The following is a 230,686-nucleotide window of genomic DNA, read 5'->3' as shown; positions in this document are numbered from 1 at the left end:
ACGGACTACGGAAGCCTTGTTAATAACGGAATTTATGGGAGAATGATGAAGATGTACGAATTCGGCAGTCTGATCAATTCTGCCTACAACTCCAACTCCTCGTATAATCTTTATTTTGATAAGACTCAGGTAAGGTTGGTTAACAATTATCAGCACAAAGATCCCGAGGTTCAGAAAAGCGTTTCGGAAATCTATAAAGGGCGTAAAAACAAGAAGCTTGCGCAGCTTATCAATGATAAAAGCATTGGATATTATGCAATTAACGTAAATGGAAGCAAATACTTCGACATGATGTATGCGCTGATGAAAAATACTGGGGATTCCAAATATCAGAAAGAAACCGAGCTCATTATGGAAACGGTTAAAATCGTGCTGGATGAAAAAGCAATTTCTAAAATTGCACCCGGAAACGGAATTTTCGTGCTCAATGAACTGAAATCTAAAACAGTAGAGTACACCGAGTATGAATATGATAACGACTACAATGAAAAAGAAATAAAGAAAACGAAAGAAGTGGCGGTTCCGGATTTTACTTTTGCTTTTGCTACGGAAAATGAAGGATACTGGAATCGTATTTTTAATCTGCTTGCTGCCAATAAAAACACATCAAAGAACTTTTCTAAAAAAGGAAGCCTATATTCTTTCAAAGAAGATAACAATTCCGTATATATGGATGAGCTTTTCTTTACTGTTAAAGACGGAATCGTCTATATTATGACCTCTGCGAACGGATTAAATATTGAAAACCAGGGACAAAGCTCGAAAGGCTGGATAAAGGATTCCACAAAATATCCGGCTTCAGGGAGGATTGATCTTCAGAGGCTGTTAGCCGGACTGGAAAAGGAATTCAAAAGCGGTTCCGAAAGAAAAATGCTGGATACGGTGAGAAAGAATGTGGGCGATATTTATTTTAAATCAGAATCTAAAGGAAATACGATCCAGACGGAAATCGATTATTCGATTAAAGGATCTTCGGAAAACAGCCTGATGTACTTCTTCGATCTTTTTGATGAAATGTACAAACAGCATGAAGCCGGCAAAAAACAGCCTGTTCTGTAATGAAAAAGAAGGTAGCGGCTTTTATATTGCTGATCCTGCTCGTTTATGGATACTTTATCCTTTATCACCGAAATAAAGAATTAAAATATATTCCACAGAATGCAGATGCTGTTGTTTTACTTGATGTTAAAAAGGCAACAAGGCAATATCTGCTAAGCTTTCTTGGAAATCCATCGGTATGGGGTCAATCAGAGACAAAAGATAAAAAGGGAATGTCCATAAAAGATTCGGGAGTGAAAATTCCCGATTTTTTACAGGTCTTTCACCTGGAGAAAACTGGTTTTTCAGATTGGTATTGCATTCTGGAGCTTAAAGACAAATCAAAATTTCTAATATATTTAAATCAAAATGGTTTTTCAAGAAAAGGAAATGATTTGTTTCAGAAAGGTCATTTTTTTATCAAAATGGAAGGTTCTTATTGTATTGCCGGAACTTCCGATTCTGCTTTTGAAAATATAAAATCACTATTTCAGAAATTTTCGCAAAGAACAAACTTCAGCTCAGATGATTTTATTGATGGATCACTGGGAAGTATTTCATTGATTTCTAACAATAAAATACGAAATTTTCCTATCTGCTTAAATTCGGATAATATTGAAATAAGTAACGGTCAAAAAGAAGATTTTTATTCAATTATTGATAAGCTTGAAAAAAATAATTATTTTATTGATGCAGAATTAAATAAGGGTAATATTGAAAGTATTACTTCAGTATTTAATAGATATATTTCAGATTCCGTACAGATCAATTCATTGAAGGCAACAGCTGTTCTTAAACAAGTAAATGATACCATTATTACGTATAGTTATGACGATGATTTTAATGAAATTGAAAAGAAAACCATACAGAAAATTGTACAGCCTGATTATGCGATTTCATTATCCACGTCGCATGCAGATAAAGCGTTACAATATTTTCGGAATAAAAAATGGGTCAATGCACAGAGCCAGTTTACAGCCATTCCCTTTCAACCGAATATCATTGAGAAAAATCCTGAAGGTCTGGAAATTTATTCAACAAAAAAGATGTTTAAGGCCCCGAACAGATTCAATACAAATTATATTTTTATTAAAAATAAGACATTGCTGTTTTCAAAATTAAAATTTTTAAATTCAAAAGAAAGAAATATAATTTCCGATATAAACTCTATATTTTATGGAAATGAAGGACAGAAATATTATCTGAGGCTGCAATTCAAAAAAGGAAATCTTCCGCTGATGCTGAGATGGCAGAACAATTAATTCATACTAGATGGAACATTCAGATATTGCTTTGATCAGGACGTTTGTGCATTATTTTCTGCATTTTGTATTTCCTGTATTTATTGCCTTGATTTTCTACCGCAAGACATGGAAGAAAACCTACATTATTCTTTTGGCAACCATGCTCGTCGATCTTGATCATCTTTTTGCTGATCCTGTTTTCGATCCTGATCGTGCAAGCGTTGGATTTCATTTTTTACATTCTTATTATGCCATTGCGGTGTATTTTTTGATGCTGTTCTTTAAAGGAAATATCAGAATTATTGCAATTGGTTTATTGTTTCATATGCTGACAGACCTTCAGGATTTTTATTGCTGGAGCCATTAAATAATATTAATATTTTCTTTTAATATTTCAAAAGCCATAGATTTTTTGTATTTTGTAGACGCTATGAAAATAAAAGAACTTTTACATTATACTTACATCTTTCCCATTCTTGCCGTAGGATATTATTTTTCCGGTGCTATGGGTACTGGGGTAATTTCTGATGTAATTGCCGGTATTTTATTAACAGGAAGTGTAATTTCTGCTGTTCACCATGCAGAAGTTGTGGCCCATAAAGTAGGGGAGCCTTTCGGAACAATTATACTCGCACTTTGTATTACGATACTGGAAGTAGCGCTTATTATTTCATTAATGGTAGCCGGCGGTGATCAGGCTATTACTTTGGCCCGGGATACTGTATTTGCTGCGGTAATGTTGATTCTCAACGGAATCCTGGGTATCTGTATACTGGTGGGTGGAGTAAAATATTATGAACAGTTTTTTGCAAGGACATCAGCAACAACCTATCTGGTAAGTATTGTGTCAATCCTTATTCTCACGCTTGTGCTCCCGAATTTTACTTCAAGTATCAACGGGCCTTTTTATAATCAGGCACAGCTGGTATTCGTTTCTATTGCGTGTCTTGTCATTTATGGTACTTTCCTGATGGTACAGACGGTAAGGCACCGAAATTATTTCATCGTACCCGAAGAGCATCCTGAGGAAAACTACATCCCGTCTTTTCAAAAAACGCTTAGCAGCTTTGTTTTTCTCATAATCTGTCTTGCTATTGTTGTATTGATGGCGAAAGGACTTTCTTCTACTATTGAAAATATGGTACAGAGCCTGGGTGCTCCAAAATCCCTGGTAGGAGTTATTATTGCCGGAATGGTTTTATTGCCGGAAGGTTTGGCTGCTATCCGTGCAGCAAGGAGTAATCAGATCCAGTCGAGCCTTAATCTGGCGCTGGGTTCTGCACTCGCAAGTATTGGGCTTACGATACCGGCGGTTTCCGTAGTGTGCATTATGTATGATATTCCTCTGGTTTTAGGACTTGACAAAAAAGATATTATTTTGCTTTCTTTATCAGTATTTATCGTTATGCTATCGTTAAGCAGAGGCAAGACGAACATTCTTTACGGAACAGTACTTCTGGTAAACCTTGCAGCATATATTTTTACCGTAATTGTTCCTTAAGCATATCCGAGATTAAAGTCTTCTCGCAAGATCCATTTTGAAGGCCATTAATCTGGCAATATTTTCAGCTTTATAGATGGCTATGTCTGCATTTTCACCTGCAAAATTTTCTTCAATGGTAGCTTTCCAGAGCTCAAGCCAGCGGTCGAAATGTTTTTGTTCCATCGCCTGCATTTCATTAATAGGGAAGTGAGCTCCCATAGGATTTCCTTTGTACGTCATCTGCCCGAACAATATCGATTCCCAGAACGCATACATTTTGGGTAAATGCTTATTCCATTCTACTTTAGCAATATCGGTGAAAAATAAACCTATCGTCTCATCCTTAGTAACTTTCGCATAAAAAGAATTAACAAGATGTTCTATATCTTCCCGTGATTCCAACTTTTTCATAGTTCAAAATTAAGGTAAAATTCATTCTGAAATTTAATAATCAGGTTGATAAATTTCATGATTTTGATTAAAATAGTGAGTGAAATTTGCTTGAATCTATATATCTACTAATTTGTTGTTAGGTAATATGAAAGTTATTCATCTTTTATTTCTCGGGCTTTATACTTTTCGTAATTTTTTCTGATGTCTTCTGCTAATGTTTTCAATTCTTCAAAATCATAGTTGAGTTCATCTCCTTGTAATTTAAATTCTCTGGTAAAATCAACAAAACTATTACAATAAACTACCTCCAAAAATTTCATGTCATTTTCTTCATATAAAGTAAAATTCCATGGACTATCAATTAATTCTTTTTTCATAACTTTAATTGTTTAATCTCAAATTCTTTAAAATAAATTTCATTTTTATCCTATCTGTAACGAACATTAGTGCATTTGAGCTTCTAACATTAAAGGATTTCCAGATTTAAGAAAGAATGCTTCTACTTCAAAAGCTTTGGTGCCTTTTCCGTTTTGCAATTCTACTTTTAATTGTTTTAGATAACTTTCTATCTTTATAAAATCTGCATCATCAAGAATCTGCCCTAAATACTTTCCTCGCCTTAATAGTGCAATTTCAACTCTTCTTGCACCCTTGCCACCTCTTACTAAAACCTCATCTATCCATTTAACAAATTTAGATAATTGTTTTGCAAGTTTTCAAAACAAGACTCCGAAGGCAAAAGCTTCGGAGTTTTGAGGAGTTAATCTTTCTTGATAAAAATTTTATCTTTAAAATCTTCTAATGAATAATTTTCGTTTAATATCTCTACTAAAATAGATTTACTTTCGCTATTAGGATTATTCTCCATTCCTACGCCTTTTAAAATAAATGCTAAATTATTTTCAAAGTTTTGATATTTATCATTAATCAAATATTTATCTCCCTCAAATTTTACTACAAAAATTATTTTGTTCGATAAATTAAACACTTCAAGCACTTCTATTTTATTTGTCATAATTTAATCTTTTTAATTCGTTTTTAAAATATTCCAATCTTTCTTTTATTAATTTTACTTCTTCTGTTGGTAATTTCCATTTTGTTGCATTTTCCAACAGTTCTTCCGCTGCTTCTTTTTCCATTAAGTTTTCAGCAATAATATTATTATATTTATTAACCCAATCATTATACTTTCCACTTCTAAATTGTTCAGCATGAATTAATTCCTCATATACAGCTGAAGTTGTTGTATTCTTATTAAGATAAATAAGTTCTTCATTAAAAGTAAGCGCTTCAATTTCTTCATTGTAAACTTTCTCTCGTGATGCTATATACTCAAAAGAATTTTTATCATATACTAAATCTCCGCCGAGTTTTTTAAATTCATCTTGTAATTCTCTAAGTAATTTTTTGCTTATAGGTTTTCCTACAATTTTAGAAAATAATTCAATCCGTTTGGCTTCTTGCAAAGCTTCTTCAACTTTTAGAGCACCCTTTCCACCTCTTACCAAAACTTCATCTATCCATTTAACAAATTTAGATAATTGTTTTGCAAGTTTCACAATACCTTTTACTATGCTAACGATCATTACAATAATATCTATTGCCAAAATAAGATCCTCTCCTTCATTATGTTGTATCTGGTATTGGTTAAGTTTAGGATCGTCATAGCGGGGTCCTGTTTTCGCCAGCTACAAATCAGATATAACTCCTATTGTCGGGGGAAAATAATGTCTACAGATTGAGAATATGAAAATACAGGTTTCTCTATATTATTAAACCTGATCTGCTGATTATATTTTTTACTGATGCTGACAGCAGATGAGACATTTATAAATAACCTTTACAAAAGAGTAAAATACCTTTTAATTTTATTGACGATCAACACTTAGCTTGCACAAGTACGTTTATGCAAAGCTGCGAAACACTAGGTCTGAATTGAGTTTCGGCTGATTTTAATGTTTTTAATGATGTAAGTTGGCAGATTTTATGATGTGTATGGATTGGTTAAAACTGTTTCCGACATTCTGTGAAAAATATTTGTTAAACTAAAAAAACACTAAGTATTTCGCTCATCTTATTGTGAAAAAATTATTGGAAAAAGAATAATTCCGGCTATGATTTACATATCATATATCCTGCTCAATACTATTTTGAGACTTTTTATAAATTCTTTTTACTCTTAGATATGGGGTGGCTTTTTTGTTATAAAAAACAATGAATTCGAACCTGTCGTTCTTGCAATAGCAAGATTGATCAGGCGTATTTAGCGAATTTTTGGGGTAATTTGCGCCCTTAATGATTTCACTAAAATGATATTTCTTTGTAAACTATTTCTTCCTTACTATTTTTAGTGGTTTCTCTTTTGAAAACAACAAGCCTCCAATAATATTCTTATCTTCGTATACCCAAATACTTGCATATTTTACTTCCGAATTTTTCTCAGTTTTAAAGTCAAAAATAAAAAGTTCCAGTGGGTCATAATTTTTTGTATATTTATGATAATACGAAGAATTGAGATTTAGAATTTCTGATTTTCCGTATTTCGCAAACATTTCATGGCAGTTTTCTTTAATGCTGTCGTTCAACTTTTTAGTTGACCTTGAATCAATAATGTAATTTTGAAATTTGGAATAATCTTTATTTTCGCATTTTTTTAAATATTCCTGTGCAAAACTTTTTGCTACGTTAAATCTTTCCTGGTTAATATCTTTTTCAGCAATTTGCTTGTAAAGTTTTTGTGAAAAAGAAAAATAACCTATGGTTAAAAATAAAATTGTTAATGTTTTTTTCATTTAGTGTTTTTTTGAATAAAATATCGTACAACAATTTCGTATTGCCGAATTGGTGATTTATGATTTTGATACAAACTAATCTCCAATTAATAAATGAATTAGAGGATCTACTTCAACCCATTTGGTTTTATGGCAATTCCATTTTTGTTGCGCAAATCAAATATAAATAAAAATTTGTATTTTGTTGTATCTAAGAATGTAAAGATTTCAGTGTGTAGTTGTTTTGTGAACTCAGTCCGGAGATATTAGTTCGTCCCAAAAACTTTCTTTAAGAAATCCAAAAAAAATTCTTACAATAAATTAAACCCTATTTGAAAAAGAAAAAAGCAGCCCGAAGACTGCTAAAAATTAATTTTCTATAATTTTTTTTATATCATCTAAGATACTTCCCTGATATTTCTCTATGGAATTATAATTCGTATCACAGATTATCATTATTTCTTTTGCTTCTTCAAAAGTAATTTGAGGAAAATCTTTTCTCATTTTTTTCATAGATTCTAAAGGAGACAAAGTTTTTTTATATTCTAAATAAACTTCAAAAACGTTTTTTCCATTTTTTTTAATTTGCTGATAATACTCTTTATTTTTCATAACTTTAATTATTTAATCTCAAATTCTTTAAAATAAACGTCCATTTTTTCACCAGGGTTTCCTCCAAGTGCTTCCGGAACTTCCATTAATTTTTTATCAAATTGCTGATTCTTAACAAATTTTAATACATCTTCATTAATAACTGTTGAACCTTCTAATTCAACACGTGTAAGATTCAAGCTTTTAGCGATATTAAATACCTTAGTTCTATATTGCATAAAAGAAACTAATGCCTTCCCTGATTTATCCGTAGTATAGAATATATGGCATCTTAATAAATCTCCCACTTTAACTACATACCCTGATACATAACCGGAGGTTCTAGATATAAACTCAAATGATACATATTCTCCTAATAGAAATTTGTATACAGCTCCTTCTGAAACTCCAATTTCTCTAAGTGTAATCTTCTGCAATAAATTATCCAAATATTTTATTGCAGCCTCTTCACCCATTTCCTTTAGCTCTTTTGCGAGAGTTTCTATCTGTTTTTTGCTACCCTCAAATACTGTAAAACCTTTATACTCTAATCTTGTTATAAAGTTTCCATAAGGAAGATTCATACCCGCACCAATTTGCCGGAAACCATCAAGTTTAGGTTTCAATCCAAGATTGCCTAAAGTTTCTGAAGTTTCTTTACTAAAGCCTAATCCCAGAAATTCTTTGGCTTTGGAAAGTTTATACCTTGCGCTCAAAAACCATTTTTCCAGCTCATCCCAAACTTTCTTCAAAAAGTCCTAAAAATTCTTGACAATTAATTAAACCCTATTTGAAAATAAAAAAGCAGCCCGAAGACTGCTTAAATTTATTCATGTAGTATTTTGTCTAAAATAGGTTGAGCATCTGATATTGAAATTTTGCCTAAGGTTTTTAGTATTAGTAATAGTGAAGTTGGTGTGGTTTTAGACTTAATTAATTTTAATTCATTAATAATATCATTTTGGTTATTTACCTTTTTGAAAATATTAGTAATGAAAATATATTCTTTTTCGTCTGATGAAAAGTCTTTTAACATTTCATCCAACCCTCTATTGTTAATTTTTTTTTGACTGTTTTCAATAGAAATTTTTATTATATCTTCCATAATATATTATTATTCATAAAATTTAACATAAATTTTTGTATGTGGCGGAGTAGGAGGTGTTAGTTCTTGTATAATAACTTTTTTATAACCTTGCTCTAATGCTCTTTGTCCTGTCCATGTTTCAAATGCCGCTTTCTCAGCGGTCATCCCTTTTTGTATAGCATTGTTAAAAGTAGTAACATTATCACTCGCTCCAGACCACAAACCTCTAATTCCTTTAAATGAAATCTTTCGAATTTTCAGATGCTCTATTAAAGCATTAAAAACTTGTTTTCCTGTAACTTGTGTACTTAACCCCTTACGATATATTCCAAATTCTAAAAATTCATCTACATTAATTTCTACAAGTCCCACTAATTCATCTGTCAATAAATCCTTAAAGTTATAAGATCCATCTTTGAAAATAATGTCACAATTTTCAGGAAGAAATTTATTAAATTTATTTAATAAATCCTCTAAATGTTTTATGGCTGCCTCTTCCCCCATTTCTTCTAATTCTTTGGCAAATGCTGCAACTGCTTTTTTACTCCCTCTAAAAACTGTAAAACCTTTATATTCCAATCTGGTTATGAAGTTTCCATATGGAACATTCATTGGGGTTGCAGTCGATCGGAAACCATCAAGTTTAGGTTTCAATCCAAGATTGCCTAAAGTTTCTGAAGTTTCTTTACTAAAGCCTAATCCCAGAAATTCTTTGGCTTTGGAAAGTTTATACCTTTCGCTCAGAAACCATTTTTCCAGCTCATCCCAAACCTTCTTCAAAAAGTCCCAAAATGCTTTGCCACCTTTTGAAAAGATTTCCAGTAAATTACTTATCGCCTTGTATGCCTGATCTTTTCCATACTTTGCTGTAGCTGAAAGCACCGCTCCTACTTCCTTGTTTACGGCTCCTACAATTTCGGCAATTTTACCTAACTTGGCGACTTTCAGAACCTGTGTAAAAGGTATAAAAAAACTCGCAATAAAAGCAACTCCACTTCCCGCTACATAAGAAACCCTTACCCAATCGTAATCTTCTTTATTGTGAGTTTTGCAAAAATCCAACAGCCTGTTATACATTTCCTTAACCGCTGCCTTAAGATTTTCCTTAAAATGTCCTCCAAACAAAAAGTCATAGACATTATCCAATGTTTCCATTGCTGCCCGAAAATCCTGCGCTGCATTAAAAGGAGCCTCCAGTAGTTCTCCTGCAAACTTTAACAGCGAAGATACAAAATCTACAATACCATTCCACAGCCCACATCTGTAAGCAACCCACATTTGTGTTGCTCCGGCCATAAGATTAGCAACAGCATTATTACCAAGCTGATAAAAAGCTTCTATCTCTTGGGTAACAAAATCGTTATAATCTCGTATAAAATTCTTTATAGCTGCTGAATATTCTTTGATATACCTTTCTAAAATATCGGGAGTAATATCATGTAGATCCAATCCCTTTTTATCTTCAAAAAGCTTGTCGATCTCATTAATAAGATCTTCAGAAATGGTGATTTTCTTAATGAGATTATCTTTATTAAAGAAGTAATCTTCACTTTGAGTATCCCAAAAATCATCGGATATTTTAAGATAATCCAATCCATGTCCTATTTTTCTGCACACCCACCCTAAGGCTTTTGCAGGTGCAGAAAGCCCCATCATTACATATTTGAGGAATATAAAAAAGCCTTCTGCAATTGCGCTGTTTTCTATATGTCCTTTTTTCATAAGTTCTTCAACAACATCTTGGTTGACATCTGCATATTTGCTTACCGTCTTCATGATTTCGTTATCAAAAAGGTTGCTTTTCAGGTTTCCTTTTTCATCGGTAAACTGTTTTCGTACTTTTTCTGACATTCTTCCATAAAGTACACCTTTGGTCAACACATCTTCATCGGATTCTAAAAACAGAATAACTTCATAACCAGCAGGTTTCACAACCTCATAGCATTCTTTCACTTTATTTCCGTCTGTAGAAACAAAAAGCAAAAGTTTGAAGGCAAGTACATCTTGTCCGTCTCCATAAATTCCGTTGTGGTTATTATCAAAATAATAACTGTAGGTGTCGAATTTATATCCGTTTTTTACGGTAATGTTGATATCTTCAATAATGTTAGTATTTCCATTTTTAGCTGATTTACCATCTATAAAATATTTGGATGCAATATCTTTTGAGGTTTGATTCCCAAACTTCATTGTAACCAAAGGACTCACATTATTCATTCCGCGTATCGTCTCTCCCAATTGCATTGTCTGAGCGTCATTTTTCACTTTCATAAAATCCTGAAATCCCCCATATCCCATTTGCTGCATCATAGAAGGATTATCCAGCGGAATAAGGTTTTGAAAATCGGCTAAAAGTTCCTGTTGGGTAATGTCATCAAAATCTTCTATCTCTTTTAAATATTCTTCGTAAGTCATCATTTTTTGCTTTTAGCTTTTGGCTTATGGCGGTTAGCTCTTTTTCTAACCGCCACTTGCCTAAAGCAGGTTAATATTTAACTTCTGGCTTTTAGTATACTGCCAAAGATTATTTAAGGAAGATTGTTTTTGATGCTTTGCATGGAGATCTGGGCAATGACCTTTCTCGGATCACTATCTGTGGTCAGCTGCAGATTACCGTCTTTGATATCGATATTTTCCACGAAACGGTGTGCCCCCGAACTTAACTGCGCATCCGTAATGGCAAATTCTGACGAGGTAACCACTTCTTCCGGATTCTCAAACTCCAGTGGATTTTCTGCGCTGAACGGCAATGCAGTTGTTGTTCTCAGTCCGGCAGAACCTTCCTGAAGAATCGTAAGGGTGGTAGGAAGTTTGGTAATCCACGGTTTTCCCTGCTTGATTCCTACCGGTTCTCTCATTTCATCCACAATACTCATGTACATTGGGTCTCCGATTACAGGAACTTCTTCACCATTCCAGATTTTTCCGGTACTCAGGAAGAACTGGATGGCATCTTCAAATCCCGGTCTTACGGTTACAATAACTCTCGCCATACCGGATTGTAAAAAGCTTCTGAATAAAGGATCTACGCTTTCCGAAATATACATTTCCTGCCAGTGTTTTCTGTTGGCCCAGTAATAAGGATAGAAATTATAGCTCATAATATTCCATTCAAAAGCCTGTTCCATGAATTTGGCTAAAGCAGTGTATTGATCGAGATCCTCATTTAAGAATACCTGGAAGTTTTCCATTTTGTCACCATCGGTAAAGTTTTGTCCGATGGTATTGGGAGAAAGATAATCCTGTAGCAAATAGGCAATACAGTTGTGCTTTAACACATCATTCTCCATGTAACGGTAAAAATTGCCCATTTTGTCTTTAGCTTCTGCTTCTTTCTCTTTTTGTTCTTCATCGAGACGCTTCTGCTCTTCTTTAAATTTCTCATAAGCTTCTTTATACGCTTCGATGATGGCATTAAAGTTTTCGGTCTGCCACGCCAGAACATTGGCATCATTCGGAACGCATGGGAACTTTAAGGCAATATTAAATCCGCCGATATTTTTACCGGATACCCTGTAGTTGAATACTCCGGTAAGGTTTAATCCGCTTACTCCTTCTGTTCCGTTAAGCGTTTGATTTCGGGTTTCTTTATAAAAACTGCCTCCTTTTAAGTTTCCGAAAGATAAATAAGCGGGCAAAATATAATTTCCCTGCCAGAAACCTGATCTGTTTCTCTGTTTATTGTATGCCCAAACAATGGTTGCGGTGGTTGCCTTGTATCCGTCCGGAATCTCCAGGTTGGCATCGAAGAACGTGCCTTCTCCTTCTGTCTGAGGGCTTCCGTTGGCATTAAGAATAACCTCTTTGCCGGGCATTTCGTCTGTAAGCGTTACTCCGTAAATATCCGCCCAATATTGCAGTAAGGTTTTTGTGGCTGCTTTAGAATTCGGCATCGTGTAAGGAGCCGGTGCTTTTCTTGGATCTACCGGCGCAGTAAGCACATCTGCCTTTGCTACTGCCAAAGCCAGTCTGTGTAATCTTGCCGGCTCCGGGATCATGAATTCAAACATGGTACGCTTTCCGTAATTGTAGATCTGATTCTTGTATTTCATATCTACCCATCGGTAAATGCCTACAACATGCTTGTCACCGTTTCTGTTGTCGAAGCCGTGAGCGTTATTTTCTTCAAATTCTTCAATAATTTTTTCAATCCTTTCTTCTGCAATTTTAGTAAGCAATCTGTCGGCTGCTTTATTGGTGATTTCCTGCGATTGCGTTATCGCCTGTCTTACGCTGTTTTCTTTGGCATTGTGGGTAGCAAGGCTTCCTCCGGCTTCAAATATTCCATAAGGGGTTTCTCCGCTTCTCCAATTGGCATGTGCCTGTGCGGTGGTATCTTTCATGATAACATTGGCAACTTCCGACTGCATATCGTGTCTTGTGGTGCTGGTTGTATCACTAAGGGTCTCACGTTCTGTAGCTTTAGAAGCAGTGGTCTGAATTTCACTTTTTCTCAGTCTTCGGGTAGACTTTTGCTTGAACTCTTTTGCCATGATATTTTCAATATGCGTAACATCTCCCGGAACATAAGCGTGGGTACTCTGTACTACTTTCATGTATTCTGCAATTCCCAATCTTTTCAGCCCGAACAGTTTTCTTCCGGCTGATACCACTTCCGGCTCTTCTCCTCTCGGATCTTCTTTGCCTGGTTTTAATGTAAGTAATCCTGTCTGTATTTGATTATTAGGAATTTTAAGCAGTTCCAGATACGCTTCTCTTCCGTTGCTGAAGTAAATATCAATTCGAATTTTGCTTATTGATGAAAATTTATTGACCATTACTGCAGGGAAACTGATCATTCCGTTAAGGACATCAATATTTGCCAATGTTTCTTCATGATATCCTGTATTAGATTCCAATATAATTTTTGCATTGGCAACACTCCAGGAATTATCCTGCACTTCAAAAGAGAAATTGAGAAATCCGTTATCCTGGACGAAGGCAGATCTTCTCCAGACCGGCAAAAGGCTGTACGCCAAATGTGTTCTCACCAATGAATTTCCAACCGGAATTAATGCTCCTCCCAAATTTGCATATTGAGTCTGCTCCAAAACGGTATTGTCAAGGGCAGATTGCATTTCCTGTGAAATATGATTTTGCACCTGATAAATCAGATCTTCAAAGGTTTGATAGCTTTCGTCGATCTGTAGAACTTGTGTCCCTATTCTCAATTCTGATTCTGAAACTACTTCTGTTTTTGCTGTTGGCGGTATTTGAGAGTAAAATAATTCGCCCATTTCCTGATACGCAAAAAGGGTCATAAACAGTTCGAATGACTCAGGAGACAGCTTTCTCTGAAGGTCTGAAATAGTAATCTCGTTTTGATACGAAAATTCAAACGGAGGAACTTCGAGCTCTTTCAATCTTTCATGTAAACGTATCAGCTCTTCTTCGGATGCTTTATGTTCCGTTAAATAGTTGATTTCTTCAAAAACTTTTTCATACTCTTCTTTTTGAGACTGATATGCGGCAGTATATTCATTATAAGCAGACTGATAAGCTTTCGTTTTGGAATTATGATATGCTTTCTGGATATTTTCCAGTTCCGAATTCAATTTTTCAAGCTGTTCTTTTTTAAGAAGCGCCTGAGTTACTGCTAAATCCCTTTGGGCATCAGCTTTTATTCTTTCCTGTGTTTTATTTGAAAGTGCTGATGTTTCGGATGTTGCCATTTTAGAGGCTAATGAAGATCCTGATATTTCTTCTTCTACGAAAAGTTCTTTTGGCATTACCACTTTAGCATCCAATGCTTTTGCCACTAAATTGGTACCGTTTATTTTTGTAAGTTCTTCGGTTAAAGAAAGGGTCTGCGCGTAGCCTACATGCAAAGCTTTTAAAATATGAACCAACGCTTCTTTAGCATAAAAATCTTTTTGGGTAACGACCTGAAAAATCAGATTTTCCCACAGTTTTTCAAATTCGGTCTGCCCGGAAGAATAGGCATCTTTTGTCCGGGTAAGTTCCGCGGCCGAAAGCGTTTCCTTTTTGGCTATTTTTCTGCCTATTTTCAGCAGACCGGCATATTGGCTGTTTTCAAGATCTTTTTCTGAAAAAGGGGAAGGGAAAGATTTACATTGATTTTCCAATGCCTGAATTTTTGAAATTCCGGATCTGTTTTTCACAGCCTGATCAAAGGCATTATTTAAAACAGGTCTGTGGATAAATCCTAAATTTTCTTTCTTGGTTTCGGTAAGCTGAGGGTTTCTCATGCTTATGAATCTGAATAATGTTTGAGAGGTGTTCTGAGTAGTGGGATTGCCGGGATTGGCAATTCTTTCATTTGTGGACATTTTTTTTGTAATTTTGTTTTGCTTGTTAAGGTTAAGATTTGAAGCCTCTTTTTATGAGAGTCACTTCAGGTTTCAGCCTTATTTTTTTAGGTGGTCTTCAGGCTAATCTATATCCACCGGAAGTCTTAAAATCCTGTTTCATTCTTTGTATTTTCTTAAAGCAAATATCCATCACAGAAGCGACAGAACACGTCGTATAATATTAAATCAATAAAAAATCAATAAATTGTATTAAATATTTAAAAGAAATTTCCAGAGAGCGAGATACGTTTTACTGGTATAAATTGAATGGTATTTCGTTAAATATTAAAAATGTTTTTCACTCACATTATCCGAAACATTTTGATAAATTTCATGAAAACAATATTCTATCTTTGCATGTTACTTCAGATAGATGAATGTGATAAGCATTCTGCTGATTGGGTGAAATTAAAAACAAAATGATCATACATGGCAAGAGAATTCAGGCAAAAAATTCGTCAGAAAAATACGGATAACAGTGGTTTCGGGGATAATGCATCAGGGAGATTTATCAACAAGGACGGTCTTCCGAACGTCAGAAGGAAAGGCGTGAATATTTTCAACCGGTTCAGCTGGTATCATACCATGCTGGAGCTGTCAACCTTTAATTTCCTTTCTTATCTGGTGATTGCATATGTTCTGGTCAATTTGTTTTTTGCATTCATTTATTATCTTATTGGTGTAGAGCACCTAACGGGGATTGATAAAAGTGATCCGGTAAACGAATTTATTGATGTTTTTTTCTTTAGCTCCCAGACCTTTACCACTGTGGGATATGGAAGAATTGCGCCGGTGGGCTTCATGGCAAGTCTTGTGGCAACCTTTGAAGCTTTCCTCGGATTGCTTACCTTTGCCATTGCAACGGGACTTTTTTACGGGAGATTTTCAAGACCGAGAGCCTATCTGAAATTTTCAGATATCGCGCTGATTGCTCCTTTCACGGACAAAACAGCGCTGATGTTCAGGCTTGCTCCCTATAAAAATAATTCTTTAACGGATGCCGAGGTTACGGTTTCAGCTGCTATTGAAGTGATCGAAAACAATATAAAGAAAAGTAATTTTTATACACTGAAAACACGGCTCAACAAAATTAATACGCTGGCGCTGAACTGGACAATCGTTCATGTGATTGATGAGGATTCACCGTTCTTCGGGTTTTCTGACGAGGATTTTAAAAAAACGGATATTGAAATCATCGTTCATGTGCGTGCATTTGATGAAGTATTTTCCAATACGGTAGTACAGCGCACGTCTTATGTTTCGGAAGAAATTGTGTACGGAGCCAAATTTATCCCGATGTATTATCCGGACCAGGAGCACCTTTCAACAGTGCTGGATCTGGATAAAATCAGCCATTATCAACAAACGGATCTTCCGGAATTTAAGGAAGAAAAGAATAAATGAATTTAGACTTATACAAAAAACAGGCTTTACAAAAGCAAAAAGAGCATAAAAAATTTCTTGATGGGATTAAGAAAAAGCCGCCGAAAAATCTGGACTATATAGTTCAGGAAACGCATGATGAAGTTTTCGAAAATATAAACTGTCTGCAATGCGCCAATTGCTGCAAAACCACAGGTCCTCTTTATACGGAAAAAGATATTGAAAGAATAGCAAAACATCTTAGAATGAAACCTGCTGATTTTGAAGCCAAATATCTTCGTATTGATGAAGATAACGATAAAGTCCTGCAGCATCTTCCCTGCTTCTTTTTAAACAGTGATAACACGTGCTCTATTTACGAAGTACGTCCAAAAGCCTGCCGGGAGTACCCGCATACGGACCGTAAAAAGATTTATCAGATCAACAATCTTACAATGAAAAATACCCTGATTTGCCCTGCTGCATACGAGTTTGTGGAGCGAATTATGAAAAATTTAGCAAAATAGCATATAATCCAAAATCATTCTTAAATAAATATAAAGTACGTTAAATAAAGGCTTTGCAGATAATATTCTACAAAATGATGACGTTTAAGTTAAACAACCATTTAATAAATAAAATATTAATTATTATGAAGAAGTTAGTTTTAACAGCAGCGTTTACATTAGTCGGAGTAATCGCAGTATCAGCTCAGACGGACAGCACACAACAAAACCCGTCTCAAACCCAAAATCCTAATAACCAAACGACAACTCAGCCTCAACAGGGGACACAGGCTACTTCAGAATGGGGAGCAAATTCCTCCGGAACAGCCCAAACTCAAAATACCAATGCAGCTTCAACAACAGACGCGGCGGCAGCAACCACTGCAACTGATGCTTCAGCCAGTGTAACTGCAGATCCAAATGCGGATACTGCCAAGCTTAATGATGAAGCGACCAAAGAAGAAAAGAAGTCTAAAAAGAAAAAGTCGAAGTAAGTATTTAAATTTAGTAAAGTAGAAATGGAATCCCGGATCTTATAGTCCGGGATTTTCCTTCAACCTGTTTATAATATAATTTGTCTTAAATTATTATAAATCAAGTTAAAACATTTTTATACCTACCACTTTGTATGATTATTGTACTTACTATAACACAACCAACACCAAATCATTATATTATGAAAAATTTAATTTTAGCAACAGCTTTAGCAATGTTTGGAACGATCGCAGTATCTGCACAAACTACCCCACAGAAGACAGACACTGTAAAACCTGACACAACCAGGAACAGAGACATGAGAAATGACAACATGAACAACGGAACAAACGGTACCATGAATAACGGAACCAATAACAACAATAACAACAATAACAATTGGGATACATCTAAAACCGATACAGCCAACTGGAAAAACAGAGATGCAACTACCGGCGACAGAAAAATGAAAAAGAAAAATAAGTAGATAATGCCAATAAAGAATCCTGAAATTTTTCAGGATTTTTTTTGATCTTAAAATAAAATGTTTTAGGATACTGCATTTCACAAAATAAAAAGCGTTGAATCATCAACGCTTTCTCCTTTCACTTTTTACTTTTATCCCATTTATAATCCCGGGAACAGGTTGTATGAAAAAAGGTCGGGAAATTCCCAACCTTTGTATTTTATACGACTCCCTGAGCGAGCATTGCTTCTGCAACTTTCACGAAGCCGGCGATATTGGCACCTTTCACGTAGTTTACATAGCCGTCTTCCTCTTTACCGTAGTCTCTGCAGGCTTTATGAATTCCGATCATGATTTCTTTCAGTCTTGCGTCAACTTCTTCGGAAGTCCAGTTCAAACGGATAGAGTTTTGTGTCATTTCAAGACCCGAAGTTGCGACACCTCCAGCGTTGGAAGCTTTCCCCGGAGAGAATAGCACTTTATTGTCAAGGAAATAATTGATAGCATCTAAAGTTGATGGCATGTTGGCCGCTTCAGTTACGCAAACACATCCGTTTTCAACAAGAAGTTTAGCATCTTCAAGATCAAGCTCATTTTGAGTTGCAGATGGAATAGCAACATCACACTTCACTTCCCAAGGACGCTTCCCAGCAAAAAACTGTGCAGATGGATATTTTTTAGCATAATCTTCAGCTCTGTTATTTCCGGAAGATCTTAATTCTAATAAATAATCGATTTTTTCGCCGTCGATCCCGTCTTTATCATAAATATAACCGTCCGGCCCGGAAATCGTCACTACTTTTCCGCCAAGTTCAGATACTTTTTTAATTACGCCCCATGCTACATTTCCGAAACCTGAAACCGTTACGATTTTGTCTTTAAATGTTTGCCCGATCGTTTTAAGCATCTGCTCCGCGAAGTATACTACACCATATCCTGTAGCTTCAGGACGGATCAAAGATCCTCCGTATGCAAGGCCTTTACCGGTAAGTACTCCGGTAAACTCATTTCTGATTTTTTTATACTGCCCGAACAGATACCCGATTTCTCTGGCACCTACCCCGATGTCTCCCGCAGGAACGTCGGTTTCCGGTCCGATATGCTTGCAAAGCTCCGTCATAAAAGCCTGGCAGAAACGCATCACTTCCATATCAGATTTTCCTTGCGGATCAAAGTCTGAACCTCCTTTTCCACCTCCCATCGGAAGTGTCGTAAGCGAGTTTTTGAATACCTGCTCAAAAGCTAAGAATTTTAGAACCGAAAGATTTACGGTAGGATGGAAACGGATTCCTCCTTTATATGGTCCGATAGCAGAGTTCATCTGAATTCTGAATCCTCTGTTTACCTGGATTTCGCCTTTGTCGTCAACCCACGGAACCCTGAAGATGATGATTCTTTCAGCTTCCGCCATTCTTTCAAGAAGTTTCATGCCCGTATATTCCTTCTTAGTCATAATAAACGGAATTACTGTAACAGCAACTTCTTTTACGGCTTGTAAAAATTCTGGCTCATTAGGGTTTTTGGCCTCAATTTTTGCTATAAACTCTTGGATTTTCTGGTCAATATTATATTGTTCCATATATTAGGGTTGAATATTATTGCCAACAAATTTAATTTTTTTTTCAAGATTCACAACACCTTAATGAATGATTGCTGAAAGTTTAATAATATAATTAGTTAATATTATTAAGTTAATAATTTAACCGTTAATTTTATTAAAAATTAAATGTTATGTTTAAAATAATGCAATATTAAGAAATGGTTAAATCTCATATTGCAATAAATTGTCTCCCCGAAAGTGATTTTACTTTCCCCAAAAGCTCCAAATCCAGAATTATGGGTAAAATTTTATGAGATGCTAGTTCCGTTTTCTCAATAATTTCATCTAAAGAGATCTGTGGATATTTTAATATAAGATTAAATATTAATTGTTGATTTTCAGTTAATTGAATCTTGGTTTCACTGCGTGAAAATAGTTCATCCATTTTTACTTTAGGCTTTTTAAGGCCTAAATCATCAATAAGATCTTTAATGGTAGAAATAGATGCTGCCTTGTTGTGGTAAATCAGATGATTGCAGCCCTGGCTCTGTTTATCTGTAATTTTTCCGGGCAAGGCGAAAACTTCGCGGTTGTATTGGTTGGCGAATGTCGCAGTACTTACCGATCCGCCACCAAAAGCAGTCTCAACAACGATTGTTGAAGGCGATAAACCGGCAACAATTCTGTTTCGCTGGATAAAATTTTCACGGTCCGGTTTCCGGGAAGAATTGAATTCTGTGAATAATGCACCGCCTTCTTCCAAAATTTTTTCAGATAGTTTTCTGTTTTTTGAAGGGTAAATCATATGAAATCCGTGTGCTAAAACGGCTGTTGTAGGAATTCCTTTTTCAACAGACTGTTCATGAACCTCCTTATCAACACCCAAGGCAAGTCCGCTCACGGAAATATAATTACAGGATTTAGTTTCTTCAAAAAAATCAATGAGAAACTGTTGTCCATATGCCGTCATATTTCGGGTTCCTACCAGGCTGATCCGCTGGTTTGTGTCATCAAAACTTCCTTTTTGATAAAGAATTGCCGGAGCATCATTGCATTCATTGAGCAATTCCGGAAGGTCACCAAAATGCCTGAGATTAATTATAATATTATTTTTTTCGCAAAATGTAAGTTCATTTTCCGCAAACTTCAGATGGTCGGGATTTCCGATATCAGCAACCATCCGATAGCCAAAGCCGTCAAGTTTTTTGTAGTCTTTCCTGGCATTCAGCCATGCTTTTTTTGCACTTCCGAAAGTGCGCACAAGTTTGTGGAAATTAATATCACCGATTAAGTTACATTCACGGAGGGCAATAGAGTAAAGATGTTCTTCAGAATACATTTGTGTTGTTTTGGCAAATGTATTGAATTTAGCGTAGATCTTGAAAGAGATAATTTCTTTACTGACTTATTTTCTTCTCAGCTCATCAAGGTGTTTCCAGATGTCATCTTTTTCTTTATAAGGCAGTTCCAGAAAATCCTCAGGATGATTTTCTTTGTACTCCTGCCATAATTTATCGTCTTTTTCACTGTAATAATTCGGGAATTCCCAAATGTATTTTTTCTTTTTTTCGCCTGCTTTCTTAAACATAAAGGCAAGAATTACACCCACAACAGCGCCTGCAATATGCGCCTGCCATGCGATTTTGCTCGGTTCCTGAAGGTTATAAAACAATTCTTCCGGCAGCATACCCCAAACCAAACTTCCGTAATACAACACAACAAGCAAGGAGATGGTAAGCAGCTTCATATTCCATTTAAAAATACCGCTGAAGAAAAGAAAGAAAGCGAGAACATATACCACGCCGCTGGCTCCGATGGTACATGTATAAAGATAATCGCCGGTTATAATATCGATGGGCGGTAACAGCCAAACCAAAAGACCAGTAGCAAGCCAGCCGATTATAAATACTTTATTGGCAACCATCGGATAAAACTGATACAGAAGAAACATCAGGATCACGATAGGGACGGAATTGCCCACAATATGATCCAGATTTCCGTGCAGCAGAGGAGAAGTGATGATTCCCAGCAGACCTTCAGGCAATAAAGGAATAATGGCACCAAAGCAACTTTCAAAAAAGCCTTGAAGCTGAAGAAAATATCCCAGCCACATGGCTGAAAGCATCAGCAACGGGTTTATAATAGCTTTTTTGGAAATTACATTATTTTTTAGCATGCAGTGTATATGTCAAACGAAAAGCCAACGATAAATTTCGGAAAATTTGGCGATGAATTTTTGATGATGGTCTTTTATTTCAGCCAAAAAGTAATTTTTTGCCTTGATTTAATTTTTCATCCATCGAATTGTCACTCAATTTTGTTTTTTAATACCTTGAATATGAGATTTAATACTGTGCTTTCCGTCATAAAATTTATATTTAATATTTTTGTTGAGAATTTTGTACAATGAAATCCTGAACTCATGAAGAAGCTTTTATTAATTCTTACCCTTTATTTGGGGATTTTCGTCAATTCGCAGGTCATTCTGGACACTGCATCTATAAAGACAGATACTGTTAAGCACTGGTCAGTTCTCGGCAAGCAGTCTTTAATGATCAATCAGGCAGCATTCTCCAATTGGGTTGGGGGTGGAGCCAATAACGTAGGCTGGCTTTTGGGAGCAGATTATAATATTACCTACGAAAAAGATAAGGATTTGTGGGAAAATATTATTCTCTTAAATTACGGACAAAATGATACTCAGGGAATTGGGGTGAGAAAAACCCAGGATGTGATTAATGTTTCCACGAATTACGGAAGAAGGGTTTCAAAAAGCTGGTATCTTTCCGTGGGAGCCGGGGTTATCTCTCAGTTTACGGTAGGATATGAAGATGGCAATAATCCTGAGGCTAAGAAAATTTCTAATTTTATGGCTCCCGGTTATCTGAATGTCGGGATGGGGATCACTTACCGGCCGAATGATAACATCAATGTAACATTGCGGCCTTCCAATGCAAGATGGACGTTCGTTTTTGATGAAGATCTTCAGACTGCAGGAACATACGGCTTGAAAGCTGACGGTGATAATTCTTTATTACAGTACGGTTTTCTCGGCACAGCGTATTATAAAGTTAAATTGATGGAAAATGTAAATATTACCAATACTGCTTCTGTTTTTTCCAACTATCTGGATCATCCTGAAAGACTGGTTCTTGCGTACGGATTGATCTTGAATTTAAAAGTTAATAAATTCATCTCCTCAAATATTACAGTGGATTTGATGTATGATCATAATCAAATTAAAAAAACACAGCTTAAACAAACGCTGGGGGTAGGTTTTGCTTACACCTTGGATAATGGCGTAAAACGTTCCGACAGAAAAGACAGCCAGTGGTGGATTAAAAAGTAAATACATCTGCAGATTATAACTTCAAGGTTTTTAAAACCTTGAAGCTTTGATAAAGATGAATAAAAAAAGCACTCCAATAAAATATGAAGTGCTTACTATTATCAATTATATATTACTAAAATTCTATATCAACTTCCAGTTTCTCGGCTAAAAGCTTAGAAATTTTTTCTTTCAACGGCTCAATATCTATATTCTGCATTGCATCATTTGCGAAAGCATAGAGCAATAAAGCCTGAGCTTCTTTTTTAGAAATACCTCTTGCTCTTAAGTAGAACAGAGCATCTTCATTTAATTGTCCTACGGTACATCCATGAGAACATTTTACATCATCTGCAAAAATCTCCAGCTGAGGTTTTGTATCAATACTTGCTCCTTCGCTCAGCAAAACATTGTTATTCTGCTGGTACGCATTTGTTTTCTGGGCTATTTTATCAACAAAAACTTTTCCGTTGAAAACTCCGTGAGATTTTCCGTTGAAAATACCTTTATAATTCTGGTAACTTTCACAGTTCGGGAAATTATGGTGAACCGCTGTGTGATGATCTACGAGCTGATCTTTACCGATAATGGTAATTCCGTTCATAAACGAATTGATATTGGATCCGTTATGAATAAAATCCAGGTTATTTCTCACCAGCTTTCCTCCGAAAGAAAATGTATTGACAGTGGTTAAACTGTCTTTTTCCTGTCTTGCAAAAGTACTGTCAATGAGATAAGAAGTATCGTTATCGTTTTGTACTTTATGCCAGTCTGCCTTTGCGTTGGGGTACGTGAAAATTTCTGTTACCGAATTTGTAAGTACATACGTGCTGTCAAAGTTGTGGTGACTTTCAATAATTTCCACTTTGGCACCTTCTTCTACGATTAATAAATTTCTCGTATTATAGAAGGTGTTTTCTTCCTGATTTTGAGAGATGTAGAAAATGTGAATCGGTTTTTCGATTATTACATTTTTAGGAACCTTCAAAAAGAATCCATATTTGCAATAGGCCTCATTCAGATTGGTAAAAGCAGAATCTTTCGAAGCAATTGTATTGAAGTAGGTATCGAAAACCTCTCTGTGTTGCTCATCATTTAAAGCATAATTAAATGAAAGAAACTCTACATTTTCAATAGAAACTTTTGAAAGTTCTTTATGAAGCTTACCATTTACGAAAGTAATCCAGTCAAAATTTTCTTCACCCAAATGCAGATTATCCAATTGCTCTTTGGTGATATTGTGGCTTTCTTTCGGGAAAAAGTTATAGGTTTTTTCGGTAATCTCCTTGAGATTGGTATATTTATATTCTTCGTCTTTTTTTGTAGGAAAACCTATTCTTTCAAATCTTTGAAGAGCTGCTTTTCTTTTTTCGTCCAGGAATCTATGACGAAGGCTCTCCAAAAATTTGTTATGATTTTCTGTAATCTGTTCTTTTAATGCCATTACTGGTATATCTGTGGTTTGCACCATTTTTTCTTTTTTTGTTTGGCTGAATTGTTAAACTAAGAGATGAATCTCTGAATTCTTATCTTTTAATTAATTTAAAAGCCAGTCGTAACCTCTTTCTTCCAGTTCCAGCGCAAGAGATTTATCACCTGTTTTGATGATTTTCCCGTTGGCCAATACATGTACGAAATCAGGTTGTATATAATTAAGCAGTCTCTGATAGTGGGTAATCAGAAGAACTGCATTTCCTTCATTTTTAAAAGCATTAACACCGTCTGCAACTATTCTCAGTGCATCAATGTCCAATCCTGAATCTGTTTCGTCAAGAATAGCCAGTTTCGGATCCAGCATCATCATTTGGAAAATTTCATTTCTTTTCTTTTCACCTCCGGAAAATCCTTCGTTTAATGATCTTGAAAGGAAATCTTTTTTAATACCTAATTTTTCCGATTTCTCACGGATCATCGAAAGCATTTCCTTGGCAGGCATTTCGTCTAATCCGTTGGCTTTTCTGTTTTCGTTCATCGCTGCTTTGATGAAGTTGGTTACAGAAACTCCCGGAATTTCTACCGGATACTGGAAAGAAAGGAAAATTCCTTTGTGTGCTCTTTCCTCAGGAGCATCTTCAATAATGTTTTCACCTCCGAAAATGATTTCTCCATCTGTAACTTCATAATCTTCTTTTCCTGCGATTACGGAAGAGAGTGTTGATTTCCCGGCTCCGTTTGGTCCCATGATAGCATGAACTTCACCCGGCTTTATTTCAAGATTAATTCCTTTTAAAATTTCTGCGCCGTCTTCAATTCTGGCGTGTAAGTTTTTTATCTCTAACATATTTTCTAATTTATCGCAAGGCTAGACTAAGATTTTTAATCTTCCTTTGGTTTTTTAAAATAACAAAGGCGCTAACGCTTATCAATGAAATACTTTTCTTTTTTTCTTTTTAAACATTAAGAATTTAAGTTATTAGTCTTAATGTAACATTTATTTTTTTTAAGCAAATCAATAAAATTGATTTTAAATTAAGTTAATTAAGCTATTGCAGTAAATTTAACTTAATTGAACAAAATATTATTCCGGGAGTTTTGAAAAATACTCATTTATTAAAGGAATCATCGACTTTGTTATATTGTCCGTATAAAAATTAATTAAAAGACCTTGAGGCTTTTCCAATATTTTCATATAAGTCATCAGCTGAGCCTGATGGACGGGCAATAAACTTTCAACAGTTTTGATTTCTATAATAATTGAATCATTTACAAGTAAATCAACTTTTAGCGGAGTTTCAATTTCAATTTTTCCATAACTGATTTTGGTGCTAATTTGTTGATTAACTAAAAATCCCTTTTCTCTTAACTCATATGCCAAACACATTTCATAAACACTTTCCAATAAGCCCGGGCCTAATTCCTTATGTACTTTGATGGCGCATCCTACAATGTCATAAGAAAGTTGTGTTATTTGTGTTTTTGTCATATTAATTTTTCTTTAAAAGAATTGATTTTATCAATTCCTTAATATTTTGAACGTTAAGAATTTAAGAGAGTTTAAAAAAACTTAACTTCTTAATGTTTACATATATTACCCGACAGAACCTTCTAAAGAAATCTCAAGTAATTTCTGAGCTTCAATGGCAAACTCCATAGGTAATTTATTTAAAACTTCCTTACTGAAACCGTTTACAATCAGAGCAATAGCTCTTTCTGTGTCAATTCCTCTTTGGTTGCAGTAGAAAATCTGGTCTTCCCCTATTTTTGAAGTTGTTGCCTCATGCTCCAGCTGTGCAGAAGGATCTTTAATTTCAATATATGGGAAAGTGTGCGCTCCACATTCATTACCCATCAGCAGAGAGTCACATTGCGAGAAATTTCTGGCTCCTTTTGCAGAAGGCATGACCTTAACAAGACCTCTGTATGAATTTTGTGACTTCCCGGCAGAAATACCTTTAGAGATAATTGTGGACTTCGTATTTTTACCGATATGGATCATTTTTGTTCCTGTATCTGCATATTGATGATTGTTTGTCACCGCGATAGAGTAGAACTCACCAATGGATCCGTCTCCTTTTAATATACATGAAGGATATTTCCATGTTACTGCAGAGCCTGTTTCTACCTGTGTCCAGGAGATTTTTGCATTTCTTTCGCAAAGTCCTCTCTTCGTTACGAAATTGAAAACTCCGCCTTTTCCTTCTTCATTTCCCGGATACCAGTTTTGTACGGTTGAATATTTTATTTCAGCATTATCTAAAGCGATCAATTCAACAACAGCTGCGTGAAGCTGATTTTCATCTCTTGATGGTGCAGTACACCCTTCCAGATAAGAAACATAACTTCCTTCATCGGCAATCACCAGCGTTCTTTCAAACTGTCCTGTTCCTGCCTGATTGATACGGAAATAGGTTGAAAGTTCCATTGGGCATCTTACGCCTTTCGGGATATAGCAGAAACTTCCGTCAGAGAATACGGCAGAATTCAGGGCGGCATAAAAATTATCACCTCTCGGAACTACTTTTCCAAGATATTTTCTTACCAGGTCCGGATGATTTTTAATGGCTTCCGAAATAGAGCAGAAGATAATTCCTTTTTCCATTAAGGTTTCCTGGAAAGTGGTCTTCACAGAAACGGAGTCCATTACAATATCTACAGCAACACCGGAAAGTCTTTTCTGCTCTTCGATATTGATTCCTAATTTTTCAAAAGTTTTGATCAATTCAGGGTCAACTTCGTCAAGACTTGCCAGCTCAGGCTTTACTTTCGGAGCTGCGTAATATTTAATCGCCTGGAAATCCGGTTTTTCATATTTAATATTGGCCCATTCCGGCTCTGTCATTTTCAGCCAGATTCTGAAAGATTCCAAGCGCCATTCCGTCATCCATTCCGGCTCTTCTTTTTTTGCAGAAATAGCGCGGATGATATCTTCATTCAGACCGGTAGGAAAATCTTCGTAATCGATTTTCGTTTCCCATCCGAATTCGTATTTTTTATTTTCTAAGTCGACGCGTAAATCGTCTTCGGTATATTTATTCATAATTTATATTCAAAAATTCAAAATTCGAAATTCAAAATTTTGTATCTCCGAATTATTTTTATTTTCTGTTTTTGTATTTGGAGCCTTTTAGATCACTATTTTCTAAATAAAATATAAAGCCTCCTATTTTCTTACTTAAATCTTAAATTTAAAGAGAAAAACTTTCACCGCATCCGCATGTTCTGGATGCATTAGGATTGTTAAAAACAAATCCTTTTCCGTTTAATCCTCCTGAATATTCAAGAGTTGTCCCTGCAAGGTAGAGGATTGATTTTTTGTCGACAACAATTTTAATATTATTGTCTTCAAAAATTTGATCAGTGTCTGCTTTTTGGTTGTCAAACCTCAAAACATATTCTAAACCAGAACATCCTCCGCTTTTTACCCCTACTCTTATATAATCTTCAGCAGGGTTAAAGCCTTCCTCTGTCATTAGCTGGACTGCTTTTGCCTTTGCTTGATCTGATACTTTTATCATTGTATTTATTTAGAATGATTTAATAGTGCAAAAATACGAACAATAATTAGTATATAAAAATTAGCGATTTTATTTTATCAATTTTTATTATTGATGGCTTTAACTTTGCAAAGATTTCAAAATCCAAACTATAAATTTACCTTAATGAAAAAATTAGGAATCATCATTTTATCATTATTCATGCAGACTGTTATAGCGCAGACTAACAGATTTGTCTATCAGGTTACCATGAAGCCGAATGCGTCTGACAAAGATAACATTAAAACGGAAAATGCATACCTGGATATTTCTCCGGAAAAATCAATGTTCTACTCTGAAAACAGGATTAAAAGAGACTCTGTTATACAGGCTGCCATGCAAAGCGGTGGAGCAAGAGGATTCAACAGGGACCAGATGGAAAGTCTGAGATCGAATATCAATTATTCTATAGAAAAAGATAAAAAAGATCAGAAGACCATTTTTAAGGACAGAATAGGAAGGGATGTTTACACTTATGAGGAAGACAGGCCTCTGAACTGGAAGATCATGCCGGAAACTACAAAAATAGGTGAATATAAAGTACAGAAAGCAGAAACTGATTTCGGAGGCAGAAAATGGACGGCTTGGTTTACTACGGATTTGCCTTATCAGGACGGACCTTACAAATTCGGAGGGCTTCCCGGACTTATCGTAAAGGTAGAAGATGATAAAGGCGAATATTCTTTCGATCTGATGAAAAATTATAAAATTGCTGATTTTCCTACATTAAACCAATTCGGTAATACCATTAAAGTAAAAAGATCCGACTACATAAAGCAGCAGAAAAAATTTATGGAAGATCCTATGGCTTTCATGTCGCAAGGTGGTGGGCCAATGAGAATTGGCGGTAACCGAGGCGGCGGTGGAAATCCTGCGGAAATGAGAAAAAGAATGGAAGAGCGGGTAAAAGAAGAAGCCAAGAAAAACAGTAATCCAATCGAATTGCAATAAACAAAGCCCCGAAGATTTTCTTCAGGGCTTTTTATTTTAGGTTAATTTTATCTATCTCAACAGCTGGTTGAAAGTATCCCCCTGTCTGATGTCTCCGGTGTTGTATCCTTTCATGAACCATTCTTTACGCTGAGCAGAAGAACCGTGTGTAAAACTTTCCTGATTGACATATCCCTGAGATCTTTTCTGGATATTATCATCCCCAACAGCTTCTGCGGCATCAATGGCAGATTGTATATCTCCAGGTTCCAGGATATTTTTTTCAGCATCTGTTCTTTTGGCCCAAAGCCCGGCATAAAAGTCTGCCTGTAATTCCGTAGCAACGGAAACTCTGTTCATTTCTGCTTCGCTGTATTGTCCGCTTCTCCGCATTTGATCTACTTTTTGGGTGGTTCCCAGAAGGGTCTGAACATGATGGCCAACTTCGTGGGCAAGTACATAGGCAACCGTAAATTCCGTTACTTTAGCACCAAACCTTTGCTGAAGCTCATTAAAAAAGCTCATGTCCATATACACAGACTGGTCTGCCGGACAATAAAAAGGACCCATTGCAGCTTGGGCGGTTCCACATCCTGATTGTGTTGTGTTTTCGAAAAGTACGATTTTCGGAGGTTCATAGGTCATTCCGTTTTCACTGAATACCTGCTCCCAGGTAATGGTATTCCATTTGCCCATCATATCTACCATTTCCCCGATTTTTCTTTCTTCTGCGGATAGTTCCCGCTGTTCGGTTGGTGCAGGTCCGGAACTGCTGCTGGAAGAAAGTATGGAAGAAGGGTCTCCTCCCAGGAAAAAAATGATGGCAGCAATAATTAAAGTTCCCAGTCCGCCTCCTACAACGGCTCCGCCGCCTAGTCCACGCCTGTCTTCCACGTTGCCGCCTCTGTCGTCAGTCCATCTCATAGTTGTATTATTTTGTGATATATAAATTTAGAAATTTAAAACATATGTTTTACGGATGGAGCAATATTTTTACCAATTATCGGTCGAGATGGTTTTTCTTCAGCCAATAGGAAGTCGACTGATATGCAGAAATGGTCTGTTCAATAAGTTTTTTGTTCTGAAGATTTCCCTTCACATATTTTTCATCATAATACAGGTTGAATTCCGGAGCGAGGCTGTTTTTTTGTTGCGTTAAAACATATTGTTTAATTTTCTTAACCGGAGAAATGATGGTTAAATAATTGTCTTTAATGAGTCCTAAATCTTCATATGTTGCCACATAGGCTTTTGGCTGAAATTCTTTAGAAAATACATCCTGTCCTAAAAACGTAGTCTGATAATTAAAATTGAGAAGACTTAAAAGGGTAGGCATCACATCAATCTGGGACATGGTTTGTGTAAATTTTTGAGGCTGAATAAAACCTTCTGAAAAGATCATCGCAGGAATTTTGTATTTATCCATCGGTAGTTCCGTATCTCCGGCGCTTGAAGCACAATGGTCTGCAATGATCACAAAAACCGTATTGGCATACCAGTCTTGTTTTTTAGCCATTTCAAAGAATTTTCTGAGAGAATAGTCTGTATATTTTACGCCGCCCTCTCTTGACTTCGCATCACCCGGAATGTCAATTTTCCCATTCGGATAAGTAAAAGGCCGGTGATTGGAAACCGTCATCCAATGGTTGAAAAACGGTTTTCCGGATTTGGCTTCGGTGTTCATGGTCTGAATTGCTTTTTTAGCCATATCTTCATCTGCAACGCCCCAGACATTGGCAAATGAGATTTCTTCAGGGGTAAAACTATTTCTGTCAACAATTTCATACCCGTTTCCTTCATAAAAATCTTTCATATTATCGAAGTAACTATAGCCGCCATATAAAAATTTTACGTCATAACCTTTGGATTTAAAAATACTTCCTGTTGTGAATTTGTTTTTATTGTTTTCTCTTTTGATAAGGCTTTCACCGGCAGTTGGCGGAATACAGAGCGTGAGTGCTTCCAAACCTCGAACGGTTCTGTTTCCGGTAGCGTAAAGATTGGTAAACATCAGGGATTTATCTGCAAGACTGTCCAGAAAAGGGGTAATTTTCTGAGTGTTGCCGTAATGTGCCATAAAATCGGCAGATAAACTTTCAATAGAAATTAATACAACATTTTTCTTCAATTCAGGTTTTTGAGGCTGAATCGTTCTTTTTAAGGCAGGCGGAGCAAACTGGCTCAGGAAAGTATTTTCTGCAACCTGTTGATTAATATGAGGATAAAACTGAAAATAATCCAGCTCGTTATGGGTGAATGCCCAATAAAATTTTGGCAATCCGTTAGCCTGAATTTCTTCTTCAAAAACATTTTCTGATTTCAATTTTGTGGTAAAACTTAATCCTAAAATACTTATTGCTACCAAAGTGCAAAATGCACCTAATAAGATGATTTTCTGTTTAATATTCGGAAGGTTCAGAAGTTCGATTTTAGTTTTTTTATAAATATAAACCGTAAATACCACGGCCAGTGCAAATATGGCCAGAAATAAAGGAACAACAGGGTAGCTTTCCATAATATTTCCTATTACTTCATTGGTATATATTAGGTAATCTACGGCAATAAAGTTGTACCGCAATCCAAACTCATTATAAAAGAAATATTCGCTCACTGCATTAAAAATGATAAGCAGAACATACAGAAAAACGGTAATAAAGTACATTGCATTCCTGATCTTTATACGTTTCTCCGGCAGGAAAAGCATCAAGCTGAATACAATGATTTTCAGGCCGATAAATGCCATTGCTATTTCAGCGACTGATCCGCCATACTGCTTGAAAATATTATTTGGAATGAGAAGAATATACAAAAGGAAAGCACATAATAATGCCAGAATAATATAGCCATAAGGCTTTTGATATTTTGAATCGGACAAAAATAAAAAATAAAGCGCCAGAAAAGGGCATGTAATAATGAATACCAATATATCATTCAGAATTCCGACGATCATAATTTGCAATACATCTAAAAAACCGAAATCTGCTGTGGTAATGGGGTGAAAAATAAAAATAATTCTCAGTATGAATGAGATTGTAAGATAGAAGATCCCTAAATAAAGGAATGGTTTAATTTTTTGAAACAAAATCTGTATTAATTCAATGTTAATTCCTGCAAATTTAGTGATTGGGATGAATTGTTTGTTATAAAATCTTAAAAGTTAAAAATAATTAGGAAATTTATAATTATTTAAAATAAAATTAAAAATGTGATATCTGTGAAAATCACAATATATAAGGCTTTTTTTTATTTCAATAAAAAAAGAAAGGATCGCTTCCGCAATCCTTAAAATAATAAAAAAAGTTAAATTAGTTAAGAATGGCCGAAACCAATATTTCCTTTTTTACCGGATAAGTTCTTTCTGAAATCGATCATCCTTAACGCGGTAACTGCTGCTTCAACCCCTTTATTTCCAAGATCTCCGCCACTTCTTGCGACAGACTGTTCTTTTGTATCATCGGTAAGCACGCAGAAAATGGTAGGAGTATCGGTAAGTATATTGCAGTCTTTAATTCCCTGTGCAACCGCAGAACATACATAATCGAAATGAGGTGTTTCCCCGCGAATCACACAGCCGATGGCAATTACCGCATCATATTTACGCTCTTTGCACAGCTGCATGCTTGCGTAGTTCAGTTCAAAGGCGCCGGGAACGGGGAAAAGCTTAATGTTTTCAGACTTTACTCCTTCTTTTTGAAGGATTTCCAGAGCTGCATCGCGAAGATTGTATGTTACAAAATCATTCCACTCAGAAAAAACAATGCCGATTGAAAATTCATCGGCATTGTTTATATGAAGTGGCTTATAATCAGAAAGATTAACTGTTGCCATTTTTTAGTAATATTTAGTCATTTCAATATAAGAGTCAGACATTCCGTTGTCGTAGTCCTGATATTTTTCATCAATTGTTGCAAAATATTTTTTAGCTTCGGCTTTTTTGTTAAGACCTAAAGCAAGAATACCTGCCTTTCTTGTGAAGTAATACATGGTATACGGATCGTCTGATGCAGAAGCTGCTTTATCAAGCAATTGCAGAGCGTCGTCATTTTTATTGAGACCAGACTGCGCATCAGCCATTGCTCCGTATTTCATCGCCATCAAAGTTTTATTGTCTGATGAGAATTTGTCTAAAAGATCGTATGCTTCCTGGAATTTTCCTTCTTTGAACTTCAGAAGTCCCGCATTATACGCAGAAAGCTTACCGATATCGGTTGCAGAATATTCATTATAGGTTCCTAAGAAACCAGGATTCGCAGCAGATTTACCACCTAATGCCTCCTTATCTTTTCCTTCAGTAAGATTTTTCTGAGCGGCAAGGAAACTTTTTACAGCTTCAGCGTTTTTAGGAGTTACCACAAATTGTTGGTAAGCGAAGAATCCCAGAACGCCTAAAACAAGCACCCCAAAAGCAATACCCAAAGGTTTTGAATATCTCTCAATAAATCTTTCGGTGTTTAAAGCTTCTCTGTCCAGATCTTTAAAAAACTCCACTGTTTCTTTACCTTCTTGCTCGTTTTGAGCATTCTTTGTAATTTTTGCCATAAATTGTTAAAAATTGAAATGCAAATTTAATTGTTTCTGAATGATTTACAAAATACTTTGTGCGTATTGTTGATTTTTATTTAAACAAATAAACTAACTGATGAATTGTTGAGCTTGAATTTAACAAAAAATGCTTCGAAAAGCTAAGCCTCTCGAAGAAATAATCTTTTAAGTTTAATATTCTAAAATATGATACACTTCCGCATTGAATTTCTCTAATTTTTCTTCTCCCTTAAGATCTTTCAGTCCAATTAGAAAGCTGAATTGTGATACGGTTGCTCCTTGTTTTTCGACCAGCTTTGCTGCCGCTTCCGTAGTTCCTCCTGTTGCAAGCAGATCATCATGAATCAGAACCTTTTGCCCAGGCTTTATTTGTCCTTCACGCGTTTCGATCACGGCGCTTCCGTATTCTAGGTCGTATTTTTCTGAAATAACCGGCGGAGGAAGTTTTCCGGATTTTCTTATCAAAATAAAAGGAACTTCCAGGGCAACAGCGATGGCAATCCCGAAAAGATAACCACGGCTTTCGATCCCGCAAACGGCATCCACTTTTCCTTTGCTGAATGCTACGAGATCTGCAATGACATCTTCATACAATTTTGGGTTTAAAAAAATAGGAGAGATGTCTTTAAACTGAATCCCCGGAATCGGAAAATCGGGTACATTTTCTATCGTTTCTTCCAGTTTCCTGATGAGTTCTTGTGACGCCATTTTTTAAGGATTGATTTTATAGCTGGAAATTTTCCATTCTCCGTTTACATTTTTTAATCCGAAAGTAGCCTTTAACGATGTTGTTCTTCCATTTTTATCGGTTACGTCATAGGTTGCATTTACACTTGCCACATTGGTATTGGAAAGATTCGTGGTAATATTTTTCACACTCACGGTTTTCACTGATCCGAAGCCGGAAGTAGGATTGGAAAACGATTCATAGCTTCCCCAGTTTGGATTGCTTGAAGCGCCGTATGCTGCCTTAAGGTTTTGAGCGCTTACATTATTCAGGAAGCCGGACACTACGTTTTTAGGATCTGCAACAGATTGTTTTGGCGTAGCCGGCGTTGTAGCCGTTGCATTCGGATCCGTTGGCGGAACTGTTGAGCCCGGATTGTTCGGGTCAATTACTGCGGGATCTTGGTTTACAGCCATCGAATCTACGACTACCGGAGCCGGAACTTTTAGTAATGAAGGGTTCACATCCAGCCCAATTTTGGTCATTTTGAATGTTTTGGCTGTTGTTTTTACGGATACGGTAATATCAATTTTATTATCAACCACTTTCGCTGCCGGAATGGATGAGAATTTTAAATTAAATCCTTTAAAATTATTATCCTGCATCAGGTTTTTTGCTGTAGATAGTTTTACGCCGTTACTGAAAACTTCAAGAGTTACTTCCAGACCTGCACCTGTGAATGAAACAGGATTTCCGGCATTGTCTACAAGTCTGGGAACGATCTGGATGGCAGTTGATGCTCCGGTTCCGTCGTCGCCTGTAGGTCTTGTGATGATGCTCAAAGAATTTGCTTTTACATCATTGGGATCACTTTCTTTTGCTTTATCGTCACCGAAAATATTCATTTCTCCTAAAGAAGGAGGGGCGTTGCTGGCCCATTCTATACCGTTTTTTTGTGCTACCTGATCGGCCATTGCCATAATTTCAGGAACTTTTTTACCATTAATCAGTTGGCCTAATGCTTTTAATTCTGCAACATCACCATCGGCTTCCACTCCGAAGGTCTTTAAAATATAAAGTGCTTCATTAAACTTAATCTGTTTAATGGTTGGGAGACTTGCCGTCATATCATTGATACTCGACTGTAAAGTTTTCGTGTTGGTGGCATCTACTGAATCTTTTTTGCATGCTGTAAAAAGCAACAAACTGAAAATTAGCAGAAAAGACAACTTTTTCATTTTTTTCCGTTTGTCACAAATTTACTAAAACGTTTATTAATAGAAGATTTTTATTTTAAATTTTGTTTTTCCTTTAATTTATCCCCGAAATAGGAACTAAAAACGGACTGCATATTCGGGAAATCCGGGCTTTCCCAGAATTTTGTAGTATAGCTGCTGTTTTTTAAATCAAACTTATTTTTTTCGGATACATTTTCATTTCTGAAGTCTAATTCCGTTGGATAGAAATTTTTGTAAATAATCAGTTGGTTATAGTCAGGTTCACTTTTGTGCTTAAGTTTGAGGAAACTAATTTCATTAAATTCCAGCAAATCTCTGAGCGTTTTTTGAGTGTCTTTTTCGTAAGCAGCATTGATAATATTTTTAACGTCATAGAAGCGGTATCCAAAAAATGCAAATTCTTTTTCCTGTAGCGCCTCGCCGGTAATTTCAATCTGGTCTTTTTGTTGCCCTTTAAGTTCTTTAATTACGGAATTTTTCTTTTTGTACTCCAGGATATTTCCTACTTCTTTCATTTCTGGAAGCCTTAATAAGGCCTGATAATCCCACATGCCGGTTTGCTTTTTCTCGAAGACGGCATCTTCCAGTCTGTAGATTCTGTATTGCTCTACAGTTGTTGCTTTCAGTTTTTTAGTTTTATTGTCAAAAATATAGGTAACAATTCCGTCTGCATAACAATTGAGTTTGTTGTTTACGGTAACATACGCGTTGAAATTACCTTTTACAAAAGCATATTTTGCAGGTTTGTTGTTTTTGATGACAACCGGTTCAATATTCCGGATTTTGTCATCAACCTTAATAATTTCTTTTTCAAAATCGGCATATGATAATGTGGCCACAGAAAAATTATCGTACACCAACTGAAACTTTTCCTGATCCGGCTTTATAAGGTTTTTATCGATCTTACCGTCAATATCTGAATAGGCAACAATGTTTCCGTTTTTTCCAAATACCGAAACTTTAGGCAGTGGTTTATTGGTTTTTTCAGAAATGAAGGTAACGGTTTGCGCACTGAAAAAATGAAATGCTAATGTCAAAAGTAATAATAGAAAACTTTTCTTCATGGTTAATTGTATTAATAATTAAAATCTGACTTTATTTATAAGACAACAAAAGTTGAAAAAGGTTGCATGAAATTTTATTTTTTTCAAATTAAAACAAAAAAGACTGATCGTAATGACCAGTCTTTTTAATTTTTATCTTGTTACAAATTCCTTAGAAAGGATATTCATAAATTTCAGATTCATGTAAGTAAGGGTTTCCTGTAGGGATAAGCTTAAGTTTAGATAATGCTGAAAGCACGGTGAACATAAACAATCCAACTACGAAAAGAATTGCTCCTAAGATCAGGATGAATACTTCAGGAGTTTTCCAGTATGGTCCTACTGTTCCCGGCATTACCATGTTGAAGTAATCTAGAATATGACCACAGATTACAACTACTGCCATTGTGGTTACTACTTTGTAGTTTCTCTTGATGCTGCTGCTTACCAATACCAATAGCGGTAATAAGAAGTTTACGATCAGCATTGGCAAGAAAGTAGGAGAGTAGTGTTGGAATCTTCCGAAGAAATAATTAACCTCTTCCGGAATGTTCGCATACCAGTAAAGCATGAACTGTGCAAACCATGTATACGTCCAAAGCATACTTGTAGCAAAAAGGAATACTCCTAAATCATGTAAGTGATTATCATTGAACTGTGGAAGGAATCCGTTTTTCTTTAAATAAACACTTAAAAGAATGATTACTGCAATACCACTTGAAAGGCAGCTCACCATAGAATACCAAATGTACATGGTAGAATACCAGTGAGGATCAATAGACATCAACCAGTCCCAAGCCCAAGCCGCAGAAGCAAATCCGAAGAATGCGATATATCCTACTGCCCATCTGTAAAGCATCTGGTAATCTACTTTTGATTTGGTTTCATCTACTTTTTTAGACTGAGCTTTCAGCTTCCAAGCGAAGAATGAAGCACCTAAAACATAAATAAATGTTCTTACAGCATAAAAAGGAATATTCAGGAAGATTCTTTTTTCAAATAGGATCACATCAAAATGAGCAGAATTCGGGTCTGTCAATTCGGGATCCATCCAATGAAATAAATGTCCCTGGTGAGTAATGTTTAAAAGCATTAAGATGATCAGAATAGCACCACCGTAAGGAATATAAGAAGCAATAGCTTCCATTACTCTTGTAATGATGATTGGCCATCCTGCGTGTGCAGCGTGCTGAATAGAATAGAAGAATAATACGCAGCAGCTCACTCCGAAGAAAAATACAGCTACAAAATGTATTGCCGCTAAAGGCTGGTTGTGTACCTGAAGAGTAGCATGCTCCAAATGAGCAGCATGATCCTGAGGACCAACCATTTCACTAGAATGTGTAGGAGCAGTATGACCAGAAGCGTTAACAGCTTCCATCATGTGTTCTATTTTCTCGGTAGTGATTCCTTTATTTAAAAAGAAGCCAATACCAAAAAGAACTAAACCTACAACAAGAAGGATTATAGAAGTTGATTTTAATTTTGGTGAAAAACTATACATTTCTTTTCTTATTTTTTAGTTTCGGTAGTCTTAGTTTCAGTAGTTGCCGGCGCTGCTGCTGGCGTTGAAGCTGTAGTAGCCGTTCCCGCTGCAGATGTTGCAGCGGCAGGTGCTGCTGCTCCTTTTTTGAAAGCATTCATCACATACATGGCTACTCTCCATCTGTCTCCAGCGTTCAGTTGCCCTGCATAGGATCCCATTGCGTTTCTACCGTTTGTTATTACATAATGAACAGATCCTACAGTAATTTCCCTATCGGCGTAGTTTGGTACACCGGAGAATGCTCCTGATTGTACGATAGGTCCCTGTCCGTCACCTCCTACACCATGACAAGCGGCACATGTTTTTTCAAAAAGCTGTTTTCCTCTTTCAAGATCCTTCGCGGAATTAGCAGGATTTAAAGGAGAAGCAGTCATGCTTTTTGAAGCATCATAACCTGCGTTGTATTCGTCAACAGTTTTAGGAAGTAATCCTTCTTCAAAAATACCATCTTTATTCTGAGCAACTGATCCTTCTACAGGAGTAAGGCCTGTTGCCCCGTTATTTTTTACGAAAGCCGGGATTTCATTTTCATGGTCTGAATAAGCATCCTGAGCTTTCATCAATGGATCATAAGCTACCGGAAAATACATGTCCGGGAAGTATACCAGCGGAGTATTTTCTTTTGGGCCGCAAGAGTTAAGCAACACTGTTGTTAAACCTAAAACTGCTGTAATTTTTAAAACATTCTTTTTCATTTTAAGCATCTTTAACAGTTATTTCTTCAACTCCGGTTTCAATCAGCAACTGCTTTACAGATTCTACATCATCAGTTACAAATTCCATCATAAATTTATCGTCTGTTGTTCTTGGGTCCGGGTTCTGTGCAGGAGCTCCAGGATACATTTTGTTTCTTACGAGGAACGTTAATGACATCATGTGCGCGGCACAAAATACCATAAGCTCAAACATTGGTACAACGAATGCGGGCATGTTATGTCCCCAGTCAAAAGCTGGTTTACCACCGATGTTTTGAGGCCAGTCGTGATTCATGGTATACCAGGTAAGGGTAGCCCCGATCGTAACTCCGTAAAGAGCGTAAAGAAAGGCTGCATCAGAGATTCTTGTTTTCTTTAACCCTAAAGCTTTGTCTAGTCCGTGAACCGGGAACGGAGTATAAACTTCGTTGATTGCGATTCCTTTATCGTTGAATGCTTTAACGCCGTTCATTAAATCGTCGTCGTCAGCATAAAGTCCGTATACAATTTTAGTGGTGCTCATCTCCTTCTTTTGCTTTATAAGTTTCACCTGAGATTTTCAAAATCGATTTTAATTCAGCCTGTGCAATTACAGGGAATGTTCTTGCATATAATAAGAATAATACGGAGAAGAACCCGATTGTTCCTAAGTATACACCCACATCAATGATCGTTGGCTTAAACATCGTCCATGATCCTGGTAAGTAGTCTCTTGAAAGGTTGATAACAATGATATCAAAACGCTCAAACCACATACCAATGTTGATGATCAATGCAACGATGAATGTCCAGATAATATTCGTTCTTAATTTTTTAAACCAGAAAGAAGCAGGAACAACAAGGTTACAGATAATCAATGACCAGAAAGCCCACCAGTAAGGTCCTACCGCAGCACCTGGAGAAAGATAAGTAAAGTCTTCAAATCTTGATCCCGAATACCATCCGATGAAATACTCAGTGGCATAAGCTACCGTTACCATACCCCCTGTTAAGATGATTACGATGTTCATAATTTCGATATGATACATGGTGATGTAATCCTCAAGGTGGCAAACTTTTCTTGCAATTAACAATAAGGTCTGTACCATTGCGAATCCGGAGAAGATCGCACCGGCAACAAAGTAAGGAGGGTAGATTGTAGAGTGCCATCCTTTAATAACCGAAGTTGCGAAGTCGAAAGATACGGTGGTGTGTACCGAGAATACAAGCGGTGTTGCCAACCCTGCAAGAACCAAGGAAAGTTCTTCGAATCTTTGCCAGTGTTTTGCTTTACCTCCCCATCCGAATGCAAGGAATGTATAAATTTTCTTAGTCCAAGGTGTTTTCGCTCTGTCTCTGATCATTGCAAAGTCAGGGATAAGACCCATAAACCAGAATACTGTTGATACCGAGAAATACGTAGAGATTGCAAATACGTCCCAAAGTAGCGGAGAGTTGAAGTTCCCCCAAAGAGAACCGAACTGGTTTGGTAAAGGGAATACCCAATATCCTACCCAAACTCTACCCATGTGGATTACCGGGAAGATTGCTGCCTGTACTACCGCAAAGATCGTCATCGCTTCTGCAGATCTGTTAACAGACATTCTCCATCTCTGTCTAAATAATAATAATACCGCTGAGATTAGGGTTCCGGCGTGACCGATACCAACCCACCATACGAAGTTAGTAATATCCCAACCCCAGTTAATAGTTCTGTTAAGTCCCCATGCTCCAATACCTGTTCCGATAGTATAAGCGATACACCCGAATCCATAGATGAATAGAACTAAGGCTGCATATAATGAGATCCACCATAATTTACCTGCTCTTTCTTCGATAGGTCGTGCAATATCTTCCGTGATATCGTGATAAGTTTTGTGACCAATAATTAGAGGTTCCCTTATCGGAGCTTCGTAATGTCCTGACATTTTTTACCTATTTATTATTTAAACTTTATTTTTCTACTCTGTTTCTTACTTTAGTATGATAGAACACATTTGGTTTGGTTCCGATCTCTTCAAGTAAATAATATCTTCTGTTGCCAGCGTATAATTTTCTGACTTCAGATCCTTTGTCATTCATGTCTCCGAACTGGATAGATCCTGTTGTACATGCTTTTGAACATGCAGTCTGGAATTCACCGTCTTTTACAATTCTATTCTCTTTTTTAGCTTCAAGAATCGTAGTCTGAGTCATTTGGATACATAATGAACATTTCTCCATTACCCCTCTTGTTCTTACAACAACGTCCGGGTTTAGTACCATTCTTCCAAGATCATTGTTCATGTTGAAATCGAACTTGTCATTCAGGTTGTAAGTAAACCAGTTGAAACGTCTTACTTTGTACGGACAGTTGTTTGCACAATATCTTGTACCGATACATCTGTTGTAAGCCATATGATTTTGCCCCTGAGAACCGTGAGATGTAGCCGCTACCGGACATACCGTTTCACAAGGTGCATGGTTACAGTGCTGACACATTACCGGCTGGAAGATCACGTCAGGATTATCAGCAGGGTGGTTCAATGCACCTCCGTCGCCGAATGCAGTACCGTACAATTCAGGAACTGCCATTCCTTCTTTTAATCCTTCATATACTTCTACTTTCTGTCTTGAAGAATAATAACGGTCAATTCTTAACCAGTACATATCTCTGGACATTCTGATCTCTTCTTTTCCTACTACAGGAACGTTGTTTTCTGCCTGACATGCAATGATACAAGATCCGCAACCCGTACAAGAGTTAAGGTCGATCGACATGTTGAAGTGAGGTCCGTCGGTATCATCGAAAGCATCCCAAAGGTCAATCTTTCTTGCTGGAAGTGCTCCGCTGATGGTATGATATTCCAAAGGCTTATTCCATCCTTTGTGTTCATCGTCGAATGCCACGTTTAAGAAATCTGCCAAAGGAACTTCTTTCGCAATTTCATAACGTCCCATTAATGTATTCTGAAGCTGGATTCCTGCAAATTCATGGTCTTCTCCTGTTTTTTCTAATTTTACATTAGATACCACCAAATTAGATCCATCGAATAAAGGGTATGCATTTACTCCGGTATCAGCTGTTGCTCCTGAGTTTTTCTTACCGTATCCAAGCGCAAGACCTACTGATCCTTCTGCCTGTCCCGGCTGAATGAATACAGGAACATCTTTTATCGTAACTCCGTTTACCGTAAGATTTACGATAGAGCCATCCAGCTGCATTCTTGCGTTAAGATCGTTTTCTATACCTAATCTTTCTGCATCTTTAGGAGAAATTGTCAGGTAATTATCCCAGGACATTCTTGTAATAGGGTCCGGTAATTCCTGAAGCCAAGGGTTATTGGCCTGAGTTCCGTCTCCCATTGCGGTTTTGGTATACAATACCAATTCTAAATCGGATGCTTTAAAGCCTGCTAGTTCAGCAACAGCCTGAGCGGCATTTCCTCCTGCATAAGATAATGCTGTTGCATTGGAAGAAGTATTAAATCCGTTATATAAAGCTTTGTTGAATGAAGTTCCTCCTAGTACGGAAGAAGCATTTGCCTTTAAATAATCGTAGTAATTGTTGGCAGCGCTGTTCTTTCCATTTTTCCAAACCAATAGGGATTCCTCGATCTGTCTTGATTTGTAAATTTTCTGGATCGTTGGCTGCATCAATGAATATACTCCGGTCTGTGGTTCAATATCTCCCCAAGACTCAAGCCAGTTGGCTACAGGAATTACAGCTTTCGCTGCTTTGTACATTTCATTTTTCTTATCAGCAACAGCGATTACATAAGGAACTTTTGATAAAGATTTTTTGAAATCTTCTCCTTTGTGATAAGAATAAATAGGATCTACATTATTGGCGATCAATACACCAACCTGACCTGCATTTACCCACCCAAGGAATTCCTCGAATCTTGCTTTGTCAAATTCTTTTAATAGGTTTGCCTTACCTGTGAAAGCTGTAGAAGCAAGCTGTTTGTTGATAAGGTGTGCTAAAACCTGAGCTCCTTTTGAACCGTCTGCGAAAACCACTGCTTTATTTCCTTTAGCCTGTAATTCTTTAGCAATTTCAGAAGCTGTTTTGTCTGAAGTTCCACCACCAACGATGGCATTATAAACTTCAACTAAGGTTTTATTTACCTGGCTAGGCTTTAATCTGAATCTTTCGTCAGCATTAGCACCAGTTAATGACATGTTTGATTCCACCTGAATGTGTCTCAACATGTTTGGTCCCGGCTTTCTTGCAGCAGCGTAAGAAGATTCAAGTCCTCCTCCGTTATAATCTCCTAAGAAATCTGCCTGGAAAGCAACTACCAATTCAGTACCTCTAAGGTCGTAAACCGGTAATGCTCTTGTCCCGAAAACTTCCTGAGCTGCGTCTAATGCAGCAGCGTAAGGATAAGCGTCATATGTCACTAATTCTGCTGTAGGATATTTAGCCTTAAATTCAGAGAATAATTTTTTGAAAGTAGGGGAAGCGAAAGAATGTGATAATAGCACAATTCTTTTTCCTGCAGCGTTAACTTCTTCCAATCCTTTGATAATGTAGCTGTCTACTTTATCGAAAGTTTCATCTTTACCTTCAAATTTGGGCTGCTTTACTTTATCGTTGTCATAAAGAGAAAGTACACTTGCCTGTGCTCTTGCGCTTGTTTTTCCAAGATCTCCTGCAACAGGGTTCGGTTCGATTTTAATAGGTCTTCCTTCTCTTGTTTTTACTAAAACACTCGCAAAGTCAAAACCATCGAAATATGTTGAAGCGTAATAGTTTGGAATCCCCGGGATGATTTCATGCGGCTTTACCACATAAGGAATCGTTTTGATTACCGGAGCTTCACATGCAGCTAATGTAACCGCTGCAGTAGAGAATCCTAATAGTTTTAAGAAATCTCTTCTTGAAGTACTGGATCCGTTTTTTTCAGCATCTCCAAGGAAATCTTCTACCGGAATTTCTTCCTGGAACTCTTTTTGAGCCAGCTTGTTGTTTAGAGCCGGATCTTTAAGTTCGTGAATACTTCTAAATTGTATTTTGTTTGAAGCCATTTATACTTCTAATTTTTAGTTATTAATAATGACATTTACCACACTCAAGACCTCCAATTGCATCTACAGTAATCTTACCACCATCTTTAGGGTATTGTTTTTTCAACTTGTCATGTAGATTCTTGAAGTATTCTTTATTATAACCGTTGTTCATATCAACCTCAGTAGTTCTGTGGCACTCGATACACCATCCCATTGTGAAGTCATTGGCCATCTGAACAACATTCATTGTATCAATTTTACCGTGGCAGGCTTTACATACAACATCAATTTTGTTGTTTGGATTCTTTTTGTTGAAAGAATTGATGATTGCCTGCTCACCTGCTACAACGTGCTGAGCGTGGTTGAAGTAAACGAAGTCCGGCATGTTGTGGATTCTTGTCCATTCAACTGGCTGGGTTTTTCCTGTGTACTGTTGTTTTTCAGGATCCCAACCTGTAGCAGCATAGATTTTCTTGATTTCACCGTCGTAGAAAGCTTTATCTTTTCCTGGCTCCATGTAGTGCTCTGCGTTGTATTCTGAAATTGTTCTGTGACAGTTCATACAAACGTTCATAGAAGGGATTTCAGATACTTTGCCATACTTAGCACTGGAGTGACATAGCTGACAATCGATTTTCTGCTCTCCTGCGTGGATTTTGTGAGAGAAATAGATAGGTTGTTCAGGTTTGTACCCTTTGTAAACCCCGATCCACATGATCCAGTTCCATACTCCGTATGCTGCCAGTAAAGCCAGAATAGCAATAAGTCCTTTACCGATGTAGTGGTATTTCTCGTAAATTTCACGGAAAGATTTTACTCTTGTTTCGTTAAGTCCTGCTAAGTCTTCAGATTGTCCCAGTTTTACTAATTGTCTTAGTTTCAATAGAATCCAAACCAATAGACCTGCAATCGCCAGAAGTGAAATGATTACTACGTTTGTAGTGGTAGAACTTTGTGGTGCCGCGTTTGCAGATCCCGCGTTTGCTGTATCTTTGGCAGCGTCCGTTTTTGCAGGTGCTGGTTCTGGCGGATTAGTTGTGTATGCTAAGATGTCATCAATATCCTTATCGGTAAGATTTGGAAAGACCTGCATCTCAGTCTTATTGAATTTTTCGAAAACTTCATTGGCGTATTTGTCACCAGAGGCTCTTAGCTCTTTGTTGTTCTTGATCCATTTGTAAAGCCAGTCTTTCCCAAGCCCCTGTTCTGTTTCAAGTCTTGCAACCACACCTTTCAATGCAGGTCCTATAACCTGTTTGTCTAACGCGTGACATGCAGTACAATTCGCTTTGAAAAGTTTTTCCCCGTTTTTAGGATCGCCGTCTTGCCCGTAAATTGAAGCACTGGTTGATAACAATAAGCCTATTGCGATCAACGTTTGTCTATAATGCTTTCTCCAACTAATCATTTAAATTATCTTATGTTAGTAAATATTGAACATTCAATCAATTCGGCAAAAATAATATATTTAACAGGAATTTAACGGTATATAGAAAGGGGAAAATATCATTTACGTTTAATTTGTATTGATTCTAAATAACTGTATTTGGTATAATTTTTTAATTTACCTAAATTTGCGGAAACAAGTTTAAATGAAAAATTTTATTAAAATATTTTCGATAGTATTGTTTGGAGGATTTTATACTCTTGAAGCCCAACAAATTGTAAAAAAAGATACCTTAGCCGGGACGGAATTGGTAATGGCAATGGATTCTAAAGTAAATGCCGCGCTGGAAGGCATTGAAGACAAGTGTTCAAGAACTGCCAGTACGGTGATTGCCAATGATGCTGATGATGATTCGGGATCTTCGAGACCGACAAAAATCTATGTGCCGAATAGGGAACTTACCAATGCGGAGATATGCAGAAGAAACCCGAGGATTTTAGGATATAAAATACAGATAACCACTGTGAAAAGCAATGATGAAGCCAATGAAGTGAAGGCGTATTTCAGAAAAAGATTTCCTAACTTGAAAGTTGAAACCGATGCATCACTCAGACCCAATTATAAAATTCTTGCGGGAAGTTATTTTACAAAACAAAGCGCTGCATCCGATCTGTCAAAGGTAAGAGAGTATTTTAAATCGGCAATTGCCGTTCAATACAGGATTTTCTGTGCGGAAGCAAAATAAATTTAATTTTTGAAATATTGTAAAAAGCTGAGATTGATTCTCAGCTTTTTTATTTCATCTTTTTGAGAAGATAATCAGATATCATAAGATTTTATTAATAATATTTATTTAAAAACCAAAAGAATTCTGTCATTCTCAGATAATTATTTGTTAATACATAAACAAATAAAATACTGACAACCACTGTTAGAAAAGACAACATTTTTGGTGATTCTTTGTAAGAATAAAAAAGCCATCCCAACAATAGCGGATAAACGAAGACAAAATGTCCTCCGTAAATGTATGAGGTATGAAGCCCGAATCTCATAATGCAATGAATCACAATATCAAATAAAAAGGAAATCATGAGTACCTGAGCCAGCTTGTTTTTAAAGTTTTTATAATAGCTCCAGGTTATAAGAATCAGTAAAACGGCAATAAAGATATATGGGATCCAAGATGAATAAACGCTCATTATCAGGCCTTTATAATGATATCCCATCATGTTGTGCTTATCCCGGATAATGAAATCCGAAAATAAAATATTTCCTCCAAAAAAATAAGAAAGAATCATATCCCATGTCGGCGTGGAATTGACGTTGGAGAATTTTTCATACTGCTCGTTGGTCTTGCTGAAGATATTCTGGTACTTAAAATCTATTCGGTTAAGGTATAATAAAACAAAGCAGATAACTGCAAAAATTACTCTGATAACAGCATTTCCAAATTTCTTCCAGCTTTTAAACAGTCCTTTTTCAAAAGCAACGGGAATGAAAACTTTAGCAATATTGGTTACGGTTAAACCTCCGATTGTAATTCCTGATAAAGCCAGTACCAATGCCGGTATTTTTTTCTCATTTTTAAGTTTTATTGCAGAGTAATGATTAAATAAGGTCAGCAAAAACAGTGTATAAGTAAAATTTTCCGGGGTGAATGAAAGCAGGATGGTCGTTGAAAATGTCCCGAAAAATAAGATGAGCAATAGACTTAGGATTAGAGGAAGTCTGATGATATTTTTCAGATATTTAAAAACCTGAAGTATGCTTAAACTAACGGCAATATTGCTGAACCAGGCGAGGATAAAACGAAAATTTCCATTCATTTTACCATCTGAAAAAAGCAATGCCAGTTCCCGGATCCAATTGAAGAAATAATAGGACAAAGGATGTCTTTCAAAGCTTCCTCCCGTCATTACAATAGACTTATTATCAAAGCTAAAATAGGCATCCCAGGGAATTCTGGAGTCAAAAATAATTTTATAATGTATGGCGATGAAGGATCCCAAATATCCGTAAACAACAAGAAAAAACAGCAGAACAAGGAGTTCGGTTCCTGAAGACGGAAATAATAATTTCAGAAATTGGATGAATTTTGTTTTGAATTGAGCCACCGGTTTATTTTTTTACAAAAATAAATAAAAAACTCACCCATAAGGTGAGTTTAAAATCTATTAAAATAGTTTGATTATTCTTTAATTATTTTTTCAGAAATAGAAGTTCCGTCTGTGAACACTACCTGCATGATATAATTTCCTTTTGGCAATGAAGAAATGTCTGCCTTAGCTGATGAAGATTTTAATACTGATTTTCCAGTGAAATCTAAAATTTCAGATGATTTTATTTTCTTATCAGATTTGATATTGATTTCTCCTTTTGTTGGGTTAGGGTATAGCTGGGCAATTTTAGACTTTGCTCCAACTTCATTGGTTGCAAGTGTACCTGTTGTAACGTAAAAATCGTCTACCATGAACATATACTGGTCTGCTGCCATATATTGAATTCCTATTCTAATGGTTTGATTGGCATAAGCATCAAGATTACGTGTAATCTGGGTCCAGTTAGCAGTCGCATTTACTGCAGTAGTGTTTGGAATGAACGTAAAATTACTCGCGGATGTTGGTGTTCCGCTTCCTACATATACACCAATTTTATATTTTTCAGTATAAGCAGGAGAAAGACCTTTTACCCAAAGGCTTAATTGATTATTCGCTGCTCCTAATGTTATTGGTGGAGATATTAACCAGTCATTATTGGCATTTACCCCACCAGCTGGAACTCCGGCCCATGCTACAGCACATTTTTGACCTGTATGAGGGGTGAAGTTTCTTACTTCTTCATCTACTCCTGTAACCGCAGTAGCATTATTTGTAGCATTGCTGGCCGAAAGATTAAAAATCTGAAAAGCCATTGGTCCTCCCGCATTTGCCCAGTTAGCGGTCCATGTGGAAACAGTGCTTCCTCCAACTACAGGGCCGCCGCCTGTATAGGTATTTAAGCCATCTAAATCAAGCGTCTGCCAGTTGCCAAAGCCTGTAATTGAAAAGTTGGTGTAACTTTCAAACGAATCACTAAACAGGGTGGTTTGAGCATTTACAAACAATCCTGCGGATAATAAATTAACAAAGAGTATAAGTTTTTTCATTATAATTTTATTTTGATGTAAAACTAATAAAAAAAGGACATACTCTTGGTAAAAATGTTCACCAAAAATTATTTATTGTTGAATATTTTTAATTTACGAGCTGCAAGAAAGCATAGAACACCCGGAAACATCATCATAACCCGATGGCCTTTTTGCTGAAAATTCGGGGTAAATCGTATGATACGGGTTTTCAAGGGCATGGTTTAATTTGCGCAGCATATCTGTTTTTCCTTCGTTAATCTCTTCAATGCATTGGTATAAAAGGTAATTCCTTAAAATAAATTTAGGATTTGTTTTATGCATGATTTCTAAAGATTTTTCTCTTGAAATAATATTTTTTTCCAACCGGGACTGATAATCTTTTATAAAATTATTTAATCTGGAGATCTTTTCTTCATTTAAAAGAATATAAGAAACATTTTCAAACTGAAGTCTCAAATCCTTTTGATCATCATATTTTTCAAGTTCATTAAAAAATAAGGTGTAATCCAACTGAAGGTCCTGCATAAGACTCTGCCAACTGGTGAAAAACTTTTCATCATTCGTCAACAGCTGATCGAACCCGAATTTCCTGCACAGCATGCGGTCATGAGACTCCCAGAAATAGCTTCCGTAATCATTCAGAATATCTTCAAGAAATTTTTCATCTTCAATTAAAGGATGAAGTGCATTGGCCAGCTGCCATAAATTCCATTGAGATATCTGAGCCTGTCTACCGAATGCATATCTTCTTCCGGGCAGATCGGTTGTGTTCGGTGTGAAATTGAGATTATATTCATCCATCATTGAATAAGGGCCATAGTCTATGGTAAGTCCCAGAACCGACATGTTATCTGTATTCATTACTCCATGAACAAATCCTACGCGGTACCAATCAACCATGAGATCAGCGGTTCTTCTGCAAACACTTTCAAAAAAATCTTTGTATTTCTGCTGTCCTTCCGACTGAATGTCTTTAAAATAACTTTCAATGGTGAAGTCGGCCAGTTCTTTCAATGTATTATATTCCCGTTGGGCAGACATCAGCTCGAAATGTCCGAAACGTAAAAAGCTTTCTGCAGTCCTTATAACTATAGCTCCTTTTTCGTTCTGTGGATTTCCGTTATACATAATATCTCTTACCACTTCTTCTCCTGTAAGAGCAAGGCTTAATGCTCTTGTTGTGGGAATTCCTAAATGGTACATGGCTTCACTCATCAGATATTCCCGCACTGAAGATCGCAGTACCGCTCTTCCGTCTGCATGTCTGGAGTACGGTGTTGCTCCGGCGCCTTTCCATTGGATTTCGTTTCTTTGTCCGAGATTGTTGGTAATCTCTCCGGCAAGTATTGCTCTTCCATCTCCCAGTTGTCCTGCCCAATTGCCAAACTGATGCCCTGCATAAGCCGTAGAATATGTCTGCATTTCTTCCGGAAGATTATTTCCGACTAAAAAATCCAGATCATTTTCTTCGTATTTACCTAAACCGATTTCTTCAGAAAGTTTTTCATTAAAAGCAATAAGTGAAGGATGATCAAAACCTGCCGGATTTACTGTTGAAAATAAAACCTTCGGGGTATTTCTCTGCATCGTGTTGCCGGAAAAATCTCCCGGAAACTTTTTTATAAAGGGTTGCTGTATGTTTTTAATATTCATATCTCAAAGGTATTAATTAAAAAAGAAAAGACCTTCCAAATCATTGAAAGGTCTTGTGTATTTCTAAAAGAGAATTTATTTATTATTGAAATCTATATCTTCACTGCTGTTAAGATTCTCATTCACATTCTCTTCTTTTTTACCCGGTGTTTTCGGTCCGGAAGGCTCAATTGGTTTTGGGTTTTTAATTTCGTCCAGTGTTTGTAATCCACCATCGTCTCCATAACCTGCGCCTAATCCTTTAAGATTTGAACAGCCGTCTTTCCATTCCGATGGTTTTACAAACTTATCACTTGGAGAAACTCCAAGGCTTTTATCAGCCCATACTTTCTTCATGAAAATCGCCCAGATCGGAAGTGCCATTTTTGCTCCCTGGCCTTCACCGGTTCCGTAAAAGTGTGTTGCTCTGTCTTCCCAGCCAACCCATGCACCGGTAGCCAGTTTCGGAACAATACCCATAAACCAACCGTCTGAATTGTTCTGGGTAGTACCGGTTTTACCTGCAATTTCTATATCTTTTGAAATTCCTTTTCTTCCTAATTCTCCCGAAGCCGTACCATATTGCGCTACTCCTTTCATCAATTCGATCATCGTGTAGGCGTATAGCGGGTTCATTACTTCTTTCGGCTCCACATTCACTTCTTTGATTACTCTTCCGTTGGCATCTTCAATTCTCCAGATCATTTCCGGTTTGTTGTAGTTACCATAGTTGGCAAAAGTACTGTAAGCTCCTACCATCTCGTAGATGGTAATGTCAGATGAACCTAATGCCATCGGAAGACTTGTGGAAATTTCTTCGGTTACACCAAGGTCTCTCGCTGTCTGAATAACACTCTGCGTGCCTGTCATTTCAGCCAAACGTAGTGCTACAGGGTTTTGCGAATGTGCCAAAGCATCTTTCAGAGTAAGCATCCCTCCTCTTCCCGGTACATGATATGTTCCCTTATTAAAACTTGCATTGGAAATTGTGGAGCATGGATTCAAACCTAATTTCATAATGGCTGTGGCATATACGAAAGGTTTGAAAGTAGATCCTACCTGTCTTTTCCCCTGTTTGATATGGTCGTACTGGAAGTGCTGCCAGTCGATTCCACCTACCCAGGCTTTTATTTCTCCGGTTCCCGGAACCATAGACATTAGTCCGGCCTGTGCCACTTTCTTATGCCATCTGATAGAATCCCAAGGAGACATTTCTACTTCTTCTTCTCCTGCCCATGTGAAACGTGAAGTTTTAATAGGTTTTTTAAATTCCATCATAATAGAATCCTCAGAAACTCCGGCTGCTTTTAATTGCTTGTAACGGCCGGTTCTCTTCATTGCCTGAACCATCAGATCATTGATCTGCTTGCTGTTAAGGTAATAGAATGGCCAGTCTTTTCTGCCTCTCTGTTCTGCATCAAATCTTTTCTGAAGGTCTGTTAAATGCTCTCTGATAGATTCTTCAGCATACTTCTGCATCTTGGAATCAAGAGTAACGTAAATTTTTAATCCGTCTTTATAAAGATTCAGCTTTTTGCCGTTTTCTTTTTCGTAATCCTTTAAATAAGCATCAATTTCCTTTTTTAAATAAAACTTATAATAAGCGGAGTAATCGTCATTGATGTTTTTGATCGGATGATAATCTAAAACAATAGGAGTTGCAATAGCTTTATCATAAGTAGCCTGGTCTATATATCCTGTCTTCAGCATCTGTTCCAATACGACATCCCTTCTTGCTTTCGCTCTTTCAGGATTTCTCATCGGGTTATTTTTTACAGGATTTTCCAGCATGGCCACAAACATAGCAGCTTCCGGTAAAGTAAGTTCTGATGTTTTTTTATTGAAATAGATTTTTGATGCCATCTCAATACCATTGGCATTATATAAAAAATCAAACTTATTAAAATATAAAGTAACGATTTCTTCTTTGGTGTATCGCTTTTCAAGACTTACGGCAACTACCCATTCTTTCAGTTTTTGAAATGCTCTTTCCAATTTATTTTGGGAAGCACCATTTGTGAAAAGAAGCTTGGCAAGCTGTTGTGTAATAGTGGATCCACCACCACGTTTTCCACCGTAAGCTACGGCTCTGGCAACAGATTGTAAATCTATTCCTGAGTGTTCTTTGAAACGTTCATCCTCTTTCGCCTGTAAAGCATATACCAAATATGGCGGAAGATCTTTGTAAATGATAGGCTGGGTTTTTTCTTTTTCAAATTTTCCCAATAGAACACCATCCGAAGAATAGATCTCGGAGGCTACATAAATATCCGGATTTTCAAGTTCTTTTACATCCGGCATTTCCCCGAGAAAGCCCTGGGAAACAGCGAAAAAGAGAGCTGATATTCCTAATACTACAGCAATAAGTCCGACCCAGATAAATTTCACCCACTTTTTCCAGCCGGTATTTTTTTTCTTAGGAGGAAGAGGGAATGTTTTTCCTTTATTTCCTGTAATTTGTTTGTTTACTTCCATTGATGATTACGGTTTAGCCGTTTCTATTTTTACTCCAATATCTTCAATTCCCGGAAGGATGTCATTGCGCATAGCCTGAGTGAGACCAATCTCATATTTTCCTTTTGCCGGAAATCTGTAATTCAGCTTATACTGAAATAAAGTTTCCTTAGTATCACCGAATCCTGTTCCCAGCCATTCTCCGTTAGGCTTTGCCAAAACATAATTCAGCGTATCGGTCTGCTTTTTTTGGGTTTGCATATCGGTGAAATTTACAATAAACCTTATATTACTGTAAGGATACTCATTGTTGTTTCTTACAACAAATATAATATTTTTAGGATTTTGCGGATCCGAAACTTCAAGATTAAATTTCTGTTCGCTTTTCTTATTCCACTTGTTATCAACAGAATTCATGATCACTTCTTCGGTGGAAGAGGATTTGCAGCTGAAGATAAGGGTAAGAGAGAATAATCCTAAGATTTTACGCATTATTGTCTTTTTTTGGAGGAAACTTCTTTTTAAATTTTTTCTTATTCGGGTTTGGTTTTTTGTCAGCCTGGGAAGAATCTGCTGCAGCTTCTACTTTTTCCAACTGCGGCTTTTGCTGCGGGTTGTTTTTTTGTTGTTTCTGCTGATTGTTCGGATTCTGATTTTGTGTTCTTTCCTGCTTCTGAGGCCTGTCAGATCTTTCAGAACGTTCCTGTCTTTCAGGTCTGTTGTTATTTTTTTTCTGTCCCTGATTCTGGTTGTTCTGATTGTTATTCGGTCTGTTCTGATTTCTGTTTTTATTGTTTCCTCTTCCTTTCTTTTCGAAACGGTCAACATTATTTTCCTGAATCAGATCTATGCTTGCAAACGAAGTTTCAGGCTGTTTCAGTTCTTCCAGAGGAAGGGTTTTTTCGCCGCGTTTATTTTTTGCAATCAGTTTTTTAACGAGATCAATATCAAAATCATACCAGGCAATAGAATTCTCAACATAAGCAAACCACATTTTCTTTTTGAAAACGTCGATCTTTATGCAGAATGCTCTTCCTTTTTCTGTATCCAGGGTGGTAGAAGAAGACGGGAAATTGCTCAATGCGTCAAGATAGCTGTCCAGCTCGTAATTCAGGCAGCATTTAAGTTTTCCACACTGTCCGGCAAGCTTTTGAGGGTTGATGCTCAGCTGCTGATATCGGGCAACGTTAGTGTTAACGGATCTGAAATCCGTAAGCCATGTCGAGCAGCATAATTCTCTTCCGCAAGAACCTATTCCTCCCACTTTTGCAGCTTCCTGTCTGAAGCCGATCTGCTTCATGTCGATCTTTGTACGGAACGCTCCTGCGTAATCTTTAATTAACTGCCTGAAATCTACACGATTATCTGCAGTGTAATAGAACGTAACCTTTGAAGCGTCACCCTGATATTCCACATCGGTGATCTTCATTTCGAGACCAAGCCTATGGGCTATTTTTCGCGCTTCTATTTTTACGTTTTCTTCTTTTTTTCTTGCTTCCTGCCATACTTCCAGATCTTTCTGGTTGGCCAGCCTGTATATTTTCTGTACAGATTCTTCAGAAAATTTCTTCTTTTTCATCTGAATCTTTACCAGTTCGCCGGTGAGACTTACCACACCTACATCATGTCCGGGACTTGATTCTACTGTTACTACACTACCTATGTGTAATGGAATATTATTTACGTTTTTATAAAACGATTTTCTGTCATTTTTAAATCTAACTTCAACAAAATCACATCTGTTCGGTGCGGGATTGTTGATGTTGGAAAGCCAGTCAAAAACACTTAATTTATAACTATTACCACAGGTATCTACATTTTCACAGCCATTCGCGGTCTTCTTGGGTCCGCAAGAATGTGCAGAATCGCCGGATGTTTTACATCCACAACTCATATATAATATGTTTAATTTGCAAATTTATGATTTTTATCTTTATGAGGTCTAAAATAATCAAATATTCAGAAACTTACCTGTTTAGTTTTAAACAAAGCTCTTAAAGAAGTGATTAGGTTTAACATAAGATTCTTATAATCTTGGATTTATAATAAGATTATATTGAAGTATTATTTCAAACATAGTTTTATTTGGCTATATTGTTTAAAATTTTATGATTTATTAACAGACGTAAGTAAAATAATTTTATATTTGGGTTATATAATAATAGTCTATGAAAAAAATATTAGTATCAACTGCATTATTGGCAGGTGTTTTATCTTATGCAGGAGGTTTCAGGGTTTCTCTGCAGGGGGTAAAACAATTGGCAATGGCACATACCAGTGCCCATGCTGAAGATGCGAGTGTGGCATTCTTCAATCCTGCAGGTATGTCATTCATTCCCTCGAAATTAAGTATTGTAGCCGGTGGATTTGGTGCAAGCAACAGAGTGACTTTTCAAAACCTCAATACATTACAGACCACAGAGACTGATAATCCTTTAGGAACGCCTATTTACGCTGCTGTAACATACAGACCCCTTGAGAAACTGACTGTTGGTTTCAGCTTTACCACGCCTTTCGGAAGTACCATAGAGTGGCCGAATGATTGGGAAGGAAAAGAAATGGTTCAGAAGCTTGAACTGAAAAGTTACTATTTCCAGCCTATGGTTTCTTATAAATTTAATGACTGGTTGGCTTTTGGAGCTAGCTATATCTATGCAAAGGGTACAGTAAACTGGGACAGAGCGGTTACTCAGTTTGGAGGACAGCTTAATCTAGACAGTGATGCGAGTGGCCATGGTTACGGTTTTGGTTTTTATTTCAGGCCGGATCCTAAAGTGGATGTAAGTGTTGCATACCGTTCTCCTGTGGATATGAAGGCTAAAGATGGTACCGCTACCTTCAAATTTCCATCTACATCAATCTATCCTTTATTAGGCTTAAATTCTTCCGGAACAGATGGCTTTACCGCAACATTGCCTTTGGTTGAAGAGTATACTATCGGTTTAACGTACAAAGTAACCCCGAAATGGTTAATCTCTGCAGATTTCAACTACCACGGATGGTCCAGATATACCCAGCTTACCCTGGATTTCGCAAGTGCTCCTTTGGCTACTGGAAATCCAGATCCAACAGTTGTTGTTGCTCCGAAAAATTTCAAAAATGCTAAAACATTCCGTTTGGGAACTCAGTATGCATTCAGCGATATGATCTATGGACGTCTTGGAGCTTACTATGACGAATCGCCTTACTCTGATGACCATTTTATTCCCGAGACTCCATCTTTTAATACTTATGTAGTAACGGGTGGTGTAGGATTTAAGCTGAAACAGTTCGGAGTTGATATTGCAGGAGGTTATGCAATGCCTCAGTCGAGAAATGTAAATAATAAAACCCTTGGTTTCTACGGGCAGGCTAAAGCAACGGCTTACTATTTTGGTTTAGGTTTATCTTACAATCCTTTTTAATTGAAGACTATGAAAAAAATTATAATTTCTACATTTGCGATTTCCGCACTTTTATTTACAACGAGCTGCGAGGATGATTTTGATAATGATGTAAACGATGTTGTAGTAACCAGTGGTGAAGCCAACTTTTCCAGATATGTTGCCTTAGGAAATTCATTAACTTCAGGGTATAGAGATGGCGCTCTCTATTCAGAAGGGCAAAACGAGTCTTATCCTTCCATTATTGCACAGCAAATGAAGCTTGCAGGCGGCGGTGATTTTAAGCAGCCATTGATGCCTAATAATACAGGAGGTTTTAATAACCTTCCGGGTTTCCCCGGAAAACTTACTCTTAAGGTTGTTAACGGATCATTAACTCCCGTTGCCGGTACTCCCGGAGGTGCGCTGGATAATATCGCTTCAGGAAGGCCTTACCAGAATATGGGTGTGCCGGGAGCGAAATCTTTCCATCTTGTAGCGCCTGGATACGGAAGTCTTGCGGGTCTTGCAACCGGAACAGCAAATCCTTATTTCGTAAGATTCGCTTCATCTGCTACAACTTCAGTTTTAGCTGATGCAATATCCCAGGCTCCTACATTCTTCTCTCTGTGGATAGGAAACAACGATGTCCTTTCTTATGCAACAAACGGAGGTACAAACTCTCAGACAGTGGGAGGGGTTACAACATATACGGCAGCAACGGTTCAGCCCGAAACTGCGAGTCCTGCAACATACAGATCGAATGATATTTCGAATCCTAATATTGTTGCGGGTTCTATCAAAGCGGTTTTAGATGGTCTTAAAGGAGCAGGTGTTACAAAAGGAGTAATCGCCAATATTCCTGATGTTACCAATATTCCTTTTTTTACAAGAGTTCCTTATAATGCAATTCCTTTGGATGCAGCAAAAGCCCAGGCTTTAAACACTCAGCTTTATGGGCCTATAAAGGCTGTTCTTACCGCATATGGGCAAGGAAGCAGAATTAATCCTGTTGTAGCGGGAAATAATCCTGTTCTTATTATTGATAATAAATTAGCTGATCTTTCGGCTCAGCTTACTGCTGCTTTAGCAGCAAATGGTTATACTCCTACTCAGGCTGCATTTATAGGTAATGCTTTCGGAAGAGCACGTCAGGCAAAGCAGGGAGAATTAATGCTTCTTACATCCAGCAGCTTATTAGGTTTAGATGCAACGACCAATCAGCCGGCTACTCCGAGTTCTGTGTTTATCTATGGCGCAAGTTTTCCAATTGGTGATCAATATTCATTAACGGCTGATGAAGTAAATAATATTTCTACAGCAGTAACTGCATATAATACATCCATCAGATCAATGGCAGATTCTTATGGTTTAGCTTTTGTTGATATGAATAAGAAAATGGTAGAACTGAATTCAAAATCAGGGATCACTTATAACGGGGTGAAATACACCGCAACATTTGTCAGCGGAGGTACTTTCTCTCTTGACGGAGTGCACCTTACCGGAAGAGGATACGCTATTGTTGCTAATGAATTTATCAAATCCATCAACATGAAGTATAGATCCAATCTGCCGCAGGTAGATGCCAATAAATATTCAGGGGTTACCTTTCCGTAATTCTCAATTAAATAAAAACTTAGAAACCACAGGATAGATTCTTGTGGTTTTTTTTTAAATTTGCAAAATCTTTTAAAAAGTAAAAATGGCCCACCAGTTAAGTTATCTATTTTGTACAAGGACGAGCAAGGACTTGGCAGAGAAAATTGCCCAGCATTACGGGAAAGAATTAGGAAAAATAAACTTTCAGGAGTTCAGTGACGGAGAATTTGAGCCGGTTCTGGACGAGTCTGTAAGAGGAGGAAGAGTTTTCCTGATTGGATCTACATTCCCTCCGGCGGATAATCTTTTAGAACTTCTTCTAATGATTGACGCAGCAAAAAGAGCCTCTGCAAAAAGTATTACGGTAGTACTTCCTTATTTCGGACTTGCCAGACAAGACAGAAAAGACAAACCAAGAGCGCCAATCGGTGCAAAGCTTGTAGCTAACCTTTTAACGGCTGCAGGAGCAACCAGAGTAATGACGATGGATCTTCATGCCGATCAGATCCAGGGATTCTTTGAAATTCCGGTAGATCATTTATATGCATCTACCATTTTCGTAGACTATATCAGAGACCTCAATCTTGAAAATCTTACCATTGCCTCTCCGGATATGGGAGGAGCGAAAAGAGCTAAAAACTATGCGGGCCACTTAGGTGCAGATGTGGTAATTGCTTACAAAGAAAGAAAAAAGGCAAACGTTGTGGAAGAAATGTTCCTTATCGGGGATGTGGTTGGAAAGAACGTAATCCTTATTGATGATATGATTGATACGGCGGGTACACTTTGCAAGGCTGCAGATATCCTGATGGAAAAAGGGGCAAAAACCGTAAGAGCTATGGCTACACACGGAGTGCTTTCAGGAAAGGCTTATGAGAATATCGAAAACTCAAAACTTTTGGAAGTTATTGTAACTGACTCGATTCCTGTGAAAAATAATTTGTCATCTAAAATAAAAGTGCTATCTTGCGCCCCATTATTTGCAGACGTTATGAAGATGGTTCATGAGCATCAATCAATTAGTAGCAAGTTTGTTATTTAATTGACAATTAGAGTTTTGCGAATTTAATTTTAAACAAATTTTTAAATTTTTATAAATGAAATCTATTACAATTCAAGGTACAAAAAGAGAAAGCGTGGGCAAAAAGTCTACAAAAGCTTTACGTGATGCTGAATTAGTTCCTTGTGTTGTTTACGGAGGTGGTGAGCCATTGAACTTCTCTGCAGAAGAGAAAGCGTTCAAAGGTTTGGTATATACTCCTGAAGCACACACGGTATCTATTGAGGTTGATGGTCAAACAATTCCGGCTGTTCTTCAGGATATTCAGTTTCACCCGATTACAGACAAAATTCTTCATGCAGATTTCTATCAGTTAGCTGACGATAAGCCGGTTATCATGGAAGTTCCTGTAAGAATCACTGGTCGTTCTAAAGGTGTTGTAGCGGGTGGTGTTCTTCGTCAGTCTTTCAGAAAGCTGAAAGTAAAAGCAATTCCTGCTAACTTGCCAGACGAAATCGTGGTTGATGTTACTCCATTAAGAATCGGTAACAAACTTTACATCGGTGGAATCAAGACTGAAGGTTATTCTTTCATGCACCCGGACAATGCAGTTGTTGTAGCTGTTAAGATGTCTAGAAATGCTATGAAAGGTGGTGCTGCAGCAATGGATGATGAAGATGAAGAAGAAGTTGCAACTGAAGAAGGAGCAGCTCCTGCAGCAGAAGAAACTGCAGCAGAATAAGAATTACTTATCCAGATTATATAAAACCTGTCAACTTTTGGCAGGTTTTTTATGTTTAAAAAGCATTCGTATGTGTTTTAAGTGAAAAGGCTTTGTGAACGCAATAAATATTCAGTTGTCAAAAAATCTTCGTGATCTATTGTGTTCAAATTTTAAGCTTTTATAATTTTATATAATATAGCTTTCATTTGCTAGTGAAACGTTCTTGCGAACAAAAAATATCCACAATAAATTATTCATTCCTTGCGTTAAAGAAAAATAAACATCTAGTCCATCGAATCTTTCTATCAATTTACAGACATCTATCATCTATAACAATCCGAAAAAAAGCCGTAAATTTGAAATGTTCTAAATAAGAACGTTTTAATTTAAAAATTTAATAAATGTTTGACATTCAGGAAATCAGAAGTCAGTTTTCTATATTAGATCAGAAGGTGAACGGTAAGCCATTGGTTTATCTCGACAATGCGGCAACATCACAAAAACCGGATTCTGTTTTAAAAACATGGGATCAATATTATAAAGAGATTAATGCCAATGTACACAGAGGAATTCATACCCTGAGCCAGCTGGCTACCGAAGAAATGGAACTTTCCAGAAGAAAAATTCAGAAATTCATCAATGCAAAACATGATTTTGAAGTAATTTTTACTAAAGGAACTACAGAAGGTCTTAACTTGATTTCGTATATCTTAACACAAAAGCTTAAAAAAGATGATGAGATCATTATCTCTTATCTGGAGCACCATTCCAATATTGTTCCGTGGCAGCTGCTTTGTGAAAGAACCGGAGCTAAACTGAGAGTTATTCCTATTGACGAAAACGGTATTCTCCAACTTGATATTTTTGATACTTTTTTAAGTGAGAAAACGAAAGTAGTTTCGGTAAATCATGTTTCCAATGCGTTGGGAATTGTAAATCCTGTTGAGGAAATCATTGCAAGAACTAGAAAAAATACAGACGCCTATATTGTTATTGATGGAGCGCAGTCTGCACCGCACTTTACTATTGATGTGCAAGAAATGGATTGTGATTTCTATGTCTTTTCCGGGCATAAAATGTACGCGCCTATGGGAACGGGAATTCTGTATGGAAAGCAACATATTCTTGAAGAGCTGCCACCGTTCCATGGAGGAGGTGAGATGATTGCGACATGTTCATTCGATGGAACTACTTATGCGCCACTGCCTTTTAAATATGAAGCCGGAACCCCCAATGTAGGAGGAAATATTGCGCTGGGAGCTGCGGTAGATTTTATTTTGAAAGTAGGGCAGGAAAACATTCAGAGACATGAAAATGCTTTGCTGGAATATGCTCAAAGAAAGCTTTTGGAACTTGACGGAATAAAAATTTATGGTGAAAAGGCTAACAGAACCGGGGTTGTTTCATTTAATCTTGAAGGTGTAGGAATCGCTTCCGATGTAGGAATGATCCTTGATAAATTAGGAATTGCCGTAAGAACAGGACATCACTGTACCCAGCCTATCATGGATTTTTTCAATATTGCGGGTACGGTACGAGCCAGTTTTGCCGTGTACAATGAATTTCATGAAATTGATCTTCTCGTGGAAGGCGTACAAAAAGCGCAAAGAATGCTTAGTTAGTTCGCATTTTCATTTACAATAAAAACCCGGGCGGAAATTTTTCCGCCCGGGTCTGTTTTAATTATCAGCAATTTAATTAAGACCAGATTCGCACATTTCAACAGGAACCAGGCAGCTTGTTGAGGTACATGGGTTTCCGGTAGGAATCTGCAGACAGCAAGCGTGATAACCGTTGTAAATAATGTGATAAGTATTTCCAGGGCAGGTATGTCCGCCCATTACTTGTTTTAAGTATTCTCTCTGAAGTTTTCTTAGATTTTTCATAGTAATTTGTATTAATATTTGTAATTATTTCACTAAGGTATGAAAAATAACAATAGAATAAAAGCAAACAGAAAAATTCTTGTTCTGTAAGGAATTGTATATTTATTAAAAAAAATCTTTAAGGCTGTAACCTTTTTGGTTTTTTCTTGTCTTACTAGTAGAAACAAATAATTATGAAACTTTTGTTCGGAAATAAAAAAGATGATTTGCTTGTCCGGCTTAAAAAGCAGGATCCGGCTGCGCAGAAAGTTTTTTATGATCAGAATGTAAAAAAATATTTGAGTGTAAGCCGAAGTTATATTAATGATCTTTACCAGGCTGAAGATTGCGTGATCAAAGCATTCTGCAAAATTTTTAAAAGTATTGAAAGCTTTCGCAACGAGGGAAGTTTCGATGGCTGGGCAAGAAGAATTGTTGTGAATGAATGCCTGAATTTCATCAAAAGCAACAAAACGGTTTTTTATCTTGATGATATCAGCGAAGCGTATTTGGAAGAAATACACGATGAGGAAATTGTTTTTGATTTTAACGCCCAGGAACTTCTTGATCAGCTTCCGGACGCTTACAGAATGGTTTTTAACCTGTATGTTTTTGAAGATTATTCGCACCAGGAGATTGCCGATATGCTGCAGATTTCAACGGCGGTAAGCAAAACACAACTGTTCAGAGCCAAAGAGAAAATGAGAAAAATTTACTTTCAACAACAAAAAGCCTTGAAAAATGAACGCATCTAAAAATAATATAGAGTATCAGATTAAGAAACAGATCGCAGACAGGGAAATTATGCCTTCCAGAGATTTATGGTCTGAAATCCAGGCTCATAAACCTGTTGAATCTGCAAAAACCAAAATCAACTGGTTTTTAGTGGCGGCTTGTGTTGTTTTAACATGCAGTTTAGGAATAGTACTCTTTTTTAATCAGGATAATCAGGTGACCCAGAGGTATGAAAATATTGCTAAGGCCGACAAGACTGAAGTTCAGCTTCCTGCACAGGACGAAATTCAGAATAAACCTGCAGAATTAATCATTAAAAATAATGAACAAAAAATTGCAGTAGAAAAGATTTCAACAAATAATCAAAAAGTTCTGAAGAAATCGCCGGCTGTTATACATGATGAACTGCCTTCAATACAACAAAATTCGCCACATGTTATAACAGAAATCACACCTGTTGAATCGGCTAAAATGATCGCACAATCAGATTCTGCTAAAATACAAGTAAAAAAGAAACGATATGTTGATCCTTCAACACTGCTCTTTTCAGTCGAACACAAAGATGTTATTGAAAAAACAAAAGGAAAAAGCAATGTGGCAAGCATTGATCTGAACGAAAAATAAATCAATTTTAAACAATAAAAACTATTATAATATGATCAGGAAATTTATCATGATGGGTGGGCTATGCCTATTATCTACAGCGATATTCGCTCAAAAAAAGCCGGTATTCAATCTTCAGCCAAAAGAAGACACCGAAGTAAGTCCAATTGTAAAAGAAAAGGTGGACGAATATGCAAGAAAAATTGACACCATCATTAAGGAGGAAAAAAAGCTGATGGAAGTGGAGTTAACTGAACTTCAGTCTAAAAATCTTTCTAAAGCAGAATTCAATGAACAAAAATCATTGATTGCCAGTAAGTATTCTGAGAAGATAGATCATAGAATTGAAGAATTAGGCTTTGATATGGATGCCGTTATTCAAAAACAGGTAGGGTATTCTCTCCTTAATTCTGATGTGACTTCTAATGAGGAATTGAAAGAAAAATTGTTGAAAAAATTCAGACCAACAAAAGAGCTTTCTCCTTATATCTCTTATTCTATCATGAATCTTACAAACGATAAGGCGGATAATATTTTGGATAACAATCTGCGCTATGCAGGAAATTTTGAATTTGGGTTTAAATTCAATTATCAATTCGGCAGAACAAGTCCGTGGGGATTAATTTCCGGAATCGGGTTTTCCTGGAGAACATTGAGTATCGATAACAATATGTTTGTGGCAAAAGATGCCAATTCCAATGTTTATCTGGCAAATTATGAAAAAGGATTGAGTAAAAGTAAGCTCAGAACAGGCTATATTATCGTTCCGCTGGGATTGCAGTACAATTTTTCAAAGCTTAAAAATGCAGGCCTGGATGTCCAGTACAGAGATTATTCTCATGGATTTAAAGTGGGTGCCAATATCTACGGGGGAGTAAAAATGTCTACCAATAATATTATCAAAGGTGACGGAATAAGTGACAGAGACAGAAGTGATTATAGGGTAAGTGCTTTTATTTACGGAGGGCAGTTTACCGTTTCTTATGATGATTTCAGCATCTTTGTTAAAAAAGATTTCGGAAATTTCTTTAAAAGCGGAACCTTTGAAAACGATAAAGCTTTAACTTTCGGAGTAGCACTTTGGTGGTAATGCACCCATTCATATATAACAAAAAACGCCCGGAAATTTCAGGGCGTTTTTCTACAATATTAACTGTTTATATTTAATTTTTATTTTAAACTTCCTACCATGTCTTCGGGTTTCACCCATTCGTCAAACTGTTCCGCCGTTAAAAGTCCGAGATTCACAGCTTCTTCTTTTAATGTTGTTCCGTTTTTATGAGCGGTTTTTGCAATTTTTGCAGCATTTTCATAACCGATATGCGTGTTTAAAGCAGTAACAAGCATCAACGATTTGTCTACCAATTCTTTAATTCTTTCATGATTAGGCTCAATTCCCACCGCACAATGATCGTTAAAGGAGATACAGGCATCAGCAATCAGCTGCGCCGATTGTAAAAAATTATAAGCCATCACCGGTTTGAAAACATTCAGCTCATAATTTCCCTGTGTTCCGGCAAAAGAAATAGTGGTATCATTTCCTAACACCTGAGCGCAAACCATCGTCATTGCTTCGTTTTGAGTAGGATTTACTTTTCCCGGCATGATGGAAGATCCCGGCTCATTTTCAGGAATATGAATTTCCCCGATTCCCGAACGTGGCCCCGAAGCCAGTAATCTGATGTCCTGAGCAATTTTAAATAATGAAACGGCTAATTGTTTTAAAGCGCCGTGAGACTCAACAATCGCATCATGAGCGGCCAAAGCTTCAAATTTATTTTCAGCTGTTACGAAAGGATGGTTGGTGAATTTAGCAATATATTCAGCCACTTTTACATCATAGCCTTTCGGAGTGTTCAGCCCTGTTCCAACGGCAGTTCCTCCCAAAGCCAGTTCGGAAAGATGCGGAAGCGTATTTTTTAAAGCTTTTAAACCGTAATTCAGCTGAGCGACATATCCTGAAAATTCCTGCCCTAAAGTAAGGGGGGTGGCATCCATCAAATGCGTTCTTCCAATTTTTACAATATCTTTAAAAGCCTCTGATTTTTCAGCCAACGTATCTCTTAGTTTCTCAACAGCAGGAATAGTCACTTCCACAACTTTACGATAGGCCGCAATATGCATTGCCGTAGGGTATGTATCGTTGGAAGACTGGGATTTATTAACATCGTCATTCGGGTGGATTTCAGATTTTTCACCTAATGTGCCGCCATTATTAACGTGTGCCCTGTTGGAAATCACTTCATTTACATTCATATTAGACTGTGTTCCGGAGCCGGTTTGCCATATCACCAGAGGAAATTGGTCATTAAGTTTTCCATCTAATATTTCATCACAAACTTTTGCGATCATATCTCTTTTTTCCACTGGAAGTACACCCAGATCAGCATTGGTGTAAGCGGCTGCTTTTTTAAGATAGGCAAATGCTTCAATGATTTCGTGCGGCATAGATCCTTCAGGGCCGATTTTGAAATTATTTCTGGATCTCTCGGTTTGTGCCCCCCAGAACTTGTCTGCAGGAACCTGCACTTCACCCATGGTGTCTTTTTCTATTCTGTAATTCATTGTGATGGAATTTTTTATTAATTCAGGTTGAGGATAAGGCTTAGGTTTAAAAATCTTAGCCTCAGCCTTATTCCATAAAATTACATATAAATAAAAACACTCACAATTTATAATCATTATAAATATCAATCTAAGCTTCTGATTTTACTCATGTTTTTTCGCGAAGTTTTATTTTTGCACCCAAAGAAAAAGAAGAATGGAATTTAGATATCAGGATCCGTATCCAATTCAGAAGGATGATACGGTGTACAAGAAGCTTACCTCAGATTATGTAAAAGTTGAACAGCTAGGAGATAGGGAAATTTTAACCATCGATCCGAAAGGCCTCGAATTGCTGGCCGAAGAAGCAATGGCAGACGTATCTTTCATGCTCCGTTCTTCCCACTTGGAAAGTCTTAGAAGAATTATTGATGATCCTGAAGCTACTGATAATGACAGGTTTGTTGCTTATAATTTATTGCAAAATGCAGCCGTTGCAGCGGAAGGAGCTTTGCCTTCATGCCAGGATACCGGAACTGCAATTGTAATGGGTAAAAAAGGAGAAAATGTTTACACGGGCGTTGATGACGGAGAATATTTAAGCAAAGGAATCTACAATACCTATCAGAAAAGAAACTTAAGGTACTCTCAGGTGGTGCCTTTAACCATGTTTGATGAGAAGAATTCGGGGTCAAACCTTCCGGCGCAGATCGATATTTATGCTAAAAAGGGAGATTATTACGAATTTCTTTTCTTAACAAAAGGAGGAGGCTCTGCCAATAAAACCTTCCTTTACCAAAAAACCAAATCTTTACTGAACGAAAAATCCTTGGAAGAATTCATCAAAGAAAAAATATCGGATCTGGGAACGGCTGCCTGTCCGCCTTATCATCTGGCATTGGTAATCGGAGGAACTTCTGCAGAGGCAAATTTAGCAGCGGTAAAAAAAGCTTCTGCTAAATATTATGATCATCTTCCAACCGAAGGAAACGAGGCCGGTCAGGCTTTCAGAGATCTGGAATGGGAAGCAAAAGTTCAGAAAATATGCCAGGAAAGTGCTATCGGAGCACAGTTTGGCGGAAAATATTTAACACACGACGTCAGAGTGATCCGGCTGCCTCGTCACGCAGCTTCCTGTCCGGTCGGAATGGGAGTTTCCTGCTCGGCAGACCGAAATATCAAAGGTAAAATTACAAGGGAAGGGATTTTCCTGGAGCAGCTGGAAGAAAATCCGAAGAGATTTTTACCGGATACACCGCCACATCTTGAAGAAGCGGTAGAAATTGATCTTAATAAACCGATGCCTGAAATTCTTGCTGAGCTTTCAAAATATCCTATTAAAACAAGATTGAAACTAAACGGAACATTGATCGTTGCAAGAGATATTGCCCATGCAAAAATTAAAGAATTATTGGATGCGGGACAGCCAATGCCAGAGTATTTCAAAAATCACCCGATCTATTATGCAGGACCTGCAAAAACACCGGAAGGAATGGCTTCGGGAAGTTTCGGGCCGACAACAGCGGGAAGAATGGATGTTTATGTAAACGAGTTCCAGAGCCATGGCGGAAGCATGATTATGCTTGCCAAAGGAAACAGAACGAAAGATGTTACCAATGCCTGCAATATGTATGGAGGCTTTTATTTAGGCTCTATCGGAGGACCTGCTGCTATTCTGGCTAAAGACAATATTCTTTCCGTTGAGGTAGTTGATTTTCCGGAATTGGGAATGGAAGCAGTAAGAAAGATTGAAGTTAAGGATTTTCCGGCTTTCATCATTACGGATGACAAAGGAAACGATTTCTTTGCAGATCTGGCGCATTGATAGTAAGATAGATAGAGAATAGACAGATAATAGACGGATAGAAAAATAGACAAAAAGAAATTATCTATCGTCTATCCGTCTATTATCTATTTGACTCTTAAAATTACCTGGCTTTTAAATTTAAAATCAAAATAAATAACAAAATAGGGCACCTATCTTTTGTGTAAAAAAATAAAATGTCCTATTTTTGCCTAAAATCTTTAAGAAAATGATAACGATTTTATCAGCATTTTGGCCGTTTTACCAGTTCCTTTGGACTGTATTTTTCATAATCATGTTCCTTGTGGGATTCTGGTGTATCTTTATGTTCTTCGGATTTGTAATTCCTTTATGGTTAACTGAAGGTCTGAAAGAATACTTCGGAAAAGTAAAACCTTTCGATCCTGAAGATATCAGAAGCAAAATGGTTTACGAGCAGGAAGGAGTAGAAGTAATCTACAATGAGCCAAAAGGTCACGGTCCTTTTATTCATGACCATAGCCACGACAGCCACGGACATCATTAATTGATTGTCATTGTTTTCCCACACGAATTCCGGGAAAGCAATATCAAAGCAAAACAACATATACTAAAACCACTTATTCCGGTAAGTGGTTTTTCTTTTATTCAGTTTTTTCAGTGGACCGATGATGATTGTTTTGGTTCTTTTTTCATCAGTAACAGTTTATTGCTGAACTCATTCTAATTAAGTTTTTTTAAGAAATTCTGGTTCCACTGTTTTTTTACAGTTAAATATGATGAAATACATTTCCAGAAAAATAAAATAAAAACACTCTGTATTAAATCAGGATAAATATTTATGATTTTATTAAAACCAAAAATTATTTGATAATTTTCTTTGATTTTTAAATTATTTTAACAAAATGGCTAGATAGCAATATGTTAAAATTTATCATTTTTTTCATAATAAATAATCAGTTTTCAAAAAAAGAAATTATTTTCGTGGTAACTAAAGAAACGTTATGAAGAAATTTTATTCTGGTATTTTACTGCTTATGATCACACTGGTTTTTGGCCAGATAAGCTATACCATAACACCGAACCCTTTTAATGAGACAGATGCTATTACTTTATCGGTTCCCGGAAATCAAATCGATGAAGCTGCCTGGGGAGTTGCCAATAATGCTGTTTACATCTGGTCCTGGTCTCTCGATACAAACTATCAGAACAGTCAGGATTGCCCTACAAACGGTACTTGGACTAACTCTAATGAACTGAACAGGCTGAATTACAATTCAGCTACAGACACGTATTCTATAACGTTTACACCGACTACTTTTTATGGCAGAACGGGAATCGGAAGATTCGGGTTTTTGTTGAAAAATAAAACCGGTACAAGCCAGACCTCTCCGGATATTTTTGTAAATGTCGGAATTCTGAGTTTAAATTTAACGAATCCTGCTGCAAACAGTCTTACTTCAGTACCAACCGGAAATTCAATAAATATTACCGGTACTACTAATGTTAATGCGACCTTTCAGCTTAAGGCTAACGGAAGTGTAGTACATTCCACCTCAACTCCTTCCACTTCCTATTCGTACAGCTATACCGTAACAGGAGATGCGAATATGGAACTGATTGCCACGGATGCCAATTCCAATACAAAAAACAAAACATTTATTGTTCAGGTTCCTCGAAACGTTGTGTCTGAAGCTATTCCAAGCTGGATCAAGCAGGGGATAAACTATCATCCTACCGATCAGACAAAAGTGGGACTTGCGTTATATGCGCCTTTCAAAAACTTTGTACATGTTATCGGAAGCTTCAATAGCTGGACGGTAAACGATACTTATTTAATGAAAAGGGATACCACAAATCCTGATCTGTATTGGATTGAATTAAGCGGGCTTACTCCACAGCAGTTGTATACTTTCCAATACAGAACAAATGATCTTAGAAAAGTGGCAGATCCGTATTCTCCGCAGATTTTATCTTCGTATGACGATCAGTGGATAACGTCTTCCACTTATCCGAATTTACCGGCGTTTCCGGCAGGACAGGATTTTGAAGTTTCTATGTTTAAAACAGGGCAGGCTCCTTACAACTGGCAGGTTACCAACTTCCAGCGCCCAGCTAAAGATAATCTTATAATCTATGAATTATTGCTGAGAGACTTCACACAGGAAAAAACCTGGCAGTCACTAATCAACAAGATTACTTACTTGAAGAATTTAAAGATTAATGCGATTGAATTAATGCCTATTATGGAATTTGAGGGAAATCTTTCTTGGGGATATAATACTTCTTTCCATTATGCCTTAGACAAAGCTTACGGAACACCTGAAAAATTCAAAGAATTTGTTGATATCTGTCATCAGAACGGGATTGCCGTAATTTTGGATGTTGCCTTTAATCACGCTACCGGCCGTTCTCCACTGGTTAGACTCTGGAACGTAGATCCGGATGGTGACGGGTATGGTAATGTTGCAGCCAATAACCCGTATTTCAATACAGTTCCTAAACATTCTTATAATGTCTTTGAAGATTTCAACCATTCAAGTTCTTCAACTAAATATTACGTTGAAAGATGTCTGCAGCAATGGCTTACCGAATATAAAATCGATGGTTTCCGATGGGATCTTACAAAAGGATTTACTCAAAACTGCTCTGAAAATGACGAAACCTGTACAAACGCTTATCAGCAGGACAGAGTCGATATTTTGAAATATTATGCAGACAAACAGTGGGCAATCGATCCGAATTCTTACATGATTTTTGAACATTTAGGTACAGATGCTGAAGAACAACAGTGGGCCAATTACAGAATAGCAGAAGGAAAAGGAGTTATGCTTTGGAATAAGCAGACAGATCCTTACAACCAAAATACAATGGGCTATAAGGAAAACAGCAATTACGACAGGATGAATCATGCGCTTCGAGGATTTACAAACATGCATGCGGTAGGCTTTGGTGAAAGCCACGACGAAGAAAGACTGATGTTTAAAAATCTTGCTTATGGTGCTGTGAACGGAAGTTATGACGTGAAAAATCTTAATACCGCTTTAGAAAGAATGAAAACTTTCGGGGCAACATTCTTTACCATTCCGGGACCTAAAATGATATGGCAGTTTGGCGAGCTGGGCTACGAATTCAGTATCAACAGATGTGGCGACGGCTCTATTAACCCTGGATGCAGAACGGATGAAAAACCAATCGCATTTACACTTGGTTATGATACTAATGTCAACAGAAAAGCCGTATATGATACTTGGGCTAAAATTATTGATATCAGAAATGCATATCCTGTTTTCAGATCGAAGACGTATACTGTAGAATCTAATAATCTTACCAACGATCCGAACGGACTGATTACAAGGATATATGTATACGATAATGCGATCACAAATGGGGTGAAAAATATTGTAGTCATTGCCAACTATAACACAACAGCACAGAATGTCATTCCGTATTTCCCTTATACAGGGCAATGGCAGAATTTGATGGATAACTCGATTTCTAATATTACTTCTACAACCGCAGCCATTACACTACAGCCGGGAGAGTTCAGAATTTTCGGAAATTATGTAGGAACACTTTCAACTATTGATGAAACGGCGGCTTACAAATTATCACTGCAGATTGCAGATAATCCGGTGAAAAACGGCTTGGCAAAATTGATCTATCACAAAGCCAAGAACGGAGAAATCGTAATCTACGATATGAGTGGCAAAAAGGTTGATCAGTTTAAACTGAAAAATGAAGACGGAGCGTATGAATTAAAAGCAAATTATGCACCGGGTACTTATCTGGTTCACTTAAAATCAGATTCAGGAATTGCTATTCAGAAAATGATTATACAATAAACTTAGGTCGCTGCAAGCGGCCTTTTTTTATGTTGGAATAAATAACAATCGTCATTTCCATCCGAAATTAGCACATCTACAAATCAATCCGTATCTTTGCCAACTAAATTTTTACTATGTCTAAGAGTTTAATTCCAAAATTAGAAGCTATAAAACAAAGATATAATGAGGTGGCAGACCTTATTATTCAGCCTGATGTTATTTCAGATCAGAAAAGATATTCTTCTCTGAACAAAGAATATAGCGATTTGGGGAAAATTGTAAGAGTTTACGATCAATATAAAGGCGCTTTGGATTCCATTGCAGAATCGGAAGAAATTATTGCAGACGGTTCAGACAGGGATCTTGTGGATCTTGCTAAAGAAGAAAAGCTGGAAGCTCAGGCCAGAATTCCAGGCCTTGAAGAAGAACTGAAAGTATTGTTGATTCCTAAAGATCCAGCAGATGATAAAAACGTAATCGTAGAGCTTCGCGCTGGGACAGGAGGTGACGAAGCAGCGATTTTCGTTGAAGATATTTATAGAATGTATTCCATGTACTTTAAAACAAAAGGCTGGAGACATGAAGTGACGGATTCTAATGAAGCGGCAAAAGGCTACAAAGAACTGATCATGAAAGTGGAAGGAGAAGGTGTGTACGGAATTATGAAATTTGAATCCGGAGTACACCGCGTACAACGTGTTCCCGAAACCGAATCCCAGGGAAGAGTTCATACATCGGCAATTACCGTAGCCGTTTTACCGGAAGCTGAAGAGGTGGATGTAGAAATCAACCCTGCCGATATTGAAATGCAGACGTCCCGTTCAGGAGGAGCCGGAGGGCAGAACGTAAACAAAGTTGAAACGAAAGTTCAGCTTACCCATAAACCTTCGGGAATTGTTGTAGTTTGTCAGCAGGCACGTTCCCAGTTGGCTAACCGTGAACTGGCGATGGAAATGCTTCGTGCAAAATTATATGATATCAAACTGCAGGAAGTTCAGGGTGATATCGCAGCACAAAGAAAAACAATGGTTTCCACCGGTGACCGTTCTGCAAAGATTAAAACGTACAATTATCCGCAGGGAAGGGTGACAGATCATAGAATCAACAAATCTATGTACAACCTGGATGCTTACATGAATGGCGATATCTCTGAAATGATTGATGCCGTTATCATGGCAGAAAATGCCGAAAAAATGAAAGGCGAAGAAGAAAATTTATAAAATCTTTATTATAAAATCTTTGTAAAGTCTCCGGTTTTTCCGGAGATTTTTATTTACAACCTGTTTAAATTTGAAATTTATTTAACCATTAAGGCATTAAGCTCCTCTAGTTTAATAAACTTAATACAAATCAATTTATTGATTCTTAATCATAATCAGTTTAACTTACTGAACTTCTTAATGTTAATTTTAAGAATAAACAAAGTTTTAATTAATTTAAGAAAAGGCTATAAAATTTATTAAGTGAAATTTAAACATGCCCTTAGATTATATATAGCTTTTACGATGAGGAATTTTCACTGAGATTCCTTACTTTTGGGAAAATAGCTAATATGAAATTCAGACCACTATTACTAACCGCCGGAGTCCTGTTTTCGGCAACATTGTATTCACAAAAAATGATGTATCCTAAAGCATTAAAAGGCAACCAAACCGATAATTATTTCGGAGCAACCGTTGCAGACCCTTTCAGAGACCTTGAAAACGATTCCGAAGCCACCAGAAAATGGGTAGACGAAGAAGTGAAACACAGCCAGGATTACCTTTCAAAAATTCCTTTCAGAGAAGAAATCAGAAAACAGCTGACGGATATCTGGAACTATGAGAAAATTTCAGCACCTTTTAAAGAAGGAGATTATACCTATTATTACAAAAATAACGGCTTACAGGCGCAATCTGTTTTATACAGAACGCACAATAAAACAAAAGCAACAGAAGTATTTTTAGACCCGAATAAATTTTCGGATAAAGGCACAACATCACTTTCCCAGCTATCTTTTAACAAAAAAGGAAATCTTGCGGCATATTCCATTTCTGAAGGAGGAAGCGACTGGAATAAAATCATTATCATCGACGCCGTTTCAAAAAAACAAATCGACGAAACCCTCGTGGATGTAAAGTTCAGCGGAATTTCATGGCAGGGTGACAAAGGCTTTTATTATTCAAGCTATGATAAACCTAAAGAAGGAACCGTACTTTCCGGGATGACGGATAAACATAAAGTCTATTTTCATAAATTAGGAACGAAACAATCTGAAGACCAATTAATTTTCGGAGGTGATAAAACACCAAGAAGATATATCGGAGCAGGAGTTTCCGAAGATCAAAGATATCTCATTATTTCAGCAGCCAATGCTACCAACGGAAATGAATTATACATAAAAGACCTCAAAAACGGAGGCGATTTTATACAGATTAATAAAGGGTTTGATATCAACGCAAGCATTGTCGATACTCAGGGAGACGATCTGTATATCTTTACCGACAAAGATGCCCCGAATATGCGTCTGGTAAAAACCACCATTAAAAATCCTTCTCCTGAAATGTGGACAGATGTCATTCCGCAAACGGAAAATGTGCTGGGAATTACAAGCGGTGGAGGATATTTCTTTGCAACCTATATGATCGACGCTATTGATAAGGTTACACAATACGACAGAAACGGTAAAGTAATCCGTGAAATTTCCCTTCCCGGAAAAGGAAACGTTTCAGGTTTCGGAGGAAAAGAAAAGGAGAAGGAACTCTATTACTCATTCACCAATTACATCACTCCCGGAACGACCTATAAATTCAATCCAGATACCGGAAAATCAGAAGTGTATCAAAAGCCGAAAGTGAAATTCAATCCGGAAGATTATATTTCGGAGCAGGTATTTTACACGTCAAAAGATGGTACCAAAGTTCCGATGATGATCAATTATAAAAAAGGAACGAAGCTCGATGGTAAAAATCCTACGATTTTGTATTCTTACGGAGGCTTTAACATCAGCTTACAGCCTGCTTTTTCTGTAGTCAATGCTATCTGGATGGAAAACGGCGGAATTTACGCTGTTCCCAACATTCGCGGTGGAGGAGAGTATGGAAAAAAATGGCATGATGCAGGTACGAAAATGAATAAGAAAAATGTTTTTGAAGATTTCATTGCGGCAGGAGAATACTTACAGCAAAAAGGATATACGTCAAAACAGTTTATGGCACTTTCCGGAAGATCAAATGGAGGACTTCTTGTAGGAGCTACCATGACCATGCGTCCTGATCTGGCAAGAGTAGCCTTCCCCGGAGTTGGCGTGCTGGATATGCTAAGATACAATAAGTTTACTGCCGGAGCCGGTTGGTCGTATGATTATGGAACAGCCGAAGACAGCAAAGAAATGTTTGAATATTTAAAATCGTATTCGCCGGTTCATAATGTGAAAGCAGGAACCTGTTATCCTTCTACCATGATCATTACCAGCGACCATGACGACAGAGTAGTTCCGGCACATTCTTTCAAATTCGGAGCAGAGCTACAGGAAAAGCAGGCCTGTGATCATCCTATTTTATTGAGAATTGAAAAAAATGCAGGACACGGTGCCGGAAGATCTACAGACCAGGTAATCGGAGAAAATGCAGATTTGATTTCCTTTGCGCTGTATGAAATGGGAATTAAAAAATTAGGAAAATAATTTTTGTTTGTCTGAATTAATTTGAACAACAGTCAATATTAACGGGCCTATCCTGAATATATCGCAGGAAGCCCGTTTTTTAATATAACCTTTTCAAAGGGTTTAGTCGAATGATATTTAAATCTAAATAAATATATTCAGCAAGTATCTGCGAAATCCGCGGGAGAAAAAAATTACAGTCATTATTGAATTAATCAAACATGCTTTACATTAATTTTCAATAAAAAATTAACATAAATTTATTATCTCAAAAATGCTTAATTTTAGCCATCAATAAATCTGAAAGTATGAGAAGAGAAGTCCAGAATAAAACTCCTCAATTTAATATATCCGGAAAGCATACGGAAATTTACAGTTTTGAAAAAGACGGATTACAGTTGAAATCTTCCTACAGGACAGAAGATGTTAAAGATAAAGAATTAACTCACACGACACCTGGAATCGCACCTTATTTACGGGGACCATATTCCACCATGTATGTTCAGAAACCGTGGACAATACGTCAGTATGCAGGTTTTTCAACGGCAGAAGAATCCAATGCTTTTTACAGAAGAAATCTGGCAGCCGGACAAAAAGGACTTTCCGTAGCTTTTGATTTGGCAACACACAGAGGATACGATTCAGATCATGCAAGAGTGGTTGGTGATGTTGGTAAAGCCGGCGTAGCAATCGATTCTGTGGAAGATATGAAGATTTTATTTAACGAAATTCCGTTAGACCAAATTTCTGTTTCCATGACCATGAACGGAGCTGTTCTACCGATCTTGTCATTCTATATTGTAGCAGCAGAAGAGCAGGGCGTTTCACAGGAATTGCTTTCAGGTACCATTCAGAATGATATTTTGAAAGAATTCATGGTGAGGAATACCTACATTTATCCACCTGCGCCATCTATGAAAATTATCGCCGATATTTTTGAATATACCTCGAAATATATTCCGAAATTCAATTCCATTTCGATTTCCGGTTATCACATGCAGGAAGCAGGAGCGACACCCGTTCTGGAAATGGCGTATACTCTTGCAGACGGATTAGAATATGTAAGAACAGGGATAAAGGCCGGGATGAATGTGGATGATTTTGCTCCCAGATTATCCTTTTTCTGGGCTATCGGGATGAATCACTTCATGGAAATTGCTAAAATGCGCGCCGCAAGATACATCTGGGCAACCCTTTTGAAGCAGTTCAATCCCCAAAACCCAAAATCTTTAGCCTTAAGAACACATTCCCAGACTTCCGGATGGTCACTTACCGAACAAGAACCATTTAACAATATCACCAGAACAGCGATTGAGGCATTGTCTTCTGCGTTGGGAGGAACCCAGTCTCTTCATACGAATGCTTTGGACGAAGCTATTGCTCTTCCGACGGATTATTCCGCGAAAATTGCAAGAAACACCCAGATTATTCTTCAACAGGAAAGCGGAATCTGCGATGTCGTGGATCCTATGGGCGGAAGCAATTTAGTGGAAAGCCTTACCCAGCAGATGATTGAAGAAGCCATGAAATATATCGATGAGGTAGAGCAGGAAGGAGGAATGACGAAAGCCATCGAAGCCGGAATCCCAAAAATGAGAATTGAAGAAGCAGCCGCAAGAAAACAGGCAAAAATTGACAGTGGAGAAGAATTCATCATCGGAGTAAACTCTTTCCGGTCAGCTTTAAAACAGGACCAGATTGAGATCTTAGATATCGACAATACGGAAGTTCGCAGAAAGCAGATCGAAAGATTAAACGCCATAAAATCAGAAAGAAATTCGCAGGCTGTTGAAAAAATTTTAAATGAAATCCGGCAATGCGCCAAAACAGGAGAAGGCAATCTTCTGGCATTGTGTATAGAAGCTGCGCGAAGAAGAGTAACGCTTGGTGAAATGAGTGATGCTATGGAAGAAAGCTTCGGAAGATACAAAGCCAACATCAGAACAATATCAGGAGTTTATGCCATGAATGCAGGAAAAAATGAATATTTTGAAAAAGCGCTTCAACTGAGTCAGAAATTCGAGGATGAAGAAGGGCGCCGTCCCCGAATGATGGTGGCAAAAATGGGTCAGGATGGCCACGACAGAGGTGCTAAAGTTGTAGCTACCGCGTTTGCCGATATGGGATTTGATGTGGATGTTGCACCGTTATTTCAAACGCCTGAAGAAGTCGCAAAACAGGCCGTAGAAAATGATATTCATATTTTAGGAGTATCATCGTTAGCCGCCGGGCACAAAACGCTGGTTCCTCAAGTTGTGGAAGAATTAAAAAAACTTGGTGCCGATGATATTACGATTGTAGTAGGAGGCGTTATTCCCCAACAGGACTACGAATTTTTATATGCCAATGGAGCCGACTTTATCTTTGGCCCGGGAACCAATCTTCCCAAGTGTGCGGTAGATATTTTAGAGAAATTTTTAAATTAAATTAACGACTCCAAAGTATAAGTTGCACAGCTTTTGTATAGTTTAATGAAAATTTTCATTATGGCTTATACAGTAGTTTCAGTATTTCCGGTCACTGTAGATACAGAGGAGATTAAAAGAGATTTAAAAGAAAACGGTTTCAGCGAAGCAAATATTATTGTTTCTAAATCAAGTGTAGAAAGTGGATTATCAACCGACCATTATCAGGAAGATGAACAAACAAAAGGTTTTTTCGAGTATACTTTCGCACACGATGCAGAGATGCTGGATGCATACCGTAAACACAGTATTGGACGAAACAATATTGTTGTTTATGCAGAAAATGCTGAAGAGGCGGCTTCCGCAAAATCCATTTTAAACAGAAATGGAGCACTTGAAGTCTTTAAAAAACCTTCGGATAACCAAAAAGATATTCCTGAAGGAATGACAGAACAGGAGTATGACGGAATTATTGCGAAGGCAAGACATAATATTTATTTCTTGGGATCGGAAAGAGTATATCACTCCAATGAAGTAAGAGGAATGGATGATGATATGGACAGTCTTGGTTCAAAAGACTGATTATGATTAAAAATATAAAGCCTGCCGGATTTCCGGCAGGCTTTACTGTAATTAATAGTTATGGTTTAGGGTAATAAAACTTTGTCTATAGCATGAATAATTCCATTGCTGCATTGAACATCAGTGGCAATTATATTAGATATTCTGTTGTTGTTATCTGTAATTTTCGCCCCACCTGTTGTGTTGATTTTGAATGTTCCACCCTGGAAAGTAGTCACTGTCATGTTATTGGTAAGGTTTGTGGATGCTACATTAGCTCCTGTTACAACGTGATACTTTAATGTGTTTTCAAGCGTAGCTTGTGGAATTGCAGCCAGATTTGCCAGGTTAAGCTCCGTTAATAATGAAGAAAAAGCAGTATTGGTAGGCGCAAACACCGTAAAAGGCGAATTCGTTGTTCCGCTGAGGATACCTACAAAATTTGGCATATCGCTTCTTGTAAGTGCAGAAACAAGAGAGCTGAATTGTGGATTTGCAGTGGCATGTGTCACGATTGTCGGTAACCCGATAACTGCATTTACCTTGTGGATCACGCCATTATTTACATCAATATCTGTAGCAACCACTGAAGAAACACCATTGATTCTAACACCACTGCTTGTATTAATAAACATGCTTAGCGGGCGTGTTGAGGAAGCCGGGCCAATGGCAAGTGTAGAAACATATCCGGTTGATATTCCTGAACTTTTTACTTCAGTACCCAATACGTGGTTCATCAGTAGGGTTTTTAGTGCTGCGGTGGGAACGTCATTTAAGCTTGCGTATCCATTGGCCTGCAGAAATGTTGCGAAAGCTGTGTTGGTAGGCGCAAACAAGGTAAATGTTCCGGATTGATCAAGGGTTGATGACAGACCTGCCTTATCTACGGCAGCTTTCAGATTGCTCAGATCTGTATCTGAAGAAATTCTTTGATAGACAGTCATCTCAGAGTCCATCATTACATCATCATTGTCATCGCACGAGTATATTGAAAATACAGCGATTCCTGAAAAGAGTAGAGGTTTTAAAAAATTTTTCATAATACTTTAAGTTAATGTGTAAAAACAGACAGGCAAAAAGTGTACCTTTTTTAATCTTTTAATAAAATATATTATTAAAAAAGGTAATTTAGAATAACTATAAAGGATTTCTTCCTTTGGAAAAGAAGTTTCCCATCTGAGATAGATATTAAAACAAAATCATAAAAAGCATGCCGGATTTCCCGGCATGCTTACTAATAATAGTCTTTATGGTAAAATAACTTTGTTTATGACGTGGATGATTCCATTATTACATTGTACATCAGTGGCAACAATATTAGATACTCTGTTATTCTTATCTGTAATCTTTGCACCTCCTGTAGTGGTAATTTTAAATGTACTTCCCTGGAAAGTAGTTACAGTCATATTATTGGTAAGATTATTTGATGCAACATTCGCTCCCGCAACGACATGATATTTTAAAGTATTTTCAAGGAGCGGCTGTGGAATGGCTGCAAGATTAGGAAGGTTCACTTCAGTCAATAATGATGAGAATGCCTGATTAGTTGGCGCAAATACCGTGAAGGGAGAATTTGCTGTTCCACTAAGTATTCCCACAAAGTTAGGCATATCATTTCTTGTCAGTGCAGCAACAAGAGAACTAAACTGAGGATTTGCAGTGGCATGCGTTACAATAGTTGGCAAACCTATTACGGCATTCACTTTATGGATAACACCGTTGCTGGCGTCAATATCTGCTGTAACTACAGAAGATTCTCCATTAATTTTTACACCACTGCTGGTATTAATAAACATGCTGATAGGTCGTGTTGCGGAAGCCGCACCAATTGCCAAAGTAGAAACATAGCCTGTTGAAAGTTGAGCCGCTTTCAGTTCAGAACCCAGGACATGATTCATCAGTAATGTTTTTAAAGCTGCAGGTGGAACGTCATTTAGACTGCTGTAGCCGTTTGCTTGCAAAAATGCATTAAATGCAGTGTTACCAGGTGCAAACAAAGTCAGGGTACCAGTCTGATTAAGTGTAGCAGATAATCCCGCTTTGTCTACTGCGGATTTAAGAGTGCGCAAATCATTATCTGCTGAAATTAACTGATAGACAGTCATTTGGGGGTTGTTTTCGCCATTTTCATGCTGACATGAGATTAAGCTAAGCGCTACCAATCCTAAAAATAAGGATGTTTTAATAATTTTTTTCATAATGTAATTTTTTAAATCGTTCAAATATATACTTTTTTTGCACAAGTTGGTATAGAAATAAGCTTTTTTTTTAAATTTTTTTTTCCTCTTAAAAATTATACTTTATGTAAGTAATTTTTTCAAGCCTAAAAATTTTTATATATTTGCATCTGTAAATCAAGTTTAATCCTTAAAAAATCGAAGCAATGTTCAGATCTAATCAGAATTTTACAGTTGGATTACCGCTTATGGTGGTAAGGCTTCGTGGCTTGGTACATTCTTAGAACAACAGTACAATGATATACCAAAAACCCGAAGTCGAACAGATTTCGGGTTTTTTATTGCGCAATATTGTACATTCAATACATTTCCCCGAAATCAATTTATAAATTCAGGAGCTTCCCGAATAGCAGACATTTTTTATTTGAAGCTATTTCCGGCTTTCCGCTGTTACTCCTCGCTCACCTTTCAGGTTCGCTGTGGGGTAGCCGCTGCAATCCGGACTAGGGATATCCGCTTTGTCATTCTGAAAAATAGCGATGCAAATTGAAGAATCTCAATAATAATACAGATTCTTTAAACTTTGTCAAAGGCGTTTCAGTTTGTATCAGGAATGGCAAATCAATCCACTAATATTTAGTGGGAAAGAATAAATGTGACGTATTAAATCTAATTTCTAATATCTCACATCTAAAGTCTAAAACAAAAACAATGGGAAATTTAAAACTTAAAGGAAAAGACATATTAAAAATAGGCTATCCGAACAATCAAAGTATCAATATTGCTTTGGAAGTCATGAAGAGAAATTTTGCAACGAAAAACATTCATCATGTAAAAGCTCTTTTAAAAGAAATATTGCAAAATCCGGAACACTTCGAAAAAGATTTAACCTTCGGACAAATAGCAGAAGCCCTGCTTTCATCAAAAAAAACCGAAAAAAGAATGCTCGATGCAAACCGGGCTGCGTTTCAGGTTTTTGGAGACAATATCTCAGATGAAGCAAAAAATCAGTTATATACAGCTTTGAAACTTCCGGTTTCAGTAAGTGGTGCTTTGATGCCGGATGCACACAGCGGTTATGGACTACCGATTGGCGGAGTGCTGGCTGTTGAAAACGCAGTTATACCTTACGGAGTCGGGATGGATATCGGCTGCAGAATGAGCCTGAGCATTTTGGATACTCCGGTTTCCTATCTGGACGGAGCAAGAAATAAATACGAGAAAGTACTGATGGAGCATACAAAATTCGGGATGTATGAAACTCATAAATCTCATGTTGATCATGAAATTTTCGACAGAGATACATTTGACATGATCCCGATTTTAAAAAGACTGAAAGGAAAAGCCATCAAACAAATGGGAACTTCCGGTGGTGGAAATCATTTCGTAGAATTCGGAGAGGTGGAAATTACTGAAGAAGACAGCCAGATCGGGCTTCCGAAAGGGAAATATTTAGGGATTCTTTCACACAGCGGTTCCCGCGGATTAGGGGCAGAAATTGCTCAATACTATTCCAGGGTTGCCACAGAGCAATGTCCGCTACCGAAAGAAGCACAACAATTTGCCTGGCTGGATCTGAATACCCATCTTGGATTAGAATACTGGACGGCCATGAATCTTGCAGGAGATTATGCATCAGCTTGTCACGATGATATTCACCGAAGACTTGTGAAAGCGGTAGGAGGTAGGATAAAAGCAAAAATTGAGAACCATCATAATTTCGCATGGAAAGAAATCCATAACGGAAAAGAAGTTATTGTCCACAGAAAAGGAGCTACTCCGGCCAATAAAAATGAATTGGGAATGATTCCCGGGTCGATGACGGCCAAAGGATTTATCGTGCGAGGAAAAGGAAATCCGGATTCGCTGCATTCAGCTTCCCACGGCGCCGGACGAGCATATTCCCGCGGAGAATGCAGGAGTCTTTTTACCCAAAATGATATTAAAAAAGAATTAAAACTAAAGAATGTCACTTTGATGGGCGGTAATGCTGAAGAAGCACCGATGGCATATAAAGATATCAATGAAGTGATGAATGCGCAACAGGAACTCGTCGATATTCTTGGGAGTTTTCAACCACGAATAGTAAGAATGGATAAGTAAATTGGTTGAAAGGTTTTAGTAGTTGGTTGATAGATCTTAACCGACTTCAAACCTAACAGGTTTTTAAAACCTGTTAGGTTTACAAAAACCGAATTTCAACAATCAACAAAAACAAAAAAATGGGAGCACCACATAATATAAAAAGATACGGCGAAGTCTGGCCGGAATGTAGAATTCAAAGCGGACTTGAAATTTTAGAAAAATTAAAAAAAATAATTATTATTTCAGGAGGATGGGCGTGGCATTTTATGTCTGAAACCGAACATACGGAATACAAACATGCTCACGACCATAAGGATATTGATGTCTTTGTTAAAAAAGAAAACGTTGCCCAAGCAGTGATGATTCTTCAGGAGGAAGGTTTTCAAAAAATCTGGACCAGATATGATCATCTTCCAAGTGCAGAAAATTTCCGCAGGTATGAGAAAACAAAAGAATTGGAAAACGGTAATTTTCAAAGAATTACGATAGATTTTTTTGAAAGAAATGATCTTGAAACAGTTGGAGCCAATGGATTTACAGTAGTAAGGCCTGATGTTCTACTTTCATTTTACAGAAACATCCATTCCAGTGATAAATGCTGGGCTGTAACGGCGGCTAAAGAATTACTGGAGCAAGGAATTGATCCTGTCGGTCATCCCAAATTAAGTGAAATGCCAAGAATAAATGAAGATGAAAAAAATATATAAACAAGAATATTTTAAATATAATGAAGGCATTATTATAGTGTGTCCGAATTGTGGAGAAGATGCAGCTGTAAAAAACGAAAACAGCTATAAACTCGCAACATTAGAATGTAATCATTGTGATTTGAAGAAAAACGGATATGATTTGATGACTTACAAAGCTTTTGTTAATCTTTATTGTCCGGTTTGTACACATCAGATTCGTTATGAACACTATAATCTTAAAGAAAGACTAAAAACAATAAATATAAATTGTGATGCGTGTGACTCACAATTTCAAATTCAGCCCAAAACAGAAAAATACCTGAATTCATACCCAAAAGAACAAGGTTTAATTCATGATCCTGTTTTCGGTTGTCCATATTATTTTCAGATAGATTTTAAAGGAAAGTTATTCTGGGCAAAAAATCGGGAGCATATTTTGGAAATGGAAAATTATGTTTCATCGGATCTTCGCACAAGATTGCCTTACAGAATGCGAATGGTAGAAAGGTTACCAACATTTATTAAAGAAGCTAAAAATAGAGAAGCGATCTTAAAAATTTTGCAAAAATGGAAAAACTCATACAAATAACCTCAGGAAGAGGACCTTTAGAATGCCAGTGGGTAGTGGCAAAGGTACTGAAGGTCTTTCTTGATGAGGTAAAAGACCATACGATCAGTTACGAAATTATACATCGTGAAGAAGGAGATGAAAATCTTACCCTGAAATCGGTAACGATTCTTTTAAAATCCAAAGAATTGACCGGGTTTTTAGAAAATTGGATAGGAAGCATTTGCTGGACTGGCAAAAGTACCTTCCGCATGTTGCATAAAAGAAGCAACTGGTTTATCGGAATTTTTGAACTGGAAGGATTGGAGAAAATTAATTTTAATGAAAAAGATATTCAGTTTCAGACAACCCGAAGCCAGGGAAGCGGCGGGCAAAATGTAAATAAAGTAAATACAGCGGTCCGCGCGACTCATATTCCCACAGGATTGAGTGTTTTTGCACAGGATTCACGCTCACAGCTGGAAAATAAAAAGCTTTCCATCTCAAGACTGAAAGAAAAAGTATTGGATCAGAATATTAGCATGCTTCAAAAAAGAATGCAGGATACGTGGAACAACCATCTACAGGTGCAGAGGGGAAGTCCGATCCGCACATTTTCAGGAACGGATTTTAAAAAGAATTATCAGGAAAAATCTTTCAAAAAGAAAAGAAATCAATTCAAAAAAGAATTAAAAAATTACAACAATGACCTTAACTAAAAATAAGTATTACTTCGAGGCGCTCGATAATTATCCTTATAGTCTTCCGGATTGCCTGGAGGCACTCAATTATGCCTTGTCCTACGATCCTGAAGACGCTGACAGCCTTTGTCTCATGGGAAGGATTTACAGTGAAGTAGTGATTGATTATGAAAAAGCCAAATTGTATTTCGAAGAAGCCCTGCAATGTAATGTGGCGAATCTCAATACACCTAAATATTATATCAAATGCCTGTTGGATAATGAAGATTTCCATGAAGCGCAAAAGCTTATCGAATATTCATTAAAGATCAAAGGAATTGATAAAATGACATTATGGCTGTACAGATCTTTGCTTTCAGAAAAACGCGGAAGCCTTGCAAATGCTTTAAAATTTCTTGACGAAGCTGAAAAATACTGTTTTGATGAGATCAGTCACAATGCAGTAAGAGACCGAAGGAAATTTATTAAATCGAAAATACCTAAAAAAAGAAAACAGAAGAAGGAGACGCAATAAGTCTCCTTTTTGTATTAGATAATGTTCAAATTAATCTCTAAGCCGCTATTTTTTGTTGACGGAAATCAGATAATCATATACCATTTGATGTTGCTCTTCGTTCAGCTTCGCTTTGGGAGCCATCCTGCTTAACGTTTTCAGCCATCCCTCATCGTCATGCTTTTCCGGATTTGGAAGCGCATGGCATTTGTTGCAGGAATTTTCAAAAATCGTTTTTCCCTGAGCCAGCTGTTCAGATGAAGTGTATTTTGGTCCTGTTACGGCTGTACTTTTTGGTCCGCATGATACAAGTAGTGCACAACATCCTATCGCGCTTACTATCAGTTTTTTCATAATAATATTTTATAGTGATTATTTTTTTGCAGAAACGATGTAATCGTACACCCACTGGTGCTGTTCGTCGGTAAGTTTCGCTTTGGGAGCCATAGAATTCATTATTCCGACCCACTGCACAGAAGTGTGAGATGCAGGATCCGGAAGTTTATGACATCTTCCGCATGAATTTTCAAAAATGGTTTTTCCTTGTGCGATCTGTTCGGCTGTAGATACAGCGGCTGCCGGAGTGGCTGCTGTTGTTGCTTTTTGTGTACAAGAAGCCATTAAAACGGCTGTAAAAGATGCTACAGCAATGATTTTTTTCATGTTGTCAATTATTTGAATAAAACAAATGTAGGAATTTCCCATTCGCATCAATGAAACAGAGATTTAATTTAGAAGAAATACAAATAGTAATTGGATGAATGTTCAATTCGTTTCACTTGTAAATTGCCAATTTTAAAAGGTGAAGTGTATCCGGTTTCAATTCCCCTCTTCAGGAGGGGTGGCAAAAATTTCTTAGAAATTTTTGACGGGGTGGTTATATGAAGATATATTTAAATTTTTTAGAAGCTATTTGACTTCGTCGAATTGTATTTGTTTATAATTTTTAAGGAGCATTTGAATGCATTGAAAAGCAGTATATATTTTTATTTGAAGCCTTTTCCCGCTTTCCGCCCTCGCTATTTTTAGTTTCGGCCCGGCGGCGAAGCCACCGGGCCGAAACTAAAAAATGATCTCAGACAAAACTCCGAATGGGGCTAAGGTGGGCAGTGCATATTATAAATATTTCGCAAATTTGTCATGATGGAGATCATTTAAGCAAAAAATAAAAAATATCCGCAAACTCAATTGTTCAGAATGATATAAAAAAATAAAATCTTGTTTAAATAAACACATCCTCTTGACCATTGACTTTTAATTGTCTATTTTTGAATCAATGAAATTTTCTACAAAAGAACTGTTGGAAGGAATACGGTCAGGAAACAAACGCCTGATTGCAAAAGCCATTACCTTAGTAGAAAGTAAAAAAGCTGAGCACCGCCAACAAGCTGAAGAATTACTGAAAGAGGTGATGCCTTTCACAGGAAATTCCATCAGAGTGGGGGTAACCGGTGTTCCGGGTGCAGGAAAATCAACTTTTATTGAAAATTTTGGCAGGCTTGCGATTGCCAATGGTAAAAAGGTGGCGGTTTTGGCTATCGATCCGAGTTCGTCCATTAATAAAGGAAGCATTCTCGGCGATAAAACCAGGATGGAAGAACTGGCAAAAGAAGAAAATGCTTTTATAAGGCCATCTCCAAGCTCAGGATTTCTGGGAGGCGTTGCCAATACCACCTTTGAAACAATGATGATCTGCGAAGCAGCAGGCTACGATTATATTTTAATAGAAACCGTAGGGGTCGGTCAGTCTGAAGTCTTGGTCGCAGATATTACAGATGTTTTCCTGTTTTTAAAAATAATCGGTGGCGGAGATGAGCTTCAGGGAATCAAGCGCGGGATTATGGAGATGGTGGACTTAATTTTCATTAATAAAGTTGATCAGGATAATTTTCAGAAAGCTAAAAATACAAGGCTCGAATTGAAAAGAGCTTTAGATTTTATTCCTCCAAAAGAAAAAGACTGGAAAGTTCCGGTTTTACTAGGTTCTGCCTTAAGCAATGAGGGACTTAGCGAAGTTTTTGAAAAAATCGATGAATTCATTACGCTTAAGAAAAAAACTCGCAGATTTGATGAAGTAAGAAATCAGCAAGCTGAAAAGCGCTTTGAATATTGGGTTCAGGAATATATTCTGTCAGAAATGAAAAAGAGTAATTCTTTGGAAAAAGCTTATCTTCAGCATAAAAAAAATGCCTCGGCACTGGTTTCCAATCCAAGTACCGAAGCAAAATTATTTGTGGAAAAATTTTTATCTAAAGATAAAATTTAAGGTGCTACTTTCTGTTCTTCATTTTTTGTAATATATCCGTCATACGAAATCGGCTGTCTGTCATTGCTCCTTATAGAGGTAAGTGCTTGTCCGGATTTCGAAACTTCAATAATAATTTCATCAACAGCTTTCACATCATTGGTTTTAATTCTTACAATCCAAGCTCCTTTTTTATTCTGACTTTTATTAATAGTAAAATCCTTTGAAGTAAATCGGTAACTGTTTTGTGTTGTATTTCCATAGGTAGGGTTAAAAACTCTTCCAAAATAAGGGAGTGCAACATCCAAGCTGTTGGGCCTGATATCAATGCTGTAATTGCTGCCGGTCAGGTCAAAAATCCTGGTAGCAGGAGCATTGGGCAATGAGTTCGCAATATTGATAACGTCATAATTGGTAGGATTGGCCCGCTGTGCATGAAATGAAAAATCCTGCGAATTTACAAGCGCCGTTACTGCTTGAGGATCCATATTGCTTCTTTGTGAAGAACAGTTTTCAAAAAGGAAAAGAAAGCAAAGCACACATATAATGGAGATAAACTTTTTCATAATAATAAATATACAGAATTAAACAGCAAATTGTATGCAAATATATAAGGCTAAAATTTATTTTGGAATAAAAATTGTAAAGGTTGAACTAATAACACTCGAACTATGAAATTTACAAATTTATTAGGAATAGGAGCTTCGGCTCTTATTGTAGCCGCTTGTACGACAAATCCAATCACGGGAAGGTCTTCACTACAGCTGGCAAATAATTCAGAAATCCTGACTATGTCTGCTCAGGAATACAGATCAACATTAGGAAAATCCAAAGTTATAACAGGAACAGCAGATGCTAAAAAGGTGGTAAATGTAGGATCGAGAATTAAATCTGCTGCAGAAAGATATTACCAGTCTATCGGCCGTTCGGGAGATCTGGCCAACTATAATTGGGAATTTAATCTTATTCAGAGTAATGAGCTTAATGCGTGGTGTATGCCTGGCGGAAAAGTAGCCGTTTATACAGGGATTCTTCCTGTTACCAAAAATGAAAACGGATTGGCTGTGGTAATGGGACATGAAGTATCGCACGCCTTGGCAGGACATGGAAATGAAAGAATCTCGCAGGCTATGGTTGCCCAATACGGTGGAGCCATATTAGGAGGAAGTATTTCCAATGCGCAGTGGGCCAATGTTTTTGAAGCAGTTTATCCTATCGGTTCACAGGTTGCATTATTGAAATACGGAAGAAATCAGGAGTCTGAAGCAGATCAGATGGGTCTGTATATTATGTCTATGGCAGGATACGATCCAAGAGAGGCAATTCCTTTCTGGGAAAGAATGGAGGCCGCTTCAAAAGGAGCCAGACAGCCGGAATTCTTATCTACCCACCCAAATCCTGAAACCAGAATTTCAGATATTAATAAAAATTTACCGAAAGCTCTTGAATATTACAGAGCAGCAGGAGGAAAAATGTAAATACAAAAAAAGAAATTTTAATCTTGAGTACGGCCTTATTGAATTTTTATTAATTTGGTAAGGCTATTTTAATTCAAACCCTTTAAGCTCAGTACTATGAAAAATTTAACAATTACAGGACTTATTCTTTTGGCTTTATCCATATTGCTTTTTTATCTTACAGCAAACAATTTTACATTGAATGATCTTGGGATGCCTCATATTATGGGAATTCTGGGAGGTATCGGAATCGGATTGATAATAGGCGGAATGGTAGGCTACGTAAGTAAAGGAAGTGCAATAAAAGCTGAAGAAAAAAGGAGAGAGTTTAAAAAACTGCAACAGGAAAAAGAAGATCTTGAAAAAAGAGCTGCTGATATTGCAAGACGTGAAGCAGAACTTGATCTTAGAAATCAAAATCCTCAGCTCTGATGAACTGAGGATTTGATATGTTAATATCAATTTAAAACTTATAACCTACGCCTACCATAAACAGGTTAGGTCTGTTGTCATATCTGATCTCTTCGCCTGAAACTCGGTTGATAAAATTTCTGGAATCTTTGCTGAAAGCGCCTTCATATCTGGCATTTAGAATTAATTTGGAGATTTCAACCTGGGCTCCGAATTGGTATCCTACGGTAAAATTATCCCTTGCATTTTCTCTGAAATCGTTAAACGTATCTTCTTTAGCCAAGTTGTAGCTCGCCACAGGACCTACAAAAACACCAAGAGTATTTCCTAAAATATTATAGCCTAAAAGTACTGGAAGATCCAGCCTGCTGCTCTTGATATCGAAAGTTGTATTGGCGGCAGTAAATTCATTTTTAAAATTGGTGTAGTACAATTCCGGCATCAGGAAAAATGAGGTTGGCAAGCCCACTTTTAATGAAAGACCCACGTTGAAACCTGCATTGTTTTTACCTTCGCCTTCAATGGCCTGGTTTACCGTTCCTTTGATATTCTGCCATGACGGAGATCCTGTAGGAAAAATCAGGTTTGCCTTTCCTGCCAAAGAAATCTGTGCAGAAGCAAATAGGGAAAATCCTATTAAAGCTATACTAAGAATCTTTTTCATTGTCTTCTATTTTTGTAATTGTATTATCAATTGTTTTGTTGTTCTCAAGCAGATACTCTCTCAGTTCTTTAAATAATTCCGAAGAATATACAAAGTCGATAAGATTTTTATTGCCTGCCGTAATCAGAATGTCTTTATTGCCTTCCCATTCTTTAATTCCTAGTCTCAGGTATACAATTTTCTCGCCAATCGTCATTACAGAATTCATATCGTGGGTATTGATGATAGTAGTAGTATTGTATTCTTGGGTAATCTCCAGCAGAAGATCATCAATTACATTGGACGTATAAGGATCCAGACCGGAATTCGGCTCGTCACAGAAAAGATATTTGGGATTATTCACAATTGCTCTTGCTATCGCTACCCGCTTCTGCATACCTCCGGAAATTTCGGAAGGGAATTTTTTATTAGCTTTATCGAGATGTACTCTTCCAATAACCTCGAAAACCCGTCTTTTCTTTTCTCTGAATGTTAAATTAGTAAACATATCCAGCGGAAACATGATATTTTCTTCCACCGTTAAAGAATCAAACAGCGCACTTCCCTGGAAAACCGTTCCGATCTCTGAACGCAGATGCTGTTTCTCATCTCTTGACATGACATTGATATCTTTACCGTCAAAAAGAATTTCTCCGGAAGTGGGCTGATAAACATTCAGCAGACTTTTAAGGAATACCGTTTTTCCGGATCCGCTCTGTCCGATAATCAGATTCACCTTTCCTTTATCGAATGTGGTTGAAATTCCTTTAAGTACTTCAACTTCATCAAAACTTTTCTTAAGATCTTTTACCTCAATCATTTAGCTTAATATTAATTGGGTTAATAGTAATTCTGAAAGGATAATGAAAACCATTGTCCAAACTACTGCCTGTGTGCTTGCTCTTCCTACTTCTAAAGATCCGCCTTTTACATTATATCCGAAATATGAAGGTACTGTTGCGATAATAAAAGCAAAAACAATTGTTTTGGTGAATGCATAATAAATAAAAAGATTCGGCATATACATCTGTATTCCTACAATATAATCATTGGTGGTCCAGTTTCCGGTTAAAATCCCGGCGATGTAACCTCCGCCTATACCAAATACAATACTTATTGCAATAAGTAGAGGATTAAAGATTACACACGCTACAATTTTAGGAAAAATAAGAAAATTGGGAGAGTTTACCCCCATGATATCCAATGCGTCAATCTGTTCGGATACCCTCATGGTTCCTATACTGGAAGCTATGTAAGAACCTACTTTACCGGCAAGAATAAGACTGATAATAGTGGGAGAAAATTCCAGTACGAGAACAGCTTTTGTAGCATATCCTACAAATGATGGAGGAATAGGGAACGATGAAGCATCAAAATTATTAAACATCTGAATGGCCACAACTGCTCCTACAAATATAGAAGTGAAGATGACAAGGCCAAATGAATTAACGCCTAAGTCATTGATTTCTCTCATGAGCAGCTTCCAGAAAACTTTCATTTTCTGTGGCTTCTGCATAGATTTACCGAGAAGGATGATGTATTCTCCGACTGCTGTAAAAAACTTTTTTAACATTCTGCTAAATTAGACTTTTTTTATTTAATTAATTATAGAATGGGCAGACCAGGCTCTATCAATATTCAATATATCATAATGTAGACCAAAATCTTTATTTTGCATTTTTATCTCCGCCAATTACCAGTAAAATGGTTTTTAAGATGATGACCAGATCAAGCATAAAACTCCAGTTTCTTACATAAAATGCATCTGCCAGTACTCTTTTATTCATTTCCACTTCCACATCTCCGGCGTCGCCGCGAAGTCCGTTTACCTGGGCAAGACCTGTTATTCCGGGAGTTACCATGCTTCTCAGGCTGTAGCGTCCTATTTTTGGTTTGTAATAATTGTCTACCGCAAGCATATGTGGTCTTGGTCCTACAATAGACATATCGCCTTTCAGCACATTCAGAAACTGCGGCATTTCGTCTAGGCTGGTTTTTCTCAAAAATTTTCCGAAGGGCGTAATTCTTTTATCATTTTCTGCAGTTGTTTTTGTTGATGATTCTTCATTAACGATCATCGTACGGAATTTAATGCATTTAAAAACTTCCTCATGAAATCCATATCGCTCCTGAATAAAAAATACGGGTCCTTTTGAAGTTAATTTGATTAAAACAGCAATAATAGGGAAGAGCCATGAACATATCCCAATCAAAACAATTAAAGAAAAGATAATATCGAAAATTCTTTTCATCAAATAATTAGAGTAATATTCCAGGGGATATTTTACCTGATTAAGAACAGGTTGTGTCTGTATATATCCCATATTATAAAGGAAAAAATCACTTTGGGTAATATTGGGAATTAATGAAATATGTACTTTATTCGCTTCTGCGAGTTTGAAAATTTCTTTTTCTGTATTGTGCGTATAAGAATTTTCCAGAGGAATAAACAAAGTGTGAATTCCGTTTTCTTTCCAGAATTCAATCAGCTGATCGGTTTCAATTTCATCTTTTGGATATTCGAAAATTTTATAACCGTAATCTTTTCTGTCTCTTAGTATATTTTTTAAAACTTCCGTAGAGCTGTTTTCATGGATGAACATAACATTCCGGTGATTGATCCCAAGACTTCGGACATATTTGATTCCGAAAAATATCATTGATCTCACCAAAAAAATAAAAAAGAAAAGATAAAAAGAAAGCCAGTAAATATCTGAATTAAAAAATACATTATAGCTTACCTTGCCAATCAGCAGTACTCCAAGAATAAATAATAAAAAATGAATGAAAATTCTTTCCAGAAACAAAGTATAGGTGAGGTTTCTGGGAATATTATAAATTCCGGTTCTGCCGCTTAAAAGAATCCAGAATAAAAAAAGCAATGCTAAAGAAAAAGCGTTCTGATACCATGCTTCCTCATTGTATTTCAGAGTCTGATTTCTTGTTAAAAAAAAGAATATGAAAATAGATGCAATAACCACAAGGTCAAGCAATATAATGATGGATTTAAGATATCTGGAATAGCGTATTCTCTGCATCTATCGGGTTTAACGGATAAGAAAGCTAATTTACATATTTTTATGGAATATTCAGATACTTATGGGTCTGCACAGAAGCTCTCCACTCCGGATGTTCTAGGATGAAATCTGTAATTTTAGGGTACATTTCGTCACGCTTGCTCCATTCGCTCTGGAGATACAGCGTACAGTTTTCTGAAACCTTTGATCCCTGCTCCTGCGCGAATTTAAAGTCATTATTATTAAATACAATAACCTTCAGCTCATGTGCCTTCTGATAGATTTCCTCTTTTGGGAGGCCTGTTTTTTTGGGAGATAATGTGATCCAGTCGATATGTCCGCTCAACGGATAAGCTCCCGATGTTTCAATATGGATAGAGCAGCCCAGCTCTTTTAATTTTGATGTTAAAATATCTAGATTCCACATCAAGGGTTCTCCACCTGTTAAAACAATTGTTTTACAGTGTTTGGCTGCAGTTTCTGCAATTTCTTCCGCATTCATCAGAGGATGTAGATTCGGATCCCAGCTTTCCTTTACATCACACCAATGGCAACCCACATCACAACCTCCTAATCTGATGAAATAAGCTGCTTTTCCTGTGTATGCTCCCTCTCCCTGAAGAGTGTAAAAATGCTCCATCACAGGGAGCATTTTACCTTCTTTTAATAATATGTCTTCTATTAAATTCATTTTAAAATTAGTCGTTATAGACCGAAGTTTTGTAAGCAATGATGGTGTTTTTCATCAGCATCGCTCTTGTCATAGGTCCGACTCCCCCCGGAACAGGCGTAATCCAGCTCGCTTTTGCTGCGCAGCTGTCAAAGTCTACGTCGCCTGCAAGGTAATATCCTTTCGGAGAATCGTCGTCTACTCTCGTAATCCCTACGTCAATAATCACTGCACCTTCTTTAATCATATCTCCTTTTAAGAAATGCGGATCGCCTAATGCCGTGATCACGATGTCTGCTTTTTTAGTATATTCTTCGATATCTTTTGTGTAAGAGTGCGTTAAGGTAACTGTAGAATTTCCGGGGAAATCTTTTCTTCCCATCAAAATACTCATCGGTCTTCCTACGATTTTACTTCTTCCGATGATTACGCAGTCTTTACCTTTTGTTTCAATATTGTATCTTTCCAATAAGGTTAAAATTCCGAACGGTGTTGCCGGTAGGAACGTATCCATTTCCAGTGCCATTTTTCCGAAATTTTCAGGATGGAAACCATCTACATCTTTTCTCGGATCAATCGCATTGATGATTTTTTCCTGATCGATCTGATCCGGCAATGGCAGCTGTACGATAAATCCGTCAACCGCTTTGGATTTGTTTAGCTCATCAATTTTTTCCAGTAATTCGGACTCGGAAACCGTGCTTGGAAATTTTACCAGGCTTGATTGAAAGCCAACTTCTTCACAGTCTTTAACTTTAGCATTTACATAAGCCTTGCTCGCTCCGTTGTTCCCTACAAGAATCGCTACCAGGTGTGGAGCCCTTCTTTTTCCGGCAACGATTTTTTCAACTTCAGCTTTGATTTCCTGCTTTATTTCTTTGGATATTTTTAATCCGTCAAGAATTTCTGCCATTTTTACTTTATTACTTTTTATTAGATTTTTTAAGGATATTTTTCCGGATTCTGGTGTGTGCAGAAAACGGAGAGGATATAAATCATTTTTTCATCTTCACTGATCTCATAGAAAATAATGTAAGGAAATTTCTTTACAGCGAAAGCTCTTACATTTCTATACCTTTTCTGAAAATACGGATTTGTAATTATTCTATCAATTGCCAGATCTAATTGTTTATTGAAGTTTTTTAAAACCTTGACCGAGATGTCAGCATAATAATCTGTTGCTTCTTCAATGTCTTTTTCGGCAGTGGGTAAAAATTTATAATTAAAGTCCATATTTAGCTCTGATTCTTTTTAAAGACTCTTTGCCATCTATTGCTTTTGATCTGTCTTGTTTTAAAGCTTCATCAATCACGCTTTTCATTTCATCCGTCAGCTCAAAATCATCCTCGTTTTTTTCAAAGTTGATTTTCATTCTTTTCAAAAGATTTTCCATTAAAGTTTCTTCTTCCTTATCTTTAAGATGGATAATAATGGTACTCATTTGTTTTATTTTTAATCAAAATTAATGAAAATCAGCAACAATTTATTTATTCGCTTTATAATAATTAATCAGTCCGTTGGTTGAAGAATCATGAGTGCTAACCGTCTCATTGTTTTCAAGTTCCGGAAAGATTTTGTTGGCTAATACTTTCCCCAATTCCACCCCGAACTGATCAAAGCTGAAAATATTCCAGATCACACCCTGAACGAAAATTTTATGCTCGTACAAAGCAATTAACTGTCCTAATGAAAAAGGAGTTAATTCATTGAACAGTATGGAGTTGGTAGGTGTATTCCCGTGGAAAACTTTGTAATTTAAAAGGAAATTAATTTCTTCGTCAGATTTTCCTGCAGTCTTTAACTCTGCTGCTACCTCTTCTTCTGTTTTTCCGAAAGCAAGAGCTTCAGTCTGTGCAAAAAAGTTGGCCAGTAATTTATCCTGATGATCAGAAACTTTGTTCGGACTTTTAGCATACGCAATAAAATCAGCAGGGATCAGTTCCGTTCCCTGGTGAATCAGCTGATAGAAAGCATGCTGTCCGTTTGTTCCCGGTTCACCCCAAATGATGGGTCCTGTTTCATATTCAACAAACTCGCCGTTTCGGTCAACACATTTCCCGTTGCTTTCCATATCTCCCTGCTGGAAATATGCCGGAAAACGGTCCAGATACTGAGAATACGGGAGAATTGCATATGTTGTTGCCGCATAGAAATTACGGTACCAGATTCCCATTAAGCCCATTAGTACAGGAATATTTTCGCTGAAATCTGCTGTCTGAAAATGCTGATCCGTATCGTATGCTCCTTTTAATAATTGTTCAAAATTTTCATAGCCAACGGCAAGAACAATGCTTAAACCGATAGCGCTCCAAAGGGAGTATCTTCCGCCTACCCAATCCCAGAATTCGAAGATGTTTTCTTCCGCAATTCCGAAGTCTTTAACAGCCTGAACATTAGTTGATAATGCGACGAAATGTTTTGCGACATCTTCCTGTTTTCCTGCTTTTAAGAACCAGTCCTTTGCCGAGTTGGCGTTTGTCATGGTTTCCTGTGTGGTGAATGTTTTAGAAGCAATGATGAACAAAGTGGTTTCAGGATTTAAATTCTTTACCACTTCTGCAATATGATTTCCGTCTACATTGGAAACAAAATGAACGTTTAACCTTGTTTTAAAGTGTTTTAGAGCCGAAACCACCATAACAGGTCCCAAATCTGAACCACCGATTCCGATGTTCACAATATCTGTAATTTCTTTTCCGCTAAATCCTTTATGATCGCCTGAAATAATGCTCTCTGAAAAAGATTTCATATGATCCAGAACTCTTTTGATCTGAGGTTTAATATTTTCTCCGTCTACCAGAATTTCTTTATCGGAAAAATCTCTTAAAGCGGTGTGTAAAACTGCCCTCCCTTCCGTCTCATTGATTTTATCTCCAGAAAACATTTTGGAAATGGCATCTTTTAGTTCACACTCTTCTGCAAGGCTTAAAAGAAGCTCTTTCGTTTTGGAATCAATTAAATTTTTAGAATAATCAAATAAAAAATTAGGTCTTTTGATGGAGAATTCCTCAAAACGACTTGGGTTATCCTGAAAAAGACTTCTCAGATCAAAATCATTATTCGCAAATTGTTCGTCTAATGCTTTCCAGCTGGTAGTTTGAGTAGGATTTATTTTTGATAGCATATATTAGAAATTAGGTTTGTGATTTAGGATTCAGGATTGTGAATACCAAATCCTCATGTAAAATATTGATTTGCAAATTTACGGAATTTTAGTTCAATGATGTTAATGCATGATTAAAAATCAAATGGTAAATTGGGGATAAGCTTAAAATCAGTATTTTTAGTTCAAATTATCTTGAATGACTACCAGAAGAAACTTTATCAAAAAATCATCATTAGGATTTGGCTTTTTTGCTTTGCCGGCTTCTGCAAAATTTATTTATAAAGAAGAGTATATTTCCAAGAGACCACCAATTTCGCGACGGAAATTTACTTCAGATGTTGTTGAAAGAACGATTCAGGCTGTTAAAAAGTCAATAGCAGATAAAGAACTGGCGTGGATGTTTGAAAACTGTTTTCCGAATACTTTAGACACAACGGTAAAATTTTATCATAAAAATAATAAGTCTTACACTTATGTAATTACGGGAGATATTGACGCCATGTGGCTCCGGGATTCTTCTGCGCAGGTTTATCCGTATTTAAGCCTTGCCAATGAAGATGAAAAGCTGAAAAATCTCTTAAAAGGTGTTATTAATAAGCAGGTAGAATGTGTTCTTCTTGATCCTTATGCCAATGCTTTTTTTGATGATGCGACCAAAATAAGCGAATGGAAAGATGATTTTACACAAATGAAGCCCGGAATTCACGAAAGGAAGTGGGAAATTGATTCTTTGTGTTATGTCATGCGATTATCTTACAGCTACTGGAAAACGACAGGCGATACATCGGTATTTGATGCAGATTGGAAAAAGGCAATGCTGTTGATTTTGCAGACTTTTAAAGAACAGCAGAGAAAGGATTCAAAAGGACCGTACAGATTCCAGCGATCCAACGGAAATCCTTTGGATACGCAGTTTGCAGGAGGTTTCGGAAATCCAACGAAAAAAATAGGACTTATTCATTCCATGTTCCGGCCTTCGGATGATGCAACTTTTTACCCGTTTTTGATTTCTTCCAATATGTTTGCGGTAGTTTCTTTACGGGAAACGGCAGAAATTTTTTCTAAAATTTTAAAAGAGGAAAATTCTTCAGGTCAGTTTAAAGATTTGGCCCAAGAAGTGGATGAAGCAATCCAGAAATATGCTGTTTTAAATCATCCGGAAGCGGGAAAAATTTATGCATTGGAAATTGATGGCTTCGGAAATGCTCTGTTTATGGATGATGCGAATGTTCCGAATTTATTATCCATTCCGTATTTAGGCTACAGATCCAAAGAAGACGAAATCTATAAAAATACCCGAAAATTTTCTTTAAGTAAGGCCAATCCATGGTTCAGTGAAGGGAAATTTGCCAAAGGAATCGGTGGACCACACATTGGGGAACATAAAATCTGGCCTTTGGGATTGATTATGCAGGCTTTGACAACGGACAACGATGAGGAAATTATTTCCTGTTTAAAAATGCTGAAGGCCACCCATGCCGGAACGGGATTTATCCATGAGTCTTTTGATGTTGATCATCCTAAGGATTTTACAAGGTCGTGGTTTGCCTGGGCCAATACTTTATTCGGGGAATTAATTCTTCATCTTCATACAACAAAACCTGAAATCCTGAAAAGAAAGTTCTAAGCACAAAAAAATACCTCCGAATTTACCGAAGGTTTATTGTAAAATTTCAAAATATATAGATAACCGTGAGGTTAGTATAGCTTACGCTTCTGTGTCTGGATGCTTTTTGACAGGCTTTCTTTTTCTCGCAAAATAGAAAACTATGGCTCCGATTAATAAGATCGGCCAGATAGTAATTAACCCCACAAAAATTTTCTGAATTAAATAATATCCTTCCACAAACGCTGTTTTTGTACTGTAGATAAAATCAAACTTGTATTTATCATCGATATTGTTCGTGTTGGTTATGGCAATTTCTGCGACTCTGATTTTGGGTTCTTTAAGGTAAACATCTACGGTACTGTATTTCAGGTTATCGGTCACGTCCATATTAGCCAATTGCTGCTGGTTACCTTCATCCATATTTTGGTTGTCAAGTTCCACTTTATCCTTATTCGATTTCAGCTCCGAAATGTTTTTGCTGTTCTTTTCAATTCTTTTGCTTTCCAACTGGGCATATTTGATGCTTGATGTTATATCTTCCGCGTTAATCAGCCTTGAATTGAGGAATAGTTTTTTATCATTAATCATCGTAAGAAGTTCGCCAAGTCTTTCAGTAGGGACTCTCAGCTGCATCCTGTTTTCTGTCTGGTATTTTTTCACCAATACGGCATTTTCATCGGATGTGTCATACGTGTTTTCCGAAACCACATTACTCTGCAGGTTGCTTTTTGTTACAAATCCTCCAAGTTCCTGTACAGACTTTTCAATAGAGATCGTTGTTTCATAAACGTCTTTTACTTCCATATCTACATCAGCGGTTTTAATAAACTGCTTATCTTTTACTTTCATGGATGCAACGGAAGAAATGCTGTCCGAAATCACTGCTGCCGAATCGGTGGTGGCATATGCTTCCAGATTGCTTGATGAAGTTTCTCCTTTTTTACAGGAGTATATTCCTAATAACAGAGCACCTGCCAATGATAATTTGATGTACGTTGTTTTCATAATATTTATTTTTAATGTTTCTTATTCCAAAGTTCCGGCTGAACCTCTTGTAATAGTTGAAAATCGGGCGTAAACAATTTGTAAACAAAAATTATTTTTTAATGATTTAAAAATCAGGAGTTTGTAAAATAGGCAGGCTTTAGGTACCTCATTTTCGGATTAATTTTTGCTTATCTTTTACAAGTCAAACACACAAAGAATTATTATGTCAAATACTTTTTCCAAAATCAGAAATGCCATAGAATTATTCAGATCCATAGACTTTGACCAGCTGAGCACCATTTCTCAAAAGGTAAATCTTCCCAAGTTGATGGAAAACTTCTCCAAACTGGATGATAAACAGCTTAATGGAATGATGAAAATGCTCGATCCCCATAAAAAGAAAAAAGAGCTCCCACCCATTGATGGCGATTTTTACGATATCTATCATACGTTGAGTCCGGAGCAGAGAGAAATTCAGCTTAAAGTAAGAGCGTTTATGGAAAAAGAAGTGAAGCCACTGGTCAATCATTACTGGCTGAGAGACGAATTTCCACACGAATTAATACCGAAATTTCAGAAACTGAATATCTGCGGCGTTACCTACGATGGATATGGCTGTCCGGGATTGCCTTTTTTGATGGAGGGCGTCTTGGCTATGGAAATGGCCAGGGTTGATGCTTCCATTGCAACCTTCTTCGGAGTGCAGTCGGGTCTTTCCATGGGATCTATTTACATCTGTGGCTCTGAAGAACAAAAACAAAAATGGCTTCCGCAGATGCAGAAATTTGAAAAAATCGGGGCTTTTGGCTTAACGGAACCTGAAGTGGGTTCCGGAGCGGCAGGAGGATTAACGGTAACTTGTAAAAAAACACCCGAAGGCTGGATTCTGAACGGACAGAAAAAATGGATAGGGAATGCAACGTTTGCCGATGTTATCATCATTTGGGCCAGAGATCTTGATGATGGCGAAGTGAAAGGATTTATAGTTGAAAAAGATAATCCCGGATATTCCGTAGAGAAAATAAAAGGAAAAATGGCCTTAAGAATCGTTCAGAACGGATTGATTACTCTGAAAGATTGTCTCATCACCGAAGAAAACAGATTGCAGAATGCCAATTCTTTTAAAGATACCGCTAAAGTGTTGCAGATGACAAGAGCAGGGGTTGCCTGGATGGCGACTGGCTGCGCCAGAGGAGCTTATGAAAGTGCTTTGGATTATACCCGGAAAAGAGAACAGTTCGGGAAACCGATTGCTTCGTTTCAGATGATCCAGGGACATTTGGTAGAAATGCTATCTAACCTTACGGCAATGCAGACAATGGTTTTCAGGCTTTCCGAAATGCAGGATGAAGGAATTTTAAAAGATGAGCATGCATCTCTCGCAAAAGTTTTCTGTACCATGCGAACAAGAGATATCGTATCAAGAGCAAGAGAAGTTATGGGCGGAAACGGTATTTTGCTGGAATACGATGTCGCCAGATTTGTCGCAGATGCAGAGGCTATTTATTCTTACGAAGGAACTAAAGAAATCAATTCATTAATCGTAGGAAGATCAATTACCGGTTTCAGCGCATTTGTTTAAAGTCAATGGTCAATTGTGAATTTTGCTTCGCAAGTGAATTTTTTAAATTGACAAGCACCGCGAATTGACAATTGGCCATTCACTATTTAATTAGCATTTACTATTTTTAGCTCACCAGGTGCTTATATTTTTCCTTATTGTCGATAATCATCCAGATATTGATAAGGAACATCACTCCGGCAATTGCCATTCCTATTGGTGACTTGTCTAAAGTGAAAACATGGGCTACAATTCCCACCATAACCGGCAAAATGACAATAGCTCCTAAAGCTCTCGTTTTGGAAAAGATAAACAGCAGCCCGCCGATAACTTCAACGGCTCCCACAAGAGGCATCAGCCATGCAATTTCTCCGAAAGCACTGAATACTTTCATCTGCTCCGGTGTGGGTTTTTCCATAGGCATGTAATTGAAGAATTTGTTTAATCCGGCATTAATAAACATTAATCCGAAAAGAAGGGACAGGATAAATTTTACGGCTTTCATAATTATTAATTTTTTATTAAAGTTAAATAAAATTATAATTCCTTGATTAAAAAGCTGTTAATTTTAAAACTCTCTTTATTGGGAAATATTTTGGTTCCGTATTGTCTGGTTTTATATATTTGTATGACAAACAAACTAAAATATTATTATGAAAAATCTTAAGAAATTAAACCGAAACACATTGAAAACCATTAAAGGTGGAAATAGTACGGATATCGGATACTGTCCGGACAATCAGACGTACATTCCTTGCGATGAGCTTTGCCCTAACGGAAGAAATCCTCTTTGTGCAATTCAAGCTTAATAAAAAAGCCTTCAAAAATGCACTGCCCCCAAAAAGTTAGACACTTTTTAGGGGCTTTTTTATATTTATAATAAAAATTGTTGATTAATCGTGAGCTTAATCCATCTCTTCTAGCGTTATTTTTTTAGTAATTTTATATTTCTTCTTTTTCTTGTCCGGTTTTTCTTCTTCACCGAGTAGTTTTCCCCAAGGCTGAAGCCCCTCAACCCTTTCGAAAATAATTTTGATAATGGCAATGGCCGGAATACATAGAAACATCCCTGCAATTCCCCAAAGATGTTCCCCCACCAGAATTCCGATAAAAGAAAACAGGGCATTAATTTTTACTTTTGATCCCACCACAAAAGGGAGAATAATATTTCCGTCTATGGCATGAACAATAACATACCCTATAGCAACATAGATACATGTGGACGGAGTATTGGTTGCAAAAGCAATGAAACAGGAAATTAAGAGTGAAATGAAAATACCTATATACGGAATTACATTAAGCAATCCGGTAAGAACTCCAAGCAGAATAGCATATTTAACTCCCAGTATGGTAAGGACAGTTGTTGTAAGAATGGAAACAATAATAACCTGAAGGCAAAGTCCGATAATATATCTTTTTGTCATTATTCTAACCTCCGAAACCACTTCCTGAACGCTACTTTTATGCTTTTCAGTGAAAACATTAACAATGAAATTATTTAAAATTCTTCTGTAATTTAAAATAAATATAAAAAATAGAATAAAGAATGCTAAAAAGCCTAACCCGGTAGAAAAAATCCCCAAGGTAAAACCTAGGATAATACCTGTAGAAGATAATAGTTTTTTTAAGCCTTCATCCAAATAGGCAAACTGCTCATCAATGTTCACATTAAATGTCCTGGAAACCCATCTTTGCAGGTCATTAAAAACATGTGTCGCCTGCTCGGTAAGCTGGGGAATGTCTTTACTGAAACTGGAAATTTGGGAACCGAAGAAAAAGATAAGACCTGTAATGACAATCAGTAAAATCATTACGGAAAAGATAGTAGAAAATGATCTTGGGAATTTTAATTTCTGTTCCAGAAAATTAGCAAATGGCAAAAATATCATGGCCATAAGAAATGCTAAAAAAAAAGGAGCAAGGATACTTTCGCCTAAAGCCAAAAGGTATCCGAAACCTAATATGGAAGCAATAACCAGTGTAAGCTTTACGAGAAAAGGAAGCCGAAGTACATTCATAATTTTTTCTGTTGCATAAAAATAATAAAACGCTCCGAATTGAAGAGTCTTAAAAAGTAATTTATTTGATTAAAGGATAAGAAAACTCCATGCCTGTTTTGGTTCAATAAAAAACACATCCCGTTTGAGATGTGTTGATATATTAAAAAAATGTGAAATTTATTTTTCAATGGCGAGTTCCAACACTTCATTCATCCAGCTTACATAATGAACTTTCAGATTTTTCAGATAATCTTTTTTGATTTCTTCCACGTCTTTTCTATTGGCCTCGCAAAGAATAACTTCTTTAATCCCTGCTCTTGTTGCGGCAAGCAGCTTTTCTTTAATTCCGCCTACAGGAAGTACTTTTCCTCTCAGCGTAATCTCACCAGTCATGGCAAGATGAGGTTTTACTTTTTTATTTTTAAATGAAGAAACCATAGAAGTCAGCATGGCAATACCGGCAGATGGTCCGTCCTTAGGAGTTGCGCCTTCAGGAACGTGAACGTGAATGTTTTTCTTTTCAATATCTTCCTGAGAAATTCCCAGGTCATCGTGTTTAGCTTTAATATATTCCAGGGCAATCGTCGCAGACTCTTTCATTACCGTTCCCAGGTTTCCGGTCATAGTAAGAGAGCCTTTACCGTTGCTGATGATGCTTTCGATAAAAAGAATATCGCCGCCTACGCTTGTCCACGCAAGACCGGTAACAACTCCGGGTACATCTGTAAGTTCAGAAAGGCTTTTCGGTCTCGGAACCCCTAAAATTTCATCAATTTTTTCGATAGAGATCTTTGGGTCATACTCTTTTACCAAAGCTGTTTGCAGCGCTGCCCATCTTGCAATCGCAGCAAGTCTTTTTTCAAGGCTTCTTACCCCGCTTTCTGAAGTATGTGCTTCAATAATATGTTTCAGTTCATTGTTTCCAAGCTTGAATGATTTGGAATCCAGCCCGTTTTCTTCCTGCTGTTTCTTGATTAAATGCCTTTTTGCGATCTCAATTTTTTCTTCCAGCGTATATCCGGCAATCTGAATAATCTCCATCCTGTCCAATAAAGGCGTCTGAATGGTGGAAAGAGAATTTGCTGTGGCAATAAACATTACTTTAGACAAATCATACCCCATTTCCAAGAAATTGTCATAGAATGACTTATTTTGTTCAGGATCAAGAACTTCCAGAAGTGCGGAGCTCGGATCGCCATGCATTCCTTTTCCTACTTTATCAATCTCATCCAGAACAATTACCGGATTGGATGTCCCTGATTTTTTAATGGATTGAAGAATTCTCCCAGCCATCGCTCCGATATAGGTTTTTCTGTGTCCGCGGATTTCGCTTTCATCATGCAGCCCTCCCAGAGAAACACGTACATACTTTCTTCCCAATGCATCGGCAACGGATTTTCCAAGAGATGTTTTTCCCACACCCGGAGGTCCTACTAAAAGAAGAATAGGGGATTTCATGTTGTTTTTAAGTTTTAAAACAGCCATGTGTTCCAGAATTCTTTTTTTAATATCTTCCAGCCCGAAATGTGCTTTATCTAAAATTTTCTGGGCTTTTTCAATGTCAAAAGTATCTTTGGTGTAGGTATCCCAGGGAAGATCGGTAAAGAAATCGAGGTAATTTCTCTGAACGTTATAATCCGGAGAATTAGGATTCTGACGCTGCAGGCGGTTAATCTCTTTTTGAAAATGTTCTTCAACTTCCGGGCTCCATGTTTTCTTTTTTGCTTTAACAATAAGTTCTTCAACATCACTTTCCGGTCCGCCTCCAAGTTCCTCCTGGATGGTCCTGATCTGTTGATTCAGGAAATATTCCCGCTGCTGCTTATCGAGATCTTTGGACGTTTTCTGATGAATCTGATTTCTCAGTTCCAGTTTCCTGAAATCTTCATGCATCATTTCATAGCATTTATTAGCCCTTTCCATAAGATTTTTCTCCTCAAGAAGTTTTTGCTTTTCGGTAGAAGGGAAGTTGGCGTTGGTGCAGATGAAATTCAGCAGATCATCATTATTGTTGATGTTTTTAATAGCAAAATTGGCCGCGTTGGGAATGTTCGGATCAAGTTCGATAATCTTTAACGCAAGATCTTTCACATTTTCAAGCAATGCCTCATATTCTTCTTTGTTTTTCGGTTTTCCGTCTTTCAGCTTTGAGATTTCCGCTTTAAAATAAGGCTGTTTTTCAACGATTTTTTTAATCTTAAAACGATAAAATCCTTTAGTGATAGCGGTGATATTACCTTCAGGAAGTTTTATAATCTTAATGATTTTGGCGAGTGTACCTACCTGGAAAATATCTTTTTCCGATGGTTGTTCTAGGTCAGAATTTTTCTGGCTTACAATTCCTATAAAATCGCCGTTTTTTTGTGCTTCCTCAAGAAGCTGTATGGATGTTTTTCTTCCTGCTGTTATAGGAATAACCACGTTCGGAAACATTACCATATTTCTTACGGGAAGAATAGGAAATATTTTTTGTTCGGAATTTTTCTCTGATTCTGAAAGATCGGAAAGGTTGATCTCTTCAGCAACAATATCAAATCCGTCGCTTATCATTTCTTCTAAACTTATATCTTCAAACTCTGTCATAGTAAATCGAATGACAAATTGTCATTGCCGTTTTAATTTATTAAAGTAAAACTTTACAATATGTGCTAAACATCATATTGTATATAATATGTCGTTTTATGACACAAGACCTGTGCCATTTGTTTTTTGCTAAAAAATACGGCCAAAATTTCCTTTTTTAGAAAAATTAAATTTTAAAAATTAAAATAAAGAACTTGGATTTCCGTAATTTCTTAAAAATGTGTATTTTCGCAACCTGATAAAAAACTATAATATATATAATGGCAATTTTAGGACAAATTAGGAGTAGACCTTGGCTTTTGATGGGAGTAATTGCACTGGCGCTTTTGGCGTTCCTTGTAAACCCGGACAGTATCGAAAAGGTTTTCGGTAAAAATCCTGATGTTTTAGGAAAAGTAAATGGTGAGAAGATTACCCGTGAAGAGTTTAACGACCAGCTTTTCGTACTGCAGCAGCAGGCAGATCAGCAGGGACAGCCGAAGGCTGGTCTTGAAGAGCAGGCTTGGCAGTTGCTGGTACAGTCTAAACTCATCAAACAACAATTCGAGAAAATGGGCTTTGAAATGACGGAAGATTATTTCTGGAATCAGCTTCAGTATGATCAGATGTTTGCTCAGCAGAAGCAGTTTTTCGACGAAAAAGGAAACTTCAAAACCCAGGAGCTTAAAAAACAGATTGAAGATATGAAAGCGGGTTCGCCGGAAGGATACAACCAGTGGATGAAAAGCAGAAAATCTATTGAATACAGATTGATGGCGAGACAGGTTTTTGCTAATATTTCCCAGGGAATCACTACGGGTAAAAAAGAGGCTGAAGCTTTAATGAAGCAGAGAGATCAACTTGCTGACATTGATTTTGTAAAGATTGATTATGCAACTTACCTTCAGAAAAACAATATTAAAGTTACTACTGAAGATCTTGCCAATTATATCAAACAGCATCCTGTAATGTTTAAAGCTGAAGAGAGCAGAAACATTGGAGTAGTTTATTTTCCTTCCCAGCCAAGTGCGGCGGATGATGCTGCAACGCAGAAAGAAATTAACAAATTATTCTCTGCAGGAACTGACGCAAGCGGCGGTACTGAAAATTTCCAGAATACAAAGAACGACTCAATGTTCATAATGGCGAATTCTGATATGCCTTTCAATGCTCAGTACCTGAAACCCAATCAGTTGCCACAGACTATTCAGGCGCAGATTCCATCTGCTGCTATCGGGCAGACTTTCGGGCCTTATAAAGAGCAAAACTTTTATGTAGTGTCTAAACTTTTAGATAAAAAGACCTCTGATTCTACTTTATCAAGACATATTCTTATTGCTTTCAAGGGGAGCCCGGCTGGAGAGGGGGTTACAAGATCCAAAGAGCAGGCTAAAAAACTAGCAGATTCTATTGGCGCAATTGTAAAAGCTAATCCAGGGAAATTTACGGAATTCCTGAAATTATCAAATGACCCGAATTCAGCAGCACAGGGAGGAAGCCTGGGATGGACAACTCCGGAAACACCTTTCGTGCCGGAATTCCTTACCTACCTTGCTAATAATCCTAAAGGAGCAACAGGAGTGGTAGAAACTCAGTTCGGATATCATATCATCAATATTGAAGATAAAAAACCGGGAGCAATGAGCTACAAGGTTGCCAATCTTGTAAAAGCAGTGAAACCTTCAGATGCTACCGAAGCAGAGGTTAACAAAAAAGCCAGCAGATTCGTTCAGCAGGTTCAGGGAAAATCATTCAACGATTTTGTAAATATTGCTAAGAAAGCAAAATATCAGTTCTCCAATCCTAAGCAGGCAAAAAGGTTTGATGGTCAGCTTCAGGGCCTAGGAACGGAAAAAGATCCTGAGATCCTTGCATGGGCATTTGATAAAAAAAGAGAAAAAGGAGATACTGAATTATTTACAGTAGACGGAACAGGAGATAAAATTGTAGTATACCTGAACGGTAAGCAGGAAAAAGGTACTGCAGATCCGGAATCTGTAAGAGATCAGATTGAAGTAGTGGTTAAAAACAAACTTGCAGCAAAACAGATTGCTGAGAAAATCGGAAAAGCAGGAAGCCTTGATCAGATTGCTAAGCAATTCGGGACGACAAAACATTCTGCACAGGTTAATCTTTTAAATCCTTCGGTTGCCGGTTCTATGGAGCCTAAGGTTGCAGGAGCAGCGTTCGGAGTGGCAAAAGGAAAAATTTCTAATCCGGTTGAAGGCGGAACAGGCGTTTACGTTTTAGTGAAAAAGAACGAAACGGTAAACAAACAACCTGGAGATCTTAAGCAATTCACAGAATCTGTTACCCAGAGAAATTCAGGAATGTTCGGGCAGGCTTGGTTAAAAAGCTTACAGGACAATGCTGATATCAAAGACTACAGAATTGAAATCTGGAATAAACTAGGTACTCAACAGCAATAAAATTATTTTCATAAAGATAAAAAGCGGCAAAGTTTTTGCCGCTTCTTTTGTGTTTAACGCGGAGCAATAAGGAAAAACATTCATTTAAATGTATTATATTTGCTCATAGAAAAATTTAGCAAGTGAAGTTCAGTAAAGAATTAAAAGCTGGGATAATCGCATTAATAGCCATTGTGGGTTTTGTGATACTTTTCCAATTTATGAAAGGCAGGAGCCTTTTTACTACCGATAATATATTTTACGCAAAATATGACAACGTGGAAGGGCTCGCCCAGTCTGCACCGGTTTCTATTAACGGATTAAAAGTAGGGCAGGTGGACAAAATCATTCCCAACACTTCCAAAGACGGAAAAATTGATTTCCTGGTAAAAATTACGGTTGATAATAATTTTGAATTTTCAAAAAATTCAACACTTGAGATTTTCGAACCCGGATTAATGTCCGGCAAAGAGATGAGAATCAATCTTATGTACGGAGGTCCTACCGCTAAAGACGGGGATACTTTAAAAGGAGCCTTTAAATTGGGAACTTTAGGAAGTCTTTCTTCTCAGGTGGGTCCGGTAAAAGATCAGCTACAGACAGTTTTATACAGAGTAGATTCTTTAATGGCAAATGCAAACCAGGTGGTTAATGCACAAAACAGAGAAGAAATCAGAGCGTTGCTTTCTAACCTTAACAAAACAGTTGCTGCGTTACAAACTACCGCAGGAAGTGTGAACAGCCTGGTTGGTCATAATGATCCTAAGCTTCAGAAAGTTTTGGATGACGCAAGCCTTACGATGCAAAGCGGTAAAGTTACTTTAGATAAATATGGAAATCTTGCAGAAAGCATTGATACTCAAAAGCTGAATGCAACAATTGCCAATCTTGATGCTACTGTAGGAAAGCTTAACGAAGTAGTAGCCGGAATAAATAACGGACAGGGAAGCTTAGGAAAACTGATGAAAGATGAGGAGTTGTATAACAATCTGAATTCTGCATCTACCAACCTGAATTCATTAATTGAAGATGTAAAAGCAAATCCTAAGAGGTACGTTAATTTCTCGGTATTCGGAAAAAATAGTAAAGACTAATAAATAAATCCATGCAATATATCGATAATATTATTTTTCTGATTTTATTAGTTGCGGGTTTTGGACTATTTGCAAAAAGCCTTCAAAAGATATATAGAAATATCAGACTAGGACGTGAGATAAAACGTAATGACAGAAAAGGAGAACGCTGGGAAACCATGGCGAGAGTAGCGATGGGGCAAAGCAAAATGGTAAAACGGCCGGTTGCCGGAATTTTACACCTTTTTGTATATGTAGGTTTTATTATCATCAATATAGAACTTTTAGAAATTGTTGTAGACGGAATTTTCGGAACGCACAGATTTCTGGCAACGATATTAGGAAACACGGTGTATAGCTATTTTACGGCTACTTTAGAAGTATTAGCATTACTTGTAATAATAGGGGTGGTAATATTCTTTATCAGAAGAAATTTTTACGGAGTAAAAAGGCTTACCATGAAAGAGCTTTTCGGATGGCCGAAAGAAGATGCCAACTGGATTCTTATCATTGAGTTTGCCCTTATGGTTGCTTTCTTTACGATGAATGCTTCAGACGCTATTCTTCAGGCAAGAGGATATGATCATTTTGCTCGTCTTGGATCATTCCCGATCAGTCAGCTTACCTTTGTGCCTTTTTTAGAAGTTTTCAGTTTTGAAGACGGATTCTTATTCGGAATTGAAAGAGCAGCATGGTGGTTTCACTTTGCAGGCATCCTGTTCTTCATGAATTATCTTTATTATTCAAAACATTTACACATTATTTTAGCTTTTCCAAGCACTTGGTACGCCAACCTGGAAAAGAAAGGAAAATTCAACAATCTGGATTCCGTTACTCAGGAAATCAAATTGATGATGGATCCAAATGCAGACCCATATGCTGCTCCGGCCGGAGGTGATGCGGAAGCGCCTTCAAAATTCGGAGCTGAGGATATTTTTGATCTGAATCAGGTACAGCTGTTAAATGCGTATTCCTGTACAGAATGTGGCCGTTGTACTGCTGTTTGCCCTGCAAATATTACAGGTAAAAAACTTTCACCACGGTTGATTTTAATGAAAACCCGGGACCGTCTTGAAGAGGTAGGGAGAAATATAGACAAAAACGGAAAGTTTGAAGATGACGGAAAAAAATTGCTGAACGATTACATTACCAAAGAAGAACTCTGGGCATGCACTACTTGTAATGCATGTACAGAAGCTTGCCCGGTGTTGCTTGACCCGCTTTCCATTATTTTTGATATGAGAAGATTTTTGGTTATGGAACAATCTGCTGCACCTCAGGAACTGAACCTCATGATGGCCAACGTAGAAAACAATGCTGCTCCTTGGCAATACAACCAGGCGGACCGTCTGAATTGGGCTAATGACTGATGATGTTAAACATGGCTGAAATAATTGAATACCGAAAAGATTTAGCTCTGTATTTTAAGCAAATCAATATGGACTGGCTCGAAAAATATTTCGTGGCAGAACCGTATGATGTAGAAGTGCTTTCCAATCCCGAAAAATATATCCTGGAGAAAGGCGGAAATATTTATTTTGTTGCAGAAGAGGGTATTCCCAAAGGAACAGTAGCATTGATGAATAATGAATACGGAGAGCTTGAACTTACCAAAATGGGAGTCGATGAATCTGCACAAGGAAAAGGATACGGCAACCTGCTGATTCAGCATTGTATAAACAAAGCAAAAGAAATGGGAGTGAAAGACCTTATTTTGTACTCCAACACCAAATTATCTCCCGCCATTCATCTCTATAAAAAATTCGGTTTTGTGGAGATTCCCGTTGGAAAATCGGAATATGCCCGATGTGATATTAAAATGATAAAGTCTCTTTTATAATCCAAATAACGTAATAGAATGGATTTCAATATAAAAACAATGGCAGAATATGCTGCCGAAGGAAAATCACCGGAAGTTCTGTTCTGGGTAGGCTGTGCCGGAAGTTTTGACGACCGTGCCAAGAAAATCACGAAAGCATTTTGTAAAATTTTAAATAAAATCGGTGTTGAATTCGCTGTTTTAGGACAGGAGGAAAGCTGTACCGGAGATCCTGCAAAACGTGCCGGAAATGAATTCGTTTTCCAGATGATGGCCTTAACGAATATTGAAGTTCTCAATGCTTATGAAGTTAAGAAAATTGTAACGGCTTGTCCGCACTGCTTCAATACCCTTAAAAACGAATATCCTGGATTAGGAGGTAAGTATGAAGTTATTCATCATACACAGTTCCTCAGAAATCTGATGGAAGAAGGGAGATTAAAAATTGAAGGCGGCGCTTTCAGAGGCAAGAAAATTACTTTCCATGATCCGTGCTATTTGGGAAGAGCAAATAACGAATATGAAGCGCCAAGAGCTTTATTGGAAAAGCTGGATGCCGAACTTGTAGAAATGAAACGCTGCAAAACAAATGGGCTATGCTGCGGAGCAGGTGGTGCCCAAATGTTCAAAGAGCCGGAAAAAGGAAATAAGGATATTAATATTGAACGTACGGAAGAGGCTTTGTCTTTCGAGCCTAAAGTTATTGCAACCGGATGTCCTTTCTGCAATACCATGATGACGGATGGTGTGAAACATTTCAATAAAAATCACGAAGTTGCTGTAAAAGATATCGTAGAACTGTTGGCGGAAGCGGAAGATTTATAAAACATTACTCCAAATTAAGGTATTCCATGAAATCAAGGTGGAGATTTTCCTTTTTTTTTATAGTCATTACTATTACTGCACTGAGCTTCTGGAATTATAAAAACAGGGTTTACGATTGGGATATGCCGGGCTATATAGGAAGCCTCTATACTTTGAAATTTCCGGATGCACCAGATACTATTCGTAAACTTACCTATAGCGAAATACAGAAAAAAGCTCCTGAAGACCAGTTCAGGGATATTATAGGAATAAAAAAGCCTGCCGATAATGCCCGACAGGCTTTTGCTAATAATACGCGCGCCTTTATGGAACAGCTGCCATATTATCAGGTTAAAGCAGGTTATAATCTGGGAATCCTTATTCTCTACCAATTAGGTCTTTCTTCGCCGGATGCGGTGACTTTTTTAAGTATCATTTCCTATTTTATTTCCGGATTAATTTTATTTTATATTATCAAAATTATTTTTCCTGAAAACTACATTCTTACTACGGCCTTAACGATAGTAATAATGCTATTGTCTCCAATGACTTCTATGTCCAGAATGACAACACCGGATATGTTCATTCTGCAGTTTTTGCTGATCTTTATGATTGGACTGCTTAAAAAATGGAACAAGTGGGCTATGTTTTCAATTCTTTTGGCCATTACTTTTACCAGGCCGGATTATATACCTTTTACATTGAGTTATCTCGCAGCAGCAGGTATTTATGAATATGTGAATAATAAAAAAACAGAAATGGCTTTTGTATTACAGGGCGTTATTCTTTTTATTTTATATATAGCGATCACAAAATTTTATGGTTATCCGGGCTGGAAGCATCTTTTTTATGATACTTTCATCTACAGACGTGAATTTATTTCCGGATCTCCGCCGGACTTCAGCCTTAAAGACTATTTTAATGTAATTTTTGTTAAAATTATTAACTTTAAGAAAGTTACTCTAATCTCAGTAGTGCTTCTTATATCAACTTTTTTTCTTTCCAAAGATTCATGGATCAGAACGCTTGTTGTTTTTATTTTAATTAACATTTATATTAAATTTCTGTTTTTTCCGCATTCAGCCGGATTAAGGTTTTTCTTCGGATATATTGTTTTGCTAGTCATCCTTTTTCTATATGCACTGAGCAAAAAGTATAATGGTTTCAAACTCAGGAAAATTGCGTAATTTTGAACTTTAAAATGTATCAGAAATGAAGATTGAAGAATCAAATATAGTAGAGACCAACGATTACAGAGTTATTATATACCCCGCGTCAAGACCTTTTGAAACTAAAGAGGCAAAAGTAATCACAGAAAAGCTTTTTGACTTTCTGGCAACCTGGGCTGCCCACGGCAAACCGCTTTCATCATCTTTTAAGATTGAAAAGAATCAGTTTATCATTATCTGCGTAGACGAAGAGAAAGAAATGGCTTCAGGATGCAGTATTGACGCACTGGGCAAAATAATGAGAGAAATTGACCAGGAATACCAACTGGGTCTTTTCGACAGAATGAAAGCAAGCTTCATCGAAAATGGTGAAGTAAAAACGCTGAAACTTATTGATTTTAAAACGAAAATAAGAAACGGAGAGATTTCTAAAGACATACAGGTTTTTGACTTTTCAAAAAATACCTATCTAGAATTTTTAGGAAATTTTCTTCTGCCCTTTGAAAGAAGCTGGGCCGCATCTATAAAATAATATCCCAATCAATGAATAATAAAAAGTGGAAGTCTTCCACTTTTTTTGCTTTAATTTATATTTGTAAAAAAAATCTATAACCGATTTCAGATTAATAAACTCAGGATGAAAGTACCTAAAATCCTTTTTTTAACAACCGCACACCGTCATGATGATGACAGGATATTTTTTCATCAGGCGAAAGCTTTGAAAGAACAAGGATATGAGGTCAAAATCTGTAGTCTTTCATCTGAATTCCAGGGAACGATTGACGGAATTGAAATAGAATCCTATGCCGTTCTTGAAAGAAGTATTCCTGAAAAAAAGGCGATTCTGGAAAAAATCTGTAATGATTATCACCCTGATGCTGTTCTCTGTTCGGAACCTTTGGCAGTAATAGCAGCAAAAAGCATCAGAAAGAAAAAAAAAGCAAGCATCATTTATGATATCACGGAATGGTATCCTTCTATGAGAATGGTAGAAAAATTTTCTTTTCCGCTTAACATCATTCATGCCGTAAAGTTTTTTCTCATTCAATTGTATGCAGGGCTCATCAGCACCCACTATATTTTCGGGGAAGATACCAAGAAGTTTCCGCTGGCGTATTTTTTTCCGTTTAAAAAGTCAATCGTATTACCCTATTATCCGGATGATATTTACATTAGGAAACATATCAAAAGCCTGCAATCTGACAAAATAACACTTTGCTACACCGGACAGTTTTCTGAAGAAAAAGGAATCGGTCATTTTTTTGCGGCGGCAGATAGCCTGAGAAAAAAAGCACCTGAACTTACGATCTCAATTCTTTTGATTGGTGGTTCCAGAAAGGAAAAAGATGAAAAGTATTTTTCCGGATTGGTAAAAAAATACCACTTTGAAAATCTCAGAATAGAAAAACCGGCTTCTTTTGAAACCTTTACTGAAGCTTATGCTGATGCAGATATCTGTTTTGACTTGAGAACCATTAATTATGAAAATCACCACTGTCTGCCGATTAAGATATTCTATTATGCCGCTTCGGGAAAACCTGTCATTTATACGGATTTAAAAGCTACACGGCAGCATGTTGATGTTTCAAAATTCGGGTTTCTTGTTGATCCTGAAAATTCGGACGGAATTTCAAATCTAATTCTGAATTATATCAACAATCCTGATATTTATTCGGAACATGCTCAGAATGCAAGAAGAGCGTATGAAACGAAATATAACTGGAATGGAATTAAATATAATTTCCTCAACTTCATCAAAAAATCATTAGCATAAGATGAAGGAGACCATACTTAAAACTTTTGTTTCCAGGTTTTTAATTCTGATCCTGAATTTCGGGCTGGTAATTTACTCTACCAATATGTGGGGAAGCAGCGGGAAAGGGTTGATATCAATTATCATTGCAGATCTTACCATCATCAGTTTTTTTGCCAATATTTTTGTAGGCAGCAGTATGAGTTATTTTGCAAGAAAATTCAGAACTGAGGAAATTTTGCCATTCGCTTATCTTTGGGCTGTTATTACGGGTATTCTGATTCCTGTTTTGTTCAGTTCCGGCCATGCTGCAGAATATTCCGGATATCTTATCGGACTTTCGGTGATGTCTTCACTACTTACGGCTAATGTAAATTTGTTCGTAGGCCAGCAGAATATAAAAATGTTCAATTTGTATACGGTTTTACAGCAGCTTGTACATATCATATTCATCATCATAATTGTTTATTGTATTAAAATTACCTCTGTTAATGCCTATTTCATTGCCCAGATAAGTTGCTTTACGCTTCTGTTTTTTATTACTGCTTTTCAGCTGATAAAAAAGGCCGATTTTAAAAAAATATTGATCTCAAAGGATATCGGCTTCCAATTGTTTAATTATGGCTGGAAAATACAGTTGAGTACATTTCTGCAGTTTCTCAATAACAGGCTTTCATTTTATTTTCTTGAATATTTCAGGGGAATTATAAGTGTAGGTGTTTTCTCGGTAGGAATTGCCTTCTCGGAAGCTGTATGGACCGTAAGCAGAAGTCTTTCCGTAGTTCTGTATGCAGATGTGGTAAATGATACGGATTTTAATAGCGCAATCGAAAAAACAAAAGTATCCCTGCGCATCAGCTTCCTTATTACCCTTCTGTTTATTTCCATCATGCTGATGATTCCTGCGCACTGGTATGCCATGATTTTCGGTAAAGATTTCGGGGAGACAAAGGAAATTGTTTTGTTGCTTTCGCCCGGGATTTTAGCGATAGCTGTAAGCAATATTATCGGACATTATTTTGCAGGGATCAATAAATTGAGAATTTTAAATGTAAAATCTCTTGCCGGACTGATCTTTACCATCATCTCTTCATTTTTTATCATTCCGAAATGGGGAATCAAAGCAGCTTGTATTATAAACTCTGCTTCCTACTGCCTTTCATCGGGAATTCTTTTTTGGAGGTTTTATCAGATTACGGAATTTCATATTCGTGATTTTATCCTGTCTAAAAAAGAAATTCATCTTCTGATAAAGAAAATTGTGAAAACTCATTGATTAAAATTTGTCAAGATTTAAACATTTTTAAAGTTGAATATAATCTAAATACAGGTTGCTGTTAATTAATGCTGAAAGCCAATAAAATCAGAACAAAAATTGGAAATAAGTTTTTATCTTTGCTGTACATGAAGAATATTTTTTTCGGAGTTCTGGTTGTTTTTTTTGCTTTCCTTAGTTGCAGGACAGATGATGATGATTTGCAGAATATAGACCAGATCCTCAATATTTATATGAAAAATACATCAGGAAGAGATCTTTTTAAAAATAAAAAAGATTCTGCCTATTTCACGTATTCAATGAATGATGACAATGGTGCTGCAGATCTTGCCCCCGTAAGCAGCAGCCTTCGGGCAAATGCAGATTCCACTCTTTTTATTGAATATATTGCAGGGGCAAGAAGAATAGGGATTGATACCCTGGATCCGGATAATAAAATCTATCAATCTGATATAACGGTTTCTTTAATCAGGAGGCTTAACAATACTGCTCTAGATACTATTGAGGATAAACTAACGATTGAATACAGAATGACACCTTCCGTGTTCGAAGTCTCGAAAGTATATTATAATGATACCTTAAGATTTACAAAACAGCAGGGTTCCCCGAATGTGGTTACAATCGTAAAATAATTTTATACATTTGCAAAACTGTTGACATTCTGATGCTCAACATTCTAATAACTAACATCTAAATAAAATGTTACAAGTCAATTTTTTGCGCGACAATAAAGAGCGCGTTTTAGAGGGTCTTAAGAAAAGACAATTCAGGAATCTTGAGTTGGTGGATCAGGCTATTGCTACCGACGACGAAAGAAGAAAAATTCAGTTTGAACTGGATTCCCAGCTTTCCGAGAGCAACAAAATTTCCAAAGAAATAGGGCTTTTGATGAAAGAGGGAAAAAGAGAAGAAGCCGAATCTGCAAAATCTAAAACTGCACAGCTTAAAGAGTCGACGTCCGAATTGAAAAACCAATTAGATGTCAGAGAAAAAGAACTCATCAATATTTTATACCAACTTCCGAATATTCCTCATGAGTTGGTAAAAAGCGGTGCTTCTGCGGATGATAACGAGATTGTTTACCAGTCTCACGATGTAGAAGGTCTTGGAGAAGGAGCGATCCCTCACTGGGAACTGGCCAAAAAATACAACCTTATCGATTTTGAGCTTGGGGTGAAAATTGCCGGTGCAGGATTCCCGGTTTATTTAGGAAAAGGTGCACGTTTACAGAGGGCATTGGTGCAATATTTTCTTGATAAAAACGTAGAAAAAGGATATATGGAGGTCAATCCTCCTCACGTGATAAATGAAGCTTCCGGATACGGAACTGGGCAATTGCCGGACAAAGAAGGGCAGATGTATGAGATTGCGAATAATACAACTTCAGAAACATTATTTTTAATTCCTACAGCAGAAGTACCGGTTACCAATCTGTACAGGGATGTATTATTTGAGGAAAAGGATTTACCTGTAAAGAATACGGCTTTTTCTCAATGCTACAGAAGAGAAGCAGGAAGTTACGGAGCTCATGTAAGAGGACTGAACCGTCTTCATCAGTTTGAAAAAGTAGAAATTGTAAGAATTGAAAAGCCTGAAAATTCTTATGCGGTTTTGGAAGAAATGGTAGAACATATTAAAGAAATTCTGAGTGATCTTGAACTGCCTTACCGTGTATTGAGACTCTGCGGTGGAGATACTGGTTTTGCTTCTGCAATGACTTATGATTTCGAAGTCTGGAGTGCTGCCCAGGAAAAATGGCTCGAGGTAAGTTCTGTATCCAATTTTGAGACATTCCAGGCGAATAGATTGAAGTGCCGTTACAAAACAGACGGGAAATCCCAGCTTGTACATACCTTAAACGGATCTGCGATGGCGTTGCCAAGAATTATGGCAGCTTTACTGGAAAACAATCAGACAGAGGAAGGAATTAAGCTTCCGAAGAAAATTGCAGAATATGCGCGATTTGATGTAATTAATTAAGATAATTACTTCCTTATAAAATAAAAACCACTGAATAACAGTGGTTTTTTTAATTAGATAGCTATTCAGCTAATTCATTTTATTCTTTGATGAACCGCGTCGAAGTAGAATTTCCGGATTTATCAATTGTTTGAAGGATATAATTTCCTCTGGTTAAAGCTGATATATTTAGCTGCGGATTTTTAACTGAATTTTTTTGAGATAATACTTTCTGGCCTGCCATGTTGAAAATGTTCAGTTCGGCAATGTCATTAGAAGATTTTACATTCAATTGATCTTTTGCTGGATTAGGATAAACAGATGCTCCGCCATTTATTTCCACCGATTTTACTCCAAGAGAATTCGCAGAACTGATTTTCACATAAGAAAAGTTACCCTGCGATACGGATGTTGAGCTTGACCAGCAAGCGGTAAAAAGAGTGCCATATCCCGAACTACTTGTTCCTACTGCATCAACAGAAGTTGTTGTTCCGTTGCTTCCGGTATGACGTATTTCTATTACAAGGTTTGTACCTGTATATAAATAAGGAGTATTGAAAGCTATATCAAAACTGAAGCTTCCATTGTTTGTAACGGCACCTGACGGTATCAGAAGACTTCCCGAACGGACCTGTGTCTGGGTTCCTACTACGTTGGCCGCAAAATTAAGCTGCCTGTTGGCAGGTTCTACCCCGTCACTAAGATAAATCTGATAATCAGAATATGTAGTATTTGCGGCAGGCCATGCAGCGGCAGCAGTTGTAGGAATTCTAAGTGATATCGAAGTAAGATACTTTCCGGATAAAGCGGTAAGCTGCGAATCATCAATAATCATTTGATAAGTTCTGGTAGAGTTGGCAAACGGTCCTGTAAAGGCTCCTGCTACAGTCAAATTAGGAACAGTTAACGAAGTTTGAGCTTTCGTTGCTGAGAAAAGCAAAATCACACTAACTGTAAATGCATGACATGCCGTTTTACGAAGGTAGTTTAGTGTTTGATACTTTTTGGTTTTCTGAAATGGGGGAAAATGTAGTTTTATAAGCATATATTAAGTTTTTAGTTACAATAAAGATACAAAATTGATTTTTATAATAATAATGCACTTAATAAATAATGTTAGCATTTTTTTTAAATATTTAATATAATTTTTATAAATAAATTGTTATGTGTATGATATGTATAATTAAGGATAAATTTTGTCCTTTCAGAGTTATAATTAAAAGCCCTCTGGATAGACTTCAGAGGGCTTAATCTTTTAAATTTTGCTGTTATTTGCTACTAGTGACAATTCGTATTATAGTGATTGTGTGTATTATGATCTCCCGGCAAATGACAATCTCCCTGGTTCTCTTTTGAGATCGTCATTGCTTCAGCTCCTGGAGATAGATAAGGAATGCCCAATTCAAGGCCTCTTACAATAAATAATCCTCCCAGAATGATCATTACTACCGGAATTACCTTTAATACTTTGATCCTGAACGCCTGGCTCATTAGAGTTCCGGCCAAAACTGCCGCAAACATAAACGGAAGTGTTCCTAAGCCGAAAAGAGCCATATATAAAGCGCCCTGCCATATTCCGCCGCTTGCAAGACTTGCCGTTAAAGCCATATAAACCATTCCGCAAGGTAAGAAGCCATTGAGAATACCTGTTGTAAATCTTGAACGGTAATCTGCCTTTTGCAATAATCTTCCCAGATTGGATTTTACTTTAAATAAAAATTTAGAAAAAAAAGGAATTTTTGAAGCAAAATCCTTCCCTCCGAATGAGAATACCGCCATGATAATCAACAGTATTCCTACAGCAATGGTAAGGTATTTCTGGATTCCTGCCATTTCAAAACCTTCGCCTACAATGCCGAGAACGGCTCCTAAAAATGAATAGGTAAAAATTCTTCCGAACTGATAAGTAAGATTTTGAAGATAATAGTTGGTAGCCTGTTTTTTTGTTAATCCCATTGACAGGGCAATAGGTCCGCACATTCCGATGCAGTGAAAGCCGGACGCAAATCCCAATCCTATAGCCGATACAATAAGTGCTATTTCCATATCACGTCATAATCCATTCTGTAGTCTATTTTGTCTTTGGTCCAGTTCAATCGTAAAGTGTAATTTCCCATTTTCAGTACCTGAGCAGGAATTAAGAATGATTTGTTGGCATCTAGCTGTACAGATTTTTTTATATCTAAATTCTGATCGTCGGTCCTGTTTAACACAAATTTTACTGTTGTGTTGGAATTGTCGTAATCGTTAGGGAAAGTAATTTTGATGCCGCTTTTATCCTGGCTGTAGACTGGCTTTTCTTCCAGATCATCAGCTCTCTTTTTAGCATCAATAACATCCTGGTATTTCAGTTCTTCCTCATAGTAATTATCAGTTACCATTTCAGAATTTTTCTGGCCGTTCGTAAAAAGAAATAACATCGATAATATGAATGCCATGAATGCCAGTAATGCAATGACAACACCGTGCCCCCAAGTGAATTTTTTCATTTTGAAATTGAATATTTTTTAAAAACCTCAATATTCCCATCAGATGATCATATTGAGGTTTCTGATATTAGAATTGTAGTTTAAAAGGCCCCTCAAAGTACGTCTCATAAGAATCTACCAGCTTTCCGCTCATATCATAAACGCCGATGGTAATATTTTGCTTGGAAAGATTCATCTCACTTTCCGGGAAACTGATATTAACGGTTCCTTTGGTAATCTTATCCCGTTCAACGGTAATCTTGCTTGAGCCACTGTAAATAACTTCCCCGTGTTTTGGCTCAATTACTTTAATGGTTACAATCTTCTTGTCATTGGTCTTATTAAGGAACGTATAATTATAAGTGTTGGTAATGTGTCCATCTCTTACGAAAAACGTGCTTCCGGCAGGCTTAATGAATTTCGCTTCCATTTCGCCACGATTATAAAGAAGGTATCCCAGAAAACCGGTGAGCAATACTAGAATTAAGGCAAAGCCTTTCATTCTTCCTGTAAATTTGAATTTGGTTTCTTTTTCGATCTCATTCTCCGTAGCATATCGGATTAATCCCTTAGGAAGTCCTACTTTTTCCATGACTTCGTCACAGGCATCAATACATGCCGTGCAGTTTACACATTCCAGCTGTTGTCCGTCCCTGATGTCAATTCCGGTAGGACAAACTACCACGCACTGATGACAATCGATACAATCTCCTTTTCCGGCCGCCTTCCGGTCTTCTCCTTTTCTCCATTTTGCCCTGTTTTCTCCTCTTTTAAAATCGTAGAAAACATTTACTGTATCTTTGTCAATCAGTACACCCTGTAATCTTCCGTAAGGACAAACCAGTGTACAAACCTGTTCTCTGAACCATGCAAATACAAAGTAAAATGCTGCAGTAAGCAAAATCATGACTATGAAATTGGTCGGGTGGGCAAACGGCCCTTCCGAAACAATCCTCAACACCTCTTCATATCCAACGATATACATAAACATGAAGTGAGTAATAATTAATGAGATGATAAGGTAGATGGTCCATTTCAATCCTCTTTTCCATATTTTCTCGCTGTTCCACTCCTGCCTGTCAAGTTTCATCTGCTTATTCCTATCCCCCTCAATAGCATACTCTATTTTACGGAAAATCATTTCAAGGAAAATTGTCTGAGGACATATCCATCCGCAGAAAATTCTACCGAAAGCAATCGTAAATACAATAATGAAAATAAGAGATGCAATAGCCCCCAATGTTAGGATGAAAAAATCCTGAGGATAGAAAGGTTGCCCGAAAATGAAAAACTCCCTATCAATTACATTAAATAAAAGCATCGGATTTCCATTAATTTTGATAAATGGTACCGAAAAATAAATCAATAATAAAATACAGCTCACAAGATACCTGTAATTGGTATACTTTCCTTTAGGCTTTCTGGGATAGACCCATTTCCTTTTTCCGGACTGGTCCATGGTGCCTATAGAATCTCTGTAAGTTTCAGGGTCCAGAACCTGTCCCTGTCCGCCGCGCACTTCTATTTCTTCTATGTCTGACATATGTACTGGTATTTAAAAAAGAAAAAACATAATTCGTTACTATTTTTAAGGTAATAACAAATTATGTTTTTCATATGTTTCTAATTTTTTTGTTAAAATTATTCTTTCTCCCAATGTGCTTCAGTTCCCTGAGGAGCTGCGCCACCCTGAGCCGGTGTCACCGGAGGCAATTCCTGGTTGATATGGTATACATACGCTGCAATCTTCTCAATTTCAGCACCGGAAACTTCTCCGTTCTTACCGAACGCTCTCATGGAAGGATTGGTAGGAGATCCGTTCCAGTCCATGTGGAATACGTTTTTAAATAATGTCTTCTCAGGCTGGTTAATCCAATATTTATCTGTAAGGTTCGGACCAATACCGCCACTACCGTCTTCCTTGTGACAAGATGCACAGTTTGTTTTAAAAAGCTCTTTACCTTCTGCAATATTATCCGCTGAATATTTAGCTGTTTCAATCGTTACAGGCGGCTGGGATTTCTGATATTCTTCAATACTTGCAAGCTGCTCTTTATATTCTTTTTCGTATTCCGTTAACGGATGTGCGAAATCTGTGAAAGAGTAAGCTGCAACATAAACAATACAAAAAGCGGTCCCAAAGTAGAATAAACCTACCCACCATTTCGGTAATTGGTTATCCAGCTCCATAATCCCGTCGAAACCGTGGTCGATAAGAATATCTTTCTCTTCAGCAGCAGATTGTTTTTTAAATGCTGCGTTATATAACCTTGTGAAATAAGGCACTTTCTTTTCTGCAAGATAAGCAGCCTTTTCTTCAGGAGATAGTTTTTTGAATTTGTTGTTCTCAATAAGATCTCCGATTGCACTGTGGATATATGCCAGAATACCGGCAATCACTACAGTTCCCCAGAAATAAGGAGAGCCCAGAAATTCATAACTCTGTACAAACAGATAATAAAAAACTATTAAAAGTCCGATTATTATTAAGATGTTTACAAAAACCGGTGTTCTTTGTTTCATAATAAGTTGTTAATTTTTTAAATTAAAATCATCATCATCCTGATCGTCACCCAGAGGAGCCTCTTCTTCTTCTTTGTAATATTTTTTAGGTCTGCTGAAAACATATATTACCAGTGCTACGAAGAACAGCATAAAGAAAATCAGAGCCAAAGTCTGGTAAAAGCCAGCATTGTCGGTATTGGATAATATGTCTTTAAAGTTCTGAGGTATCATGATGGAACTTTTTAATGTTAGTTATTACTTGCTGTTTTAATTTCCGTTGTTTTGATATCGGTACCTAATCTCTGAAGGTAAGAAATAAGAGCTACAATCTCTTTCTTCTCCAACTCACCTTTAGGTCTCTTCGCATACGCATCTTTAAGGTCGGACGCTTCAGAGAAGATATCTCTTACAATTTTAGTAGCTTGGTTGTCTGCCCAAGAGTTTGCAGAATCAATTTCGGCTTTTGTGTAAGGCACCTCAAATGCACTCTTCATCAACTTCATTTTATCTACCATTTTAGATCTGTCAAGATCGGTAGCAATTAACCAAGGGTAACGTGGCATAATAGAACCTGCTGAAGTAGATCTTGGGTTATACATGTGTTTGTAGTGCCAAGAACTTGGGTTTTTACCACCCTCTCTGTGCAAATCCGGTCCGGTTCTCTTAGATCCCCAAAGGAACGGTCTGTCATATACGAATTCTCCGGCTTTTGAATATTGTCCGTTTTTACCGTTGAACCTTACAATCTCGTCTCTGAATGGTCTTACCATCTGCGAGTGACATGCATTACATCCTTCTCTGATATAAATATCTCTACCTTCAAGTTCGAGTGGAGAATATGGCTTCACTGCTGAAATGGTAGGTACACTTTTCTTAAGAGATAGTGTAGGGATGATTTCCACCATACTACCGATTGATATCGTAAGCAAAGATAAAATTCCTAATAACATTGGAGTTCTTTCCAGCCAAAGGTGGGTTCCTTCTCCTTCTTTACGTTTTCCGCTGATGTTGGCAAGAGCAGGTGCTTCTGCCGGTACATCTTTCTGGAATGATCCTTTTCTAACTGTAGCAATAAGGTTAATTACCATTAATATTGCTCCTGAAAGATATAAGAATCCTCCGAAGAATCTCATTTTAAAGTAAGGAATAATTGCTGTTACCGTATCCAGCCAGTTTTTCCATACCAACGTTCCGTCCGGGTTGAACTGCTTCCACATTAATCCTTGCGTGAAACCTGAAATATACATTGGTACCGCATAGAAGATGATCCCTAAGGTTCCCAGCCAGAAATGCCAGTTGGCAAGTTTGGTTGAATATAATTTCGTTCTCCATAAGATTGGGATCAGATAGTAAATTACCCCGAATGCCATGAAACCATTCCATCCTAAAGCACCTAAGTGTACGTGTCCGATAACCCAGTCTGTAAAGTGACCGATTTTATTTATGTTTTTAGTTGCCAATAATGGCCCTTCAAACGTTGCCATACCGTAACAGGTTACTGCAACAACGAAGAATTTAAGAATAGGATTTTCTCTTACTTTATCCCATGCTCCTCTTAATGTTAAAAGTCCGTTCAGCATTCCTCCCCAAGATGGTGCGATAAGCATGATGGAGAAACCTGTTCCCACCGCCTGAGCCCAAGCTGGTAAAGCTGTATACTGAAGGTGGTGAGGACCAGCCCAGATATAAACGAAGATTAATGACCAGAAGTGAATAATCGATAGTTTATAAGAGAATACCGGTCTGTCTGCCGCTTTAGGTAAGAAATAATACATTAAACCTAAAACCGGAGTTGTCAGTACGAACGCAACTGCATTGTGACCGTACCACCATTGTACGATAGCATCTTTTACCCCAGCATATGCTGAATAAGATTTCCAGCCTGTGAAAGATAAAGGAACCTCAAGGTTATTGAAAATGTGAAGCATTGCTACGGCAATCCAGGTTCCGATGTAGAACCAGATAGCAACATATAAATGCCTTACTCTTCTTTTCGCTATCGTTAAGAACATATTAGCCCCGAAAATCACCCATGAAATGGTAATTAAAATGTCAATCGGCCATTCGTGTTCCGCATATTCTTTAGATGTGTTAATCCCCATGAAGAACGTAACATACGTCACAAGGATCATGATCTGCCAGGTCCAGAAGTGGATCCACGACAGGGTATCACTGTACATTCTTGTTTTTAGTAATCGCTGTAAGGAATAATATACTCCTACATAAACAACATTCATTACGAATGCAAAAATAACAGTAGTCGTGTGCAGCATTCTGATTCTCCCGAATCCGAAAGCACCATGCGTGTTTATCAGCCCATCAATGCCGCCACCTAAACTTTTAATGGTTGTATCGTCTGTTCCAAATAAAAATTCCGGAAGCTCAGGGTAGAAAAGCATTAATGCAGCTGTAAGCCCAAACAAAAATCCTATGATCCCGAAAACGACGGTCGCATAAAGGAATGCCCGGACAATACTGTTGTCATAACTAAACTTTTGTGTTTCCATATCAACTATTCACTTTTTTCTTCAATTTTTTTACTTTCTCCTTTTTCATCATTGTTTTCATTGCTGCCAGGTTCTTCTTTTTCCTTGATTTCATCAGAGTCGAAAAGAATTCTTACAGCCGGGGATTCATCGTCCTCAAACTGTCCTTTTCTGGCGTACACTATAAACACGACCAGGAAAACTGCAGCCAAAGAAACACTGCATAGGATCATTAAATATAGAATATCCATTAGACAACAAAATTAACCTATTTTCGGGGTTCAAATTTAGTGAAAAATAATGATATTCGTCACGAAATACGGCTTTTGCCTAATTTAAAACCAGTCTAAATAAGGGTGTTTAAGCGTGTTTTTTGAAATATTTTCTGCCCAGTATCCAAGTTGAAAGAGTAGTGAAAGAAACAACTGTTATGGAACTTGCCGGCATAATCAAAGCGGCGAAAAGAGGATGCATATGTCCTGTAACTGCGTAACTTAAGCCGACAACATTATAAAGAAAACTAATTATGAATGTCATCTTCACAATCGTCATTGAGCCTTTGCAGACATTTAGGTATTTATCGAGAAGTACCACTTTTTCACCGTCCATAATGACATCAGAAGAAGGAGTGAAACTGTTGGTGTCGTCAGCAATTGCTATTCCTACATTACTTTGCTTCAAAGCTCCTGCATCGTTTAATCCGTCACCCAACATGGCAACTTTAAAGTTTTGATCCTGAAGGTTTTTAATATAGTTCAGCTTGTCTTCAGGGCTTTGATTGAAGACCATTTCCTTATATCCGGGGATCAGTTCTTTAAGTTGACTTTCTTCGGAAGAATTATCTCCGCTTAGGATGAAAACATGGTATCCCGTAAGTTTTTTAAACAGATTTTTCAGATTTTCACGGTACTCATTCCTGAAAATAAACTTGCCGATGAACTCATTGTTTTTACTGATGTAAACAGCCGTTTCAAGATTTTTTGAGTCCTGATTATTGTATTTTGCAGATCCGATCTTGTAAAGATTACCTCGTACCATCGCTTCATAACCTTTCCCTGAAATTTCCCTGAAATGCTCCACCTGATAGTAATCATCATTAACCTCGATAAAATCATACAGCGACTTGGAAAGCGGGTGATTGGAATTCTTTAAAAGGGTTTTGATATTCAGCAGGTCAAATTCTTTAATCTCAGCTCCTTCATAGATGATGCTGGATTTCTTTCTATGTGTGATGGTTCCTGTCTTATCAAAAACAATCGTATCTAATTTGGCAATTTTTTCAATGGTTAAAGTATCTTTTACATAAAACTTATTTCGGCCTAAAATCCTCATAATGTGACCAAAAGTAAAAGGCGCAGACAGAGCAAGCGCACAAGGACATGCAATGATTAGAATAGCGGAGATCACCTGGAACATTTTATCCAGATCAATAAAATACCAGTAAATTCCTGAAACTAAAGCAATGCCTAAAATAATGAAAGTGAAATACTTACTAACCTTGTTTGTTAGAGTGTCAAGCCCTGTTTCATGTTTTTTAAAAGCTTCTTTATTCCAAAGCTGGGTAAGGTAACTCTGGTCTACATTTTTAATCACTTCCAGTTCAAGTGAAGACCCGATCTGTTTTCCGCCTGCGAAAATTTTATCTCCGGGCTGCTTACTGATGGTCGCACTTTCACCTGTAATAAAACTGTTGTCTATATTTCCGTCGCCATTAATGAGGATAGCATCCACCGGAATGATTTCCTGATTTCTTACTAAAATACGGTCTCCAATTTTAATTTCCGAAAGCAGAATATTATCTTGCTTTCCTTCAAAATCCACTTTTGTGACGGCAATGGGGTAAAAAGATTTATAATCCCGGTCGTAAGAAAGTGCGCTATAGGTTCGTTTCTGAAAAATTTTACCGAGAAGCATGAAGAATAAAAGTCCGCATAGAGTATCAAAATATCCGGGTCCGTAATCGGTTGCCACTTCATACAGGCTTCGTCCGAAGAGTACGATAATTCCCAGGACAATAGGAACATCAATGTTAACAATTTTGTTTTTCAGTCCGTACCATGCCGATTTGTAATAATCGGAAGCCGAATACACCACCACCGGAATGGCCAGCAAGCACATGAGTGCTCGGAATAACCCTTTGTAGTGCTCCATCCAGTAATCTTCACCACCAATATATTCCGGAAAAGCAAGGAACATTCCGTTTCCGAAAGCAAAAGCGGCAATCGCAAACTTCACCAGAAGCGATTTGTCAAGATGTTCAATGTTTTTATCTGCTGTTTCAAGACTGATAACAGGCTTATAACCCAGGTTGGTAAGGAAATTGGCTAATTCACTTAATTTTAAATCATGATGGTTGAAAGATACCTGAAGTGTCTTTCTTGTGAAATTAACTTGTGAATATTTAATATTTTTATTTAACGTGTGAAGGCTTTCCAATAGCCAGATGCATGAAGAACAGTGGATTACCGGGATTTTAAAAGTGATGAGACTGGTGTTTCCTTCGGAGAAATCAGTCACCTTTTCGAAGATTTCCGGGGTGTCAAGATAGTCGAACTGCCCGGAATTTTCATCACCGGGACGAATTCCTGCTCTTTTATTAAGCTCGTAAAAATTATTTAAATTATTAGCATTTAGAATTTCATAAACCGATTTACAACCGTTACAGCAGAAAGTCTTCTCATCAAATAAAATTCTTTCTTTTTCGATACCTTGGCCACAATGAAAACAGTTCTCGCTCACCTTCATAAATTATTGAACTACAAAATTATAACAATTTTTTTTGTTTATCGAGTTAAAAAGTTCTATTTTTGTGATAAATGTCATATAAAATGTCGCAGGAACAACAGATTGCCATCGAAGAAAGGTTCGCCAGAGTTTTTAATGATAAATCATTTAAAGAGAGACTTTCCAGTGCTGATTTTGAAAAATATATCAACGCCAAAAAGAAGTTTACTTTCCAGAAGCATGATACGATTTTTGAGGACGGAGAAACTCCCAAGGGAGTGTTTGTTTTAGAAAAAGGAGCCGCGAAATTATCAAAATCGGGAGCGTTCGGAAAAGACCAGATTTTAAGATTTATCAAAGAAGGTGATATCATCGGTTATCGTTCTTTGCTGTGTGGAGAAAACTTCCAGGCAAAAGCGGAAGCCATGACTGATATTGAGGCTACTTTTCTGCCCGCAGATGTTTTTATGTATCTTCTTGAAATAGATTCTCAATTGTCTTTTGTAATGCTTCAGAAAATTTCCTATGAATTGGGTGAGTCTTCCAATACTATTACTTTCCTTGCACAGAAAACGGTTAGGGAGAGACTTGCGGAAATCTTACTTCTTCTGGAACAGAAACTGGGTGTAGATCCGGAAGGTTTTATCAAAATATCTTTAACCAGAGAAGAAATCGCGAACATCATAGGAACGGCTACCGAGAGTGCCATCCGTCTTATTTCCGAGTTCAAGGGTGATAATCTCATTGAAGTGGACGGAAGAAATATCAAAATTCTCAACCACGACAAATTAATGAAACTCGGTCACGTAGTTTTATAAAATCATACAAAATTGAAGTCGGCTCAGGGCCGACTTTTAACTTTTAAAATAGATACAATATGTCTGTTCATTCTGAAATTAAGAAAGTTACCACTGAAACCTTGCGCAAAATGAAATTTGACAAGGAAAAAATAACCATGCTTACTGCATACGATTATACCACAGCAAAAATGGTGGATGCCGGAGGAATTGATGCGGTTCTTATAGGAGACTCTGCTGCCAATGTGATGGCAGGTTTTGAAACCACCCTTCCCATCACGCTGGATCAGATGATCTATCACTCTCAAAGTGTAGTAAGAGGAACAGACAGGGCATTAGTGGTTGCCGATCTGCCTTTCGGAACCTATCAGAGCAACCCGGAAAAAGCGCTGGAATCTGCGGTGAGAATGATGAAAGAAGGCGGAGCGCATGCCGTAAAAATTGAAGGCGGAAAGGAAATCTCAAAATCAATTAAAAAAATTATCAATGCAGGAATTCCGGTGATGGGACATTTAGGATTAACGCCTCAGTCCATCTATAAATTCGGAACGTATAAAGTAAGGGCAAAAGAAGAAGCGGAAGCGGAAAAATTGATTGCCGATGCACAATTGCTTGAGGAATTGGGATGTTTCGCAGTCGTTTTAGAAAAAATTCCTGCTGATTTAGCCAAAAAAGTAACCGAATCGATTTCTATTCCCACCATTGGTATCGGAGCGGGAGCACATTGTGACGGGCAGGTTCTGGTGTATCATGATATGGTTGGAATGAACAAAGGTTTCAGCCCAAAGTTTCTAAGAAGATATCTTGATCTTTATGCAGAAATTACTGGGGCTGTAGAGCAGTATGTAAAAGATGTGAAAAGTCAGAATTTTCCTAACGAAAGTGAAAGCTATTAAATCATGAATAATCAACAGACAACACAGGGCATACTTTCTATTGCAGCGGTAGTATGTCTTATAATAGGCTGGTTCAATCTGTTTTCTCCGGAAATTAATTTATTACTTTCCAGAAAGGTATTTTATGTGCTTATCGGAATAAGCTTTTTTCTTCAGGCCCCGTTCATGACGACTAAAAATTTGATGTACGCCATGTATGCAGCAGCAGCATTATGTGTGGTGGGAGCTCTTTTCCCTTTGGATTGGAAAATATCAGGAATTAAAACATTAGGTCTTCTCGGCGGAATTATCCTTTCATTTTCAAACAGACCTAATTATCGCTAATAAAACATGCAGGATCAGATTGTTTATGAAGACAACCACCTTTTGGTTATTAATAAAAAAGTGGGGCAATTGGTGCAGGGCGATAAAACCGGAGATGATTCTTTATTGGAATTGATCAAAAATTTTATCAAAAAAAGAGACGACAAACCGGGCAATGTATTTCTCGGTCTCGTTCATCGTATCGACAGGCCTACCTCAGGTCTCGTGATTTATGCTAAAACTTCCAAAGCTTTGTCCCGGCTTACCCAAATGGTTAAAAACCGGGAAATAAAAAAAACGTACTGGGCGGTTGTAACTAAAGAAATGATTCCCCAGACGCAACGGCTTGTTCATTTTTTAAAGAAAAACGAAAAAAATAATAAGGCTATTGTTTTTCCAAAAGCAACAGACGGTGCCAAAGAAGCTATTCTTACTTACAATGTAATTAAAGCGTTGGACAATTATCTTCTGCTTGAAATAGATTTAGAAACCGGAAGGCATCATCAAATCAGAGCCCAGCTTTCAAAAATCGGTGCTCCTATTAAAGGGGATCTTAAATATGGTGCAGTCCGTTCTAATCCTGATGGAGGAATAAATCTTCATGCCCGAAAACTGGAATTTATTCATCCCGTCACAAAAGAAAATATTGAAATTACCGCACCCGTTCCGCGCAATGACACAGTATGGAGAGCATGCGAAGAATAGCAATCGATTAAATTCCGTAAAAGTACTTATCAGAAATAGTAGATTCCCTGTAACGGGTTTTGTTTTTTAAAGATAGTTTTACACCATCAATCAAAGAACAATAATCATGCTTACACTTGGACAACTTAAAGAAGCTACCTGTGCGAAATCAACCTATGCTGCAAAATTCTTACCGTATGTAATAGCAACATGCGACAGGTTTTCGATTAATACCCCTTCAAGAATGCTCAACTTTCTTGCACAGGTTGGTCACGAAAGTGGCGGCCTTTTCTATACGGAAGAACTTGCCAGCGGAAGCGCCTACGAAGGAAGGAAAGACCTTGGAAATACCCAGAAAGGAGATGGCGTAAGATTTAAAGGCAGAGGCCTGATACAGATTACCGGAAGAGCCAACTACAAGGCCGTCTCTCTTGCACTGGGAACCGATTTTATTGTAAACCCAACATTTTTAGGAGGAAAAAACGTTACAAAATGTAATGATATCCAGCTAAAAAACGCTGCGGAAAGTGCGGGTTGGTTCTGGAACAGCAGAAACCTTAATGCATTGGCAGATCAGATTGACATTACCAAAAATATTGACACCGGAAATAATCTTGTCGTTTTCAAAAAAATCACGAAAACCATCAATGGCGGCTATAATGGATTGCCGGACAGGCTGAACCGGTATAAATCCGGATTGCAGTATTTTCTTTAAATTTATAAAGGCTATTTTCAGATGAAGATCGTCTTTTGTTTTTGAGGTGTTAATCACATCTAAAGCAATACTTATTTTTATTTGAAGCTTTTTGACTTCGTACAATTGTATCTATTTATGTTTTTTGAAGGAGTCATAGGATTACATCGAAAAGCAGTATTTACTTTTATTTGAAGCTTTCCCGCCTTCGCTACTCGCTTTTTATGTTTCGGCGGCGGCAAAGCCGCCGCCGAAACATAAAAGAACTCAAACATGTCGCTCAATGGGCTAGGATAGCTGTCACTCATTTCAAATATGTATGATCAATAAATGAATTTCAAAATTAAATCTGCATCATCTGAGAATCTGCGGGAGGTAAAAAACATTCATTATGTAACCAAATTTTGTCAAGCTTCGCGAAGCAAATTTATTGCCTTAGCTTACTAAAATTAATAGTCTGAATAAAGAAAACTTTGCGTTAAAAATATGTTGAGTCAGAATTGTTTCAAGTATATTAAAAGTAAAATCAAAAATCTGCGCCATCTGAGAATCTGCGGGAGGTAAAAAATTCAAATCCATCCTTCACCACAAAAAATTTTGCCCGTTCTAAAAAAATGTCTACCTTCGCTTCAACTTTAGGGGTGTCTGTTAATAAAACAGGCTGAGATTTTACCCTTTGAACCTGATTTCTAGATCATACTAGCGTAGGGAAAAGTGAGATGACTTTTGCTGTACATTCTATTGTACAATGATGGACATTCCTAAAGTATATTTAAAAAAATTAGGAATGGAGCTCACAATCAACCACACCGTAAGAACTTTTGAAATACTTCCAAAAACACTGGAAGCATTATTGGCTATAGAGATTCCCCAAAAGCGGAAAGGCATCGCCGTAGCGCTCAACAACCGTATTATTCCGCAGTCATCCTGGCCGGAAACATTCCTTAACAACAAAGATTCAATTCTCATTATCACTGCCACACAGGGCGGTTAACTCCAAATACAATATTTATGGCTCACAACATCACCCGTTCGCCGTTTCCAAACTCAAAAAAAATCTATGTTGAAGGAAAAATACATCCGATCAATGTAGCGATGCGCGAAATAGAACTAAGTCCAACAAAGCTTTCCAACGGAACATTGGAACATAATCCTCCGGTTACGGTTTATGATACTTCCGGACCTTATACTGATGAAAACTCAGAAATCAATATCGAAAAAGGACTCCCAAGAATCCGGGAACAATGGATCTTAGACAGGAATGACGTGGAAATTCTGGACGGAATCACTTCAGAATATGGAAAAGTCCGCCTTGCTGATTCAAAATTAGATGAACTGCGATTTTCGTACAACCATAAACCCAAAGTTGCTAAAGCAGGTAAAGAAGTTACTCAGTTGTATTATGCAAAACAGGGCATCATTACCCCCGAAATGGAATATATTGCAATCAGGGAAAACCAGCGAATAGAGCAGCTCGATGTCGTTTCAAAGGAAATGGCTTTTCAACATCAGGGAAATAGTTTTGGCGCAAAAACTCCGAAAAATAAAATTACTCCCGAATTTGTAAGAGACGAAATTGCGGCCGGAAGAGCGATTATTCCCAACAACATCAATCATCCCGAAAGCGAACCCATGATTATCGGAAGGAATTTCCTGGTTAAAATAAATGCCAACATCGGGAATAGCGCCGTTTCATCAAGCATTGAAGAAGAAGTTGAAAAAGCAGTCTGGGCCTGCCGATGGGGCGCAGATACGATTATGGATTTATCAACAGGGAAAAATATCCACGAAACCAGAGAATGGATCATCAGGAACAGTCCGGTTCCCATTGGTACTGTTCCTATTTATCAGGCATTAGAAAAAGTAAAAGGCGTAGCAGAAGATTTAACATGGGAAATTTTTAAAGATACGCTGATCGAACAGGCGGAGCAGGGGGTTTCCTACTTCACAATTCATGCCGGCGTTTTACTGAGATATATTCATTTAACCGCAAAACGAGTGACGGGAATTGTTTCCAGAGGAGGTTCTATCATGGCAAAGTGGTGCCTGTTCCACCATAAAGAAAACTTTTTATACACGCATTTTGAGGAAATCTGCGAAATCATGAAAAAATATGACGTTGCTTTTTCTTTGGGGGATGGTCTTCGCCCGGGTTCTATTGCCGATGCCAATGACGAAGCACAGTTTGCCGAACTGGAAACTTTAGGTGAATTAACAAAAATCGCATGGAAACACAATGTTCAGGTGATGATCGAAGGTCCTGGTCACGTTCCGATGCACATGATCAAAGAAAATATGGAGAAGCAATTGGAAGTTTGTGATGAAGCACCATTTTATACTTTGGGACCTTTAACAACGGATATTGCACCGGGTTATGATCATATTACTTCAGGAATCGGGGCGGCGATGATCGGCTGGTTCGGCTGCGCCATGTTGTGTTATGTAACACCGAAAGAACATTTAGGTCTTCCTAATAAAGAGGATGTGAAAGTAGGAGTAATCACCTATAAATTGGCAGCGCATGCTGCGGATTTAGCAAAAGGACACCCCGGCGCACAATACCGAGACAATGCGTTGAGCAAAGCCAGATTTGAATTCCGGTGGGAGGATCAGTTCAACCTTTCTCTTGATCCTGAAACCGCAAGATCCTACCATGATGAAACACTTCCGGCGGACGGGGCGAAAGTAGCGCATTTCTGTTCGATGTGCGGACCCAAATTCTGCTCCATGAAAATCACCCAGGAAATCCGTGAGTCGGCAGAAAAAGGAATGCTGGACAAATCGCAGGAATTTATCGAAAAAGGGAAAGAAATTTATATATGATCATCATTATCACTCCTGAAAAAATGGTTCCTAATGAAACTGAAATCATCAATGTATTGTTTCAGGAAGGTTTGGATTTGCTTCACATCAGAAAACCTTTCATCAATTCTGAAGAAATGATGGATTTTTTTCAAAAAATCAATCCTGAATTTCATCACCAATTGGTCTTACATAATCATTGCTATTTGGCAGGCGATCTTAATATGTCAAGACTTCATTTCAGGGAAATTGACAGGCAGAATAATTTGTTTTCATCTTTTACAGATAAAATCATTTCGACCTCTGTTCATGATATTGAAACTTTTAATGAATTAAGTGAAGAATGGAATTATGCTTTTATCAGTCCGGTTTTCCCGAGTATCTCTAAAAAAGGATATGGAAAAGATTCAAATATTTTAAATGAGATTGAAAAGCGGGATAATTCAAATGTAAAACTGATCGCTTTGGGAGGAATTCATGAAAATAATATCAACGAAGTGTTAAACAGTAATGCAGACGGAGTAGCTTTATTAGGAGCAATTTGGGAGAGTGATAACCCTTTACAAATTTTCAGAAAATGCAGGCAGAACGTCCTTTTTTAATGAGTATAGCCGGCTTCGATCCGAGTGGTGGAGCGGGTGTAATGGCGGATATTAAAACATTTGAACAGTTAAAAGTTCAGGGATTGGCTGTTTGTACGGCAATGACGTTACAGACAGAATCTGAATGTCTGAGTTTGAAATGGCAGTCTTTACAAGAAACTGTAAACTCCATTCATGTTTTAATGAAAAAATATGAGGTGAAAGCTGTAAAAATAGGGGTGGTAAAAGACGCCGAATTTTTAAACGAAATTATTAAAACCATTACATTCAATAATCCCGAAGCTAAAATTATCTGGGACCCCGTTTTGAAAAGCACCTCCGAATTTTCTTTTTTTGATATGAATACTATTTCACAATTAAAATATATCATCCGGCAGATTACTTTAATCACTCCAAATTATAATGAATACAATATTTTGAAAACAGAAGGTCTTTTTGAAGAACTGGGAAATTCATGTTCAATATTAATAAAAGGTGGCCACCGGGAAGACAATATCGGAACAGATATTCTGATGGAAAAGGGAAAAGAAATTTCGATTGAAATTAATAATACAACGTCTGTATTTTATCCGAAACACGGTTCGGGTTGCGTGCTTTCTTCCGCCATTGCAAGTCATTTAGCTCTAGGGCAAAATGTTGAACAAGCTTGCCGAAATGCAAAAGAATACATCGAAAAATTTTTAATAAGCAATCCAACTTTATTAGGATTTCATTCTTGAAAATTGTGAATTTAAGCCTTTGCTGTCTTTGTTAAGTTAAACGCCTTTGTAAACCTCAAAAAAGTATAATATTATTAAAGCATTGTGACCTTAGTGTTCAAATTAAAATAGAAAAATGGAAAAATTACAATACATCTCTCAAGGTTTCACAAGAGAAGAGCAGGAAACGAATATCCGAAAAGTACTCGACAATGGCGTACAGTGGATCCAGGTTCGCTGGAAAAATGCCCCCGAAAAAGATTTTATTAGACTTTGCGAAATTTCAAAAAAGTTATGTGCGGATTATCGAACGGTTTGCATCATTAATGATCATGTTTATATTGCTAGGGAAATCGATGCGGATGGTGTTCATTTAGGGCTCAATGATATGTCGGTGGAAACGGCGAGACATCTGCTGGGAGAAGATAAAATCATCGGCGGAACGGCCAATACATTTCAGGACGTACTGCAGCGAATGGTAGAACCCTGCGATTATATTGGTCTAGGTCCGCTCAGATTTACAACAACAAAGGAACAGCTGAGCCCGGTTTTAGGGTTCAGAGGATATCAGAATATTGTACAGGAATTAAAAGAAAAATCAATGAAAATTCCTAAAATCTTCGCCATTGGTGGCGTAGTACTGAATGATATAGAATTATTACAGCAGATCGGAGTCTACGGAGTGGCTGTTTCAGGACAGATTACAGCACAGCCTTCCATTATTACTAAATTTAAAACAACTTTACAATGAATAATCAAAACCTAACCATTGCAGACAGAACCTTCAAATCAAGATTGTTTCTGGGAACGGGAAAATTCGGGAACCTTTCTGAAATGACGAATTCCATCATGGCATCAGAGAGTGAGTTGGTAACGATGGCCTTGAAGAGAATTGATGCCCACTCGCAGGAAGACGATATTTTAAACGCTTTAAAACCGACAAAATCTTACCTTTTACCCAACACTTCAGGAGCGAGAACAGCCAAAGAAGCCGTATTGGCGGCACAATTAGCGAGAGAAGCTTTAGAAACGAACTGGGTGAAGCTCGAAATTCATCCCGATCCGAAATACCTGCTTCCGGATCCCATCGAAACATTATATGCTACGGAAGAGCTTGCGAAATTAGGATTTATCGTGATGCCGTATATTCATGCCGATCCGGTTTTATGTAAGCGCCTGGAAGATGCAGGAACAGCAGTGGTAATGCCTTTGGGAGCACCTATTGGAACGAATAAAGGATTGAAAACACTGGACTTTTTAGAAATTATTATCAGTCAGAGCAATGTCCCTGTTGTGGTAGATGCAGGAATTGGCGCACCTTCCGACGCGGCGAAAGCGATGGAAATGGGAGCGGATGCGGTCCTGGTGAACACAGCTATTGCGGTGGCACAGAATCCTGTTAGCATGGCGTTGGCTTTTAAAGAAGGTGTGATTGCGGGAAGAAGAGCTTTTGAATCCGGCTTGGGAGCGATTTCAAACCATGCGGAAGCCTCAAGTCCCTTAACTTCTTTTTTGTTCGATTAAAGAGTCCCAAAGGGACGGCCTAAAAAAGGATAGGATGTAATCCTATTAAATAAATAATATTCAATCTGTTGATTAATTAAATTATACAAATAGAGATTACCGAAGGGACTGCCTAAAAAAGGATAGGATGTAATCCTATTAAATAAATAATATTCAATCTGTTGATTAAACAAATAGGAGTCCCGAAGGGACGACCTAAAAAAGGATAGGATGTAATCCTATTAAATAAATAATATTCGATCTGTTGATTAAACAAATAGGAGTCCCGAAGGGACGGCCTAAAATAAGGACAGAATGATGTCCTGTCAAGAGAAATAAAAGAGAAAATGTATTCTATCCAACAATAACATTCAGTAAAGATGAGGAGTTTTAAAGATTTTTTTGAAAAATATCAATGGAATGATATAAAAGCAAGGCTTGAAAAAGTAACGGTAAATGATGTTGAAAAAAGCCTTCAGAAAAAGAATAAAACCCTGGAAGATTTTTTAAATTTTCTGTCGCCTTTTGCTTCCCAAAAATTGGAGATAATGGCAAAAATGGCACAAAGCCTTACACAGAAACGGTTTGGGAAAACTATTCAGCTGTATGCACCGCTTTATTTGAGTAATGAATGCCAGAATATCTGTACCTATTGCGGTTTCAGTCTGAATAATTCTATTAAAAGAAAAACGCTTTCCGATACGGAACTGATGGTTGAAGCCTCCGTTTTGAAGTCTATGGGTGTTAATCATGTTTTACTGGTTAGTGGTGAAGCCAATAAAACAGTTGGGATTAATTATTTTCTGAATGCCATACGGCTTTTAAAACCACATTTTGCCAATATTTCGATTGAAGTTCAGCCCTTATCGGAAGAAGAATACCGGCAGCTGCATGAAGCAGGGGTGAATGCAGTTTTAGTTTATCAGGAAACCTACCATCAGGAAGTGTATAAAGAATATCATCCGAAAGGAAAAAAATCAAACTTCGGTTTCCGACTGGAAACGCCCGACAGAATTGGAAATGCCGGGATTCACAAAATCGGACTGGGCGTTTTGCTGGGTCTGGAAGACTGGCGGGTCGACAGTTTTTTTAATGCAATGCACATTGATTATCTTCAAAAAAATTATTGGAAAAGCAAATATTCTGTTTCATTTCCGAGACTGCGGCCTGCTGAGGGTATTATTGAGCCAAATTTCATGATGTCCGACAGAGATTTATTGCAATTAATCTGCGCATACAGAATCTGGAATGAAGATCTTGAAATTTCTATTTCCACGAGAGAAAATGAAAAATTCAGAAATCATATCATTTCTTTGGGCGCAACAGCGATGAGTGCGGCATCTAAAACCAATCCGGGAGGATATGCAGTGGATAAAAAATCGTTGGAACAATTTGAGACCAGCGACGAAAGAAGCGTGGAGGAAATTAAAAATATCATCAAAAAAGCAGGCTATGATCCCATAATGAAAGACTGGGATGCTGTTTACAGCGGAATTTAAAAAATTGAAAACTATTTAAATAACTGCAAAGACTTAAAAATAGTTATCATTTGCTGAATATAAACTGAAAGTTTAAGAACGTAGTTCTGCCTTTGTGAACGAAAAAATATTCAGAATAATTTTAAAATTACCTTGCGTTCTTGGCGTTAAAAACAATAAATTATTAATTAAAAGTGAATACATTCTTGCACGCTACAACCGGCAGATCTTTATCGAAGAAATCGTATTGGAAGGTCAACGAAAAATAATGAATGCCAAAGTGTTGGTGATTGGAGCCGGAGGCTTGGGAAGTCCTATCATCCAATATCTTGCTGCTACAGGAGTTGATACTTTTGGCGTAGCAGATTTTGATGAGGTGGAGCTGTATAATTTAACCGACAGATTATTCACAATGAAAATACGATAGGTATTCCTTAAGTAATAAATGCTGAAAATTTTGTCAGGAACTTAAATCATCATATTACATTCATTCGCATTGAGCAAAAAATTAAAGAATCCAATACAGAAGAAATAATCTCAGGTTTTGATATTATTGTTGACGGTTCCGACAATTTTAAAACGAGATACCTGATTAATGATGTCTGTAAAGCTTGAAAAGCCTTTGGTGTACGGAAGCATCCTAGGTTTTTCCGGGCAGGTTGCTCTGGGAGCTTTGCCCGGAATTGTTGGAAGCATGATGGCAATTTTAACGTTGAAAATTATTGCAGATTTATCTTTGCAGCTGAATCGGTTAAGCCTGATTGATACGTTGAAATTGGCGTTTTCAAACAGTTGATTTTGTATTTTATTATGATTATTAAATAGCGTTTAATTTTTAATTTTTTAATTTTTTTGTTAAATGTTTAATAAAATCATTATATTTAACATTAATTTTAACATAATTGATAATGAAAAAAAATTACAATGCTCTTTTTGATCGGATTAGAGAAAAAAAATCCTTTAAACAAACAATGTTTGTTATTATCTTGGTATTAGGAATTTGGAACACTGCAAATGCTCAGGTAAGCGCCTATAGTTTTGCACAATCTTCAGGAAGTTTCAGTCCTATTGCTGGTACAGTTTTAGAAACCGCGACAGGAAATACTTCTGCAACAAGTCTCAACAGTAACGTTTATAATGTTGTCTTACCATTTAATTTTTTCTTTAATGGTATTTCTTATAGCTCTATAAATGTATCTACCAATGGTTTTATCACTTTTGGCTCTACTGCCCCTACTACGACTAACACCTCACCAATTTCAGGAACGGCAGCTTATGAAGGAGCTATCGCTGCTTTTGGAAGGGATCTGAGCAGTATGTACGACATTAACGGAATTACAGGAAATATCAGTTGGGAAACCATAGGCACGGCTCCAAATCGTGAAGTAGTTGTTCAGTGGAAAAATTTTCGTCCGAACAACAGTACTTCCACAACCACAGCTTATAGTTTTTCATTTCAGATTCGTTTAAGTGAAACATCAAATGTAATTAATACTGTTTATGAATCAGGATCATATGTTGTAGGGAATACTTCTATTTCAGGGACTGTTCAGATTGGTTTACGAGGGACTTCAAATAGTGACTTTAATAATAGGCTTAATGCTACAAGTTTAGAATTCTATAATTCTACAGTAGGTACGGCAAATTCCAGTACGCAGAATTTCAATACAATCAATGCTGTTCCAGGAATGCCTCCTTCAGGATTGACTTATACTTGGACGCCCCCAGCTTGTTCTGCTCCTCAAGGGCTTGCTAGTGGGTCGATAACGACAAATACAGCAAATGTTTCTTGGACAGCCCCTTCAACGGCTCCTTCAGGTTATGATATTTATTATAGCACCTCAAATGTGCCGCCAACATCTACAACACCTCCAATAATTACGAATATTGCAGGAACAACTGCTACTTTAACATCATTAACTCCTTTGACAACCTATTATGTTTGGATAAGATCAAATTGCGGTTCAGGTAGTACAAGTGTTTGGTCATTATCGGCTTTACAGCTTACAACAAACTGTCAGCCGCCTTTAGTTTCTACAACTACTGGTGCAGCATTTTGTCCGGGAAGTTCTGCAACTTTATTAGCCGGAACAACAAGTCCTACAGCTATTCTTACTTGGTATAATGCAAGTACTGGAGGAAATATTGTGGGAACGGGAGGAACTTTCACAACACCGGCACTTACTGCAACAACTGATTATTGGGTTTCCGCAGCAAACGTAAGTGCCGATATGTATGTAGGAAAAGATATTCCTGTTTCAACTACGGGCAATTCAACCTTTACAAATTATGGATTAGTTTTTGATGCCTATTCTCCCATGGTAATAAAAGAAGTTGATGTTTATCCAATGTCACCTACAAATACAACAGGTACAATTACAATTAATTTAAAAAATGCCAGCGGAACTATTTTAGAAACCAAAACTGTTAACGTAAATGTTAGTGTTGCAGGTGTTTTAAATACTGTTGCCCTTAATTTTACTGTTCCTGCTGCAGGTAACAATTACAGATTGGTGGTAGATGGTGCAACGGATATAAGTAATCTGCGTAGAGAAATTAGTTCAGGATTTTCATATCCTTATACTTTGACAGGAATTTGCAGCATTACGGCAGCCAGTTTTGGAGCTAATCCAAGTTCAAGTTATTATTATTATCTTTATAATTGGAAAGTATCGAGTATTTGTGAATCTCCGAGAAGCATGGTGACTGCAACTCTAAATGGAAACTGTTTGTCAACCGCTGAAGTAGAAAGGGATGTGATGAAAGTTTATCCAAATCCTTTCACAGATATTATAAATATTGATAGACCCGAACTAGTAAGAGCAATACATGTTACAGATGCGTCCGGGAAATTAATTAAAAATAATCTCCGTCCGGAGTCTGTCTTAGTATTAGACGACCTTTTACAAGGATTATACATTTTAATTCTTGATATGAAAGACGGGACAAAACAATCTGTCAAAGTGATTAAGAAATAATGTAAAAAGGCGGCTCTGATTAGGAGCCGCCTTTTTTGCATAATTATTGTCCCTGTTGCATCACGCTGCTATTTTCTTCTTTTTTAGTCTGGTTCAGGATATTGGCATCTTCTTTAGCCAGCTTGTTTTTCGTCGGAATCTTATAATTAACTGAAAGTCCGAAATTACGGGTATCATATTTACTTTTGATATAAACCGATTGTCCTGAAGGAGGATTTGAACGAACCTGCATTACCTGCCCATTGAAAATATCATTCGCGAATACTGAAACAGTAAGACGGTTGTCCATAAACTTCTTCGTTAAAGTCAGGTCAAAAGAATTGTTGAATGGCTTTTCCGCCGTAAAGTAGAAATATCCTGCTTTAGGCGTTAGATAACTGTAGTTTGCCGTGAGTTTAATTTCTTTCGGTAAAATAATCTGCGTCATGAGATTGAAAATCCAAAAGCCTTTATTATTCAGATTATCAATGTCATGCTTCTGATACCCTGCATAAATATACATGAAATTGATTTTATCAGGGTTAAAATTAAACTTCATAATTTCGCTTAAAGGTTTACTGAAGATCATAAACGGAACCGGCAGCCCAACATTGAAATTGTGAATTCTCATGTCTGAAATATTGATCTGCTCGTTAAACAGGTTTTTACCGTCTTTCCTGATAATCTGCGCCACCTGGTTTTTTGCTGAACTCACGCTGTAGCCGATAAATGCATAGTCGAAAGCCGAAATCTTCAGTTCATAGTTATCAAAAATAGTAGGCTGAAGGTTCGGGTTTCCGGTTACTTGTGTATTCGGGCCCTGAAATGTTACGTTATTCGGATTCAGTGCGGAAATACTTGGCAGATTTATTTTTTTATTATAATTCGCCGCTACATAGACCTGATTCATCAGATTATACTGAACACTGGCATTCGGGAATAATTTAAACTTGTTAAAAGGGATAAGATCTGCTTCAATAAGTGTATTGGTTTGATCGTAATATCTTGTAATACCGGAAATATCATAATTTTCCGCACGGGTTCCCAAGATAAAATCAAATTTTTTAAGTTTCGCCTGGAATTCCAGATAGGTTGCCGTTGTTTGTCTTGTATAATCCAGGTTGGTGATTCCTTTGCTTTCTGTGTCGAATCCCTGATGTTCATACAGACCTCCCAAGCTTACTTTTCCGCCATCCAGCAGATTCAACGGCTGAGAATAATCTACTTTAAAATTGGCAACTCTCATATCAGAAGTATTATCCAGAACATTTCCTAAAGAGATTCTTGGTTCAGGCGAATTGGAATCTGCATATTTTGCATCCCTGAAAATATTATCCTGTTCAAATTTGCTGTCAGATTTTGTAAATCCGAATTGGAAATCCAGTTTTTGGGCCTTATCAGTAAAACGTTTTTGATAAGTAACTACTGCTTCCTGTCTGGTGGTAAGTGTATGAGCAGCATCGGAAGCATCAAAACTAAAATCTCTGTAGGTATATTGTTGTGGAGTAGTGTTGGGAATCGGAATTTTTTCCTGTCCGTCACCGTTGCTTAACGTGTAATTGTCGTTATTGTTATGGTAAATATCATAATTTACAAGCAATCTGTCTTGTCCCAGATCAAAAGTAAGGCCTGATTTTGCAAAATACCCTCTTCCAAACCGATCGGTATTACTTGACAAAAGTTCATCCTGATTTCCGCTCAGCATACTTTCACGGTAGTTTTGTCCAACATTCAGCTGCCATCCGAAGATTTTATTTCTTGCATTCAGGTTTATCGAGTTGCTGGTTCTGCTTCGGAATTTATCATAATTTGTAAAAGAATAATTTCCGGAATAGGTGGCCGTTAAATATTTATTTGCATTTTTATTGGTAATGATATTCATGATAGCTCCTCCGGAGGTCGCCGGAAATTCTGCACCCGGCTGGGTAATGACTTCAATCCGGTCTACCGAATTGGCAGGCATGCCTTCCAGAAAAGAGTTTAGTTCATTAGAAGTAATATTTAAAGGTCTTCCGTTAAGGTACACATCCAACACCTTTCCCTGATACATCATTCCTGCAATATCGGTAGAAACCAGCCCGGGAAGCTTTTTAATTCCTTCCAGGACATTTCCGTTATTCAGCTGGGGCTGTTCGGAGAAATCAAAAATTGTACGGTCGGCTTTCTGCTCAACGGCTTTTTTAGTTTTAGTGATTGTGATTCCTTCTATTTGTTTTTCTTTAACCTGGGTATTCGTCTTTTCCTGTGCGAAAATTAATACCGTACTCAGAAATGATAAAGCAGTAATTGTTTTTTTCATGATGTTTTCTACTATCAGGTTAGACGGAGTAAATTCATTTTTGTTACATAATTCTTATTGAATTTTTTGAGATATATTTAATAAGTCTGTTCAAAATTATTCTTAAAGAGTACTTTTTGAAAGCTGTTTTAGGCAAACGCTTCATATTGCACGGTTATATTTATTTCGTCGGAAGAAAATTAATGTTTATCGATAATGAAAGCAAATTTTTATCTTTAGCTGTACATTTGTATATGAAACTGAAGCAGCTTACCTATTTGCATCTTTTTTTCTGGATTGTTTACATTCTGGCTTCCATTCTTTTTCCTGGGATAGCCAACGGTTTCAGCAACCTGGTCTTTGATCTTACTTTCTTTGCCATTAGCTTCACTTGCTTTTATATCAATTATTTTTTTATTGTTCCCCGCTTCTTTCACAGTGATAAAATGTACCAGTCCGTTTTTGCATTTGTTATCAGCATCAGTTTGTTTGTGGTTATGCGCTATTTTATAGAAGAGTGGTTTTTACCTGCTTTTTTCGGGGTCAGAAATTATCCTGAGGGAACGTCTTTCAGTTATTATTTCTTTGACAATATATTTTACAGCAGTACCACGATCTTTATCAGTACCGCATTTTGGTTTTTCAGATATTTTATCATCGCTGAAATGGAAAGAGCTGAGATGGAAAAAGCTAAGAAAAATGCCGAATTACAGGCTTTAAAAACGCAGATTAATCCTCATTTTATCTTTAATTCTTTAAATAATATCTATTCTCTTGTCTATCAGAAATCGGAAAATGCATTGCCCGCGATTGAAGAGCTCAGCCGCCTGCTGCGGTACAGTACAAAAGATCTTGGCGAAGACCGGATTGCTTTGGAAAAAGAAATCGGCTATATCGAAAGCCTGATGGCTTTGGAAAAACTCAGGTTTAAAAATCCGCAACTTTTAGTCATTGAAAAGAAAATCCTTCATCCGGATCTTCGTATTTCACCGATGATCTTAGTTCCGTTTGTTGAAAATGCTTTCAAGCACGGCGATTTTAGAAATAAAGGTTTCAATATGAGAATTTCTGATGAAAATGAGATATTACACTTCTATCTTTTAAATTATAAAAAACAAAAGATGAAAGATCAGGGATCAGGAATTGGTATTGAAAATGTGAGAAAAAGACTGGAAATTTTATATCCTCAACAATATACGCTTATTATTAAAGACTCGGAACAGGAATTTGTGGTAGATTTAAAAATTAATTTAAGAGATGAAAACCATTAAATGTATTATTGTCGATGATGAGCCACTTGCCATCTCTTTGCTGGAAAATTATATTCGGGAAATTCCTTTTCTTGAGCTGGTCTTTTCATTTGAAAACCCCATTGAAGCGTTGGAATATATTCAGAAGAATGAGGCTGATCTTGTGTTTCTGGATATTCAGATGCCCGAACTGTCCGGTATTAATTTCATGAAAATTCTTAGTGATAAAATAAAATATATTTTAACAACAGCTTATGCAGAATATGCTCTGGAAGGTTATGAACATCATATCGTAGACTATCTCTTAAAACCTGTTTCATTTGAACGCTTTTGCAAAAGTGTTGTAAAGGCGCAGGAACGTTTTTCACTGGGAAAGGAACAAGATTATTTCTTTGTAAAATCGTCGGGGCGTCAGCACAGGATTTGTTTTGAAGATATATTATATGTTGAAAGTATTCGGGATTATGTTAATATAAAAACTTCAGAAGAAGAGTTTATTGTTCTGGACACTTTAAAATCAATGGAACAGCAGCTTCCTGAAAGCTTTTTTATGCGGATTCACAAATCGTTTATTGTCAATTTAAATCATATTAAAAATACCACAACCAAAAAGATTATCATCAATCCGGAGTATGAAATTCCGATAGGGGAGCGTTATAAAACGGATTTTTTTAACCGTATCAAGTAAAAAAGCAACTTCAATTGAAGCTGCTTTTTCTATTATTAATTAAATCTAACAATTAATTTTCTTGTTGCTTAATCAGGTTAAGTGCAGAACCTGCCTTAAACCAGTCGATCTGCTGATCGTTGTATGTATGGTTTGCCATAATGATATCTTTGGTTCCGTCTGCATGAACGAATTCCAAAGTAAGTTGTTTTCCAGGAGCGAATTGCTCAAGATCAAGGAAATTAACCGTATCATCTTCCTGTACTTTATCGTAGTCGGCTTCATCAGCAAAAGTTAATCCAAGCATTCCTTGTTTCTTAAGGTTTGTTTCGTGGATTCTTGCGAATGATTTTACCAATACCGCTTTTACGCCAAGGTGTCTTGGCTCCATCGCAGCATGCTCTCTGGAAGAACCTTCCCCATAATTCTGGTCTCCTACAACGATTGATGGAACTCCTGCAGCTTTATAAGCTCTTTGTACAGCTGGAACTTCACCGTATTCACCGGTAAGCTGGTTTTTTACCTTGTTGGTCTCCATGTTGTAAGCGTTTACCGCTCCGATCAGCATGTTGTTGGAAATATTGTCTAAGTGGCCTCTGTATTTCAACCACGGTCCGGCCATAGAAATGTGGTCGGTAGTACATTTTCCAAATGCTTTGATCAAAACTTTAGCACCTTCAATGTTTTTACCGTCCCAAGCCGGGAATTCTTCTAATAACTGAAGTCTGTCTGAAGTAGGGCTTACATTTACCACAACGTGAGATCCGTCTTCAGATGGCGCCTGGTAACCGTTGTCTTCTACAGCGAAACCTTTTGATGGCAATTCAGAACCTTTTGGTTCGTCTAATTTAATCTGTTCACCAGCTTCGTTCGTTAAAGTATCCGTAATAGGATTAAAGTCTAATCTTCCGGAAATCGCTACTGCAGCAACCATTTCAGGAGAAGCTACGAAAGCATGCGTATTCGGGTTGCCGTCTGCTCTTTTCGCGAAGTTTCTGTTGAAAGAATGGATGATGGAGTTTTTCTCTCCTTTTTCGGCACCTTCTCTGTCCCATTGTCCGATACAAGGCCCACACGCGTTGGTAAAGATTCTTGCGTTTTCAAATTTTCTGAAAGAATCAAGGAATCCGTCTCTTTCAGCGGTATATTTTACCTGTTCTGAACCTGGGTTGATCCCTAAAATTGCTTTAGGTTTTACCCCTTTGGCAACGGCATCTTCCACGATAGAAGCAGCTCTTGATAAATCTTCATAAGAAGAGTTGGTACAAGACCCGATCAATGCCCATTCTACTTCTAAAGGCCATCCATTCGCTTCCGCTTTTGCTCTGAATTCAGAAACAGGAGTGGCCAAATCCGGAGTAAAAGGTCCGTTTAAGTGAGGAGTCAATTCAGAAAGGTTGATTTCTATTAATTGGTCAAAATATTGTTCAGGATTTGCATATACTTCAGGGTCACCTGTTAAGTGTTCTGCAATTTGATCGGCTGCGTCCACCACATCCTGTCTTCCTGTAGAAGCAAGATATCTTCTCATGGAATCATCATATCCGAAGGTAGAAGTTGTAGCACCGATTTCAGCACCCATATTACAGATTGTTCCTTTTCCGGTTGCGGAAAGAGATTCTGCTCCTTCTCCGAAATATTCTACGATGCATCCGGTACCACCTTTTACGGTAAGGATTCCTGCCACTTTAAGGATAACATCCTTTGCGGAAGTCCATCCGGACATTTTTCCGGTAAGTTTTACCCCAATCAGTTTAGGCATTTTAAGTTCCCATGCCATACCAGCCATTACGTCTACTGCATCAGCACCTCCTACACCAATGGCAACCATCCCTAAACCTCCGGCGTTTACCGTGTGAGAGTCAGTTCCGATCATCATACCGCCAGGGAAAGCATAGTTTTCCAACACTACCTGGTGGATGATTCCTGCTCCCGGTTTCCAGAAACCGATCCCGTATTTATCACAAACAGAACTCAAAAAATTGAAAACTTCCGAGTTTTTATTGATACCTTCCTGTAAATCTTTATCAGCACCTACCTTTGCCTGGATAAGGTGATCTGCGTGTGCCGTTGAAGGAACGGCTACTTTCGCTTTACCTGCCTGCATAAACTGCAATAACGCCATCTGTGCGGTTGCATCCTGCATTGCTACTCTGTCCGGTGCAAAATCTACATAAGAACTTCCTCTCTCATACGCCTGTGTAGCATTTCCTTCCCAAAGGTGAGTGTATAATATTTTTTCTGATAATGTAAGAGGTTTTCCCACAATCTGTCTTGCTGCTGCAATCCTTTCAGGGTAACGCTCGTACACTTTTTTGATCATATCGATATCAAATGTCATATCTCAAAAATGTTTTAAAATTATCAAACAATTATAAATGTTCCCAAAATTACGAAATTTTAATATTTTATGGGAGTTATATTATTTAGATTCTTTATAAATATGAATTTTATAATTTCTATTTTTCATTGTATTTTTGCAGTCAATATGGGTTTAAAAAAAATAATTCAGGTTCTAAGTGTTTTCATTTCGATAGTCGTTTTTTCTCAGAAATCGGTTCCAAAAAAAATACCGGTAAAAAAGAAAACAGTATCTTCTGAAGAGAAAATAAGTTTACCGGTTGTCAATCAGGATATTCCTTTATTAATTCCGAAGAAGAAAAACGGTAACTTCGGTTATGTGGATCAGAAGGGTAAGTTTGTTATCCAACCCGAATATCATATTGCCGTATTTTTTTATGAAGATTGCAGCCTGCTGAATTCCCCGAATGAAAAGCTGCGCAAATTCGGTACGGCAGAATACGCCACGGTAGAAAAAGATGAAATCGCGTACAGGGTAGACAAAAAAGGAAACAGAGTCTATCGTTTTAAAAAAGAAGATCTTGGAAAATGCGTACACAAAGAATATATTCAGCAATTGTATCAGGCTTATATTTTAAACGGATTCTATGGAATTATTGAAAAAGCAACGTTTAAAGACCCTGCAGATTACAGGCAGTTCCAAATTTATCCTCAATATGAATATCTCTTTATTCTGGAAGGAGATGATGTTTCCAATCCTATGATTGTTGCTTCTAAAAATAATATGTTCGGCGTTATTGACGTGCACAACAGGATAATCATTCCATTTGAATACAGCGACATCAAACGTAATTTCAGCTGGAAATTGGGTAAAATGTTTGATGTTTCAAAAGATGGTAAAAATTACTATTACGTCGATTCAAATAATAATATTTATTGACCAACCCCTCTAATAATGGGGTGTGTTTTGAAAAATCTTTCAATATTGTTGATGTCAATTTTTTTAAGGTATATCTGACAATAATTTTGTAATTTTGCGGCAGAAATAAAGGGGTGCTGTCATAAGCTGAGATTATACCCAATGAACCTGGAACGGGTAATGCCGTTTAGGGAAACATGTAAATAATTGATAAATGATAATTGATAAATAAATTGTCAATAAGAACGTAAAATCAATCATCTTTTATCATTAATCATTTATAAGATAATCCGCCCCTTTTATTCATTAAATGTTAAAATTTATAGAATGAAAGGATTATTTTTTTTAGGCCTAACCGTAGGCTCAGTGGCCTTCATCCAGGCACAAAATACCGATTCCTTGAAAGTAAAGGAAATTGAAGCTGTTAACTTCACCAAAAGACTTCCCGTTGCTAAAGAAATTATTAATGTTCAAAAAGATCTGGATAGCAGAAACCTCGGGCAGGATCTTCCGATTCTTTTAAAAAACCAGACTTCCGTTATTTCCACTTCAGATGCCGGAAACGGTGTGGGATATACAGGTTTTAGAATCAGAGGTGTTTCCGGAAGTGCAATCAATGTAATGATGAATGGTGTTCCGTATAATGATTCGGAGAGTCAGGGAACCTTCTTCGTCAATGTACCGGACCTTACAAGCTCTGCTTCGCAGATTCTGATTCAGAGAGGGGTGGGGACATCCAACAACGGAGCGGCTGCTTTCGGAGCAAGCGTCAATATACTTTCAAAAGATCCGGAAGAAAAATTTTATGTAAAAACGGACGACAGCTACGGATCATTTAACACCTATAAATATTCTGCGGAAATCGGATCCGGAAAATTCTGGGGAAACCGACTTTCCGTAATGGGAAGATATACGCATATTAATTCAGATGGATACATCGACAGGGCTTTTTCAAAATTGAATTCCTATAATTTCACGGCTTTATACGAAGAAGGAAATACCAGAATCCGTCTAATGGCTTTCGGAGGTAAGGAAAAAACCTACCAGGCCTGGAATGGAATCGACCGCAAAACCTGGGAAACCGATCCGAAATTCAATTATTCCGGAGCAATTTATGATGCAGATTGGGAAAATATTGTAGGTTTTTACGATAACGAAACCGACAATTATCGTCAGAATCATTACCAGTTGTTGTGGGAGCAGAAGTTTAACGATAGATGGAATCTGGAAACAACCGTACATTACACCAAAGGAAAAGGGTATTATGAAAATTACAAGCAGGATGATCCATTCGCCAGATATAATTTACCCGATGTTGGAGGTGAAGAATATTCGGACTTTATCAGAAAAAAATGGCTGGATAACGACTTTTACGGAGTTGTGTCTACACTTTACGGAAAATTGGGGATCGTTGATTTAAATTTCGGCGCGGTGGCAAATCAATATTACGGAAGACACTTCGGAAATGTAACCGGTGTTTTCATTCCGCAGATTGATGAATACGAATATTACAGAAACCGCTCCGTGAAAAACGAAGTGGCAGGTTTTGCAAAAGCATTGGTGAGAGTAAATAATTTCGAGTTTTATGGAGATCTTCAGTTGAGAAATGTGGACTACAATACGAAAATTATCACTTCCGGAGATGATGAAGGAGCTAATCTCGATAAAAACTGGCTGTTCTTCAATCCAAAAGCGGGAATCAATTACAAGATTAACAATGGTAAAATCTTTATTTCCTATGCACATGCTCACCGCGAACCAAACCGTGACGACCTCTTGGCAAACAATGACGTAAAAGCAGAAAAACTTCACGATTTTGAAGCTGGTCTCGAAAGACAGTTCGGACCTCTATCATTCACTGCCAATTTATATTACATGTATTATGTCAATCAGCTTGTCCTGAATGGTGAGCTGAATAATGTAGGTGCTTTCATCAGAACCAATTCCGGAAAAAGCTTCCGAAGCGGAATTGAGCTCGGAGCTTTGGCTAAAATTTCAAAAAAATGGGAACTTAACGGAAATGTAAGTTTCAGCAACAACAGGAATTTGGATTTCAAAGTGGAAAATGAAAGCGGCGTTCAGGATCTCGGAAATACACAGATTTCTTTTTCTCCGGACGTCATCGCCAATCTTGCCGTGAAATTCAACCCAAATAAAAATTTCCAGTTTGCCTTAATCAACCAATATGTAGGAAAACAGTATCTGGATAATTCCGAAGATCATAATCTGCAGCTGAACGACTATTTTCTGACTGATTTTAATGCTCAATACCAATTCAAAATTCATAATAATGACATCGCTCTCAAGCTTTTAGTAAACAATATTTTCAATAAAAAATATGTGAACAACGGCGCTGTGTACGATGGCTCTCCTTACTATTTTTCTCAGGCAGGAACCAATTTTATGTTCGGGATCAGCTGGAAAATTCAGTAATCAATCAGGCTATATTGAAATAATTATAGTAAAAAGTAAAGTTAGATTTTTAAGGCTGCTCCGGCAGTCTTTTTGTTATTTTAGATTGATATATTTTATTAGGAGCTTTTTCGCGCTTTCCGCAATTGCTATTTTATATTTTTTGGCGGCGCGGCTCCGCCGCGCCGCCAAAAAATATAAAATGAGCTCAGACAATTGCTACAATCGCGGCTAGGGCAGCAGTCATCTGTTCATATTTAGCCTGAACATTCATCATAGGAGGCTTTAGTCTGCTTCAGGAAAAGTAAACCATCCATTGGCTTTAGCCAAAGCCTATTTTATATATGCCTCGCCATCAAGGAAAGATTTCTAAATTAAAAAATGCATATTTTAAACTTAATACTGAACAATTCTTATTATAACAAAAAGTCATGAAAAAGTCATAAATTTGCTGCCAAATGAATATTTCAGCTTACATTTTAGAATATTTGAAACAGTTCGGTTCCGTTACGGTTCCGGATTTTGGGGTGTTTTCGCTCGAAAAATCCAAGGCCATTATCAATTCAGAAAACGGGAGCATCCTTCCTCCTGCAAGTAAAATTGTTTATACCCCGGATTATAAGGTAACATCAGGTGAACTGGCTGCTTTTATTGCGGGTCATAAACAGATGACTGTAGAAGCTTCCAAAACAGATCTGCAGATCCAGACCGATTTCTGGAAAAAGAAACTGCAGGCAGACCAGATGCTGGAGATTCAGGGTCTTGGTACCATTTACATTGAAGAAGGCGAAACCCATTTCAAAGGAAACAGGCTCCAGTCGGATCATCCCGATTTTTATGGCCTTGAAGAAATTAAACTTTCAGATATTCATAATAAAGAATCTCAAAAGCCTGTTGTTGGAAATTCAGGAAAAGATTACCGTTTCAATAAATCAATTCTTTGGATTTTCCTGATTATTATTCCTGTTCTGGGAATTTTGTATGTGGCTTATACCCAGCAGGAACTTCTTTTTGGTGAAAAATCTTTTGGAAACACCACTCCTTCCATACAGACCAGAACCCACCGGATTGAAAAAGACACGGCAAAAGCACGTAAAATTATCCCGCCGGTAACATCAGATTCCCTGAAAAATGATACTGTAGCGCAACAAAATATTCAGCCTGCTACAAAAAAGGCTGTTGCAAGCCCGGCAACTATCAATAACACTAAGAAGAAATGGCAAAAATAAAGAAGGCGTCAGAATCCCTGACGGTAATGACGAATATTGTACTCCCCAACGATACCAACCAGTTGAGGAATCTTTTCGGAGGCGAGCTATTGGCAAGAATGGACCGGTGTGCCTCAATTTCAGCGACAAGACACTGCGAAAGAAGAGTAGTAACGGCTTCCGTGAACCATGTTTCATTTGATCATCCGATTCCGGAAGGAGGAATTGTTGTGATGGAATCTAAAGTTTCCAGAGCATTTTCTACTTCAATGGAAATTTATGTTGATGTGTGGCTGGACGATCCTATCAATCATAAAAAAATACAGACCAACAAAGGAATTTATACCTTCGTTGCAGTTGATGAATTCAACAGGCCCATCCCAATCCCTGAAATGGAACCGGAAACCGATCTGGAAAAAGAGAGATTTGCAGCAGCGCTCAGAAGAAAAGAACTTTCGCTCATCCTTTCCGGGAGAATGAAACCTTCTGAATCAATTGAGCTTAAAAAGCTTTTCGGGGAAGAGACTAAATAATTAAACCGGAAAAAATTGTAACAAATAAACTTAAAAGATGTTTGACCTGCTAAATCAGCATGATCTGCGGGAAATTAAGTATATTGATATTTATCTTATTTCGAACTAAATAATTTCTTTCAGCGAAAGACCACAAAAAATTACTGTAACGAGTACAGATAGAACCGACAAAAATACCTGTCGGTTTTTTATTGCTGTTTCAGCGGAAGATTCTAGATAATCGCCGTTCTTTCCAAACATTTTTTCAGGAAAGAATATGGGTAATGCGAAAAGACATAAAAGCAGAAAATTAAGACCTGCTTCAAACCATAAAAAGTTCTTGCTTCCAAAACCGTCTGCTCCCTCTCCGGAATAGTGAATGGGGATAATTTCCTGTACGGAAGAAAATTGTACTGACAGAACAATAATATAAACAACAAGCAGCAATACGGAAATACCGAAAATAACCTTAGGGGATTTCATAGAAAACTAAAAAATTAGATTTTACAAAAGCTGTTTCTGAATCTTTGTAACTACCTTTGCAGAACAAATATAGAATTATTAACGCAATTTCGTTTGTATTATTTGTGCAAAACCATTAGTATCATTAATGTTTAGATAATATGAAAATTCTCCTTTTAGATAAAAACCACCCCCTGATTACCGAACAGCTTCTGGCAAAAAACTATATTCTGGAGGAAGATTTTACCTCTTCTTATGACGAGGTGTGCCGTAAGATTGAAAACTATGACGGTATCATTATCCGAAGCAGAATTCCTTTAGACAAAAACTTTTTAGAAAAAGCAAAAAACCTGAAATTCATTGCCAGAGTAGGAGCGGGAATGGAAAATATTGATATTCCTGTGGCGCAGAAATTGGGAATTCAGCTCATTAATTCCCCGGAAGGAAACCGTGATTCTGTAGCGGAGCATGTGGTGGGAATGCTTTTGATCCTTATGAACAGGCTTTTTATCGCATCCCAGGAAGTAAAAAAAGGCATCTGGCTCAGGGAAGAAAACAGAGGTGATGAACTGTTGGGAAAAACCGTAGGTCTCATCGGATATGGAAATATGGGTAAAGCGACGGCCAAAAGACTTTCGGGCTTTGGCTGTAACGTAATTTTCCATGATATTTTGCCTGGTCTTTCTGACGAATATGCTACTCAGGTTTCCCTGGATGAACTTAAAAAAAAAGCGGAGGTGCTAAGTCTGCATATTCCTTTAACAGAAGATTCATATTATCTTATAGATGGATCTTTCATATCAGCAATGAAAAATGATTTTTATTTTGTCAATACTGCCCGTGGTAAAAATGTGGAAACCAAAAGTCTGGTAGAAGCTATAAAATCCGGAAAGGTAAAAGGGGCCTGTCTTGACGTTCTGGAATATGAAAAATCTTCTTTTGAAAACCTGGAAACCGAAAACGAAGATCTTCAGTTTCTGCTCGAATCTGATAAAGTAATTGTAACGCCGCATATTGCAGGCTGGACGATCCAAAGCAAGGAAAAGCTTGCACAGGTCATTGTAGATAAAATCCTGTCCCAGTTTTCAGATCATTTTCAGTCAATTCATTAATTGGTAATTGTTTTGAAGCCTATTTTGTGATTTTTTTTATGTTAAATAATTCATAATATATAATCAATATATACTCATTATTTCCAGTTTTATTAAATTGCCGCTCATTTTGAAATTCATGAAGATGCGTAATCTTGTACTTATTATCATTAGCTGTGTAACTCTTTTTTCGTGTAAAAACAAAGCTGAAAATCAGGAAGCTGCCGTTGAAAGCACAACAAATCTCCCGAATTACGGAAACGTAGATCTAAGTAAGGTTTTTACAAAACAAGATAGCCAAATTCCAGATAAAGCATCTCTTTCAAGATATATTGATCAATACTATAAAAGAGTATGGGAAAAAGGTGATCTCAGTGGTGGAATTCTGGTTGCTAAGGGTGACGATATCTTGTATGAGAATTACAGAGGTTTTGCCAGAGAAGGAAATCAAAATCCTATTGACAGACATACTCCGCTTCATGTTGCCTCCGTATCAAAAACACTAACGGCAATGGCAATGCTGAAGCTGGTGGAAGCCGGTAAAATAAATCTCGATGATCATCTTACGAAGTTTTTCCCGGGATTTCCTTATCCGAAGGTTACCGTTAAAACATTACTCGACCAGAGAAGCGGTCTCCCGAAATATGAATATTTTATCACCAAAATACAGCCCGCTCCTGCCGAACTTTCTAAAGCATTCCTTACAAATCAGGATATTTTAAATATGATCATCAAGTACAAGCCGGATCTCGCAAGAGATACAGATACGGGATTCATGTACTGCAATACCAATTTTGCCATGCTTGCGCTCTTGATTGAAAAGATAACCAGCACTCCTTTTCCACAAGCCATGAAAGAAATGGTTTTTGATCCTCTTAAAATGAAAAACACATTTATCTTTCAGGAAAAAGATATTCCCACTGCATCACAGTCATTTTATTACGGCGGAAACAGGCTCTATCCTCTGGACCGCCTGGATCTCATTTACGGGGATAAAAATGTGTATACCACACCGAGGGATCTTTATAATTTCTCCAAAGCCATGTTTTCAAAAGATTTTTTAAAACCAGAACTCATGGAACAGGTTTTTACGCCATACAGCAATGAAAAACTCGGAATGAATAATTACGGCCTGGGTTTCAGAATGAAAATTTTCGACAACGGTGAAAAACTTACTTATCACAATGGATGGTGGCACGGTACCAATTCTGTATTTGCCCATCTTCTGAAATCCAAAGTAACGATTATAGCCATCGGAAACAGATATTCCGGGAAGGTTTATACGGCGCTTGCTTTGTCGGGTCTGTTTGAAGATTTCCCTTCTCAGAAAGATAAACTTCATAGCGTTATGAGTGATGATAAAGATACATTAAAAGGACATGGTGAAGTTTATGGAGAATAATGTTTATTTTTGCGTAAACATCTTCATGAAAAGATTTCTTTTATTATTTGTTATTGGCTTTCTTTTGCAGTCCTGTGCAAGAGTAGGATCACCTGTAGGAGGCCCAAAAGATACATTGGCGCCAAAGTTTTTAGGCTCAAATATCGATACGGCGAGAATTAATGTCCCGCGAGATATAAAGGAGCTTCGTCTTGACTTCAACGAATACGTTACGTTGAAAGACATCAATAAGAATCTTAGCATATCGCCGCCGATTAAGAATATTACCAGAATCATTCCTTCCAGTATTGCCAATAAATTTGTTCTTATCCAATGGAAAGATACTTTGCAGGCCAATACAACGTACAATTTTAATTTTGGAAATGCCATTTCGGATAATAATGAAAATAATATTTTAAGATATTTCAATTTTGCATTCTCTACGGGAGACAAGTTGGATGATCTGTATATCAGTGGAGAGATAAAGGATGCCTTATCACTCAAAAAGGCCGGCGAAAATAAATTTGTTGTGGGTCTTTACCAGGTGAAAGATACCATTGATTATAAACAAAAGCCTTATTATATCACAAAAGTTGATGATGACGGTTATTATGAGCTGAATTATCTTGCTCCGGGAAAATACAGAATGATTGCTTTTGAAGATGAAAACGGAAATTCGATGTATGATCAGGGAAAGGAAAAAGTAGGCTTTCAGAAGGATCCTGTTGTTGTTGAAAAATCAATCTCAGGATTAAATGTGAAGCTGTATCCATCTAAAAAACCGGTGAAATATATTGAAACAAAAGAAGTACCGGGAGGTGTTTTAATGACTTTTGAAGGAAGGCCGGACAGCGTAAAGGTGCAATCTCAAAGTGAAAAACTGACAGATTATAAAGTAACACATGCTCCGAAATCGGATTCCGTAAGGATCTGGTTTGATGCCGTCAAAAGCAATCTCGGACAAACCAACGTTGAAAATCTTAAGTTCGGATACAATGCAGGAACTAAAAAAGATACGCTTTATGCCGCTTCTCTTTTCTATCGTTACAACACGAAAAATACAATGGATGTGAACAGTGACAACGGCGGCGGAATGCTTCCTCCGAAAGAAAGTTTTAAAATTAGCTCAAACTATTATATTACAAATATTAATACGGACAAATGGGTTTTCAGAACAGCAGGAGACAGTCTTAATACACTTCCTTTCACAGCAAGAATCTCGGAAACAAATCCGTATCAGATTATTGTCAATGCAGATTTTGTTTCGGGTAAAAAATATCAGCTTACCGTACCTAAAGAAACGGTTTCTTCTTTTTATGCTAAAAATTATCAGTCGAAACGGTTTGATTTTGAGGCTGATAAAATTGAAAATTACGGAAGCCTTACTTTTAAGCTGGAAAATGTACCAACATCAAGTTATTGGATTCAGCTGGTAGACAGTTCTGAAAAAATCCTTTATCAGAAATATACCAAAGGCAGTGAGGTGAAATTTGATATTCTCAAACCGGCAGAATATATTGTACGTATTCTTGTGGATAACAATGAAAATAAATATTGGGATGAGGCAGATTTCCAGAATGGTATTTTTGCGGAGGATTCCTATATTTATTATAAAACGGTAATTGTAAGGCCTTTATGGGACAGCAACGAAACATGGGATTTGAAAGATACCAGAGTTCTGGATACCTCAAAGTTTGGAACTCAAAAGACAAACGACAGTGCTTCTCCAAAACCTTCTAATTCAGCCACGCCAAAAACAAATGTAAGACCGGAATTAAAAACGGACAGAGGTTCTCTTACGCCTGTGAGATAGTCATGAAAACATTTAAAAAAATACTTTTTTGGTTCCTGATAATTTCCGCCTTGATTCAGTTTATTCCGACGGATAAGGTAAACAAGCCGGTTGATCGTAAGGTAAATTTTGTAGATATAAAGAAAACACCTCCAAAAGTCAGAGAGTTGATTAAAGGTGCCTGTTACGACTGCCATTCCGATGAAACGAAATATCCCGGCTATGCTTATATAGCACCAATTTCCTGGTCTGTTAAAAGCCATATCAACGAAGGCAGGGAGCATTTAAACTTTTCCATTTGGGGAACATACAATAAGGATCTGAAAAAAAGCATGCTTGAGAAGTCTGTTCAGACCATAGAGAACAAAACCATGCCTATGCCTGGCTATATGGTGTATCACAAAAAAGCCAATTTGTCTGAAGCAGAACGGATGTTGCTTGTTCAGTATTTTGAAGGGATGCTGAAAACAAAAACATACTGAAAAAAATCCACGGATTGTAAATGCTTTTGAAAATAAAGTCTAACAATCCGTGGAATATATAATGTTATGCTAAGCTTTTCGCGTGTAATCTTCAAAAAACTTTTTTTGAGAATCAAATGCAATGTCTTCAGGATTTAATGTATCCAATGGAATCCACAATGCATCTGAAATTTCAGAAATATCAAGTTTCACCTGAAATTTTTCCGAAACATAGTATTCATAAAAAAGATCGATTGTATGATAATCTATTTCTTTGTACTGATATACATTCGGAAGGCTCGTAAGGTATTTTAAATTTGAAATATCAACCTCAAGCTGCAGTTCTTCAAAAAGCTCTCTTTTGCAGGTTTCTTCTGCACTTTCCCGTGGATCTACGAATCCTCCCGGAAGATCAAGCTTTCCTTTTTTCGGATCTCTGTTTCTTTGAGTAAGGTAAATTTCATTTTCAAATCGTATAACCACAGCCACCGCTCCGGCTACATTATTATATAGCGTGAAATTACATTCAGGACAGCTCCATTTTTTCTCGCCGTCCCAGTTCAGAGATTCCTTACCGCAGCTAGGGCAATATTTCAATATTTTCATTGGACAACATTAATATTTCTCGGGTGGTAATTTAAAATAACATCCCGGAGTTCTTCTGTTTTAAGATGGGTATAAATTTCCGTTGTAGTGATGCTTGAATGTCCCAGCATTTCCTGGATATAACGGAGATCTGCGCCGTTCTGAAGCAAATGCGTCGCAAATGAATGCCTGAAAGTATGCGGTGAAATTTTCTTGCTCACCCCAGCTTTGTCTGTAAGTTCTTTTATGATTAAAAAAACGATTACTCTCGACATGGAAGTGCCTCTGCTATTCAGAAACAGAGTGTCTTCATATCTTTTGCTTACTTTAATTTTAGAGCGTATTTCAGAGATATAATTTAAAAGCAAGCTGGCGGTATAATCCGCGAGCGGGACAAAACGTGTTTTATTGCCTTTTCCCAGTACTTTAATGTAGTGTTCCCTAAAATTGATATTTGATATTTTAAGCTCAATAAGCTCCGATACACGCAATCCGCATCCATAGAGTACCTCGATGATGCATTGATTTCTTTTTCCCAGATCAGAATCCAGTTCAATAGCGTCAATAATTTTGTTGATATCCGGCAGCGTCAAAGTGTCCGGCAGATAAAGCCCCAGTTTTGGACCCTCTAATAATGTGGCCGGATTGTCCTTGCGAAATTCGTCCTCAACAAGGTATTTGAAAAACGCCTTTATAGACGAAATCCATCTTGCCTGTGAACGTTCGCTGAATTTCTTTTTGGAAAGGTTGAAAATGTATTCCTGCAGGTTTTCGTACTGAATCGTATCTGGCCCCACATTTTCTAAATCTTCTTCTGCGTATTCTTTTAGTTTTTTAATATCTCTGATATACGCATCGAGAGTGTTCTCTGAAAAATTTCTTTCAAAACGAAGAAAAATTTCAAAATCCTTAATTTTTTCATCCCAAATCATGTTGTGTTATTTTTTTAATTCATATTCCGAAATCTGTATTATTTCAATACCATGGTTTTTTAAAAATGATATTCCATCATCGTCCGAATACTCGTTTATATATACAAGCCTGTTGATTCCGGCCTGTAGAATAAGTTTACTGCATTCTTTACATGGAGACAGCGTTAAATACAACGTCGCTCCTTCTGCAGACTGTGTGGAAGCGGCCAGCTTTAAAATGGCATTGGCTTCTGCATGCAGCACATACCAATGCGTTTTGCCTTCTTCGTCCTCACAGCAGTTTTCAAAACCTGATGGGGTACCATTGTAACCATCTGAAATAATCATCCTATCTTTTACGATAAGAGCTCCTACCTGCTTTCGTTTACAGTAGGATAGTTTTGCCCATTCCTGAGCCATCTTTAGATAAGCTTTATCAAACTTATTCATATAGCAGCATCGTTTTTTTCGAAATAATTTTAATCAAGGATAATTTAGAAGCTGGGTTTTCTTTTTTCAAGAAACGCAGAGACTCCTTCTTTTTTATCATCTAAGTCAAAAAGCTCTCCGAAATATTGAATCTCGGTTTCAAAACCTTTATCCGTATCTGATAAGTTTACAGCACGAATAGCTTTTGATATTGCCATTGGGGAATTGTGAGCAATAACGTTGGCTAATTCCTGTGTTTTGGTTAATAATTCTTCAACAGGATATACTTCATTTACCAGTCCGATTTCCTTTGCTCTCTGAGCGGGAACCATTTTGGCTGAGAAGATCATTTCGTTGGCAATACCTTTTCCTACAAGCTTCGGAAGTCTTTGAGTTCCTCCGTAGCCGGGAATCAGTCCCAGTGTTACTTCAGGTAATCCCAGTTTGGCATTTTCCGATGCATATCTGATGTGGCATGCCATGGCAAGCTCCAGACCGCCGCCCAAAGCAAATCCGTTTACGGCTGCAATAACAGGCTTGGTCATATTTTCTATTTTATTGAATAATGAGTTTTGTCCGTTTCTGGCAAGCTCTTCTGCTTTCTCCTGTCCAAAATCACTGAATTCTTTAATATCAGCTCCTGCTACAAAAGATTTTTCGCCGCTTCCTGTAAGAATGATCACCCTACAGTTGGTATCAGTATCTAATTCTTCCAAAGCTGAACTCAGTTCACTGATTGTTTTGGCATTTAATGCATTTAAACTTTCAGGACGGTTTATGGTAATTATAGATATTTTATTTTGTTTATCTAATAATATGTTTTCGTAACCCATTTTTCAACTGATAAAATATTATTCTGTGCAAATTATAAATTTTTTATAAAAAAAAGGAAAAAAGATTGACTTTTTTTCCTTTATTGCAATTTTTTCTTGTTTTAAATTATTATTTGGAATGATTCATCATATTGGCATCAATCACGACATTAAGCTGTGTTGCGACTTTCATGCCCAGCTCAATATTCGCTCTGAAAAAATGGCAAAGCTGGCGGTTGATGATTTCATCTCTTTTGGGTCCTGTGATGCCTTTCATGCTTCCCACAATGTTGTTCACAAGATTATGCCGGTCTTCAGGACTCATCGCTTTTGAGTATAGCAATCCCGGCTGAGTGTAATGGTCGTCATCATTTTCATTTCTACTGTAATTGGCTACATGAGCGCTGTCCAGTTCGTATTCGTAATTTTTGTAAGATGAATCCGGCTTTATGTCATCAAAGCTGTTCGGATGGTAATTCGGCTTGTCTTGATAATAACTGGAGTCTGCCATAAAACCGTCGCGCTGATAGTTGTTTACAGCAAACGGACATCTGTTTACTTCAAGATGATGCGCGTTAACACCCACTCTGTACCGATGAGCATCAGGATAGGAGAACAGTCTTCCCTGAAGCATCTTATCCGGAGAAAAACTTATTCCGTTAATTAAATTACTTGGTGAAAAGGTTGATTGCTCAACGTGGGCAAAATAATTTACCGGAATTTCATTCAATTCCATTTCACCCACTTCAATTAATGGGAAATCTCCCTGGAACCATACTTTTGTAATATCGAAAGGATTCCATCTGAAATCTCTGGCCTGTTCTTCCGTCATCACCTGAATATACATGGTCCATTTTGGGAAATTGCCTTCTTCAATGGCATTGCACATATCCTCTTGGGCGAAATCCGGATTTTCGCCTGCCATTTTTACCGCTTCTGCATCCGTGAAATTCTTGATTCCCTGTTTTGTTTTCATGTGGAATTTTACCCATACCCTCTCATTTTTATCATTGATCATTGAAAAAGTATGAGATCCGAAACCGTGCATATGCCGGTATCCGTATGGCGTTCCTCTGTCTGACATCAAGATTAAAACCTGATGCAGCGATTCGGGATTAAGGCTCCAGAAATCCCACATCATCGTGGCACTTTTCAGATTGGTTTTCGGAACTCTTTTCTGGGTGTGGATAAAGTCAGGGAATTTTTTAGCATCTTTAATAAAGAAAACCGGTGTATTATTTCCTACGAGATCCCAGTTTCCGTCTTCTGTATAAAATTTCAGAGCAAAACCTCTCGGGTCCCTAGCCGTGTCTGCACTTCCTTTTTCTCCTCCCACTGTAGAGAAACGGGCAAACATCCTGCATGAATTTCCTACTTTTGAAAATAATTTTGCTTTTGTATAGTGGCTGATATCGTGTGTTACAGTGAAAGTTCCGTAGGCGCCGGTACCTTTGGCGTGAACAATTCTTTCCGGGATTCTCTCTCTCACAAAATGGGCAAGATTTTCCTGTAAAACGAAATCCTGCAATAAAACAGGGCCTCTTGGTCCCACTGTCTGTGAATCCTGATGCTCATAATAAGGAGCGCCATTGCTTAACGTTAATTTTTTAGAATCCATATACTTATGATTTGTTTCGCGGTTTTTATTGTTGGCTGTCTATATAGACGTATTAAAATATCAAATTTACTTTAATTTTTAATTACAAATGGCAAAAACATTTTATCTTTGTCATAGATAATATTAATCAAATGAACATTCAGCAATTGGAGTATCTTATCGCTGTAGATAAGTATAAACATTTTGGTAAAGCAGCTCAAGCATGCTTCATTACGCAGCCTACGTTAAGTGCAATGATACAGAAATTTGAGGACGAACTGGATGTAAAGGTTTTTGACAGGACTACCCACCCGATCCGTACCACAGATGTTGGGCTTCAGATCATCGATCAGGCAAAAGTGATTATAGAATCTGTCAATGAACTAAAGAACAAAGCCAATCTTTTAAACAATATTTTAGGAGGTACCATTAACATCGGAATCATTCCAACGGTTTCTTCTTTTATCCTTCCAACAGAGATTTTTAAATTTTTGGAGGATAATCCGAAAATTCAGATGAATGTAAAGGAAATGACGACGGATAATATCATCAAGGCTCTGAAAGCGGGTGAACTTGATGCCGGAATTATTTCTACACCTTATGATTCTGCGGATGAATTTTATCAGGATTTCCTGTTTAATGAAGAACTGATGATTTACAGTTCCGATACGGAAGCCAACAAGAAAAATTCCTACGTGGTTCCGGAAGAGCTGAACGTGGAAAAAGTATGGCTGCTTGAAGAAGGAAACTGTCTTAGAAACCAGTTTGAAAACATCTGCCATCTGAAAGAAAATACCCTGAAACCCAAGAATCTTGATTTCCTGGCTTCCAATATTCAGACACTGGTGCATATGGTGGATAAAGTAGGAGGGATCAGTATTTTGCCGGAGCTTGCATTAAGTCAGCTCTCTGATCAGCAGAAAGAAAATGTCTTCAGGTTTAAAAAGCCTTTTCCATACAGGGAAATCAGCATTATTTATTATAAGCCTACATTTAAGCAGAAAATTATTGACGAATTGTCACATTCTATAAGAACTTCACTGGAGAAAAAGCTTAATTATCACGAAAACCCGAAAGAATTTGTAAGCATTAAACCTCAATAAATTTTATTGTTAAAGGGGTTGATAAGTTGCTGCTATTCATGAAATTTATAATAAAGGGGCAAAAATTTGAGTATTAAAAAAATAGTACTTAAATTTGCGCACGTTTACAAACGAGGAAAAATTTGTCCTGATTGCAACCTCTATAAAAAAATGCTAAAACAGTATTTCTTTTTAGTCGTACCGATAATTATTCTTATTTTTTCTTCGTTAATTTTAATCTAAAACAAATAGAGTAATATGTCTTATTTATTTACATCTGAATCTGTTTCAGAAGGACATCCGGATAAGATTGCCGATCAGATTTCTGATGCGTTAATCGATCATTTTTTAGCATACGATAAAAATTCCAAAGTAGCTTGTGAAACCCTTGTTACAACAGGACAGGTAGTGCTTGCCGGTGAGGTAAAATCTGATGCTTATCTTGACGTTCAGACGATTGCAAGAGAAGTCATCAACGGAATCGGCTATACAAAGGGGGAGTATATGTTTAATGGTGATTCTTGTGGAGTTATTTCGGCTATTCATGAGCAATCTCCGGATATCAACCAGGGAGTTGACAGAGCCGTGGAAGACGGGTCTTTCGAAGCAAAAGCCAATGCTCAGGGAGCAGGAGACCAGGGAATGATGTTCGGGTATGCTACTAATGAAACGGCGAATTATATGCCATTGGCACTTGATCTTGCCCATACGATTCTTAAAGAGCTTTCGGCGATCAGAAGAGAAGATTCTGAAATTAAATATCTTCGCCCGGATGCAAAAAGCCAGGTAACAATTGAATATTCTGATGACCATAAGCCAATCAGGATTGATTCTATCGTAGTTTCTACCCAGCATGATGATTTCGGAACTGAAGAAGAAATGCTGAACAAAATCAGAGAAGATATTAAAAATATCCTGATTCCGAGAGTAGTGGCTTTGCAGTCGGATGAAATTAAAGCGTTATTTAACGATCAGATCAAATACCATATCAATCCTACGGGAAAATTCGTAATCGGAGGCCCTCACGGAGATACCGGACTTACAGGAAGAAAGATCATTGTTGATACGTATGGTGGAAAAGGAGCACACGGAGGTGGTGCTTTCTCCGGAAAAGATCCTTCAAAAGTGGACAGAAGTGCTGCCTACGCGACAAGACATATCGCTAAAAATCTTGTGGCTGCAGGGATTGCAGATGAAGTTTTGGTGCAGGTGTCTTACGCAATCGGTGTGGCAGAGCCTTGCGGTTTGTACATCAATACTTACGGAACGGCAAAAGTTGATCTTCACGATGGAGATATTGCTAAAAAAGTTTCTGAAATATTCGATCTTAGGCCTTACGCTATCGAGCAAAACCTGAAATTGAGAAACCCTATTTACCAGGAAACTGCTTCTTACGGACACATGGGTAAAGAACATTATGTGGCAGATAAGACCTTTAACAAAGGACAGAAAAATGAGCTTACACTTACTGGTTTAGAGTTCTTTACGTGGGAAAAATTAGACAAAGTAGATGAAATTAAATCCGCTTTCGGAATTTAATTTTCACAATAATAAACAAATGAATGGCTGCTTTATCTTTCAGGTAAAGCAGTTTTTTTTAATTTTACATAAAATAGAACAGAATATGAATAAAGCACGATTCGTCATTACAATCCTTACCGTTTTTTTTCTCGGCACTTTTGCCAAAGCACAGCTTACCGTACACAAAATGGTAAATGTAGGATATACTTATCAGAATCAAAGTTTTGGCGAAGTGGGAGGCAAGCTGCTTTTCCTTAAGAATGATGATGTCATCTACAGGCTCGGAGCCTCTGCCATGATGGGATCTGTAAATTCGCAGTTTGCAATAATGCCTAAAGTTTCGACTGATGTTTTATTGAATTTTCAAAAAAATGTAGATTTTTACCATTCGTATTATTTTTTGATTGGCGCTGAAGGTACCAACAAATATCTGGCTCCGAAAGTTGGCTTTACTCTGTTCGGGATTTTAGATCTTACGGGAGGCTATGCTTTTCCAATAGGAAACAGTGGAATAAACGGGAAAGAGTTAAAAGGCCTGAATATTAATTTTTCACTAAATATCCCTACTGTATTCATTCATGACATGTTTAAATGATTTTTTTTAAATTTTTCTCTTAAAAATTTAATAATAGGTTAACAGTTATTAAAAATTTATTATATTTACATCATTAAAAATTGTATCCGCCTATTGATTATACTTTACTCTGAAGAATTGTTTTGTATTTACAGCTGAAACCAGATGAAAAATCTGGAATATTTTTTCAGCAAAAAAGTATTGAGAAGAAGTTATGAAATCAAAATCGGATAGTTTACTTATTTCCCTTTATCAAAAAGGAGACGAAGAGGCGTTGTCGACCCTTATCCACCGCCATCAGAGAGAACTGTTTACATTCATTTTTTACAAAATTAATGATGAAGATCTGGCAAATGATGTTTTTCAGGATACATTCATGAAAATCATTGTTATGCTTAAGGAAGGACGTTATAACGAAGAAGGAAAATTCATTCTTTGGGCAAAAAGAATTGCTCATAATCTGATTATCGACCATTTCAGAGCAAAGTCCAAGAATATTAAAGTGTCGGAAACAACTTTTGAAACCGAAGAATATTCTATTTTTGACCTGCTGAGAGAACCTTCTGAAAATATTGAAGACCAGCTGGTAACCAACCAGATCCAAGAAGACCTTCTAAAAATGCTGCAATTCCTGCCTGAAAACCAGCAGGAAGTAATCAAATTAAGATTTTTTGACGGGCTTAGCTTTAAAGAAATTGCAGATCATACCGATATGAGTATCAATACCACATTGGGACGCGTAAGGTATGCATTAATCAACCTGAGAAAAATCATGGAAGAAAATAATATTGTCTTGACACGATAGATAATAATTTCGGAAAATTCTCGTTTTAAGGAAAACATTTAACCGCCTATGAGAAAAAATGATTCCTTAAAAGTGAAAACTTTGAAACCAAAAAAGCAAACAGTTGAGTTTTTACTCAATTTTTCGAAGAATCTTGAGGTTGTAAAAACCAAGAGCAAGAATTATCCGATTTCCAAAAATTAAAATTATTTTTGTGCTGTATGAAAATTCAGCACATTTTTTTTGATCTCGACAATACACTCTGGGATCACCGCAGAAATGCCTATCTTACTATAAAAGATCTTTTTGAAAAGGAAGAGATTACATTAAAATATAATATCGGTTTTGAAGAGTTTCATTCCGTCTATCATCGTATTAATGAAAAACTTTGGGAAGATATCCGGGACGGGATAATTGATAAAGAGTATCTTAGAAAACATCGTTTTTACGATACATTCAGGTACTTCAACGTAGATGATCAACAGCTGTCCATGTATTTCGAGGAACATTTCCTGGATAAAATTCTTAATTACAATGAATTGGTAGAAGGCGCAACATCTATTTTAGATTATCTTAAAACTAAAAATTACACTTTACACATTATTTCCAATGGTTTCAAAGAAGTGACGGAAAGAAAATGTATTTTATCCGGAATTGATAAATATTTTCAAACAATCACCAGTGCAGATACGGTGGGCGTAAGAAAACCCAGACCGGAGATTTTTGAATATTCCCTGAAACTGGCTGGAACAATCAAACAAGAAAGTATTCTGATCGGTGACGACTGGATCGCAGATGTTTTGGGAGCACAAAATTTCGGAATGGATGTGATTTTCTTTGATGTGCTGAAGGAAAACAGACAGAAAGAAGGACTGAAAGTTATACAGCATCTGCTGCAGATTAAAGAATATTTATAAAATTCTATAAAAAGTTTCGGCGGCACCAAAGGTGCCGCCGAAACTATATTATCCGTTTAAGAAATTTAAATTCCCAAACTTTTTCTCACTCTGTTAATCGTTTCTGTAGCAATTATTCTTGTTTTGGCCGCTCCTTCCTGAAGTTTTGCTTCCAATTCCTCAAGATTGTTCATGTAATAAGAAAAAAGTTCTCTTTCCTTTTCGAATCTTGTTAAAATTAAATCCACAAGTTCCTTTTTCGCATGGCCATACCCGAAGTTTCCGGCCAGATATTTCGATCTCAGTTCTTCCGTTTGTTCAGGACTTGCAATGAGCTGATAGATAGCAAACACCTTGTCGGTTTCAGGATCTTTAGGCTCTTCCAGCGATTTAGAATCTGTTTCAATGCTCATTACCTGCTTTTTCAGTTCTTTTTCAGGTAAGAATATATTGATGATATTTCCTCTGGATTTAGACATTTTATGGCCGTCTATTCCGGGAACATACTTGGTGTTCTCCTGAAGCTCAGACTGAGGCAGTACAAAAACTTCACCCATCTGATTGTTGAATCTGGAGGCTACATCACGGGCAATCTCCAGATGCTGAAGCTGATCTTTTCCTACAGGAACAATTTCTGCGTCATACAGCAAAATATCGGCAGCCATTAGGATCGGGTAGGTAAACAGACCTGCGTTCACGTCCTGCAAACGGTCTGCTTTATCCTTGAAGGAATGTGCCAACGTTAATCTCTGGTACGGAAAAAAACAGGATAAATGCCAAGAAAGTTCACAGGTTTCAGGGATATCACTCTGCCTGTAAAAATAGGTTTTTTCGGTATCCAGCCCACAAGCAAGCCAAGCCGCAGCAATCTCGTAGGTGTTTTGTTTAAGCACTTCCGCATCCTTAATCTGTGTTAAAGAATGAAGATTGGCGATGAATAAAAAAGATTCGTTTCCTTCCTGCTTGGATAGCTCAATTGCAGGAATAATAGCACCCAAAAGGTTTCCCAGGTGCGGGGTTCCGGTGGCTTGAATGCCGGTAAGAATTCTTGACATTGTTTAAAAATTTATTTAAAAATTAATGAAGTGCAAATTTATGGATTTCTCCCGCAGATTTCACAGATTTACACAGATGTTTACGTCGCGTTTTTTAATGTTGAGAAAAAATTAAATATTGAACATAGTCCGCTTTCAAAATAATATAAAGATTTGGCTTTAGCCCAATTTTAATAATCTTATCAATAAAATTTCATAATCAGAAAGAGTAAGATCTAAGGAATCAAAACTTTATCTCCTCCAAACTTCGGCTCAACACCAAAAATCAAATCCCAATAGGCTTTTGTTTTGGCGAGATATTCTCTCATATTGGTTTTAAAACCAGCATATTTATTTACGTCAGCAGCATTATAGCCATACGCCTCCATTCCGTTCTGCCTTGCCAGAAATACGGCTCTTTCATTGTGGAACTTCTGGGAAACAATAATCAGTTTTGTCTGCCCGAAAATTTCCTTTGCCCTTACCACAGAATCCAGCGTTCTGAAGCCTGCAAAATCAAGAAAAATTTTATTCTGTGGAATTCCATGTTCCATTAACGCGAGCTGCATGTCTTCAGGCTCATTATAATCTTTTCTGCTGTTATCACCGCTCACAATAATATATTGTATTTTTCCGGTTTTATACAATTCTACCGCGGCATAAATCCGGTTATAGAAATAGGCATTGGGAAAGCCGTTGTTTAAGCTTTTGCTTGTGCCCAGCAACAGTGCTGTTTTAGCTTCCGGAAGATCTTCAGTTTTATAAGAAATGTAAGGATTGCTGCTTGTTTTAATGCTGTAATTTGCCCAGATGATAAAAAGAATTCCTGCAACGAGGAGAAGCAGGAAAGCCTTAAATAAGTTCTTGATTATTTTTTTCATTATGTGCTAAATACTTTAAAATTCAAGTCCGTTCGGGAAGGCTTTTTTTCTAAAAATCAATAGCAATGCTGCGCCTACGGTAATTGCAGAATCTGCTACATTAAAGATATATTTAAAAAATTCGATGTGTTTTCCTCCAATCAAGGGCCAGCTTTCAGGAACATTCCAATCTACAAGCGGAAAGTGGAGCATATCCACCACGCAGCCTCTCATAAAAGTGGAGTATCCTTCACCGAAAGTGGTGAATTTTGAAATTCCGCCATAACCGATCCATCGGTCGATACTTTCGTCATATACTGTACCGCTGTCGAAAATCAGTCCGTAAAACATTCCGTCTATCAGGTTACCAATTGCTCCTGCAAAGATCATCGCCATCGGAATCAGAAGGTAATTGGATTCTCCACGTTGCAGCCATTTTTTAAATAAATAAATCATGCCTCCGATCAGAATAATCCTTACTAAAACAAGGAAATATTTCCCAATCACTCCTCCGAAATGAAGACCGTAAGCCATCCCAGGGTTTTCCACAAAGGTGAGTTTGAATCCCGGAAGAACAGGAACGCTGTCATCAAGGTTAAAATGGGTTTTTACATATATTTTTGAGGCCTGATCAATCAATAGGATAAGAAGGGTTACGAATACGATCTTTTTCATTATAATCCTTTGGGTTTTGTAGGTTTTCCTGTTTTTTCGTTCTTCTTATCAACGATTTTTTTAATCGTCTTCTGATTGTGGTGCATGTTCTTGGTATGGAATTTTTCGAACTTAATGTTCATATCTTTTAGAACGCTTTTCAGCGCGCTTAGTTCCATTGCATTTTTCGGATGTACAATTATGGATTCCACTTTTTTAATTTAAATTATTTTTTGGATAGCTCATCAAGCCTTCTTCTTTCTTTGGGCGAAAGATCATTGATGCCGTTTTTGCCCATTTTGCTTAAAAGCCCGTCTATTTCTTTTTCCCTTTCGCGTTTATCAGAATTAAACTTGTCATCAATTGTATAGTTTTCCTGTTTTTCAGGAAAAAACCGATTTTTAATCCGGTCCCTGTAAATAAAGCCCAGAATAAGTACGATGATTAAGATTAAAATGAATAAATCACTCATGGATATATACTAAAAATTAGGTTTATAAAGTATTTGTCAAAAATACAATATAAACCCAAAATTATGATATTAACCTCCCGGTTATTTCTGCATATTTTTCGCTTCTATGCTCAATGTTGCATGAGGAACAGCAAGAAGTCTTTCTTTAGGAATCAGTTTTCCTGTTACCCTGCACACGCCGTACGTTTTATTTTCTATTCTTATCAGAGCGTTTTTAAGATCACGGACAAATTTTTCCTGTCTTCCGGCTAAAATAGAATTCTGTTCTTTACTCAGCGTTTCAGCACCTTCTTCAAAAGCTTTAAAGGTTGGCGAAGTATCATCCGTACCATTGTTCTGGTCGTTAATGAAACTTTCTCTGATAAGTTTCAGATCATTTTCCGCTTTTTCTATTTTTTCCTTAATGATTGCCTTAAACTCTTGTAAATCAGCATCACTGTATCTTACTCTTTCGTCTGACATGGTTCTTTCTCTTTTTTAATAAAATTATGAAATGGAATTTGAAAAACAATAACTATATGTTAAATTTTTTCAACATTTATCTTAAAATTAACTTCATCGATCTCGATTTCGTTAAAATTTGAAAGTGAAGATACAATTTCTATTTTATTTGACAAGACTTCCGAAGAAATATATTCTTCATTTTTCCTGATGTCATCCATGAAAGGCGAGTTGTCTTCCAGAGAGATCACAATCCTGTCCGTCAAATCGAAATCTTTATCTTTCCGCAGGTTCTGAATCCTGTTGATGAATTCCCTTGCAATACCTTCAGATTTTAATTCGTCTGTCAACGTCAAATCTAATGCCACAGTTGTTTTTCCGTCGGAAGTTACCGTCCATCCAGGGATGTCTTTGGTAGAAATTTCAACATCATCCAATGTAATTTCGTAGCCCTGAATGTCTAATTTCCCTTCTTTTTCTAAGGTTGAAATCTGCTCTGCATTAAAATTTGCAATCTCACCTCCTACCACTTTCATGTCTTTGCCTAATTTAGGGCCCAATGCTTTGAAATTCGGTTTGATCTGTTTTACAATAAGATGCGATGCTTCTTCCGCGTTAATTAATTGAATTTCTTTAACATTTACTTCCTGTTTGATCAGTTCCGAAACGGCTGAAATCTGCTCCTCGGTTTTAGAATCTAAAACAGGAATCAACACTTTTTGCAACGGCTGGCGAACTTTTACATTTTCTTTCTTTCTCAAAGAGAAAACCATACTTGTAATACTCTGCGCCAAGTGTGTTTTTTCAACCAGATCCTGGTCGATCAAGCTTTCATCGGCAACCGGGAAATTTGTTAAATGAACAGATTCAAAATTTTCTTTTCCTGTCGCTTTGTTGAGATCCTGGTACAATTGATCCATAAAGAATGGCGCAATCGGCGCAGATAATTTGGCAACCGTTTCAAGACAGGTGTATAAAGTCTGATAAGCCGAGATTTTATCTTCAGAATAATCTCCTTTCCAGAAACGCCTTCTGCATAATCTTACATACCAGTTGGATAAATTGTCATTCACAAAAGTGCTGATCGCTCTCGCTACACGAGTCGGTTCGTAATCTTCGTAGAAAGCTTTAACTTCTTTGATGAGAAGATTTAATTCCGATAAAATCCATCGGTCAATTTCAGGCCTGTGTTCTATTTCTTTTTCAGAATAATTGAATCCGTCTACATTCGCATACAACGCAAAGAACGAATAGGTGTTGTATAATGTTCCGAAGAATTTTCTTCTCACTTCATCAATTCCTTCGATGTCGAATTTCAGGTTTTCCCACGGATTGGCGTTTGAAATCATGTACCAACGTGTTGCATCCGGACCGTAAACTGCAAGAGTTTCAAACGGATCCACTGCATTTCCCAGGCGTTTTGACATTTTCTGGCCGTTTTTATCCAGAACAAGCCCATTACTCATTACATTTTTATAAGCAACGGAATCAAAAACTCCTGTTCCGATCGCATGGAGCGTATAGAACCAGCCTCTTGTCTGATCAACACCTTCTGCAATGAAGTCTGCCGGAAACGCTTTATTGGTATCAATTAATTCTTTATTTTCAAAAGGATAATGCAACTGAGCGTAAGGCATTGCTCCTGAATCAAACCACACGTCAATCAGATCGCTTTCGCGTTTCATAGCTTGTCCTGAATCTGAAACTAAAATTACCTTGTCGACCACATTTTTGTGTAGGTCAACCAGTTCGTAATTAGACTCAGACATATTTCCGATGATAAACCCTTTGAACGGATTTTCTTTCATCAATCCTGCTTCAATCGATTTTTCAATTTCGTTGTATAATTCTTCTACAGAACCGATGATTTTTTCTTCCTTCAGATCAGCTGTTCTCCAGATTGGCAATGGAATTCCCCAGTATCTTGATCGGGAAAGATTCCAGTCGTTTACATTTTCCAGCCAGTTGGCGAAACGTCCTTCTCCGGTTGATTTCGGTTTCCAGTTGATTTCTTTGTTTAAATCTACCAATCTGTCTTTTACGGCCGTCATCTTCACAAACCACGAGTCCAGCGGATAATACAATAAAGGCTCGTCTGTTCTCCAGCTGTGCGGATACGAGTGAACGTATTTTTCTACTTTAAAAGCCTTGTTTTCCTTCCTCAATTTTAAAGCAATCCTTTCATCAACAGAAAGATAGGTCTTAAGATCTGAAATAATAGACTTAAGATTTTCTTTTTGAATTTTAAATTCCGTCTCTTTTTCTGCTTCGCTAAGGTATTCTCCTTTTACATATTCATTGGCAAAACCGTAAACCTCGTCACTTACCTGAGGTAAAAATCTTCCCTGTAAGTTCACAAGCGGAACAGGATTTCCATTTTTGTCCAGAACAAGCATCGGCGGAACTTCAGGAGTTGCTTCTTTCGCCACTTTCGCATCATCGGCACCAAAAGTTGGTGCGGTGTGAACAATACCTGTTCCGTCTTCCGTTGTTACAAAGTTTCCTGAAATTACCCTGAACGCATTTTCCGGATTTTGGTAAGGTTTAGCATAATCTAAAAGTTGCTCATATTTAATTCCAACCAGATCAGCACCTTTGAATTCTGCTAAAATTTGGTAAGGAATAATCTTACTTTCTGAAGTGTAATTTGCGAAATCTTCTTCTGTTCCCTCGATATATTTTTTAGCAAATTGTTTTCCGACCAAAGCTTTAGCCAAAACAACATTTACCGGTTCAAAAGTATATTGATTGAAAGTTTTAACCAAAACATAATCGATTTTCGGGCCTACTGTCAACGCTGTATTGGAGGGTAGTGTCCACGGAGTTGTGGTCCAGGCTAAGAAATGGACATCGCCAAATCCCTGTAAAAATGAAGGCAATGTTTCCGGTAATGTCTTGAATTGTGCCACCACCGTTGTATCCGAAACATCTCGGTAAGCGCCCGGCTGATTTACTTCGTGAGAAGAAAGTCCGGTTCCCGCTTTTGGAGAATACGGCTGAATGGTGTAGCCTTTGTACAATAATCCTTTATCATACAGCTGCTTCAACAGCCACCAAACGGTCTCCATGTATTTTGACTTGTACGTGATATACGGATCATCAAGATCAACCCAGTATCCGATTTTTTCGGTAAGGTTGTTCCAGACGTCGGTGTAACGCATTACGGCTTCACGACAAGCTTTGTTATAATCTTCAATTGAAATCTTAGTGCCAATATCTTCTTTTGTGATTCCTAATTCTTTTTCCACGCCAAGCTCTACCGGAAGTCCGTGTGTATCCCATCCCGCTTTACGGAAAACCTGTTTTCCATTCTGGGTCTGATAACGACAGAAAATATCCTTTAATGCTCTGGCCATTACGTGGTGAATTCCGGGCATACCGTTTGCGGAAGGCGGACCTTCATAAAAAACAAACTCAGGCTGCCCCTCACGAATCTCAACACTTTTATTGAAAGTTTTGTTCTGTTTCCAGAATTCCGCTACATTTTCTGCTACATCAATAAGGTTGAGGTTTTTGTATTCTTTAAATTGGCTCATTGTAATAGATCAATATCGTTGATTAATTAAGTTGGCAAATTTACTAAAATTTACCGGTTTATAATATATCTTTTATTTTCATACTTACAATGAAAAAGTTCTGTTTCAGAAATATAAATGTCAGGATGTTTGAAATGTGAATTGTCAATGTTGAATAAGTGAATTTTTATAGAGAAAAAATTTAATAATCTCACGGATTGAACAGATATTTTAACGCAAAGCTTATTTTAATAATAATTAAGTTAGGTGAACAAACAAATCAACAAGCTTATGGATGAAGCTTTGTTCCAAGCTTCGCGCAGCAAATTTATTTGCCTTTGCCATCTTAAATCAACATTACAATAATTAAATCTTTGCATTTACATTAAAATGCGATCATGTATGAATTTACAACGGAATTTAATTTTTAAATTTTTTAATCATCCAATCTTTTAATTTTAAATAAATTTGTCTTTTAAAATAAAAAACCATTGGAATTCTATCCATCCATCGAACAAGAAGCTATTCAGGAAATAAAAAAGTTTCAGGAGCAAAAACTTCAGGAACTTTTAATATATCTTGAGACGTACTCCCCTTTTTATCAAAGAGTATTCAAAGAAAATAATATCAATATTTCTGATATCCAGACTTTGGAAGATCTGCAGAAAATCCCCACCACCACAAAAAATGATATTCAGCAGCATAACGATGATTTTTTCTGTGTTGCTCCGGAAAAAATTGTGGATTACAGTACTACTTCTGGAACATTAGGCGATCCTGTAACTTTTGGGTTATCAGATAATGACTTGGAGAGATTAGCCTATAATGAAGCTGTTTCTTTTGCCTGTGCCGGAATTCAAAAAGGAGATGTGGTTCAGATGATTACTACGATCGATAAAAGATTCATGGCCGGACTTGCTTATTTTTTAGGCTTAAGAAAAATGGGAGCGAGCGTTGTCAGGATGGGCCCCGGAATTCCGGAACTGCAATGGGACTCAATTTTCAGATACAAACCGAAATATTTAATTACCGTTCCTTCGTTTTTGCTGAAAATGATTGATTATGCAGAAAAGCATCATATTGATTATAAAAATTCCAGCGTTTACGGTGCCGTTTGTATTGGTGAAAGCATCAAAAATCAGGACTTTACGGATAATATCTTATCCCAGAAAATTAAAGAAAAATGGAATATTAAATTATTTTCAACATACGCGTCCACAGAAATGAGCACGGCTTTTACGGAATGCGAACAGCAAATCGGCGGACACCATCATCCGGAATTGATCATCACCGAGATTCTTGACGACGATGGGAATCCGGTAAAAGAAGATGAGAGCGGAGAATTAACGATTACAACACTTGGTGTTGAGGCAATTCCTTTGCTGAGATTCAAAACAGGTGACATTGTGAAAGCGCATTATGAACCTTGCCTTTGCGGACGCAATACCATGAGATTAGGCCCTGTAATCGGGCGAAAGCAGCAAATGATCAAATACAAAGGCACCACATTGTATCCGCCGGCAATGAATGATATTCTGAATGATTTCGAAAATATTTTGTGTTACCAGATTGTGATTCAGGCCAATGAAATCGGGCTGGATGAAATTATCATTAAGGTCAGTACAGACAGCGACTCGGAAAGTTTTGTAAATGATGTAAGAGATCATTTCAGGGCAAAATTAAGGGTAAGTCCGAAAATTGAATTGGTTGATTTTGATGTTTTATCTAAAATGGTTTTCAACCCGAACAGCAGGAAACCTATTACATTCACGGATCTGAGGTAAAAATAAAACGGACTGAAATTCTCAGACCGTTTTTTTTATGCTTGTTGTTTTTCTTTTTTAATAAATTCCGCCAGATTTTTTATCGCAGTATCATGTATTCTTACAAAAGTATTCTTTTTGTTCCAGACATAGCCTGCCAAAACCGCACAGATTTTTCTTTTCACATCAGGATTTTCCGGCTTATGAAAAAATAATTCCTGGAGATTTCCGGTGTACCATTCTTTTACATACGTTGTGAAAACATCAACTCCGTATAAAATATAGTCTGCAAACTCCTTTTGCCAGTCTACTTGTTCTCCGTTCAGCTGTCTTAAGGCTAATTTTGCAGCCGTCATTCCACCTTCAGTGGCAAAAGCCATTCCGGAAGAAAATACCGGATCCAGAAATTCCGAAGCATTTCCCGTCAACGCAAATCCATCTCCGAATAATTTTTTTACCGAACAAGAATAATCCTTCAAATGTTTAGGCTCAAATAAAAATTCTACATCTCCGAAACGTTTTACATAATAATCGGAGAGCGCAATAGCTTTTCTTAAAGCTTCTGCAGGATCTCCGTTTTTGGAAAGCTTGTCAATATATTCAGTCGGACCTACGATTCCTACGCTCGTATTTCCATTGGAAAAAGGAATTACCCAAAGCCAGACTTCTGTTTCGATAATGTCAAAAGAAATTAAAGTGCCTTCTATTCCTGCTTCCCGATTAATGTCTTTTACATGGGAAAAAATAGCGGAGTGAGGAGATAATTTTGAAGGCTTTTCTAAATCCAGAAGCCTTGGAAGAACTCTTCCGTAGCCGCTGGAATCAATCACGAATTTGGCATGGATTTCTTTGGTTTCGCCGTTTTTATTTTTTACCGTGGTCACAGAATCCGTACCGTTGAATTCAATCCCGATTACTTCCGTTTCGAATTCCAGGTCGATTCCTTTATTAATGACTTCCTGGGCTAAAACATTATCAAAATCCGCTCTCGGAACCTGCCAGGTCCAGTCCCAGCCTTCCCCGAACTTATTGCTATAATCAAAAATACAGACTTCTTTTCCTCTCAGAAACCGGGCGCCGAGTTTCTTTTCAAATCCCATTTTATCAAGAGCGGGAAATAATCCGGCCTCTTCAAAATGATCCATTACCCGAGGAATTAGGCTTTCTCCTACTACCAGTCTTGGAAATTTCGTCTTTTCAACAACTTTTACGTTGACGTTGTTCTTCTTTAAATAGGAAGAAGATACGCATCCGGAAGGCCCGGCGCCAATTACAAGAACGTCAACAAATTCTTTGATCATCTTTGATTTTTTATTTTAATAATAACTTCTATCTTTGCCGCAAATTAATGACAATTAATTAATAACTACAAAAATTATCATATTATTACTTTCAAATAAATGAAAATAAATAACTTTTTAAGACTGAGCGATTTTAAAAAAATCATCATTGAAAATAAAGAAATAGAACTGGATGAAGCACTTCTTGCCAGAGTGAATGAAAGTTTTCAGTTTTTGAAAGAGTTTTCAAAAAATAAAGTGATATATGGTGTGAATACGGGTTTCGGACCGATGGCACAATTTAAGATAAGCGATGAAGATACTCATCAGCTTCAGTATAATCTGATCAGAAGCCATTCTTCCGGTATGGGAAATCCGCTTCCTGCCAACGAAGCAAAAGCCTGCATGCTGGCAAGATTAAATACATTGTCCCTCGGAAAATCCGGTGTTCATGAATCTGTAGTTATCTTACTTAAAGAATTAATAAACAGAGATATTATACCGTTGATTTTCGAACATGGAGGAGTTGGTGCAAGTGGAGATTTGGTACAATTGGCACACTTAGCCTTGGTACTGATTGGTGAAGGCGAAGTTTTCTATAAAGGTGAAAGAAAATCGACAAAAGAAGTTTTTGAATCTGAAGGTCTGAAAGCGATTCAGGTAGAAATCCGGGAAGGGTTAGCTTTAATGAACGGGACTTCCGTGATGTCGGGAATTGGTGCTGTTAATGTCCATAAAGCAAATCAGTTAACGGATATTTCTATTAAATTATCTTGTGCCATTAATGAAATTGTTCAGGCGTATGACGATCACTTATCGGAAGTATTAAACGGAACAAAGCTTCATGCCGGTCAGCAGAAAATTGCAGAAAAAATGCGTGCACATCTTTCTGATAGTAAACTGATCAGAAAAAGAGCAGATCATTTATACACTCATTTTGAGGAAAAAGAAAAGGTATTTAAAGAAAAGGTGCAGGAATATTATTCTTTGAGATGCGTTCCGCAGATTTTGGGTCCTGTTTTAGATACATTGGAATATACGGAACAAGTATTGGAAAATGAAATCAATTCCGCAAATGATAATCCGATCATTAATGTTGAAGATCAGCATGTTTACCATGGCGGAAACTTCCACGGAGATTACATTTCCCTTGAAATGGACAAACTTAAAATTGTGGTAACCAAATTGACCATGCTTGCTGAAAGACAATTGAATTATTTGCTGAATTCCAAAATCAACGAAATTTTACCTCCGTTTGTGAATTTGGGGAAATTAGGATTTAATTTCGGGATGCAGGGCGTCCAGTTTACGGCAACTTCCACCACGGCGGAAAGTCAAATGTTATCGAATTCCATGTATGTACACAGCATACCTAATAATAATGACAATCAGGATATTGTAAGCATGGGAACCAACGCTGCGGTGATCTGCAGAAAGGTAATTGAAAATGCTTTCGAAGTATTGACGATTGAAGCAATTACGATCGTTCAGGCGATTGAATATCTTGGCTTTCAGGATAAAATTTCATCGGCAACCAAAGAATTGTATGATGAAATAAGAAAGATCATTCCTGTATTCTCTGATGATATGGTGATGTATCCATACCTGGAAGAAGTGAAGAAATATTTAAAAACAATATAACTTTCATCTGAAATCAATTGTCTTAAAATAAACTTAAAAACTAACATACACAACACATGAAATGTGCAATCATCACAGGAGGCTCCAGGGGAATCGGGAGAGCCATCTGTATAAAACTGGCTGAAGAAAAGAATTATCATATTTTGATTAATTATACTACCAACGAAACAGCAGCAAGAGAAACGCTGGCGAAAGTTGAAGAATTAGGATCAACAGGAGAAATTCTTAAATTCGATGTAGGGAATGCTGAAGAAACCCAGAAGATTTTAACGGAATGGCAGGAAAATAATCCTAAATCAGTTGTTGAAGTGATTGTAAATAATGCGGGGATTACCAGAGACGGATTATTCATGTGGATGCCGAGTGAAGACTGGAACGCAGTAATTAATACGAGTTTAAATGGTTTTTTCAACGTAACCAACTTCTTTATTCAAAAATTGTTGCGTAATAAATACGGAAGAATCATCAATATGGTTTCTGTTTCAGGGGTAAAAGGAACAGCCGGACAGACCAATTATTCTGCTGCGAAAGGAGCTTTGGTGGGAGCTACAAAAGCTCTGGCTCAGGAAGTCGCTAAAAGAAATATTACCGTAAATGCGGTTGCGCCGGGATTCATAAAAACGGATATGACTCAGGAATTCAATGAAGATGAATTAAAAGCCATGATTCCGGCAAACCGATTCGGGGAAGCAGAAGAAGTGGCAGATTTAGTAGCATTTTTAGCTTCGAGAAAAGCATCATATATAACTGGAGAAGTAATTAATATTAACGGAGGAATTTATTCGTAAATAGTATAACAATCTATTAATGTAACAATCTGCCAATAATAATTTAGTTTGAAAAATTGTTACACTGTTAAATTTAAAAACATGGAAAACAGGGTTGTCATTACCGGAATGGGAATATATTCCTGCATCGGAACTTCTTTGGAAGAGGTGAAAGAATCTTTATTTCAGGGAAAATCCGGGATTTTTTTGGTCGATGAAAGAAAAAAATTCGGTTTCAGATCCGGATTAACAGGTGTCGTGCCTAAGCCTGATCTCAAAAACCTTCTCAGCCGCAGGCAACGCGTAAGCATGGGTGAGGAAAGTGAATATGCCTACATTGCAACTTTAGATGCTTTAAAACAGGCCGGAATCGATCAGGACTTTTTAGATCATCATGAAGTCGGGATTTTATATGGAAACGACAGTGTTTCTCAGGCCGTTGTAGAATCTATCGACATTGCAAGAGAGAAAAAAGATACGACTTTAATGGGTTCCGGAGCTATTTTCAAGTCGATGAACTCCACCGTTACCATGAATCTTTCCACCATTTTTAAATTAAGAGGGATTAACCTTACGATCAGTGCTGCCTGTGCAAGCGGTTCCCATTCTCTCGGACTGGCTTATATGATGATTAAAAACGGTTTCCAGGATATGATTGTTTGCGGAGGCGCTCAGGAAACCAACAAATATTCCATGGCGAGCTTTGATGGATTGGGTGTTTTCTCAGTAAGGGAAAATGAGCCCACAAAAGCATCAAGGCCTTTTGATAAAGACAGGGACGGATTAATTCCGAGCGGAGGAGCGGCAACTTTGATTGTTGAAAGCCTGGAATCTGCCCAAAAAAGAGGAGCCAATATCATTGCCGAAATCGTAGGCTATGGATTTTCTTCCAACGGAGGGCATATTTCAACACCGAATGTTGACGGGCCTGCCTTAGCAATGAATAGAGCGTTGCAACAGTCTGGTTTACAGGTGAAAGATATTGATTATATTAATGCGCACGCAACATCCACACCGATTGGGGATGCCAATGAAGCCAAAGCAATTTATGAAATTTTCGGAAGTGAAGTTCCGGTGAGCTCCACAAAATCTATGACCGGACACGAATGCTGGATGGCGGGCGCCAGTGAAATTATTTATTCCATTCTCATGATGCAGAACGATTTTATTGCACCGAATATTAATCTGGAAAATCCTGATGATGAGGCAAAAAGGATAAATTTGATAGCCCGTACAAAAAGTCAAAAAATTGATGTATTTTTGTCGAATTCTTTCGGATTTGGGGGAACCAATTCTGCATTAATTGTTAAAAAATTTAATTAAAAACATGGAAAGGGAAAAAATTGTTGCGACCGCCAACGACTTTTTAGTTAATGAATTTGAAGTAGACGGCGATGAAATCAGCAATGATGCAAACTTTAAAAAAACATTGGGATTAGACAGCCTGGATTATATTGATCTGGTGGTCGTAATAGAATCTAATTTCGGGGTGAAATTGGGCGAAGCAGATTTTAAAAACATCCTGACTTTTAATGATTTCTATTCAACCATAGAAAACAAAATCGCTGAAAAAAATAAATAATATATAATGTAGCAATATACCAATATAACAGTTTATCAGTCTGATTGAATAATTGTTACACTGTTGTATTTTTTATATCGGTACATTCTTCAGTTACGACTATGAACAAGTGGAAAGGTAAATCTAAAGGGACCATTCTGGGTTACAGGATTTTTGTCTGGTGCATTAGAAATATCGGGATCAGAAGTTCATATATTGTGCTTTATTTTGTTGCATTCTATTATTTTTTATTCGAAAAAAACAGCAACAGGTATTACAGATATTATTTCGGGAAAAGACTGAATTACGGATACTGGAAAACTAAAATTTCACTATTTAAAAACTATTTCACTTTCGGGACCGTGCTTATCGATAAAACGGCTATTTCAGCCGGATTACGGGAAAAATATACTTATGAATTCGACGGAATTGAAAATCTCAGGAATCTTTTAGCCGAAAAAAAAGGTGGTGTTCTCATCAGCGCGCATATCGGAAATTTTGAAATTGCCGAACATTTCTTTGCAGATATTGATTTTAATTGCCAGATTAATCTGGTAACTACCGATCAGGAAGTGACGGTTATCAAAGAATATCTCGAAAGTGTATCGGTCAAAAAAAGTACCGTTAAATTCATCTACGTAAAAGAAGATATGTCGCATATTTTCGAAATCAATGAAGCATTGTCCAAAAACGAACTTATCTGCTTTACCGGCGACCGTTACTTTGAAGGCTCGAAATTCATGGAAGGAGAATTGCTTGGGAAAACCGCGAAATTTCCCGCAGGGCCGTTTCTTATTGCTTCCCGGTTGGGCGTTCCTGTGGTGTACGTGTATGTGATGAAAGAGAAAAACCTTCATTATCATTTGTACGCCAGAGTTGCTGAGAATATAAAAAAACGCGATGCACAGGGACTTCTCAATTCCTATACCCAAAACCTGGAATCCATGATCAGAAAATATCCGCTTCAATGGTTCAATTATTTTGATTTTTGGGATGATATTGATTAAATTCCTACTTTTACCTTCAGAAAACTAATATTTAACTCAAACATTAATGGTTGAGAAATTAAAATAAGAGTCCTAAGCTCCCTTTTATCTTTGCTGATTGTTAACGCCTTTGCGAACTTAAAAACAGGAAGTGATTAAGAAATTCTTTGCGGACTTTGCGTTTTAAAATCCCAATCATTAAAAGACAATTTCCTCCTTGAAAAAAGAATTCGACATACTTGTTATCGGCAGCGGATTGGGCGGCCTTATTTCGGCACTTATTCTGGCGAAAGAAGGCCTGAAAGTGTGTGTTCTGGAGAAAAACAACCAGTACGGAGGGAATTTACAGACCTTTTCCCGGGATAAGCTCATCTTCGATACAGGAGTTCACTATTTAGGAGGTCTATCAAAAGGACAGAATCTGCATCAGTTTTTTTCCTATCTGGGCATAATGAATGACCTTCAGCTCAGGAAAATGGATGAAGACGGTTACGATAAAATTACCTTTGGCGACGATGAGATTGAATATCCTCATGCACAGGGTTACGAAAATTTTGTTCAACAGCTGTCAAAATATTTTCCGGATGAAAGAGAAAATTTAGAAGACTATTGTGAAGAAATTCAGAGCGTTTGCAATCAGTTTCCCAGATACAATCTGGTAGGAAAAGACAAGTATAATGAAGAAATCCTACACTTAAATACCAAAAGATTTATTGAATCTTTAACGACAAATAAAAAGCTTCAGGCTGTTTTACTGGGATCCAATTTTCTCTACGCAGGCGATTCCGAAAATATTCCGTTTTACGTTCATGCACTTACGGTAAATTCTTATATTCAAAGTGCTTACAAGTGTGTACATGGCGGAAGTCAGATTTCAAAACTGCTGATTCGTAAACTTCGTGAACACGGAGCGGAAATACACAAGCATTCTGAAGTTTCAGAATTTATTTTTGACGAGAACAATATTTTATCCGGAGTAAAAACTTCAGGCGGAAAAGAATATTTCGCAAAAAAACTGATCTCGAATATAGAAATACGCTCTTTAATTAATCTAATAGGAGAAAAAAGGCTGAAAAAATCTTTTTTAAACAGGATCATGAGCTGGGAACCGGTACCGTCCTGTTTCAGTGTATATTTGGTTTTAAAGCCCCGTACAATTCCTGATTTTAATTATAATGTGTATCATTTTTCCAATGAAGAAATGGTCTGGAATGCCTATCGGTATCAAAAAAAAACCTGGCCGGAAACGTATATGCTTTCTTCTACAGAATCAAAACATGATCCCGGTTTTGCAGAAAGTCTTACGGCAATTTCCTATATGGATTTTGAAGAAGTGGAAGCGTGGAAAAATACATTCAATACCGTTGCGGATGAACATGAAAGAGGAACCAGGTACGAAAAATTCAAGCTTGAAAAGGCTGAGAAAATGATTGATGCTCTGGAAAAGAAATTTCCGGATCTGAGAAATTCCATAAAAACCTTTTACACCTCTTCACCGCTATCTTACCGGGATTATATCGGAAGTTTTAACGGAAACATGTACGGCTATAGCAAAAGCTCGGAAAATCCTTTGAAAACAATGGTTTCACCAAGAACCAAGATTGATAACCTTTTTCTTACAGGCCAATCGGTAAATATGCACGGAATCTTAGGCTGTACGATCGGGGCATTCAATACCTGTGCGGAAATTCTAGGCAAGGAATTAGTCGATGAACGGTTGATGCATATAATTGATAAAACTAAATGAAAAATAAAAAAAATATACGGGTTGTCATTCTGAATGAAGCGAAGAGGAGTGAAGAATCTCAATTGTTTTTGTCTAGATTTTTTCTTTGTCAGAAAGACAAGATTCAATGTTTTCGCAGTAATGGATCTATAATTTTATTTATTTTCAGTCTCAGCCTTATTGTTAGCCTTGCTTCTTGCGGAATAAGAAAGTCTGTCAATCACCTTCCTGATGTAAAAAAATATTCCCTTGAAATTCCCGAAATCAATAGAATCAACGATTCTACTTTCAGCTTTAAACAAAATTATTTAACAAAAAATAAACAGCAGCTCTGGGAACTGTACATTAAAGGAAACCCTTTGCAGTTGGGGTACAATAATGGAGCACTCACACAGAATCTCATGCAGAAGCAGGAAAAGATCTTCTTTTCGAAAGTGGAAAATTTTGTCCCGTCGAAATTCAAACAAAACCTCCTGCGTGGCTTTCTGAAATGGTACAACCGAAAAATGTATCTTAATGTTCGTGAAGACTTTCAGGCGGAATTGTACGGCTTGTCACAATATTCGTCTGATGAATATAATTTTATCGCTCCAAAATATCTGCGGAATCTTTATCTGCACGGGGCTCACGATATTGGTCATGCTATGCAGGATCTGATGATGGTGGGATGTACTTCTCTCGCCGTCTGGAATGAAAATACGGAAGATGGAGATTTGCTGATCGGAAGAAATTTCGATTTTTATGTAGGGGACGATTTTGCGAAAAACAAGGTTGTTGAACTTGTAGAGCCTGAAAACGGGATCCCTTACTTATCGGTAAGCTGGCCGGGAATGATAGGAGTCGTTTCCGGGATGAATAAAGAAGGAATTACCGTAACAATCAATGCCGGGAAGTCTAAAATTCCGTTAACTGCCAAAACGCCAATTTCTCTGGTGACGAGGGAAATTCTTCAATATGCTAAAAATATTGATGAAGCCATTGCAATTGCTAAAAAAAGAAAAGTTTTTGTTTCGGAATCGATTCTGGTAGGAAGTGCAAATGATAAAAATGCTGTAATCATCGAAGTTTCTCCGGATAATTTCGGAGTTTATAAGGTTGAAAACACAAGCCGGGTTTTTTGTACCAATCATTTTCAGTCGGAGGCTTATGAAAATGATAAAAGGAATCTGAAGCATATTGCAGAGAGCCATTCCGAATACCGCTACGAAAAGCTTCAGGAACTTTTAGAAAAAAATAAAAAAATGACTCCTGAAAAAATGGCTGCAATCTTACGTGATAAATCCGGGCTGAAAGGAGTAAAAATAGGATACGGAAACGAAAAGGCGATTAATCAGCTTCTGGCGCATCATGCCGTGATTTTTTCGCCCCAGAAAAAGTTGGTTTGGGTTTCCGCAAATCCGTATCAGCTGGGAGAATTTGTATGTTATGATCTTAATGAAATATTTTCGGATAAAAGAGTAAAAGATGGAAGTTTTGCAAGGTCTGAATTGAATATTCCAAAAGATCCTTTTATAGACTCCCAGGAATTTGAAGCTTATGAACAATACAAAATGATGAACGAAGAAGTTCAAAAAGCAATTGAAGGAGACGTAATGTTAGCAGAAGACTTCCTGGCTTACTACCAATCTTTGAATCCTGATTTCTGGCTGGTTTATTATAAATCCGGAAAGTATTACTACAGGCTAAAAGAATACAGCAAAGCAAAAACAGAATTTGAAAAAGCACTGGCCAAAGAAATCACAACTCTTCAGGACAAAAAGCATATTGAACATGATCTTAGGAAGGCACGAAAAAGATGCAGATAACATTTTTTGTTTTCAAAAATATTGTTTTATAATGAATTTTTTAAAAATTAAAATTAGAACCGTATTTTTAATATGATTTGTTTTTATTAAATTTTAACAGTAAAAATTAAATATAAATAGTATATAGATTGTATTTTTTTAATAAAATTATTTTTTTATTGTTATAATTTTATTTTGTATGATTTAAATTATTAAATTCGTTTTCGTTAAATCGTTAATGAATGAGAAAGATCTACTTACTGTATTTAGGTTGTTTTTTAAGCCTTTTTTCCTGTAAAAACGACGAAAAAATTGAAAGTGTAGAAACGGAAAGTTCTTTTGTTAATTTTAATATTGATGCCGTTCCGTATGCAAAACTCTCAACATACATGTTTTTTACGGGAGAACTGAAAAATCTGCAACCCAACACCAAGGTTATTCCTTACGAGCCGGCCAGCTCACTATTTACAGATTATGCTTTGAAAAAGAGATTCATCTGGATGCCTGGCGGAGTAAAAGCAGGTTATGATGCTGATGATAAAGTGCTGAATTTTCCTGTAGGTACCGTACTGATCAAAAATTTCTACTACAATACCGTCCAGCCCGGAAATACAACAAAAATTCTTGAAACGCGCTTAATGATTAAAAAGTCCACAGGCTGGATTTTTGCAGAATACCTCTGGAATGACGCTCAGACTGAGGCCGAGCTGGTTACCGGCACCAACTTTGCAAGCGGCAGTTCTAAGAACATTACTTTTAAAAAAGATAATGGCGATATGATCACTACAGATTACCGAATTCCTTCGGAAACAGAATGCCTCGCCTGCCATAAGCTAGACAATAAACCGATCCCGATCGGGATGAAACCACAGAATTTAAATGGGACTTACAATTATCCTAACGGTATTAAAAACCAGCTTCAAAAGTTTGTTGATGAGGGTTATCTCCAAAGTTATCCATCCAGTATTGTCTCTACCGTGAATTATAAAGATACAAGCAAGCCTCTGGATATCCGTCTGCGTTCTTATCTTGATATCAACTGTGCCCACTGTCACCAGGAAAATGCAAGATGTGATTACAGGGCAATACGTTTAAGCTTCAGCCAGACAGCCAACTTAACGAAGATGGGGGTTTGTGTAATGGCTGATGAACCTCTCGGCTCATCGCTGGAAAAAATTATTACGCCGGGAAATCCTGCCAAATCGGTCATGCATTTCAGATTAAGTTCTGTCAATGAAAACAACAGAATGCCTCTGCTTGGAAGAACCATCGTTCATGATGAAGGGATAGCGCTTTTGAATCAATGGATCTCTTCTTTAAATCAAACTTGTCCTTAGTAATAAAAACTTTTATCCATGAAAAAAATATTCCCCTTAATTCTTTTATTATTGAACAGCACATGGCTGTCTGCACAGCTCACTTGCGCAACAGCAGTTTCCCTTAATTTAGGAACCGTTACCGTGCCGGATGTCACGGGAGACCCACCTTCAACGGCTTGTACTCTAGGCGCAGCCGGGACAAAAGGTTTGTGGTATAAATATACAGCTACTGCCAACAAAACGATTAAAGTTACCACTTCGTCTGCTGGTCAAAATGCTGATACCCGTTTAATAGTATTTTCAGGAAATTGTAACGCACTTAATTGTGTCACTGCCAACGACGATTACATTGGACAATTTTCCCAAGTGACCTTTAATGCTGTTTCCGGAACAACATATTATATCGTATTTGATAATAAATATTCTGCATTAGGCTTCAACGTTACACTTTCCGAGGTAATAGTTCAGCCGGATCGCCTAGTGTTTACTCCTCAGACTGTTTCTGTTGCAGGAGGTTTTAACAACTGTATTGTAGATATGAACGGCGATTATCTCGATGATATCGTTTCTGTAGTAAGCGCTACACAGATCGTCATTTCCTATCAGCAGCCGGGCGGAACATTCAATAATGTAACGTATACCGTTCCCACCACAGTCATAACGCCTTCATGGAGCATAGCCGCCGGAGATTATGATAACAATGGATTTAATGATCTGATTTACGGTTCGGGAAGCGGAGTTGCTTTTTTAAAGGCAAATGCCACGGGAACGGCTTACACGTCAGACAGAAAACAGCAGTCCTTTTTAGTGCAGAGAACAAATTTTATTGATATTAATAATGACGGGAAATTAGACGCTTTCGTATGTGATGATAATGCTCCGAACAGATATTATATTAATGATGGCACGGACATGAATCATAGCCAGGGCGGACTGGGTGATTTCCCTTCCGGAGGAAACTACGGTTCTATCTGGATTGATTATGATAATGACGGAGATATGGATCTTTTTATTGCAAAATGCAGCGGAGGCGGTTCGGGTCCCGGAGGGAACATCGATGAACTTCACCGCAATAACGGCAATGCAACGTTTACCAATGTCGCTGCCGCCGCCAATATGGCCAATCCGGTTCAGACATGGTCTTCCGCTTGGGGAGATTTTAATAATGACGGATGGATGGATGCCGTGGTAGGAATTAATTCCACGGCAAATGGACTGAGTAAAGTGATGAAAAACAACGGAGACGGTACCTTCACCGATAAATCTGCCGGATCCGGATATGATACCAATAGTTCGCTGAGCAGAGAATATGTGGCGCATGATTTTGATAACGACGGCTTTCTGGATGTTTTGGGAGCAGGAAATACCATCATGTTTGGGAACGGAGATTTTACTTTTACGCCCAATCCTAATCCTTATGATCTCAGCTACTACGATCGTCCCATAGGAGATTTAAATAACGACGGATTTCTGGATATTCAGAACGGAAACATGATCATGATGAATGCCGGAAATACCAATAAATGGCTGAAAGTAACCCTGAAAGGAACTCAGAGCAATAGAAACGGAATTGGTGCAAGAGTGGAAATTTACGGAGCTTGGGGGAAACAGATCAGAGATGTACAAAGTGGCACAGGCTTCGGAAACATGAGTACGCTGAATGTTCATTTCGGGATCGGGCAGGCCACTGCCATTACAAAAGTGATTGTGCGCTGGCCTTCCGGATTGGTAGACACAATTAATAATGTAGCCCCAAATACAACATTAAATGTAATTGAAGGTTCATTCTTAGGCACAAAGGAGATTCAGACAGCAGAAGAGATGTTTACGGTATATCCTAATCCGGCACATGATATCATTCAGCTTAAGACCCAATCCGGTTTTGTTCCTGAACAGGCTAAAATGTATGAGATGAGCGGCAGAATGGTTCTTCAGGCTAAAGTAGAAAGGAATCAGATTTCCGTAAGAGACTTAAAGCAGGGAACATACCTGCTCCAGGTAACAGATAAATCGGGTAAGAATTATTCACAAAAAGTAACAATAAAGTAACAATAAAAATAATACTAAATACAACTGCAAGGTCAAAAGGCTTTGCAGTTTTTGTTTCAATAATACTAAGTGTTTTCCGGATCTACTTTATTCAGGAAAAGAAAAACGGCAGTCCCGGAAATGACGGACATGGAGACCGATAATATTGCGCTGCCGACTAAATATTGCAAAAGATTATTTTTCACAAGATCAAAATTCAGCTCCTGGCTGAAAATATTGCTGTTTCCACCCACAAATGGCGCACCCAGAAACAATGAAGCCGCAATAATAAAAGGAATAAAAGGAGGGATGCTTACATTTGAAGCCACGAAAGCCAGGACTTTATTCAGCTTGAAAAGTACCGCTAAAGAAATGGTAAGCAACGTATGAAAGCCCCAAAAAGGAGAAAAACCTATCAATACACCGAGTGCAACGGAAAAAGCTTTGGTTCGGTTGCTTCCGTCGCTTTCCAGCACATCTTCTTTTATAAATCTCTTAAAGCTTTTTTTTTTGAAATTATGGATGAAGTTTCTCGGAATAATGTAAACCAGTGTAATAAATACCAAAATTGTATTAAGGATACTGATTCGGGTGAAATCTTTAAAAGGCCTGAAATGGGACACTCTTTCTGCAGGATCGTACAATACTTTTATAGGAACATTTTTTACAGGAACATGCCTCCATGCGGTCCGTACAATGATTTCGATCTCAAACTCAAATTTAGGAGTAAAATATTTTCTGGGAATTTTATGCAGCGGGTACAGCCGGAATCCCGATTGTGTATCCTCCAGTTTAATCCCTGTTTCAAACCAGAACCAGAAATTAGAAAAACGATTCCCAAAGCTGCTTTTTTTAGGTATTCCATCCTGGGCCATGTTTCTGTTTCCTATCAGAAGTATATCCTGATTTTCCTTTAACAAAGCTTCCACAAAAACCGGAATGTCATCCGGGTAATGCTGTCCGTCAGAATCAATAGTGATCGCATAGCTGTAGCCCATTTTTTCGGCTTCTCTGAAACCTGTTTTCAGAGCGTTTCCTTTTCCTTTATTTTCAGGGAGGTGAATAATCCTGATTTCGGGATAATCCTGTAAAATAAATGGTGTGGAATCTGTAGAGCCGTCATTTACGATAATAATATTACGCGTGTACTCCAAAACACCGCCGATAACTCTCCTCAGCGTTTTTTCATTGTTATAGGTAGGAACTAAAACACAGATATTCTTTTCGGAAATTGCCTTCTGGACTTCAGTGAGGGTCATGGTTTTATTTAAAACTTGCTTTTTCGGCCTCTGTCATTGTTTTGGATTGTACCGCAAATTTTTTAATATAGTTTTTTAAGGCTGAATTTTGTTTGCTGTAATTATTCAGAATGAAAGCTTTATCATCTTTAAGGCTTCCTCTGTATCCCACAATTTTCGGAATATTTTCCTGAACACTCATCCTGATAACACGAAGTTCGATATTATTGGGATTGCTTTTGATAATACTTTCAAGGCTGGTAGCGCCGGATTTTACCAATGCTTTTCTATTCTGCTTTGCGATTTTAGCTTCCATTATTTTGGCTGCTGCCTTATACCCCTGGATGACAGCGTCAGACCCGGAACTTTTTTCAGCGGTATTGATAAACGCTTCGGTATTCGCGTTGGATGCATTGGCTTTAGCATAGCTTTCCCGCAAAGATTCAATTCCGGATTGAAAGAATAGCATAAATGCAGTAATGAACGAAAAAATTAATTTCATTTTGCCAGTTTTTTATAGTTAACTGACATTTTTAATGCAATAGTCTCGCCAAAGGAAGTTGTGTTTTTTACTTTAACTTCTTCTTCAGATTCATTAATATCCAGCTGTAATTTTAGTTCGGGCGTTTCAAAAGGATTAATGATCGCCATAAATTTCACATTGGAAGCAGATTTCAAAAATAGTTTTTGTCCAGTAAATTCTTCAGAAAGTTCTTTCACAATCTGCATCATACAAACTCCCGGCGTTACGGGATTTCCCGGAAAATGACCTTTGAAGATATCATGATCTTTATTAAGCACAATGTGGGCGGTAAAACTTCCGTTTTCTGCCTTTTCGTAGGATTCTAAACTGTAAAAATCGGTAAGAATAGTCTGCATTATTATTCTGTTTCAGTAATTTGAAATAGTTTTATATTGATTTTAAAATCTTTATGTTGAAGATTCAAGCTATCCGCGAAGATATGTTTTTTTGCGTCGAATGTAAAATCTATTTTTTCTTTATTGTTCTTGGTATAAACAATCTGTTTCAGCAAGTGGGTTTCTTTGTTAAAGAATAGATAATACGTTTTCTTACCAGATCGCGAAAGATGAATAGCGTCGGTTTCATTTTCAAAACTTTCAGATACGGGATAATCCTTTTTTAAGAGTTCCTGGAAATCATTCCGTAAAAAATTGATAACGATTTTTTTATCAAGATCCGGAAGAACATAATTCAGCTTAAAATTCTGTTCAGAAAGTTCAAAGTCGATCAATTTATTCCCAAAATCCGATGTTAAAACAACACGCTGCGTCGTTGTATTGATTTTTTTTATGATGAGAATGCCGCTTACATGGTTTTTATAAATATCCATCTGGCATTTATACACATAATCTTCCGGAGATGAAAAATAGAGATTTTCAACTTTCTTTATTGAAGTTGAAATTGATTTTACATTATTAAGTTTGTATGTTTTACATGATACAAACAAAATGAATATCAGGCTATAAGCTAAATTCCGAAGCAGCAACCGGTGCATTGGCTTTAGTATTTTTAAAAACAATATTGGTCGTATCTCCGGAAGCTTCCGTCATATTTACCTGAGAGACCGTTGATTGGTTTTTAGGAAAATACAACTCAATTTGCTTAATGTATTTCATCAGCTGTGCAGATTTCGGGGTGAATTTTGCAATGTTGAAATTACCATTTTTAAGATAACTTACTGAGAATTCAGGATCGTTGAACATCTGTCCGTTTGAACTTCCTACAATTAGTTTATTGATTTTTTCGAAAGTTTTGCTTTTGGCATCCACAGAAGATTTTTTGCCCTGATCATTAATAAAAATTTTATTATCCTTGAAAACAATGCTGTACTGATAAGGTTTTGTGTATTTCCAGCTCAACATATCAGGCGTTTTTAATGACATTCTTCCGTAAGTAATGATACTTTTATCCAGAAAATCCATTTTCTTGGTCTGTGTAAAATCTGCCTGTAATGTTTTTATTGTTTTTGTTTCTGAAGAAACTTTCGCTACGAATGCTTTGGCTTCGGCCCCGGACATTGGTGTGTTTTGAGAAAGTAATACACCTGAAATCAGTAAGAATGCTCCTAAAGCAATATTTTTAATCATTTTTTTGATTTTTAATCATTGAATCAACCGTAAAAGTTGAGTAATTATTCTCTTTCAAAAATACCAATAAATCTGCCAAAACATTAAACGTTTTTTTTGAGGTATCGTGAAGAAGAAGAATGCTTCCTTTTTTTAACCCTTTAGTAATCTTCCGGTAAATTTTCTTTTCGTCCTTCGTAACGGTATCTAAAGACCGTACGTTCCAGCCGATACTTTTTTTGCGTGTTCTTTTGATGGCTCTGGCAATATTCGGATTGGTCACGCCAAAAGGAGGTCGGTATAAATTTGTTTTTAAATTGGCAGTTTTCAGCATCACTTCGTCACATTTTTCGATCTCTTCGATCATTTTTGAAGTTGATAAAAAACCTGTGTTGTCAGCATGAGAAAAAGTATGATTTCCAACAGTATGACCTTCTGCAACAATTCTTTGGAAAATTTCAGGATATTTTTCGATCTGTTTACCGATACAAAAGAAAGTCGCTTTTATCTTGTTTTCCTTAAGCAGATCCAGAAATTGAGGTGTAAATTCTGTGGGCCCATCGTCGAAAGTTAGGGCAACTTCCCTGATTTTCGTTCTTTTATGAAGAATGCTGTTCATAAAATAATTCAGTCCGATATCAAAAGATCCCCAGACAACAACTGCAGAAAACATCAAAAAACAAAAGAGATATACCCAAAATGTTCCCTGAAATGCATAAATAAAAACATTACAGAAAATATAAAACAGGATAAATAGGTAATGTTTCATCTTTATTGTTCATAAATTTAGGGTTAAATATCCATAATCTATATTCGTGCTGTCATTCTGAATGGAGCAAAGCGGAATGAAAAATCTCAAATTAATCATTATGTTTTTAGTTTAGATGTTAAGATCGTTAAGAGATTTATACTTCGTCGAAATGAAAATTGTACCGTTTTTTTCTTTGCTAAATAAAATGCTCTTGCAAACGAAACCTGTTCAAACTTTATATTCTCAAACCTCACAGGTTTCAAAAACCTGTGAGGTTTATCTTAAGCTTTACCTAACAAAACCAAGCTGTGGTCATTTCCACCCAAATGATTATAAAGCAGAATATTCCTAATTTCTCTTTTTTTCAAATCATTAATCATCATCACTTCCGGAATCTCCTGATTTTTAAGAATATGGCAGGCCATAAAGGTAGAAAATCCGCTCGCCGTATTGAATTCTCCGCTTAAATGTTTGTAGTACATTAATGAAGAACCAATAAATAGTTCCGCTGCTTTTTTATAATACAAATCAGACTTTGCATCTCCGCTGAAACCCAAAACTACCGCATCCATATCCTGAGCCAACAGATTATTTTTAGCTAAGAAATCTTCAATAAATCTCCGGGTCTCTTCTAATTCTAACGTATTAATAATATGAATATCATTGAGTTGGGCGTAAGAATTTTCAGATTTCTCTTTTCCCAGAACAAAAAAACTTGCACCTTCTCCCCACACAACACCGTTACTTGTTGAGTTCAGATAATCAATAGGAAGATTTTCTTCTTTTTTAATGGTTTTGTTTAATTGGTACAATTCCATTGTTCTTTCGGTTTGCTCATCTGTTGAACCTACCAAAACATTTTCCGCTTCACCGTCTGTAATCTGTAGTTTTGCATCCAGTAAAGAAAATTCCAGAGACGAAGAGGTATTCACATAAGTGAAATTATATGCATGACATTGAAGACCTAAAGCGATCTGTCCTGCCACCGTATTATGAGTCGACTGGATAAAATAAGTGGGAGTTAAAAATTCTTCGTTATTATCCAGCACATTCTTTAAAAATTTCTCCGAATCCTGAGAACATCCTATTCCGGTTCCCACAATGATCGCATCCGGATTTTCAACATCTGCCTCTTTCAAAGCATGATGTGATGCTACGGAACTCATTTTTACGGTTTTAGACATCCTCCTGATCATAGCGGGAGGAATGAATTCTTTGTAAGCCGGCTCAATAGCTTTTAAAACCAGAGTTGAATATTCCGGCTTTAAATTCTCTAAAAAATTTCTATTTAAAGTATCCTGAACCGAAATGCAGGCTGCACTGTTGATATAAACCGCACTCATGATTTTGAGAAAATTAAGGTTGAACAATTTCCGCCAAAACCAAATGAATTGGAAAGAACATGATTGATATTTTTCTCTCTAAGCTCCGTAACGGGAGTCAGATCAAATTCTGCCATTTTAGTTTTGAAATTCAGATTTGGGAAAATGATATTGTTCTGAAGGGCCAGCAGTGAATAGACTGCTTCAATTCCTGCTGCTGCAGCCAGCGTATGGCCTGTAAAAGCTTTGGTAGAACTGAAATCCGGGACTTTATTTTCTCCGAATATTCTAATCATCGCAATCCCTTCTGATAAATCATTATTTGGGGTTGCCGTTCCGTGAACGTTGATATAATCAATTTGTTCCTTATCTAACCCTGAAACTTTCAGTGCTTTTTCCATCGCTAAATAGGCACCCTGCCCGTTTTCGGAAGAAGCAGTTTGATGGTGCGCATCATTGGCATTTCCATATCCGGAAAGGTAGCCAAGCACTTTTTTATTTGTTTTTTTCACGATTTCATCCGATTCTAAAATGATGAAAGCGGCTGCTTCACCAAGGTTCAGCCCTTTTCTGTTATTATCGAAAGGTGTATTGTAAGAATCCGTTAAAATCATCAGCGTATTGAAGCCATTTAAAGTAAATTTTGAAAGAGCATCTGTCCCGCCAACGATGACACGGTCCAACACGCCGTTCTTAATCAGTTTCGCTCCCATCATAATCGCATTCGCTGCTGAAGAACAAGCCGTGCTGATAGTTGAGACCATCCCTTTCAGACCCAGATAATCGGCGATCAATAAGGATGAATTTCCAGCATCATGAGAGTCAATATATTTTTGCTGTTCAGGAAGATCTTCGTAGGAATAGAAATATTTTTCGGTCATATCCATTCCGCCAACGCTGGTTGAGGAAATGAGACCTGTTTTATATTCGTTGATGTCTGTAATAGCAGCATTCTCTACCGCTTCTTTTGCCGCAATCATGCCTAACAGGGCCGTTCTGGTCGCATTTTTTACATCTTTCAGCTGAAGTTTTTCTATAAGCTCTGTGTTTGAAAGCTTAATCTCACCTGTTTTGATACTTCCGGCATGGCGTGTTTCAAACAGTTCAATGTCTGAAATTCCGTGCTTTCCGGATTGTAAGGATTGGAGATTTTCCTCCACATTGTTCCCTATGGAAGAAATAATGCCCATTCCCGTTATGGCAATTTTTTGACTCATCTTTTAATAATGTACCAATATATCAATTTAACAGTGTAACAATATTGGTACATTGCTAGATCGATACATTGTTAGATTGAATTATTTTGTTCTGTTTTCTTCAATGTATTTTGCCATGGTGTCGATGGAGGTGAAAATTTCCTTTCCTTTTTTAGGATCGGCTAATTTTATTCCGTATTCTTTATCCAAAAGAACGATCAGTTCCAATGCATCAATAGAATCCAGACCCAGTCCGCCACCAAATAACGGATCCGTATCTTTAATTTCTTCTACTGCAACGTCTTCTAAATTAAGAACTTCAATGATTTTGTGTTTTAATTCTTCTCTTAAATTTTCCATAATTTTAAAATTTACCAATGTATCAATGGGGCAGTTTTACCAATTGATTATACTGAATGTCATTGTTACATTGTTATACTGTTATATTGTTACATTAGTTCGTGAGCAAATATACAAAAGCATTATAACTTTCCTGATATAACTCCACCCAGCCGCACAATACTTTTTCGGCTTTTCCTGACTGCAAAATCTGTTCCGAGTAGTTGTTTAATAATTGTTCATCAAGTTCATCCAGCACAAAAAAGGCATTCTCGGTCTGCATCTTGTGTCTGATGCTGATTTCTCCCACGCAAATATTGGGCAGCGTGTACACAAAAACCGCAGGACTTGGAAAATAATTCTCCTGAGAATTGATGCTTTCCTGATATTTAAAATCGGTGTCCAGACTTGATGACCTGTTCGCAAAAACAATGGCTGTTGTGCTGTGATCTTCATTTTTTAAAATCATTTCAGAGGCAAGAAAGGCGAGTTTACTCAAGTTATCCATCTTGTGAAATTTAGGATAATTGATTTCTAAAGTTTTGTAGGCTTCCTTTGCAAAGTCTAAAAAATTTTCAGTCGGAGTTTCAAAAAAAATCTCGTTGTTAAGAATAATTTTTGAATTGTTTATGCTGCAAATGTCTGTTTTCTTCATTGATACGGTTGAAAAATTTAAGGCTTCTTTTTAGGATTTTGGTGGGTGTTGAAAACAGATAGTATAATGATTTTGTTATCAATAATATCAAAAATTATGAGATAAGGAAATTTCTGTACAAATACCTCTCTGTAATTTTTTTAATCTCAAAATGTTTTGGGTGGCTCTGAATTCTAAGAAAGTATTTGTTTAATTGCTTCATGAATTTTTCGACCAAGCCTTTTTGTGCATTTTCGTAATAAATATATGCTTCAAGAATTTCTAAACTTGCTTCTTCCTGTATAATTAATTCATAAATCATTTTAAAGCAGATTTAGCTTTTTCCTGAACCTCCTCCCAAGTGTAAGATTTGCTTTCCCCTTTTATATATTTTTCTCTTCTTTCATTTATTACATCATAGTGTGAGTCTGGAACAGAATAATTATTTTCCTCTTCTTCAGCATCAATAATTCCTTTGAAAATACGCAAAATTCTTTCATCTGCAATATCGATGAACTCGTGAATTCTTTTTCTGATGTCTACTGTAGATTCCATTTCCTAAACTTTAATTTTATAAAATTACAAAATTATTTTTTACATTTTCTCCAAAACAACCGCCGCATTACATCCGCCAAAGCCTGAAGCCGTTTTCAGAATATGCCTGATTTCTGCAGGTTGGGTTTCTTTAATAATATTCAAAGATTGGGAAGTTCCGATGTCTTCAAAATTTTTAGATGGAATCAGTATTGTATGTAAAGCACTTTCCATGGAAATAATGGTTTCCAGTAATCCCGATGCGCCTAAACAATGCCCGTAATATGCTTTTAAACTGTTTAAAGGAATATTCTGTAGTTCTGCACGGTTAAAAGCAATGGCTTCCATTTCGTCGTTATAGATTGTTGCCGTTCCGTGTGCAGAAATAAAATCAATATCCTCCGCAGAAACCCGTGCTTCCGTCATCGCATTTTTGATGCTGGCAAACAATCCGTCACCGGTTCTGGATGGCCCGGAAATATGGTTGGCATCATTAACTGCGGAGTCACCTAAAATTTTAAAACTAATTTTTTCGTTTTGGGTTGGTTCTGAAGTGATATATGCTGCCGCTGCCGCTTCACCAAGATTGATGCCGTCGCGGGTTTTATCATAGGGTTTACATATCCCACTCCCAATAGCCTGAAAGGAATTGAAGCCTGAGATTACAAATTCTGAAATTTCATCTCCTGCAATTACAAAAGCATCTTTATATTTTCCTGCCTGAATCATATTTTTAGCAACAGCAATGGCCATTACTCCGGAAACACATGCGTTGGAAACAACAATTGGTTTTGTTTTAAACCCGAAAAAATCAGCAATTTTTTGCGCTAAAGCGGATAACAAAACACCTTCCGGTAAGATGTCTTTATTTTTTAATAGACTTATATTTCCTTTGGTGGTGGACAGGATAAAAGCTGTTTCTGCTGTAATCTGATGTCTTTCAATCAAAGGTTGTAAGCTCAGCAAAAACATTTTTTCCAGCCTTGTAAAACTGTTGTTCTGAGCGGAGTGGAAAACTCTGTTAAATTCTTCTTCTAATTTTTCAGAATCGATTTTAGAAACATAAAAAGGCTCATGATTTTTAATAATAGTATGTACATTGACACCGGATTTACCTTCCAGAAGAGCATTCCAGTTCGAAGGAACATCGAAACCTAAAGGCGTGATACAGTTGTAATCTGTGATGAAAATATCCTTCATGATAATCCCATTTTATCTTTCCAAGCCTGAAAAAAATCAGGGTTATACAAGCACAAATTATTATCGGAATCCAGAAAGACCTGGATGGTTTCTCCGGAACAAACCAATTGATTATTTTCGTTAAAAAGCTCGTATTGATATATTAATTTCGCTGAAACCGAATTAACGAAAGTGGTTACAATCTTAAACGTTTCGCCGTATTTCAACGGAAGGAAATGTTCACAGGTGCTTTTAACGATGGGTGTTACATAGCCTGCCTTTTGAATATCAAGATAGGTTAGGCCATGCTGTCTCCCGAAAGCTTCTCTTCCGTCCTCGAAATACACGATGTAATGACCGTGCCATACAATTCCCAGCGGATCGGTTTCGTTGAATCGTACACGGACTTCTTCCGTACAGGTTAATATGTTTAGACTTTTAGGCATTTCTGTATTTAAAACATTAAGTTTTTTAAGATATTGAGGAATTTAAGCTTAATTTCTTAATCGTTAAAATTATTTAGAAATAAACAAAGTTTATTTAGTTTAGGAGAATTAAGATTAAAAATATCCTTCATCATTAATTAATTCAGTGTACTTTTACACCGCATTTTGTTTTCTTTCATACAATAATGAAATAGCAACCATGGCGATATAAAATAAAAATAAGAAAATGATTTCTTTTGCAATACCTCCGATTCCGCTGTTTCTTAAAATGATATCATAATATGCATTTAAGCCCCAATTCATTGGTGAAAATTTGGCGATGGCCTGCATAAATTCCGGCATCAGGAAAACCGGAACCCAAATTCCGCCAATGGCTGCTAAAACGACTACTGAAGTCGCCCCAAATGGCGCCGATTGTTCCTGAGTATCTGCAACGGTTCCCAGCAAAACTCCAAATCCTATTGCAGCTAATCCGGCAAAAACAGTAACGATGATCAACGGAAGCATTTTTCCGGTTACATCAAACTGCGGAAGATCCATATAGGGGAAAAGATAAATTCCAACCGCAACCATCAGCAAAAACTGAATGACACAGATGATGAGATACGTAAATGTTTTTCCTAAAATATGGATGAAGTAGGGAGTCGGGCTTATTCTCGCTCTAACACTGGTTCCCTGGCTTTTTTCTTTAACTAAATTGATAGACAGCGGAACAACAATAAAAAAAATGGCAAACAGTGCCCACGCCGGAACATTGTGCTGAACGGAATTCGGCAATACGTCCCTATTTCCTTTTTTCGGAGTAATTTCCTTAAAAGCAATCAGGCTGTTGTTTTTGAGGTCTTCGGTAGTTCCCAGCTGGTCCTGAAATGCTTTATAAATCTTTTTATTTTCGATCTCAAAAACCATTTTATTCACCGCATTCATCACATTGTTTTTGAAGCTGATGTTGGTTGCAGGATCAAAATAAAGCCGGATATCTTTTGCTTTTGAAATATTCTGTTTTATTGCAGAAGAATCCGTTTCCAATCCAAAGGAACTTACAATAGCCTGAACTTTAGATTCAATATTCGTATTAATGTCTTTCGTTAAATTGTTGGGAATAACAATTGCCATCTGATAATCTCCCCCGAAGACAGCTTTCTCGGCAGATTTTTCATTGAAATCAGTTAGCAGTTCAAACGTTTTGCTGTTTTCGAGCTGTTTCTTTATGCTTTCTGAAATTTCAGATTTATCATTATCAATAAAAATAATCGGGATTTTTGAACCTTCCATGTTTTTGAAGGTAGAATCCTGAATTAAAGTAATGGTAACAATTAAAAGCAAAGGCATCACGAAAATGATGACAATTCCTCCGATATCTCTTTTCAGCAGAAGGGTTTCTTTAATAAAGCTTCGCCACAGTTTATACAACAACATCTCGTAATTCTTTTCCGGTTAATGAAATAAAAACATCTTCTAAGTTTTCCGCGTTGCAAACTTTGCTTACCAGTTCTTCCGGAGTTCCAACGGCATGGATTTTTCCGTGATCGATAATGGCAATTTTGGTACAGAATTCTTCTGCTTCCGAAAGGTGATGCGAGGTATAAATAATACAGGTTCCTTTTTTATTGAGTTCCAAAAGATGATCAATAATTGCTTTTTTAGACTGTACATCAACGCCTACGGTCGGTTCATCCAGAAATAAAACTTTCGGATTGTGAAGGGTTCCCGCGATGAGATTACAGCGGCGTTTCATCCCTCCTGAAAACTGTTCTACTTTTTTATCAGCAAATTTTGAAAGCCCCATAATTTCCAGAGACTCATCAATGGCTGTTTTTAGCTTTTTATGGCTTAAACCGTATAAGCTTCCGAAGAACATTAGATTTTCTCTTGCCGTCAGAGTAGGGTACAATGCGTATTCCTGAGGGACAATGCCAATGATCTGCCTTAATTTGAAGCCGTTTTTCTGAGGCGAAAGCCCGTCAATGGTAAATTGTCCCGATGTAGGCTTAATTAATCCGGAAAGTATGGAAATAAGAGTGGTTTTTCCGGCTCCGTTGGGCCCGAGAATTCCGTAGATCTCGTTTTTGGCAATATTCAGCGAAATATCATTTACAGAAAAGTCTTCTGCATTTTTGTATTTTTTGTAGAGGTTTTTTATTTCGATAAAATGTTCCACGTTATATTGCTTTTCTTAATTTTTTATAGAAGGCTTCTTCCAGATCTGCAATGTGAAGCATTGATTTTGAAAGGTTGTTATAAATATCGCTTTTGGAGTTCCTGTTTTTGTAAACCCGGGCAATATCCACTGCAAAATCTCTCCAGAGATCACCAATCATGGTGATCTCTTTAGACAGTTCTTTTAATTCATTATTTTTGAGAATAACAGCCGCTTCCTGTAAGAAAGCACCGTAAATGAACCTGAAGCCTCCTCCTCCGGTTCCGATTTCTTCCTGCATGCGGATCAGCTGTCCCAAATAATGATTGGTTGTTTTTGTTCCTTTTTTTTCAGCCCATTTCGGGATGCTTTTTGCGACCCATCTTATAGCTTTTACCCCCACAATAGGAACCGGAGCAAGCATATTTTTGCAGGTATCTTTGATTCCTTTTTTGATCGCTTCTTCCAGATGAATGTTTTCCGGAATATAAGTAGGAAAGTACATGTGCCCTTTCGGAGGAAGTGCTCCTTTAGCATATCGTACTTTTTCCAGCTCGGCTTCGGTGAGGGTAGTTACATAATCCATCACGGGATCACTGATCAGGAATTTCCCGTCTTCTTTTCCGTAAACTACAAGATTATGCGCATTGAAATGAAATTTATACTCTTCAGGGAAATAAGTAAGGTTGAAAACACCTACCTGAAGGCCTGTCGGAATATTGTTTTCCAGATTTTTCTCAAGCGCTTTCTGGGCATCCTGCGGATTAGAAAATTTAAGCCTTTTAATTTTAATCCCCAGTCTTCTTGCGGCTTTGCTGAAGATAGCTCCCGGCATAGGACGATAGCTGAAACCGGGTGCAAAATTTACTTTTAAAAAAGGGAGGTAAACAAAGAATAATCCGGAACCGATTCCGAAGATCATGGGTTCGCTGAGTTTCAACCCTTTGTTTAATAATAAATTGGAAGCAACACCGTTCTCGCAATGCGCAGTCTGATGGTGTTCAAAATTAATTTTCATTCTTAGCTTGGTTTATTAATCTTCAACTTACCTTATTTTCCGTTGAAGTTTTTCAGTTCGTCTACTGTAATACCGAATGTATCGGCATATTTTTTCAGTACAGAGTCGCTCAGTGTTTTAAATATTTTTGGTTTTCCGTGTCTTTTTACGCGCCACTGCCACATTCCGACGTAAGCTGCCAATACCTGAAGATCCATTTTATTCAGTTCCATGAAATAAACAATCGGACTTACGATATTATTGGCTACGTTTTTTCTGGCCTCTTCAATCCTTTCATGGATAAGTTCCATGGATTCTTCCAGCGCTGCTTTTTTGGCATCCCAGCCAATACTGTTGGCGGTGGTATAATTGTCATTTTCATCCGTAACATAGAGCACTTCGGTCATGTTTGCGGATTTTAGGTTGCTTTCGTCCTGAGGAAGGTCCTGCTTTTTCATCGTCGTCAGTTTTTAACTTCTTGAATAAACAAATTGATTTCAGCTTTTATCAAAAGCTGGTCATTATGAAAAGTTTCGCAAAAGATATTGCATATATTCCCGAATTGTGAAATGAGCGAAGCTTTGGAAATGATTTTATCACCTACTTTTGGAAGCGCATGCACTTCTATTTTTTTGATGGAGGTAATAAAGCCAATCACTTTGGTGTCTGTATTGGGATTCTCAAAAAAACTTTGTCCAAGAATTGAAGAACATGTTTGCGCAAGATTTTCAATAAGGCCGGCTTCAGCAAATTCGTTATTGTGTACAAAAATATTGTTTTGCTGAATTTCAAAGGAAGTTATCACTTTTTCTTTAGTCAGTTCCGTGATATAGTCTGCCATCAGCATCGGGTCGCGATGCGGGAGAAAATTGTGGATGTTGATGATGTTTTCTTCCTTGATTTCCATTAAATGATCTATTTTTTAAGTTCGCGAGCCGTTGACTACGTTGAATCTTCGATTTCACTTAGCCAAGATCACAAATTTTTAATTCAAATATTACATGACAACCGTTTTCATCTGAGATTTCGCAACAACCTCATCATTGACCTTCGTGATGACATCTACCAAAGTTACCCCCATCATTTCATTAATAATGAAAACTTCGGATAATAACTGATCTCCCGTTTCCGGAAGCTTGTTTACTTCAAATGATTTCACGGCACCAATATATCCTGTAGGAGCCTCCTTTCCTAAAAGATAAAATTTGTAACCGGTATGAAGTGCAACGCTTTGCGCCTGATGTTCCAATAATCCTGAAGCCTGAAAAATTCCGTCCTGAATAAAAATGTTTTCTTCAGCCGGAATAAATCCTGAAATCAGATGATTTTCTGAATATTCTGCAATGCTGTTTACCATGACAAAAGGAAATCGCTGGGGAATTAAGCTCTCCACAAAATCCTGATCGGTTGTTGGTAATCTGTTTTCCATTAGCAAACCGTTAACAGGGCACAAGAATAGGCGAATCTTCCGCTTTCCGGTACGCAAAGAAGTACTTTTTCTCCTTTTTTCAGCTTTCCTGAATTCATTAATTCTTCAAGAGCGATGAAAATTGAACCGGCTCCGATGTTTCCTACTTCCGAAAGGTTGTAGAACCATTTTTCCCAAGGGAAATCCAATCCTACATTGGCAAATTCTTCTTTTAATCCTTCTTTAAAATATCCTGACGAAATATGCGCCAGTACGTGGTCTATTGTATTTGGATCAAGGTTGTGTTTATCGAAAGATGATCTTAAACTTTCTGCACCTTTTACCAAAATATACTGATCTAAAATTTTTGTATCCTGTTTCAGAGCAAAAATAGATTGTTTCAGCCATTCATCTGAAGGATAGTCTGCCCATGATTTCAGGCTTCCGTCTTCCTGCTTTTCGCATCCTGCGTACATGCACGCTTCAATTTCGTGGGCGTAAGAATAAAAATCGATGAATTCTACTTTCAGAGAAACGCTGTCGGGTCTTGGTTTGTTTTCAAGAAGCAGCGCACCGGCACCATCGGAAAGCATCCATCTTAGGAACTCTCTTTTAAAGGCAATAATCGGTCTTTCTTCAAGCAGCTTTAAATTTTCTGCTTCATGATTGAATTTATCGGCAGTCATCCATGCTGAAAATCTTTCTGAACCTACACAAACGGCATTTTCTTTAACTCCTGCTTTTACGGAAAGAAATCCGTAATTGAAAGCATTCATCCCGGAATTACAAAGTCCGGTTGAGGTGTTGATCTCGATTGATTTATTCAGATTAAGCTCTCCATGTACCATTGATGCATGAGACGGCTGGATCTGGTCTGCGGAAGTGGTTCCGCAAGAAAGCAGCTCTATATCTTCTTTCCCAAAATTTTCATCGAAAAGGCCTTCTACGGCTTTTGCCGTGATCTGGGCATTGGTATGGGTTGGTTTTCCTTCCTGGTCTAAAGCATAATACCTTGTGGTAATTTTGTTGTTTCTCAGAATTAAAGCCTTTGCTTTTGACGGTTTTTCATTGATATAGCCAAGATACGTTTCCATTTCATCATTAGAAACCGGTTCATTCGGCAGGTATGTTGAAGCCTTTGTGATAAATACGTCGTTCATTCTATTTTATATTAATTCCTTGTAAATATTCTCTTTGTTTTTTTCTTTTAAACCAAAAGATAGGTGTTGTAAGCAAATGTAATACCAGAACTATGGGTGATACAATCCATATTGCGGCCATCAAATATACCTTAAAGAATTTGATCAGCAATGGTCGCTTTTCTTTTTTCCTCATGATGAGACCGGACCATACTTTGAAAATTTTATTTCCTACTTTTTCCACTCTTACCAGAAAGGCACGGATTTCTACGGCTCCGTTTTTCACGAGATCAGGCTGAAGGGCCTCCAGCGTATTTTCGGAAAAATGTTTTTCAATGATTCTGCCGTATTTTCCTGCGCCGTTGATTTCTTCATCTGAAACTCCTGCTGCAGGAAGTATTCCGGATTTTTCCTTTTTCCCGGTGGTCATCCAACGAAGGATGGTCAGTACACTGGTGTAATTATCGTGCCTGTCTACCAAAGCAATATTCCCCACAAGCTTGGCCTGCATTTGTTTTAGATACACTTTAAGTTTTTCCTGAGAAAACATCCACATATTTCTGGTACCTGAAACGGTAACTACAGGAGTGTCTTTAAGAATGTCTTCGGCAAAACCACTCTTCAGAAAAGATATGATAGGAATAGAAGGGGTTAAATACCAAACCTGGTATCCAAAAATAACCAGATCAAATTTTTTATTTAAAACTTCTTCAGTTGGCGGCAGAATTTCGCTGGGAACCTGTAGGTAAGATTCTGGAAACGTGTTGAAAAATACATCTCCTGACCATGGAAAAGGAAAGTCTTTTTTCATCCTTATATTATAATAGGTTACCTCATATTCCTGGCTTTTTTCCTCAAAAGGCTGAGCGATATGTTTTACGATATCTTCCAGCTGGCCGGATTGAGTGTAATATATAACAAGTATATTCTTTTTCATTAATTCTTTTTATCCGTTTACAAAAATATGCTTTTCATATTTATTATTGTGAAGTAAATATTTTTAATGATCCATAACTGAATTTCAATGTATAATCAGCATTATCTAATATGTTATTTTTTACATTACAAAAAATAATGGTTTCAGGAAGCATTTCCAAAGAACCGATGTTGAAGTTTTCATCTGAAATCAGCAGAACATCAATATTTTTGGTGATTTCATCAAAGTTTTTAATATAGTTGATTTTTCTTCTTTTGACCAGGTAATTCTGTTCAGCGATCTGTCTTTTTTCAACATCTTGTATATAGCTGAATATTTTTCTTCCTGCCTGCTGAAGGGTAACTAAAATATCTTTTTGCCCGAAATCATCTGCGAGGTGAAGGATATTCGCATTCTTCGGAATATGTTTGCCGAGTTCAAAATAGACTGATTTATTGTTTTCAAAATCTTTTTTAACGGCGCTCACTACTTCATTATCTTTATATAAAAAGCTTAAAAACAGTTTTTTCTTAAAATAATTCTCATTTTCAAGTTCATTACGAAGAGCTGCAAATTCTTTCCTGAAATAGGCATTGATCTTTTTGGTACGTTCAGAATAATTTTTCCCGAAGCTTTCATCTTCATTTTTTATCCTTTCGCCAATTTTTACGGTAATGGCACCGTCGTAAATGATAAAGTCTCCTTTCGGTAGTACTTCGGAATTTCCGTGAATATAAACCGGTACAATATCCAACCCGAATTGCTCCGTCAGATAAAATGCCCCCTTATGAAATCTTTTAACATCGTTTGTGTAAGAACGTTCTGCTTCCGGAAAAACCGCCAGTGAATATCCCTGGTCTACTTTATGTTTAAGTTGGTCAAGACCATTTTCTATACCCTGCGAAACAGGATAACATCCTAATGCTCTTACCATTTTTCCAAAAACAGGAGACTGATAGACCCAGTCGTTTACCAAAAAGACAAATTTGTGGGTGGTCATTACTAATGCGAGTATATCAAGGAATGAAGTATGATTTGCAATAATAATCGCAGGCTTGCTGAAATTTTCATCCGTAGCTTTAATGATCTTTTTCTTTACCCATGGATTGGTAAATAACACGGAAGTTAAAAATTTCGCAGAAATAAATTTAAAAAAGTTTAAGGTCCTGCCTTTGGAATTCTTTGTAAACGGACTGATAAACAATGAAAAAAACAATCCACCCAAACCATAATACAAGAAAGACAGCACAGAGTGAATGAAAAGCCTTAGCGTAATTGGAGAAAGTCCTTTTTTTGCCCTGTTGGTAATCAGCAGCCTGAACCAGAAAGGATATAAGGTTGAGGTAATGACAATCACTGAAAACATTCCTATTAAAGCAACCAATGCTAATGAATGAAGTGCAGGATGTTTGGCGAAGATTAGTGAGCCGATAGACAAAATAGTAGTGAAAACCGCAAGAATGATAGACGTTCTGTACGTAGGAAGTTCATTTTTACCGGTTGTATGCTCTTTCTGCATCGCCTGTGTAAGAAAAATACTGAAATCATCTCCAACCCCGAAAACCAACGTACAGACTACTGTACTAAAAATATTAAGCTCCAGCCCGAGAAAATACAACATTCCCGCTGTAACTACTCCGGTGAGGACAATCGGGAACATCGTAAGAAGCGTAAGCTCAAAATTTCTGAAAAATACGATGATCGTTAAAATAATCGCTAAAAGGGAATAATTAATCAGCGTATTGAAATCTCTTTTCAGCAATCCGAGGAAGTTTTCATTCATCTGCTGCCGGTCGATGGCAAGCGCATCATGCTTTTTTTCAACATCTTTAATGAATGCGTCTCTTTTATTTTCGTCAACTTTTACCACATTCGATAGGGTATAAAATCCTTTTTCCTCACTCAGGAATTCTGAGATCTGCAAAGCTTTTATTTTTTCGTATTCTTTAAGGCTTAACGGCGTATAATTTTTATTTAAATTATCATTAAGCTGATTAAACGCCGCTTCATTAAAACCATACTGATTTCCGTTTTGAATAAGTTCGGAAACGGTGCGTGTTTTTTTATCAGAGGTCCAGAATTTTTTCCAGTCTTCAATTTTTTTCTGCTGGTCTTTTTCGGAAAGAATAACTTTTCCCAAAGAATTATAGCTTAATATTTTTCCTTCCTGCTTTTCCTTTTCCAGAAAACGGTTCAGCTCTGAATTTTTGGTAAGTGCTTCTTCCGCAGAATTTCCATATGAAATCGTATAAATGGATTTGGAAGTGATGTCGGAAAGCTTCTGGAGTTTGGCTTCGGTTATTTTTAAGTCTTTAGGAATGTAATTTAAATCTCCAATATCGTCGTTAAATCCTACATGGCGGAATCCGAACAGGCAGGCAATGATGATCAAGGAACAGCCGATAATCAGAGGTTTATTTTTTTCATAAGGATAAGACCCGATTCTATCAATAAAATTGGTATTTGCTTCTTTTTGTTTTTTAGGATGGTAGAGCTGGGGAACAATAATCAGTGCCATCACAGCGGATAGTATAACCGTAATGGCTGCAAAAAGTCCCAGATCTTTCAATGCTTCGGAGCGTACCAAAACAAGGCAGAGAAATGAAACAGCCGTTGTAGCGCTGCTTAAGATGATAGGCTGTGTGATTTCTTTGTAAAGCTCTTCAATATTATTATTGTGCTTATAGTGGGTAAGAATATGGAGGGCATAATCTATCGTAATCCCGATCAGAATAGCACCCACACTTAATGAGATTGCAGAAATTTTGTCTTTTATAAAATAAAGAATCAGTAATGCCAGCAACACCGAAAATACGGTAGGAAGAAACACAATAAACGGGGTAAAAAAGTTCCGGAAATAATAGATCAGCACCACGAATAAAATAGTCAGGGAAATCAAGACGGTGTTCTGGATGTCTTTTTTGATCTGTTGTGCATTGGCAACCGCAATTACCGGAGAGCCGAAATAACTGATCTCCGTTTTCCCTTTGAACTGCTTATTCAGGTTATCTTTTATTTCATTTAAATGATTGATGAATGCTTCATTGTTCTTGGTATCATTGCTTTTATTTTTAGGATCGATAAAAAGCAAAAGATTTTTTCCGTCTTTCGTAACGATATAGCTGTTTTCAAGTTTAAAATCCCTGCTGATATTTAACGCATTGAGTTTTTTTATTCCTAAAAACGTAATACCCAGCGGATCTTTCTTAATAAATTCCTTCGTCACCAGGCTTGTAGGAGAAACCAGGGAGATGTAGTTGCTTTCTACCTGTTTTGCAATGCTGTCCTTATTGAGCTTTCTCTCAATTTCTGTGTAATGGTTTTCATCTAAAAATAATGGAAGGTTTTGGTTAACAAAATCAAAGGTTTCTGAGATTTCATTATCATTTACTTTTCCCTGAACAGAGCTGATGTACTTTTGTAAAGGTTCTGTCTTCTGAAGAAAAGCATCTGCCGTTTCGGAAAGCTGGAAATCATCTTCCCTGGAACGGTTTTCAATAATAACAATGATTTTATCTGAAAAGTTGAGCTGCTTCAGCACTTTTGCAGTAAGGTCTGATTTTTCATTTTTGGGAATAATCTGGTTGATGTCTTCTTCAAAATTGATTTTTGAAGCAAAGAAACCACATACTACAACAATTCCTGCTGCAAATAATACAAACAGAATTTTATTTTTAGAAATCAGATCATATAAAAAGATGAAAAAACGATGCATCAGATGGTAAAATCAAGTTTGCAAATTTAAATTTTTCAGGATTAGTTCAAAGTGTTTTCATAATAAGTTTATCTGAAAATCAATAAAATATTTAATCGTAACGAAAAAAAATATACATTTGCAGAAGTTCCTATTAATAATATAAAAAAAAACTAAGCATTGCTTAGAATTTATTATGTTGACAACAAATGATGAAAAAATAAACGGATTTTTATTCGTAATAGTTCTTCCGTTCCTGCTGTACTTCATGTCCTACTATGGATTTGAATCTTCTTATGCACGGCTTAAAACAATGGAGAAGGCTCCAGCTTTTATGTTCTCTTCTGTGTATGCTTACAGGGTAATTCCTAATTATCTGAGTGTATACGGCACAGAAATTCTTACTTTTATTGTTGATGATTATTTTCCATTTACAAAGAACTTTCTTTTGAAGCAGGGAACCTTATTTTATCACAGTACTTTTCTTATTAACAGTTTCTTTTTTCTGCTGTCTTCTGTCATTTTAAATTCAATTTTTGGAATCAGTTCTTCAGGAATTCCTACGTCCGTTATTGTTAGAAGAATGACTCATTTGCTTGCTGTTTTCTTTATCGTAATTACGCAGTACGTTCCCACAAATTGTGATTCGGTTGCGATTTTCTTTTATCTTTTGGGATGTATTCTCACCTTTAAATATTTACAGAAAAAAAAACTGGCAGATTTTGTTCAGTTAATTATTGTTATAGCAGTTTCAACATTTGTAAGGGAAACAGCGTGTCTTATCATTTCTTTTTTTGCCGCAGTTTTAATTGATTTTGAAAAGCTAAAGGAAAAAGACTTTTCTTTTGTGATAGAAATATTCATATTAGCTGTAGCCTTTGCAATTCCTTACATCGCTCTACGGATGATTATTAATCAGGAAGTGTCTTTGGTGGAGGGAATCTATTTGTTCCAGAACTTTACCAGTCTGTTTAACATGAGCGGTTTGATGTTTGCGGTCATAAGTGTTTATTTCTGCTATCAATTATGCAATGAGGAAGGGAAATCTCTGGTAAAGAAATATATATTCTTTTCTCTTCCGTATCTTCTTATGATTACTGTAGTGGGGCTTTTTTGGGAAGTCAGGCTGTTTGTTCCTATCATTCTTACGGGGCTCATTTTTGTTTCCTATCAATTTAAAATACAAATAATCAAACCATGAGCTTGCTGCATCCATATTTTATCATTGCGATGATTTATATGCTTATTTTCAGTTGTTTGGAAGTATTTAATGGTAAAGTTGAAAAAAAATGGCTGTGGATTTTGGCTATTTATCTGATTATAATAGCAGGTCTCCGAAATAATGTGGGGCCTGACTACGGAAGTTATAAAGGAATTTATATTTATTCTGATGCCAAAGATTATATTTCAATTCTGATGAGTGCTATCGGAAGGGAAGGTCCGCAGCCTGTAGAATTGGAATGGCTGTATGTACTCATCAATAAAATATTACTCAATATATTTGGTGCTCCGTTTTACATGCTTACTCTGGTTATTGCAATTCTGGCCGTTTTTTTTAAGGTAGAATATGTAGATGATAATACTTTCTATCCATTTACTTTTATGCTTTTAATGTTTATTCCCGGCTTTTTTATTGGAGAAAGCGGCCAGATCAGACAAAATTTAGGGTCATTCATTGTTTATTTTGGAATAAGATACATAAAGGAACGGAAATTCTGGGCCTACTTACTTTGTATTTACTTAGCCGGTGGTATTCATAATGTTTGCTATATTTTCCTTCCAATGTACTGGCTGGTAAAAATTCCATTAAATAAGTATGTGATGCTTTTTCTCATTATTGTCTCTGTGTTTTTATCTCCGTTCGAAATTTACAGATCTTTTGGAGGTTTTTTAAATAGTGTTGCGGCAGACAATACGCTTTCCATAGGCTTTAATGGTTATCTGGATGAATCGGTGGAAAGGATTAACGGTGCAGTTGGTATTCCTGAGATCATGATGGCCATTCTTACTTTTTTTCTGTTCGTTTTTGATGATAAGATGAAAGCCAGATTTCCTTACTATGAATATCACAGTATTTATGTGGTTATAGGAATCTGTTTTTATTTTATTTTTAGGAATAATCCTATATTTTCCTCAAGACTTGCAGGTGCGTTTATCGGTTTTGCCTATATTATTATTCCTAATTCAATGTATGTCGTGTCTGCCAGAACGAAAGGCTTGATTTATTCCTTTATAATTGCATTGGTGGTTTTTAATTTTATCGTTTTTTCAGCTTTTAATAATATTAAAGCAGGACGTTTTACCATTGATCTTTATCAGAATTATATTCTTCCGTGATCAAGGAATGATTTCACTCTAACTTTGTTCTTAAAAAAAACACATTATGATACCCAATAAGTTCCTCGCATTCTTCAATATAAAAGTATGCATCTATTTTTTAATCGCAGTTACTGCAATTTATACCCTTGTATTTACCTATTATTATAATTTTAAAGACGATGGGTACATTCTTGCTGACTGGCTCATTAATTATCAGGATGGAGGTTTTAAAAGAAGAGGCTTATCCGGAAGTTTCTTTTTCCTGTTGCAGGATATAACAGGCCTACGGCTTAATTATCTTGTGTATTTTTTTCAGTTTATTATTATTTCTTGCTTTTTTTGGTTTTATACAAAACTTATATGCTATAAAGTTACAGATCTCTTATATTTATCCCTCTTATTATCAGCGGTAGGCTTTGTGGGACTTCTCAACACGGTTACATACGTTGGAAAAAAAGAGTTTATTCTTTTTCTGATATTTACTTGGTTTGTTTATGTATTAGATCGTGATAAACTTTCAAAATATAAGGAATATGCTGTATGTGGTGTACTTGTTATAACCACCCTCTTGCATGAAGCCGTTTTATTTTATATACCTTATTTTGCCATCGCACTGTATTTTAAAACCGGAAAATTTCAGTTTAAAAGGTATCTCAAATATTTTCTTTCTGTTGGAATTCCATGTCTTCTTTTATTCTTTTTCGGGAAAAATATTAATGAAGGAAAATCGCTGGAAATTCTTTCAGCAAGAGGAGTTCATCCCGTTTATGGTATATTTTATTGGAATATTAATGAGAAAGATTATATTAAAGAACATATCAGCGAATACTTTTTATATTTCATCAGCTTGAGTTTTAGTATTTTTCACCTGTATTATTATTTAAAATTTCTAAAAGGCAGAAAGGTTATATCTATCTTGTTAATTGGAGCTTTTTTATTTTCACTCCCGCTTTTTTATCTGGCTATCGACTGGGGAAGATGGATGTATATACATATGATGATGATCATTATAGTTTTTGCTTTGCTACTAAAGACAGAACGTTCCGCATACGTCTTTGAGCCAATTCTTATTAACAGGAAATTCTACATTGTTTTGTGCATTATTATTTCCTCTCTGATCTACAGGGTTGAGATGTCCGGAAAAGGTTTTACTTTTGAAGGAATATTATATAGAGTGTTCATAGCACCGGTGGAATTATTAAATAAAATGTAATTCCAAAAACCTATCTAATAAAAAAACTTTACTTTTGCAAAAATTTTTAGAATGTCGAAAAATTTAGTAATCGTCGAATCACCGGCAAAAGCAAAAACGATTCAGAAGTATTTGGGGAAGGATTTTGAAGTGAAATCCAGCTTTGGGCATATCCGTGATCTTCCTAAAAAAGGAATGGGAATCGATTTGTCAACCTTCAGCCCGGATTACGAAGTTTCTGCAGACAAAAAGAAATTGGTGACCGAACTGAAAGCTGCCGTGAAAAAAGCCGATATGGTTTGGCTCGCATCCGATGAGGACCGCGAAGGAGAAGCCATTGCATGGCATCTGGCAGACGAACTGAAGCTGAAGCCGGAAAACCGAAAAAGAATTGTTTTTCATGAGATTACTAAAAATGCCATTCTAAAAGCAATTGAAAATCCAAGAGATATAGACCAGAACCTCGTTAATGCTCAACAGGCGAGAAGAGTGTTAGACAGAATCGTAGGATTTGAAATGTCTCCCGTACTCTGGAAAAAAGTAAAGCCGGGATTATCTGCAGGAAGGGTGCAATCTGTGGCTGTAAGGCTTGTTGTTGAAAGAGAAAAAGAAATCCGTGAGTTTGTACCGAAAGCGAGTTTTAAGCTGGACGGAGTTTTCCTTAATGCAGCCGATCAGGAGATTGCAGCAAAACTGAAAAAAGATTTCGATAAAGAACAGGACGCTGAAAAATTCATAGAGCTTGCAAGAACTACAGAATTCAAGGTTTTACATGTGGAAACAAAGCCTGGAACAAGATCTGCTTCAGCACCTTTTACCACTTCTACACTGCAGCAGGAAGCATCCTCAAGATTAGGATATAATGTAACCACTACCATGCGTCTTGCACAGAGGTTATACGAGGAAGGTTTTATTACCTACATGAGAACCGACTCCGTAAACCTTTCCCAGGAAGCGATTGAAGGAGCGAAGAAACAGATTACCTCAGAATACGGAGAAGCATACTCTTCACCAAGGAATTATACCACAAAATCATCATCCGCTCAGGAAGCTCACGAGGCGATCCGTCCTACGGATTTCGGGGTGAAAACGGTAAGCGATGTTCAGCTGAACAGATTATACCAGTTGATTTACAGAAGAACGCTGGCTTCGCAGATGGCGAATGCCAAAATTGAGAAAACCGTTATTGAAATCGGGAATGCCAAATTACCACAGAACTTTGAGGCACAGGGTGAAGTAATCATTTTCGATGGTTTCTTAAAAGCATACGGCATTGTAAAAACGGAAGACGATGATGAAGAGAGCAATGAAAAACTGCTTCCGAAAGTAACAGTCGGTGAAGTATTAGCATACAAGAAAATTACCGCTACCGAAAAATTCACCAGACCAAGCGCAAGATATACCGAAGCTGGACTGGTAAGAAAGCTGGAAGAGCTGGGAATCGGGCGTCCTTCTACCTATGCACCAACCATTCAGACCATTCAGAATCGTGAATATGTGGACAAGCGTGAGATTGAACCACAAATTCGTGAAGTGGTAAAAATATCTTTGGCAAAAGATAAAATAAAGAAAGAAGTCCTTGAAGAAAAGTTCGGAGGGGATAAAAATAAATTTGTTCCTACCGATATCGGTGAGGTAGTAAACGACTTCCTGACCGACAATTTTAAAGAAATTCTCGACTACGGTTTCACTGCAAGAGTGGAAGAAAGCTTCGATGAAATTGCCAGCGGCGACCAGAAATGGAAGCAGATGATGACGGATTTCTACTCGAAATTCCATCCAAGAATTGAAGATGTGGAAGAAAATGCAGACCGCGCTACCGGCGACAGGCTTCTGGGCGTTGATCCGAAAACCGGAAAAAATGTTCACGCAAGAATCGGAAGATTCGGGGCGATGATCCAGATCGGGGAAACGGAGGACGAAGAAAAACCAATCTTCGCATCATTAATGGCAGGGCAGAATATCGCCACCATTACCCTTGAAGAAGCGTTGGAATTATTTAAGCTTCCGTTTGATCTCAACGAAGTAGACGGGCAGCCGGTTTCCGTAGGAGTCGGAAGATTCGGGCCTTATGTGAAATGGGGCGAAACCTATATCAGCATTCCTAAAGGGGAAGATCCGCTTTCGGTAGACCAGAAGCGTGCGGAAGAAATTATCAACGAAAAGAAAATTGCAGATGCGCCAATTGCTACTTATAAAGGAGAACCGGTAACCAAAGGTTCCGGAAGATTCGGGCCGTTCATCAAGTATAAAGATATTTTCGTGAACGTTCCGAAGCGGTATGACTTTGAGAATCTTTCCCAAAGTGATATCAACGAATTGATTGATGCGAAACTGGAAAAAGAAGCCAACCGGTACATTCAGCAGTGGGAGAAAGAAAAGATTTCCATCGAAAACGGAAGATGGGGGCCATTCATCAAATTCGGGAAAGGGATGTTCAAGATTCCGAAAAAAGCAGATGATACCAAATATGATGCTGAAGAGCTTAAGGAAGTTTCTTTAGATGAGGTTAAAAAATGGATCACCGATCAGGATCCGAAAGCCTTTGCAGAAAAGAAAAAGCCGGCAGCGAAAAAGACAGCTGCCAAGAAAACCACAACGGCAAAAAAGCCTGCGGCTAAAAAACCGGCAGCAAAGAAGTAAAATAGTTTATACTTAAATATTAATCCCCTCTTAAGTTATTAAAAGGGGATTGTTTTTTAATACAGAATTATTCTAATGTCTTTATTAATTCCTCCAAAGCTCTTTTTACAGTTGGAAAATCTGTTCCTACTCGAGAATCCATAATATTACCACCAAATCCATTGCCTTTAGTTGAAGCTTTTGCAATTAATTTTTGTAAATCTTTTTTAATGTCTTTTGGTTTTAGTTCTTTTAAAGTCCATATACAAATTACTGTTGTAAAATCGTCATCTTTGTTGACAGCAATTTTGTTTACTAAAGTTTTGATAGTTTTTTGGTTATTACTTGCAGCTAGAGCCCTAGATGCAGAAACTCTATGATGAAAATTTGATTTGTCATTAAAAAATGGTAAAAGCAGGTTGTAATATCCATCTATTTTCAGATGAAATATGGTTTCCATTGCGACATGTTGAAGGAAAAATGTTTTAATCTCATTGTCACTAAATCCTGCTGGTTTTTCAGATAAAGTTTGATTAATAAAATTGGTTATTTGTACTCTGTTGTAATTCAGGTGATGATAATGATTAAAAATTGCTGTCATCGTCATTTCATAAATATCAATAGGAATGGATGCTTGATGATACGAATGTCGATAAGTTGCATGAACATTATCATCTACAATATAATCAAAACCAGATGTAGGTGTTGAAATACAAAATTTATCTTGTGAGTTCTTTTTGATAAAGAAATAACTTTGTTTAATACCTTCAAAATCTGGAAACTCTGGTCCATGACCTCCTGAACTACTCGTTATATCTAATAAATAAAAGTTTGTTATCTCAATTTCTAATGGTAATTTTTCTCCTCCAAGCTGTTTTATTATTTTAATCTTTATTCCTTTTTCTTTATCATAAGAAATGATATCAGCGAAAACGAAGTAATCTGATTCTTTAATTACTTTGTCTGTCCACGGTTCATTCCAAGTTGTTGCAAATGTTTTTATTGTTCCTGCTAAAAATATAATTGTAAAAATGAATAGTTTAGTCACCTTGATCATAGAGTTTATTCATGTTATTAATAAATCAAATATAACAATTATGATTTAGAGTTTTATTGATTAAAGGCAATTTACAACCCTAAACAGCAGGACACTACTTAAACCCGTTTCTTATAAATTAGCTTTCAAATAAGTGCAATGGAAAAATCTTTTACCCGCAAAGAATTTCTTCAGACCTCGGCGTTGGGAATGGCTGCCATATTGTTGGGCTCATCTTTTACAGGCTTACCGTCCTCAGACAAAGAGCCTTATTTCAGGCTGAAACCCATCGGAAGATCACTTGCTTTGGAGGGCTACTATATTTGGTGCAGCTCGCCGATCTGGGGGGAGGATGGTAAAGTTCATTTGTTTTATTCCCGGTGGAAAAAGGAAAAGGGAATGGGCGGCTGGCTCAACGGATCGGAGATTTGTCGCGCCGAAGCCAATTCTCCATTTGATACATTCGAACATAAAGAAATTATTCTTGCACCCAGAGGGGAAGGTTTTTGGGATGCAACGACCTGTCATAATCCTTTAATTAAGAAAGTCGGCAATCAATATTTATTATTTTTCATGGGAAATTCCAATGGAAAAACCAATACCAAAAGAATCGGACTTGCTATTTCAGACAGTATTGACGGACCATGGACAAGGCCTGACCAGCCGCTGCTGCTTCCGGGAAAAGAAGGCGCATGGGACGATCACTGTACCACGAATCCCGCTTTCGTAAAAGGAAACGACGGAAAATACTGGCTCTTCTACAAATCCTGGAACACACATGAGTATGAAACCCAGAAAGGCCCGGTCAGGGGAAACAGGAAATACGGTCTGGCAAAGGCCGATTCACCATTGGGGCCCTACTTAAAAGTATCCGAAAATCCTGTGATTGATTTTTCATCATTGCCCAATAATGCTCAGTTGGAAGATGCTTTTGTCTGGAAGCAAAATGGAAAATTTCATATGATTGCCCGCGATATGGGATTTTTTAACCATGAATTTGGGCTGCATCTGACGACAAAAGACGGAGTCAGCTGGACAAATCCGGAAGTGGCTTACCTCAATATGAAAAGATATATTACAGAACCGTCTCCTCCTAAAAATTTAAACAGATTTGGCAGGCTGGAAAGACCGATGCTTTTGCAGGATAAAGACGGAGAAGTACCGCGGTTTTTATTTGGAGCCACACAAGGAGGAGATTTTGAGACTTCTACCACTTTTGTTTTTGAGATCCTGAGTGCCAAAAAATAATGGTCTGCAGAACTTTGTCAAAGTTATAATCTTTGACAAAGTTGAACAACTGCTGTTATTTTTATGCTTGAGGAATAATTTAATTTTAATATTTTTGATCTCAATATATATATTGAAAAGGGATCATGAATTTTGAAGATTTTATTATTTCGCCAAGAAATTTCAAAACAGAAAGCTGGCAGATCGGGCACAGAATAACCAAGGACATTAAAGAAGACAGCATTGTCCTTCTTTTTGTTTCGGATTACAGAGGTGCCAATGGAGATGCGGAAGTGCAGGATTTTACCGGCATCCGAAGAGAGTTTTACAAACTTTCACAGCTTGATTTTGAAATCCCGGTGGTAGATCTCGGTGATCTTGTTTCCGGGAAATCAGTTCAGGATTCTCATTATATCTTACAGGAAGTTCTGTCAGCTTGCCATTATAAAAGGGCTATTCCGATAATCATCGGAGGTTCCAACGATTTTTCGTTTTCCCTTTTTTCAGCGCTTAATTTTCATACAAAAAATATCAATTATACCCAGATCAGCAATATTATTTCCCTTCAGCAGGGAGAACTGATTAACGAATATACTTTCCTCAGCAAGATTTTCGGGGCAAAGAATTTTTCGATTAACAATTACCATCACCTCGGCTATCAGAAACATCTGAACGAAATTGATTCTGTAAGACTCATAAAAGAAGTGGAATTTGACATTATCCGCCTTGCCGAAATGATGAATTCTACAGAGAAAACAGAGCCGTTTTTCAGAAAAGCAGACCTGGTAACCGTAAATTGTGATGCCATTGAAAGCTTCAGTGAGCCTTTTTCCATGAATCCGCAGGTAAACGGACTGAACAGGAGGGAGGTCTGCGCGTATATGAAAGAGATCGGGCTCAGTGAAAATTTGAAATCCGTGGGGATTTTTAATTATAATATTTACTCGGAAAATCAGCTCAACCACCAGCTTCTTGCACAAATGATCTGGTACCTCATCGAAGGAATCAATATTCAGAGATCTCATCCCAAAGAAAGGCATTATGAAATATTTTATGTCCTGATTGATGACCGCCAGTATGCTTTCAAACGGGATACGTTCAGCAATCTCTGGTATTTCGGGGATGATGAAAATATAGAAAACTGCGTGCCCTGCTCCCGTAAGGATTTTGATGAAGCTAAAAAAGGCTGGCTGAACACCCGACTGACGAAAATTTAATATATGAAACATGTTCCCTCAAAAGTTTCTGTAATTGTTCCGGTTTATAATGTTGAAAAATATCTTTCCAAATGTCTCGATTCTTTAATTTCCCAGAGTCATGAGAATCTGGAAATCCTGGTGATAAATGACGGAAGTACAGATCATTCCGAAGAAATTATCCGGGATTACGCGCAAAAATATCCGGACAGAATAAAAGCTTTTCAAAAAGAAAACGGTGGCCTCAGCGATGCCCGGAACTTCGGTGTCGACAGGGCAACGGGAGATTATATCGGCTTTGTAGATAGTGATGATTACGTAAGTCCTGCAATGTTTGAAGAGATGGCAGTGCTTGCCGAAAAGCATGCCGCGGAAATGGTGATCTGTAATGTTTTGAAAGTAGATGAGCGCGGCAACATTCTGCAAAAACTGATTCAGGTTCCTGAGATGCCTGAGAAAATCGATCTTGAAAGTAATTTTTCCGTTTTTTCCGATATCAGCTATTTTGCCTGCAATAAACTGTTTAAGAAAAGTCTTTTTATTGAAAAAAGATTTAAAAAAAATGTTCATTTTGAAGATATTCAGCTTATTCCCCGGCTTTTACTGGATTGTACAACAATTGCCCAGACCCAGAATTTCCATTACCAATATCTTGAAAGAACCGATTCCATCAGTAGAACCCACACCGAAAAGGGGCTTGATATTTTAAAGGCAGTAGAGGAAGTGGAAGAATATTTCAAAACAACAAAATATTCGGATAAAGTAGTAGAGCTTAAGAACTTTCAGATTTTTGAAGGGGTGTATTCCTTTCTAGCATATCTCGCTTTTGTAAAAAATGATGAGATTTTTTATAAAATGTGTGAAAAGCTTGAATTTTTTATGAGCAAAAGGGAAATAAAACTTAAAAATTTATTGCAATTTAATCGTTTTGGTAAGAATTATCTATTATCTTTGTCATTGAAAAAAAGCTTATTTTATCTTTTATTTTTTGCAGGGCAGAAAAAACTGATAAGAAAATTTATATAAAAACACAAATGTAAGTGCTGTTCGGAGAAGCTTACACAACTTTTCCGGATATCCTCACAGAGTAGGACAGTGCTTTTAAATGGAAAAAAATGAAAAATTTTGAATTATTTTTAGCTCAATCGGGTCTTCCCATCTTTTACATTAAAATAGGACTTGGTTTTTTATTTTCTTTTTTAATCACTTTTTTTTCAATTCCAACCATTATCAAGATTTCCAGAAAAAAGAATCTGATGGATGAGCCGGGAATAAGAAGTTCTCATTTACGCAAAATCGCCAACCTGGGAGGGGTCGCCATATTTTATTCCATCGGGATCTGTGCGCCTATTTTTGCCTACGAACTTTTTGATCTTTATAAGTTTCTGTTTGCCTCATTGGTTATCCTGCTTTATGTAGGCGTAATGGATGATATTGTCATTATGAGAGCTTACAAGAAACTTGTTGCACAGATTATTGTTTCATGCCTGGTTGTGATCGGTTCTGATATCAGGATAAGAAATCTCTTCGGAATTTTCGGGATTTATGAAATCAATTATTTTGTAAGTGTGATCTTCAGTATCGTTACCTTTATTATTCTTATCAATGCCTTTAATCTTATTGATGGAATTGACGGCCTTGCAGGAGGGTATTCTGTGGTATGCAGTGCGCTTTTCGGAATAAGTTATTATAGATTAGGTTCATACAACTATCCGCTGGTCGTTTTATCGGTTATCATTATCGGGTCTGTGCTGGCTTTTCTTTATTATAATTTATCCAATTACAGAACCGATAAAATCTTTATGGGTGATACGGGATCAATGCTGTTGGGATTTCTGCTGGCATTTACTTCTATCTCTTTTATTGATATTTTTATTGATAAAAAGCTTCCTGATGTTCCCAGATACCACCTCCAGTCTGCTCCGGTAGTTGCAGTTGCTATTCTGATTCTGCCTATTATCGATACGCTGAATGTAATTATTATCAGGTTGATCAATAAAAAGTCACCTTTTGATGCGGATAAAAATCATATTCATCACAGGCTTTTAAAACTCAATCTTACACACAGAAGATCGTCCGGTTATATCATTTTGTACTATCTTTTTGTGGTGGGTTTGGCGTATTGTCTGAGACACACCAATGTTAATCTTTTACTGTTTATTATAATATTTTTAGGTTTTTTAGGCGCATACATTCCTCACTTTATTTATACCCTGAGGCATATTAAAAACACTAGAAATTAGATCTGTTTCACAATAATTTCAAAAATATGATGAAGAATTATAAGTATTTATTTTTAATAATGCTGCCTTTCCTGATGGTCTCCTGCATTACAACAAAGGATGTCCGGTATATGCAGCCGAACGAAAGCCTGGTGATTAACGAAGAAGGACTTATTCCTTACAATATTCCCATTTACAGGATTACCAGAAACGACATATTAAATCTTAATATTGTTACAACTCCGAAAGGTGATGCCGCACAGTTTTATTCCTCTCTCAATACTTCGGCAAATAATGTAGGCCAGGGTACTCCGATTTCGGGAGGAGCATTTAATCAGGGAGTAAGGGGAGGCGGAGGGAACTCTGTATTTTACTTCAATGGATTAAAAGTAGATTCCAAAGGGGATATCAATGTTTTTGGCATCGGTTATATTAAAGCTGAAGGACGAACAATTGAAGAGGTAGCTCAGGAAATACAGACAAAAGTCAATGAAAATTTTCAGGAAGGAAAATCCGAAGTCAGACTGAATACCGACGGGATTACCTATTATATACTGGGAGATATTGAAACAACGGGACTCACAGGAGAAAAAGTTGCCCATAAAAACACCCTTAATATTACGGAAGCATTGGCCATGAACGGTGGGCTCAACAGAAATGTCGATAAAAAGAATATCGTTATTCACCGAAAACTTCCGGAAGGAATTAAGATTGCAAGAATTGATCTTACCCGGGAAGATATTATGAATTCCCCCTATTATTATGTTCAGAACGGAGACGAAATATACCTTAACACAAGAGCAAAAAGTCTGAATGGTCTGGGAAAAGATCCTATACAGACCTTAACAACAGGAGTTTCAGTTATCACAACGGCACTGTCCATCTATCTTCTTCTTAAAAATCTTTAATATTATGATCCCTGAAAAAGAGACAAAAATTGAGAAAGACGATTCTCAGGAAGGAAAATATGGCTCATTTGCAATGTTTGACCTTACCCATTTTTTTAACAGAATACTGAAAAACTGGTATTGGTTTGTAATTATGTTTGTTATAGGCTATGCCATTTCATGGGTATACAGTAAATATTATGCACAAAATATCTATGCTTCCAATCTATCATTAAGTATTTCAAATAATACATCCAGCTATTTTACTCCCAACCAGTCTATCAATTTTATTTGGGGGCAGGGAGGAAACCAGGACGGTATTTACCTGAAAAAAATGCTGCTGTCGAGAACGCACAATGAATTTCTGGTAAAAGAATTAGAACTGTATGTAAATTATTCTACTAAAGGCGTTATCAAATCAACGTATCTTGACAAAGATGATGTGCCTGTTCTGCTCCAGGTGGATAAAAAACATCTTCAGCAGATAAATTATCCTATAACGCTGATTCCCAAAGGTAATGATAAATTTGAGGTTGTTCTGCCGGAAGACGGGCATTCCCGGAATTTGTACAGTTATGTAACAGAAGGATTTACTACAGTTGATCCCTATGACAGACCTGATAACAGGATCATTGAGATTGGAGAATGGTTCACAACTCCTAATCTAAGATTCAGGCTGGTGAAAAATCCCATTATACGGAAAATTGACCTGCAGAATATCATTGTTAATCTAAGTACGGTAAATAATGCGGTACGGGATATTGTTTCTACTATAGGAGTTGATTTTGACAAAGAAATTAGCAGCATCATGATTATTACCAAAAAAGGATATAATCTCAATGGCACCGTAAATTTTCTTAATAAATCTGTAAGCGAACTGCAGAAAAAAAGGCAGGCTGATAAATTGATTGTTGATAAAAATACCAACGCTTATTTGCAGAAAAATCTTGATAATATAAGAAAAAAGCTGGATTCAAGCGCCTATGTCCTCAATTATATGAAGACCACCGAAAAGCTTTATGATATTAAAGACAGAGATGAAAAGTCTCTTAATAAAATTAAGGAGCTAGAGTCTAAAAAAGCAGATCTTGAAAGTAAAATAAGTTCATTGCGCCATATAAAAAATTCCCTTGCTTCACAGAACTTCGATAAAATGATCAGTACCACTGCAGCAGGATTTCAGGATGGTGCTTTTTCAGCTACGGTTTCTGAGCTTAAAGATTTATACATCAAAAGACGCGAAATGGCGCTTATTTACAAACCGAATTCCGAGCCAATGGTTGAAATCAATAAACTCATAAATGACGCCAGAACTAATTCAAGTGGTGTCTTGGGTAATTATTATTCAGGTTATCTCGAAGAAATAGCTAAAATAAACCGAGAAGTAATGGAAGCCAATTCAGATCTTACTACTTATCCCGAAAAGGAAAGAAAATACCTTGATGCGGAAAGAGGGTACAACATGATTGAGGCAACCTACAACAGTCTCCTGAGCAGACAAAATGAAACACAGTTAAAGATAGCAGGAAACCAGTCCGATATCAATGTGATAGATCCGGCCAAAAATATAGGGCAGGCACCGATAGCACCAAATATAAAAGCAGTTAAAGCAGGAATTATAGGCGGACTTCTGATACTTCCTATACTGTTTATCGTAATAGGAGAATTGCTCGACAATAGAATCAGAAATATTAAAGAATTGCTTAATGCCACAAGAATTCCCCTTCTCGGTGTTATTGGGAACAATACCAATGAAACAATGCTCACCGTGCTGGATCAGCCAAAATCTTCGGTTTCGGAGGCGTTCAGAGGAATCAGGGCCAATATGAGGTTTTTAGCAGGAAGTGACCGGGGAAGTAAAATAATTCTGGTAACATCATCCATCGGCGGTGAAGGGAAAACTTATGTTTCCATCAACCTGGCTTCCGTATTAGGGCTGAGCGATAAAAAAACAATTCTTCTGGGAATGGACCTTAGAAAACCAAAAATTTTCGGGGATTTCAGAATTGATAACAAATATGGAATTTCCAATTATCTTACCGGTGAGGTAGAAATGAGCCAGATTATTAATAAAACGAAAATCCCTAATCTTGATGTGGCTACATCAGGGCCAATCCCTCCAAATCCTTCCGAATTGCTTATGGGTGAAAGCAATATCCGCTTTATTCAGGAACTGAAAAGCCTGTATGACTTTATTATTATTGATTCACCGCCGGTGGGTCTGGTTGCAGATTCTTACGAACTGATGAAATATTCTGATACCAATATCTATGTAGTCCGCCACGAATACACTGAAAAGTATATGCTCAAAATGATTACTGAAAAGTACCACAACGGAGAAACAGGAAATCTCGGGCTCGTTTATAATGACTACAATACGAAGCAGGGATATGGCTATGGCTACGGCTACGGCTATGGTTACGGCTATTTTGATGAAGATAAAAATTACAAAGAACCATTGTTAATAAGAATTAGAAATAAAGTACGGGAAATATTCAATAAAAAATAATACTTTTAAGCCCTCATTAAATGAGGGTTTATTATGATGCGGAAATTAAGTGTCTGATAAAAAAAGAATAATTTGTCGACTTTATCGTTTACTTTATAACAAATTATGTTTTTTTGTTTATTTTTAACTAAACATTAAGATTATCATTAATATAAAAATGTTTTATATTTGCAAAAATTAAATTTTAAAATAACCATAAATCCATATTCTTTTATGAATAGAAAATTATTGTTTAGCTTCCTTGCCGCCCTAGGAACTGTGGTAAGTGTTAAAGCACAAAGAAACGAACTGGGAGTTCGTCTAGGTATGAGTAACCTAGTTGGGGATATAGGGAGAACGAATTATATTTTACAAAAGCCATTGGATTTAAGTAAAGCGTCGGATTGGGGAGTTCCGTTTTACGGGGGGATTTTATATAGATTTAATTTTAATCCTCACCAAACGGTAAGATTAGATCTTGGATACAACCAGATTCAGTTTAATGATAAAGTTGCAAAAGAAGAATACAGACAAAACAGAAATTCTTTCGGGAAAAACAATGTGTATGAAGCAAGTCTTGTTTTTGAATATAATTTCTTCCCGGTAAATAATGAACAGAAAGGTATGGTAAGCCCGTATATTTTCGGTGGGGTAGGAGCTTTAATGTTTGATGCGCCAAAGGCTACGCTCGTTAACGATTTCAGGAGAGATGCTGATGGTGTTGCACAGGCTCCAATTAATGAGCTTGATTTTACCACTACTGCTCAGTACTCTACGGGAACAAAAACTACCATGCATATTCCTTTTGGAGTAGGTTTGAAATATAAATTTAATTATAACTGGGCCATTTTTGCTGAGGCAACATTCAGATATACGCTGACAGATCAGCTTGATTACAGCAAAATCCTCACTAAAGATGTAATCTCTACTTACAACGGAGATATCTTAAGCCCGGTTACAGGAGGTTCTCTTCTTCAGACAGATGCCTATTATGTAGTGTCTAAAGAAAGAGAAGCCGCTTTTATAGGAGGGAGAAATGTTGGAGATACAAAATCTAAAGACTGGATGAATACAGTAAGTTTAGGTTTGACTTATTCGTTCGGAAGACCTCCGTGTTATTGTGATTAATATGTCGTTGATAAAAGATAAAATAGATCCTGATAATTTACCAAAGCATGTTGCGGTTATCATGGATGGTAATGGAAGGTGGGCAAAATCCCGTGGCGAAGAAAGAACATTCGGTCACAGAAATGCCATTAATGCAGTAAGAAATGCCATTAATGCATGTAATGAAATACATATTCCGTACTTAACGCTGTATACCTTTTCTTCGGAAAACTGGAACCGCCCTGCAGAAGAAGTAAATACATTGATGAATTTACTTGTGGAGACTTTATTGCTTGAAGCAGAGGAGATTTTCAGCAAAGGCTTAAGAATGCACGTAATCGGTAATTTAGAAAAGCTTCCCCCACTTGTAAAAGATCAGCTGAATCGTGTGGTGGAACTTACAAAAGAAAACACAAAAGGCAATTTGGTACTCGCCATAAGCTATGGCTCACAAAATGAAATACTGAATGCCGTAAAAAGCATAAGTGAAGACGTAAAAGAAGGAAAGATACATGCAGCAGATATTGATGAAAAATTATTTGAAAGCTATCTCTACACCAAAGATTTTCCACCTGTTGATCTTTTGATAAGGACCAGTGGCGAAATCAGAATCAGTAATTTCCTCCTTTGGCAGATCGCCTATGCAGAACTGCAGTTTTTAGATGTTCTGTGGCCGGACTTTACGAAAGATATTTTCTTTCAGTGTATTGTTGATTATCAAAACAAAGAAAGAAGGTTCGGAAAGACCGGGGAACAAATAAAAATCCAGTAAAATTAAGAAAAGAAAGACTACGATAAAATGAAGTTTAGACTATTACCCATCATTATGTTTGTTGCTTCTGCACATTTCTATGGACAGGTAACGCCACAGGACAGCACACAGGTAAATACTTCTGTACAGGCAGGAAACCAGACAGGAACATACACATTGAAAGACATTGTTGTAGATGGGGTTAAAAAATATACACCGGCTCAGATCCTGAGATTTACAGGATTATCGAAAGGTGAGACGGTAGACATTCCGGGACAGAAAATCAGTAACGCAGTAAAAAAACTTTGGGATACACAATCTTTTTCCGAAGTTGAAGTATACGTTCAGAGCATTGAGGGGGAAACAATCATCCTTAAATTTTATCTCCAGGATCTTAAAGATCTGGGTGAGGTGAAGTTTACAGGAAAAGGTATCGGGAAATCCAAAAACGAAAAGTTGGCTAAAGACAACAATCTGAAGCCGGGAACCAAAATTACCCAAAATCTGGTGTCAAGTCTTAAAACCAATATTCCTAAAGATTTTATCAAAAAAGGATACGCCGATGCAAAAATTACCATTCAGGATAAAGTAAATGCAGGAGATCCCAATCTTGTTGACTGGACAATCAATGTAGATAAAGGTAAAAGAATCAAAATCGATCACATCGAGTTTGAGGGAAATACAGCTGTTTCTGACAGAAAACTTAGAAAAAAAGCATTTAAAGAAACCAAACAGAAAAGATTCGGAATCGGAGGTATTTTGAAATCTTCGAAATTTATTGAAGAAAAATATCAGGAAGACAAGCAAAACCTGATCAGTTACTACAACTCATTGGGCTACAGAGATGCAAAAGTTCTTTCAGATTCTGTTTGGAGAAACAAAAGAAATAATTACGAGATCAATGTAAAGCTTAACGAAGGAAAGCAGTATTATATCGGAGATATTACGTTTACCGGAAATACCGTTTACTCTACAGACTACTTACAGAGACTCTTGGGATATAAAAAAGGGGATATTTACGATGCTGTAGGATTCAATAAAAAAGTTGGTGAAGACGGAGGTAAAGAAGATGATTCTGATATTAAGTCGGTTTACATGAACAACGGTTATCTTTTCTCAAATGTAATGCCTGTTGAAAAATCAGTAGATGGAGATAAGATCAACCTTGAAATTCGTATCAACGAAGGGGAAAAAGCAACTTGGAACAGAGTGACTTGGGAAGGAAATACAACGACTCATGATCATGTGATCTTAAGAGCCTTAAGAACCAAGCCGGGAAATCTCTTTGCTAAAAGTGATATTAAAAGAACGTATTTTGATCTCGCCGGTATGCAGTTCTTTGATCCGCAGCAGGTAGGGCAGGATATCCAGCCCAATCAGCAGGATAATACCGTGGATATCAACTGGAAACTTGTTGAAAAAGGTTCTTCTCAGGTACAGCTACAGGCAGGTTACGGTGGTAACAGCTTTATCGGTACTTTAGGATTGACATTCAACAACTTCTCTTTGAGGAATTTCTTGAAATTTAAAGATTTTAAACCGGTACCACAAGGTGACGGACAAACGTTGTCACTTCAGGCACAGGCAGGACAATACTTCCAGAATTACAGTATCGGGTTTACAGAACCCTGGTTATTCGGAACAAGGCCAACCGCATTATCTGTGAGTCTCAATAATTCAAGGGTAAGGTATTCGGATGTTTACGGAAGCTCTCAGAAATTAAATATCTTCTCTGCTTCAGTGGGATTAAACCGATTGCTGAAGTGGCCGGATGATTATTTTTCATTGTACACCGGACTTCAGTTTCAGAAATACGATTTTCAGAACTATCCTTTCGACTTCGGAGGAACTACAGAATATTATGGTACGGCAAATAACTTCAGTATCAATCTTGGACTGAGCAGAAATTCCGCCGGTATTGACCCGATTTTCCCTACGGTAGGATCTAATTTAGACCTTTCGGTGAAATTTACACCGCCGTATTCATTGTTCAGTAACAAAGACTATTCTACACTTAGTCCTACAGAGAAGTATAAATGGATGGAGTTCTATAAAGTGAAGTTTAAAGCCGATGTCTATAACGAAATTGCCGGTAAACTCGTCTTAAGATCTTCTGCTGAAATGGGCTTCATGGATGGCTATAACAAAGAGCTTGGTGCACCGCCGTTTGAAAGATTCTATGTAGGAGGAACAGGACTTTTCGGAGGCCGTTTTGATGGTAGAGAATTAATTCCGTTAAGAGGATATGAAAATGCTTCTACCTACGGAGGAACTTCTGAAGATATTACCCCTACAGGTGGAGGTACTATTTATAACAGATTTACGTTAGAATTAAGATACCCGATTTCATTGAACCAGACTGCAAAAATCTATGCACTTACGTTCGCAGAAGGAGGTAACGTTTGGAATTCATGGGGAAGCTACAATCCGTTCCAGCTGAAAAGATCAGTAGGGGTTGGGGTAAGAGTTTATATGGGAGCATTCGGCTTGATTGGGTTCGACTTCGCTTACGGATTCGATAAAACAGTTTCAGGAACAGATCCTTCCGGATGGAAGACACACTTCCTGATGAACCAATCTTTATAATTCATCTTATGAAAAATTTTAGAATTGTTTTCTCATTCTTCTTATTTTTGCTTTTCAGTTTAAGCAATGCACAGAAAGTGGGTGTTGTTGATACAGAGTATATTCTGAACAAAATGCCTCAGTATAAGGAAGCTGAGGCAAGACTTAACGCTCAGATTGATACGTGGCAATCCGAACTTCAGAACCTGCAATCGGAATATGAACGCAAAAGATCTGCTTTTGAAAGTGAGAAAGTACTTTTAATAGGAGATCAGCTGAAGTTGAGAGAAAAAGAAGTAATGGATTTGGAAAAAAATATCAAAACCACTACAAGCTTACGTTTCGGCGCTACGGGAGAGATTAAAAAGCTAAGAACCAATCTTGTTCAGCCGTTTCAGGATCAGATCTGGGGCGCAATCAAGACAATGGCAGAAAAAAACGGGATAGGTATTGTGATTGATAAAACAAGTAATAATGTACTGTTCCTGCAAAAAAGATTCGATTACTCAGATAAAGTACTTGATATTTTATTAAAAGATACCGATAAAAAAGAAAAAACTAAAACCCGAAAATAAAAGTTTAACTTTTATTAAATTTACAGATCTAAAAACAAATTAAATTATTTATTTACCAATTATGAAAAAATTAAGTGTATTATTTGCAGCGGTAATGATGGTTGTATCGGTAGGTATGGCAAAAGCTCAAAAAATTGCAACTTTAGACGTTATAGGTATTCTTAATGCAATGCCTGAAAAGAAAAAAGCAGATACTGATCTTAAAGCCTTCTTAGATACAAAACAAGCTGAAATTAAGAAAAAGGCAGATGCAGGACAGGCTAAATTAAAGCAATATTCTGAAGAGGCTCCTAAGAAAACAGCTGAAGAAAACAAAGCAAGAGAAGCTGAATTGGCAAAAATGCAACAGGAAATTCAGGATATGAACGATAAGGCTCAGAAAGATTTTGTTGCAAAACAAGATGCTGCATACGAACCAATCGAGAAAAAACTGAATGATGCCGTTTCCAAAGTTGCTAAAGCAAACGGATATGATTATATCATGGACGCAAACTCTTCTGCCTTCGTATTCAAAGGAGGTCCGGACGCTACTGCTGCTGTTAAGAAAGAATTAGGCGTTCAATAATTTATCAGATATTTAAAAACATTTATAAAAAACCATCTCTCATCGGGGTGGTTTTTCTATTTTTGCAGCATGGAAAAAGAAGTATCAACCACGGTAAAGGTGAGGTTTAGTGATTGTGATCCGATTGGTCATTTAAATAACGTAAAATATCTGGACTATATGTTTAATGCCAGGGAAGATCACGTGGAAACCTTCTATGGATTTACCTATGAAGAATATACAAAACTTACAGGCTGTACCTGGATTGCCATTCAGAATGAGATCGCCTATCTGAAAGAAGTGAGATATAATACTTCAGTGGTCATCAGCAGCAAAACCATAGAGGTTCAGGACAGGACGGCAAAAGTTGAGATTCTTATGAAAAGCCTGGATGAGAAGACCATTCATGCAGTGTTATGGGTTACCGTAATTTATTTTAATGTTAAAACAAGAAAGTCTGAAGTACATCCTGAAGACATTAAGGAGACGTTCAATAAATTTTATGTAGATTTAGAGCAGAAAGAGTTTCAGTCAAGAGTTAAATTTTTAAGATCGCAGAACGCAAAAAATTCATAATGAAAAAAATATTGGTAGTAGGAGGAAACGGACAGTTGGGAAATTGTATCAAAAAAATCGCTCCTGATTTTGAACTGGATTATGAGTTCATTTTTACAGATTCTCAGCTATTGGATGTCACAGACGAAGATCAGGTGAATTCATTTTTTTACGATAACAAACCGGATTTCTGTATTAATGCATCAGCTTTTACGGCGGTAGATCTTGCTGAAAAGGAAAAAGAGAAAGCTTTTGCGGTTAACGCAGACGGAGTGGCTTACCTTGCACAGGCCTGTAAAGAATACAATACTGTATTTATTCATGTATCCACAGATTATGTTTTTGATGGAGAAACAAATCTTTGTTATTCCGAAGACGACTTTACCAGTCCGATAGGCGTTTACGGAGAATCAAAATTAAAAGGTGAAGAACTTGCTTTAGATGCAAATTCCAAAACAATTATCCTCAGAACTTCTTGGCTTTATTCAGAATTCAATAAGAATTTCGTAAAAACCATGCTTCATTTGTTTTCGCAAAAAGAAGAATTAGGAATTGTGGCAGATCAGTTCGGGCAGCCCACTAATGCCAATGATCTCGCTGATGCCATCATGAATATTATTGAAACGCCTCAAAAAAGCTACGGAATTTTTCATTTTTCAAACTATCCGGAAACAACCTGGTTTGAATTCGCACAGAAAATAGCTGAACTTTCAAAATCACCAATCAAGCTCAATGCATTAACCACAGAACAATATCCTACTCCGGCTAAAAGACCGAAAAGAAGCACCATGTGTCTTGATAAAATAGAAGAAGTTTATAAAATTGAACCCAAACATTGGGAAAATAGTCTTGAAGAGTGTCTGGATATTCTGCACAATAATCTATAAAGAATGAAAAAAATACTTTTTGCCACATTTGTTTTTGCGGCTCATTTTTTCTTTGCACAAAATGTGTTTCTAACAAAAGTTGAAAAAACGCACGAGAACACAGATAAGTTTTTATATAAAATTGACGAAGAGAAAAAGGACGCAGAATATCTTGGAGAAATCGAAGTTCAGGGCTTCTCAAAAAAGGATGCCGAAATTTTCTCATTAATTTATAAAAAAGCAAAAGAAATAGGAGCCAATACCTTTGCTTTAACACCTTTTGAAAATGTTGACGGCTCATTACAAAATTTCAATCCTGCAAATTACAAATTGGCTTTATATTATCTTCCGAAAGATCAGTTACTGAATCAGACGGGAGTTCTTTATTTATTTGCTTCTTCGGAAAAAGATCAGAAGATTGCCGTAAATCAGGTTGATTATATCATTCAGCCAAGATCATATATGATATTTCAAACTACACCGGGAGAAGTTTATACCATCTCAACAAAAAAACTTCTGGGCTCAGCTATAAAATTTCAACCGAAAGAAAATAGTTCCAATCAGTATTTCCAGATTTCAGCAACAAAAATAAAATCAGATGAAACAGGAATCGGAGGTCTCAATTTAAAAAGTGGTGATATTATAGGACTTGAAAAATCCTATGCCGAATTTCTTAGTATTATTTACAATAAACAAAAAGCAGAGTGAAAACTTTGCTTTTTGTTTTCAATAATTTTCTTAAATTCAACTGTTTCCTAAAGTTCACACTCATCATCTTGCTGAAGCCCATAAACATACTTCATTCACCCTCTCTTAAGACATTATCAGCAATTCAACTCTCACCAAACTCTCTTACCTCCAATCCTCTACATTCAATTTGAATCAGGAGCTTATTCCGGCTTTCCGCACTCGCTATTTTAATGTTTTTAGTCGCGGCGGCGGAGCTACCGCGACTAAAAACATTAAAATGAGCTCAGACAGTTGCTTCAATCCGGGCTAGGGTGGAAGAGAAGTAAGAAGTAAGAAGTGAGCAGTGAGAAGTGAGAGGTGAAGTAAGAAGTAAGACGTGAGAAGTAAGAAGAAAGAGGTGGGACATCTGGAGTTTACATTTCTTTGTTCAGGGTTTAGTATTCAAGATTCAAGATTCAAAATTCAAGATTCAAGATTCAAATTCAAAGTTCAGGATTTAATAACACGCACAAAAAACAATACCTTTGCCTATTGCCTATTGCCTATTGCCTATTGCCTATTGCCTGTTACTTATTACCCATTCCCCATTTTTCACCAACTTCTCCTTCTTACTTCTTACTTCTCACTTCTCACTTTTTACTCCCTTAAAAATTATTTCCCCATGCTACCAGCGAGTTAAGCTCAAATATTACGGAAAAGTAAATTTTATGTTAAATAGATTTGGATTGTAAAGGAAAGACGTGTTATCTTTGCCCCACTGAAAACGGAAGGAAGTAGGTAGCGCAGAAGAGCCTTT

The 230,686-nt window shown here is 37.1% G+C and carries 212 protein-coding genes and 1 riboswitch (1 of these 213 cut by a window edge); of the genes, 107 read left to right on the top strand and 105 right to left on the bottom strand.

What is annotated here, in order from left to right; all coding sequences use genetic code 11:
* The 4 genes from BUA76_RS08920 to BUA76_RS08905 all read left to right on the top strand — a co-directional run.
* On the top strand, nt 1–1,059 hold the 3' portion of the coding sequence (locus BUA76_RS08920) for a hypothetical protein (RefSeq protein ID WP_072884454.1). The gene continues 999 nt to the left of window position 1, outside the view; only the last 1,059 of its 2,058 coding nucleotides appear in the window; its start codon lies beyond the left edge, outside the window; the stop codon is at nt 1,057–1,059.
* Nucleotides 1,059–2,300: a hypothetical protein gene (locus tag BUA76_RS08915; RefSeq protein WP_072884453.1), complete on the top strand. Its 1,242-nt coding sequence runs from the start codon at nt 1,059–1,061 to the stop codon at nt 2,298–2,300. The genes BUA76_RS08920 and BUA76_RS08915 overlap by 1 nt, the downstream gene beginning before the upstream one ends.
* A gap of 10 nt (nt 2,301–2,310) precedes the next feature.
* Entirely contained in the window at nt 2,311–2,649 is a 339-nt protein-coding gene (locus BUA76_RS08910; RefSeq protein WP_072884452.1) for a DUF6122 family protein, read from the top strand.
* Between the two features lie 63 nt (nt 2,650–2,712).
* Complete coding sequence (locus BUA76_RS08905) at nt 2,713–3,783, top strand: calcium:cation antiporter (protein ID WP_072884451.1); 1,071 nt, start codon at nt 2,713–2,715, stop codon at nt 3,781–3,783.
* 12 nt (nt 3,784–3,795) lie between these two features.
* On the opposite strand, the gene BUA76_RS08900 is transcribed toward BUA76_RS08905, so the two are convergent.
* From BUA76_RS08900 to BUA76_RS19085, 10 genes are all read right to left on the bottom strand, one after another.
* Nucleotides 3,796–4,176, bottom strand: a complete 381-nt coding sequence (locus BUA76_RS08900) for a group III truncated hemoglobin (protein ID WP_072884450.1) — start codon at nt 4,174–4,176, stop codon at nt 3,796–3,798.
* A gap of 134 nt (nt 4,177–4,310) precedes the next feature.
* The gene (locus BUA76_RS08895) at nt 4,311–4,535 is read right to left on the bottom strand and encodes a hypothetical protein (RefSeq protein ID WP_072884449.1); all 225 of its coding nucleotides are present in this window, start codon (nt 4,533–4,535) and stop codon (nt 4,311–4,313) included.
* A 383-nt stretch (nt 4,536–4,918) separates the two neighbouring features.
* Nucleotides 4,919–5,173 (bottom strand): hypothetical protein, encoded by a 255-nt coding sequence (locus BUA76_RS08890; RefSeq protein ID WP_072884448.1) that lies wholly within the window; start codon nt 5,171–5,173, stop codon nt 4,919–4,921.
* Nucleotides 5,163–5,744 carry a hypothetical protein gene (locus BUA76_RS08885; RefSeq protein WP_072884447.1) on the bottom strand — a complete coding sequence of 194 codons (582 nt, stop codon included), beginning with the start codon at nt 5,742–5,744 and terminating at the stop codon, nt 5,163–5,165. Before BUA76_RS08885 ends, BUA76_RS08890 begins: the two co-directional genes overlap by 11 nt.
* Nucleotides 5,745–6,485: 741 nt before the next feature.
* Nucleotides 6,486–6,950: a hypothetical protein gene (locus BUA76_RS08880; protein ID WP_072884446.1), complete on the bottom strand. Its 465-nt coding sequence runs from the start codon at nt 6,948–6,950 to the stop codon at nt 6,486–6,488.
* Nucleotides 6,951–7,298: 348 nt separating this feature from the next.
* Nucleotides 7,299–7,541 (bottom strand): hypothetical protein, encoded by a 243-nt coding sequence (locus tag BUA76_RS08875; RefSeq protein WP_072884445.1) that lies wholly within the window; start codon nt 7,539–7,541, stop codon nt 7,299–7,301.
* An 8-nt stretch (nt 7,542–7,549) separates the two neighbouring features.
* Nucleotides 7,550–8,272, bottom strand: a complete 723-nt coding sequence (locus BUA76_RS08870) for a hypothetical protein (protein ID WP_072884444.1) — start codon at nt 8,270–8,272, stop codon at nt 7,550–7,552.
* A 74-nt stretch (nt 8,273–8,346) separates the two neighbouring features.
* Complete coding sequence (locus BUA76_RS08865) at nt 8,347–8,625, bottom strand: hypothetical protein (protein ID WP_072884443.1); 279 nt, start codon at nt 8,623–8,625, stop codon at nt 8,347–8,349.
* Nucleotides 8,626–8,634: 9 nt separating this feature from the next.
* Entirely contained in the window at nt 8,635–11,025 is a 2,391-nt protein-coding gene (locus BUA76_RS08860; RefSeq protein ID WP_143149885.1) for a hypothetical protein, read from the bottom strand.
* A 110-nt stretch (nt 11,026–11,135) separates the two neighbouring features.
* Nucleotides 11,136–14,897, bottom strand: coding sequence for a FliH/SctL family protein (locus BUA76_RS19085; RefSeq protein ID WP_072884441.1), 3,762 nt, complete (start codon nt 14,895–14,897; stop codon nt 11,136–11,138).
* A 450-nt stretch (nt 14,898–15,347) separates the two neighbouring features.
* On the opposite strand from BUA76_RS19085, the gene BUA76_RS08850 reads away from it, so the two are divergent.
* The 4 genes from BUA76_RS08850 (at nt 15,348) to BUA76_RS08835 (ending at nt 17,747) form a co-directional block, all read left to right on the top strand.
* Entirely contained in the window at nt 15,348–16,322 is a 975-nt protein-coding gene (locus tag BUA76_RS08850; protein WP_072884440.1) for an ion channel, read from the top strand.
* A complete protein-coding gene (locus tag BUA76_RS08845; protein ID WP_072884439.1) occupies nt 16,319–16,807 on the top strand; it encodes a YkgJ family cysteine cluster protein in 489 nt (162 codons plus the stop codon). The genes BUA76_RS08850 and BUA76_RS08845 overlap by 4 nt, the downstream gene beginning before the upstream one ends.
* Nucleotides 16,808–16,932: 125 nt before the next feature.
* On the top strand, nt 16,933–17,280 hold the full coding sequence (locus tag BUA76_RS08840) for a hypothetical protein (protein WP_143149884.1): 348 nt from the start codon (nt 16,933–16,935) through the stop codon (nt 17,278–17,280).
* A 182-nt stretch (nt 17,281–17,462) separates the two neighbouring features.
* Nucleotides 17,463–17,747, top strand: coding sequence for a hypothetical protein (locus BUA76_RS08835; RefSeq protein ID WP_072884437.1), 285 nt, complete (start codon nt 17,463–17,465; stop codon nt 17,745–17,747).
* A gap of 199 nt (nt 17,748–17,946) precedes the next feature.
* On the opposite strand, the gene gdhA is transcribed toward BUA76_RS08835, so the two are convergent.
* The 3 genes from gdhA to BUA76_RS08820 all read right to left on the bottom strand — a co-directional run bounded on the left by gdhA (nt 17,947) and on the right by BUA76_RS08820 (nt 21,442).
* Nucleotides 17,947–19,305: an NADP-specific glutamate dehydrogenase gene (gdhA, locus tag BUA76_RS08830; RefSeq protein ID WP_072884436.1), complete on the bottom strand. Its 1,359-nt coding sequence runs from the start codon at nt 19,303–19,305 to the stop codon at nt 17,947–17,949.
* Nucleotides 19,306–19,495: 190 nt separating this feature from the next.
* On the bottom strand, nt 19,496–20,605 hold the full coding sequence (dprA, locus tag BUA76_RS08825) for a DNA-processing protein DprA (protein ID WP_072884435.1): 1,110 nt from the start codon (nt 20,603–20,605) through the stop codon (nt 19,496–19,498).
* 66 nt (nt 20,606–20,671) lie between these two features.
* Nucleotides 20,672–21,442 carry a rhomboid family intramembrane serine protease gene (locus BUA76_RS08820; protein WP_072884434.1) on the bottom strand — a complete coding sequence of 257 codons (771 nt, stop codon included), beginning with the start codon at nt 21,440–21,442 and terminating at the stop codon, nt 20,672–20,674.
* A gap of 246 nt (nt 21,443–21,688) precedes the next feature.
* Between BUA76_RS08820 and BUA76_RS08810 the strand changes: the two genes are divergently transcribed.
* Complete coding sequence (locus tag BUA76_RS08810) at nt 21,689–22,615, top strand: DUF3078 domain-containing protein (protein WP_072884432.1); 927 nt, start codon at nt 21,689–21,691, stop codon at nt 22,613–22,615.
* Nucleotides 22,616–22,730: 115 nt separating this feature from the next.
* Here the strand turns inward: BUA76_RS08810 and sufD are convergent, their stop codons facing one another.
* From sufD to BUA76_RS08785, 5 genes are all read right to left on the bottom strand, one after another.
* Nucleotides 22,731–24,038, bottom strand: coding sequence for a Fe-S cluster assembly protein SufD (sufD, locus tag BUA76_RS08805; protein WP_072884483.1), 1,308 nt, complete (start codon nt 24,036–24,038; stop codon nt 22,731–22,733).
* A 93-nt stretch (nt 24,039–24,131) separates the two neighbouring features.
* Nucleotides 24,132–24,875: a Fe-S cluster assembly ATPase SufC gene (gene sufC / locus BUA76_RS08800; RefSeq protein ID WP_072884431.1), complete on the bottom strand. Its 744-nt coding sequence runs from the start codon at nt 24,873–24,875 to the stop codon at nt 24,132–24,134.
* Between the two features lie 237 nt (nt 24,876–25,112).
* Nucleotides 25,113–25,517 carry a GxxExxY protein gene (locus BUA76_RS08795; protein WP_083573194.1) on the bottom strand — a complete coding sequence of 135 codons (405 nt, stop codon included), beginning with the start codon at nt 25,515–25,517 and terminating at the stop codon, nt 25,113–25,115.
* 105 nt (nt 25,518–25,622) lie between these two features.
* A complete protein-coding gene (gene sufB / locus BUA76_RS08790; protein ID WP_072884429.1) occupies nt 25,623–27,071 on the bottom strand; it encodes a Fe-S cluster assembly protein SufB in 1,449 nt (482 codons plus the stop codon).
* A 148-nt stretch (nt 27,072–27,219) separates the two neighbouring features.
* Entirely contained in the window at nt 27,220–27,549 is a 330-nt protein-coding gene (locus BUA76_RS08785) for a HesB/IscA family protein (RefSeq protein WP_072884428.1), read from the bottom strand.
* A gap of 144 nt (nt 27,550–27,693) precedes the next feature.
* On the opposite strand from BUA76_RS08785, the gene BUA76_RS08780 reads away from it, so the two are divergent.
* A complete protein-coding gene (locus tag BUA76_RS08780; protein WP_072884427.1) occupies nt 27,694–28,518 on the top strand; it encodes a GLPGLI family protein in 825 nt (274 codons plus the stop codon).
* A gap of 51 nt (nt 28,519–28,569) precedes the next feature.
* On the opposite strand, the gene ypfJ is transcribed toward BUA76_RS08780, so the two are convergent.
* The 13 genes from ypfJ to BUA76_RS08715 form a co-directional block, all read right to left on the bottom strand.
* Nucleotides 28,570–29,421, bottom strand: a complete 852-nt coding sequence (gene ypfJ, locus BUA76_RS08775) for a KPN_02809 family neutral zinc metallopeptidase (RefSeq protein ID WP_072884426.1) — start codon at nt 29,419–29,421, stop codon at nt 28,570–28,572.
* Between the two features lie 76 nt (nt 29,422–29,497).
* Complete coding sequence (locus tag BUA76_RS08770; protein ID WP_143149883.1) at nt 29,498–31,582, bottom strand: LTA synthase family protein; 2,085 nt, start codon at nt 31,580–31,582, stop codon at nt 29,498–29,500.
* A gap of 224 nt (nt 31,583–31,806) precedes the next feature.
* A complete protein-coding gene (gene ribH / locus BUA76_RS08765; protein WP_072884424.1) occupies nt 31,807–32,325 on the bottom strand; it encodes a 6,7-dimethyl-8-ribityllumazine synthase in 519 nt (172 codons plus the stop codon).
* A gap of 3 nt (nt 32,326–32,328) precedes the next feature.
* A complete protein-coding gene (locus tag BUA76_RS08760; protein WP_072884423.1) occupies nt 32,329–33,036 on the bottom strand; it encodes a YfgM family protein in 708 nt (235 codons plus the stop codon).
* Nucleotides 33,037–33,210: 174 nt separating this feature from the next.
* On the bottom strand, nt 33,211–33,747 hold the full coding sequence (locus tag BUA76_RS08755; RefSeq protein ID WP_072884422.1) for an adenine phosphoribosyltransferase: 537 nt from the start codon (nt 33,745–33,747) through the stop codon (nt 33,211–33,213).
* A 3-nt stretch (nt 33,748–33,750) separates the two neighbouring features.
* Nucleotides 33,751–34,944, bottom strand: coding sequence for an NTF2-like N-terminal transpeptidase (locus tag BUA76_RS08750; RefSeq protein ID WP_072884421.1), 1,194 nt, complete (start codon nt 34,942–34,944; stop codon nt 33,751–33,753).
* Nucleotides 34,945–34,994: 50 nt separating this feature from the next.
* Nucleotides 34,995–36,008 (bottom strand): hypothetical protein, encoded by a 1,014-nt coding sequence (locus BUA76_RS08745; RefSeq protein WP_072884420.1) that lies wholly within the window; start codon nt 36,006–36,008, stop codon nt 34,995–34,997.
* 151 nt (nt 36,009–36,159) lie between these two features.
* Nucleotides 36,160–37,491: a quinol:cytochrome C oxidoreductase gene (locus BUA76_RS08740; RefSeq protein ID WP_072884419.1), complete on the bottom strand. Its 1,332-nt coding sequence runs from the start codon at nt 37,489–37,491 to the stop codon at nt 36,160–36,162.
* Between the two features lie 8 nt (nt 37,492–37,499).
* Complete coding sequence (locus tag BUA76_RS08735; RefSeq protein WP_072884418.1) at nt 37,500–38,237, bottom strand: c-type cytochrome; 738 nt, start codon at nt 38,235–38,237, stop codon at nt 37,500–37,502.
* A complete protein-coding gene (locus tag BUA76_RS08730) occupies nt 38,230–38,751 on the bottom strand; it encodes a DUF3341 domain-containing protein (protein ID WP_072884417.1) in 522 nt (173 codons plus the stop codon). The genes BUA76_RS08735 and BUA76_RS08730 overlap by 8 nt, the downstream gene beginning before the upstream one ends.
* Nucleotides 38,738–40,135: an NrfD/PsrC family molybdoenzyme membrane anchor subunit gene (gene nrfD / locus BUA76_RS08725; protein ID WP_072884416.1), complete on the bottom strand. Its 1,398-nt coding sequence runs from the start codon at nt 40,133–40,135 to the stop codon at nt 38,738–38,740. The genes BUA76_RS08730 and nrfD overlap by 14 nt, the downstream gene beginning before the upstream one ends.
* Before the next feature lie 25 nt (nt 40,136–40,160).
* Nucleotides 40,161–43,220: a TAT-variant-translocated molybdopterin oxidoreductase gene (locus BUA76_RS08720; protein WP_072884415.1), complete on the bottom strand. Its 3,060-nt coding sequence runs from the start codon at nt 43,218–43,220 to the stop codon at nt 40,161–40,163.
* 22 nt (nt 43,221–43,242) lie between these two features.
* On the bottom strand, nt 43,243–44,610 hold the full coding sequence (locus BUA76_RS08715) for a c-type cytochrome (RefSeq protein WP_072884414.1): 1,368 nt from the start codon (nt 44,608–44,610) through the stop codon (nt 43,243–43,245).
* Nucleotides 44,611–44,794: 184 nt separating this feature from the next.
* Between BUA76_RS08715 and BUA76_RS08710 the strand changes: the two genes are divergently transcribed.
* The gene (locus BUA76_RS08710; protein WP_072884413.1) at nt 44,795–45,334 is read left to right on the top strand and encodes a sporulation protein; all 540 of its coding nucleotides are present in this window, start codon (nt 44,795–44,797) and stop codon (nt 45,332–45,334) included.
* A 94-nt stretch (nt 45,335–45,428) separates the two neighbouring features.
* Here the strand turns inward: BUA76_RS08710 and BUA76_RS08705 are convergent, their stop codons facing one another.
* The 6 genes from BUA76_RS08705 to BUA76_RS08680 form a co-directional block, all read right to left on the bottom strand.
* Nucleotides 45,429–46,703: a DUF6080 domain-containing protein gene (locus tag BUA76_RS08705; protein ID WP_072884412.1), complete on the bottom strand. Its 1,275-nt coding sequence runs from the start codon at nt 46,701–46,703 to the stop codon at nt 45,429–45,431.
* 74 nt (nt 46,704–46,777) lie between these two features.
* The gene (locus tag BUA76_RS08700) at nt 46,778–47,734 is read right to left on the bottom strand and encodes a T9SS-dependent choice-of-anchor J family protein (RefSeq protein ID WP_072884411.1); all 957 of its coding nucleotides are present in this window, start codon (nt 47,732–47,734) and stop codon (nt 46,778–46,780) included.
* A gap of 93 nt (nt 47,735–47,827) precedes the next feature.
* Entirely contained in the window at nt 47,828–49,369 is a 1,542-nt protein-coding gene (locus tag BUA76_RS08695) for a protein adenylyltransferase SelO (RefSeq protein ID WP_072884410.1), read from the bottom strand.
* 75 nt (nt 49,370–49,444) lie between these two features.
* A complete protein-coding gene (locus tag BUA76_RS08690) occupies nt 49,445–51,823 on the bottom strand; it encodes a penicillin-binding protein 1A (RefSeq protein WP_072884409.1) in 2,379 nt (792 codons plus the stop codon).
* A gap of 6 nt (nt 51,824–51,829) precedes the next feature.
* Nucleotides 51,830–52,294, bottom strand: a complete 465-nt coding sequence (locus BUA76_RS08685) for a gliding motility lipoprotein GldH (protein WP_072884408.1) — start codon at nt 52,292–52,294, stop codon at nt 51,830–51,832.
* A complete protein-coding gene (locus BUA76_RS08680; protein WP_072884407.1) occupies nt 52,287–53,696 on the bottom strand; it encodes a PSP1 domain-containing protein in 1,410 nt (469 codons plus the stop codon). Before BUA76_RS08680 ends, BUA76_RS08685 begins: the two co-directional genes overlap by 8 nt.
* 274 nt (nt 53,697–53,970) lie before the next feature.
* Between BUA76_RS08680 and BUA76_RS08675 the strand changes: the two genes are divergently transcribed.
* The 5 genes from BUA76_RS08675 (at nt 53,971) to BUA76_RS08655 (ending at nt 60,109) form a co-directional block, all read left to right on the top strand.
* Nucleotides 53,971–55,206, top strand: coding sequence for an OmpP1/FadL family transporter (locus BUA76_RS08675; protein ID WP_072884406.1), 1,236 nt, complete (start codon nt 53,971–53,973; stop codon nt 55,204–55,206).
* Between the two features lie 9 nt (nt 55,207–55,215).
* On the top strand, nt 55,216–56,781 hold the full coding sequence (locus BUA76_RS08670) for an SGNH/GDSL hydrolase family protein (RefSeq protein WP_072884405.1): 1,566 nt from the start codon (nt 55,216–55,218) through the stop codon (nt 56,779–56,781).
* Nucleotides 56,782–56,866: 85 nt separating this feature from the next.
* Nucleotides 56,867–57,805: a ribose-phosphate pyrophosphokinase gene (locus BUA76_RS08665; protein WP_066435169.1), complete on the top strand. Its 939-nt coding sequence runs from the start codon at nt 56,867–56,869 to the stop codon at nt 57,803–57,805.
* Nucleotides 57,806–57,860: 55 nt separating this feature from the next.
* Complete coding sequence (locus BUA76_RS08660) at nt 57,861–58,505, top strand: 50S ribosomal protein L25/general stress protein Ctc (protein ID WP_072884404.1); 645 nt, start codon at nt 57,861–57,863, stop codon at nt 58,503–58,505.
* 383 nt (nt 58,506–58,888) lie between these two features.
* Nucleotides 58,889–60,109 carry a cysteine desulfurase gene (locus BUA76_RS08655; protein ID WP_072884403.1) on the top strand — a complete coding sequence of 407 codons (1,221 nt, stop codon included), beginning with the start codon at nt 58,889–58,891 and terminating at the stop codon, nt 60,107–60,109.
* Nucleotides 60,110–60,181: 72 nt separating this feature from the next.
* Here the strand turns inward: BUA76_RS08655 and BUA76_RS08650 are convergent, their stop codons facing one another.
* The gene (locus BUA76_RS08650) at nt 60,182–60,373 is read right to left on the bottom strand and encodes a bacteriocin-like protein (protein ID WP_072884402.1); all 192 of its coding nucleotides are present in this window, start codon (nt 60,371–60,373) and stop codon (nt 60,182–60,184) included.
* A 173-nt stretch (nt 60,374–60,546) separates the two neighbouring features.
* Here BUA76_RS08650 and BUA76_RS08645 point away from each other — a divergent pair, with 173 nt between their 5' ends.
* The 3 genes from BUA76_RS08645 to BUA76_RS08635 are packed head-to-tail and all read left to right on the top strand — an operon-like array spanning nt 60,547 to nt 62,780.
* Complete coding sequence (locus BUA76_RS08645) at nt 60,547–61,107, top strand: RNA polymerase sigma factor (protein ID WP_072884401.1); 561 nt, start codon at nt 60,547–60,549, stop codon at nt 61,105–61,107.
* The gene (locus BUA76_RS08640; RefSeq protein WP_072884400.1) at nt 61,094–61,711 is read left to right on the top strand and encodes a hypothetical protein; all 618 of its coding nucleotides are present in this window, start codon (nt 61,094–61,096) and stop codon (nt 61,709–61,711) included. Before BUA76_RS08645 ends, BUA76_RS08640 begins: the two co-directional genes overlap by 14 nt.
* A gap of 31 nt (nt 61,712–61,742) precedes the next feature.
* On the top strand, nt 61,743–62,780 hold the full coding sequence (locus tag BUA76_RS08635; protein WP_072884399.1) for an outer membrane beta-barrel protein: 1,038 nt from the start codon (nt 61,743–61,745) through the stop codon (nt 62,778–62,780).
* A gap of 80 nt (nt 62,781–62,860) precedes the next feature.
* Here BUA76_RS08635 and fumC read toward each other — a convergent pair whose 3' ends face one another.
* Nucleotides 62,861–64,255 (bottom strand): class II fumarate hydratase, encoded by a 1,395-nt coding sequence (fumC, locus tag BUA76_RS08630; RefSeq protein WP_072884482.1) that lies wholly within the window; start codon nt 64,253–64,255, stop codon nt 62,861–62,863.
* Between the two features lie 196 nt (nt 64,256–64,451).
* Between fumC and BUA76_RS08625 the strand changes: the two genes are divergently transcribed.
* From BUA76_RS08625 to BUA76_RS08595, 7 genes are all read left to right on the top strand, one after another.
* Nucleotides 64,452–66,059 (top strand): fumarate hydratase, encoded by a 1,608-nt coding sequence (locus tag BUA76_RS08625; protein ID WP_072884398.1) that lies wholly within the window; start codon nt 64,452–64,454, stop codon nt 66,057–66,059.
* 208 nt (nt 66,060–66,267) lie between these two features.
* Nucleotides 66,268–66,564 carry a hypothetical protein gene (locus BUA76_RS08620; RefSeq protein WP_177175296.1) on the top strand — a complete coding sequence of 99 codons (297 nt, stop codon included), beginning with the start codon at nt 66,268–66,270 and terminating at the stop codon, nt 66,562–66,564.
* Between the two features lie 457 nt (nt 66,565–67,021).
* Complete coding sequence (locus BUA76_RS08615) at nt 67,022–69,862, top strand: alpha-amylase family glycosyl hydrolase (RefSeq protein WP_072884397.1); 2,841 nt, start codon at nt 67,022–67,024, stop codon at nt 69,860–69,862.
* A 116-nt stretch (nt 69,863–69,978) separates the two neighbouring features.
* Nucleotides 69,979–71,064, top strand: coding sequence for a peptide chain release factor 1 (gene prfA / locus BUA76_RS08610; RefSeq protein ID WP_072884396.1), 1,086 nt, complete (start codon nt 69,979–69,981; stop codon nt 71,062–71,064).
* Nucleotides 71,065–71,396: 332 nt separating this feature from the next.
* The gene (locus BUA76_RS08605; protein WP_072884395.1) at nt 71,397–73,508 is read left to right on the top strand and encodes a prolyl oligopeptidase family serine peptidase; all 2,112 of its coding nucleotides are present in this window, start codon (nt 71,397–71,399) and stop codon (nt 73,506–73,508) included.
* A 287-nt stretch (nt 73,509–73,795) separates the two neighbouring features.
* Nucleotides 73,796–75,913 carry a methylmalonyl-CoA mutase gene (gene scpA / locus BUA76_RS08600; protein WP_072884394.1) on the top strand — a complete coding sequence of 706 codons (2,118 nt, stop codon included), beginning with the start codon at nt 73,796–73,798 and terminating at the stop codon, nt 75,911–75,913.
* A gap of 60 nt (nt 75,914–75,973) precedes the next feature.
* Nucleotides 75,974–76,474, top strand: coding sequence for a hypothetical protein (locus BUA76_RS08595; protein ID WP_143149881.1), 501 nt, complete (start codon nt 75,974–75,976; stop codon nt 76,472–76,474).
* Nucleotides 76,475–76,539: 65 nt separating this feature from the next.
* On the opposite strand, the gene BUA76_RS08590 is transcribed toward BUA76_RS08595, so the two are convergent.
* Complete coding sequence (locus BUA76_RS08590) at nt 76,540–77,493, bottom strand: fasciclin domain-containing protein (RefSeq protein ID WP_072884392.1); 954 nt, start codon at nt 77,491–77,493, stop codon at nt 76,540–76,542.
* 207 nt (nt 77,494–77,700) lie between these two features.
* The gene (locus tag BUA76_RS08585) at nt 77,701–78,651 is read right to left on the bottom strand and encodes a fasciclin domain-containing protein (RefSeq protein WP_072884391.1); all 951 of its coding nucleotides are present in this window, start codon (nt 78,649–78,651) and stop codon (nt 77,701–77,703) included.
* A 690-nt stretch (nt 78,652–79,341) separates the two neighbouring features.
* Here BUA76_RS08585 and BUA76_RS08580 point away from each other — a divergent pair.
* The 5 genes from BUA76_RS08580 (at nt 79,342) to BUA76_RS08560 (ending at nt 83,166) form a co-directional block, all read left to right on the top strand.
* Nucleotides 79,342–80,733, top strand: a complete 1,392-nt coding sequence (locus BUA76_RS08580) for an RtcB family protein (protein WP_072884390.1) — start codon at nt 79,342–79,344, stop codon at nt 80,731–80,733.
* Between the two features lie 119 nt (nt 80,734–80,852).
* Entirely contained in the window at nt 80,853–81,422 is a 570-nt protein-coding gene (locus tag BUA76_RS08575; RefSeq protein WP_072884389.1) for a hypothetical protein, read from the top strand.
* Complete coding sequence (locus BUA76_RS08570; RefSeq protein WP_072884481.1) at nt 81,406–81,993, top strand: hypothetical protein; 588 nt, start codon at nt 81,406–81,408, stop codon at nt 81,991–81,993. The genes BUA76_RS08575 and BUA76_RS08570 overlap by 17 nt, the downstream gene beginning before the upstream one ends.
* Complete coding sequence (gene prfH / locus BUA76_RS08565; protein WP_072884388.1) at nt 81,972–82,670, top strand: peptide chain release factor H; 699 nt, start codon at nt 81,972–81,974, stop codon at nt 82,668–82,670. The genes BUA76_RS08570 and prfH overlap by 22 nt, the downstream gene beginning before the upstream one ends.
* Nucleotides 82,657–83,166 (top strand): tetratricopeptide repeat protein, encoded by a 510-nt coding sequence (locus tag BUA76_RS08560; protein ID WP_072884387.1) that lies wholly within the window; start codon nt 82,657–82,659, stop codon nt 83,164–83,166. The genes prfH and BUA76_RS08560 overlap by 14 nt, the downstream gene beginning before the upstream one ends.
* Nucleotides 83,167–83,211: 45 nt before the next feature.
* On the opposite strand, the gene BUA76_RS08555 is transcribed toward BUA76_RS08560, so the two are convergent.
* Nucleotides 83,212–83,499: a cytochrome C gene (locus tag BUA76_RS08555; RefSeq protein ID WP_072884386.1), complete on the bottom strand. Its 288-nt coding sequence runs from the start codon at nt 83,497–83,499 to the stop codon at nt 83,212–83,214.
* A gap of 18 nt (nt 83,500–83,517) precedes the next feature.
* The gene (locus BUA76_RS08550) at nt 83,518–83,808 is read right to left on the bottom strand and encodes a c-type cytochrome (protein ID WP_072884480.1); all 291 of its coding nucleotides are present in this window, start codon (nt 83,806–83,808) and stop codon (nt 83,518–83,520) included.
* A gap of 613 nt (nt 83,809–84,421) precedes the next feature.
* On the opposite strand from BUA76_RS08550, the gene meaB reads away from it, so the two are divergent.
* The gene (gene meaB, locus BUA76_RS08545; protein WP_072884385.1) at nt 84,422–85,411 is read left to right on the top strand and encodes a methylmalonyl Co-A mutase-associated GTPase MeaB; all 990 of its coding nucleotides are present in this window, start codon (nt 84,422–84,424) and stop codon (nt 85,409–85,411) included.
* Here the strand turns inward: meaB and BUA76_RS08540 are convergent.
* Complete coding sequence (locus tag BUA76_RS08540; RefSeq protein WP_072884384.1) at nt 85,408–85,956, bottom strand: DUF4251 domain-containing protein; 549 nt, start codon at nt 85,954–85,956, stop codon at nt 85,408–85,410. The genes meaB and BUA76_RS08540 overlap by 4 nt on opposite strands.
* A gap of 105 nt (nt 85,957–86,061) precedes the next feature.
* Here BUA76_RS08540 and BUA76_RS08535 point away from each other — a divergent pair, with 105 nt between their 5' ends.
* Together BUA76_RS08535 and BUA76_RS08530 are read left to right on the top strand one after the other, a co-directional pair.
* A complete protein-coding gene (locus BUA76_RS08535; protein ID WP_072884383.1) occupies nt 86,062–86,868 on the top strand; it encodes a M48 family metallopeptidase in 807 nt (268 codons plus the stop codon).
* A 96-nt stretch (nt 86,869–86,964) separates the two neighbouring features.
* Nucleotides 86,965–87,279 (top strand): hypothetical protein, encoded by a 315-nt coding sequence (locus BUA76_RS08530; RefSeq protein ID WP_072884382.1) that lies wholly within the window; start codon nt 86,965–86,967, stop codon nt 87,277–87,279.
* A gap of 31 nt (nt 87,280–87,310) precedes the next feature.
* Here the strand turns inward: BUA76_RS08530 and BUA76_RS08525 are convergent, their stop codons facing one another.
* From BUA76_RS08525 to pgi, 9 genes are all read right to left on the bottom strand, one after another.
* Entirely contained in the window at nt 87,311–87,922 is a 612-nt protein-coding gene (locus BUA76_RS08525) for an outer membrane beta-barrel protein (protein WP_072884381.1), read from the bottom strand.
* Complete coding sequence (locus BUA76_RS08520) at nt 87,906–88,721, bottom strand: ABC transporter ATP-binding protein (protein ID WP_072884380.1); 816 nt, start codon at nt 88,719–88,721, stop codon at nt 87,906–87,908. Before BUA76_RS08520 ends, BUA76_RS08525 begins: the two co-directional genes overlap by 17 nt.
* A complete protein-coding gene (locus BUA76_RS08515; protein WP_072884379.1) occupies nt 88,722–89,474 on the bottom strand; it encodes an MlaE family ABC transporter permease in 753 nt (250 codons plus the stop codon).
* A 94-nt stretch (nt 89,475–89,568) separates the two neighbouring features.
* Nucleotides 89,569–90,939 (bottom strand): exopolysaccharide biosynthesis polyprenyl glycosylphosphotransferase, encoded by a 1,371-nt coding sequence (locus tag BUA76_RS08510; protein ID WP_072884378.1) that lies wholly within the window; start codon nt 90,937–90,939, stop codon nt 89,569–89,571.
* A 40-nt stretch (nt 90,940–90,979) separates the two neighbouring features.
* Entirely contained in the window at nt 90,980–91,609 is a 630-nt protein-coding gene (locus BUA76_RS08505) for a 7-carboxy-7-deazaguanine synthase QueE (RefSeq protein ID WP_072884377.1), read from the bottom strand.
* Between the two features lie 7 nt (nt 91,610–91,616).
* Nucleotides 91,617–92,501: a bifunctional 5,10-methylenetetrahydrofolate dehydrogenase/5,10-methenyltetrahydrofolate cyclohydrolase gene (locus tag BUA76_RS08500; protein ID WP_072884376.1), complete on the bottom strand. Its 885-nt coding sequence runs from the start codon at nt 92,499–92,501 to the stop codon at nt 91,617–91,619.
* A 29-nt stretch (nt 92,502–92,530) separates the two neighbouring features.
* Nucleotides 92,531–92,821: a type II toxin-antitoxin system RelE/ParE family toxin gene (locus BUA76_RS08495; protein WP_072884375.1), complete on the bottom strand. Its 291-nt coding sequence runs from the start codon at nt 92,819–92,821 to the stop codon at nt 92,531–92,533.
* The gene (locus tag BUA76_RS08490) at nt 92,811–93,029 is read right to left on the bottom strand and encodes a hypothetical protein (protein WP_072884374.1); all 219 of its coding nucleotides are present in this window, start codon (nt 93,027–93,029) and stop codon (nt 92,811–92,813) included. Before BUA76_RS08490 ends, BUA76_RS08495 begins: the two co-directional genes overlap by 11 nt.
* A 42-nt stretch (nt 93,030–93,071) precedes the next feature.
* On the bottom strand, nt 93,072–94,712 hold the full coding sequence (pgi, locus tag BUA76_RS08485) for a glucose-6-phosphate isomerase (RefSeq protein WP_072884373.1): 1,641 nt from the start codon (nt 94,710–94,712) through the stop codon (nt 93,072–93,074).
* Between the two features lie 178 nt (nt 94,713–94,890).
* Here pgi and BUA76_RS08480 point away from each other — a divergent pair, with 178 nt between their 5' ends.
* Entirely contained in the window at nt 94,891–96,321 is a 1,431-nt protein-coding gene (locus BUA76_RS08480; RefSeq protein ID WP_072884372.1) for a glycoside hydrolase family 125 protein, read from the top strand.
* A gap of 81 nt (nt 96,322–96,402) precedes the next feature.
* Here the strand turns inward: BUA76_RS08480 and BUA76_RS08475 are convergent, their stop codons facing one another.
* Nucleotides 96,403–97,308, bottom strand: a complete 906-nt coding sequence (locus tag BUA76_RS08475) for a DUF4349 domain-containing protein (RefSeq protein ID WP_072884371.1) — start codon at nt 97,306–97,308, stop codon at nt 96,403–96,405.
* A 205-nt stretch (nt 97,309–97,513) separates the two neighbouring features.
* Here BUA76_RS08475 and BUA76_RS08470 point away from each other — a divergent pair, with 205 nt between their 5' ends.
* Nucleotides 97,514–98,872: an acyl-CoA dehydrogenase family protein gene (locus BUA76_RS08470; RefSeq protein ID WP_072884370.1), complete on the top strand. Its 1,359-nt coding sequence runs from the start codon at nt 97,514–97,516 to the stop codon at nt 98,870–98,872.
* A gap of 106 nt (nt 98,873–98,978) precedes the next feature.
* Here BUA76_RS08470 and BUA76_RS08465 read toward each other — a convergent pair whose 3' ends face one another.
* A complete protein-coding gene (locus BUA76_RS08465) occupies nt 98,979–99,356 on the bottom strand; it encodes a DoxX family protein (RefSeq protein WP_072884369.1) in 378 nt (125 codons plus the stop codon).
* Nucleotides 99,357–99,504: 148 nt separating this feature from the next.
* On the opposite strand from BUA76_RS08465, the gene BUA76_RS19230 reads away from it, so the two are divergent.
* Nucleotides 99,505–99,660, top strand: coding sequence for a bacteriocin-like protein (locus BUA76_RS19230; protein ID WP_178337322.1), 156 nt, complete (start codon nt 99,505–99,507; stop codon nt 99,658–99,660).
* A 96-nt stretch (nt 99,661–99,756) separates the two neighbouring features.
* On the opposite strand, the gene BUA76_RS08460 is transcribed toward BUA76_RS19230, so the two are convergent.
* Together BUA76_RS08460 and lon are read right to left on the bottom strand one after the other, a co-directional pair.
* On the bottom strand, nt 99,757–100,869 hold the full coding sequence (locus BUA76_RS08460; RefSeq protein WP_072884368.1) for an AI-2E family transporter: 1,113 nt from the start codon (nt 100,867–100,869) through the stop codon (nt 99,757–99,759).
* 159 nt (nt 100,870–101,028) lie between these two features.
* Nucleotides 101,029–103,434, bottom strand: coding sequence for an endopeptidase La (gene lon, locus BUA76_RS08455; protein ID WP_072884367.1), 2,406 nt, complete (start codon nt 103,432–103,434; stop codon nt 101,029–101,031).
* Between the two features lie 260 nt (nt 103,435–103,694).
* Here lon and BUA76_RS08450 point away from each other — a divergent pair, with 260 nt between their 5' ends.
* The 11 genes from BUA76_RS08450 (at nt 103,695) to serS (ending at nt 115,695) form a co-directional block, all read left to right on the top strand.
* Nucleotides 103,695–105,842 (top strand): peptidylprolyl isomerase, encoded by a 2,148-nt coding sequence (locus BUA76_RS08450; protein WP_072884366.1) that lies wholly within the window; start codon nt 103,695–103,697, stop codon nt 105,840–105,842.
* 122 nt (nt 105,843–105,964) lie between these two features.
* Nucleotides 105,965–106,915 carry an MlaD family protein gene (locus tag BUA76_RS08445; protein WP_072884365.1) on the top strand — a complete coding sequence of 317 codons (951 nt, stop codon included), beginning with the start codon at nt 105,965–105,967 and terminating at the stop codon, nt 106,913–106,915.
* Nucleotides 106,916–106,926: 11 nt separating this feature from the next.
* The gene (locus tag BUA76_RS08440) at nt 106,927–108,264 is read left to right on the top strand and encodes a 4Fe-4S dicluster domain-containing protein (protein ID WP_072884364.1); all 1,338 of its coding nucleotides are present in this window, start codon (nt 106,927–106,929) and stop codon (nt 108,262–108,264) included.
* A gap of 11 nt (nt 108,265–108,275) precedes the next feature.
* A complete protein-coding gene (locus BUA76_RS08435) occupies nt 108,276–108,734 on the top strand; it encodes a GNAT family N-acetyltransferase (RefSeq protein ID WP_083573198.1) in 459 nt (152 codons plus the stop codon).
* An 18-nt stretch (nt 108,735–108,752) separates the two neighbouring features.
* Entirely contained in the window at nt 108,753–109,538 is a 786-nt protein-coding gene (locus BUA76_RS08430) for a (Fe-S)-binding protein (RefSeq protein WP_072884362.1), read from the top strand.
* A gap of 26 nt (nt 109,539–109,564) precedes the next feature.
* Nucleotides 109,565–110,704: a hypothetical protein gene (locus BUA76_RS08425; RefSeq protein WP_072884361.1), complete on the top strand. Its 1,140-nt coding sequence runs from the start codon at nt 109,565–109,567 to the stop codon at nt 110,702–110,704.
* A 25-nt stretch (nt 110,705–110,729) separates the two neighbouring features.
* Entirely contained in the window at nt 110,730–111,218 is a 489-nt protein-coding gene (locus BUA76_RS08420; protein WP_072884360.1) for a hypothetical protein, read from the top strand.
* A 105-nt stretch (nt 111,219–111,323) separates the two neighbouring features.
* Nucleotides 111,324–112,460: a glycosyltransferase gene (locus BUA76_RS08415; protein ID WP_072884359.1), complete on the top strand. Its 1,137-nt coding sequence runs from the start codon at nt 111,324–111,326 to the stop codon at nt 112,458–112,460.
* A gap of 1 nt (nt 112,461) precedes the next feature.
* Complete coding sequence (locus BUA76_RS08410; RefSeq protein ID WP_072884358.1) at nt 112,462–113,715, top strand: lipopolysaccharide biosynthesis protein; 1,254 nt, start codon at nt 112,462–112,464, stop codon at nt 113,713–113,715.
* Between the two features lie 128 nt (nt 113,716–113,843).
* A complete protein-coding gene (locus BUA76_RS08405) occupies nt 113,844–114,347 on the top strand; it encodes a hypothetical protein (RefSeq protein WP_072884479.1) in 504 nt (167 codons plus the stop codon).
* A gap of 67 nt (nt 114,348–114,414) precedes the next feature.
* Nucleotides 114,415–115,695 (top strand): serine--tRNA ligase, encoded by a 1,281-nt coding sequence (serS, locus tag BUA76_RS08400; protein WP_072884357.1) that lies wholly within the window; start codon nt 114,415–114,417, stop codon nt 115,693–115,695.
* 79 nt (nt 115,696–115,774) lie between these two features.
* Here serS and BUA76_RS08395 read toward each other — a convergent pair whose 3' ends face one another.
* The 9 genes from BUA76_RS08395 to BUA76_RS08355 all read right to left on the bottom strand — a co-directional run bounded on the left by BUA76_RS08395 (nt 115,775) and on the right by BUA76_RS08355 (nt 125,872).
* Nucleotides 115,775–116,719 carry a T9SS type A sorting domain-containing protein gene (locus tag BUA76_RS08395; RefSeq protein WP_072884356.1) on the bottom strand — a complete coding sequence of 315 codons (945 nt, stop codon included), beginning with the start codon at nt 116,717–116,719 and terminating at the stop codon, nt 115,775–115,777.
* A gap of 233 nt (nt 116,720–116,952) precedes the next feature.
* On the bottom strand, nt 116,953–117,720 hold the full coding sequence (locus BUA76_RS08390) for a sulfite exporter TauE/SafE family protein (protein WP_072884355.1): 768 nt from the start codon (nt 117,718–117,720) through the stop codon (nt 116,953–116,955).
* Nucleotides 117,711–118,163 carry a FixH family protein gene (locus tag BUA76_RS08385; protein WP_072884354.1) on the bottom strand — a complete coding sequence of 151 codons (453 nt, stop codon included), beginning with the start codon at nt 118,161–118,163 and terminating at the stop codon, nt 117,711–117,713. Before BUA76_RS08385 ends, BUA76_RS08390 begins: the two co-directional genes overlap by 10 nt.
* 67 nt (nt 118,164–118,230) lie before the next feature.
* Entirely contained in the window at nt 118,231–119,685 is a 1,455-nt protein-coding gene (ccoG, locus tag BUA76_RS08380) for a cytochrome c oxidase accessory protein CcoG (protein WP_072884353.1), read from the bottom strand.
* Nucleotides 119,686–119,783: 98 nt separating this feature from the next.
* Nucleotides 119,784–120,665: a cbb3-type cytochrome c oxidase N-terminal domain-containing protein gene (locus tag BUA76_RS08375; RefSeq protein WP_072884352.1), complete on the bottom strand. Its 882-nt coding sequence runs from the start codon at nt 120,663–120,665 to the stop codon at nt 119,784–119,786.
* A gap of 9 nt (nt 120,666–120,674) precedes the next feature.
* A complete protein-coding gene (locus BUA76_RS08370) occupies nt 120,675–120,878 on the bottom strand; it encodes a cbb3-type cytochrome c oxidase subunit 3 (RefSeq protein WP_072884351.1) in 204 nt (67 codons plus the stop codon).
* A 17-nt stretch (nt 120,879–120,895) separates the two neighbouring features.
* Nucleotides 120,896–123,154, bottom strand: a complete 2,259-nt coding sequence (gene ccoN, locus BUA76_RS08365) for a cytochrome-c oxidase, cbb3-type subunit I (RefSeq protein WP_072884350.1) — start codon at nt 123,152–123,154, stop codon at nt 120,896–120,898.
* A gap of 5 nt (nt 123,155–123,159) precedes the next feature.
* Entirely contained in the window at nt 123,160–123,384 is a 225-nt protein-coding gene (gene ccoS / locus BUA76_RS08360; RefSeq protein WP_072884349.1) for a cbb3-type cytochrome oxidase assembly protein CcoS, read from the bottom strand.
* 109 nt (nt 123,385–123,493) lie between these two features.
* Nucleotides 123,494–125,872 carry a heavy metal translocating P-type ATPase gene (locus tag BUA76_RS08355; RefSeq protein WP_178337321.1) on the bottom strand — a complete coding sequence of 793 codons (2,379 nt, stop codon included), beginning with the start codon at nt 125,870–125,872 and terminating at the stop codon, nt 123,494–123,496.
* An 89-nt stretch (nt 125,873–125,961) separates the two neighbouring features.
* On the opposite strand from BUA76_RS08355, the gene BUA76_RS08350 reads away from it, so the two are divergent.
* The 16 genes from BUA76_RS08350 (at nt 125,962) to BUA76_RS08285 (ending at nt 139,292) form a co-directional block, all read left to right on the top strand.
* Entirely contained in the window at nt 125,962–126,675 is a 714-nt protein-coding gene (locus BUA76_RS08350) for a Crp/Fnr family transcriptional regulator (RefSeq protein WP_072884347.1), read from the top strand.
* Between the two features lie 59 nt (nt 126,676–126,734).
* Nucleotides 126,735–127,550: a 3-methyl-2-oxobutanoate hydroxymethyltransferase gene (panB, locus tag BUA76_RS08345; RefSeq protein ID WP_072884346.1), complete on the top strand. Its 816-nt coding sequence runs from the start codon at nt 126,735–126,737 to the stop codon at nt 127,548–127,550.
* Nucleotides 127,551–127,553: 3 nt separating this feature from the next.
* Nucleotides 127,554–127,874, top strand: coding sequence for a hypothetical protein (locus BUA76_RS08340; protein WP_072884345.1), 321 nt, complete (start codon nt 127,554–127,556; stop codon nt 127,872–127,874).
* A gap of 6 nt (nt 127,875–127,880) precedes the next feature.
* A complete protein-coding gene (locus BUA76_RS08335) occupies nt 127,881–128,558 on the top strand; it encodes an RluA family pseudouridine synthase (protein WP_072884344.1) in 678 nt (225 codons plus the stop codon).
* A 106-nt stretch (nt 128,559–128,664) separates the two neighbouring features.
* Nucleotides 128,665–129,252, top strand: a complete 588-nt coding sequence (locus BUA76_RS08330; protein ID WP_072884343.1) for a glycoside hydrolase family 19 protein — start codon at nt 128,665–128,667, stop codon at nt 129,250–129,252.
* 606 nt (nt 129,253–129,858) lie between these two features.
* Nucleotides 129,859–129,959: riboswitch (TPP riboswitch) on the top strand.
* A 59-nt stretch (nt 129,960–130,018) separates the two neighbouring features.
* Complete coding sequence (gene thiS, locus BUA76_RS08325) at nt 130,019–130,225, top strand: sulfur carrier protein ThiS (RefSeq protein WP_072884478.1); 207 nt, start codon at nt 130,019–130,021, stop codon at nt 130,223–130,225.
* Nucleotides 130,226–130,242: 17 nt separating this feature from the next.
* Entirely contained in the window at nt 130,243–132,054 is a 1,812-nt protein-coding gene (gene thiC, locus BUA76_RS08320; protein ID WP_072884342.1) for a phosphomethylpyrimidine synthase ThiC, read from the top strand.
* The gene (locus tag BUA76_RS08315; RefSeq protein WP_072884341.1) at nt 132,051–132,635 is read left to right on the top strand and encodes a thiamine phosphate synthase; all 585 of its coding nucleotides are present in this window, start codon (nt 132,051–132,053) and stop codon (nt 132,633–132,635) included. Before thiC ends, BUA76_RS08315 begins: the two co-directional genes overlap by 4 nt.
* On the top strand, nt 132,611–133,354 hold the full coding sequence (locus tag BUA76_RS08310) for a hydroxymethylpyrimidine/phosphomethylpyrimidine kinase (protein WP_072884340.1): 744 nt from the start codon (nt 132,611–132,613) through the stop codon (nt 133,352–133,354). The genes BUA76_RS08315 and BUA76_RS08310 overlap by 25 nt, the downstream gene beginning before the upstream one ends.
* A gap of 115 nt (nt 133,355–133,469) precedes the next feature.
* Nucleotides 133,470–134,084, top strand: coding sequence for a thiamine phosphate synthase (gene thiE / locus BUA76_RS08305; RefSeq protein WP_072884339.1), 615 nt, complete (start codon nt 133,470–133,472; stop codon nt 134,082–134,084).
* A complete protein-coding gene (locus BUA76_RS08300) occupies nt 134,081–134,857 on the top strand; it encodes a thiazole synthase (RefSeq protein ID WP_072884338.1) in 777 nt (258 codons plus the stop codon). The genes thiE and BUA76_RS08300 overlap by 4 nt, the downstream gene beginning before the upstream one ends.
* 359 nt (nt 134,858–135,216) lie before the next feature.
* Nucleotides 135,217–136,335 (top strand): 2-iminoacetate synthase ThiH, encoded by a 1,119-nt coding sequence (gene thiH / locus BUA76_RS08295; RefSeq protein WP_072884337.1) that lies wholly within the window; start codon nt 135,217–135,219, stop codon nt 136,333–136,335.
* 94 nt (nt 136,336–136,429) lie between these two features.
* Nucleotides 136,430–136,741: a HesA/MoeB/ThiF family protein gene (locus tag BUA76_RS19505; RefSeq protein WP_317041292.1), complete on the top strand. Its 312-nt coding sequence runs from the start codon at nt 136,430–136,432 to the stop codon at nt 136,739–136,741.
* Nucleotides 136,742–136,755: 14 nt separating this feature from the next.
* Entirely contained in the window at nt 136,756–136,929 is a 174-nt protein-coding gene (locus BUA76_RS19500; RefSeq protein WP_317041293.1) for a ThiF family adenylyltransferase, read from the top strand.
* Complete coding sequence (locus tag BUA76_RS19495) at nt 136,910–137,110, top strand: hypothetical protein (RefSeq protein ID WP_317041291.1); 201 nt, start codon at nt 136,910–136,912, stop codon at nt 137,108–137,110. The genes BUA76_RS19500 and BUA76_RS19495 overlap by 20 nt, the downstream gene beginning before the upstream one ends.
* A gap of 175 nt (nt 137,111–137,285) precedes the next feature.
* A complete protein-coding gene (locus BUA76_RS08285) occupies nt 137,286–139,292 on the top strand; it encodes an Ig-like domain-containing protein (protein WP_178337320.1) in 2,007 nt (668 codons plus the stop codon).
* Nucleotides 139,293–139,335: 43 nt separating this feature from the next.
* Here the strand turns inward: BUA76_RS08285 and BUA76_RS08280 are convergent, their stop codons facing one another.
* Complete coding sequence (locus BUA76_RS08280) at nt 139,336–141,570, bottom strand: outer membrane beta-barrel family protein (protein ID WP_072884335.1); 2,235 nt, start codon at nt 141,568–141,570, stop codon at nt 139,336–139,338.
* Between the two features lie 182 nt (nt 141,571–141,752).
* Between BUA76_RS08280 and BUA76_RS08275 the strand changes: the two genes are divergently transcribed.
* Together BUA76_RS08275 and BUA76_RS08270 are read left to right on the top strand one after the other, a co-directional pair.
* A complete protein-coding gene (locus tag BUA76_RS08275) occupies nt 141,753–142,820 on the top strand; it encodes a sensor histidine kinase (RefSeq protein ID WP_228408474.1) in 1,068 nt (355 codons plus the stop codon).
* Nucleotides 142,807–143,487 carry a LytR/AlgR family response regulator transcription factor gene (locus tag BUA76_RS08270; RefSeq protein ID WP_072884334.1) on the top strand — a complete coding sequence of 227 codons (681 nt, stop codon included), beginning with the start codon at nt 142,807–142,809 and terminating at the stop codon, nt 143,485–143,487. The genes BUA76_RS08275 and BUA76_RS08270 overlap by 14 nt, the downstream gene beginning before the upstream one ends.
* A 52-nt stretch (nt 143,488–143,539) precedes the next feature.
* Here BUA76_RS08270 and BUA76_RS08265 read toward each other — a convergent pair whose 3' ends face one another.
* The gene (locus BUA76_RS08265) at nt 143,540–145,807 is read right to left on the bottom strand and encodes an aconitate hydratase (protein WP_072884333.1); all 2,268 of its coding nucleotides are present in this window, start codon (nt 145,805–145,807) and stop codon (nt 143,540–143,542) included.
* Between the two features lie 102 nt (nt 145,808–145,909).
* On the opposite strand from BUA76_RS08265, the gene BUA76_RS08260 reads away from it, so the two are divergent.
* The 4 genes from BUA76_RS08260 to BUA76_RS08245 all read left to right on the top strand — a co-directional run bounded on the left by BUA76_RS08260 (nt 145,910) and on the right by BUA76_RS08245 (nt 150,839).
* Nucleotides 145,910–146,707, top strand: coding sequence for a WG repeat-containing protein (locus tag BUA76_RS08260; protein WP_228408473.1), 798 nt, complete (start codon nt 145,910–145,912; stop codon nt 146,705–146,707).
* Between the two features lie 306 nt (nt 146,708–147,013).
* A complete protein-coding gene (locus BUA76_RS08255; RefSeq protein ID WP_072884331.1) occupies nt 147,014–149,119 on the top strand; it encodes a TonB-dependent receptor in 2,106 nt (701 codons plus the stop codon).
* A 437-nt stretch (nt 149,120–149,556) separates the two neighbouring features.
* Nucleotides 149,557–150,327 (top strand): hypothetical protein, encoded by a 771-nt coding sequence (locus BUA76_RS08250; protein ID WP_072884330.1) that lies wholly within the window; start codon nt 149,557–149,559, stop codon nt 150,325–150,327.
* Nucleotides 150,315–150,839 (top strand): acyl-CoA thioesterase, encoded by a 525-nt coding sequence (locus tag BUA76_RS08245; RefSeq protein WP_072884329.1) that lies wholly within the window; start codon nt 150,315–150,317, stop codon nt 150,837–150,839. The genes BUA76_RS08250 and BUA76_RS08245 overlap by 13 nt, the downstream gene beginning before the upstream one ends.
* Before the next feature lie 105 nt (nt 150,840–150,944).
* On the opposite strand, the gene BUA76_RS08240 is transcribed toward BUA76_RS08245, so the two are convergent.
* Complete coding sequence (locus tag BUA76_RS08240; RefSeq protein ID WP_072884328.1) at nt 150,945–151,301, bottom strand: SdpI family protein; 357 nt, start codon at nt 151,299–151,301, stop codon at nt 150,945–150,947.
* Between the two features lie 140 nt (nt 151,302–151,441).
* Here BUA76_RS08240 and BUA76_RS08235 point away from each other — a divergent pair, with 140 nt between their 5' ends.
* The 4 genes from BUA76_RS08235 to BUA76_RS08220 all read left to right on the top strand — a co-directional run bounded on the left by BUA76_RS08235 (nt 151,442) and on the right by BUA76_RS08220 (nt 156,026).
* Nucleotides 151,442–152,392, top strand: coding sequence for a 2-hydroxyacid dehydrogenase (locus BUA76_RS08235; RefSeq protein ID WP_072884327.1), 951 nt, complete (start codon nt 151,442–151,444; stop codon nt 152,390–152,392).
* Between the two features lie 118 nt (nt 152,393–152,510).
* A complete protein-coding gene (locus BUA76_RS08230; protein ID WP_072884326.1) occupies nt 152,511–153,773 on the top strand; it encodes a serine hydrolase domain-containing protein in 1,263 nt (420 codons plus the stop codon).
* Between the two features lie 25 nt (nt 153,774–153,798).
* Nucleotides 153,799–155,565: an Ig-like domain-containing domain gene (locus tag BUA76_RS08225; protein ID WP_072884325.1), complete on the top strand. Its 1,767-nt coding sequence runs from the start codon at nt 153,799–153,801 to the stop codon at nt 155,563–155,565.
* 2 nt (nt 155,566–155,567) lie between these two features.
* Nucleotides 155,568–156,026, top strand: a complete 459-nt coding sequence (locus BUA76_RS08220; protein WP_072884324.1) for a heme-binding domain-containing protein — start codon at nt 155,568–155,570, stop codon at nt 156,024–156,026.
* Between the two features lie 69 nt (nt 156,027–156,095).
* Here BUA76_RS08220 and BUA76_RS08215 read toward each other — a convergent pair whose 3' ends face one another.
* The 5 genes from BUA76_RS08215 to BUA76_RS08195 form a co-directional block, all read right to left on the bottom strand.
* Nucleotides 156,096–156,611, bottom strand: a complete 516-nt coding sequence (locus tag BUA76_RS08215; RefSeq protein WP_072884323.1) for an NUDIX hydrolase — start codon at nt 156,609–156,611, stop codon at nt 156,096–156,098.
* A complete protein-coding gene (gene xerD, locus BUA76_RS08210) occupies nt 156,608–157,522 on the bottom strand; it encodes a site-specific tyrosine recombinase XerD (protein ID WP_072884322.1) in 915 nt (304 codons plus the stop codon). Before xerD ends, BUA76_RS08215 begins: the two co-directional genes overlap by 4 nt.
* Before the next feature lie 6 nt (nt 157,523–157,528).
* Nucleotides 157,529–157,951, bottom strand: coding sequence for a deoxycytidylate deaminase (locus tag BUA76_RS08205; protein WP_072884321.1), 423 nt, complete (start codon nt 157,949–157,951; stop codon nt 157,529–157,531).
* A 44-nt stretch (nt 157,952–157,995) separates the two neighbouring features.
* Entirely contained in the window at nt 157,996–158,763 is a 768-nt protein-coding gene (locus BUA76_RS08200; protein ID WP_072884320.1) for an enoyl-CoA hydratase/isomerase family protein, read from the bottom strand.
* A gap of 109 nt (nt 158,764–158,872) precedes the next feature.
* Entirely contained in the window at nt 158,873–160,360 is a 1,488-nt protein-coding gene (locus BUA76_RS08195) for a catalase (protein WP_072884319.1), read from the bottom strand.
* A gap of 131 nt (nt 160,361–160,491) precedes the next feature.
* Between BUA76_RS08195 and BUA76_RS08190 the strand changes: the two genes are divergently transcribed.
* The 5 genes from BUA76_RS08190 to BUA76_RS08170 all read left to right on the top strand — a co-directional run bounded on the left by BUA76_RS08190 (nt 160,492) and on the right by BUA76_RS08170 (nt 165,217).
* A complete protein-coding gene (locus BUA76_RS08190) occupies nt 160,492–161,442 on the top strand; it encodes a LysR substrate-binding domain-containing protein (RefSeq protein WP_029296423.1) in 951 nt (316 codons plus the stop codon).
* A 237-nt stretch (nt 161,443–161,679) separates the two neighbouring features.
* Nucleotides 161,680–162,960 carry a methionine adenosyltransferase gene (metK, locus tag BUA76_RS08185; protein ID WP_072884318.1) on the top strand — a complete coding sequence of 427 codons (1,281 nt, stop codon included), beginning with the start codon at nt 161,680–161,682 and terminating at the stop codon, nt 162,958–162,960.
* Nucleotides 162,961–163,045: 85 nt separating this feature from the next.
* Nucleotides 163,046–163,537 (top strand): hypothetical protein, encoded by a 492-nt coding sequence (locus BUA76_RS08180; RefSeq protein ID WP_072884476.1) that lies wholly within the window; start codon nt 163,046–163,048, stop codon nt 163,535–163,537.
* A 193-nt stretch (nt 163,538–163,730) separates the two neighbouring features.
* Nucleotides 163,731–164,321 carry an RNA polymerase sigma factor gene (locus BUA76_RS08175; RefSeq protein ID WP_072884317.1) on the top strand — a complete coding sequence of 197 codons (591 nt, stop codon included), beginning with the start codon at nt 163,731–163,733 and terminating at the stop codon, nt 164,319–164,321.
* 200 nt (nt 164,322–164,521) lie between these two features.
* Nucleotides 164,522–165,217 carry a YjjG family noncanonical pyrimidine nucleotidase gene (locus BUA76_RS08170; RefSeq protein ID WP_072884316.1) on the top strand — a complete coding sequence of 232 codons (696 nt, stop codon included), beginning with the start codon at nt 164,522–164,524 and terminating at the stop codon, nt 165,215–165,217.
* Between the two features lie 65 nt (nt 165,218–165,282).
* Here the strand turns inward: BUA76_RS08170 and trpS are convergent, their stop codons facing one another.
* The 7 genes from trpS to ileS all read right to left on the bottom strand — a co-directional run bounded on the left by trpS (nt 165,283) and on the right by ileS (nt 172,193).
* The gene (trpS, locus tag BUA76_RS08165) at nt 165,283–166,251 is read right to left on the bottom strand and encodes a tryptophan--tRNA ligase (RefSeq protein ID WP_072884315.1); all 969 of its coding nucleotides are present in this window, start codon (nt 166,249–166,251) and stop codon (nt 165,283–165,285) included.
* A gap of 215 nt (nt 166,252–166,466) precedes the next feature.
* Nucleotides 166,467–167,111 (bottom strand): SanA/YdcF family protein, encoded by a 645-nt coding sequence (locus BUA76_RS08160; RefSeq protein WP_072884314.1) that lies wholly within the window; start codon nt 167,109–167,111, stop codon nt 166,467–166,469.
* Between the two features lie 15 nt (nt 167,112–167,126).
* The gene (locus tag BUA76_RS08155) at nt 167,127–167,765 is read right to left on the bottom strand and encodes a lipoprotein signal peptidase (RefSeq protein WP_072884313.1); all 639 of its coding nucleotides are present in this window, start codon (nt 167,763–167,765) and stop codon (nt 167,127–167,129) included.
* Entirely contained in the window at nt 167,765–167,956 is a 192-nt protein-coding gene (locus BUA76_RS08150; protein WP_072884312.1) for a DUF2683 family protein, read from the bottom strand. Before BUA76_RS08150 ends, BUA76_RS08155 begins: the two co-directional genes overlap by 1 nt.
* Before the next feature lie 14 nt (nt 167,957–167,970).
* Nucleotides 167,971–168,216, bottom strand: a complete 246-nt coding sequence (locus tag BUA76_RS08145; RefSeq protein ID WP_072884311.1) for a DUF6576 domain-containing protein — start codon at nt 168,214–168,216, stop codon at nt 167,971–167,973.
* An 81-nt stretch (nt 168,217–168,297) separates the two neighbouring features.
* Nucleotides 168,298–168,678: a TraR/DksA family transcriptional regulator gene (locus tag BUA76_RS08140; protein ID WP_027378898.1), complete on the bottom strand. Its 381-nt coding sequence runs from the start codon at nt 168,676–168,678 to the stop codon at nt 168,298–168,300.
* A gap of 59 nt (nt 168,679–168,737) precedes the next feature.
* Nucleotides 168,738–172,193 carry an isoleucine--tRNA ligase gene (ileS, locus tag BUA76_RS08135; protein ID WP_072884310.1) on the bottom strand — a complete coding sequence of 1,152 codons (3,456 nt, stop codon included), beginning with the start codon at nt 172,191–172,193 and terminating at the stop codon, nt 168,738–168,740.
* Between the two features lie 470 nt (nt 172,194–172,663).
* On the opposite strand from ileS, the gene BUA76_RS08130 reads away from it, so the two are divergent.
* Nucleotides 172,664–173,956 carry a flexirubin biosynthesis putative acyl-CoA ligase FlxY gene (locus BUA76_RS08130; protein ID WP_072884309.1) on the top strand — a complete coding sequence of 431 codons (1,293 nt, stop codon included), beginning with the start codon at nt 172,664–172,666 and terminating at the stop codon, nt 173,954–173,956.
* Nucleotides 173,957–173,991: 35 nt separating this feature from the next.
* Here BUA76_RS08130 and BUA76_RS08125 read toward each other — a convergent pair whose 3' ends face one another.
* On the bottom strand, nt 173,992–175,236 hold the full coding sequence (locus BUA76_RS08125) for an NAD(P)/FAD-dependent oxidoreductase (protein WP_072884308.1): 1,245 nt from the start codon (nt 175,234–175,236) through the stop codon (nt 173,992–173,994).
* 99 nt (nt 175,237–175,335) lie between these two features.
* On the opposite strand from BUA76_RS08125, the gene BUA76_RS08120 reads away from it, so the two are divergent.
* The 9 genes from BUA76_RS08120 to BUA76_RS08080 all read left to right on the top strand — a co-directional run bounded on the left by BUA76_RS08120 (nt 175,336) and on the right by BUA76_RS08080 (nt 187,048).
* A complete protein-coding gene (locus tag BUA76_RS08120) occupies nt 175,336–176,856 on the top strand; it encodes a flexirubin biosynthesis tyrosine ammonia-lyase FlxA (RefSeq protein ID WP_072884307.1) in 1,521 nt (506 codons plus the stop codon).
* Nucleotides 176,857–176,912: 56 nt separating this feature from the next.
* Nucleotides 176,913–177,644 carry a flexirubin biosynthesis SDR family reductase FlxB gene (gene fabG / locus BUA76_RS08115; protein ID WP_072884306.1) on the top strand — a complete coding sequence of 244 codons (732 nt, stop codon included), beginning with the start codon at nt 176,913–176,915 and terminating at the stop codon, nt 177,642–177,644.
* A gap of 81 nt (nt 177,645–177,725) precedes the next feature.
* Nucleotides 177,726–178,946 (top strand): beta-ketoacyl-[acyl-carrier-protein] synthase family protein, encoded by a 1,221-nt coding sequence (locus BUA76_RS08110; RefSeq protein WP_072884305.1) that lies wholly within the window; start codon nt 177,726–177,728, stop codon nt 178,944–178,946.
* A gap of 4 nt (nt 178,947–178,950) precedes the next feature.
* Nucleotides 178,951–179,205, top strand: coding sequence for an acyl carrier protein (locus BUA76_RS08105; RefSeq protein ID WP_072884475.1), 255 nt, complete (start codon nt 178,951–178,953; stop codon nt 179,203–179,205).
* 101 nt (nt 179,206–179,306) lie between these two features.
* Entirely contained in the window at nt 179,307–180,191 is an 885-nt protein-coding gene (locus BUA76_RS08100) for an LpxL/LpxP family acyltransferase (RefSeq protein WP_072884304.1), read from the top strand.
* 196 nt (nt 180,192–180,387) lie between these two features.
* Nucleotides 180,388–181,917, top strand: a complete 1,530-nt coding sequence (locus BUA76_RS08095) for a phytoene desaturase family protein (protein WP_072884303.1) — start codon at nt 180,388–180,390, stop codon at nt 181,915–181,917.
* Nucleotides 181,914–183,701 carry a C45 family autoproteolytic acyltransferase/hydolase gene (locus tag BUA76_RS08090; RefSeq protein WP_083573193.1) on the top strand — a complete coding sequence of 596 codons (1,788 nt, stop codon included), beginning with the start codon at nt 181,914–181,916 and terminating at the stop codon, nt 183,699–183,701. The genes BUA76_RS08095 and BUA76_RS08090 overlap by 4 nt, the downstream gene beginning before the upstream one ends.
* 221 nt (nt 183,702–183,922) lie before the next feature.
* Nucleotides 183,923–185,017, top strand: coding sequence for a hypothetical protein (locus BUA76_RS08085; protein WP_072884302.1), 1,095 nt, complete (start codon nt 183,923–183,925; stop codon nt 185,015–185,017).
* Between the two features lie 18 nt (nt 185,018–185,035).
* A complete protein-coding gene (locus BUA76_RS08080) occupies nt 185,036–187,048 on the top strand; it encodes an FG-GAP-like repeat-containing protein (RefSeq protein WP_072884301.1) in 2,013 nt (670 codons plus the stop codon).
* Nucleotides 187,049–187,113: 65 nt separating this feature from the next.
* Here BUA76_RS08080 and BUA76_RS08075 read toward each other — a convergent pair whose 3' ends face one another.
* The 22 genes from BUA76_RS08075 to BUA76_RS07965 form a co-directional block, all read right to left on the bottom strand.
* Nucleotides 187,114–188,286, bottom strand: a complete 1,173-nt coding sequence (locus BUA76_RS08075) for a DUF2062 domain-containing protein (RefSeq protein ID WP_072884300.1) — start codon at nt 188,284–188,286, stop codon at nt 187,114–187,116.
* A gap of 4 nt (nt 188,287–188,290) precedes the next feature.
* Nucleotides 188,291–188,767: a hypothetical protein gene (locus BUA76_RS08070; RefSeq protein ID WP_072884299.1), complete on the bottom strand. Its 477-nt coding sequence runs from the start codon at nt 188,765–188,767 to the stop codon at nt 188,291–188,293.
* Nucleotides 188,764–189,144 (bottom strand): ApeI family dehydratase, encoded by a 381-nt coding sequence (locus tag BUA76_RS08065; RefSeq protein WP_083573192.1) that lies wholly within the window; start codon nt 189,142–189,144, stop codon nt 188,764–188,766. Before BUA76_RS08065 ends, BUA76_RS08070 begins: the two co-directional genes overlap by 4 nt.
* 2 nt (nt 189,145–189,146) lie before the next feature.
* Nucleotides 189,147–189,617 carry a flexirubin biosynthesis protein LolB2 gene (locus tag BUA76_RS08060; protein ID WP_228408472.1) on the bottom strand — a complete coding sequence of 157 codons (471 nt, stop codon included), beginning with the start codon at nt 189,615–189,617 and terminating at the stop codon, nt 189,147–189,149.
* A gap of 130 nt (nt 189,618–189,747) precedes the next feature.
* A complete protein-coding gene (locus BUA76_RS08055; RefSeq protein ID WP_072884297.1) occupies nt 189,748–190,374 on the bottom strand; it encodes a flexirubin biosynthesis/transport protein LolA2 in 627 nt (208 codons plus the stop codon).
* On the bottom strand, nt 190,367–191,122 hold the full coding sequence (locus BUA76_RS08050) for a polysaccharide deacetylase family protein (protein ID WP_072884296.1): 756 nt from the start codon (nt 191,120–191,122) through the stop codon (nt 190,367–190,369). The genes BUA76_RS08055 and BUA76_RS08050 overlap by 8 nt, the downstream gene beginning before the upstream one ends.
* 263 nt (nt 191,123–191,385) lie before the next feature.
* Nucleotides 191,386–192,447: a beta-ketoacyl synthase N-terminal-like domain-containing protein gene (locus BUA76_RS08045; protein WP_072884295.1), complete on the bottom strand. Its 1,062-nt coding sequence runs from the start codon at nt 192,445–192,447 to the stop codon at nt 191,386–191,388.
* Entirely contained in the window at nt 192,444–193,643 is a 1,200-nt protein-coding gene (locus tag BUA76_RS08040; protein WP_072884294.1) for a beta-ketoacyl-[acyl-carrier-protein] synthase family protein, read from the bottom strand. Before BUA76_RS08040 ends, BUA76_RS08045 begins: the two co-directional genes overlap by 4 nt.
* Nucleotides 193,644–193,724: 81 nt before the next feature.
* Nucleotides 193,725–193,982: a phosphopantetheine-binding protein gene (locus BUA76_RS08035; protein WP_066437770.1), complete on the bottom strand. Its 258-nt coding sequence runs from the start codon at nt 193,980–193,982 to the stop codon at nt 193,725–193,727.
* A 94-nt stretch (nt 193,983–194,076) separates the two neighbouring features.
* Nucleotides 194,077–194,616, bottom strand: a complete 540-nt coding sequence (locus BUA76_RS08030) for a 3-oxoacyl-ACP synthase (protein ID WP_072884293.1) — start codon at nt 194,614–194,616, stop codon at nt 194,077–194,079.
* A gap of 297 nt (nt 194,617–194,913) precedes the next feature.
* Nucleotides 194,914–195,150: a hypothetical protein gene (locus BUA76_RS08020; protein WP_072884292.1), complete on the bottom strand. Its 237-nt coding sequence runs from the start codon at nt 195,148–195,150 to the stop codon at nt 194,914–194,916.
* Nucleotides 195,151–195,189: 39 nt separating this feature from the next.
* A complete protein-coding gene (locus BUA76_RS08015; RefSeq protein WP_394332940.1) occupies nt 195,190–196,329 on the bottom strand; it encodes a beta-ketoacyl synthase N-terminal-like domain-containing protein in 1,140 nt (379 codons plus the stop codon).
* Nucleotides 196,326–196,754 (bottom strand): acyl-CoA thioesterase, encoded by a 429-nt coding sequence (locus tag BUA76_RS08010; RefSeq protein ID WP_072884291.1) that lies wholly within the window; start codon nt 196,752–196,754, stop codon nt 196,326–196,328. Before BUA76_RS08010 ends, BUA76_RS08015 begins: the two co-directional genes overlap by 4 nt.
* A gap of 153 nt (nt 196,755–196,907) precedes the next feature.
* Nucleotides 196,908–198,173 (bottom strand): ABC transporter permease, encoded by a 1,266-nt coding sequence (locus BUA76_RS08005; protein WP_072884290.1) that lies wholly within the window; start codon nt 198,171–198,173, stop codon nt 196,908–196,910.
* On the bottom strand, nt 198,160–198,915 hold the full coding sequence (locus BUA76_RS08000) for an ABC transporter ATP-binding protein (protein WP_072884289.1): 756 nt from the start codon (nt 198,913–198,915) through the stop codon (nt 198,160–198,162). Before BUA76_RS08000 ends, BUA76_RS08005 begins: the two co-directional genes overlap by 14 nt.
* Nucleotide 198,916: 1 nt before the next feature.
* Nucleotides 198,917–199,912, bottom strand: coding sequence for a BtrH-related acyltransferase DarH (locus tag BUA76_RS07995; protein WP_072884288.1), 996 nt, complete (start codon nt 199,910–199,912; stop codon nt 198,917–198,919).
* Nucleotides 199,913–199,944: 32 nt separating this feature from the next.
* The gene (locus BUA76_RS07990) at nt 199,945–200,349 is read right to left on the bottom strand and encodes a flexirubin biosynthesis protein DarG (RefSeq protein WP_072884287.1); all 405 of its coding nucleotides are present in this window, start codon (nt 200,347–200,349) and stop codon (nt 199,945–199,947) included.
* Nucleotides 200,350–200,354: 5 nt separating this feature from the next.
* Nucleotides 200,355–200,798: a hotdog family protein gene (locus BUA76_RS07985; protein WP_072884286.1), complete on the bottom strand. Its 444-nt coding sequence runs from the start codon at nt 200,796–200,798 to the stop codon at nt 200,355–200,357.
* 90 nt (nt 200,799–200,888) lie between these two features.
* Nucleotides 200,889–201,320 (bottom strand): hotdog family protein, encoded by a 432-nt coding sequence (locus tag BUA76_RS07980; protein ID WP_072884285.1) that lies wholly within the window; start codon nt 201,318–201,320, stop codon nt 200,889–200,891.
* On the bottom strand, nt 201,320–202,459 hold the full coding sequence (locus tag BUA76_RS07975; protein ID WP_072884284.1) for a dialkylresorcinol biosynthesis protein DarB: 1,140 nt from the start codon (nt 202,457–202,459) through the stop codon (nt 201,320–201,322). Before BUA76_RS07975 ends, BUA76_RS07980 begins: the two co-directional genes overlap by 1 nt.
* 1 nt (nt 202,460) lies before the next feature.
* Entirely contained in the window at nt 202,461–203,375 is a 915-nt protein-coding gene (locus BUA76_RS07970; RefSeq protein ID WP_072884283.1) for a hypothetical protein, read from the bottom strand.
* A 43-nt stretch (nt 203,376–203,418) separates the two neighbouring features.
* Nucleotides 203,419–207,069 (bottom strand): MMPL family transporter, encoded by a 3,651-nt coding sequence (locus tag BUA76_RS07965; protein ID WP_072884282.1) that lies wholly within the window; start codon nt 207,067–207,069, stop codon nt 203,419–203,421.
* A gap of 175 nt (nt 207,070–207,244) precedes the next feature.
* Between BUA76_RS07965 and BUA76_RS07960 the strand changes: the two genes are divergently transcribed.
* The 4 genes from BUA76_RS07960 to topA are packed head-to-tail and all read left to right on the top strand — an operon-like array spanning nt 207,245 to nt 213,202.
* Nucleotides 207,245–208,249: a glycosyltransferase family 39 protein gene (locus BUA76_RS07960; RefSeq protein WP_072884281.1), complete on the top strand. Its 1,005-nt coding sequence runs from the start codon at nt 207,245–207,247 to the stop codon at nt 208,247–208,249.
* Nucleotides 208,246–209,385 carry an EpsG family protein gene (locus BUA76_RS07955; RefSeq protein ID WP_072884280.1) on the top strand — a complete coding sequence of 380 codons (1,140 nt, stop codon included), beginning with the start codon at nt 208,246–208,248 and terminating at the stop codon, nt 209,383–209,385. Before BUA76_RS07960 ends, BUA76_RS07955 begins: the two co-directional genes overlap by 4 nt.
* Before the next feature lie 46 nt (nt 209,386–209,431).
* Entirely contained in the window at nt 209,432–210,580 is a 1,149-nt protein-coding gene (locus BUA76_RS07950) for a hypothetical protein (protein ID WP_072884279.1), read from the top strand.
* Nucleotides 210,581–210,631: 51 nt separating this feature from the next.
* Nucleotides 210,632–213,202: a type I DNA topoisomerase gene (topA, locus tag BUA76_RS07945; RefSeq protein WP_072884278.1), complete on the top strand. Its 2,571-nt coding sequence runs from the start codon at nt 210,632–210,634 to the stop codon at nt 213,200–213,202.
* Between the two features lie 67 nt (nt 213,203–213,269).
* Here the strand turns inward: topA and BUA76_RS07940 are convergent, their stop codons facing one another.
* Nucleotides 213,270–214,238, bottom strand: coding sequence for a hypothetical protein (locus BUA76_RS07940; protein ID WP_072884277.1), 969 nt, complete (start codon nt 214,236–214,238; stop codon nt 213,270–213,272).
* Nucleotides 214,239–214,376: 138 nt separating this feature from the next.
* Between BUA76_RS07940 and BUA76_RS07935 the strand changes: the two genes are divergently transcribed.
* The 14 genes from BUA76_RS07935 (at nt 214,377) to BUA76_RS07870 (ending at nt 229,908) form a co-directional block, all read left to right on the top strand.
* Nucleotides 214,377–215,465, top strand: coding sequence for a glycoside hydrolase family protein (locus BUA76_RS07935; RefSeq protein WP_072884276.1), 1,089 nt, complete (start codon nt 214,377–214,379; stop codon nt 215,463–215,465).
* A 125-nt stretch (nt 215,466–215,590) separates the two neighbouring features.
* A complete protein-coding gene (locus BUA76_RS07930; protein WP_072884275.1) occupies nt 215,591–216,661 on the top strand; it encodes a formimidoylglutamase in 1,071 nt (356 codons plus the stop codon).
* 3 nt (nt 216,662–216,664) lie between these two features.
* A complete protein-coding gene (locus BUA76_RS07925) occupies nt 216,665–217,666 on the top strand; it encodes a glycosyltransferase family 2 protein (protein ID WP_072884274.1) in 1,002 nt (333 codons plus the stop codon).
* A gap of 89 nt (nt 217,667–217,755) precedes the next feature.
* Nucleotides 217,756–218,883, top strand: a complete 1,128-nt coding sequence (locus BUA76_RS07920) for a glycosyltransferase family 4 protein (RefSeq protein ID WP_072884273.1) — start codon at nt 217,756–217,758, stop codon at nt 218,881–218,883.
* A gap of 26 nt (nt 218,884–218,909) precedes the next feature.
* Nucleotides 218,910–219,770 (top strand): polysaccharide biosynthesis/export family protein, encoded by an 861-nt coding sequence (locus tag BUA76_RS07915; protein ID WP_072884272.1) that lies wholly within the window; start codon nt 218,910–218,912, stop codon nt 219,768–219,770.
* Nucleotides 219,771–219,774: 4 nt separating this feature from the next.
* A complete protein-coding gene (locus BUA76_RS07910) occupies nt 219,775–222,258 on the top strand; it encodes an exopolysaccharide transport family protein (protein ID WP_072884271.1) in 2,484 nt (827 codons plus the stop codon).
* A 213-nt stretch (nt 222,259–222,471) separates the two neighbouring features.
* A complete protein-coding gene (gene porG, locus BUA76_RS07905; protein WP_072884270.1) occupies nt 222,472–223,365 on the top strand; it encodes a type IX secretion system protein PorG in 894 nt (297 codons plus the stop codon).
* Nucleotide 223,366: 1 nt separating this feature from the next.
* The gene (locus tag BUA76_RS07900) at nt 223,367–224,116 is read left to right on the top strand and encodes an isoprenyl transferase (protein WP_072884269.1); all 750 of its coding nucleotides are present in this window, start codon (nt 223,367–223,369) and stop codon (nt 224,114–224,116) included.
* Nucleotides 224,117–224,143: 27 nt separating this feature from the next.
* Nucleotides 224,144–226,681: an outer membrane protein assembly factor BamA gene (gene bamA, locus BUA76_RS07895; RefSeq protein ID WP_072884268.1), complete on the top strand. Its 2,538-nt coding sequence runs from the start codon at nt 224,144–224,146 to the stop codon at nt 226,679–226,681.
* A gap of 8 nt (nt 226,682–226,689) precedes the next feature.
* Nucleotides 226,690–227,235 carry an OmpH/Skp family outer membrane protein gene (locus BUA76_RS07890; protein ID WP_072884471.1) on the top strand — a complete coding sequence of 182 codons (546 nt, stop codon included), beginning with the start codon at nt 226,690–226,692 and terminating at the stop codon, nt 227,233–227,235.
* Between the two features lie 61 nt (nt 227,236–227,296).
* Complete coding sequence (locus tag BUA76_RS07885; protein ID WP_072884267.1) at nt 227,297–227,800, top strand: OmpH/Skp family outer membrane protein; 504 nt, start codon at nt 227,297–227,299, stop codon at nt 227,798–227,800.
* Nucleotides 227,801–227,869: 69 nt separating this feature from the next.
* Nucleotides 227,870–228,355, top strand: coding sequence for an acyl-CoA thioesterase (locus BUA76_RS07880; RefSeq protein WP_072884266.1), 486 nt, complete (start codon nt 227,870–227,872; stop codon nt 228,353–228,355).
* Nucleotides 228,355–229,221, top strand: coding sequence for a dTDP-4-dehydrorhamnose reductase (gene rfbD / locus BUA76_RS07875; protein ID WP_072884265.1), 867 nt, complete (start codon nt 228,355–228,357; stop codon nt 229,219–229,221). Before BUA76_RS07880 ends, rfbD begins: the two co-directional genes overlap by 1 nt.
* Nucleotides 229,222–229,224: 3 nt before the next feature.
* Nucleotides 229,225–229,908 (top strand): hypothetical protein, encoded by a 684-nt coding sequence (locus tag BUA76_RS07870; RefSeq protein WP_072884264.1) that lies wholly within the window; start codon nt 229,225–229,227, stop codon nt 229,906–229,908.
* The last annotated feature ends 778 nt before the right edge of the window (nt 229,909–230,686 follow it).

The organism is Chryseobacterium takakiae, from assembly GCF_900129385.1.
Lineage (GTDB): Bacteria > Bacteroidota > Bacteroidia > Flavobacteriales > Weeksellaceae > Chryseobacterium > Chryseobacterium takakiae.
Note: the sequence above shows the minus strand (reverse complement) of the source record. Positions and strands in the feature narration are given on the sequence as shown.

Bases quoted from the DNA above. Each gene is read 5' to 3' on its own strand.
- BUA76_RS08915 (WP_072884453.1), top strand. From the start codon at position 1,059: ATGAAAAAGAAGGTAGCGGCTTTTATATTGCTGATCCTGCTCGTTTAT.
- BUA76_RS08910 (WP_072884452.1), top strand. From the start codon at position 2,311: ATGGAACATTCAGATATTGCTTTGATCAGGACGTTTGTGCATTATTTT.
- BUA76_RS08905 (WP_072884451.1), top strand. From the start codon at position 2,713: ATGAAAATAAAAGAACTTTTACATTATACTTACATCTTTCCCATTCTT.
- BUA76_RS08900 (WP_072884450.1), bottom strand. From the start codon at position 4,176: ATGAAAAAGTTGGAATCACGGGAAGATATAGAACATCTTGTTAATTCT.
- BUA76_RS08895 (WP_072884449.1), bottom strand. From the start codon at position 4,535: ATGAAAAAAGAATTAATTGATAGTCCATGGAATTTTACTTTATATGAA.
- BUA76_RS08890 (WP_072884448.1), bottom strand. From the start codon at position 5,173: ATGACAAATAAAATAGAAGTGCTTGAAGTGTTTAATTTATCGAACAAA.
- BUA76_RS08885 (WP_072884447.1), bottom strand. From the start codon at position 5,744: ATGATCGTTAGCATAGTAAAAGGTATTGTGAAACTTGCAAAACAATTA.
- BUA76_RS08880 (WP_072884446.1), bottom strand. From the start codon at position 6,950: ATGAAAAAAACATTAACAATTTTATTTTTAACCATAGGTTATTTTTCT.
- BUA76_RS08875 (WP_072884445.1), bottom strand. From the start codon at position 7,541: ATGAAAAATAAAGAGTATTATCAGCAAATTAAAAAAAATGGAAAAAAC.
- BUA76_RS08865 (WP_072884443.1), bottom strand. From the start codon at position 8,625: ATGGAAGATATAATAAAAATTTCTATTGAAAACAGTCAAAAAAAAATT.
- BUA76_RS08860 (WP_143149885.1), bottom strand. From the start codon at position 11,025: ATGATGACTTACGAAGAATATTTAAAAGAGATAGAAGATTTTGATGAC.
- BUA76_RS19085 (WP_072884441.1), bottom strand. From the start codon at position 14,897: ATGTCCACAAATGAAAGAATTGCCAATCCCGGCAATCCCACTACTCAG.
- BUA76_RS08850 (WP_072884440.1), top strand. From the start codon at position 15,348: ATGGCAAGAGAATTCAGGCAAAAAATTCGTCAGAAAAATACGGATAAC.
- BUA76_RS08845 (WP_072884439.1), top strand. From the start codon at position 16,319: ATGAATTTAGACTTATACAAAAAACAGGCTTTACAAAAGCAAAAAGAG.
- BUA76_RS08840 (WP_143149884.1), top strand. From the start codon at position 16,933: ATGAAGAAGTTAGTTTTAACAGCAGCGTTTACATTAGTCGGAGTAATC.
- BUA76_RS08835 (WP_072884437.1), top strand. From the start codon at position 17,463: ATGAAAAATTTAATTTTAGCAACAGCTTTAGCAATGTTTGGAACGATC.
- gdhA (WP_072884436.1), bottom strand. From the start codon at position 19,305: ATGGAACAATATAATATTGACCAGAAAATCCAAGAGTTTATAGCAAAA.
- dprA (WP_072884435.1), bottom strand. From the start codon at position 20,605: ATGTATTCTGAAGAACATCTTTACTCTATTGCCCTCCGTGAATGTAAC.
- BUA76_RS08820 (WP_072884434.1), bottom strand. From the start codon at position 21,442: ATGCTAAAAAATAATGTAATTTCCAAAAAAGCTATTATAAACCCGTTG.
- BUA76_RS08810 (WP_072884432.1), top strand. From the start codon at position 21,689: ATGAAGAAGCTTTTATTAATTCTTACCCTTTATTTGGGGATTTTCGTC.
- sufD (WP_072884483.1), bottom strand. From the start codon at position 24,038: ATGGCATTAAAAGAACAGATTACAGAAAATCATAACAAATTTTTGGAG.
- sufC (WP_072884431.1), bottom strand. From the start codon at position 24,875: ATGTTAGAGATAAAAAACTTACACGCCAGAATTGAAGACGGCGCAGAA.
- BUA76_RS08795 (WP_083573194.1), bottom strand. From the start codon at position 25,517: ATGACAAAAACACAAATAACACAACTTTCTTATGACATTGTAGGATGC.
- sufB (WP_072884429.1), bottom strand. From the start codon at position 27,071: ATGAATAAATATACCGAAGACGATTTACGCGTCGACTTAGAAAATAAA.
- BUA76_RS08785 (WP_072884428.1), bottom strand. From the start codon at position 27,549: ATGATAAAAGTATCAGATCAAGCAAAGGCAAAAGCAGTCCAGCTAATG.
- BUA76_RS08780 (WP_072884427.1), top strand. From the start codon at position 27,694: ATGAAAAAATTAGGAATCATCATTTTATCATTATTCATGCAGACTGTT.
- ypfJ (WP_072884426.1), bottom strand. From the start codon at position 29,421: ATGAGATGGACTGACGACAGAGGCGGCAACGTGGAAGACAGGCGTGGA.
- ribH (WP_072884424.1), bottom strand. From the start codon at position 32,325: ATGGCAACAGTTAATCTTTCTGATTATAAGCCACTTCATATAAACAAT.
- BUA76_RS08760 (WP_072884423.1), bottom strand. From the start codon at position 33,036: ATGGCAAAAATTACAAAGAATGCTCAAAACGAGCAAGAAGGTAAAGAA.
- BUA76_RS08755 (WP_072884422.1), bottom strand. From the start codon at position 33,747: ATGGCGTCACAAGAACTCATCAGGAAACTGGAAGAAACGATAGAAAAT.
- BUA76_RS08750 (WP_072884421.1), bottom strand. From the start codon at position 34,944: ATGAAAAAGTTGTCTTTTCTGCTAATTTTCAGTTTGTTGCTTTTTACA.
- BUA76_RS08745 (WP_072884420.1), bottom strand. From the start codon at position 36,008: ATGAAGAAAAGTTTTCTATTATTACTTTTGACATTAGCATTTCATTTT.
- BUA76_RS08740 (WP_072884419.1), bottom strand. From the start codon at position 37,491: ATGTATAGTTTTTCACCAAAATTAAAATCAACTTCTATAATCCTTCTT.
- BUA76_RS08735 (WP_072884418.1), bottom strand. From the start codon at position 38,237: ATGCTTAAAATGAAAAAGAATGTTTTAAAAATTACAGCAGTTTTAGGT.
- BUA76_RS08730 (WP_072884417.1), bottom strand. From the start codon at position 38,751: ATGAGCACCACTAAAATTGTATACGGACTTTATGCTGACGACGACGAT.
- nrfD (WP_072884416.1), bottom strand. From the start codon at position 40,135: ATGTCAGGACATTACGAAGCTCCGATAAGGGAACCTCTAATTATTGGT.
- BUA76_RS08720 (WP_072884415.1), bottom strand. From the start codon at position 43,220: ATGGCTTCAAACAAAATACAATTTAGAAGTATTCACGAACTTAAAGAT.
- BUA76_RS08715 (WP_072884414.1), bottom strand. From the start codon at position 44,610: ATGATTAGTTGGAGAAAGCATTATAGACAAACGTTGATCGCAATAGGC.
- BUA76_RS08710 (WP_072884413.1), top strand. From the start codon at position 44,795: ATGAAAAATTTTATTAAAATATTTTCGATAGTATTGTTTGGAGGATTT.
- BUA76_RS08700 (WP_072884411.1), bottom strand. From the start codon at position 47,734: ATGAAAAAACTTATACTCTTTGTTAATTTATTATCCGCAGGATTGTTT.
- BUA76_RS08695 (WP_072884410.1), bottom strand. From the start codon at position 49,369: ATGAATATTAAAAACATACAGCAACCCTTTATAAAAAAGTTTCCGGGA.
- BUA76_RS08690 (WP_072884409.1), bottom strand. From the start codon at position 51,823: ATGGAAGTAAACAAACAAATTACAGGAAATAAAGGAAAAACATTCCCT.
- BUA76_RS08685 (WP_072884408.1), bottom strand. From the start codon at position 52,294: ATGCGTAAAATCTTAGGATTATTCTCTCTTACCCTTATCTTCAGCTGC.
- BUA76_RS08680 (WP_072884407.1), bottom strand. From the start codon at position 53,696: ATGAGTTGTGGATGTAAAACATCCGGCGATTCTGCACATTCTTGCGGA.
- BUA76_RS08675 (WP_072884406.1), top strand. From the start codon at position 53,971: ATGAAAAAAATATTAGTATCAACTGCATTATTGGCAGGTGTTTTATCT.
- BUA76_RS08670 (WP_072884405.1), top strand. From the start codon at position 55,216: ATGAAAAAAATTATAATTTCTACATTTGCGATTTCCGCACTTTTATTT.
- BUA76_RS08665 (WP_066435169.1), top strand. From the start codon at position 56,867: ATGGCCCACCAGTTAAGTTATCTATTTTGTACAAGGACGAGCAAGGAC.
- BUA76_RS08660 (WP_072884404.1), top strand. From the start codon at position 57,861: ATGAAATCTATTACAATTCAAGGTACAAAAAGAGAAAGCGTGGGCAAA.
- BUA76_RS08655 (WP_072884403.1), top strand. From the start codon at position 58,889: ATGTTTGACATTCAGGAAATCAGAAGTCAGTTTTCTATATTAGATCAG.
- BUA76_RS08650 (WP_072884402.1), bottom strand. From the start codon at position 60,373: ATGAAAAATCTAAGAAAACTTCAGAGAGAATACTTAAAACAAGTAATG.
- BUA76_RS08645 (WP_072884401.1), top strand. From the start codon at position 60,547: ATGAAACTTTTGTTCGGAAATAAAAAAGATGATTTGCTTGTCCGGCTT.
- BUA76_RS08640 (WP_072884400.1), top strand. From the start codon at position 61,094: ATGAACGCATCTAAAAATAATATAGAGTATCAGATTAAGAAACAGATC.
- BUA76_RS08635 (WP_072884399.1), top strand. From the start codon at position 61,743: ATGATCAGGAAATTTATCATGATGGGTGGGCTATGCCTATTATCTACA.
- fumC (WP_072884482.1), bottom strand. From the start codon at position 64,255: ATGAATTACAGAATAGAAAAAGACACCATGGGTGAAGTGCAGGTTCCT.
- BUA76_RS08625 (WP_072884398.1), top strand. From the start codon at position 64,452: ATGGAATTTAGATATCAGGATCCGTATCCAATTCAGAAGGATGATACG.
- BUA76_RS08620 (WP_177175296.1), top strand. From the start codon at position 66,268: ATGATAACGATTTTATCAGCATTTTGGCCGTTTTACCAGTTCCTTTGG.
- BUA76_RS08615 (WP_072884397.1), top strand. From the start codon at position 67,022: ATGAAGAAATTTTATTCTGGTATTTTACTGCTTATGATCACACTGGTT.
- prfA (WP_072884396.1), top strand. From the start codon at position 69,979: ATGTCTAAGAGTTTAATTCCAAAATTAGAAGCTATAAAACAAAGATAT.
- BUA76_RS08605 (WP_072884395.1), top strand. From the start codon at position 71,397: ATGAAATTCAGACCACTATTACTAACCGCCGGAGTCCTGTTTTCGGCA.
- scpA (WP_072884394.1), top strand. From the start codon at position 73,796: ATGAGAAGAGAAGTCCAGAATAAAACTCCTCAATTTAATATATCCGGA.
- BUA76_RS08595 (WP_143149881.1), top strand. From the start codon at position 75,974: ATGGCTTATACAGTAGTTTCAGTATTTCCGGTCACTGTAGATACAGAG.
- BUA76_RS08590 (WP_072884392.1), bottom strand. From the start codon at position 77,493: ATGAAAAATTTTTTAAAACCTCTACTCTTTTCAGGAATCGCTGTATTT.
- BUA76_RS08585 (WP_072884391.1), bottom strand. From the start codon at position 78,651: ATGAAAAAAATTATTAAAACATCCTTATTTTTAGGATTGGTAGCGCTT.
- BUA76_RS08580 (WP_072884390.1), top strand. From the start codon at position 79,342: ATGGGAAATTTAAAACTTAAAGGAAAAGACATATTAAAAATAGGCTAT.
- BUA76_RS08575 (WP_072884389.1), top strand. From the start codon at position 80,853: ATGGGAGCACCACATAATATAAAAAGATACGGCGAAGTCTGGCCGGAA.
- BUA76_RS08570 (WP_072884481.1), top strand. From the start codon at position 81,406: ATGAAAAAAATATATAAACAAGAATATTTTAAATATAATGAAGGCATT.
- prfH (WP_072884388.1), top strand. From the start codon at position 81,972: ATGGAAAAACTCATACAAATAACCTCAGGAAGAGGACCTTTAGAATGC.
- BUA76_RS08560 (WP_072884387.1), top strand. From the start codon at position 82,657: ATGACCTTAACTAAAAATAAGTATTACTTCGAGGCGCTCGATAATTAT.
- BUA76_RS08555 (WP_072884386.1), bottom strand. From the start codon at position 83,499: ATGAAAAAACTGATAGTAAGCGCGATAGGATGTTGTGCACTACTTGTA.
- BUA76_RS08550 (WP_072884480.1), bottom strand. From the start codon at position 83,808: ATGAAAAAAATCATTGCTGTAGCATCTTTTACAGCCGTTTTAATGGCT.
- meaB (WP_072884385.1), top strand. From the start codon at position 84,422: ATGAAATTTTCTACAAAAGAACTGTTGGAAGGAATACGGTCAGGAAAC.
- BUA76_RS08540 (WP_072884384.1), bottom strand. From the start codon at position 85,956: ATGAAAAAGTTTATCTCCATTATATGTGTGCTTTGCTTTCTTTTCCTT.
- BUA76_RS08535 (WP_072884383.1), top strand. From the start codon at position 86,062: ATGAAATTTACAAATTTATTAGGAATAGGAGCTTCGGCTCTTATTGTA.
- BUA76_RS08530 (WP_072884382.1), top strand. From the start codon at position 86,965: ATGAAAAATTTAACAATTACAGGACTTATTCTTTTGGCTTTATCCATA.
- BUA76_RS08525 (WP_072884381.1), bottom strand. From the start codon at position 87,922: ATGAAAAAGATTCTTAGTATAGCTTTAATAGGATTTTCCCTATTTGCT.
- BUA76_RS08520 (WP_072884380.1), bottom strand. From the start codon at position 88,721: ATGATTGAGGTAAAAGATCTTAAGAAAAGTTTTGATGAAGTTGAAGTA.
- BUA76_RS08515 (WP_072884379.1), bottom strand. From the start codon at position 89,474: ATGTTAAAAAAGTTTTTTACAGCAGTCGGAGAATACATCATCCTTCTC.
- BUA76_RS08510 (WP_072884378.1), bottom strand. From the start codon at position 90,939: ATGCAGAGAATACGCTATTCCAGATATCTTAAATCCATCATTATATTG.
- BUA76_RS08505 (WP_072884377.1), bottom strand. From the start codon at position 91,609: ATGAATTTAATAGAAGACATATTATTAAAAGAAGGTAAAATGCTCCCT.
- BUA76_RS08500 (WP_072884376.1), bottom strand. From the start codon at position 92,501: ATGGCAGAAATTCTTGACGGATTAAAAATATCCAAAGAAATAAAGCAG.
- BUA76_RS08495 (WP_072884375.1), bottom strand. From the start codon at position 92,821: ATGGACTTTAATTATAAATTTTTACCCACTGCCGAAAAAGACATTGAA.
- BUA76_RS08490 (WP_072884374.1), bottom strand. From the start codon at position 93,029: ATGAGTACCATTATTATCCATCTTAAAGATAAGGAAGAAGAAACTTTA.
- pgi (WP_072884373.1), bottom strand. From the start codon at position 94,712: ATGCTATCAAAAATAAATCCTACTCAAACTACCAGCTGGAAAGCATTA.
- BUA76_RS08480 (WP_072884372.1), top strand. From the start codon at position 94,891: ATGACTACCAGAAGAAACTTTATCAAAAAATCATCATTAGGATTTGGC.
- BUA76_RS08475 (WP_072884371.1), bottom strand. From the start codon at position 97,308: ATGAAAACAACGTACATCAAATTATCATTGGCAGGTGCTCTGTTATTA.
- BUA76_RS08470 (WP_072884370.1), top strand. From the start codon at position 97,514: ATGTCAAATACTTTTTCCAAAATCAGAAATGCCATAGAATTATTCAGA.
- BUA76_RS08465 (WP_072884369.1), bottom strand. From the start codon at position 99,356: ATGAAAGCCGTAAAATTTATCCTGTCCCTTCTTTTCGGATTAATGTTT.
- BUA76_RS19230 (WP_178337322.1), top strand. From the start codon at position 99,505: ATGAAAAATCTTAAGAAATTAAACCGAAACACATTGAAAACCATTAAA.
- BUA76_RS08460 (WP_072884368.1), bottom strand. From the start codon at position 100,869: ATGAATGTACTTCGGCTTCCTTTTCTCGTAAAGCTTACACTGGTTATT.
- lon (WP_072884367.1), bottom strand. From the start codon at position 103,434: ATGACAGAGTTTGAAGATATAAGTTTAGAAGAAATGATAAGCGACGGA.
- BUA76_RS08450 (WP_072884366.1), top strand. From the start codon at position 103,695: ATGGCAATTTTAGGACAAATTAGGAGTAGACCTTGGCTTTTGATGGGA.
- BUA76_RS08440 (WP_072884364.1), top strand. From the start codon at position 106,927: ATGCAATATATCGATAATATTATTTTTCTGATTTTATTAGTTGCGGGT.
- BUA76_RS08435 (WP_083573198.1), top strand. From the start codon at position 108,276: ATGGCTGAAATAATTGAATACCGAAAAGATTTAGCTCTGTATTTTAAG.
- BUA76_RS08430 (WP_072884362.1), top strand. From the start codon at position 108,753: ATGGATTTCAATATAAAAACAATGGCAGAATATGCTGCCGAAGGAAAA.
- BUA76_RS08425 (WP_072884361.1), top strand. From the start codon at position 109,565: ATGAAATCAAGGTGGAGATTTTCCTTTTTTTTTATAGTCATTACTATT.
- BUA76_RS08420 (WP_072884360.1), top strand. From the start codon at position 110,730: ATGAAGATTGAAGAATCAAATATAGTAGAGACCAACGATTACAGAGTT.
- BUA76_RS08415 (WP_072884359.1), top strand. From the start codon at position 111,324: ATGAAAGTACCTAAAATCCTTTTTTTAACAACCGCACACCGTCATGAT.
- BUA76_RS08410 (WP_072884358.1), top strand. From the start codon at position 112,462: ATGAAGGAGACCATACTTAAAACTTTTGTTTCCAGGTTTTTAATTCTG.
- BUA76_RS08405 (WP_072884479.1), top strand. From the start codon at position 113,844: ATGAAGAATATTTTTTTCGGAGTTCTGGTTGTTTTTTTTGCTTTCCTT.
- serS (WP_072884357.1), top strand. From the start codon at position 114,415: ATGTTACAAGTCAATTTTTTGCGCGACAATAAAGAGCGCGTTTTAGAG.
- BUA76_RS08395 (WP_072884356.1), bottom strand. From the start codon at position 116,719: ATGCTTATAAAACTACATTTTCCCCCATTTCAGAAAACCAAAAAGTAT.
- BUA76_RS08390 (WP_072884355.1), bottom strand. From the start codon at position 117,720: ATGGAAATAGCACTTATTGTATCGGCTATAGGATTGGGATTTGCGTCC.
- BUA76_RS08385 (WP_072884354.1), bottom strand. From the start codon at position 118,163: ATGAAAAAATTCACTTGGGGGCACGGTGTTGTCATTGCATTACTGGCA.
- ccoG (WP_072884353.1), bottom strand. From the start codon at position 119,685: ATGTCAGACATAGAAGAAATAGAAGTGCGCGGCGGACAGGGACAGGTT.
- BUA76_RS08375 (WP_072884352.1), bottom strand. From the start codon at position 120,665: ATGAAACAAAGAACACCGGTTTTTGTAAACATCTTAATAATAATCGGA.
- BUA76_RS08370 (WP_072884351.1), bottom strand. From the start codon at position 120,878: ATGATACCTCAGAACTTTAAAGACATATTATCCAATACCGACAATGCT.
- ccoN (WP_072884350.1), bottom strand. From the start codon at position 123,154: ATGGAAACACAAAAGTTTAGTTATGACAACAGTATTGTCCGGGCATTC.
- ccoS (WP_072884349.1), bottom strand. From the start codon at position 123,384: ATGGATATTCTATATTTAATGATCCTATGCAGTGTTTCTTTGGCTGCA.
- BUA76_RS08350 (WP_072884347.1), top strand. From the start codon at position 125,962: ATGTCGCAGGAACAACAGATTGCCATCGAAGAAAGGTTCGCCAGAGTT.
- panB (WP_072884346.1), top strand. From the start codon at position 126,735: ATGTCTGTTCATTCTGAAATTAAGAAAGTTACCACTGAAACCTTGCGC.
- BUA76_RS08340 (WP_072884345.1), top strand. From the start codon at position 127,554: ATGAATAATCAACAGACAACACAGGGCATACTTTCTATTGCAGCGGTA.
- BUA76_RS08335 (WP_072884344.1), top strand. From the start codon at position 127,881: ATGCAGGATCAGATTGTTTATGAAGACAACCACCTTTTGGTTATTAAT.
- BUA76_RS08330 (WP_072884343.1), top strand. From the start codon at position 128,665: ATGCTTACACTTGGACAACTTAAAGAAGCTACCTGTGCGAAATCAACC.
- thiS (WP_072884478.1), top strand. From the start codon at position 130,019: ATGGAGCTCACAATCAACCACACCGTAAGAACTTTTGAAATACTTCCA.
- thiC (WP_072884342.1), top strand. From the start codon at position 130,243: ATGGCTCACAACATCACCCGTTCGCCGTTTCCAAACTCAAAAAAAATC.
- BUA76_RS08315 (WP_072884341.1), top strand. From the start codon at position 132,051: ATGATCATCATTATCACTCCTGAAAAAATGGTTCCTAATGAAACTGAA.
- BUA76_RS08310 (WP_072884340.1), top strand. From the start codon at position 132,611: ATGCAGGCAGAACGTCCTTTTTTAATGAGTATAGCCGGCTTCGATCCG.
- thiE (WP_072884339.1), top strand. From the start codon at position 133,470: ATGGAAAAATTACAATACATCTCTCAAGGTTTCACAAGAGAAGAGCAG.
- BUA76_RS08300 (WP_072884338.1), top strand. From the start codon at position 134,081: ATGAATAATCAAAACCTAACCATTGCAGACAGAACCTTCAAATCAAGA.
- thiH (WP_072884337.1), top strand. From the start codon at position 135,217: ATGAGGAGTTTTAAAGATTTTTTTGAAAAATATCAATGGAATGATATA.
- BUA76_RS19495 (WP_317041291.1), top strand. From the start codon at position 136,910: ATGATGTCTGTAAAGCTTGAAAAGCCTTTGGTGTACGGAAGCATCCTA.
- BUA76_RS08285 (WP_178337320.1), top strand. From the start codon at position 137,286: ATGTTTGTTATTATCTTGGTATTAGGAATTTGGAACACTGCAAATGCT.
- BUA76_RS08280 (WP_072884335.1), bottom strand. From the start codon at position 141,570: ATGAAAAAAACAATTACTGCTTTATCATTTCTGAGTACGGTATTAATT.
- BUA76_RS08275 (WP_228408474.1), top strand. From the start codon at position 141,753: ATGTTTATCGATAATGAAAGCAAATTTTTATCTTTAGCTGTACATTTG.
- BUA76_RS08270 (WP_072884334.1), top strand. From the start codon at position 142,807: ATGAAAACCATTAAATGTATTATTGTCGATGATGAGCCACTTGCCATC.
- BUA76_RS08265 (WP_072884333.1), bottom strand. From the start codon at position 145,807: ATGACATTTGATATCGATATGATCAAAAAAGTGTACGAGCGTTACCCT.
- BUA76_RS08260 (WP_228408473.1), top strand. From the start codon at position 145,910: ATGAATTTTATAATTTCTATTTTTCATTGTATTTTTGCAGTCAATATG.
- BUA76_RS08255 (WP_072884331.1), top strand. From the start codon at position 147,014: ATGAAAGGATTATTTTTTTTAGGCCTAACCGTAGGCTCAGTGGCCTTC.
- BUA76_RS08250 (WP_072884330.1), top strand. From the start codon at position 149,557: ATGAATATTTCAGCTTACATTTTAGAATATTTGAAACAGTTCGGTTCC.
- BUA76_RS08245 (WP_072884329.1), top strand. From the start codon at position 150,315: ATGGCAAAAATAAAGAAGGCGTCAGAATCCCTGACGGTAATGACGAAT.
- BUA76_RS08240 (WP_072884328.1), bottom strand. From the start codon at position 151,301: ATGAAATCCCCTAAGGTTATTTTCGGTATTTCCGTATTGCTGCTTGTT.
- BUA76_RS08235 (WP_072884327.1), top strand. From the start codon at position 151,442: ATGAAAATTCTCCTTTTAGATAAAAACCACCCCCTGATTACCGAACAG.
- BUA76_RS08230 (WP_072884326.1), top strand. From the start codon at position 152,511: ATGAAGATGCGTAATCTTGTACTTATTATCATTAGCTGTGTAACTCTT.
- BUA76_RS08225 (WP_072884325.1), top strand. From the start codon at position 153,799: ATGAAAAGATTTCTTTTATTATTTGTTATTGGCTTTCTTTTGCAGTCC.
- BUA76_RS08220 (WP_072884324.1), top strand. From the start codon at position 155,568: ATGAAAACATTTAAAAAAATACTTTTTTGGTTCCTGATAATTTCCGCC.
- BUA76_RS08215 (WP_072884323.1), bottom strand. From the start codon at position 156,611: ATGAAAATATTGAAATATTGCCCTAGCTGCGGTAAGGAATCTCTGAAC.
- xerD (WP_072884322.1), bottom strand. From the start codon at position 157,522: ATGATTTGGGATGAAAAAATTAAGGATTTTGAAATTTTTCTTCGTTTT.
- BUA76_RS08205 (WP_072884321.1), bottom strand. From the start codon at position 157,951: ATGAATAAGTTTGATAAAGCTTATCTAAAGATGGCTCAGGAATGGGCA.
- BUA76_RS08200 (WP_072884320.1), bottom strand. From the start codon at position 158,763: ATGGGTTACGAAAACATATTATTAGATAAACAAAATAAAATATCTATA.
- BUA76_RS08195 (WP_072884319.1), bottom strand. From the start codon at position 160,360: ATGGATTCTAAAAAATTAACGTTAAGCAATGGCGCTCCTTATTATGAG.
- BUA76_RS08190 (WP_029296423.1), top strand. From the start codon at position 160,492: ATGAACATTCAGCAATTGGAGTATCTTATCGCTGTAGATAAGTATAAA.
- metK (WP_072884318.1), top strand. From the start codon at position 161,680: ATGTCTTATTTATTTACATCTGAATCTGTTTCAGAAGGACATCCGGAT.
- BUA76_RS08180 (WP_072884476.1), top strand. From the start codon at position 163,046: ATGAATAAAGCACGATTCGTCATTACAATCCTTACCGTTTTTTTTCTC.
- BUA76_RS08175 (WP_072884317.1), top strand. From the start codon at position 163,731: ATGAAATCAAAATCGGATAGTTTACTTATTTCCCTTTATCAAAAAGGA.
- BUA76_RS08170 (WP_072884316.1), top strand. From the start codon at position 164,522: ATGAAAATTCAGCACATTTTTTTTGATCTCGACAATACACTCTGGGAT.
- trpS (WP_072884315.1), bottom strand. From the start codon at position 166,251: ATGTCAAGAATTCTTACCGGCATTCAAGCCACCGGAACCCCGCACCTG.
- BUA76_RS08160 (WP_072884314.1), bottom strand. From the start codon at position 167,111: ATGAAAAAAATAATCAAGAACTTATTTAAGGCTTTCCTGCTTCTCCTC.
- BUA76_RS08155 (WP_072884313.1), bottom strand. From the start codon at position 167,765: ATGAAAAAGATCGTATTCGTAACCCTTCTTATCCTATTGATTGATCAG.
- BUA76_RS08145 (WP_072884311.1), bottom strand. From the start codon at position 168,216: ATGAGTGATTTATTCATTTTAATCTTAATCATCGTACTTATTCTGGGC.
- BUA76_RS08140 (WP_027378898.1), bottom strand. From the start codon at position 168,678: ATGTCAGACGAAAGAGTAAGATACAGTGATGCTGATTTACAAGAGTTT.
- ileS (WP_072884310.1), bottom strand. From the start codon at position 172,193: ATGAGCCAATTTAAAGAATACAAAAACCTCAACCTTATTGATGTAGCA.
- BUA76_RS08125 (WP_072884308.1), bottom strand. From the start codon at position 175,236: ATGATCAAAGAATTTGTTGACGTTCTTGTAATTGGCGCCGGGCCTTCC.
- BUA76_RS08120 (WP_072884307.1), top strand. From the start codon at position 175,336: ATGAAAATAAATAACTTTTTAAGACTGAGCGATTTTAAAAAAATCATC.
- fabG (WP_072884306.1), top strand. From the start codon at position 176,913: ATGAAATGTGCAATCATCACAGGAGGCTCCAGGGGAATCGGGAGAGCC.
- BUA76_RS08110 (WP_072884305.1), top strand. From the start codon at position 177,726: ATGGAAAACAGGGTTGTCATTACCGGAATGGGAATATATTCCTGCATC.
- BUA76_RS08105 (WP_072884475.1), top strand. From the start codon at position 178,951: ATGGAAAGGGAAAAAATTGTTGCGACCGCCAACGACTTTTTAGTTAAT.
- BUA76_RS08100 (WP_072884304.1), top strand. From the start codon at position 179,307: ATGAACAAGTGGAAAGGTAAATCTAAAGGGACCATTCTGGGTTACAGG.
- BUA76_RS08090 (WP_083573193.1), top strand. From the start codon at position 181,914: ATGAAAAATAAAAAAAATATACGGGTTGTCATTCTGAATGAAGCGAAG.
- BUA76_RS08085 (WP_072884302.1), top strand. From the start codon at position 183,923: ATGAGAAAGATCTACTTACTGTATTTAGGTTGTTTTTTAAGCCTTTTT.
- BUA76_RS08080 (WP_072884301.1), top strand. From the start codon at position 185,036: ATGAAAAAAATATTCCCCTTAATTCTTTTATTATTGAACAGCACATGG.
- BUA76_RS08075 (WP_072884300.1), bottom strand. From the start codon at position 188,286: ATGACCCTCACTGAAGTCCAGAAGGCAATTTCCGAAAAGAATATCTGT.
- BUA76_RS08070 (WP_072884299.1), bottom strand. From the start codon at position 188,767: ATGAAATTAATTTTTTCGTTCATTACTGCATTTATGCTATTCTTTCAA.
- BUA76_RS08065 (WP_083573192.1), bottom strand. From the start codon at position 189,144: ATGCAGACTATTCTTACCGATTTTTACAGTTTAGAATCCTACGAAAAG.
- BUA76_RS08060 (WP_228408472.1), bottom strand. From the start codon at position 189,617: ATGGATATTTATAAAAACCATGTAAGCGGCATTCTCATCATAAAAAAA.
- BUA76_RS08055 (WP_072884297.1), bottom strand. From the start codon at position 190,374: ATGATTAAAAATATTGCTTTAGGAGCATTCTTACTGATTTCAGGTGTA.
- BUA76_RS08050 (WP_072884296.1), bottom strand. From the start codon at position 191,122: ATGAAACATTACCTATTTATCCTGTTTTATATTTTCTGTAATGTTTTT.
- BUA76_RS08045 (WP_072884295.1), bottom strand. From the start codon at position 192,447: ATGAGTGCGGTTTATATCAACAGTGCAGCCTGCATTTCGGTTCAGGAT.
- BUA76_RS08040 (WP_072884294.1), bottom strand. From the start codon at position 193,643: ATGAGTCAAAAAATTGCCATAACGGGAATGGGCATTATTTCTTCCATA.
- BUA76_RS08035 (WP_066437770.1), bottom strand. From the start codon at position 193,982: ATGGAAAATTTAAGAGAAGAATTAAAACACAAAATCATTGAAGTTCTT.
- BUA76_RS08030 (WP_072884293.1), bottom strand. From the start codon at position 194,616: ATGAAGAAAACAGACATTTGCAGCATAAACAATTCAAAAATTATTCTT.
- BUA76_RS08020 (WP_072884292.1), bottom strand. From the start codon at position 195,150: ATGGAATCTACAGTAGACATCAGAAAAAGAATTCACGAGTTCATCGAT.
- BUA76_RS08015 (WP_394332940.1), bottom strand. From the start codon at position 196,329: ATGAAGGATATTTTCATCACAGATTACAACTGTATCACGCCTTTAGGT.
- BUA76_RS08010 (WP_072884291.1), bottom strand. From the start codon at position 196,754: ATGCCTAAAAGTCTAAACATATTAACCTGTACGGAAGAAGTCCGTGTA.
- BUA76_RS08005 (WP_072884290.1), bottom strand. From the start codon at position 198,173: ATGTTGTTGTATAAACTGTGGCGAAGCTTTATTAAAGAAACCCTTCTG.
- BUA76_RS07995 (WP_072884288.1), bottom strand. From the start codon at position 199,912: ATGAAAATTAATTTTGAACACCATCAGACTGCGCATTGCGAGAACGGT.
- BUA76_RS07990 (WP_072884287.1), bottom strand. From the start codon at position 200,349: ATGAAAAAGCAGGACCTTCCTCAGGACGAAAGCAACCTAAAATCCGCA.
- BUA76_RS07985 (WP_072884286.1), bottom strand. From the start codon at position 200,798: ATGGAAATCAAGGAAGAAAACATCATCAACATCCACAATTTTCTCCCG.
- BUA76_RS07980 (WP_072884285.1), bottom strand. From the start codon at position 201,320: ATGGAAAACAGATTACCAACAACCGATCAGGATTTTGTGGAGAGCTTA.
- BUA76_RS07975 (WP_072884284.1), bottom strand. From the start codon at position 202,459: ATGAACGACGTATTTATCACAAAGGCTTCAACATACCTGCCGAATGAA.
- BUA76_RS07970 (WP_072884283.1), bottom strand. From the start codon at position 203,375: ATGAAAAAGAATATACTTGTTATATATTACACTCAATCCGGCCAGCTG.
- BUA76_RS07965 (WP_072884282.1), bottom strand. From the start codon at position 207,069: ATGCATCGTTTTTTCATCTTTTTATATGATCTGATTTCTAAAAATAAA.
- BUA76_RS07960 (WP_072884281.1), top strand. From the start codon at position 207,245: ATGTTGACAACAAATGATGAAAAAATAAACGGATTTTTATTCGTAATA.
- BUA76_RS07955 (WP_072884280.1), top strand. From the start codon at position 208,246: ATGAGCTTGCTGCATCCATATTTTATCATTGCGATGATTTATATGCTT.
- BUA76_RS07950 (WP_072884279.1), top strand. From the start codon at position 209,432: ATGATACCCAATAAGTTCCTCGCATTCTTCAATATAAAAGTATGCATC.
- topA (WP_072884278.1), top strand. From the start codon at position 210,632: ATGTCGAAAAATTTAGTAATCGTCGAATCACCGGCAAAAGCAAAAACG.
- BUA76_RS07940 (WP_072884277.1), bottom strand. From the start codon at position 214,238: ATGATCAAGGTGACTAAACTATTCATTTTTACAATTATATTTTTAGCA.
- BUA76_RS07935 (WP_072884276.1), top strand. From the start codon at position 214,377: ATGGAAAAATCTTTTACCCGCAAAGAATTTCTTCAGACCTCGGCGTTG.
- BUA76_RS07930 (WP_072884275.1), top strand. From the start codon at position 215,591: ATGAATTTTGAAGATTTTATTATTTCGCCAAGAAATTTCAAAACAGAA.
- BUA76_RS07925 (WP_072884274.1), top strand. From the start codon at position 216,665: ATGAAACATGTTCCCTCAAAAGTTTCTGTAATTGTTCCGGTTTATAAT.
- BUA76_RS07920 (WP_072884273.1), top strand. From the start codon at position 217,756: ATGAAAAATTTTGAATTATTTTTAGCTCAATCGGGTCTTCCCATCTTT.
- BUA76_RS07915 (WP_072884272.1), top strand. From the start codon at position 218,910: ATGATGAAGAATTATAAGTATTTATTTTTAATAATGCTGCCTTTCCTG.
- BUA76_RS07910 (WP_072884271.1), top strand. From the start codon at position 219,775: ATGATCCCTGAAAAAGAGACAAAAATTGAGAAAGACGATTCTCAGGAA.
- porG (WP_072884270.1), top strand. From the start codon at position 222,472: ATGAATAGAAAATTATTGTTTAGCTTCCTTGCCGCCCTAGGAACTGTG.
- BUA76_RS07900 (WP_072884269.1), top strand. From the start codon at position 223,367: ATGTCGTTGATAAAAGATAAAATAGATCCTGATAATTTACCAAAGCAT.
- bamA (WP_072884268.1), top strand. From the start codon at position 224,144: ATGAAGTTTAGACTATTACCCATCATTATGTTTGTTGCTTCTGCACAT.
- BUA76_RS07890 (WP_072884471.1), top strand. From the start codon at position 226,690: ATGAAAAATTTTAGAATTGTTTTCTCATTCTTCTTATTTTTGCTTTTC.
- BUA76_RS07885 (WP_072884267.1), top strand. From the start codon at position 227,297: ATGAAAAAATTAAGTGTATTATTTGCAGCGGTAATGATGGTTGTATCG.
- BUA76_RS07880 (WP_072884266.1), top strand. From the start codon at position 227,870: ATGGAAAAAGAAGTATCAACCACGGTAAAGGTGAGGTTTAGTGATTGT.
- rfbD (WP_072884265.1), top strand. From the start codon at position 228,355: ATGAAAAAAATATTGGTAGTAGGAGGAAACGGACAGTTGGGAAATTGT.
- BUA76_RS07870 (WP_072884264.1), top strand. From the start codon at position 229,225: ATGAAAAAAATACTTTTTGCCACATTTGTTTTTGCGGCTCATTTTTTC.